The following is a 230,686-nucleotide window of genomic DNA, read 5'->3' on the forward strand; positions in this document are numbered from 1 at the left end:
TATTTTCCAAAGACAAGTACAAATGAACTGAATCTGGGCTGGTGTTTTGCACATCAAAGGCAATGTTGTAGTTTTCGTACTCCCTAAGATCCCAAGGCTTCGGTGGCTCTACGCGCAACGTGGAAATATTACCGGTTTTTGCAAACTCCACCGCTAATTGCTTGTTAATTAAGCTCTCGCTGCTGGTGATCTGCGCGAATGAGGTATCACTTTGCTGCAGCCAGTTAAGTTGCTCTTGGTTATCAAAGTCAATCAGTGAGACGATTTTATGCTCGTTGGTAAACGCGTCCTCTGCAGTGCCTAGTGGGCTACCGTTTCCAGCAAGGTCTTGTGGAACACCCTGAGCCTGAGCAATTTCATGTTGATCATGACTACAGCCGATTAGGGTAATAGCTAGCGCAATCGCGCTTGCCCTAAAGGCGACCTTTGTAATGAATTGTGGGTATTTCATGTTGTTGTTTCCGTTATTAAATAGGGTGCTCAACTTTGGGTATGTGCGGATACACAAGGCTGAGCAGAGCCTAAGGTTTTAAACTAAAACTAAGTAATTGATGGTGCGCAGTGACAAAAACACGAGTTTGATCTGCGTTGAAGGCTAAATTGGCCGAAATACTTGGCATGTGCACTTTTGCCAGCAACGTACCTTGGGGATCAAACAGCCAAATACCGCTAGGCCCAGTGGCGAACACAATTCCACTGCGGTGTACTTTGAGGCCATCAGGTAAACCATGGCTGGCATCTGATTGCACCGGTGATTGGTGAAACAATTTCCTGTTATGCACCCCGCCCTCATCATCTATTGAATACGCGTACCAAGCCGGTTTTTTAGGGTTAGAGGCTGCCACATACAGGGTTTTCTCATCTGGCGCCAAGGCAATGCCATTAGGGTAAACCAGTGTTTTGTCTAGCAGAGTCAACTCACCTTTCGGGCTAAGGGCGTATACCCCTTGAAAGTCCAGCTCTTTAGCCGGATCGTCCAATTGCTTAGGCAAACCATAGGGAGGATCGGTGAAATACAGCGTGCCCTGCACGCCGCCTTTACTGTTGTCCTTTGTACCGCCCTCTGTGCTGTGTTTCGTGCTGAGTTTCATGCTGTCTTTAGTGCTTCTCTGCGCTTTAAAGACACCGTCATTTGGGCTGTTGAGCACTTGACCTTGATAGTGACGCGTCAGAATAATGAAGTCATCAGCAGGAAACGTCTGTTGGCGCTCCTGTGGCTTCTGGGCCTTTGCTGGCTGCTTTAGGTTATGTGACTTTGCTCGCGGCGCTGCTTGCTCAGCACCTGAGGCAATTAAAGAGCCTCGCCACTTAGCTATTTGACGCGAGCGAGATTGCATAAGGACCAATTCATTTTGCGCGTTGATAAGCAAACCATTTGAAAAACCACTGTGGGAGATAAATTCACTTACCCCCTGCCCATTTTTGTAGCGATAAACCTTGTGAGTGGGAATATCTGAAAACAAAAGCGCTTGGTCTTCTTCCCACCACACTGGCCCTTCTACCCATTCAAAACCTGTGGCTAGGGTGTTTATCTTGGCGCTTGTATCTAGAATACTCAGTACTGACGGGTCGAATATTTCATAGGCTCCCATGCGTATCGGCGCACTCTGTGAGGCATTGTGTGCCTTATTTTCAAAGGTATTGTGTGCATTTTTGTTGCTGACCAAGCTGCGTTCAGTGTTATTAACAAGGGACTTCGACGCTGAGCAACCACATAGAGTCATCATCATGGCCGTGCTGAGCGCCAGCGCCTGTACTTTATGGTTACTTAGGCTGTGCATCGCCAAAACGCCTCGTGTAAATATTTGCGTTAACCGCTTTGGCGGCATCAACTAATGGCTGGTATGGCGTATCGGTGACACTCACAAACCCAACGTTATAGTTTTCACCGTCGTAAGCCCTGCCCGTTAAGGGCGAGTCAATATATTGAAACCAATGCGCCCCGACAAAATACGGGTTATCAATGACACTATTGATATATTCTTGGTATTTTTTGCCTCTATCCGCCTGAGAAGCGCTGTGGATAAGGCCTGGGTTGAGTAGCCCTGAGTCCAATGCGCCATTGTGGAACTCGCCGATAATACTCGGCTTGTCGATTTTTGCTAAGAAGCCCCAAGCTTGGTCGGTTATGGCTTCTTTATAGTAGTTGTAGCTAACCACGTCAGCGTATTTTGCCGCGGCGTTGCGAATTTCGTCCGTCATGCCCCAATCTGCAAAACGCGCTCCCATGTACATGTGATTTGGCATGGCTTGCTCTACAGCATCGTGCACTACCGCAAAGTATTTCTCGGCGTACAGGCTGAGCATGGCTGATAAGTCTTCGATAATAGGGTCGTTAAACCTGGTCAGTGTTATGCCAGTGGCCACATCATCCCAAGTACGAATTTGCGTATTCCATTTGCCGTTTAGCTCGGCAATGTCTGAGTACTTGTTCTTTAAATACGTGACGAATTGCGCTTTGGTTGGGCTGTCTTTGGCATCAACTTCAAGGGTGTGAATAACAATGCCATACTGGCCTTCAATCGAGCCCTCTTGTCCCCAACTTTTTTCATTGTCGATAAACACCCCCACACACCAAGGGTTGTTTTGTACTTCTTGGGCAATCTTGTTGGCAGTCACCATTGCCCGTTGTTTAAAAACGGGATCGAATGGGTCCGGCAATGGACTCCAGTAGTCATTACCGCTACTCACGGTTTTGTAATCACCGATTATCCAACCATTGGCGAAATACGGAATACGATTAAGCTGATAAAAGCTCGGGTCAATCCAGTTACCAAAGGAGGTAAATCCCCAATCGAGCATTCTGTCCACTGTGGTATCGCGCCACTTAGGCATGAACTCCTTGGGGTCGTTACTGGCGTATTTGCGCGCTAGGTTAGCGCTATAAAAGCTGTACGTTTCACCTTTATCTACTACCCCAGTGTGCACTTCTCGTCGATAGCCAAAATGTTCGGCTAATGGCTCATCAACGCTAGGCAACCATGTGAACATATTTGCACGTAGTTCTGAGGTCACATGACGACTTGGCCACGCTGCTTTTGGTGCCCTGTTTAAACCAATGGAATCTTCTGGGGTAAAGTCGCCCTGGGCGCGCTGCTTAATAAACTGACTGTCAAAGTCATACCCAGTAATGGTAGAGGTATTAGACATACGCACGTTGGCGATACCGTTTGAGAAAAACAGGTACCCTTGTGGGTCAACTAAGGTCCATTTCCCTTGGTATTTTTCGGTTCGAAAATACCCTGTTGCTGCGAGCTTTGGCCCATCAGCCCAGCCATTGAATTTCGATCGCCCTTTTGGTACGTCGTGGGTGAACGCATTTTGCTCTTTGGCATTGAGAGCCCTCAGCTGTTCCACCGTATCAATTTTATTGGTGAACTCAAGTTTATCGTTTTGACCGAACTCGTCGACTAAACCCACAAGATAGTTTTGATCTATTTTCTGCGGTTTGATAAGACGTGGGTTATCCACAATCAAGTGTTTGTCTTCTGGCACGCCTCGAACATCGAATTCGATACTTTTTACTTGGCTCAAATCAATTTTCTTAGTGCCATAGCGCCAAATCATTGGGGTAAATTCAGTTTGCCAATTATTAGGATTAGAGCGAATACCGGTTTCAATAGACAGGGCTGGGTCGTTTAGCGCCATAAAATAAGTATCTTGGGAGTGGCCAGGTACAGCAAAGCTACGATTATGGGATTGCCCTGTGGCGTCTTTGACTGACACATACAGATGGGTTGAAGATTGGCTGGGATTCTCGATTTCGATTGCAAAGGCGAATTGACCTTCGTGGCTCCAATCCCAAGGCGAATCAGGAATAAAACTAAAGCCTGCGCTTTTATGCTCTTTGGCGTGTAAATCGATAGCCAGTTTTTGTTCACCATCAACATCAACCACGTGCATATCCGCCGCGGTGAGTGTTACGTCTTGCATGTCAGTCACCCCTGCAAAATCCCAAGGCAACACATTTTGTTGTGTTTGTTTGGTTGCGGCATCGCTTGGCGTTGCCACACTGTTATTTGTAACTTGGTTGTTATTGCAGCCTGCAAGTGCGGTGACTGCCAGAGCGATAGCACTAAGGATAAAGCCTGCGCTTTTTGGCGATGTATTCATTGTGCTGCCTCAAGTGGGTAATTTTCTAAAGTTGCGACTATGGCGCGTACCTTTGCGGTAAGTGCATGCGCCTCTTTTTCATTCTTAACGGGCGATGCCAGTGCACCACCTATGCCTATTCCCGCAGCGCCGCTTTGCATCCAGGTCTCAAAGTTATGCTCATTAATGCCCCCTACAGGAAAGAAAATCGTGTCTAAGAAGGGTCCCTTGGCCAAATCTTTCAAATATCCGGGACCCATTGCCCCCGCAGGAAATAGTTTGACGATATCCGCCTTGGCTTGCGTGGCATTCACCACATCAGTGGGCGTTAACGCGCCCATGACCACAGGCACATTTAGTTTATGGGCGCGTTGCACCACATCAATACTGGTATTAGGCGTGACCAAGAACTGCGCCCCCGCTTTTATGGCTTGATCCACAAGAGCGACATCGGTGATGGTCCCTGCCCCTACCAACATATTCGGGTAACGCGCCCGAGCTTGGGTAATCGCGTTTTGGTACCCTGGCGTATTGCTGGTTATTTCGACTGCCCCCACACCCGCATCATGCATACAGGCGATAATTGGGGGAATATCCATAGGGTCTTTAACACGGATGATGACCACGAGCTTTCCTGTAATAAGTCGTTGGCGGATATCTTCTCGGATAATGGAATTTAATTGGCTTTCGTGGGGACTCGACATGTTCGTTCTCACTTACGTTAATTGTATTTACTACGCGCGTTTCTGGCTTATTCCGCGCTTATAAAGCGTACTTTGCTAAATTGGACACATAATCTAGGTATCAGCGAATAATGTGACCCGACATATTGCCATTAGCCACAGTCATAATTTCAGCTTCACTTAACCAGTTTTGATCCCCATAACAGGTATGTGCCAGGGCAAATGCGGCGTTAGCAAACTGTACAGTTTTGTCTGTTTCCCAGTGTTGTTGTACGCCATGGAGTATGCCTGCAGCGAATGCGTCCCCCGTACCTAACCGGTCGAGAATATCCACTGTGATATCTGTTGAAGCAGTCACATCAGCGCCACGTAGGTAAAAGCCGCGCAGAGCGTTTTGATTAGCGCTGTGATGAATACGTTGGGTAATGGCGGCATCGACGCCGAATTGATCAAACAGGTAAACTCCGATCTCATGGGCACCTGCTACACTGTCGTTTGATTTGGGCACGAAATCGAATACATCTTGCATCACGCCCGCATTACCAAAAGCCAATGTGCTATGGGTGAGAATTTGACTAAAGTAGTCTCTCGCTAGGCTGCTGTCTTGCCATAAGCTACGGCGATAATTCAAATCAAAACTCACCGTTAAGCCCATTTTTCTTGCAATGGTCGCGGCTTTTATACTTTCTACAGCGCACTGCTTTGATAGCGCAGGTAAAATACCACTTAGGTGAAAATGGGTTTGGTCACTGAAAATGGCTGACCAATCAAATTCGTTATGGTTTATCTGCGATATGGCAGAATAGGCTCTGTCGTAAACCACTCTTGAAGGTCTAATTGAACTGCCTAATTCAATAAAATAAGTGCCGATACGTTCGCCACCGCGCAAGGTATGTTTAGTGCCAATACCATACTGGCGCAGCGAGGCTATTGCATGATCGGCTAATGCGTTATTAGGCAATTTCGTCACAAATTCACACTGGTTGCCTAATCGGGCCAACGAGCTGGCCACGTTACTTTCCGCACCAGCGAAATCAACGTTAAGCTCTTTGGCGACGATAAGTTGCTGTTGCGGCTGGGAAGGAGTAAGTCGCAGCATGAGTTCTCCAAAAAAAACCAAGCTCATTGTGCTCCTCCTGATGAGGTGGATTGTGGGCTTACTTCTTGCGCAGCAGGCAATATTTCATCGTTCTCATCTGTATTTGGTACTTGAATTTGCTCGACTTTACCCACTAAGAAGATGTAGGAGCACAAGCCAATCAAGGCGAGACATGCGACCAATACCAAGGCCGGCCTGAAGTCACCGTCTTTGGCTAGGTACCCTATCGCAATAGGAACAGTGACAGCAGACAAGCCGCCGATAAAGTTAAAGCAACCGCCCACTAGGCCAACCATATGTTTCGGCGCGATGAGCGAGACAAACACCCAATTAATGGATGCCAAGCCGTTACCAAAAAACGTGACCGACAAGAAGAACGTGACCCACTGGGTGCTCTCAACGTAGTTGGCAAAAATAACCGAACTGGATAGCAGTAAGCCTAGGATAATTGGGGTTTTGCGGGCGACCTCGTTCGATACGCCTTTTCGCACTAACCAATCAGATACAAAACCCGAAAGCAGAACGCCACAAAAAGCCGCTAAAAATGGGATCGATGCCACAAAGCCAGTGTTTAATTCACTTAACCCGCGATACTCAGCCAAATAGGTCGGAAACCAAGTTAAAAAGAAAATGAGCGTGCCCCCTAAGCAGAACTGACCTATATAGATGCCCCATAGTTTGCGACTGGAAAAAGCGATTTTAAGGTTGCTCCAGCTTGCTGATGCCTGTGCTTGTGATTTGACTGGAGCCTTAGCTACTTGCGCCTGAGTATGCGCTTTTATTGCCTCTTGGCTGTTGATGTTTTCTTCGTCATCGTGCTCTGGCGCAGGATCCCGGTACAGTAAATACCACACGCCAGCCCATAAAATACCTATACCACCGGAGATAAAAAACAAGCCTCGCCAGCCAAACCACTGTTGAATAATGGCAAGTACCGGCATTAAGAACGCCAAACCTATAAATTGGCCTGAGGTATAGACGGCAATCGCCCCTGCTCTTTCTTGCTCAGCAAACCACTGCGTCACTATTTTATTGTTCGCGGGATAAGAAGGTGCTTCAAAAAAGCCAATCGCCATTCGACAACCAACAATAGCTGCAAAGCTACTTAGCAAACCTTGTACTATGGTTGCCGCTGACCAAGCGACTAAAATCACCGGATACAAAATACGAATACGCACAGAATCGACTAACATGCCGCCGGGAATTTGCATGATGGAGTACGTCCACGCGAATGCTGAGAAGATGATCCCCATTTGCACCTTGGTGAGTTCTAAATCGTCAGAGATCGCTTGGGCGGCAACGGATATATTAGTGCGATCCATATAGTTGATCACCACACTTAAGAAAATCAGCGCTAATACGCCAAATTTGCTTTTGCTCTTTCTGGAAGCTGCATTGCTTTTCATCTGTTGTATCGTTGTCATTTTATCTACTCGCTTACCAGTTGGTGTATGAGCCGTCAGGCTTGATTAAACGCGGTGGCTCCCAGAATTTGAATGCATCTTTAGGAATAGCCGACTCGTTCACATCAATGCCCAAACCTGGGCGATCGCAGACCTCAAACGTATTACTTGATACTTTAGGGCGATGGCTAAAAATCTCGTCGTACATGTCTAGCTCCCCGTCGTAAGGGGCAATTTCGAGCCAATTTAGATTGGCCAGTGCAGCGCAATAATGCACGGATGCGGCAGTACATATAGGACTTAGGGGGTTGTGCGGCATCATATCTATGTAGCGGGTTTCGCACATAGCGGCGATTTTCATGGCTTCACTAAAGCCCCCCGCATTGCAAATATCGATACGCGCAAAGTTGGTCAAGGCGGAGTCCACATAAGGTGCAAAGTCCCATTTGCTCGAGAACTCTTCACCGATGGCGAAGGGAACATCTACCAAGGCCCGTAAATTTTGATAGCTGATTAAAGATTGGTCTCGAATAGGCTCTTCGATGAAATCCAACGTACCTGTGGGCATACGTTGACAAAATGACGCGGTTTCAGCCACGGTTAACCTGTGGTGATAATCAATACCTAATACGGTTTCATTGCCCAACACCTCACGGGCTTTACTCAACCAAGTTGCCGCTTTGGCGATAGATTTACGTGCATCGAAAACCTCGGTTTTACCCGCTGAGCCATGCTCCCCTGTGGTAGCACGAATAGCCTGCCAGCCTTGAGCCTTAAGCTGGCTAACGTGCTCAATAAATTCATCGCCAAAGTCCAACGTAGAGGTGACAAATAACGGTATTCGCTGACGTTGTTTGCCCCCTAGCAATTGATAAACAGGTACATTAAGGTACTTTCCGCAAACGTCATGTAAAGCAATATCGATAGCCGATATTGCCGCCGCTAACACTCTGCCCCCTTCAAAATACTGGCTACGGTACATCTCTTGCCACAAGGCATTTATATTCAGAGCAGATTGGCCAATCAAGAAATGTTTAAAGTGTTCTATCGCACCGATGACGGCTTGTTCGCGCCCTGATAAACCGGATTCTCCCCAGCCATAAATACCTTGATCGGTTTCAACTTTCACTAAACAAACATTGCGAAAGCCCAGCCAAAAACCGTAAGTTTTAATATTGGTAATTTTCATGCTGATAACTCGCTTAGCTGCTCGGTGATCACGCTTGACCAATACTCGCCCCCACTGATCACATGCTTGGTTAAGGCACGCACGGCTGATTCATCGTCTCGTGCGTTGAGTAAATATAAAATATGATCGTGCTCTTTTAACGTGGCGTTAAAGCGCTCTTGGCAGACAGGTAAATCACCATGCAAGGCTTGTAAAATAAGCTTTTTGTTCTTCCATAAACGCAGTGCACTGGCGTTATAGTGATGACGATACATCTCCCAATGAAATGCAGTATCAAGATCACGCAGGCCCGCTGAGTCTGTAACAGCAAGCGTTTTAAGCTGGGCTTGTATCTCTGCTAATCGAGTTAGGCTTTCCTGTGAACAATGGTTGGCATACCAAGACAAAAAATACGGTTCTAGCAATTGCAATATTTCAAACACTTCACGCATGGTGGCGTATTCAAATGCTGCCACTCTGGCGCCACTGTTTTTCTGAGACGTGACAAACCCCTCTCCTTCAAGCTGCTTAAGTGCCTCGCGCACAGGGTTTATGCTGGTGTTGTAACAACTTGCTAGCTGCGTGGTGACTAATCGGTCGCCACTGACGAGTTTTCCCATGGCTATGTCAGCCAATATTCGATTGTAAATACTCTGTTCACCTTGCAATAAAATGCGCATACCAAGGTTTAATTCAGGTGCTTGTTCGTTCATGGAAAATCCAAATTACACATAAAATTCAGGAAAAGTGGTTGCGAATATCTCTAACTCACTTTTCTTTATCGTGATTACACATTCTACAAATTTCGCCATATTGTCAACAATTAACTTTAAATTTATTAACAATAACAGTACAGAGGAAGAAGGAAAGTAAATCAATCTGCATGGTAGATAAGACGGTTCATGCAGGGATGGGAAACACTAATAGTCCGTTTTAAAAGGATTAATTAATGGAATAGGCGCACTAGGGTCTGATAAGATAAGGGCCGTTTTAGTGATATGAATAATTGACTTCTTATGAAAATAATTTCTTTTAACATCAATGGTATACGTGCCCGCCTTCATCAACTTCAGGCATTAATCGACAAACACCAGCCTGATATTATCGGCTTACAAGAAATCAAAGTGCACAACGATATGTTTCCAGTAGCAGACGTAGAAGCGATGGGCTACAACGTCTATTTTCACGGTCAGAAAGCCCACTACGGTGTGGCGATGCTTTGCAAAAAAGAGCCGACAGATGTGCAATATGGCTTTCCCACTGATGATGAAGATGCTCAGCGTCGTATGATCATGGTCAGCTACCCTATGCCTAACGGTGAAACGGTGCGCGTGCTAAACGGTTACTTTCCCCAAGGTGAAAACCGTTCACACGAAACCAAATTTCCTGCCAAGCGCAAGTACTACGAAGATTTATCAACTTATTTAAATACTCATCACACGCCTGACGACAACGTCATCGTGATGGGCGATGTGAATATTTCCCACACAGATCTAGACATTGGTATCGGCGAGCCAAATCGCAAGCGTTGGTTGCAAACCGGCAAATGCAGCTTCTTACCGGAAGAGCGCGTGTGGTTGAATGATTTAATTGACTGGGGCTTTACTGACGGCTTTCGTACTTTAAACCCAGAAACAAATGAGCACTTCAGCTGGTTTGATTATCGTTCTAAAGGCTTTTTAGACAATCGGGGGTTACGTATTGACCTTATTCTTGCCACCAAGAAATTACACGAATCCCTAACAGATGCGGGGATAGATTATGAATTACGTGGTATCGAGAAGCCGTCTGATCATGCGCCAATTTGGGCTGAGTTCAAAGCTTAGGTGAGGAATAAAGAGTGCTAGATTATACCACCAATATCCAGTACCTCGCATGGGTGGGATATGCAGTCTGTTTAATGGCCGTTGTGCGTTTTTTGCCTTTGAGCAGTTTAGTTAAAGACAAGAAGATCCAGCACTTGGTTTTCGGTTGTGCCGCCAGTGTATTTTTTCTGTGGATATTTCAAACGGGTATCTATCCTGGCCTTCAGGTGCATTTTTTATGGTTGACCGCATTGATGTTAGTGCTTGGTTTTCGTTGGGCAGTGGTCAGTTCGTTTTTAGCCTTGCTCGGCGTTACCCTAGTCGGCGAAGAAAGCTGGCGCATGTTTGGGGTAAATGGCCTGCTTGGCGTACTTGCTCCGTTAGGCATGAGTTATTTGATTTATAGCTTTGTGTTCCACAAATTATCCCGTCATGTGTTCGTGTACATTTTTCTATGTGCATTCTTACCGGGCGCATTAATGATGGCATTTAAAATGTACTTATTAGGCGGGTATTTTTATCTCGATGGGCAATATGATTGGCACACCATTCATGATAATTACTTAGTACTGATTTGGCTGCTCTTGTTTCCTGAGGGGATGTTAAACGGTATGACAATGACCCTAATGGTTATTTACAAACCCCATTGGGCCTATACATTTTACGAAAAATTCTATATTCATAATAAATAGCCCTCTGCCTCAGTAAGTTACTTTTGGGCAACACAGAGTCAGATAAAAAAGCGCCACTACATAATAATGCAGTGGCGCTTTTTTTAGGAACGTAAATTTTAACTAAAGCGTTATTTTTACTGCCCTAAACGCTCTACCATGGCTTTGCCAACAGCACCGGCTGATGCTGGGTTTTGCCCCGTGATCACGCGGTCTTGCTTAACCACGTATTCACCCCATGGAGCGATTTTGGCATACTGCCCAGCGCGTCTTGTTAGCGCCTCTTCCAGCAAGAAAGGGATTTTATTGATGGTGTCATACTCAACTTCTTCTTCACGGGTGAAGCCTGTAACCATGATGTCTTCTATTAGGTATTTGCCGTTAGATAATTTAATCGGCAGTAACCCTGCTGGGCCGTGACAGACTGCGCCTACAACTGCACCCGCTTCAAAGATAGAGGCGGTTAACTTAGCCACATTTTCATCATCTGCTAAATCAGAGAGCAGACCGAAGCCACCAGGATAGAATACCGCGTCGTAATCAGCTGGGTTTACGTCACTGGCTTTTTTGGTATTGCTTAACTTGTTAGCTAAATCTTCGCTTTTGAACACGTCGCTGTTAATTTTGTCATCTTCCATGTCTACACCGTATACAGGGGCTTCACCGCCTTTAATCGACACTAAATCATAGCGATATCCGGCTTCAAGAAAGGCATGTAATGCATGGGTTAGCTCAGGAGAAAACGTGCCGTTAGCTTCATCAGTGGTTCCTAGCGTGGCATGGTTAGTCAAAATAATAAGTACATTTTTCATTGGTAACTCCTAGCGTTGAAATAAATCAGTTTTTACGATGAACAGAGTGTAGCCCTTTGGCATATGTTTGATAATCCCGATAATTGACAAATCATTATTGCAAATATGCAATAATGATTTATTTACAATGTATCTTTGTCAGGGTTATATGAATATAAGCTTCAATGGGATCATCGAATTTGTAGCTGTGGCTGAAACCCACGGTTTTTCAGCCGCCGCACGCAAGTTGGGCGTGAATGTGTCACACATCAGTCGCAAAGTGGCGGCCTTAGAAAAAGAGCTTGGGGTAAGTTTACTGGCACGTAGTACTCGAACGGTGCGCTTGACTGATGCCGGTCAAGCGTATTTTGCTCGTTGCCAAGAATTGGTGTATGGCTTACAGGAAGCCAACGAAACCGTATTAGACAAACAGGTTGAGTTAAGTGGTGTGTTGAAAGTCTCTGCGGCGGGCGAATTCGCGGAGCAACACATTGCCCCGTTACTGATTGAATTTGGCCAATTGCACCCTAAACTCACCATTGAAATGGATTTTAATTCGCAGATGGTCAATTTTGTTGATGACGCATTTGATTTCTCCATTCGCTATGGTCCCATGAAAGACTCTAGCTTAATTGCCCGTAAACTGACCAATCGCTCATTAGTGGCAGCCGCCAGTAAGCACTATCTCGAGGTTAACGGCACACCCGCGCACCCCAATGGACTGACTTCGCATCAATGCTTGATGACCAATAATTCAACCTGGTTTTTCGACAATCAGGGTAAACCACTTGAAGTAAAACTAGATGCAAGATGGCGCTCTAACAGCGTGCGCAGTGTGGTACTCGCATGTGAAAGAGGCTTGGGCATCGCTTACCTGCCACGCTCAAGTTTTGGTGATGCACTGAAACGTGGCTCGGTGGTTCCTATATTAGCGCCCTTCTGGAATCGCGAAATAGCCACTTGGATTGTGTACGCAAACCGGAATTTTTTGCCTGCAAAGGCACGTCTTGCGATCAACTTCTTACTTGAAAAATTCGAGCACTGGCAAGAATAATCCCTCTTGGAAGTGCATAACGCGCTAAGAGAACATTCCATAAGAGCACTCCATGAGAAAACTCTACGAGGAACATTCCAAGAGGGATTTATACCCACATTAAGCTGTAGCAGCTCATATCTGATCTGACAGTTTTGGTGAATAGGTTTGGACTTCATCTGACGGACAGCTATGAGCGATTAGCAGTAATTGGTTTCGTTGTCTTTGAACGACGGTTGAGACAGAGAGCGGACATTCAACGCTTTGAATATGGGGGTTTTAGGAGCGCCTTAACAGCGAGTAAAATTCCCACCATGGTGTTTTTGTTAGCTTTAAGCTGCACACTGAACCCTTTGTAGCAAGCCTTCCTTAGTTAATAGTTGGCTACCATTACGCGAATTAATTAATAGCTCTTTATCATTGATTTTCCACGACGTTTTAGGTGCCCCAACTAAACCAAATAGCTTTATTAAGTTGGGTTTTCCATCCTCAAACGAGACTAAATATATACTGCCTGAATCGGAATACATGTGAGCTAAACCGCTTGTAATCACATAACCGAAGTCAAATTTATAGATATCTTCAACGTTAATTTCTGCAACCTTGATAGCCTTATTATTTTTATTAACAAAAATAAGCTCGCCACCAAATTCCCCTCTATTTGAACCAGCCAGAATGCCGTTAGGTATCTGGTATTGAATATACGGAACTATTTTCTGCTTTAATATGTAATGCGTATTATCTGTACCAAAGTTCCGCTCAATAGAAGAAAATTTATATAAAGACACCCATGATAAAAATGGTCAATTTTCAGAAAATTTATATAAAGACACCCATGATAAAAATGGTCAATTTTCAGGGCTGAACTAGACTTGATGTGTGTTTCATTTTTGTCAGGTCTATGGATTATGCCTCAACCTCGAAAAAGCCAAATTAGTTTAATCGATACGCCCTATTACCATTGTGTATCCCGCTGTGTGCGGCGTTCTTTCTTGTGTGGAATAGATAAATACTCTGGTCAGAGTTACGAGCACCGCCGTGGTTGGGTAGAAGAGCGTTTGTTGTTTTTATCTTCTGTATTCGCCATAGATATTTGTGCCTATGCGGTCATGAATAATCACACGCATGTGGTGCTATGTGTGGATAAAACAATGGCTGCTCATTGGGCTAACGATGAAGTGTTGAGACGTTATCACAAACTGCACAGAGGCACTTTGCTGACTCAGAAGTTTATGAATGGCGATACGCTGAGCCAAAGCGAGCTAATCACCTTTGATGAGACCGTTGAAACCTATCGGCAACGTTTGTACGACATAAGCTGGTTTATGCGTGACTTAAATGAGTATATTGCTCGTGAAGCCAATAAAGAAGACGGCTGCACTGGTCGTTTCTGGGAGGGTCGATTTAAATCACAAGCCCTGTTAGATGAAAGTGCGGTGCTAGCGTGCATGGCCTATGTAGATTTAAACCCCATTCGCGCAAAAATAGCAGAAACACCTGAAACGTCAAAGCACACCAGTATCAAAAAGCGCATTCATGCCGCTAAAAACCAACAGTCACAACCCAGTGTTTTACTGCCCTTTGTCGGAAATCCTCGTGAAAATATCCCTCGAGGTATCGCTTACTCACTCAAAGACTATTGTGAATTGGTAGACACGACAGGCCGATGCATTCGTGATGATAAGGCCGGTCATATTGATAACACTCACAGCCCTATTCTACAAAGATTAGGCTTAGATGCTGCTCAATGGCTAACCTTAACCACGGAGTTCGAAAAATACTTCTGCTACGCTGCAGGCGCGGAGCAAATGATGAATGCATTCAAGCGCCATACCCATCATCAACGTCTGCGAGGAATGACCAAAGCGAGAGAGTTGTTAAGGCGCGCCTGAAACATCACAACTGACACATCTAATGTATCTCTTGTAGCATTGACGCTTGCCTAAAAATTGACCTTGCGCGCCATTTCCTTCCTCAACGCTCACTTTTCCAGTAAAAATCCCCAATCATTCAAATGAAAAGTACTTTAATGCTTGTTGAGGGGTATTCCCCCCTTCTAAGCAGAAGAGTTTTTGATACGATTCTAAAGATGGGTGTCTTTGTTAATGTTTGGGTGTCTTTGTTAATGTTTGTTAATGTGTTCTGAGAGAACATTCCAAGAGGGATTCATACCCACATTAAGCTCTAGCAGCTCATATCTGTTCTGACAGTTTTGGTGAATAGGTTTGGACTTCATCTGACGGTCAGCTATGAGCGATTAGGAGTAATTGGTTTCGTTGTCTTTGAACGACGGCTTGAGACAAAGAGCAGACGATCATTGATGAAACATCAGGCCACCGATTTGTGCCGGAAACGGACTGTCTCTTGTATAGCTGACGAAAGCTCAAGTCAGCAAATGTTAGAATGAATCACCCTGCTACCTATAGATCATCTAAGTTGTCAATATCAGGTAATATACGAGTTATCCTCGTTGATTTACCGTGCTGCTTGTCAATATAGCGATGTGATTCCAATCGCGTAAGATGCTCTCTGACTAGGGAGCGATTAATCTGTAGTTCTTTTGCCAAATCGCGCTCTGACGGTATTGTATCTCCGACATCAACTTGCAAATCTATAAGATGTTTGATGATCGTAACTAATGCAGGGTACTTTTCCATTGCCAAAAGTAAATCATTGTCGATTTCTACTTGCTTTATTTCTGCTACTGTATTTGGATCAACATCGCTGCCAAGTCGCTTTTCAGCTTCAGTAACAAAATGTCCAGGCCGGTACATAAGAAAGTTCGCTTCTGTTGCGAGATGAAACTCGGCTATTAACTCAGGCCTAGCTCCGAAGGTTATGTCATGCTCTTTTAACCACCAGTCTTCCTTTTGATCATCCGTTATAAAAATAACGTCACGCTTTTTACCTTTTGCCATATCTAATGTTTGTTGCCATAAAATTAAGTCACCATAGATCCTCATCTTCCCTGCAACATCACTTAAACCACCCTTTTTTATGTCCTTGTATCCGGGAGGCACAGAGCTTTTATAGCGAGCTTCACCGCGTTTAAAGAGTTCATTGAGTTCTGCTTCGCTAAACTGATTTCCGACATTATCTCTGAATATCTCAGCAAGCTTGTCTTTTATAGGATCATCATGGTAGCGTGACTTATAATTTCTCTCGCCCTCTGCTAATTCATCTGTAATTTCTGCAAATAGCTTTTCAAGACTTTCTTTCGTTTTTTCTCGTAGAAATGGATGTTCATTTTTATTATCGAACTTTCCTTTAAGTTCTCTCAATACCGAGTGAGTATCGGTATAGGCCTTCACCTGACTATGAATAACACCTGCACGGCCTTTTAAATATTCAGATGCGACCTGATGTGGCAACCAAATTCTGTTTTCGCTTTTTAGCTTAATTAAGATTTTTATTACATCATTTCGTGTGGTTTCAGAATAGCGATACAGATTCTGAAGCGTATTGGTGTCAAAAACAAATATTGCTTTTGACCAGATATTTTCCACAAGAGCATCTGAGAGCTTAAAATAGCCGGGAAACAATGCATCCATACTTTGTGACATATTTAGGTCTAACCTTTTTCTAATAGAAATTAATGGTAATACACTTTTCCTCTATTAACTACAGCTCTCGATTGGGCTTGCTTATAATCATTATTTCGCAGTTTCAACAGTTATTAAGAGGATATCGCTATAATTTGGGTCCTTAGATTTGAGTGTTTGCATAAGCAGCTATTAAAGTTGCAATGAGCCAACTCCCGCTTTACGTACAGAGCTGGCAGATTGTGTTAAGACTTATTCAATTAATGCTGGCACCCGCGTTAGCCGGTGCCAGCATTGATTTGACCACTGTTAGTATGCGCCAGCCGAGTAGGTTAATTCGTAGCTGTGACTGTAGATCTCTAAGATATTGCCGAACGGGTCTTCCATGTAGATCATGCGATAAGGCTTCTCACCTGGGTAATAATAACGTGGTTTTTCCATGCGCTTTTTACCACCTGCTGCGACAATGGCTTCTGCTAACTCTTCAAGATTTGGATCTTGAACGCAGAAATGGAACACGCCGGTTTTCCAATATTCAAAGTTGTCTGCTGGATCTTGTTGATTCGCAAACTCAAAGATTTCAACGCCGATTCTGTCACCCGTGGACAAATGCGCGATTTTAAATTTCTTCCAATTAGCACCGAATACATCAGTACACATTTCACCTATCGGACTGTCATCTTCAACGATAACAGTGGGTTTCATAATTAAGTACCAACCAAGAACCTGGGTGTAAAACGCTACTGCTTTTTCAACATCTGGCACCGAAATACCAATGTGAGAGAAGGTACGTGGATATGGGGTCGTCATAGTATTACTCCTAGGAGATGATGTTAATTCAATCCGGCGCGAAGCAATAATGCTTACTCGCCGCGTTTTAATTGATGGCTTATCAATCAAGTGACGCTACTGTACTCCCCATGTTAAAGTATGAAAAATTATGATTTAAAATTAAAATAAGTACATTTTGTAATGATAAATCCTGTTTGGTTAAAGACCTTTTGTACTCTTGCGGATATTGGGCACTTCACAAAAACGGCAGAGACGTTATTTATGACGCAGTCAGGGGTAAGCCAACAAATTAGAAAACTGGAAGAACAATTGGCCACTGCACTGCTGATCCGCGAGGGCAAGTCATTTACGTTAACGGATGCAGGCATGCGACTGCATGCGGATGGGCTTAAATTATTGCAAGCGGCGGTGCTACTTGAACAAAACGTGAAGCAAGACGAACCCTTTGTTGGACAAGTGCGTATTGCGACACCTGGCAGTGTGGGTTTAACCGTTTACCCTTTTTTATTAGATATTCAGGCTCTACATCCCGCCCTGCACATCAGCCACGCTTTCTCACCGAATAAAAGCATCGAGCGGGATATAGGGCTACGCCTATTTGATTTGGGTGTGATGACACAACCGAGCACCTCAGTTGACGTAATCACCGAAGCAATAGCCCAAGAAGCACTGGTTTTAGTCACCTCAAATGAGATAGAAACCCTCACCTGGCAGACACTGCGGCGCATAGGCTATATTGGCCATCCCGACGGCCATCAACATTGCCAAGCACTGTTACAAGCCAATTTTAGCCAGTTCGAGCACCCGTCTCAATTTCAAGAGAAGGGCTTTTCAAACCAAATTAGTTTAATACTCGAACCTGTCAGCCGCGGGTTTGGCTTCAGCGTGTTACCCCTGCATGCTGCACGGGCTTTTCACGCTCAAGAACGTATACGTATTCACAACCTTAAAATCCCCGTGAACGAGACATTATACTTATGCCGTCATACTCATGTTGTGCAAAGTAAACGGGCGCGCTTTATCGCACAGCAAATAAAGTTATTGCTTAAGCCTAAGCAACAAATAACGCCTGATGTATAGCAAAAAACATAATCGTCAGAATGCTCGCCTAGCGGCATCATGTTCAAATTAACAAATTAATAACAGGAACCGTTATGTTAAGAAAGTTCATGCTAAGAGGGCGTTTGAGGAACGAATTGATACTCAAGTTAAACCTGCTGAAACCTAATATGCTAACGATAAAACCTTGCTTGTTGGCACTCGCATTAGCGGCGACATCTACTGTAAGCCAGGTAGCTACAGCCGTGAGCTCAAATGACTCAGCCTTGAGCCTTAAAAATGAGGCAGTGGATCATAAAAACGAGGCTGTGAGCCAAACAAAAAGTCTGAAAGCCCATTTCAGTAAGCAGTTTTTAATGGGCAGTGCTATTAACGCACAGCAAGCTAAACGCACCGAACAAGACACTGATGCCTTAATCATCACCCAATTTAATACGATTACCCCTGAAAACGAATTAAAGTGGGAGCGCATTCATCCTAAGCCTGATGCTTATGACTTCTCTCTGTCCGATGAGTACGTAGATTTCGGCTTAGCCAATAATATGTTCATCATAGGGCACACGTTGGTTTGGCACAGCCAAACACCGGATTGGGTATTTGAAGACGCACAAGGTGAGCCGGTAACGAGAGAGGTGTTGTTAGCTCGCATGAAAGAGCACATTCACACCGTTGTGAGTCGCTACAAAGGCAAAATCAAAGGCTGGGATGTGGTCAATGAAGCGCTCAATGAAGATGGTAGCCTGCGGGATTCTAAGTGGCGGCAGATTATTGGCGATGACTTCATTGAAAAAGCCTTTACCTATACCCACGCTGCAGACCTAGATGCTAAATTGTATTACAACGATTGCAACTTATATAAACCAGAAAAAAGTGCCGGTGCAGCAAAACTAATCAAGTCATTACAAGACAAAGGGATCCCTGTTCACAGTGTCGGCTTACAAGGCCACTACTCGTTAACGCACCCTGCCTTAAATGAACTAGACGATGCATTAACGCTGTTTGCTTCCTTGGGAATTGAATCCATGATCACCGAGTTAGATGTATCCGTATTACCCTTTCCCAGTGAAGCTGAACAAGGGGCAGATATCAGCCAAGATTTAGCCTTAAACAAAGCCTTAAACCCCTACCCTGATGGGTTACCAGAAGCGCAGCAGGACGCATTAAGTGCTCGATACAAGGAGATATTTTCGGTATTTCTAACGCACCAAGACACGCTAACACGCGTTACGTTTTGGGGCGTGAATGATGCCAACAGTTGGCGTAACAACTGGCCAATGCGCGGGCGCACCGATTACCCGTTACTGTTTGATCGAAAGAATCAGCCTAAGCTTGTCTATCACACGTTAATGACTGCACCTCTTCCCTAACAGTCTGTTTCTAAGTGCAATGCAGCAACCTATTTTGCGCTTAATAGCTTACATTATTGATATAATTTATCGGCTGGGCACTGGATATACGCGATGCAGTGCCGTGACTCCCTAAATAAATTTCTCAAGCATGGCGTAGAGGTTTTCTTGGTCAACAGGCTTAGATAGGTATTCGCTCATGCCACTGGCAAAGCACTTATCACGCTCTTCTGATAATGCATTCGCGGTCAGCGCGATAATAGGAATAGTCGCAACATGAGACGAAAATTGCCTAATATGCTGGGTAGTTTGATATCCATCCATATTAGGCATCTGGCAATCCATCAAAATTAACGTGTATGGGTTCTCACTACTTAGTTCGTCTTCGAGTATGGCTAGCGCTTCAAGCCCATCATTAACGATGTCATAGGTTATTTGTCGCTGTTTAAGCATTTCACCAATCACCACTTGATTGATTTCATTGTCTTCAACTACCAATACATGTAGACCGCTTAGATCCCTACTTTGAGATACAGCCAGTTCGGGCTCAGCAGGATGCGCACTTTTGGCCATAATACCCACTTCAATTTGCGCCGAGAACACACTCCCTTCGTTCAGTACGCTTTTAACGCTGACATCCCCTGACATCAATTGGCAAAGCTTGCGTGTAATTGATAAGCCCAATCCTGTGCCACCGAATTTGCGCGTGGTAGACACATCGGCTTGGCTAAAAGGTGAAAATAATAGCGCTTGTTGCTCTTGTGTCATGCCTACCCCGGAGTCTTTTACAAAAATGGTCAATGTAGCCTTGCCTTTTTGCAGTAGCGTCAACTCTGTCGCAATGTTCACCTGCCCTTGATGGGTAAACTTAAGCGCATTTGACAGCAAATTAGCACAAATTTGCCGCAGCCTCGTAGGGTCGGTAATGATACTGGCGCCCTGGGTGTTTTCGAGTTGCTTAACCAATTGTATGGATTTTTCTTTTGCGTGTGGATTAAAGATATCAACACAATTATTGAGAACCTGATTCAGGTCGATAGGGACGGTTTCCAGTGCCAACTTACCAGAGTCAATTTTGGTAAAATCTAAGATGTCATTGATGATCCCTAGCAATGACGTGGCGCTGTCTTTGGCTAAGCCCAAAAACCGTCGTTGTTCATTATCCAAAGAAGAGGCGTCTAATATTTGCAACATGCCCAATACCCCGTTAATGGGCGTACGAATTTCATGACTCATGTTGGCTAAAAATAAACTGCGAGCTTCAAGCGCCAATGACAGTTCCTTGTGCCTGTGCTCCAGCTGTTCACGTGAATTGACTTGCTCAGTGATATCTTGAAACGCACCCACCAGCCGGACACATTTCCCCCCGTCTAATTCGGCTTTGCCCTTGACCGCCGCCCATTTGGGCGTCCCTTTTTGAGTGACAATTTCAAACTCACCAGAGAAATTGCCGCCGTGATCCATCAAGCGTCTGACGCATTGAGTAATACGGGTTTGATTCTCTCCTTCTTTGTAGAAATTTAATCCGTTGACTAAATCCGGTACAAAATCTTGATCGACCTCATGAATATCTTTCATCACCGAGGACCAATAAAGCTTCCCGTCAACAAGATCTAGCTCCCACGCCCCTACACCTGCAACTTGACCCATTTGTTCCAATATATCTTGCTGGCGCGCCATTAATTTTTGCTGTTCTTTTAACAACGCTAATTTCTCATGGCGGGCTATTTCGTTGCCAACCCAATGCGAAAGCAGTTCGATAAAACTTAGTTCTTCAGTGCTAAAAGGCTGATTGCGTGGGGCACTCGCTGAAAAATTTATCGTGCCGAAGCGTTTACCTTCAACCACAATTGGCGCACCGATATAACTTTCTAGCCCCAAATTAAGGTAGCAAGGATGCTGAGCAATATGACTTTGACCTGCGTGATAAAAAGACAGAGCTTGATTTGTGGCTAAAGTGTGTACGCAGTAAGTATCACCTAAGTCGAATGTGGTGCCACTAAGTAAATCATTTGCAGGTGAAATAGCGTAGGAGACAGTGTAAAGCTCGTCTTCAATGTGGCTAATAATGCCCATTTCTAACTGAAAGTAATCAACGCCTAATTGCAAAAGTGCAACCATTTTTTGCGAGTATGACAAGGCACTATCTGATGTTATTTCATACAGTTTTTGTAAGTTCTGCAACGCAATTTCTCTCAGTTATTAAGTGCACTTTTTCAATCCCTAAAACAACATCCTTGATGCAAAGGCACGTGTGATGTGACTATATCCTGTCACTCATCATTCGCAAAGTTGAGCCTTCGCTAAAACCCTCTTCTCGCCTCTATTTCATTCGCTTATTTTTGCCGATTATTCATCCTGTAGCAGCCAATTAACCTAGTTCAACTGTCTTTCACAGTGTAAATGCGTTAAATCACCTTCATTATTCGTTACGAGCCTTTATCTTGTGCAGTACTAACAAAGATACTCAAACACCTCAGGCGTAATCGTTTAGCAGCAAAAGATAATCATCAAGTAAAAGCGGTTTTGCGAGAAAGTAACCTTGAACATAATTGCATGAGACTGAACGCAAGTAATCTAACTGCCCTTGGGTCTCGACCCCTTCCCCTACCGTGACTAAATTATAGGACTGGGCGATTGACATGATCGCGTTCACCATAGGCAAGTGTGAAGCGTGCTCGCTGTCGATATCAGCCACGAAAGTACGGTCTATTTTCAAGCAATCTACTGGGTAGGCCAATAGTTGATTAAACCCCGTGTAGCCTGTTCCAAAGTCATCTAAGGCTAAATTAACCCCTAATTTTTTAAGCTCTTTTAATATGCTTAAACTCGTCTCACCGGCTTCAATTAAGCTAGTTTCGGTGATTTCCAACTCAATATACTCAGAGTGTATTTGGTATTTATGCATGAGCTTTTTTAACTGCTTCGGAAAGCTGCTGTTGAGTAGCTCAATGGCTGAAATATTAATGCAAAAGACTGGGCACGAACGACCAGGTGTCAGAAAATGCATTTGCATAGCGGCGAAGCTAGTCTCTACCACCCATAAATCAATGTTTTGGATGATGCCAAATTCTTCCGCAATAGGAATAAAAACATCCGGAGTAACCCCTTGCATGGCGTCTGACTCACAGCGAATAAGCACCTCAACGCGTCTAGGTTTTAAATCGGAACAACTGAATATGGGCATAAACCTGAGTGAGAAATCTTGGTTTATCAGTGCATTTTTTAAATTTTCAGCAATGGATTTTTTTAGATAGATCGCAGAAGCGAGGCTATCATCAAACACCTTGAATCGCCCTTTTCCTTGCTCTTTTGCACAGCGCATCGCAGAGTCTGCTTGAGACAGTAGCGCTTTAAAAGATGCTTTTTTATCACTGGAATACGCTAGACCAAGACTAATACCAACCTTAACCTCGCAGCCGCTAACGGGGATTGGGTCAATCAATTGCTGACCGATTCTACGACTGACTTGTATCGCTTTTTCTTTGTCACAATCAGTAATTGTCAGAACAAATTCATCACCCGCTAACCTAGCGAACGAGTAGCGCCCCTCAAAGTTCATTTCGCTTATGATCAGCTTAACCTTTTGGCAAATTGCTACCAGAAGTTCGTCGCCAATGGGGTGGCCGTAGGTATCGTTTATCTTTTTAAAGTCGTCAACGTCAAAATAAAATAAGCTTATCGTATGGTGCTCAACGATATGTTTGAACTCTTTTCGGACTTTTAAAATCATTCCTCGCCGGTTCAACAAACCGGTGAGCGGATCGGTACTCGATATTTTTTTGAGATTATTTTTCTGCCTGATGGTCAGCAGTACTATGACCATAAAGAGTAAGAGTAAAATCAATCTAAGCAGCTCAGGCTCTGTTATCGCTTCCCCTGACATGCTCAAACTGTGCACCGTTAATACGTAGTCACCGAGTTCCTTCGCTTCATCAATGACCAGCTCAATAGAAACGATGTTTGAGATATCGACATGAGATTGCTCATACCCTATACCTCTTTCTCTTTTCCACCACTGGGCAACGAACAGCGCTTTGCTAGGTACATTTAAGGTGGTGCTTTCGTCCCCCAGTTCAAATTCGATGGTGTTAAATTTATCGCTAATATCAATGTGTGGTAATGAATAAGCAGGGCTATTGTTTCTTAAATAAAGTTTAATGTTTTCTTTGCCTGAAGGGCTTTTTAATGTGGCGACTATTTCAACAGATTGATAGTTTGAAAGATCGAGCCCTTGAGAAAAATGATTTCTCGGGCTGTAGTTAAGTTTTAATAAACAAAGGGAGTAAGCACTGATATCAGAAAGTTCGCAGGCGATGGCGATTGAATGATCGCCAGTATGCAACTCGCTGCGCATGCCGCCTTCATGTTGATGCTCCATAGCCACCAGGGTGTCTGGGGAAAGTAAATCGAGTGAAACATCCATTAACCCCAAGCGGTGGGCAGTTAACGCCAGTAACGAACACATTACAAAAGCAATGATGGCCTGAGATTTAAAGTCTCGAAAAACGCCTAGAGTCATATTTTATTATTCAATTAATCATTAAAAGTAACATCACACACAACATATGTGTGAGATTTCTGCCATGTATACCACCCAAATTGGGCGCAGAGTCCTTGGCATTCCAAAGATGCTAAACGAGCAACAACCAAGCTCGGGATAAAAGCATCCCCCCTGTTATCGTTCGCTTAGAATCGCTCGCTTAAACCTTTAGGTTTAGCCTCGCTCACCAACCAGCATATTGTTTTATGCCGTGCAAAAATAAACCCTATGCTGAATCTCAGAAATGAGCAATGAGTAACCGTCGACCTTGCACTATAAATCGAGCAAATTAAAATTCCTCACGGTAAGCAAACAGCCCCTGACTGCCCCCAGTATGAATAAATAGCTGGTGACTATTTGCCCCAATCTCACCTGTGGCGCACAAGTCCATAAAGCCAGCCATTGCCTTGCCCGTATAGACGGGATCTAATAACACGCCTTCTAGTTCGGCGCAGCGCTTGACGGCCGTTACCATTGATGGCGTAGTCATACCGTAACCTTCGCCAAAATAGTTGCCATTGGCAACCACTTTGCCTTTCGCCCGATTGGGATCAATGTCTAAAAAAGTGAGCGTTTCTCTGAGTAACTGTTCCACTAACTGTTCTTGCGCTTCCTTCGAGCGACTCACCGCTACACCCAGTACCGAGATGTCTGAGTTAGCAGCAATCAGCCCTGCGAGCAAGCCTGCTTGGGTACCTGCACTGCCCGTCGCGAGCACAATTTGGTCGATGTGAAGATCATCATCTGCCAATTGTTGTAATATTTCTTTGGCGCAGCGCACATAGCCTAAACTGCCCATCACATTCGACCCGCCCATGGGAATAAAATACGGCTTGCGCCCCTGAATTTTTAGCTTTGCAAGCAGCGCACTGGTATACGCTTCAACCTCTTGTTCTAGGCTTAAACGATGAATATTGGCGCCCAGTAGAGTGTCCAATAACACATTTCCGTTTTGATAATAATCCGCTTTAGGCGTGCCCTTAACATCTTCAAGCACAAGCTCGCACCCTAAGCCAAATTTAGCGGCCGCAGCGGCAGTTTGCCGCGCATGATTTGATTGCAAGCCTCCCACCGTCACCAAAGTGTCGGCCCCGTGTTGCAGAGCATCGGCGATTAAATACTCTAGTTTGCGGGTTTTATTGCCGCCACCAGCCAGTCCGGTGCAATCATCGCGTTTGATATACACCTTGCATCCCACTTTTTCAGATAACCTGGGTAAACTCTCAAGAGGTGTTGGATTGTGGGAGATTGTTACCCGTGGAATAAGTGCAAAGTTTATCATCGTGAACCCACTAAATTCGAAAAGAAAATCAACGTTACAACTTTTTCGGTCCTGTGTTAACACCACTGCAATTTTTCATTATATATTGTGGTTGTCGATTGTTCGCCTTCACACTTGCCAGGTAAACGAGTCACGCTATGCAACCCAACCGATACACTCACGTTTCTAGGTAACCAAGGATTTAAATGAAGTTATTTCGCAAGCAGTACAGTCAACCCGGAACGCAGCCTGGTGTTATTCATGATAATAAAAAAGGTCAGTTAACGCTCAATGTGTTTGATTTTGATGCCAGCGACTGTGTTGAGAAAAAAAATGTGACGGCAGAACAATGTGCGTCGTACTTGGGGAATAACAATGAGACCTGGGTGCATGTTCAAGGTGATCCTGATAAAGCCACTTTCTCCCAATTGGCGAAAGATTTCGGCATCCACGAACTCTTCATCGAAGATGTGTCGAATCTCGGACAAAGGCCAAAAATTGATATTCAGGAAGATCAAATTTTCATTATTCTCACCCTGCCAGTAACAAGCGAAAAAGGCGTTAGCCTGCAGCAAATCAGCATATTTTTGAAGAACAATACGGTTATTTCATTTTGCGGGGGGCAATTCAATCCATTTACCGCCATCAGTAATCGGTTAACACTGCCCACCTCTGGGTTGCGTAAGCGCCACATTGATTTTCTGTTTTATAGTTTAATCGATACGGTTATCGATTGGGGATTTCCCGTTTTAGAACAATACGCCGATCGTATCGATGCCACCGAGGAACTACTCCTTGAAAATCATGACAAAGACATTTTGCAAAAAATTCATCTGTTACGCCGTGAGGTACTGCTGTTAAGAAGACAAATTTGGCCTCACCGAGAAATGCTCAATACCCTACTTCGCGACGACACATCAGACTTAATTAAAGCTGACACTAAGCTATTTTTGCGCGATTGTTATGACCACAGTATTTCTATTCTTGAATTGACTGAAACCTACCACGAAATGGCTAATGGTCTTATGGAACTCTACATGAGCGTGGTCAGTTTAAAGCTCAATGATGTAATGAGAGTACTAACGATCATCGCCACCTTGTTTATTCCCCCCACTTTCGTAGCAGGTATTTATGGCATGAATTTCAGTCATGATGCAGGCCCGCTCAATATGCCCGAGCTATACTCCCCTTACGGTTACCTTGGCGCATGGGCGGTAATGATTTTCATGATTGTGGGCATGCTTTTATTTTTCAAAAAACACAAATGGATTTAATCGTAAGGCTTAGTGTGGCAAAGCGACGGACTGACTCTTTTTCGCTGTAGTCTAATTTTGATACTCAACATAACGTTCTCTGTCGAAAAAGAGAAATCACATTGTTTTCAATCCTAAAGTTGACACGAGTCAATATGCGTTTCTGAGCCTCTTGCATAATAGCGACAAGGTGAGATCCATAAGTTGACTTAATTCATGTCGAATGTAAGCACATCGGTTACTGCGCAATATCAACTCAATCCCGCCCAGAACACAGGCCTTGTGGCCGCTGTACGGGGAAGTATCGTTGAGCTGATATTCGAACAGCATGTACCGCCAATTCACAACGTTATTTATGCCCAAAACAAACATGTGGTGTTGGAAGTTGTCGCCCAATTATCAGCACAAAAAATTCGCACCATTGCTTTAACGGCTACCCAAGGTTTGGCGCGGGGTATGCCTGTAGAAGATTCAGGCGGCCCTCTAAAAGTGCCAGTTGGCCCTTCCACTTTATCTCGTATGTTCAATGTGTTTGGCGCCCCTATTGACGGTCATACCTATCAACACGATGGCAAGTGGCGCAGTGTTCACCAAGCTCCCCCTGCCCTGACTAAGATATCCAGTCAATTACAGATATTTGAAACCGGCATTAAAATTGTCGATGTGTTGTGTCCACTTGAGCGAGGTGGTAAAGCGGGTTTATTTGGCGGTGCGGGTGTAGGTAAAACCGTGCTATTAAGCGAAATGATCCACAACATGGTTAGTCATCAACAAGGCGTGAGTATTTTTTGTGGTATCGGCGAGCGATGCCGCGAGGGAGAAGAGCTGTACCGCGAGATGAAAGAAGCTGGCGTGCTCGACAATATGGTCATGCTATTTGGCCAAATGAACGAACCGCCAGGCAGTCGTTTTCGCATAGGTCACGCTGCGCTTACCATGGCTGAGTATTTTCGCGATGACGAGAAAAAAGATGTTCTGCTGCTGATAGACAATATCTTTCGCTTTATTCAAGCGGGCTCAGAAGTATCCGGCTTAATGGGACAAATGCCATCCCGCATGGGTTATCAGCCCACGTTAGGCACTGAATTGGCGGGATTAGAAGAACGTATTGCCAACACTGAAGATGGCGCTGTCACTTCTATACAAGCTGTTTATGTCCCCGCTGACGACTTTACGGACCCTGCCGCAGTGCACACCTTTTCTCACCTATCAGCAACCTTAGTGCTATCACGTAAACGCGCCAGTGAAGGGTTTTATCCAGCGGTGGATCCGCTGCAATCCAGTTCGAAGCTAGCCACGCCCACGGTCGTCGGCCAAAGACACTACGACGTGGCCCGACAAGTGAAACAAATTCTGGCTCAGTACAATGAACTAAAAGACATTATTGCCATGTTAGGTCTTGAGCAACTCTCGAAAAAAGACCGCGACGTTGTGTCAAGAGCAAGGCGATTAGAGCGCTTTTTTACCCAGCCCTTTTTTACTACTGAGCAATTTACCAGTATGAAAGGCAAGTTTGTCTCCCTTGAACAAGCACTTACTGGTTGTGAGCGTATTTTACAAGGTGAGTTCGACGATTATCCAGAAAGCGCGTTGTACATGATTGGCGAAATAGATGAAGCCATCAAACCCAAACAAAGCGCCACTGAGAAAAACAGCTCAATGAACAGCGACCTCAAGCCCAGTAACTCTGAAAGCAACAGTCCTGGGCCGAAAAACTCTGAACCAGACAACGCTATACCTAGCAGCGCTAAACCCAATGTCTCCCAACCCAACACTTTTAAGCAAGATGCGCAAAACGAGTCACTGGAGGAGCCCCAAAATGGACGTTAACATTCTACTGCCCTATCAGGTGTTCGCCACGCTTGGCGATGTAACAAATTTGGTGATAGAAACGCCCTCTGGCAGCCATGGCATTCTTCCTCAACGCTTAGACTGTATTAGCCCATTAGTCCCCGGCATTTTGACTTATCAACAAGGTGCCCAGCAGTCTCAGTTTATTGCCATAGACCAAGGCATAATGGTTAAGACGGGTGCCCAAGTGATGATTTCGGTGCGCCGCGCCATTCGGGGCAGTTCGTTACAAAAATTACAACAAGCCGTCAAGCAAGAATTTCTAGCGCTGGATCAAGAACAACAAGCGCTGCGCAGTGTCTTGGCGAAACTAGAAAGCGGCTTTTTGAAACAGTTTTCAGCATTGTCGAAGCACTAAATCGATGAAAAGCCATTCCGCTAAACCACAGCCTAACGAAAACAAGCACAGCGCAAACAACGATGTACCCCATCTAACCAAACAGGTTGATGCAAAAGTGGCGTTAAAGCTAAAAGCAAAACGTCAAAAAAATGCGGGCGTTTGGTTTGGCCTAGGAATGATGGGCACCATAGGCTGGTCGATAGCCATCCCTACGCTGATTGGCGTTGGAATAGGCATATGGTTGGATAAGCAATATGCCGATCCGCGTTCATGGACACTTGCATTACTGCTCGCTGGATTGGCGCTGGGGTGTTTCACTGCGTGGGCGTGGATCAGCAAAGAATACGCGGCCATGCACGAGGACGCGACTATGCATCAGAACGCGGCTATGCAAAAACACGATAACAAGGAAAATGATCAACATGATGTCTAATTTCACACCCCAGTTAGCGGATTTACTGACCCCTTTGTTAATCGGCCTGCTATTAGGGTGCGGTTTCTTTTATGCGCTCTGGTTCACCGTCCAAAAGGGCTTACAGTCAACCCTTCCCGCAGCATGGTTTTTAGGGGGTATTTTAGCGCGAATGGCAACCGCCGTAGCGGTTTTTTATTGGGTCTCGGCAAACGATATGTGGCGTTTAATCGCCTGCTTACTTGGATTTGTTATCGGCCGCTTACTGATGACGAAATGGTTAACACGCTTTCAAAATTCACACAACGAAAAACGAGAATTGCCCCATGCACATTAGCCCTGATGAAATCATTTATTGGCAGTATGGTTTCGTTAAAATCAGCGCCACAATACTCTTTACATGGGTCGTCATGGTCGTGTTGGTAAGCGCCTCTTACCTAATTACGCGTAATCTTAAAAAAGGCCTGCATCGCTCTCGTTGGCAAAACGGGCTAGAAATGTTGGTGCTAACTATCCAACAACAGATAACGGACGCAGGCTTAACAAAGCCTAGAGTTTACATGGGGTTTCTAGGAACGTTATTTCTGTTTATTGCCATGAGTAATCTACTGACGATGGTTCCTGGCTTCGAGCCTCCCACGGGGTCATTGTCTACCACCATAGCGCTGGCAACGTGCGTATTTGTGTCCGTGCCGTATTACGGCATTAAAAATAGAGGCGTAAAGCGTTACTTATTATCCTACACACAACCTACCCCGTTCATGCTGCCCTTTAATATCATAGGGGAGTTATCACGAACGCTCGCCTTAGCGGTGCGATTGTTTGGAAATATGATGAGCGGCGCAATGATCTTGGCCATATTACTGGTTATTTCACCGTTCATATTCCCGGTGATCATGTCAGTACTTGGGTTACTCACTGGCATGGTACAAGCCTATATATTCTTCGTTCTTGCATCTGTCTATATAGGGGCTGCAAGTGTGGTAAATAACCAGCAGTCTCTTACTTTACGTTCGCCTAAATCTAACCCAACAAAGGAAAAATAATGGATAGCCTAACTTTGATTGCTATTTGCTCCATCATCACTGCAGGCCTGACGATTGGCATTGGCGTATTAGGGCCTTCTTTGGCAGAGGGATCCGCTGTGGCCAGCGCACTGAAAGCGTTAGCGCAACAACCTGATGCCTCATCAACAATCACCCGCACCTTGTTTGTGGGCCTAGCCATGATTGAATCTACAGCCATTTATTGTTTTGTAGTTTCCATGATCCTGTTATTCAGTAATCCCTTCTGGAATTACTTTATTAGCCAGAATGGAAGGTAAAGCATGCCAATCGACTGGTTTACGGTCATCGCCCAAGGGATCAATTTCTTACTATTGCTATGGTTGCTAAAACGCTTCTTGTATCACCCCATCATCGATGGCTTAGACGCCAGAGAAAAGAAGATTGCCGGTATTTTAGCGGATGCTGATAACTGCAAATCACAAGCAGAAAACTTGCGCACTGAGTATGAAAGTAAACTTGCGCACATTGAGCAGGAACGCACGCAACTAGTCGGTGAGGCTAAAAATGAAGCGCAAATGGCTTCACAAAGCCTGCTTGATAACGCACGACATAATGCCGAACAAATAGTGAAGAAACGGGTCGCCGCCCTGCGTTTAGAAATGGCCGAGCTTAAGCAAGATGTATTGCAACAGAATATTCATGAAGTGTATGCCATCAGTCGCAAAGTGTTAACCGAGCTAGCGGACGGCGACTTACAAACGAAGATGATAGATAAACTTGTTCAGCGCCTTAACACCCTAGATGATGATCAGCATGCTGCGCTTACCCGAGCACTGGCCAATAATGGCAATCAAATTGTGGTGCGCAGCGCTCAACCACTCGCTGAGGCGCAAAAAAAACAATTGCTCGCATGCTTACAAGAATACTTGCCCTCTTTTAAAAAAGACGCGTCACAAAACAACAGTGTGAATGCAGCGCCATCAAATCCCGCCCCTTCAATAAAGCTGTCAGAAAGTATCGTACCTAGGTTAATTAACGGTATTGAGCTTACCATGGGGGGTTGGAAACTCGCCTGGAGCACTGACAACTACTTAGCTGAGCTACAAGAGGACGTTGAGGCAGAGTTTATCCCTTTCACAGAAACGCCGTTAGGCCTAACTGAAAACGAGGGAACTGACAATCCCGAGGCTAATCCCCCCCACGCTGAGGCTAAAATCCCCCATGCCTAAGTTTGAGCTCGCATACCAAAGCGCCAGTAACAAGACTCGGCTGAAAACAGTAATAAGAAGGAACGGCAATGACTCCCAGCGTTGATAACAACCTGAAACAAGGTTACCAGTACCTTTTTGAGCACCTTGAGCAGAGCCGTCAGCGAGCACAGCCCAACCTTGTGTTGCAAGAAATCGGGACGGTGAAAAGTGTTTCTGCTGGCATTGCCATCGTGCATGGCTTACCCAGCGCAGGCTTTGAAGAATTATTGCGCTTTCCTGGGGATATTTACGGCATTGCATTTAACATTGATGAACATGACATTGGCGTCATCATGCTGGGGGATTACAGTCAGCTTAACGCTGGGGATGAAGTTAAGCGCACAGGACGTGTGGTAGACATACCTGTTGGGGCTGATTTAATAGGCCGAGTCATTGATCCCCTTGGTCGTACGCTTGACGGTAAGGGCAACCTGACCTGCACGCAACGCATGGCAATAGAACGCCCAGCCCCTGAGATAATGACGCGCTCCCCAGTCACTGAGCCGCTGCAAACCGGCCTCAAGGTATTAGACGCGCTCATACCGATTGGTAAAGGCCAACGCGAGCTCATTATGGGCGACCGACAAACCGGTAAAACATCGATCGCAATAGATGCCATTCTCAATCAAAAAGACAAAAACGTGGTGTGCGTCTATTGCGCCATAGGACAAAAGTCAGCGTCGGTGGCCAAAATACTGGCCACCTTAAAGCGCCATAATGCGTTTGAATACACAGTGGTAATGGTCACTGAGGGCAATGATCCCCCCGGGCTTGATTATATCGCCCCCTATGCGGCAACCAGTATTGGTGAATATTTCATGGAGCAAGGCAGAGATGTGCTGATTGTGTATGATGATTTAACTCAGCACGCGCGCTCTTATCGAGAGCTATCCTTGTTACTGCGCAGGCCTCCGGGCCGAGAAGCCTTCCCTGGGGATATATTTTATCTGCACTCACGCTTACTTGAGCGCTCAACGCACTTGAATGAGGCGCACGGAGGTGGGTCGATGACCGCATTACCCATCATTGAAACTGAAGAGCAAAATATGTCGGCTTACATACCGACCAACCTGATTTCGATTACCGATGGCCAGATATATTTATCGCCCGCTCTTTTTTCGCTTGGCATCTTACCAGCTGTCGATGTGGGCAAATCTGTGTCTCGGGTGGGTGGCAAAGCGCAGCGTTCGGCATTTAGAAAAGTCTCTGGGGCATTAAAATTAGCATACGCACAGTTTGAAGAGCTTGAAACCTTTGCCCGCTTCGGGGCGCGTCTAGATGCTAATAGCTTACAGACAATCGAGCACGGACAGCGTATTCGCTCATGTCTTAAGCAAGCTGAGTCAAGCCCACTGTCGGTGGCAGCTCAAATTGTAATATTACTGGCACTGACAAATGACCTGTTTGATGCAATCGATTTAGCGGCTATGGACAGCGCTCAATCCGCTGCCATTGATGGCCTAACTAGCCTGCCCCTGCCTATTATTGAAAAATTAGAACAGGCTGAAAGCATAGAAGAGCAAGATCAACACATCATTCTCGACATGTTATCCCAAGCACTTAAACCTTTTGCCCAAGGCACTTTGCGCAGTGGTGACAAAATTCAGCCTACGGTTAATGAAGCCGATGGGTGAGTCAAGCAGCGTCATACAGCATAAACTGCACAGCGCAAACGATTTAAAATCGGTCGTGCGCACCATGAAGGCCATGGCAGCGGTCAATATCACTCAATACGAAAACGCTGTGCATGCTTTAGATGATTATTATCATACGGTACAACTGGGCTTAATGGGGTATTTCCATCATATCGACTTACCCGCTCAAACACCGAGCGTTAAGATAACCCCATCAAGCAAAGAGCGTGGCAAGACTGGGATTATCGTCATTGGCTCTGATCAAGGACTCGTAGGTCAATTTAATGATGTGCTGTTGGCATTTATGACCGAGAAAATCGCAACGCTTGCTAACGATAAACTAATATGGGCGGTGGGAGAGCGAATGTACTCCTACCTAGAAGACAGCCAGCATACGGTGCAAAAACCCCTTGTTTTGCCTAACACCATAGGTACTGTCACGTCATTGGTGACAGAATTGTTGCAGGAAATCCACAGGCATCAGCAAACAAATCAACTAGAGGAGGTCTATCTATTTTTCAATCACAGCGCTCAAAACGCGCAATATGAGCCGACTTGCCAACGCGTATTACCACTAGATAAACAATGGCAGCAGCAAATTAACACTCAAGTATGGCCGACCAAGTGCATCCCAGAACTATTAACTGCCCCTCAAAAAAGTTTTAGCGCACTGATTGGAGAATATCTTTTTACATCTCTTTTTAGGGCCGCTACACAATCACTGGCCAGTGAGAATGCCAGCAGACTGACCTCTATGCAGCGAGCCGAAAAAAACATAGATGAATTGCAAACCTTACTATTGCGGCAATTTCATCGCCATCGTCAAGGTGCCATTGATGAAGAGTTATCAGATTTGGTCAGTGGGTTCGAAGCGCTGGGAAATGCTAATTAATCCGTAATCAAATCTGATAAGTGTAAACAACTAACCTGTTTTCAGGTTAGCGCGCAGACCCAACTGCCTTATAAAAATTAAACAACTTTCCTTTGACCTGCATCAATAGCTGATTTCGTTGAGCGCGCATACTTATTTGTATGAAAAAGTAGAAATGACATCACGTTTTGCGTGAATAATTTTATCACGCGTAGCGCATTTTCACTCGTCGAACTCACCACTTTAAAAGGCCGAATCAATGCAACCAACTGATCACATCAACACCTATCAAAAGCTACAAGATCTCAGTGCCAAACTAATTTCTGAAATCCCTGAAACCATGGCGGGTTTCGGTGAACTCCACGTAAATGCTGTCGCCAAAGGCGCTTTGGACAATAAAACCAAAGAGCTTATTGCACTGAGTATTGCGATATCTGTACGCTGCAATGGGTGTATCGCTTTTCACGTGCATGACGCACTAAAAGCCGGTGCAAATAGACAAGAAATTGTAGAGACCATAGGAGTAGCAATATTAATGGGTGGAGGACCGTCTATGGTGTATGGTTGCGAAGCACTAGAAGCCTTAGATCAATTCGAGCTAAATCAAGACTTACCTTTGTAAACAAAACACCAGGGCTATTCATCTTTACAGGGTATTTTTAGTGCAGTTTGTGATTTTGAGCAAAGTGGATAATCGCGATGCCTGAGGCTCTACATCAAAGCGTGCATGCGAATATAAGTGCCCGAAGGCGTTTTGCGGATCATGCCTATATTGAAGAAATATGCTTTCTATTTCAGCGCTATGTTGTGGCTTTTTGCCAGCGCTTTGTGGATTCATTTGGTCTCAGTAGCTGCTGCGCATTAATACAGTCCCCTATAGATTGAATTTCACACGTCACAGATAAATAGCCTCTGGTTATCAGTATGTCTGACAACGGCCTAAGAGCAAACTTATTAGCTTATCTTATTGTTTTTTATAACACTAACGGTTAATTTCAGCTATGTTATCCATTGGTTTATTGCACTTTAAGAGAACGCCACCATGCATTATACGGTGACCTAATATGACGATTAAATTCCAAGATCGTACCTTAGAAGATAAAATTCTTCTGGCTATTACAGGCTCAGCTTCACTGGTACTCTCTCCTTTTCTCTTGTTGAGCCTTATGGCTGGAGACATCGCTAATAGTTTGGTAGATGTAGTGGCCGTAGGTGGCATATTTGCCATTTTTTTAGGGGTTTGGTTCACTAGCAGAATCAAACTGTTGAGCGGGATATTCGCCTTTGTTGCCCAAGTCACCATTCTAATAGGGATACACGTTAAGGGCGCAGGGTTAATTTATTGGGTTTTCCCGATCATTATTGCCAGCTTTTACCTCTTACCGACCCTAATCGCTAGCCTGTTTAACTTGGTTTTAATTACCATCGCGTGTTTTTTAACGTTTCAACAATTCGATAGCTTCACACTCCCCCGCATCATTGCATCCTTTGTGGTAACGAATATATTTTCGCTAATATTTTCAGTTTTTATGCAAAATAAAAATCGACAATTATCAAACAAAGACAAAATAAACCAAATTCACAATAACATTCTCGAGTTAATCGCCAGTTCCAGTAAGTTATCTAAAATACTACCGGCAATTATTAATGGCATCGAAAATGAAATCCCTAATGCGTTATGCAGCGTGCTACTCGTCGATCGAAAAGGCAGGCGGTTATTGGTTGGCGCAGCGCCAAGCCTACCGGACTATTACAATCAGGCTATTGACGGCCTATCAATTGGCCACGGTATTGGCGCGTGGGCTGAAGCGGCGTTCTCCTCAAAGCGTGTGGTTGTAACAGATATTGCTAGTCATCCGGGCTGGGTGGATTGGACCGAGTTGACCCAAAAAGCCCATTTGGCTTCTTGTTGGTCTGAACCCATTATTGGCAACAACGGAAAAGTTTTAGGTAGCTTCGTTATCTATTTTCAAAAACAATACTCGCCAAAAAATGACGAACTCAAACTGATAGAGCAATTTGTCAATCTTACTCGCATCGCCATTGAGCGAGAAAAAGCGGATAAATTAATATGGCAACAAGCCAACTACGACAGCTTGACGTATCTACCTAATCGAAACCTACTTTACGAACACCTCGCAAGCGCGATGACTCAAGCTAATCGAGAGAAAAAACGGCTTGCTGTTGCCATGTTAGATCTTGATAAATTCAAAGCGGTCAATGACACACTAGGTCACGCTGCTGGGGACATCGTACTGGTAGAGTGTTCGAAACGTATAAAAGGGTGTATTCGCAAAAGTGATATCGCAGCGAGACTCGGCGGAGATGAATTTATCATCGTCCTGCGAGATGCCATCTCCCCAGAGGATATTGCGGCCCTGGGGCGCAAATTATCAGATGCACTGGCCAAGCCGTATTTTATCCAAGATGAAAGCGTTTACTGTACCGCGAGTATTGGTATTGCGTTTTATCCAAATGATGCTGCTGACATGGATACACTGCTTAAAAACGCCGACCAAGCTATGTATAAAGCAAAAGCAAAGGGGCGCAACAGCGTCCATTACTTCGCTAACCAGTCAATCCTAAGTACTGAGGAAGTTGACGCGCCTTAAAACACGCATTAAACCTCATTAGAGCTGCTTTACCGATTGCCTTTCTACCAGCACTGGACGGTATTTGTGCTCATCTATGGCGTAATCTTGCTCGCTATCACCATTTCCCTTGCTTAGTGAAAGTGCCAGCTCCGTCGCCTTCATGGCCATTTCTTCGATAGGATTGTGGATTGTCGTCAGCTTAGGCTTTATGCACTGGGCCAAGATCAAATTGTTAAAACCAACCACTGACACATCATCAGGCACTGTCATGCCATGAGCCTTCAACATTGAAACCGCCCCCACCGCAATGGCATCGTTGTAGGCTAAAATAGCGCTAAACTCTACCCCTCGTGCGAGTAAGTTTTGCACTGCGACTTCACCGCCTTCGTAGGTAGCCGCGCCTTGCGCTAACATTTCGATTTCGTAGGTGACTGGATATTTGGCTAACTGGGCTTTCATGCCCTCAATGCGAAGTCGGGTGTTATTTTGAATACCATCCACGCCAATAATCGCTATTTTTTTATGGCCTTTATCTACGATATGGTCTGCCATCAACGCGCCGCCTAACTTGTCATCTAGCCAGATGCAGCGATTTTCAATCTCTTTGATATGCCGATTGAGTAACACTAACCCTGGTACTTTACGGGCAAATTCGATTAGGGTCTTTTCGTCTATCATCGCACTGTGCACCACTAAGGCTTTATAGCGATGCTCCAGTAATACTTCAATGGCGTCGAGCTCGCTGGTGCGGTCAAACGCCCCTGAGTTGAGAAAAATCTGTAAATCTTTTTGTGCGGCGACTTTTTCAATACCATGAGCCATTTTGGCGAATAAAGGATCCGTTAAGTCAGCAAGTACAATTCCTATAGACGCGTTGTTTTGCATGTTAATTGCTTGCGCATTAGCATTTGGCTGGTACTGCATTTCGCGCATAATGCGCTTTATTTTTTCACGTGTTTTAGCACCGACTTTCGGCCCATCGTTAATAACCCTTGAAACACTCGCCGGTGATACACCTGCAGCCTTAGCAATATCTTTAATGGTTGGCATGACTTACGCTCATTTTAGACTCCATGTATAGCATCTTTACTCAATGCCATTCGTTGTTCGGATAAGGGATAACACTTCACAATCATTAAGGATATAAAACACAGTACTAACGGGCCTCCCGCTAGACACACCCGCATCCAAAATATACTATCGGGGCGTTGATTTTCCCCCGCGTTAGCATCAAAACCCACTAAGTTGAGCAGCAGACCAGCACCGATCATCGTCATTACGACACCAATGTTAATCACTTTATTTTGCGCTGAAACAAAATACCCTACCTTATTCTGTCCTGATAGTTTTCGCTCATAGGCACATAAATCGGCCAACATACTGGGTATGATAACGGAAATGGCCACCCAAGAAGGCGCACCTAGTAATGCATCTATGATCACAGCCCACTCATTGCCTGGCTGATAAATAAACCATTTTAACACCGCACCCAAGGCAGTTAACCAGTAGATAATGCTCAAAGCCTTTAATCTGCCGAGCTTTATCGCAACGTATGAAAATAGCGGGATCATAACTAAGGTTACCAATGCAAACGTTGACGATAAAATACCCTTCCAGTAAGCACCTGCCTCAACGTCACCGCCCTTTACAAAATACACTAAAAGATAAAAATCAAAACTGGTAAAAATGCTGATTGCACCAAATTTAATCAGCGTCAAACTCAACAATAAAAATAAGGCCCTTTTCGTTCTTTCGTCCGCTGGTGGTTTGGCGATGCTTATGCAACCAGGAGCATTCGCAGGCGTTTCTCTTTTGCGCTTAAATAGACCCGTTTGCTCAGCACTCATCGACGACAATGTCACTGGTTTTGGGGCACAACACCACGCGCTAACAATTGAAAAAAAGGCAATCAGTACGATCCCGATAAACCAGCCTACATATTGGATCCCCAGATATACGCTGCCCCACATAGACAATTGCGCCAAGGGAAACAACCAAAAATAAGCGAAGGTGCCAAACCGCTCAAACAAAGAGCCAAATGCCATGACCTTAACACGCTGAGTTTCGTCACGGCTTAGCTCAAATGCCAGTGACTTAACGTTGATAGTAAGAAACGTTAAGGCAATAGAAAACAAGAAGTTGAACGCTAACACATACCATAATACGTCAGTATTGGACCAAGTATTTGGCACTAACCATATCGCTCCAAACAGCACACCTGACGTCACGCCCGATATAAACAGTGTGACCCGGCGGTTGCCATGTTTATGCTGTATGCGTTCAGAAGCTCGACCGACTTTTTGGCTAATAAAAGCGGCAAACATAATAGGAGCGGCAATCACTAGGCTTAACCAAAATGGGTCTAGCCCTAAGGTCATTTGAAAGTAAGGAACGGCCATTGCGCTAAGGCTCTGGTTTGCAAAAAACAGTGCTAAAAACCCAAAGCCAAGAGCGATAAGATGCTGACGAGAAATATCGGGTAACGTCAGCATGTACTCGCCTCCGCGCTAATGTTTTGCGGCTGACTCACGCTTCACCAAAAATGGCTTGTACTGATAGTCTTTGGCGTTTTGATTTACGGTTTTGTCTTTAGCGACAAGACTCAAGGCCAACTCTGTGGCCTTGCGCGCCATAATATCAATAGGGTACTTCACCGTCGTCAACTTAGGCATACAATACTTTGCCAACAGAACATCATCAAAGCCGATGATTGATACATCATCCGGTATTCGTTTTCCTAAATCTGTCAATGCTGAGATGACGCCAGTTGCCATTGCATCGTTGTAGCAAAGCACAGCACTGAAATTCACCCCGCGCTGAATGAAACTTGCGACTGCGGCACGGCCTCCGTCATAATCTGGAGAGCCGTGCGCAATATATTCCTCTGGCAAAGCTATCTGATGAGCATTCAGTGACTGGCGAATACCATTTAACCTGTGAGTTGCATCATAGACTCGCTCTTTGGTGGAAACCACCGCAATTCCAGTATGACCAAGGGACGCCATGTAATCGGCCATGACCTTTCCTCCCGCAATATTATCAAACCAAACACAACGCTCACTGATCTCGGGAATAAATTTATTGATTAATACGAAGCCAGGAATGCGCTGAGCCAAATCGATAAGCACGTCATCAGCCAAGGCTTTACTGTTCACTACCATGGCCTCACAGCGCTGGGCTTGTAAACTTTTGATGGCGGTTAATTCTTTTTGCGCATCTAATGAGCCGGTACTGACCAATACCTTGAACTTGCGTTTTTTAGCGACGTCTTCGATGCTGCTAGCCATTTGCGCAAAGAAAGGGTCGGCGAGCTGCGAAATAACCACACCTATGGTATGTGTACTTTTATTCACTAATGCACGAGCGTGGGCATTGGGCCTAAAATCCAGCTCAGCGATGGCTTTTTCAATTCTGGCTTTGGTTTTTGGGCTGACGACAACGGTCGAACTCAAGACCCTAGATACCGTCGCCGGTGATACACCGGCCAATTTTGCTACATCTTTAATGGTTGCCATTGCTTTTTACTGTCTGCTCCCAAAGCGATAAACGGTTGATTCAGAGTATGTTTCACCGGGCCTTAATAAGGTAGAGGGAAATTGAGGTTGATTCACCGAGTCGGCAAAGTGCTGCGTTTCTAGTGCGACGCCACTGCGAAATGTCATTGGTTTTCCCTGCTTACCTATTGCACTACCGTTCATGAAGTTGCCTGTGTACACGTGTACACCTGGCTGAGTGGTTAGAATGTCTAGCATTCGCCCGCTGTCAGGCTCATATAGTTGAACTTGATGGAGCAACTTACCATCATATCGGTCGAACACCCAAGTATGATCAAAGCCACCATGGGTTTTATCTTGTCCGTTCGCCAATTTCAATTGTTCATGCACACTCGTAAGTCGTCCATGCAGGGTCGCTGCTTTTGTTAAATCGAACGGCGTCTTTTTCACGCTCAATAGCTTACCAGTGGGTAGTAAGCTCTTTTTGACTTGCACTAATGCGCTAGCGTCAACCTGCAGTTGGTGCTGTTCAATGTTGCGCTTTTGGTTGCCGGTCAAATTAAAATAAATATGAGAGATGAGATTAATAGGGGTTGTTTTGTCACTGGTAGCATGAAAACTAACGGTAAACTCATTATTAGCATTTAAGCGATACAGCACGGTTACATTGGCATTGCCTGGATACCCTTCTTCACCGTCGAGGGATAAATAGCGCATCTCGACTCCACTGGGCACTTGGCGTGCCTGCCACAACTTCTTATTGAACCCCAATTCTCCGCCATGAGCATGATTGCCTTTGTTACCACCATCACGCTTGACGCTTAATTGCACTGGTTTACCATCGATTTGAAAGTGCCCACCAGCAATACGATTGGCAAAACGGCCGACGGTTGCACCGTTATAACAACAGTCGTGCACGTACTCATCTGCGCTGTCGTAACCCAACACCACATCTTCAAATGTACCGTTTTTATCCGCGACAATAATGGATGTTACATAGGCGCCCCAATTCGTTACGCTAACCCGCATGCCATGTTGATTAGATAAGGTGAAACGCTTTATGTCCTCACCTTTATATTGGCCCCAAATTTCCTCAGTCACGTCCACATTAGACTCATCTTCTTGTGCCTTTGACAGCGCAGGTAGATAAATTAAACAGCACGAGCCAATAAATACAAATAGTCGAAGCCCCCCCCCTAATCGGTTAAATCGAAAATAAGCACGAGTAAATAATGTGAATTTTTTCATCAATAATACATATGATAGTTGAATAGACAGCCACAAACATACGATAGAAAGACGATAAACTCCAGTCAAAATGAAATCGGTTTACCCATGAAAATTACGTTACGTAAGATCATTGTTAATGGCGGCACCATTCAAAAACGTTGACGCAAATTGTAAAGAAACGAGATAGAAGACATGAAATTCAGTGAAAAATCAGGGCTGAACACCAGCCCTGATGAAAGACATTACCACCAGGTGACGTACAGACCTATGAGTATTAACACACAGCCTATGCCGGCGATATTAAAGCCAGTTGTAGTACCAAAGTTCACATCACTTAAATCTACGCTGCTATCATTTTTTGGTGCGGACTCACGTAATGATACGAAATAGGTTAAGGCTAAGCACATTAAAAATACGATGCCGATGCGATCCATAAATGGCAACTCAGGTAAGAAAAGGGCAAACAATACAGAGAAAAGTGCGGAGCCAATCGCTGCTGCTAGCGCACCTGAGGACGTAGTGCGTTTCCAGAACATGCCCATTAGGAAAATCACTGTGATCCCGGGGGAAAACAACCCGGTAAATTCCTGAATGTATTGAAACGCCTGCTCTGACTGCCCGATAAGGGGCTGGGCAACACAGACCGCTACCACCAAAGAGGTAACAGTTGCCAAGCGCCCAATATTCACATAGTGGTTTTCATCTTTGTCATGACGCACAGGGCGGTAAATATCCATCGTAAAAATAGTTGAAATACTGTTGGTCATTGACGCTAAAGACGAAACAATAGCGGCTACGAGTGCGGCGAACACTAGTCCCTTTATGCCCACTGGCATAAGCGACATCATGGATGGGTACGCTTGATCGGGCTTTTCAATGTCTGGAAACAAGATAACCGCTGCGATACCAGGCAACACCACTATGATCGGCATAAGTAACTTCAAATACGCGGCAAACGCGATACCTTTTTGTGCTTCTTGAATGCTTTTTGCCGCCAGCGCTCGCTGAATAATATATTGGTTGAAGCCCCAATATCCAACGTTCATCACCCACAGACCGCCCACTAACACCGAGATACCGGGCAGATTCATATATTCGCTATTATCAGGGCTTAAAATCATGTCGAAGTGGCCCGGGACTTTCTCGGTTAATATGTTAAAGCCTTTCAAGACCCCTTCCCCGCCCGATATTTGTTGCAGCGCTAAGTAACTTAAAAAGAAGCCCCCGAAAACCAGTAACACCACTTGAATGATATCAGTGTACGCCACGGCCTTTAGTCCACCGTAGGTGGAATACGCCACAGAAAAAACAGCTAAAAAGATCATGCCATACATCCAATCAATACCAGCGACGCTTTGTATTGCTAATCCCCCTAACCACAAAACCGAGGTCAAATTGACGAAGATAAATACCCCTAACCAAAAAAGCGCTAAAGTAGTTTTGACCCGACTGTCAAAGCGTTGCTCTAAGTATTGCGGCATGGTGTAAATGCCATTTTTAAGGAATATGGGCAGTAAATACTTACCCACTAAAATCAATGTAATGGCCGCCATCCATTCATAAGAGGCAATGCCGAGGCCTAACGCAAAGCCAGAGCCTGACATGCCAATGATTTGTTCTGCTGAAATATTGGCCGCAATCAATGACGCACCAATCGCCCACCAGGGTAGCGATTTACTGGCCAAGAAATAATCTTGTGTGGTTCTGTCATGTGACTTCTCGTCTCGGGATATCCAAAGAGCAAGGGCAAGTAACCCAGCGGCGTAAACAATAAACACCCCCAGATCAATTGGGTCGAGTGAATAGTTCATTTGTTATTTTCCTTGTCGCTATTTGTTGAAATCTACCACTGGCCATTTAAAAGAGGGCAAGTAACATTTAAGATATTTTCTTGGTTTGGCTATACATCCTTTAAAGCGAAAACTATACGCTACCGCCTCATTTAACGCCAACATCATGAAATCGGTTTACCTTTTCAATTCACGATAATGATGACTAGCGATGCGAAATAATCATTCAACATCAAATGGCCTGTAGATAGGCCCTATGTCGTACACCCGATGTAAAAAAAGCCGCAAAAGCGGCTCTTTTTATTACGCTATTTCACACGTACATTTACAGTTCACGCACCCAAATATTACGAAAACTCACTAAATTACCATGATCTTGCAGCTGCAGAGGTGCACACCCGTGGGCTTCGTAGCTCGGGGCGCCAATCCATTCTGTTTTACCTTGAATCTCGGTATGATTTTGCAATAGGACACCATTATGCATCACGGTGACGTATCCAGGCTGAGTTAACTCTTTACCCTTGAAACGCGGCGCGGTATAGATGATGTCATAGTACTGCCACTCACCTGCTGGGCGCATAGCGTTTGCTAACGGAATTGTTTGCTTGTAAACACTGCCTGCCTGTCCATTTGAATAGGTAGGGTTTTCATAGGAGTCTAACACTTGCACTTCATAGCGCTGCTGAAAGAACACACCACTGTTATTACGTTGCTGTCCTTTCATACCCTCAACTTGGGTAGGTGTGCGCCATTCCATATGTAATTGCACATCACAAAAGCTCTGTTTGGTTTTAATATCGCCAGCACCCGGTTTTACCGTCAACACATCGCCGCCGATACTCCAAGGTGCTTCGCCGCCTTTAAGCGCTTCCCATGCCCTTAAATCATCGCCATTGAAAAGAACCACCGCGTCAGACGGTGCTTTACCCACAGGGGTTGACACAATCTTAGGGACTGGCTCCCACACTTCGGTTTTTTGCGCTTGAGCTTCACGCTCTGCTTGGCTCTGCTCGGCGTTTACACCCTGGCTCAGCGATATAGCACCGGCCAGTATTAACGTTAGATTGCTTATTCGTTTGGTTAACTTCATTAACTTTGTCCCTTGGGGTAAATTTTTGTCACGGGTGACGGTGTCATTTAGCACTCAATTAATTGCCTGCTACGTAGCCCACGCGCGATCCCCTTTCTTATACGGCAATTCACCATCGTAGCGACCTGGAATAGCCACATAGCGCAATACTTTGGTAGCGCCTTCTTTTGAGGTGAAAAAGGTAAACAACGTTAGCTGTTTAATTAACGTAAAGCCGTGAGGCGTAGGTTTTTCTGCGTCTTTTACGCCTTTATTTGCCAATTTAGCGTTAGTGTTGAATACATCGGCTTCGTCATTCAATGAGGCTAACAGGCTTGCGCGCTGTTCAGTATTGAGCAGAAGAAAATCTTTACCATAAGTTGATTTAGCCAACGCCTTTATCGATGCAATGCCCTCTTTGAATGCAGCCTGCTGAGGAGCGGTATAACAATCAGTGACAATCACCGCCATCATATAGCCAACATTGACATCTTTAGCCCCAGGCGTATCCGTGCGAGGAATAATCACCTCTCCGACTTCATTAAAAAATGCGATATCATCTTTTGAGAACGCCGTTTCTTGAACGGTTTTCATCGGCAACGTGACATAGGCCATCGCGTTCGCACTAACAAACGCCGTGCCTGTGGCAGCGGCAATCATTTTAAGTAATTCGCGTCTGTTCATACTCATGATTACAGGTTTCCTTTCTTCAGCTCTTCAACAGCAAAATTTGCTGCACGGGCAGTTAATGCCATATAGGTCAACGAAGGGTTCACACAAGACGCAGACGTCATGCACGCACCGTCAGTTACAAATACGTTTAAGGCGTCCCACACCTGGTTATTACCATTTAACACCGAGGTTTTAGGGTCGCGCCCCATTCGCGCCGTGCCCATCTCGTGAATACCTTGTCCCGGGAAGTAATCAGCATCATAACCTTGAACATTTTTCATGCCGGCAGCTTCGAACATATCGATAGCATCTTGCATCATGTCTTTGCGCATGCGTTTCTCGTTGTCTTTTATCTCAACGTCCATGGCTAAGACAGGTAAACCCCATTTATCTCTCTTGGTCTTATCTAAGAAAATACGATTGCTATGATCTGGCAACATTTCACCAAACGCCGTCATGCCTATTTGCCATGAGCCTGGCTCGCTTATCGCATTCTTTAGGTCAGCGCCAATGCCCATTTCGGCGACATCGCGTCCCCAACCTTGACGACTGGCAGAGCCTTGATAACCAAAACCACGCACGTAATCGCGCTTGTCATCACCCCAGTTACGAAAACGTGGCACATAGAAACCACTTGGACGACGGCCATAGTGATACTTATCTTCATAGCCTTCCACCATAGCGTGGGCACCAATTCTAAAGTGATGATCCATTACATTATGACCAAGTTCTCCACTGCTGCTGCCCAAACCACCTTGCCATATATCGGTCGCTGAGTTCATCAATAACCATGTGGAGTTAAACGACGACGCATTGACGAACAATATCTTACTGGTGAATTCGTAAGTCTCGTTCGTTTCGGCATCTATCACCGCCACACCTTTAGCACGCTTCTTATCTTTATCGTATAAAATTTCAGTCACAATAGAATAAGGTCGCACCGTCAAGTTACCGGTTTTAACCGCTGCTGGCAGCGTCGATGATTGCGTACTGAAATACCCACCAAAAGGACACCCCAACCAGCATTTATTGCGGTATTGGCAGTTTGTGCGCCCTTCTTTTGGCTTAGGCTCAGTCATGTTCGAGGTACGGCCCGGAATTAAATGACGTTGGCCTTTGAAGGTTTTCTGAATTCTAGCCGCCACATCTTTTTCTACGCAGTTAAGCGGCATGGGCATTTGATATTCACCATCAGGCAACACGTCTAATCCATCTTTACTGCCACTGATCCCGGCGAAGCGTTCTACGTAATCGTACCAAGGGGATACATCTTCATAGCGAATTGGCCAATCCACCGCGATCCCTTCTTTAGCATTAGCTAGAAAGTCTTCTTTGTTTAATCGATAGCTTTGACGGCCCCAAGTGAGTGAACGTCCACCCATGTGGTAACCACGAAACCAATCAAAACGCTTTTCTTCCACATACGGGCTGTCTTTCTCGTTCGCCCACATGCCAAGTGTTGGCTCATTAAGAGGATAGTCACGTTTTAGCACTGGATAATTTTCGATCATTTCCTGTGTGCGTTCACCGCGATGGGGGTAATCCCACGCTTCTTTATGGGCGTTTGTGTAATCTTTTACGTGCTCAATGTTTCTGCCTCTTTCCAGCATTAACACTTTAAGCCCTTTTTCGGTTAACTCTTTTGCTGCCCAACCACCGCTGATACCTGAGCCAACAACGATTGCGTCATAATGATTATTTGCCATTTTTGGTCCCTAACTTCTTGTTGTGTGATGTGTACTAAAAAGCGCTAAAAAACACTTAGATAAAAAGTTACACATCACAGATATGAATTGCTTCGCGTAACGATTCGATTTTGCCTGCTTTAGTCTCAGCAGCAGGTATAAACTCCTGAGCAAGATAACCGGTAAAGCCCACATCTTTAATTGCACGAGCAATCGCTGGATAGTAAAGCTCTTGGTTATCTCCAATTTCATGACGACCCGGCACACCTGCAGTGTGGTAGTGGCCAAAATATTGATGATTATCTTGAATGGTGCGAATGATATCGCCTTCATTCACTTGCATATGGTAGATGTCGTAAAGCAGCTTAAAATTTTCTGAGCCAAGGGCTTTACATAAATCCACGCCCCATTTCGAGCTATCAGCCATATAATCTGGGTGATCAACCTTGCTGTTAAACAACTCCATTTGTATTACCACACCTTTTTGCTCAGCATAAGGCAAAATACGTTTAAGACCTGCCACTGCATTTTTAAGGCCCTGCTCTTTACTCATACCTCTGGCATTGCCGCTGAAACAAATGAGGTTTTTGTACCCCGCCTGTGCCACTAAATCGATATGTTTTAGATAACGCTTTTCAAGCTCATCGTGAAATTCAGGGTGAATAAAGCCATCGACTAAGTTCAGCTCAGCTCCATTACACATTGATGAGTCGATACCGTAGCGCTTGAGTATTGGCCAGCCTTCTGGGCCAATGAGATCGATGGCTGAAAAGCCCAATGATTTAACCACTTGGCAAAGCTCTTCAATAGATAATTCGCCGTACGTCCAGCGCGCAACCGAGTGATTAATATTGCCTTTGAATTTCGAAGTAGTTTGTTGACTTCCACTTTGTGACGCCTGGCTTGATGCACAGCCACTGACCATTGTACTTGCTGCCAACGCGGCACTACTAAGTGCCATACCTTTAAGCATATTGCGACGTGAGTTACTCATTACCTGACACCTTTTCGTCCTTAAACGTGAACATGAAAATAACAAACACACCTAAGGCGAACGCCGCAGGGAACAACCAGATATCAAGCCAAGAGTGGCCGGCTGCGGTGGTGTATTTATCGGTTATTTGCCCGGCGACCCAAAAGCCAATCAGCATACCCACACCGTATGTGGCTAAGGTAATCAGGCCCTGAGCGGCGCTTTTCACTTTTTCTCCTGCTTTTGAATCAGTGTAGATTTGTCCTGAAACAAAAAAGAAGTCGTAACAGATACCGTGCAGTGCGATACCCACGAGCAGTAATGCAACTCCGCCATCTGCATCGCCGTAAGCAAATAATGCATAACGCACTACCCAAGCGAGCATGCCGATGAGCAAAGTAATTTTGATGCCGAAGCGGTTTAAGAATACTGGCAGGGCTAGCATGAATAACACTTCAGACACTTGGCCTAAGGTCATCTTGCCCGTTGCGTTGTCCACGCCGATTTCAGTTAAGAACGGGTTGGCATTTTGGTAATAAAACGCTAAAGGAATACAAATTAACACTGAAGATAAAAAGAACACTAAGAAGTTTCTGTCTTTGAGCAGTGCCAGTGCATCAAGGCCCAGCACCTCTTTTAGACCAACTTGCTCGCCGGCGCTTTTTGGCGGTGTTTTTGGCAAAGTAAAGCTAAACAAACCGAGTATCAAAGATGCGCCTGCACACAATAAGAACGTATTGCGTAACATACCCTCTTCGATAGCCTGTTTCGAATCCCATGAGAACGCATAGCTGATGGCTAAGCCGGCGACAATCCAGCCCACTGTGCCCCACACGCGAATTTTACCAAATTGCTTCGATGGGTTATCCATTTGTGCGAATGACACAGAGTTAACTAGCGCTAAGGTCGGCATGTAGGCAATCATGTAACCCAATACAAGTGGGTAGAACGCATCAAAGTCAGGCGCCTGATACAAGCAATACATCAACACTGCGCCAATGAGATGCAATACACCTAAAATACGCTCTGCGTTAAAGTACCTATCTGCAATAAGGCCAATCACGAACGGCGCGATAATCGCCCCCCACGATTGAGTAGAAAAGGCCATGCCTATTTCACCGCCAGTGGCTTGCAACGTATTAGCCAAGAATGTGCCTAAGGTAACAAACCAGCCCCCCCAGATAAAAAACTGCAGAAACATCATCACGCTTAATCGCGTTGTTATCGTATTCATTTTCTAACCCTTGATTATGGCACTGGCAAGCATGCGTCCGCACCGTCTCATCATTTGTATTGCTTCACTTAAAGGCCCTAAGCTAATTAAGGCGCTGAGCCAATTTGTGCAGCGTTTACGCTTTACAGCCCCAATATTCTGCGATTTCGCTGCTCGTCACTCACTGCACCAGCGAAATCATCAAACGCGCGCCCTGCGGGGGTAATAATATGGCTTGCGATAAACGGCGCACCTTCAGCGGCCCCTTGGTTTGAGTCTTTTAAACAGCATTCCCATTCCAAAATGGCCCAACCATCAAACCCATACTGGGTTAGTTTGCTAAATATTCCTTTAAAGTCGACTTGACCGTCGCCCAATGAGCGAAAACGGCCTGGGCGTTCCTTCCAGTCTTGATAACCTCCGTAAACACCAGAACGCCCATTAGGATTAAATTCGGCATCCTTTACATGGAACATCTTAATGCGCTCATGATACAAATCGATGAATTGTAGGTAATCAAGCTGTTGTAAAACAAAGTGGCTCGGGTCAAACAAAATATTCGCTCTGGGGTGGCCATTAACGGCATCCAAAAACAATTCGAATGACGCCCCATCGTGTAAATCCTCACCGGGGTGAATTTCATAACAGACGTCCACGCCCGCCTCATCAAACGCATCTAAAATAGGTAACCAACGTTTTGCCAGCTCAGCAAAACCTTGCTCAACTAAGCCCGCAGGGCGCTGTGGCCAGGGATATGCTAAATGCCATAAAAACGCACCTGAAAACGTGGCATGCGCTGTTAAGCCAAGGCGTTGGCTTGCCTTTGCGGCCCATTTCATTTGTTGTATTGCCCACTCGGTGCGCTCGGCGGGTTTGCCCCGCAGCGCTTCAGGGGCGAAGTTATCGAACAGTTCATCATATGCTGGGTGCACAGCCACTAGCTGGCCTTGTAAATGCGTAGAAAGTTCTGTGATCTGCACGCCCGCTTTGTTACAAATCGCCATCACCTCATCACAGTACTCTTGGCTATTCGCTGCGCGTTCCAAATCGAATATTGCTGTATCGCCAGTGGGAACTTGAATTCCTTTATATCCCAACGAGGCTGCCCATGTAGCAATCGAATCCAAACTGTTGAAAGGCGCTTCATCACTCATAAACTGGGCTAAAAATATTCCGGGGCCTTTAATAGCAGGCATAATCTTCTCCTTAACTGGTGCGCTTGGGTAAACCGCCGAGCGGCTTACGTGTTAATCACTTGTTCGTGACATAACAGACTCATTTGTTTGCTTTTTGTGCGTTCTTTTTCGCGCGAGCTTTTCACGTGTTCTTTTTCGCGCGATCTTTAACGGTTTATTCAGCGCTTGGCACAGCATGCCATTTGGTTTCACTGTCACTACTGGCTAACATGGCATCGATAAACGCCATTCCTCTTATCCCTGAATCAATCCCAGGTACACCAGCGGCTTTTCCAAGCTCATTGGCATTCTTTGATGCTGTACCTGCATCTGCTGCTTTCACTGCTTTGCCAAAATAGCGGTACAAGTTAGCCATTGCCTCTAAGTAGCCCTCAGGGTGACCCGCTGGAGTACGGCAACGCTCTGATGCTTCCTGGCACAAGCCGGGTTGCCCCATACCTGCTCGTAACACCTGAAACGGCTGGCCTAGTGGGCGATAAATAACCGAGTTGGGCTCCATTTGTTGCCACTCGAGCCCACCTTTATCACCGTAGACACGAATTTTTAGCGCGTTCTCTTCACCAGCACACACTTGACTTGCGATCAACACACCGCTTACTCCACCATCAGTACGAATAAGTGCAGCACCGTCATCATCTAGTCTACGCCCATCTACATGGGTATTTAAATCGGCGCAAAGCGACGTCACTTGTTGCTGCAACACAAACTCCACCAGCCCAAAAGCATGGGTACCGATATCGCCCATACAGCCGCTGCCACCAGATTGCGCAGGATCCGTACGCCACGAGGCTTGTTTGTTGTGGCTTTCTTCATCGGCTGACAACCAACCTTGAGGATACTCAACGTAGACTTTTCGAATGTTACCCAGTGCGCCACTGCCCACCATATGCTGTGCTTGCCACACCATGGGATAGCCCAAGTACGTGTGTGCAAGGCCATACAAAACCGAGCTTTTCTTCAATGTCGTTTTTAAGTGACTTGCTTCTTCGAGCGAAATAGCTGCGGGCTTCTCACAAAACACATGAAACCCAGCTTCAATCGCCGCGATTGAAATTGGCACATGTAAATGATTAGGGGTCACTATGATGAGCACTTGCATGCGTTCATTTTGTGGTAATGCTTGTTCGGCTTTTAATAGCGCCTCCCAGCTGGAATAAACCCGGTTATCATCTAACCCCAGTGCGTCTGCAGTGCGCTGGTTATTGCCTTCGTCACGGCTAAATGCACCGCACACCAATTCTATTTGACCATCAAGGGCCAAGGCATGGCGATGAACCGCGCCAATGAATGCGCCTTCACCACCGCCCACCATACCCATTCGAACTTTGTTCATTTTTGCCACGTAATCGTTCCTATGCTATTGAGGCGCACGGCCAATTGTTACACAAATGTATAATATCGTTAAAATGTAACGGGTTTCATTTGGTCATGTCAACTTTAATTAGCCATTAGTATGATAATTTATCGCTTTAAGTAAATTTTTCGTTGCAAAAACGTACTCAAAATCGCTCCTATTGAATAATATAGCTAGATTTTTAATTTTCCTGCGGTATTATTTTTACATTAAATGCTAACGGTTACATTTTGACTTTATGTATGAAATAACGTCACTGTGAAAAATACAACGACAGGTTTCTATGAGTAATATTAGGCAAGTGGCTAATTTAGCAGGTGTGTCGGTGGCAACAGTCTCTAGGGCATTGCAGCAGCCGGAGCGCGTGTCACCAAAAACGCGTAATAAAGTTATGCTTGCCGTAAACGAAGTGGGTTACAAACCGAATCTGATGGCGGTCAAGTTTCGCTCAGGTAAAACACATAGTTTGGTAGCACTGGTCCCTACGGTAGCAAACGTCTTTTTTGCTCGCGTGATAAGTGGAATGCAGATAGCGGCCGCCCAGCGTGGTTATACCATTTTACTTGCTAACACACTGGGCGATGAAACCATAGAGGCAAACTACGCAAAAATGGTGCAAACCTCTCAGGCTGATGGGCTCATTCAATTAAGAGCGCATAATCCCTTTGATGCATCGATCAACAAGCCCAACGAATTACTGCCCATGGTTAACGCGTGCGAGGTCATGCACGACATTAACTGCCCTGTTGTTACGTTAGATAACCGCGCAGCGGCTAAAGCCATGACGATGCATTTAATTGAGCAAGGTCATAAACGCATCGCACTCATCAAAGGCCCTCAATCAAGCCCACTGACGCGCGAGCGCTTGGCAGGTTATGGCGATGCACTAACCGAGGCAGGTTTGAAATTTGATGATTCCCTGCTCTATCCAGGTGACTTTACCTTGCAATCCGGACATGACGCAGCCACTAAAATCATTGCCAGTGAGCACCGCCCAAGTGCGGTATTTTGTGAAAATGACGAAACCGCCATTGGGGCAATGCAGTGTTTTAAACAAGCGGGACTGCGAATTCCCCAAGATATTTCCATTGCGGGGTTTGATGATATTTCATTTTCTGCATTTTGCGATCCCCCGCTGACCACTATCGCTCAGCCAGCAGAAGAGTTTGGCCAAAGTGCGGTGTCATTATTGATTGATTTACTCGAAGGCAAGATCACCAAAGCGCCAAAAGTCATCATGCCATTTGAATTAATTGTGCGCGCTAGTACGGGCCCAGCGCCGACGCTATAGTCGACTCGCTGAGACGCATAACACACGCACCCACTCGGAGAAAAAACCATGAAAGATTTCGCCCACAGCTCAGTCTGTGAACAAACATCTCGCTTTGATTTAGCCCATCAAGACAGTCGCAGACGTTTCGTTAAACTCAGTGCTGCGGCTCTGGGCCTAGCAGCCATGCCTGGCTCTATTGCATTTGCCGCCAATATGCTAACGACCCCAGCGGCAGTTGGGCTGCAACTGTACACCCTGCGAGATATGATGGCAGTTAGCTTGCCCGCCACATTAAAGTTAGTCGCTGCTGTAGGTTACAAAGAACTAGAGTTTGCTGGTTATTTCAATCACAAACCCAGTGAAATCAAGACAATCCTAAACAATGAAGGTTTAAGCGCTCCTTCTGCTCATATTGGGCTCACTGCATTTGATGATGGCATCGATAAGGTGATTGATCATGCCCTAGAAGTGGGTCATCAATACATTGTTATTCCGTATTTGACCGAAGAACAAAGAGGCACGGGCATAGACGTGTACAAAAAGCTCGCTGAGCGTTGCAACGTGATCGGCGAGGCATGTAACAAAACGGGCTTACAACTGGCTTATCATAATCACGCTTTCGAGTTTGAAATGCGTGACGGTCAGTTACCGTACGATGTACTGCTTAACGAAACGGATAAAAATTTAATGGCTATGGAAATGGATTTATTTTGGATGTTTAAAGCCAAACAAGATCCCCTCGCCTACTTTAAGCAACACCCAGGGCGCTTTAAACTATGGCATGTAAAAGATATGGATGAGGCAGGAAACTTTGCCGATGTGGGCACAGGAACGATAGACTTTGCGCCTATCTTCGCCCAATCTGCGCTTTCTGGTGTTCAACACAGATTTGTTGAACGCGATAAAACAGACGACAAATTGAAAACTATCCAGCAAGGGTACAAAGCCATGTCTACGCTATTGGCCTAGACGACAAGCATTGGTCTACACTATAAAGGTTCAGTTTTTACTGATAAATATTTTACCTTTAGTTGTGAAGCCCCTCAGCTTAATTAAAAAGTCGCACAGCCCGCACGCTGAGCGACTTTTTTATTGATTGAAAAAAGTTAACGTACTTGGTATCGAGACCAATATCGGCCACTGCTGGCGATATGCGCTTTCAACATTTTTAAGGTTTTTGCTACCTCTCTTTCTTCGAGAGCCTGAAGCAATGCTTTATGCTCAGCAATACTTTGTTCAATACGCCGAGAGCTCAATGTCAGGCTGCCATGGGCAACATGTAAAATGAGCCTATTACGTCGCCAGATTTCCACTGCATTCTTATTGTAATGGTCTTTATACATAAGCCAATGAAACTGCGTGTCTAAATGTCGAAACACACCATGAGGTGGCTCAGCAAGCGACGTAAGCTTTTCCATTTCAAATAAAACATTTTCAAGTTCATGACGCTGCTCATCAATATGCTCCTCAACAAACCACTCCATTAGGTAGGGGTCGAGCAGTTGCAGCACCTCAAATACATCGCGTGTATCACTTGCGGTGAAAGTTGAGACACTGGCACCTGAGTTTGGCGCGACGTTAACAAACCCCTCTCCTTGCAATTGCTTTAATGCCTCTCTAACTGGGTTGATACTGGTGCTATAACGTTGGGCCAATTGCGTTGTCACTAAACGTTCACCACTGACGAAAACCGCATTGATAATGTCGCTTAAAATGTTGGCGTAAACACCGGCCTGATCTGTGAGCAAGGGGGAAGTTAACACGTGTTTTGGTGACAAACTATTTTTGTTCATTTGGCTCTATTGTGTCTGATGTGGTAACGGGGCTTATCTCTTTCTGGCGCTCGCCGCTGTCTTCTGTGCTCTTGCACATAACGCGTTATTTTCGGGTCCCGGGATATTATTAACGCTTAATATACTCTTATCTTAGCGCGCTACCTAAACGTTTAACATCTCGATTTTTTATAAATGCTTAATACCCACTCCAGTCAATAATTCACCATTTAGCAAAGATTTAAAGAAACTTAATCACGTTAAATAGCCCCCCACAAAAACAAATTACACATAATTCTTTTTATTTAGCACATAAAAATTCAACAAATTGTATTGAGCTTGTTAAAACAATGTGCAATTATCCACCGTGATTGTTAACAATTAATTGTTGCAATGAGTGGTATTTCTTCCAAAAATTAGTACATAAATCGACAAAGACAGCTGAACTTCGATTCCAATGAGTAAGCGAGACAAGCGAAATCAAGCTGACTCATGAAATACCAAAATGGTACTCAGATACAATACGGACAATAAGGTAGAAACGCATGAAACACTTTACACATAGTTTTACCCATACCAAACTTGCCAGTGCCGTGGCGTTTGCACTAATAAGTTTGCACACCACTTCACCTGTTTACGCTCAACAAGCGGACGACCAAGAAGTAGAAGTTATCAATGTGAAAGGCGTCAGAGGTGCATTGGTTAGCGCAGCAAATATAAAACGTGATTCAGATGGGGTCGTTGATGCGATTACTGCACAAGATATAGGTAAATTCCCTGATACCAATTTGGCTGAATCGCTGCAACGTATTACCGGTGTGTCAATTGACCGCTCCAACAACGAGGGGAATCAAGTCACGGTGCGCGGCTTTGGACCTAGCTTTAATTTAGTCACCCTTAACAATCGTCAAATGCCCACATCATCCACTTTGTTAGAAGACGGAATTGATCGCAGCTTTAATTTTCGTGAAATTGCCGCAGAGAGTGTGTCAGGTGTAGAGGTATACAAAACTGGTAAGGCGAACATTTCCTCTGGTGGCATCGGCTCTACTATTAATATAAAAACCGCGAAACCTTTTGATTATGATGGCTTCAAAGCCGTGGCAACGGTCAAAGGCGTAGTGGATACCAGTGTCGAAGTGGGCGATAGCGTTACACCCGAGGTGTCAGGTATGGTGAGCCAGCAATTTGCAGACGGTAAAGTCGGTGTGCTGTTGTCTCTATCACACGCTGAGCGTGACAGTCGTAAGGAACGTGTCGGCACACCTGGCTGGGTGCCTGAACGAGGTTCTAACGTTGATAAAAGTGGTATAGATACAAATCTAAATCCAAGTCGCACACACTGGGCACCATTGTCCATCAGTGTGGATACCCACGATAACCACAGAGAGCGGCAAAATGCGCAATTGGTGCTGCAAATGGCACCAAGCGACACCTTAGTTGCAACATTGGACTACACCCTTTCACGATTTGAAGAAACCTCGAACATTAATCGCACCAGCTTTTGGTTTGACGGTGATACAGGAGGTGACGCAGATGCTAACGGCACAGTCACTAATCCGTTTAGAAATGACGATGAGTTGAATTTTTGGTCGTATCACAACTACTTTAATACTGAAAATGATTCAATCGGCTTGAACCTTGAGTATCAAGCCACGGAAAACCTAAGTTTTAATTTCGATTACCATGACTCAACGTCACATTCGCAGCCAGATGGGCGCGACTCAGAAACCATCATGAACCTGAAAAACCCACGTGTGAACGATACCAATGGCGATGGTATTGCCGACCGTGGCGGCGTAGATGTGAGCATTACGACTCACCCAAATGGTCGACCAGATATATTCTTCGATGCAGCCGATTTACCCGGTCAAGACCCTTACGCCAGCCAGAACATTCAATTTGATTTGTTTCAAACCCGCGGATACGAAATTGAAAACAACATCAAGCAAGCACAGTTACATGGACAATGGCTCAATGCCTATAGCGGCGCGTTAAACAAAATCAATTTCGGAGTGGCCAATACCGATTACACAATAGACACCTATGCCAAGCGAACCATCGCCTTCGTGCCGCTTGATATTTCTACTTTGGATTTACAGTTCAATAGCAGCAATGGCTTTGGCAAAGACATAGGTGGCAACAGTAACTTCTTTCCTTTGCTATCGAGTTACAGCGCTCAAGACGCTTTGCAACTGGTGAAAGATCAAGGTTTTTACTTTCAAGAAGACCCTGTATACAACGGTGTAAATGAAGAAACCTTCGCCGTTTATTTATCCTTTGATTTTGAAACAGAATTCAATCAGATGCCGATTAAGTTCAATGCAGGCCTACGCTGGGAAGACACAGATGTCACATCAACATCTCTTCAACGGGGCATTAAATCTTTAAACTACGTTAATACAGCAGGGCGTTTTGGCGAAGTGTTTACCGACGAGCCGACCAATATTCGTCTTGAAGGCAGCTATACACGATTATTGCCAAATATGGATTTCAACATCGAGTTTACTGACGACTTAGTCGGTCGCGTATCATATAGCACCACCTTGAGCCGCCCTGATTTATCATCATTGTTTCCCTCAACAACCATAGATGCAAGACCTGACGGTCCTTACAGCGCCTCAATTGGCAATCCTGGATTACTGCCTCTTGAATCAAAGAACATCGATTTATCGCTAGAGTGGTATTATGGCAATGGTAGCTACGCATCAGTAGGTTTCTTCAAAAAGTACGTTGAAAACTTTATCGGTATTACTACTCGAGAAGGCACGATGCCTGATGTGAACGGCAACCCTCTTACCGATCCGAGTATCATTCCTCGCCCAGGTTGCCCAGATGAAGTAGTCGGCGGCAACCCCGCGTGTTTCTCTACCCCTGACGATCCAGAAATTACCTTTTTAATCTCATCGCCCGATAATTTAAATGATGCCGAAGTAGATGGTTGGGAGCTCAATCTACAACACATTTTTGGTGAAAGCGGATTTGGTACAGTGGCCAACATGACCTTTGTCGATGGAAACGTTGAATACGATGTGTATGACGTTAACAGCACCTTTGCGTTAACCGGATTGAGCGATTCAGCAAACCTTATCGCATTCTATGAAAAAGACGGCTTTCAGGCACGTATTGCTTACAACTGGCGGGATGATTTCTTATTGGCGCTCTACCAACCGCAGCGTCAAGGGGAGCCAAACTTCGTTGAAGCGTATGGCCAGTGGGATATTAATGTCAGCTATGACATTAATGAAAATCTGTCGGTGTTCGTCGAGGGATTAAATATCACTGAAGAAACTACCCGCAGACATGGCCGCTTTGCCGATCAACTCATCAGTGCAGAGCAGTTTGGTGCAAGGTACAACATAGGTGTCAGTGCTAAATTTTAGCGCTGGTATTATATAAACAGAGGGCTAATCATCGCCCTCTTACATTGATTACACGTGGTACAGGGAATTTGATATGTTTAAATTTACACTCTATAGGCACTTTAAAATGGTGGCGCAAACCATTTTGACATTGAGTGCGCTGTTGCTTGCTCCTCATGTGGTTGCAAAACAACGCCCCAACATAATATTGATCATTGCAGATGATTTAAATTGGGACGATCTTGGGGCCTACGGTCACACTGGGGTAAAAACCCCCAACCTAGATAAGCTCGCCAAGGGCGGTATGCGCTTTGATAACGCATTCTTGACGGCAAGTTCGTGCAGCCCTAGCCGCGCAAGTATGATCACTGGCCGCTACCCTCACAACACCGATGCAGAGCAGCTTCACTGGCCTTTGCCGAAAGAACAAGTCACTGTTTCACAAACGTTACGTGACGCTGGCTATTGGACAGCAGCCGCTGGAAAGTGGCACCTAGGCGAAGACACCAAGCAACGATTTGATGAAGTGGTAGAGTCTAGATATGGCATTGATGAGCCCTCAGGTAGCGCACAGTGGGTGCCGCTGTTAGAGAAACGCCCAAAAGACAAACCGTTTTTCTTATGGTTCGCCTCATGGGATTCACATCGTCCGTTTTATCAAGGTGAATACCCCCATAAACATACTCAAGACGATGTGCGCTTACCGCCTTATTACCCAGCGACCGAACTTTACATGAATGATTTCGCCGCCTATTACGACGAGATTTCCCGCTTAGACGAACACGTTGGCAAGGTCGTCAATACTCTTGAACAACAAGGCGTAGCAGAGAATACCTTGATCATATTTGTGGCGGATAATGGTCGTCCCTTTGCCAGAGACAAAACCACGCTGTACGACTCAGGTGTTAAAACCCCATTTATTGCCTATTGGCCAAATGGGATCCCTAAAGGCAGCGTTAGTCAAAGTATTATCAGTAGCATAGATTTAGCCCCTACGTTTGCAGATTTAGCCAACACAAATATCCCAAATACCTTTGAAGGTAAAAGTCTGACTGAATTATTCGAAGCCCCTGAAAAGCCATTTCGAGAGTATGCAATTTCAGAGCGTAACTGGCACGACTTCGAAGATCATGGCCGTTCCGTGCGCACCGAGCAGTATCGGTACATTCGCAACAACTACTACGATTTACCTGCCACACCGAGTGCGGACACGGTTTACCACAAAACATGGTGGGAGCTGAGCCGATTATTCGAGCAAGGTGCATTAACGCCAAACCAAGCTAGACCGTTTCTGGCCCCAAGACCCAAAGAAGAATTATATGATTTGATCAACGACCCGTTCGAGCTGACAAACCTTGCCACTGACGAAAACTACCTTAGTGTGCTTGCGCATCACAGTGCAATTTTAGATAAGTGGATAACATCAAGTAACGACTTTATCCCGAGTTTTCGTACGCCAGATGATTTCGATCGTGTGAGAGGCGCATATGCGCCTCATCGCAAACGTCCTCGCCCCTCGAAAATGCAAATGTACCAAGCGTCTGGTCGCTACTGAACATAAAAGTGGCTCAAGTTCCCGGTAAAGGTGGCGAAGCGGTTAATCGTCGCCTTTTTTATTCATTCATGTGCACAACTGAACATGAATTTAATTGCTAAATCGGCAAGTCATCTAACCTCAAGGTCATAAAGCAACTATTCGGGTCAAGCGGGTAATTAGAAAACGGCCCACAATCAACAAAGCCGAACCTACGATACAGGTTTTTAGCGGGTTCGAAGTAACTCATGGTGCCGGTTTCTAAGCTTAGGCGGCATAACCCACTTTGCTTGGCATGGTGAATCAAATGCTGTAGCAACGCTGCTCCAACGCCACGTTTACGGGCATCATGAGCGCTGCGCATGGATTTAATTTCGCCATGGGTGCCCGACAACGACTTTAATGCGATGCAACCTAACACCTTGTCGTTCTCGCGAGCTGACCAAAACGTGATCGATTCATGTTTAAGCGCCTGCATATCTAATGCATGCACGCTTTCGGGTGGCGATGTGGCGTACATATCTGCTAAATGCTCTTCTAGCAAACCTCGCACCCCATCACAGGTTAATGTGTCCACGGCTATCTTCATCCCCTTACGCTCCTTTAAGCAGTTCTTTAAGCATTTTTTTAAACACGCTATTTGAGCGCGTAGTTTGAGCGCGTAATTTGAGCGCGTAATATGCTATTACCTAGCTTTCAAACGCCATACTTTTGCAATTCACACGGCTTCTAAGTCGCAAACACGTGTACTTTTTATCGAGCTAATTGATCTTTATCAATTCATCTAAGACACGCTTTGCCCAAATTTTAGCGCGTTTTACGCATTTCTTTTACGCTTGTTTTTACTCCCCATCGCTTGTTTGTAACCTCAATCAAAACCTATATGTGGCAAGGTTTAGCACCTTCGAATCAATACTGACTGCGCCTCAAATAATGCTCAATTTTGGCAATGCGATAGTCGCCAAGCACCATCAAATCAGGAATACAAATGTGCAGTTACCTTTTATTCGGTACTTGTATATGATTTATCAACACGAATATTTGTACGGACAAATTTTAATGAGTTTGAAATTGAATAAACAATTTTTGATTTTAATCATGGGCGCACTGTTAGCGAGCTTCACTCTTGCCAAACATGCCTATGCAGATTCAAACGATGCATTAGCGCCCAAAAGTAGTGTGCAAGACGCCCTTGCAATGCCACTACATACCGTGACGATTGCCACTGTATCGTTGGAACAAAGCCTATTGTTTTACCGTGATGGTATGGGCATGCAGGTTGAAGGGCCTTTAAAAATAAGTCCTGCTCTGGAAAAAACACACCGTGCACTATGGCAAATGCCAGACGATCTAAGTTGGCAGACTTATCGCTTATATCGAAAAGGGGTAGACAGCGCCATACAAATTCGTCTTCTTGTGCTGAGTAAGCCCATGCCGACCATCCATGATAGTTGGAACTCCAGAGAGCTAGGGCCTTTCTCTTTGGGCTTTCCCAATACGGATACCATTGCGCTGGATAGACACATTCGTACCATAGGTTTTGGGGCACTCAATACGCTTGAAAGCTACCCTATCCCACGCGCGGATGGTAGTACCTACCAAATAGACGAAACCATTTTTAATGCCCCAGATTTTAATCATGGAGTCGCTATCACCCGTGGCAATGGTATGGCGCAATTGGGCCCAACAGACGCAAACGGCAAAGGTGGGCCTGCCTATTCGGCACAAGTGATCACAGATTCAGCATCACAGCTTACCTTTTACACGGACGTACTTGGCCTTGAAATTCGCTCAGACAGGGTATTCAAATCCGCTGGTGACAAAGGGGCAATGAATCTGCCCAATGGCACCGAGTTCAGATTCGCCATTGTATACAGTAAAGGCGCGACGACGGGCCACATGCTGTTTGTGGATTTTCACAACGTTGAACCGATCAAACCCAAAAATGCACCTAGCTTACCGAATATTGGCTTAGGCATGTGGAGCTTCCCTGTACGCTCGATACAACAGGTCATGGATAATGCCGACGCACACGGCGCAATGATAGTCAGTCAGCCTGAACGGGTTAACGATCCGCTTGTGGGCGAATCCATGGTTGCCACGTTACGTGCCCCCAACGGCTTTTTAATTGAAGTGTTTGAGGTGCAACCCTAATGCGCGCCTTCAAACTGACATCTATATTACTGGGTTCTTTGCTGTGCTCCTTTCTGGTGTCCTTGTTGATCGTACCTTTTGCTCACGCAAAAGACTTCACACTTAACGGATTTACCGAAACCGTTTTTATCGTCTCTGACGTCGAAAGAAGTAGCCTGTTTTACCAACAATATGCAGGTTGGGAAGTACGCTCTACAGAAGACGTCGCGCCAGAGCTAAAGCAGTTATGGCAACTACCTGAGCAGGCACGCCTAAAGCAAGTACTGCTGGCCAACAAAGGTGAGCAACGTGGTTACGTGCGTTTAATTCAAATTGACAACGTAGCGCAAGAGATTATTCGGGCAAACACCCAGTCGTGGGATGTTGGTGGCATATTTGACGTTAACGTGCGAGTGGCTGATATGGCAACTAAACGTCAACAGTTGCAAGATGCTGGCTGGCGCGGCACAAGCGACCCCGTCTCATTTACCTTTGGTCCTTATGAAGTCACTGAGTGGATAGCAACTGGTTTTGACGGCATCAGTTTTGCGATGATCGAACGCATCAAACCCACGCTAGAAGGCTGGCCAAACGTAAAGCACATGAGCCGAGTGTTTAATTCCACCCAAGTCGTCGATAACATAGACAAGTCTTTAGCGTTTTACCGCGATGTACTTGGCTTTCAAGTGTATTTAGAGCACAAAGGGGCCAGTAAAGATGCGGGACCAAATGTGCTGGGACTACCCTATAACCTAACCACAGAAATTCCCCGTTCAGTGTACATTTTGCATCCACAAAAACGAAACGAAGGGTCAGTTGAATTGCTGCAGTTTCACGGTGCTATGGGTAAAAATGTTAGCGCCAAAGCCGCGCCACCGAATTTAGGCATTGTCACCCTGCGTTTTCCAGTAGACAATTTACCTGCACTCAAAGGGTATTTGCTCGAAAATGAAGTGCAAATTGTATCTCAGGCGACGCTGAATTTACCTCCATATGGAACAGTGGATATGCTGGCAATTAGAACGCCAGACCAAACATGGATCGAGTTTTATCAGGCGCGTTAATATAATAATAAAATAGGCTGAATTCATGTCACTCGATATCAATAAAGTAGTCATTAAAACTTCCCTTACCTCATGTTTCGGAAGCCATTTTAAAGAAGTTGAAGGGGCCAATGCCTTCATTGATGAGCTAGCCGAAGATGCAGAAGAAGTGTCTTTCGCGCAAGGCGAATACGTGTTTCGAGAAAAAGACGCACCAGAATACGTATACATTCCTGAGTCTGGCTCATTGATGCTTGAACGCTCTACCGCGTCAGGTTCACGCCAAGTATTTGCCTTTCTGTTCACAGGTAATCTCGCTGGATTATCTGAAAATGTCAGTTATAGCTTTAGCGCAAAAGCACTAACTAACTGCGTGGTCATCCGCATTAGCCGTAAGTTAATGCAAGATATTTTCGATAAATACCCTGCGGTAGCCAAACGTTATCACGACGTTACTGGGCATATCTTGTCACTGATTTTGGATCAACTGTTTATCATGGGGCAAAAATCTGCTCACCAGCGCTTAGCTCACTTTCTATTAGATATGGAACATAGGCTGGGCCGTGGTACACATCGCTTTTTATTGCCCATGAGCCGACAAGATATTGCTGATTACCTAGGCATGAGTTTAGAGACCGCTAGCCGCGGGTTCAGTAAATTGAAAAAAGACGGGTTAATCTCTATCGAAAGCAACTACCAAATCACCGTTACCAACAGCGAAAAGCTGATTTCCTACGCTGATTAATTTGTCCATCAGCAGTACAAAGCAGCACAGTTGATCATTATCAATGCGCCATTTTTAGATGGCGTAGATATTGTTATCTGTTTTTAAGCGAAGCAAGCATCAACAACGTCGGTAACGATAAAAATGGAAAACCAAACATGAAAATCAGATCCTCTTTATTTGCAGTCGTACTGTGTGCCCTGCCCTGTATTCAAAGTATTGCCGCCCCTGTAAGCGACGAAGACCGTATTTCAGTCGATATTCGCCGCACAACCTTTCTCGTTAATGACATCGACACGTCGTTGCAATTATATCGCGATGCGCTTGGTTTAAACGTGATTTACGATCAGATGATTAATAGCCCCATGGAAAACGGCGAAACCCGTAAGCGCCGTTTGGTGCTGATGCAAGCGAACGACACCTTCATTGGTGCACTAGGTTTACTGCAATACATATACCCTGAAAAGCCCCAGCGCCAAGAGAAGTTCGATGAGCCGGTCCCCGGTGACCCTATTATGGTGATGAATGTATCAGACCTAGACACTCGATGGAAAAGCGTTGAGCAATCCCCCAAGGTAGCCGTTATTGAGGCGCCTCACCATGTTGAATATCCTAGAGCAGACGGTGGCAAAATCGCCGTCATGGTGTCTATGATCCGCGATCCAGATGGTTATTGGATAGAAGTAAATCAATTGCTCGACGCCCCAGCTAAAGCCAGCGACTAAGTTAGTCCGCTATAAAAAAAGAATAATAAAATTCTACAAAGCAGCTAATAACCCCTTGTTATTGGCTGTTTTTTTATTTCATTCATCAATATAAAACGAATGACTCTTTTACTGCACAACCAGTTATTTAAGCAGATTAAGATTGTTGATTTTTATCAAACCGCCCCTGAGTTAGCAGTGCTAGATTGCCAATACCGATAAAGCAATAATTTGTTCGCACATACCCACACTCAACAGGAATGCCAATGACACTAATAATAAAAAAGCTCCCGCTGGCGATTGCATCGATTTTGATGACGCAACCATTGATTACCCTAGCTCAAGAAGCACCGGCTGTGCCCGTAAACGACGATGCGCTGGAAATCATTGAAGTCACCTCACGTAAAAAAGTCGAGTCATTAAACCGTATTCCTGTGGCCGTTTCCGCGTTTTCTGACACCATGATCGAGCAACAAGGCTTTCAAAGCATCGATGATATTGCACGCTTTTCATCTGGGTTGAGCTTCTCTAAAGCCTTTGGTCGTGCCACGGAACGCCCGGTTATTCGCGGTATGGGCAACGTACTCGCTGGTATACAGTTTGGGGTTGAGTCAGGCGCGGCTTACTTTATTGACGGCAACTACTATTCTGGTGATGTACAGAGCTTAGATATGTCAGACGTTGCCCGAGTTGAAGTGGTGAAAGGCCCGCAAAGTGCTTTGTACGGGCGAAATTCTTATTCAGGAGCAATTAATTTCATCACCAAAGGCCCTGATCACGGTGACTTTACCGGCAACGTAAAATTGAACTTGGCGCAGGATGCACAGCGCACAGCTTCTGCGTATATCAGCGGCCCGTTAAATGATTGGTTAGCAGCCAGCTTAAGTCTGCGAGATTACCAAGTTGACGGTGATGATAATTGGCGCAATATCGTCACCGATGACATAGTGGGTGGCGAAGACACGCGTTCAGTTAGCGTTGTTTTAGATGCGGCCCCCTCTGACAAACTCGGTGTGCGCTTTCGATTTCAAAGCCAAGAAGACAGAGATGAAACACGGCCGTTTTTCCTAACCCCCACCAGCGAAAACAACTGCGCACCTGGCTACCGCTCTTTGGCCTCTTGGGCTGCCTCTGGCTCTGACAATAACTTTCAATACTTCTGTGGCGAGATTAAAAACCAGCCCATTGCCCTTAACGATAAAGCGGATGCCGACGGTATACCAAACGAGGTGCCGGGTGTTCCGGTTAGTAGCTTTCTACCTTCTGGCTCAACGTTTTTCGGCACGCCTTACGATACTGCAGATGGAACCGCCTTTGATGGCGTCGGTCGAGATCTGATTATTTCGAGTTTGGCAATGGATTATGAAATCGATGCAGGCTATAGCATGTCGTTAGCACTGGGTTATCGCGATGACGACGTCAGTACGGGCTCTGATGGCGATAATTCATCGGTAAATTATACCTTTGCACCGGGACAAGAGGCCTTCTTTGCCAATACGTCACGCCAAGAAACCAAAGATAAAACGCTCGAGTTCACCTTGCAATCGCCTGAAGGAAAACTCCAGTGGATGGCGGGTGCTTTTTACTATGAGCAAGACCGAGATAGTTTTGATCTGACCTTTGAAGACACCAAAGTCGGTATTTTCCAAGACAACAGTACGGTCACCAACAAGGCCGTTTATGCCTCTGTTGATTATGAATTTAACGATAAGCTTGACGGTACACTTGAAGCTCGCTGGGCCGAAGAAGAAAAAACGGTGACTGAGTTTGCCCCAGATGGCCTAATGACGTTTGATGCGGATGGCAATTGGAACAACTTTACCCCCAGAGCCACCCTCAATTACCGTTATGACAGCGACACCATATTTTACGGCATCGTCGCCCAAGGCGTTAAACCTGGCGGCATTAATGGCTCAGCTGGCGCCGACACGGGCAAACCCACCTACGAGCAAGAAGAAATTACCACTTACGAGCTCGGTATAAAAAGCAGCGCCTTGAACAAGGTATATGCCACGGTTTCTATGTTTTACAACGATGTAAGCGACGTGCAATTGACGACACCGCTGAATGTACCATCAGGCAATATCACCTCTGTCGCCACAAACCAAGGCGAAGGTAAAGTATTTGGTATAGAGCTGGATATTAACGCCCAGTTTACCGATAACTTATCAGGGCGGTTTACCTATGCATTAGCGGACACCAAATTTACCAAAGGTTGTGACGACTTTCAGTGGTCATTGACCAGCGGCGGCGGAGTGTTAACACCTGGCACGACTACGGGTACCGATTTTAGAGACGATTTTGGTATTACCACGCCCGCTAGTTGCTCTATCGATGGCAACGCGTTCCCTCTCAGTTCGAAGCATCAAGCCAGTGCATTTTTAGAATACATCACGCCCATTACCGGCGAACTCGAAGCCTTCTTTAATATCGATGCCAGCTATGAGTCCAAAAAATATGTGCAAGTGCATAACTTAGCCTATGTGCCCAGCGCTATCATTATGGGCGCCCGAATGGGTGTAAATGCTGAAAACTGGCGGATAAGTTTATACGCTAGAAACCTAACAGATGAAGATGCTCCCATTCTAACATCTCGCTGGTTAGGCATTCCTTACTTTACCTTTTCATCCCTTAACACTGCGCCTGACGGGGCTGATAATGGCTCACCGCGAGCATTTTTCAGTGCCGCTCGACGAGGTCGACAAGTGGGAATAGACATGACATATCGCTTCTAACATCAAGGCTTGGTGCGGTTGAAAGTTGGTGCGTTTTGAAAGTTGGTTCGTTTGAAAGTTGACGCGTTTGAAACTAACTCGCTATCCTGATGATCATAGACAGTAAAACGGAGCCCCTTGGCTCCGTTTTCGTATTGTGTGATTAATATTTATAATGCTTACTCCCAAGCTTGTCTCCTTTCCTAGTATAAAATTCCACTCTTAAACCGCCGGGAGTAACCCGAAGTTTTGTAAAGGCATCCGTCGGGAAAACATCACTGGATTTTTTAACCTTGTAGGTACTGCTTGTTAGCGTATCAATCGTTCCTCTAAGTTTAAAGCTTCTCCTGTTAGGGTGCGGGTAAGGCCAAAATAGCGCAGATGAAACCACTGACGACTCGGATTCATAGGGCGGCACACTGGACACAATTATTTTCACCCGTTCACTGCCATCGCTTAACCACGTTTTTAAGGCCGCCATCTGCATCGGCCCTAACATTTCTTGGGCCCCTTCTGTTAGGTGGCGCTCTGTTCTAGTGTCACATACGAACACATCACAGCAGCCATCACTGTATGTGTACCAAAGATGCGTCGGTGCACCTGTGATACGGCTACCGTTCAAATCAAAGAGCGGACTATGACTGGCCTGATACGTCGAGTATGCATGAATAGCGGCTGGAAATTTTGTCACCCAGTCTTTGGCGTTAGCAGATTGCGGCCAATTATCTTCAATTTCATGGTCATCTAGGGTCATATACGTTGGAGTACACGACATTAACCTGCGCAAATATTTAGACGTAAAGACTTTGCGATAACGCTTATTGTATTCGTCTAGGGAATCATCGGCGCAAATGACGTTCAAGTCATCCGCGTAGATTTGATCACCGCACATGATGAGCTGATCAACCTGATTATGGTCTTTTGTGTGCTCTAAAATGGATTTGAAGGTTCTATCACTGCGATCATCCCACCACAGTCCGCCGAACAATCGTAAAACATACCGACAGGAGCCAAACACAATGGTTCTTGCTTGCGTCACATCTGATGATGCGGTTCTCATATGGTTGATATCGATATGCTTCCAATTCAGCACGTTGTCGACATTGATTTCGCTAGAATCTACCTCGGAATAAAACCAACCTACCTGATATTCATAGGCCGTATTTTCTTCTAACTCGGTTAACACCACCACACCCGTTAGGTCGAAATTCGGGTTCATTTTAAAATACAAAGGGGGACTGAACGCCGACTTACCCGCTTTTCGATATTGAATGACACCGTGAGCCTTACGCGGACTACCATCATAAATAGACAATTCAGCCCGCCCAAAAATTCTAACCAAATGATGTGAAGTGTGACCGGTAATAGGACCAACCGTAAGATTTTGTACATCCATGTTGTGTTCCTTTTCAAAAGAAGGGTGAATAAAAGGCTGAGAAGTACAAACGTCAAAATTGACTCAGTCTAAAAATGAGCCTAGTACATGATGTTAAAAATGCATTAATGGGGAAAAGACTAGAATATGCTTTTTCGTGATGCGCGTTACCCTTTAGCACGGATCAACATGCAAAGTTCTCTGCTACAGCGTTGCCCCGACAGATAACCAGCCCTTAGTCTTTAGTTGAATCTCATTCAACTCAAATATACGTACAATGGGTGTGTATAATGAAGTAATAGCATTGCTTAGTGTATTTTATTACACAGGTAGTGCAGTTCCAGATAAAGGCAAAGCAATTTCACTTATTGTTAAGACAAGGAATATTTAGGTAAATGTTTAGACCGAGTTTATGGGCAAACGAGCTGGACTATCGACGAACTGTGCTGAAGGTTGTCCTGTGCATCATCATTTTCGCGGGCTCCATTTTTGTTGTTAACAATTGGCTCAACGGGTTCAAAGTGTATGCGTTAATTGAATTGGCGGTTGTTTTGTTTTCTGTAGGGCTACTCGCCATTCACAAGAAAACCCCCAATCTAACACTTTGGTCGTCCTTGTTTCTATTTGCCGTTTATACGGTTATTTTGATTGGTATATTCACCGTCGCATTTAAAGCGGCCCTTTATACTTGGCTGTTCTTAATCCCAGTCCTTTCTTACCTTCTGCTTGGCATCACCCTAGGCAACGTGTTTACCTGTGTGTATGTCATTGCTGGCGTGGCTATTCTTTGTAGGGCTTTGTCCTTTGAATCAAGTGAGATACCTCTGATATCGGTGGTGAACATCAGCTTATGTCTATCGGCTATTTGGGCCTTGTCGTACACCTATGAATCAAAAAGAGCAGCAATGGTTAAACGATTGCAGCAAATGGCATCGGTGGACCCGTTAACAGGTTTAAATAACCGGCTGTTGCTCGATTCCAGCTTCGAGATGCTGTGTGAAAGTCTCCCGGAACAACAACAAACAGTGTCAATGTTACTCATTGATTTAGACCACTTTAAAAAGGTCAACGACGAATACGGCCATGATATTGGTGATAAGGTGCTAATTGAGGTAGCTCGGCTTATCAATGAAACACGTCGCTTAAATGACTGGGCTTTTCGCCTAGGGGGTGAAGAATTTTGTATGCTTATCCCAGACACCAGCGAGCAGCAGGCTAAAAATATTGCTGAACGTATCCGCTTAGTCGTAGAAAAAGACATATTGATTAATAGTAAGGACATGAAAATCAGCGTGAGTATTGGCGTTTCACACTGGCCTGAAGATGGTCAGACGTTGAACCAGATTTACAAACTGGCGGATGAAAGACTATATAAAGCTAAGGAAACAGGTCGTAATAAAGTCATTGCTCACTAAGGGCCTCCCCTGCTTCTTTCACCAAACCATTTCACAGGTGCATCTTGCCAGTGGGTGGCCTTATCATTTTGTGCCTACTGTTTACTCGTCCCTCGACTCATTTCAATCAGACGGCTATACGTTCTGCGAAACTCGAAAGTCAAAGCGCCGTCTAGATACAGCTCATCGAGCGGTACATCACAACTTAGGTAAAGCCTAACATTTTGGTCGTAAAGCTCATCGATAAGACTAATAAAGCGCCGCGCTTTGTCATCATTCTCTGAGTATGACAAGACTCGCTCCCCCGTAACGGTCGCTTGATTATCCCCAACACCATCTTCCGTGCCTCTGGCTTTTATCCAGCCTCTGACCCTTGCCCCTAATTGAGGAACCTCGCTGATCATCACCGTCTTAAAATGCGATGCAATTTCCATATAATCGAGCTGAGAGCGCGGCCCTTCGCACAGTGCACTAAATTCAAACCAAGCAACATTGCTAGCGGTTTTCATGTTGGTCGCCTTGCGCACGGGAATATCACGATGGCAAATTTCTATCGTGGCGTTTGTCACTTGTGTGCTATCCACCTCCTGAGTCAACTGAGCAAACACAGCGGGGAAATTCATATTTTCTGAAACGCCAACATACGTGGACAAGCTACCTAAATCCGCCTCACTTAGGGACGTGTATAAATGATGTAAACGATGATCTTGCTCGCCGCAAAGATGCAACATATTGGTATGTTGCTGCAACAGTGCGATACAGGGCAAAAATTTATGTCGCGCTAAGCCATTTTCATATAAGCGTTCAATCGGTATATTCGATGTCGCAACCAGCACCACACCTTCTCTAAATAAGCATTCGAACAAGCCAGATAACAGCATGGCATCGCCGATATCTGATACAAAAAATTCATCGAAACATAATACGCGACGCTCATTACCCAGTTCTTGAGCGAGCGCTTTTGCTACGCTGACTAGAGGATTCGGCTGACCGCTGTGCTCATTAAGTGACTGATGTATCCGCGCCATAAAGCGATGAAAATGCAGGCGCAATTTTCCATCTTGCGGTAAGCAATCGTAAAACAAGTCCATCAGAAACGTCTTACCTCGGCCCACATCTCCCCATAAATAAAGCCCCTTTACCTGTGCAGCCTCGCAAAGGTTTCGCTCCATAAGTTGATGATAAAGACCATCAAGCGCCTCTATCGCTTCACGCTGGCTAGCGTCTTCAATCAAGGTTTTGCCCAGTTGAGACTGATAAACGCCAAATGGTGAGAGCGGTGGTGAGAGTGATGGTGAAAGTGATGGTGAAAGTGACATTGAGCGAAGGCTTTGCCCATCAGGCATGGTTAATGATTCCAGTCTAAAGCGTCAGTAAAGAAGCACTCTAACGACTTTTAAGCAACTCGCCAAATGAATTTTCATTTGCTTAATGCTCATTACAAAATCTCTGTTAAAAAGTGCATTTCAGAAGAATTCTATTACGTCTCTAAGCGTTTGATTTCATCGGCAATCAAGTATGGGTCTTCCATAGGGATGAAATGCGTGTGCCCGGGTAGGTAGTCCTCGATTGCTCCTGGAATGAGCCCAACTAAACCTTTGTAAGTGGCTGACGGGCGAAAATCAAAAGGTGCGTCGTCTTTTGTGCGTTCTTTTACCCGCAATATTTTTACTGCGGCGGTGATTGAGGACAAATGCTCAAGCAACAAACCGTTGCCAGAGCTTTGATAAATCGCAGCCTCGCATAAAGGCGGGCAAGCTAACTCACACAATTCACTGTCGATTTTATGTTCACCTGTTGGTGTTTTCTTTGATGTACTTTTTGGCACAAGGGCATAGTCGCAATAGTCTCTCAACACTTGAGGATCCCAATCGCTAAAAGGCGGGCGGCTACTAAAACGCGTAAACATTTCATCTGCGGACACCCATTCGTTGCGCCTTGACGCAATCGGGCTTTTTGCCGGATCGGTTTGTGTTGGGTCGGGGGAATCTGGGGTAAAAATAACAGGATCTAATAACAAAATACGCTTGAATCTATGAGGCAATTTACATGCGGCCTGCAAAACTACATGTCCGCCCATCGAGTGACCGCAGGCTGTTATGTCGCTCAAATCTAGGGTTTCGATTAATCCGATAAGATCATCACCAAATAACTGAAAACTATAGGGCGATGCAGAGTTTTCACTTAACCCATGACAGCGCAAATCAACCGCATAAACGTGCCGATTACCTAGTGCCTTAATGATTTTGTCCCACACTCGAGCATGAAACCCCGCGGCGTGAACCAATAGCAATGGCGGACCGATACCTTCCCACTCATAAACATTCAAAGCGATGCTATTTATCTTGCCTGCGTGCAATTCAATAGTGTGTCTTTTGGGGCCTTGTGACGACATTTACTGTTCCAAATTTACGTTAATCTATAAAGTGCTGCAGTGAAAGCGAACCCATGAACACATTAAACCCTGAATACGCCTAGCCATTTACACTAATATTATTTAGCGACTCTTGATAGCTTGGCTACTGAACTCGCCGTAGCCGTGAGTACGTCGTTTTCATTATAAATATGCCCTTCGACAAAGGCCACTTTATAGCCTTTTCTGACTGCCCAACCTTCGACCCGCAGTTTTCCTGCACGCGTTGGCTCCAGATAGGTGGTTTTGATCTCCAACGACGAAATATTGATAATATCTTTATTAAGTGCCATCACCGCATGACTCATCGCTGTATCAAGCATGGCCGTAACAAAACCGCCCTGTACAACGTCTATTGAGTGGCAATAATCTTTCCCAATATTAAATTCAAATCGGCAAGCGTCTTTTTCAACATCAAAATCAACCAGCTTCCCACCCAATAAACTTATGAACTTAGGGGCATGCTGGTTTATCTTTTCAATCGCTTGTTCTTTACTTGGCATAATATTACTCGTCATAAAATAGCTACCTGTGTTTCATTTGATAAGTGGATGTGTCACCTAATGCGCAAGAGCGATTATTATCGAAACAGAAGATCATGGATAATTTCATCTGATGATGAGTGTTTATAACGTAACGAATCTCACTCAATAGACTTTGCGTTGACCTTTTTTTGAAAGCTGGTTTTGTGATAAACGCTAACTATGGATTAGTATAAATTTCAATCGTTCGTTTGCCGTTCCCAAGGCGGATATACTGTGGCTTTATAGAAAGGTGAGGCTTTACTACCTCTTCTCATTTTGGTCGTTTGGCGCGTTGTATGTGTTTACGTTTTCATTACGCCATTAATACGCTTATGTATGCCAATCTCGGGTTGAAGTGGTAAAGAGAACGTTATTTTACAACCTATCGAATTTTCGTCGCTTTATTAAACGGTTTAATCACGGTTATTTAGTTTGCTAAATACCCCCTAATGTAAATATCGAGAATAATGTGTCTATACCAAAAATCATGCAAGGCCGACTCTCCCTCCCCGTGGTGGGTGCGCCACTATTTATAATTTCAGGGCCAGAACTCGTGATCAGCCAGTGTAAGGCGGGTGTTGTAGGTTCATTCCCTGCTCTAAACGCGCGCCCTGTAGAAATGTTAGATACTTGGCTGACCAGAATCAACTCTGAGCTAGATGCTTATAATCAAGCGAATCCCGACTGCCCAGCCGCCCCTTACGCAGTCAATCAGATAGTGCACAGCTCAAACGATCGATTAATGCACGACGTGGAAATATGCGTAAAGCACAAAGTGCCCATCGTCATCACCTCACTAGGGGCAAGACCAGAGGTATTTGACGCTATTCATTCTTATGGTGGTATATGTTTGCACGATGTGATTGACAATCGTTTTGCCAAAAAGGCAATTGAAAAAGGTGCCGACGGGCTTATCTGCGTGGCAGCCGGTGCAGGCGGTCATGCAGGGACACTTTCCCCGATGGCGTTTATTCAAGAAGTAAGAGAATGGTTCGATGGACCCGTTTTGCTGTCAGGCGCTATTTCGACGGGCCAAAACGTATTAGCCGCGCAAGCCATGGGCGCTGATCTGGCCTATATCGGCTCAGCTTTTATCGCGACTAAAGAAGCCAATGCAGACCAAGCTTATAAGCAAGCTTTGGTTGACTACGCAGCAGGCGATATCGTGTATACGAATTTATTTACCGGTGTTCATGGTAATTACTTAAAGCCATCTATTGTGGCTGCAGGTATGGATCCGGATAATTTACCTCAAAGCGATCCTTTGAAGATGGACTTTGGCTCAGGCAGTGATTCAAAAGCGAAAGCGTGGAAAGATATCTGGGGCTGTGGCCAGGGCATTAACGCGATCAAACAAGTTCAATCTACTCAAGATTTTGTTAGTAAACTAACGTCTGAATACGAAGCAGCGAAAAAAAGGCTGCTAGCCCTATAGAACGCAGGGCTAACTAGCTGGCTAACGTAAACGCTATGTTTATTGCGCTATATCGCTGATTTGAACGGTTGGCTGGGTATTGGTGAAGTTAACCAAATCAGCCAAAATCACCTCTTGATGTGGCCCGAACGCCTGCTGGAATGATTCAACTGATTCGAAAACCAAGTGCCCCATGGCAATATACGCAGGTGCTTCGCCGGGAGCACCCCCCCCAAGCCCTAAATCAGCATGGGCCGACACAAGGGCATCACCGACTAGCTCAGCAACCAGCGGCAAATGCGTAGCGCGGTAATAATCCATATCGAAGGTAGCACTTTCACTGTTTGGGTATAACACACTGACTTTAATCATTAAATTTATCCTACTAAGATGATATTGAGTATTGGTGCTTTAGCAAAAGGAGCGGTCTATGCACCAACGTGAGCAACTGTTCAAGTATGTATTACGCTCTGGCTCTGTGCCAGTGTTTTATAGTTTCATACACGTTTAGTAACGTATTTGGCTCCCCCCGCTTCACACTTGCAACGTGATAACAGCGAGCTTTTTACATCGCCCGGCTCTTCACATCCCCCGACCCTTTACATCGCCCGACCCTTTACATCGCCCGGCAGTTAATCGCTGCCATACGACCGATGTGCACGGTTAAATCGTCACCTTTACCCCGAATACTGTTAGGCCCATTCGTATACGAAAAACCTGATGCGCTTGGTTCCTGAGTCAACTCTATCTCGTCGTTGTTACGCGTCATAACGGCTCGATCACTGTCGTTGTAAAAACGCACCGTCACAGGAGCGTTTCCATCACATTCAAATATCACCCGGGTATATTGCTCGGCCTCTTCAGCCTCTACACGTTTTTTATCTTCTAGATTAGCTTCTGGGCTACATGCTTGTAAGCCAAGTATTAATAATGGCATGAGTAGCACCGTTTTCATTTTAGCTTGCATACTGGTTCTCCCTAAATAGTCGATAGAGCATCGGCACCGTTTCACGATAAAGAACATTTAAAGTCGTTCGCTGACTTCTTGTGCCGCTCGCAAACCCGATACTATCGCAGACTCCATACCAGAGTACATAAACTCAGTGTGCTCACCGGCGAAATGCAACTTATCCTCAATGCTTGCCATATGAGGAACAAGTGTTTGCACTTGCCCAGGGGCGAACTGGATATAAGCTCCCCTTGAGAAGCGCTCGTTTGCCCAAGACTGATGGTGCACCACCTCGATTTTCCCTTTAAGCCCAGGGTAAAAGGTGTTGAGTGCCCCTTTAACAACATTAATGGCATCAATCGCTGGTAGCTTATCCAAGGCCTTTGCTTGTGGGCCATTTATCCAGCTTGTTAAGTAGGTTAAAGAACCACTCTCATCGACTTGACTAAATACGCGCCCCAAGGTGTTGTCCGTCCATAAATTAGTCGCTTCTAGCATGGACACATCCGCCTGCTTGTTAACAGCGAAATGCACTTGTGTTACAGGCGTATAAACGGCTTCATTTATAGCACGACGTTTGTGGGTGCTTATATCGCAGTGAAGGGCCACCTCCTTTAACGCAGAAAATGGGCTGGTGATGATACAGCGTTTAGCTGAATATTCGCTGCCATCTTCACAACGCACCTTGACTGTGTCTGTGCCTTCTATGATATGGCTTACCACCTTATCAGTACGAACAACATCTCCCACGCTATCAGCCAGTGCTTGAGTGAAGCGGCTATTGCCCCCTTGGACTTTCTGCGCGCCTCTTGCGCCTACTCGCGCTAAGCTCAAACGATAAAAGGCATCGGCGGCAGATAATTGTTGCAGGCTCGAGGCATTTACATTCGCCTTTATCAGGCGTAGCGCTTCTACTGATATGTTTTGCTGTTGAAAATACTCCTCAAGTGAAATGTCTAATGGCGCGTATTTCCCTAACGTCCAGTCAGAGGGCAACGCGTACTTTGGCCCCTGCCCCAACGCTTTATAATACAAGCTTGAAGGTAAGGTTTTTTTGTCATCGCCGAGGAGCTTATTTTGCGGATGGGTAGGCCATTCAGCTGCGCTAATGCGCTGGCCATTTATCACAAAGGTATTTTGTTTGGCATAATTCCCCAAAGACACCAACGGTAAACCTAGCTGCTGGGCATACGTGCGCATCATGCCGTACCCTTGACCAATTTGAAGCCCTCCTGCTTCCGCGTTTATACCATGGGTATTAACAGTAAGTATGCGCCCGCCAACTCGCGCGCGCGCTTCTAAAACCAGCACATTATAACCTTGCTCTTTTAAATAACGCGCACCGGTAAGCCCAGCCAACCCTGCGCCAATAACAATGACATCAGCATGACTGTCACTTGTGGCCCAAAGCGGCGCAGCTATTGCACCAGCCCCAATTAATAATGAACTAGCGGCTAAGCCCTTGATAACGTGCCTGCGTTGCATAAGGTACCTCAATTGCTATTAACACCAAATTGGTTTTAGCCAATAAAAAAGCGAGATAACTCGCTTTTTTATAAGTTGATAACGACGTGAAACATTAGCGCATCACGCTCTGTATTTGAGCATCAAACTAGAACTTGTATGAAGCCGTGATACCAAATTCACGACCTCGACTTGGTGCAACAGGAAACGCGCGAGCGCCATAAGCAAAGCTCTGTACATCAACATATCTAAATACATAAGTAGGCGTGTCATCATCCGTTACGTTGTTCACCCAGGCTGTTAAACGTATATTCTCTAGCTGAACACCTGTTTTGAGGTGTAAAAGCTTACGCGAGCCAGTTTCAATCAGGTTATGTACATGGGCATAACGCGTTGAGTCGTAAGCAAAGTCCAAACGGCTGAACAACTCCATACCATCATTAATTTGGGTCGAATAATTTAGTGCTAACGTGGCTTCGTTTTTCGGTACTTGTGGCGGTGTATTGCCTTTTAAGTCACCAAACTCGCGCAGGTTGTCACCTACACAGAAACTAGAAGCACCGCCAGGGGCGAAGAAGCGACATTGATTAGAGTCAAACAGCTCTTCAAACTGTGCATCCGTACGTGACAGGCCAAAGTCCAAGTTGAAGTGCTCGTTGATAACCCATTTACCTTGAATTTCAATCCCTTTGATTTCAGTAGAGCCTGCATTAGAGGTATAAGAAACGGGTGGACCCTCAACCTCATCATAGCTATCCGTCAGTTGCTGCTTAGTCCAATCCATAGTGTACGCCGCAGCAGAAACGTATAAGCTGCCATCAAACATGGTGGACTTAACCCCTAGCTCGTACATCACCATGTCTTCTTCATCAATAACCACTAAGTCATCAGGTAACAAAGTGCTGGTGTTAAAGCCTCCAGGGCTGTTACCTTCAGAGCGCGTTAAATAGACTAAAGTGTCGTCATTGACATCGTACTCGGCGATGAAGCGCGTGGTCGTGCTGTCAAACTCATTGCTGACATCGGCGAATTGTTCATTTTGAATGAGGGTGTCATACGCTTCGGTCGTGACTTCATCGCTTGAGCGACGTATTTCAGCTGATAAACGGAAATCATCGGTAAACTCATACGTTCCCATCGCCATAAACGCAGTGTTGTCTAGCTCTTCAGCGAAGTTGTCTACCGCTGAGGGCTCTGCTTCTGAGTGCCATATGTATGCACCGACTGACCAATATAGCCTGTCGTCAAATGCACTGGAACTGAAACGAATTTCATGACTGTATTCATCTGAGCCAGAGGAATCAAGGGTATACCAGGAGTCTGCCGACGTGAAATAAGGCCCACCACTGAAAAAGCCAAAACTAAAGGATTGTTCATCGCCGTTGTAGGTCTGATCCAAGCCTGTTTCACCATCATAGGAATTCCAACCGCTGATCAAAGAGACTGTTCCAAAGTCAAAGTGATGGTTTAATTTGAAGCTGATGTGCTCGCTGGTATTACGCAGGCCATAGTCGTCATTATCTAAAAATCCACCGCCACCAATGCTGATAGGCTGGTCCGTTAACGCTTCGCCGCAGTAGTAAGGGCGCGTGTCTAAGAAGCAGTTGTTCTCTTCAGCCCCTTGAAAGCCAAACGGCTGGGTTTCATCGTCGTTTTCGTTGTAAATATAGTTAAGGGAGATATCGGTATTTGTACTCGGGGTAAAGTACAAACCTAGCATGCCAGATTTGGTTTTCTCGCCGCCTACATCGGGGCCATCTTCTTTGGTGTTGTTCCAATCACCGTCGTAACTGTCTGCGGAAACAGATGCTCTAAAAGCGAACATATCATTAAGCTTACTCGAAACCCCTGCGGCAAGTTTTTGGTTACCGTTTTGGCCCAAGGTTAAATTAACATAGCCTGATAATTCATCCGCTGGCTTGCGAGTAATGAAGTTGATAGCACCAGAAAAGGTACGGCGACCATATTGAGCACTTTGCGGCCCTTTAACAATCTCTACCCGCTCAATCAAATCTAGAGGCAAGCTTTGAATCGAACCACCAAAATATACGCCATCAATAAAATAGGAGGCTTTTTGTGAACCGAACCCTGGGATCCACGATACGCCACGTATCACCGGAATATCAGATTGACGACCAAAGGTTTTCTCCATGGACATACCCACTGCACTAACGGCAATATCATTAATGTTTTGCAGGCCACCTTTTTCAATGTCATCCGCATTGAAAGTCGTTACAGAAATAGGAATTTTGTTAAGCGTTTCTTTACGATAACGAGAAGTTACCTCAATTAACTCAATCGCCTCTTTATTAAATTCGGTTTCAGTATCTGGCGCGACCTCTTGGGCGAAGGCCCCGAGTGGCGCGGCGACAAATGGTGCCACTAGGGCTAACGTAATCATTTGCGCTAATTTGCTGCGACTGTAATGCATGTTCATGGATGGTCCCTCTGACTTTATTGTAATAGTTCGGTTTTGTGTGCATTCCCGGAAACACGAATGTAACGAGCTGACGAATATCACTTTAGCCAAATTTGCACGGACAAATTCGCCCAAAATTTCCACGATTGACATTTATCAAAGAGAATGAGTTGATAAATGTCAATGTCATCCCCTGATCAAAAATGGTGACGCATGCGTTTGACTGAAGATAAGAAGGTTGGGTAAGTCGTTGCTAATAAACATAAAAAAGGCGGGTTAGTTAATCACCCGCCTTAATTGCTCTGTGTCTTGAATTGCATATCAGAAGCTAAAATGAGGCCGTGTTTCCTTGATTTTTAAGCCTGCCTGCATCCAGCGCAAATTCATGCCAGTGGTGGGATTAGTGCGGTCGCTCCAAATATAGGTGATGGTTTTACCTGTGGCATCATCAATCAGACCCAGTTTGAAAATAGGATCAAAGGTATTCTGATAGGTCAGTAACGCCAGTTGAATCGAGTAACCTGACTTTTCACCCGTTTTAGCGTCTTGCAGAGGCACTATTTGCCCTTCGTTGTGCAGCAGTAAATCGCGGTTAAACACCCACTTGGCATCCTCAGGTGCATCTTTACCGCCAATGCGCGTGCCGCCCCAACCAGTAAAATAGACCACCTTTCGGTTTTTATGAGGAATACCCGCTTTGTTGCCAAACACATAGTTACCATCTTCATCGGCGGCTTTGTCGGCTATCCAAATTTCGTTATCGGTTAGCCGCAATGTATCGTTAAAAAATATCTTTTTGCCACTGCGTTTAGATACGATATTGCAGGTATCCTGGCCCATGGTGCCATCAAAATACTGGCCGTTATATCGCCAGTACACTTCGCACCCTGGATAGGTCGTTATCTCGTCAGTACTCAATGTTTGGTATACCTCAGGGTGCAAATGGGCATCGGCATATTTGGCTTCGTCTTTGAACCGATAAATATTCAGTTGCAGTGCGCCCTTTTCTTCATTGCGAATAAATTGGTACAAGCGCTGTCGATACACCTTGCTTGGGTCGCCATCCATGTACTGTTTTACAAAGTACGTGGTGCCCTCAAGTGCCGGTGTTGCAAGCGGCGCGAATACATGATGAATATGCTCGTGAACCTGTAAACCAGGCTCCTTTTCTTTAGATATATTGTCTTGCCAGTGCTGTTCGTGATTATCAAATTCAGCGGCAAACCACTGGTGGAATAATGCTTCTTGAAGAGTGTCTTTAGCTTGTATCTGAGCTGACGCCATTGAAGCGCTCTTTTGGCTAGCGCTGTTTTGGCTAGCGCCTTCTTGGCTGGCGCTCTTTTCGCTGGCGCAACTGGCTAAACTTGCGGCCACACATAATGCGGCAATGATTTGTTTCATAACTTTCCCTATTGGTTAAATAAACGCATTTTTGCTGCGCATGGTGGCAATATCTGTATCACTGTAACCCAGCTCAATAAGCAAATTTTCAGTGTCTTGGCTAAACGCCGGTAAAGTAAAACTGGGCTGTGCTGGCTCTTGTTTAAACTTAACCGGCACCCCTAAATGCACGTTACCTTGCTCATCAGTTAACAACATATCGCGCTGTGCTAAATGTGCATCACGAATGGCGTCATTCAAGCTGCGCACAGGTGACCAGCACACATCTATGTCAGCCAAGAATTCGCTCCATTGGCTCAGCGTTTTAGTCGCAAAAGTAGCGTGAAAGAAGGTTTTGACTGGCCGTTGTGCCTCACCAGGAGGTTCAGAGCAAAGTGGAATTAAATCTTCTCTGCCCAGTGCCGTCAGTAAATTTTTGGCAAATTTAACTTCACTGCCACCAAGCGTTAGGTGCTCGCCGTCGCGGGTTTGATAAATGTTATACATGGCTGCCCCGCCCCAACTACGCTCATCTTTAGGCTCGGGGGAGCGGTTTTCGGCAAAAGGTGGGCCCATTACGTTGGCGTACCATGCCACTAGCGAGTCTTGCATAGAAATATCAAGGTAATCCCCTTGCCCAGTTTGTTGACAGCGTAACAACGCCATCAACACCCCAGAAAAGGCCATTAAGCTGCCCGCCATATCGGCCACTGGCATAGCCGGTTGCGCTGGTTTTCCATCTTGTCCTTGATTGATTTGCAAAGCGCCTGAGTCCGCTTGAATACTCAAATCATGGGCGGGGTTCAAACGTTTGGGCCCCGTCTGGCCATAAGCCGAAATTGAACAATAGACGATCTTGGGGTTAATTTTTTTAATCGTTTCAAAATCAATACCTAGGCGCTCGACCACGCCGGGGCGAAATGCTTCCACCACGACATCAACGGTTTCGCAAAGCTTATAAAGCGCCTGTTTTCCTGCATCACTTTTTAAATTCAAGTTGATGCTTTTCTTGCCGCGAAACACATTTCTGAACCACACAGACTGGTCGTTTTGCTTCAAGCCAATTTCACGCACTGGCTCACCTGTGGGCGGCTCTAGGCTAATAACTTCTGCCCCGTGATCCGCCATCATCATGGTGAAGTGCGGTCCGGGTAGAAACAAAGATAGGTCGAGTACTCGATAGCCGTCTAATTTCACCTAACACCTCTTATAAATAATCGATTGAAAGCACGTTTTACCATGTCGCTTTATACGGCTTTATTAGCGCTAAGCTCAGCAATTTCAGCTTGGTTGTAGCCCAACTCATTTAGCAAATCTTGGGTATCTGTGCCCATAGGCACGGCGGCGTTTCCGCTTAGTCGCTGACCATCGAGCTTGATCGGATTAGCCAGTATTTCCATTTTTTCATTCTGGGGATGAGGCACCCTTTGCACCATGCCAATGTCTCGAATGTACTGGTTATTCAACGCTTCTGGTACATCGTAAACCGGCGCACAAGGAATACGCCCTTTTAGCACATCCAACCAATGTGCAGTGGGATGAGCAGCCAAGACGCGATCGATTTCAGTGGTCAGCTCATCGCGATTTTCACGCCGCCCTGCCACTTGGGCAAAACGTGATTCTTTAAGAACTTCATCATCGAGGATATCAACCAACACATCCCAAAACTTATCCGTCATGGCCATCAGAAATACGAAACTGTCTTGGGTTTTATACAGCTGACACGGCACTGTGGCTGGGTGCGCCGAGCGCGCAACGCGCTGCACCACATGACTTTCGTTTAAGTACCACGTGGCTGGGTAAGATAGTTGATGAAGGGCTACATCGAACAGGGATACATCCACGTCTCGCCCCTGACCCGTGCGGTGAGCCCCTAACATAGCGGCGGTTAAACCTAATGAAGCAACAGCACCTGTCATGAAGTCCACCATGGACACCCCAAAGCGTGTTGGCGCCTGATCTGGCTCGCCAGTGAGGGACATCAAACCCGCTTCGGCTTGCATTAAATAGTCATACCCCGGCCAACTGGCGCGGTCGTTGTCTCGGCCATAGGCAGATAAATGCCCGCAAACTATTTTCGGGTTAATGTGCTTTAACTGCTCGTAGGTAATACCGAGTTTTTGCGGCTGATCGCCACGTAAATTGTTGGTCACGGCATCGGCGGTTTTGACCAGTTTTTCGAACACTTTTTGCCCTTCTTCTGATTTCAAATTCAGGGTCAGGCTTTTCTTGTTTACATTAAAAGTTTGGTAAAAATAGCTGTCGTTTTCTCCTAGAAAAAACGGCCCGGTTTGACGAGAAACATCCCCTCCAATGGCAGGGTTTTCAATTTTGATCACCTCTGCCCCCAAGTCTGCTAAATACATAGAGCCGTAAGGGCCTGCGCCGTATTGTTCAACGGCTATAATTCGTACACCATCAAGGGGAAGTTGTGTCATGGCTGTGTCCTTTTTTGCGCTTTACCCGCGGTATTTTGACTGTTCTTAGGTATGAAACCACACTTAGTAAGTGCATTGACTAAGCGTGGCTGTTGGCGTTAGATTTTGTTTTTATCGATGATTTGTTTGGCAATAATAATGCGCTGCATTTCATTGGTGCCCTCGCCGATACACATCAACATGGCATCTCGATAGTAACGCTCGATATCGTATTCCACTGAGTAGCTGTACCCGCCAAAAATACGCATAGCTTCGTTGGCACAAAATACCCCTGCTTCAGAGCCAAAGTATTTCGCCATGCCCGCTTCCATATCACATCGCTCATTAGCATCGTATTTGGCGGCGGCTTGTTCAATCAACAAACGCGCGGCTTCCACCTGGGTAGCCATTTCGCCCAACTTGAGCTGGATTGCCTGATGTTGGCAGATAGCTTTACCGAAGGTTTCACGCTCTTGTGCGTAGCGCACCGCTAACTCAGTGGCGCCTCTGGCAATGCCCGCACCACGTGCGGCTACGTTAATACGCCCAAGTTCAAGGCCACCAATGGCGTGTTTAAAGCCTGAACCTTCTTTTTCACCGACTAAATTAGCTGCCGGGACACGCACGTTTTCAAATACGACTTCACAGGTATCGATGGAGCGATAACCGAGCTTTTTCATTTTTGATACGGTGATGCCGGCTTTGAATTCGCCGTTTTCATCTTTCGTTTCAACGATAAACATACTGGTGCCGGTATGTGCTGGCACCGCATCAAGGTCTGTTTTCACCAGTACAGCAAGTGAATTACCGTTGAGGGAATTGGTGATCCAGGTTTTTGCGCCATTAATGATGTAATCATCACCATCTTTCACTGCAGTTGTGCGTATGGCTTGTAAATCCGTGCCTGCATTTGGCTCAGTCAAAGCCACCCCGCCACGTAATTCACCAGTGGCCATCAATGGCAAGAAGCGTTCTTTTTGTGCCTGAGTACCGCAGCGCTCAATGGCTGAAGCTTGAATCAAATGTGAATTAAAGATGCCGCTAGGAGCCATCCAGGCTGATGCCACTTTCATCACGATTTTGGCGTATATCGACGCAGGCAAACCTAGCCCACCATACGCTTGGCCGATGGTGGCACCAAACAAGCCTAGCTCTTTCATTTGCTCAGCCAGTGCATGAGGGTATTTGTCTTCTTGATCATATTCTTTAGCGATTGGGCGAACGTCGTTCTCAACCCATTTATCGATCATGTCTATGATCCCTGACTCATCTTCTTTTGACCATGCTTCAGACATAGCAAACCTCTATTGATTAATAGTTAACTTTTTCTTCTACTGAGTAACCTTGTTTCGCAATTAACATCTTGCGCACAAAACTACATACCTGCTTGCCGTCTTGGTTGAAACCAAGTGTTTCAACGGTCACTATCCCAGCACCTGGGCGCGACTTAGACTCGCGCTTGTCCAGTACTTTTGACTCTGCATATAAGGTGTCATCTTCAAAAACGGGGGACGTCATTTTGATGTCTTCCCAGCCTAAGTTGGCAATGGCTTTTTGGCTGACATCTGTCACGCTCATGCCCACCATTAGGGCTACGGTGAAGGGTGAGCACACAATGCATTTACCAAATTCACTGGCTTTGGCGTACTCGTCATCAAAATGCATAGGGTGAGTATTCATAGTTAATAACGTGAACCAGGTGTTGTCCGTTTTGGTAATAGTGCGCCCAGGGCGATGTTCATAGGTGTCACCTACTGTGAACTCTTCAAAACATCTGCCGAAGGTTTCGCGATAACGGTTGTCGCCGACTTTTTTTACATTCTGTACCATTAGTTTTCTCTCTCGGTTATCAATTTGAAGATGCGTTTTTGACTAACGCTAACGTTCGTTGACAGGCCAAAATAATTGGCCTGTCGACCATTTTATTGTTTACCACGACCACGCCTGCGTCTGGCCCATCGACTGCGGCCATGACTTGTTGGGCGTAAGCCACTTGTTCTGCACTGGGCATAAACGCTTGATGAATAGCCGGGATCTGACAGGGATGAATCGCCGCTTTACCGCTAAAGCCAAGCGCTTTGACTTGGTTGGTTTCATCCACTAGAGCAGCTTCATTTTTGATGTCCACATAGGGCACATCAATCAGGCCAACGTTGGCCTTCGCCGCCGCGAAAACCAGCTGGCTGCGCACAAAAAGCAGGGGTTGATAACTAAATTCACAGCGCAGTTCTGCCGCCATATCGGCGCCGCCAAACATGATGTGTTCCACTTGCTTGCTCGCACTGGCAATTTGATAGGCGTTTTCAAGCCCTTCTAAGGTTTCGATTAGGGGGATAAACCGTGTGTTGCCCTTGCCAATAACGTTCTGGGCATGCAGCACGTCTTCTGCTGATTCACATTTGGCTAGCATGACGACATCAGGCGCTATTGGCGCATTCGCGAAGGCCTGTAAATCTTTTTCACCCGTTTGACTACCCACTGGGTTAATGCGCACACACAGTGTTGGCGTTTTTTGCACGCAGGCTAAAACAGCGTCCCGCGCGGAATCTTTATCACCTGGGAGCACGGCATCTTCTAAGTCGATGCAAACGAGATCAGCCCCTGCCCCTAATGCTTTTTCGAAGCGCTCTGGGCGTGAGCCCGGTACAAACAGCAAGGAGCGTAAAATGCTGCTCATGATGTTTGCCCGTCCTGCTCTTTAGCGACGTAGCTCGTTGCAGGCACTTGCTCTTGAAACGTTTCAGCGATTTGCTGACGAGTGGTAAACCACACCCCAGGTTTCTCGCTCACGTACTTCAAAAATGCGTCAAGTGCGCCAATGCGCCCAGGGCGACCTATGATGCGCAAATGCAACCCTAAGCTCATCATTCTTGGCTGTTCTGCGCCTTCTTCGTACAGTACATCAAAGGTATCAATGGCGTATTTCAGCCACGCATCTGGGGTGAGCGACGGCGCAACCCACATCTTCATATCATTTGAATCTAGGGCGTACGGCACTATCACCATGGGTTCATTTGTACCTTGCACTGCATCCCAAAATGGCGCGTCGGCGCTGTAATCATCCATGTGATACAAGAAGCCTTCTTCTTGTAGCAAACGGCGGGTATTTTCGGTGAGCAAGTAACGCGACAACCAACCTAGAGGGCGCTTACCAGTGGTTTTTTCAATGCTGGTGACCGCATCTTTTATAAACTGACGCTCTTCGTTTTCGTCCATGCGAAACTGAAACACCCATCGATAACCGTGTGAGCAAGTTTCATCATTTCGACGACGAATTGCCTCTGCGATTTGCGGCGCTCGCTCTAGGCTTAAGGCTGCGGCTGTCCACGTGGCAGGCATCTGGTATTTATCGAGCAGTTTGATGATGCGCGGCGCGCCCTCATTGATCCCGTATTGATAATTCGATTCGTTACCGTAGTTGCGCATGGGCTTTTTGAGGTGAACTTGTAATTCGTCCACCGGCTCCATGCCTTTATCGCCCTCTTTGACACTGTACTCAGAGCCTTCTTCAACATTCACCACGATAGACATGGCAAGGCGTTTATCTTTTGGCCATTTAAAATCTGACATCAAATTGCTCTCTTATTTTTTTACTTTTTTCAGCGCGTTTATGGACGTACATCGTCTTTCTATGCACGTTTATCGCTAGTGATACTCTTCGCCGCCGGACACGTTCATGCACTCACCCGTGATGTAACTGGCTTGATCTGAACATAAAAATGCGCATGCTTTGGCGGTGTCTTCTTGCAAGCCTGGTCGGCCCAGAGGAATGCGGTCTCGCATGTCTTGCATATACTGTTCGTGGCCTTTGCCAGTCACCTCTGAGAAATGCGCGTTCTGCCACGCGCCCAAGCCCGTAGTCACGTGATTTGGGCAAATTTCATTGACGTTTATGTTGTGGCTGCCAAGTTCAATGGCCGCTACGCGAGTTAAGCCGTTCATGCCATGTTTTGAGGTGGTGTAAGCGGAAGCATGGCCGAATGCCGATTTAGACGCCTGAGAGCCAATATTAATAATTTTGCCGCCCTTGCCCTGCTTCACCATTTGTTCAGCAGCGTATTTAATACCAAGGAAGGTGCCACGCAGATTAACGCCAAGTACGGCGTCCCATTCATCCACTTGCATGTCTAAAATGGATTTCATCAAGTAACCGATACCGGCATTGTTTACCCAAATATCGACAGAGCCGTAGGTATCTACTGCGAAGTTCACTGCCGCTTGCACGTCTTTTTCATCCAGTACATTGCACACAAACGCGCTGGCCTCGCCGCCCGCTTGCTTTATATCTGCAACGATTTGGTTCATTTCATCGCTGTGACCGATAGCACTGTCAGGGGTGTGTTCACTAACAGATTTACCGATGTCAGTGATCACCACTTTGCAGCCCTCTGACGCTAGGCGTTTTGCCATGGCTTCACCTAGTCCAGCTTGGCGACCCGCGCCGGTAATGACGGCGACTTTGCCTTGTAATTCAGGGTATTGAGACATAGCGTTACCTACAGTTTTGAGGTCATGATAAAAGTAGGGTTATCAGCGAATTGCTGAAATTCCGCGGCGACTTTTTGCATAGTCTGAGTGGCGACATCTTGGCCGAATTGGTCCATGTCATTGATTTTGAGAATTTCGATATATTGATAAGGCGGCGTTGCCTCACTCATCAACACACCTTCAGCCTTTAGCACTTCAAATGAATCGACCGATGCAAGACCGCCTGCGGTAGGAATATCCGTTTTTGTGGCCCATTGACGATAAACACTTTCATCAACGCCGGCTTGTAGATTGAATAATACGACTATGGTGGTCATTGGCTGCCTCGACTAAAATAATTTGTACGGACAAATTTAGAGGGCACCACAGGACAAGTCAATCATTGCTGAAATTAGCTTTTAAGAAATTGACAAAAGGCAATTGGCGATTGATTACGAAGCGTATGGATGAATTATAAAAAGGCAGGAAATGAGCAGATAGACAGCGTACTCATGCTAGACAAGATTTCTACTTACTTTGACAGGGAGCTATTGGCGAGAAGCGGACTTTACAGATTTGCGGATAATGAATAAATCATCCCCGCAGGTTAACAAGCTAACGACTCAATAGTGGTGACGACAAGAGATTATTGTTAAGTGCGAGTCAGTAACGGCATAGACTAGACGGTTAGTCTCATCAATTCTTCTTGACCAAAAACCGGATAAGCTTTCCTTCAAAGGCTCGGGTTTACCAATCCCATCAAACGCATCCCGCTTAGTCGCACTGAAATCTCTTTTTACTATCTTCGCCACTTCCCCTAAAACCTAGATATTGAGCTAACATCAATTGGCTAAATAACTAAACGGTGACCTAGTGTTTTAGTCATTTGGCGCATGCTTGTCATGGTCAAATTTACAGGGTATTTATACGCATAAGATTAAAAAATTGGCCAAAAAATGGACTAGGCTGGTAAAAATATAAGCCACACTCTCATTATATTTTGCTTTTTGTTTGTTATAAAAATATGCAAACACTAACCCCCCAACAAAGGTATACGCAAGAGTATACCAACCCGAACCATCTCTTAATAAATGAAAACATGAAAATAATGAAGCACTTACAATTATATAGTAACAGTCCGATATTTTTACTTTGGCGCAAATTCGATAAACTATTACGCAGAAAAATAATGTTTCGAATAATGGGGCTAGAACAAGAAGTGAATTAAGTCTGTCGGTGTTTCCAGCGACGTCTTGGCTTCTAAGAATCAAGAGAAACGGCCATTGCTCATGCTCTAATAAATTGTGCAATAGTATGTAGGCAGCTTTAATGACTTTAGCTGAGACAAAAACAATTAGACTGTAAAGAGGTAACTCTTTTAAGAAAAAATATCTATATTTGTGCATAACGTCCTTGTAACCAAAACACGCTTTATCAAGAATCCCATATGTAACTTCTCGATTTAATTTTTATTGTCACCAATATTTAGTGCGACTTGCTCGTTCCTATTAAAATCTACAAGTAAAATATTTTCCATATATAGTTTGATAACTTATCGAGTATTGCAAAATCGAGGGGATCACCTGATAACAACTAAGCGTAAGTATTCACACTTTTGCTGAACGCGGGGTTCATGGCCTTACCCTGCAATTTTTGTAAGTCAGCCAGCACATCACGGAAATTTTCCGTCGATTGGCCGGTGCTTTCTCGATAGGAAATTCTATTTTGGTAATAATCGATGAAGTTTATTTTTTCATCCTGCACGGCTTGCATCTGCGCCTTCGTGTTCGATGTGAGATCAATACCATCCGCGGGCAGTACAACGTAGCCAAGCGGAACGACCCCCGCTTTTACCAATTGATTATATTCTCGGCGTGACATGTTGGTGAAATCATACTCGTCACCAGAGTCTTGCTCGCTTGTAGTGTGAAGTGCTGGGGCGAGTTGCGCCGCTTTATTGCCGCTACTTGGCAATTCATTGCCCGAGGTACTAAGACGTGTATTCTCGCTAAGTGCCGCTAACACTGAATTTGATTGAACTTGCATTGTGACTCCCCTAATAGCTTAAGGTGATTTTCCACGCTTATATTTATGACATAGCAAGGGGTATTCCAGCGGCGCGATAAGGGTGTTTTTTCGTGCGATTTTACTTGATGTTTAGATTTGGCATGCTAATTCAGCACAAGAAGAAAAATAATCATTGCTATGTGTGCCTATAAAAACGCATTTTTGTTATATTCCCTAGATTGTGCACTGTAATTTAAATTTTTTCGGATGGCGTATTAATTCATGTCAAAATCTCTTCTACATCCAAGACACTGGGCGAGCTGGTTTGCAGTACTTATTCTTAGGATCATTGCCTTACTTCCCTTTAAAGTAAAAATGTTAGCTGGCACTGCATTTGGCAAAATTGGCTATCGATTTTTCAAACATCGTCGTCATATCACCACCACTAATATTGCACTGTGTTTTCCTGAAAAATCTGAAGCGGAACAAGAACAACTGGTCAAAGATATTTTTGTGGCCAATGGCATTGGCTTTTTTGAAATTGCATGGGCTTGGTGGGCTAAACCTGAGTCATTACGTAAACGTTTTAGCGTACAAGGCTTAGAGGTATTACAAGCTGCGACGACCAACAATCAAGGCGTATTGCTGATAGGCGGTCATTATACCCATTTAGATTTAGCGGGAATGATGGTCAACTTAGTGGCGGATATGGACGTTATCTATCGTAAAAATAATGATCCAGTTTTTGAATACGTGATCACCGAAGGCAGAAAACGTGTCTTTAAAAACGTATTTGAACGCTCTGATATGCGCGCCATCATTCGCTCACTGCGCGAAGGTCGCGTAGTGTGGTTCTCACCGGATCAAGATCACGGCATCAAGAACTCTGTATTCGCGCCGTTTTTTGGTATACCTGCCACGACGGTCACTTCAGCCAGTAAATTAATGCGCTTAGGCAAGGCCAAACCGGTCTTCGTCGCCCATAAACGTGACCTTAAAACCAATCAATATAAAATCACCTTTGCTATTCCAGAGGCTGCATTTCCAAGTGGTGATGATGTGCAAGACGCCACCATTATCAACCAAATGATTGAAAGCGCGATCCGTGAGCAACCTGATCAATACATGTGGGTACATCGCCGCTTTAAAACGCGCCCACCAGGGGTGCCTTCAGTTTACTAGTCGCTTGATTTTTACACGCGGAGGTAGCGATGCTCACCAGCCCTTCGCTTGTGCAGGTGTTTTTATGTAACGTCAGAAAGTTTCGCGCTTTAGACCCAGTTCAAAAACGCTAGTTTAGCAGTGTGTAGTTCAGGTATTCCCACGCCAATTGCACACTGTACAAAGGCGGATAAGAATAGTCTTCGACCTCCGCGACCATGTACTGTGGCGGGTCAAATTCAGTGTGGTTGAATAAGGCCGCCCAATCGATTTTCCCGCTTGCGCCCAGTTCTTTGTAGTCTTTGATATGCCAACTTAAAAATCGCTTCGGGTATTTTGTGAAATACGCTTCTGCTGATACTCCTGCAACATGCATCCAATAGATGTCGGCTTGAAACGAAACATAGTCTGGCTCAGTGTTTTGTAAAAAGTAATCATAGATAAGCACGTCTTCGACAGTCTTAAATTCATCAGCATGATTGTGAAACGCAAAGGTTATACCCTGTTCTTGGCATAACTTTCCAATGGCATTGTAATACTCTGTATAACGCTGTAGTTGCGCTAAGTTTTGTATTGAACCCAGTTGATTATTGGAGGTAGTTAAGTATTTCACACCCGCTTGTGCGTGATCATGTATCGTCTTTGACCACCAATCCATGGCCGCCTGCCAGTCATCAGAAGCAGGTAAGTCATAAAAAGTCATCGACCCTAAAAACTGCATACCACTATCTTGCACCACTTGGCGAAATTTTACCGGCGACATGCCGTAAAACGTACCTTGGCCATACACAAATGTTTCAACAAATCGATAGCCCATTCTGCCCAGCTCTCGTAGTGTTCCAACGGGATCGTGCAGCATATCTTGGTGCACAGAAACCAATTGAATACCGATATTTTTATCCTGTGGATTAGCTTTAATATACCGCGTTTTCCAAGTGTTTTTACCCGATTTATCAAACCCTTTTAGCAACACATTGGTTGGACTTTGAAAGTCAAATTCGACGGCTAAATAGAAGTCTCCGTGCATATCGCGATCGCGCATTTTCCAATGACTATCCGTCGAGAAGCGCCCTTCTCCTTTAAAAATAACCCCGTTTTGGTTTTGCCCTAAGGCGATAATGTGGTCTGTCTTCGCGTCGTGGCCAATAAGCTCCGTCAGCAATGTTTGATATTGCCCTTGTTGGTATTGCAGCACTTGGACTTGAACGGATCGCCCACCCATAACTGCAGTATTGGTCATTTTAATGGCGGGCAAAGCAGCGACCTTGTCAGTCGTTGCATGCTCGCTACTCACCCAATGGCCAACATATTGATGTAAACGAGCGACTTGCGAGCCAAGTAATTCTTGCGCATTCAACTGAGAAACAAAAAGGGCGATCATTACAAGCGTTGCGGTCACTCTCATATTTATTGCCTGATATTTATTGTTCTGAATTCATCCCACCGGCTTTGGTGTATCTACATATCTGCTTTTTAAACCACCACGCTGAGCGGCGTCGCTTCACTAGCAAGGCGCTTTAACCGTATTTCATCCATCTAAAATTCATCTTAACTGGGATAAGGCTATTGTGAGTATTATGATTTTTCAATTTACATGCATGTTTGTCGTTAACAGCACAAGCCTAGAATGGCTCACCTATGTTAGCCTAAAGCGCTACTCGAACAACCATCTTGATTAAACCGGCTGGATGCAATACTTTAGCGCGCATTCAATTTTGAAAAAGAGTTACCCGTGTTTTATTTAGTCGCCGTCACCGTTTTATGGGCATTTTCGTTTTCACTCATCGGTGAGTATTTAGCAGGTTCAGTGGATAGCTACTTTTCTGTTCTTACCCGGGTGTTACTGGCGTCCTTGGTGTTCTTACCCTTTCTAAAGCTTTCTCTGCTGAGCACCAGGCAGAAACTTGCTTTGGCCTTTTTAGGCGCGTTGCAACTGGGTATGATGTACATCTTTTTCTACCATTCGTTTCTTTATTTATCGGTACCAGAAGTCCTGCTGTTTACTATTTTCACCCCGCTTTACGTGACTATGCTCAATGATGCCCTATTCAAGCGGTTCACCCCTTTTCATTTATTGTGTGCGCTAATCGCCACCTTTGGCGCAGCCGTCATTCGTTTTGAGGGCATTAGCGAGCACTTCTGGATGGGCTTTTTTATTGTACAAGGAGCTAACCTTTGCTTTGCGCTTGGTCAGGTGGGCTATCGAAAACTGGCCACCACCTTCCAACCAGATGTGGCTAATCACACTATATTCGCCTGGTTCTATCTTGGGGCATTGGCTGTCGCCTTACCTGCCTTTTTCATGTTCGGTAACACAAATCAGTTACCTCAAACGCTAAGCCAATGGGGCGTGCTGTTGTGGTTGGGCGTGATGGCTTCAGGAATGGGGTATTACTTTTGGAATCAAGGGGCGCTTAAGGTTTCAGCGGGCACCTTAGCCATAATGAATAATGCATTGATCCCCGCAGGTCTCGTTGTAAATCTACTGCTGTGGCAAAAAGACACCGACTTTAGCCGCCTTGCACTTGGCGGTTTGATTATTGCTATTGCACTTTGGTTATCGCAAAAGCGCATTGATACAACCGCTGGGTAAGCTAGCTCGTAAGTATTTGTTAGCCTAAAAAATGTGTTTTTAATTGAGCACAAAGCAGGTTATGCCCGCTGATAAAGGCTTGTCATTTTGTAGTCTTTTCGTGGGCCTTTTACCTGCCACGTAGACTCCCAGCGCGGTCCATGCTCAAACGCATAACTCACTACATAAAGATCATCACCGCACAGGTGCTTGGCATAGGGTTCGGCGGCGCTGAAGGTATGAAAATATCGTTTATCATCAAATAACACCTCAATTTTGCCGTCTGCTTGCTGTTGCCATACGTAGGCGCGTTCGGCTTGAAGTGCACGGCCATCTGGCGCTGTGACCACCCCAGTTTCGTGGTAATGCAAATCAGACCCAACCCAACTAAAGTCAGCCTGCCCTTCAAACACAAAAGCCTCACCACTACTTTGCAGGATCTGCCTGTTTAGCTGCCATGCTCCTACAAAGTACGCAAGGTAAGAAGGCGAGTCACTGAGTGACGTCACCGCTGTTTGAGGTGCTTGAGTGTCTTGATCGACGGCGTTGTTTTTAGTGACCAAAATCATTGCTCATCAATTTAATCGTTATCAAAGCAGTACTTATAAAAGCGGTACTTGTAAAAACGGTTCTTATAAAAGCGGGTCTTATAAAATCAGAACTCATCCAAACCATACTCCCACATTCACTGAGCCAATCAACACGCGACGAACGTAACGCAATCTCGTTACCAAAAGTAGCTTGCTGTAACAGATAATTGATCAGAGCGCCCTGGCGTGCCGGGGATCTCTTCAAAAGATTCATCCCACAAGTTATCAACCGCCACCACCACATTGAAGCCGTCTATCTGTGGCGGTGAATAGGTCAACGAGATATGGGTGAAAAAAGCGCTATCGCCGCCATTTCTCAACAGGTTGTCTTCTTGTTTTCGCCATTCATTATCTACTTTGAGCTCAAGCGCTTCAGCGGGATACCAAATCACACCCAAGGTGAATCGATGGGGAGGATAGTTTAGCGCGTAGAAACTTGCGTCTATATTTTCATCTCGATAGTCTTCAGATTTATCAAGATAGGTATAGCTCATCACGACATCTGCGCTTTCTAAACGTGCAATTGCCATCAGTTCAACCCCTATGGTTTCGATATCAACTGGGTTTGCCACCCGTGCGGATGTAGAGTCAAAGCGGTAAGTCCAATCAGTGAGTTCGTTGTCCCAGCGGTAGAACACAGCAGAATCTACGCGCCACGAGGCTTCATCTAACGACACGCCCAACTCTAGGTTTTTACTGGTTTCACGCTCAAGTGTGTCATTGCTTCTAAACAATCCGCTGGAGGTACTTCCACCAATGGCGGTATACCCTGCGACTTGTGTGGCTTCAGAATATGAAAAGTTCACCGTCCGTGTAGACTTATCTACGTTTGTTTTAAGCCAAACGATATCGCTTATCACGGATACCCGCGAATCATCGCGATTGGTGTCATCAAATGCCGCCCCAACACGAAACGTTAATTGTTCGTTGTCTTGCAAGGCAACTGCATATTCGGGCACCACACTGAACTTGTAGTAATCCCGCGAGGTGAAGTTGTTCTCAAGGGTTGTCGATTCAATCTCATCCGCTGTGAACTGCGCTGCATAGTTCAGCGCCAGTTTTGAATCCGTCATATGCCGACCCGATACTGCCACTGACTTTACCTTGGTTTCGTGAAACGCTTGAAAAGCCTCTGGGTTTTCCCTAGAAAAAACATAGTGATCGTTTTGTTGTCGGTAATAAGCTGACACTTCAAAGGTGCTTTGTTGTGCATATTGCTGCTGGTGATTAAACATCAACAAACGGGTTTCTAAGTCTTCTGTTTCGTTCACATTAAAAGGGGTATACAGGTTAGGCCAACCAAAAAACTTTTGTTGATAGCCGAAGAACAAATCCGTTTGCGAGGTGTCGCTTATGAGCTGCACCCGCCCAGATGCCCGTTCGAAACGGTGATCACCATTGTCTATGGTGCCATCGCTTTGGGAGCGCGAATACTCACCTTCAACGCCTGCTTTGTATTGTGATGAATCATCCAACGACCAAGAAACGGCGTTGTGTACCCTTTGCATATTAAAGTTATTGTTACCGGCCCCTAATGAAACACTGCCTGATGTATGAATAGGTCGCCATTTATAGGCCACTGAGCCCACCGAACTATTTGCGCCGTAAAGTGAATTATCGACACCGGTTAAAATAGCCGGTGCCGTTAGCATTTCTGGAGCAATAGGAATTTCAGCCACATAATGGCCAGTTTGCGGGTCGATAAGGGTGGCACTGCCCACGCTAAAGCCGGTATTTTCGAAGATACCGCCGCGGATTGTCACATCTGCCTGCGCTTCAGCCATGTTTCTGGATTGAAGGTCGACTCTAGGGTCATATTCTAAATTAGAGATGGGTGAGTTAAAGGTGCCTACCGGTGATTCATTCGCTGTAGCTGCGCCTTCGATAGTCATTTTTTCGACGTCTTTTTCAGCGACCTTTTCAACGCCTCTCTCAATAGAGGTGGCACTGTAGGCAGATATTGAGAAGGTAGTCGCCATAGTTGCGGTTATCGTTACGGCCATTTTCATTGCAGCGCGGCGCATTGTGTGTCCTTGTTTTGCATGCTTTTTTTGCATATCGTTATTTGTGTTTGTGTTTGTGTTTGTGTTTGTGTTTCTTAGAGCGTAATTCGCATACCTATATCATGGCGTGCTTTTACAATACCTTTACTTGCTCAACGATTTCATGCTCAGCCATTCGCTAGTTTTAAATCAAGCAACCTAGGCACTGTTTAGCATTTTTCTCGTTTTTATTCGTAAAGCATGTTTGTTAACCCGATATTTAACGGGCGAGGATTGTATATGATTGGGCACTGCCTAGGAAGGTGAGACGTAATAATACCAATGCGCATTAATAAGTGCCCCCTCAGAATGCGCCCAGCGGTCTTTGATTAAGGCGTCGCTATGCAGGAATAGTATAAGAATACGCTAACAGAGGTGATTGCTCACAGGCATGGGCTTCAGCCTGTGCGCAATATTACATTTTTACATTCACAAACCTGCTAAGTGCTTGAGGCAGCGCTTGTGTATCTGTTTATCGACTTGTATATCATCACAAATGGCAAGCTCGCTCACCACTTGGTGAGCTCGTCTTGCACGGTTTGCATATCAGGATCATCACGCTCTAACTCTTCTTTGTCCTGCTGCATAATACGCAGTACGCGCGCTAAATAAGCTTGGGTTTCAAGACTGCGTTTCGCTACTTCTTCTTTGCTTGGCTGATACTGGTCGAGTTCGCCTTTTTCAATCACGCCTTTGTCCACCAACATACATTCAAGAGACGATAAGCGCTCTTTAGTGACTGACAGCTCCATGGCCAGTGTCATGGCCACTGACAAAGCTTGCTCAGTTTGCTTATTGACTAAGAAGTAAGGACGCTGACCTTTGGCTTTACTGCCCGCTAAATTCGTTTTTTCGCTTTGTGACAGATGTTTTTTAATCTCACTCATGCTGCATTCTCACTTGTCTTTTCGACGACTTTTGCGTCTTTATTACCGTCTTTTTTCGCGTTATTTTTTACATGCTGTCCTTTCCATAACCCAAGGGCGTTCCACACGGGTGAGCGGCCATAATCTTCACCGTCTGTTTTTGGCTTACCGAATATCTTTTCATCTACTTTGGATACCACCCCAACATCAAATAAATCGTTAGGATCGAAGCCACATTCGGCGAAAACTTTCGGCAAATCAAGCTCGTGCATCGGCCCCCAATACGGTTCGTTATTAAAGTACGTATCCCAGTCGCGAATAAATTGCTGATAAACATCCATGCCGGTGTACTGGGGCTGTTCAAGGTGCAAGTTCAAACCGCCATCCGCTAGCAAGCGGTTGATGCTCTTGAGGATTTTAGGTAAAGACTGATGTGATAGTTCATGTAAAAACATCGAGGTGGTAATTAAATCGAATGAGCCGTCATCGTATTGGCTGAGATCTTCAGCATTGGCTTGCACAAATTGAATATTGTTTAACCCTAGCGATTTGGCGCGAGCATGGGCGTAACGTAAACTTGGACGCGCCACATCAACTGCAATCACTTGTGCATCCGGGAAATGTTCTGCCAATGGCAACGCGTTGTGACCTACTGTACAGCCAATATCTAAAATATGCTTGGGGGCAAAATCTGGGTGCTGGGTTTTAAGCCAGTTGGCGATGCCCTGCCCGCCACCGTCACTTAACGCGCCTAATAAACCGGCTGTGGTCACAAACAGGCCTAAATCGTAACTTGCCGCTACAGTGACATCGTTCTCAAAATATTCTTGGTAATAACACCCTGGCTGGCAATGTATATCCACAGAGCCCACATTCGGCGGAATATTCACGCTGTTATCTAGCTGGATGTTGCCATCGTTTTCACAGGCTTTATCCACCTTTGCCACTATGCCTTCAATCTGCCCAAGTACTTGAGAGCGTGCGGCTTGGTGGCGCATTTCCATGGTATTACGCCGTAGCGCACTCCACATTTGAAAGTAGCCGTTGTTCAACATATGTTTGCGCACGTCATGACGTGACGTTGGCTCTTTGCCTGTTTGCGCTATAATGGCAGGCTTTACCTGCTCTTCATAAGCGGTTTTAACGCCGGGCAATATTTGGCTGCTTAAATGCACGTTAAGGTGAGTCAGAAAATTCAATCGAGCCACTTCATCGTGACTCGCAACCGGAAACACATCGTGCTTGGTGAGCACGTCCCACGAAGGTAACGCATTGCTGTCGCTCATTATTCGCCTCCAATGATTTGATAGTCAGTTAATTCATAGTGGGTCTGCATGTATCCTTCAACGCCCGCTTTAAGCAACAAATAGTCATCGTCAGCACTCACCCACAAGTCATACGGCGGGTGCTCTTCAGGTAAGTTGCCTGCGGTATCGACCACTTGAAAATGCCGAGCGATGAATTTCCCTGCTTGCACCACAATGTTTTCTTCACCTACATAGCGAATACCTAGGCCATTCATTTTGAACAGTAAAGGCCCTGTCGCGCCGCGATGATCAGGTGAGGTCAGCATAATATCGGGGAAAAAGGTTTTTCCTGGCCCTTGCGATAAATCATAAAGCTTCATCAAGATACCGTCCCCGACGATAGGATGCGATTGTAACCATTTGACGCCTTGCTCAAGCTCAATTCGCTGGGTGATGCGCCCATCTCGCTGGTTATGGGTCTCACATTCAGCATAGGTATCAGTAAAACGGAGCCAGCCGCTGCCTTCATATTTATCCCCCACGGACAAACGCACGCTACAGTCTATTGGGCTGCAGTCCTGACGCATAGATTGCACCACATCGCGCACTACATTTGGCTCATCGTCTATTTCGCAGTGAGCATGCATGACTTGTACACCATCTGATTGAGTGGTGATGCTAAAAAACTCACGTCCTCTTTCTTGGCCAAATTTTTCTGGTTTTCTGCTGGTGTATTGGATCGTCCCGCGAATTGTTCTGTGCTTCATGTAGGGTCCTGCCTTTATCTGTGTAAGGTACCTTGTAGAGTACTTTGTAGAATGCTTTGTAGAATGCTTTGTAGAGTACTGTGTAGAATGCTTCGTAGAAATACACTCCAAACTTACTCTTCAAAGAGTACGTGACTAAGCCTGCTGCGTATTTAGTATCACTTAAATCAACTGAGTGAATTGGTCGATGTCAATTTGGCTAGCAATTATATTTGCATGGAGTGCCAAAATTGAGTTATAAATACAATTGTTATATCAATAGCACATTTGGAAGAAAGTGCACCAAAAATTAACGCAATTCAAGGTTAAATTGTTGTCAATATCAGCCATAAAACCTATGACAATTATCAAAGATCTGAAGGTAACCCGATGCAAACGACCACTAAGACCGCAAAAGAGATTTATAACGACGTAAAAAATAACCCCGCGCGTAAACGTTTTGGCTTTGGTAATAAAGCGGTACTGGTCAACATCGATCCGCAAAAGGCCTATACCTGCACAGATGAATTTGCCACCGCTTACGAGACCGACCCACGGCAAATGGAATACATCAATGAGATGTCAAAAACCTTTCGCGCTAAAGGGTGGCCAGTGGTATGGACCCATGTCGCTTACATGGATAGCGCCGAAGATGCCGGTATTTGGGGCACTCGCACGGACACTCCAGATTCACTGCAAAACATCAAGTTTGATTCACGGCGCAGTGAATTTGATGATCGCCTCGAAATCGATTACGTCAAAGATGTGGTTTATCTCAAAAAAATGCCCTCAGCCTTTTTTGAAACTCAGTTGCAGTCATTGCTGGTATGGCACCAAGTGGACACGGTCATTTTAACCGGCGGCTCTACCTCAGGATGCATTCGCGCCACAGCCGTTGACTCTTTATCTCGTGGCTATCGCACCATAGTGCCAGAGGAGTGCGTGGCGGATAAACATGAGAGTTACCACTACGCGAATTTAACGGACTTGTCTCTTAAATACGCCGACGTACTCACCTTAGACGAAGTGAATCAGTGGCTTGCTAAGTAACCTGAATATTGGATAAGCCGAGCCTCTCGATAACGCTCTTTTTCGTCACCGAGTAAGCTTCAGAGCAAAACAACTTGGGTATAAATGCGTAAGCCATTGAATAATAATCTTAAATCCCATTGGAGCGATACTTCTTATCCAGAACTCAGGTGAAGTAATAAAACCTTAAGCGCAAACGACAGTACACAATAGGCAGAAAAATATGAAAAGCGATCCCGGATTTTACGACTATTGGCCTTACGAAAATCGCCCGAAAATTCGTTGGCCCGGCGGTAAAAAAATGGCTTTTTGGGTGGCGCCGAATATTGAGTTTTATGAACTGAATCCGCCAGCTAACCCATCTCGCAAAGCGTGGCCGCAGCCCTACCCTGCCACGCAAGGCTACAGTATCCGTGATTACGGCAATCGCGTGGGCCATCAGCGACAAATGGACTTACTGGATAAATACGGCATTCGCGGCTCTATTTCGTTATCAACTGCCCTTTGCGATCACCACCCTGAAATTATTCAAATGTGCAAAGAGCGAGATTGGGAGTTTTTCAGCCACGGCATTTACAATACACGTTACACCTACGGCATGTCAGAGCAGCAAGAGCGCGACATGATCAAGGATTCAATGCAAACGATTTATCAGCACACAGGGCAAAAGTGTGCAGGCTACTTGGCACCAGCGCTGTCCCATTCAGAGCTCACCTTAGATTTATTCGCTGAAGTAGGCACAGAGTTGTTTGGCAATGAAGGCGGTATCTATACCTGTGATTTATTTCATGACGATCAGCCCACCCCCATACACACTCGCAGTAATAAACCGTTTGTGTCTATTCCTTATTCATTAGAAATGAACGACACCATTGCCTTTGTAGTGAACAAAATTGAACCCAGACGTTACGGCCAGATGCTCAAGAAAAACTTTGATCGACTTTACGCCGAAGCGGACGAATCAGGCACCATTATGTGTATTCCTACACATAATTATCAGGTGTCTTGCCCACATCGTATGAAGGCATTTGAAGAAGCGCTTGATTACATCACCAGTCACGAGGATGTATGGGTGACCACAGGCAAAGAGATTGCCGATTACTACCTTGAGCATTACTACGAGCAAGCTAAAACAGACATTGCGCAAAAGAACGCGGCTGCCTTGAATAACGCTGTAGCCTTGAATACTGCTGTAGCCTTGAATAAAGGAGCGAAATAATGGCGCTAGACAAATCATACCTAGAATACGCTCATCGCAGTCATGGCATGGATCACGACCGTTACGATTGGTCGATGCTCACCGACAGGCCAAAAGTCACTTGGCCGGGCGGCAAAAAACTGGCGTTGTGGGTGAATGTACCTTTGCAGTTTTTCCCGCTGGATCAGAAGGGTGAGCCGTTTAAAATTCAAGGCGGCATGACCATGCCCTACCCCGATTTACGCCATTTTAGTTTGCGTGATTACGGAAATCGTGTGGGTATTTTCCGCTTTTTAAAAGCGTTTGATAAATACGGGGTCACCCCTACCTTTGCCATGAACACCGAGCTTGCCAAGCGCAATCCGTATTTGCTCAACACCATTAAAGAGCGGGGCAATGAAGTGATGTGCCACGGCATGCACATGGACGCCCTGCATTATGGCGGCCAAGACAAACATGCCGAAACCCAGTTAGTACAAGACTCGTTATCGCAACTACGGGAGTTAACCGAGCAAAACATTACAGGTTGGTTGAGCCCTGGGCGCAATGAAAGTGAGAACACCCCAGAGCTTTTAGCCGCTAATGGCGTTGAATACTTTTGCGACTGGGTGAACGATGACATGCCCTACACCTTTAAGACGCAACAAGGTCATTTATGGGCCATGCCGTTATCCAATGAATTGGACGATGCGTTTATCATGCTCAATAACTTGCACAGTGAAGATGCCTACGCAGAGCAAATGATCGATGCTTGTGACTTCTTATTAAAAGAAGCAAATGAGAGTGGCGGGCGAATTCTGAGCTTAAATATTCACCCCTGGATGCTAGGGCAACCCCACCGCATTGGCGCCCTAGAGCGAGTGCTTGAATACGTGATGAGTCAAGATGTGTACAGCGCCAGTGCCAGTAATATTCTGAGAGCTTTTACGACGCCTCAATAGACAGCGCTTATCACTTTCGAACTTTGAATACTCCGCCCACGATATGTGATTACATATCGTGGGCTTAGCCACCCATTTAGATTTGCTACTTCAATAAATTCCTAATCCGCGTAACCACTGCCAATCGCCCGAAACGGCATATCTAGCCCTAATTCTGGTACTTGCAAACCCACCCAGGCAGGAAAGGTATTACTGTTAGGCCCCGGAAATAAAGTGTACTCGTTCGCCCAAGGGTAGCGACTTACCGCTGCGGTTATTTTGGGGATAAGCTCAGCAGCTTTGTCACCCTGAATAGATAAAACCGCTTCGGGTTTCGCTCCGTACCAAAAACGGTCCGGCGTAGATGTTTGGTATTCACGCAACGCAGGTAAGCCATCATTGACGCGCCAGCCAACCACTTCATACACCGTGTATTCAGGCTCGTTTTCTTGCTTAACCGCCAACCACGTATGCACCGCAAACCACCCGCGCCAACTAAAGGCATCTGCTGCATACACCTCAATCGAGGCTTGCGTCTCTATTACTGGGTCAAGGGCAAGACCTGCAGGCTCACGTGATGCCGTGCGCCAATCTCTGTTTGTGCAGGCTGCCAACAGGCTGACTAATACAATCAACACCAATACTTTCATTCTTCCCTCATCAACTATTCTGTTTTAGTACCTAGCGCGCAGGTTATTCATACGCTCTTTTAATAGACAATAAAACAAAATTGTATCGGCGAAGCAAGAGAACACTTGTTACCAATTTCTTCTAAATGCACCTAACTGCTCGCTTTTCCAAGCAAAATACTTTTATGATGATGTGTCTAGTGAGTGCTATCGGCCAAACTGATAAATGAAGGGTCACATACATGCAAGGATATAAGATAAGTACGGATACAAACGAAATGGATCTCGATGTAATACATGGGTTTATTTCGAGCACCTACTGGGCTAAAGGTATACCAAGAAGCGTGATGGAAAAAGCCATTAAAAATTCATTGTGCTTTGGGGTGTTGACCGAGACAGGCGAGCAAGTGGGCTTTGCTCGTATGATCACTGACCAAGCAACGTTTGCATATCTCGCTGACGTATTTATTTTGCCTGAACATCGCGGCCTCGGCTTAAGCAAATGGTTAATGCAAAATATTATGGCGCACCCTGAACTACAAGCTTTACGCCGAATGCTCTTGGCAACCCGGGATGCACAGGGTTTATATACGCAATTTGGCTTTAACGAGCTAGTAGACCCTAAAGGCATGATGCAAATATTACGACCAGACGTTTATCAGCCTGCCCCTGCCAAAGTAAATAAAGTAAAGACACCCATTAAAAAAAGTAAAGACAGCCATGTTTAAAATGGTTAATTTTCAGGGCTAAACTACACTTGATTTGTGTCTCATTTTTGCTGGGTAGATGGATTATGCCTCAACCTCGAAAAAGCCAAATCAGTTTAATCGATACGCCTTATTACCACTGTGTTTCCCGCTGTGTTCGCCAGTCTTTTTTATGCGGAGTAGATGCGCATTCCGGGCAAAGTTACGAGCATCGCCGAGGCTGGGTAGAAGAGCGTTTGTTGTTTTTGTCTACAGTATTCGCCATCGACATTTGTGCCTATGCCGTCATGAATAATCACACTCATGTGGTGCTAAGTGTTGATAAAGCGTTGGCTGATAATTGGGATATCGATGAAGTGTTGAGGCGTTATCACAGGCTGCACAGAGGCACATTGCTGACTCAGAAATTTATGAACGGCGATACGCTGAGCCAAGGAGAGTTAATCACTTTTGATGAAACCGTCGGAACGTATCGGAAACGCTTGTACGACATAAGCTGGTTTATGCGTGATTTGAATGAGTATATTGCTCGTGAAGCCAATAAAGAAGACGGCTGCACTGGCCGTTTCTGGGAGGGTCGATTTAAATCACAAGCCCTATTAGATGAGAGTTCGGTGGTAGCGTGCATGGCCTATGTAGATTTAAACCCCATTCGAGCAAAAATGGCAAAAGCACCCGAAACATCAAAGCACACCAGTATCAAAAAACGCATTCACGCCATCAAAAACCAACAACCACAACCGGCCGTGTTAATGCCTTTTGTAGGAAATCCTCGTGAAGAAATGCCTCGAGGTATCGCTTACTCACTCAAAGATTATTGTGAATTGGTAGACACGACAGGTCGATGCATTCGTGATGATAAGGCCGGTCATATCGACAATACTCAAAGCCCAATTTTAGAACGACTCGGCTTAGATTCTGCTCAATGGTTAACGCTAACTACTGAGTTTGAAAAACACTTTTGCTATGCAGCGGGTGCGGAGCAAATGATGAATGCGTTCAAGCGCCACACCCATCATCAACGACTGCGGGGAATGACCAAAGCGAGAGAATTATTAAAGCGTGCTTGAAACAACCCTAAAGGACCCATTCCCAACATAGCTTGTAGCTTAGCCCCTTGCCTAAAAATCGGCCTTAAACGCCGTTTCCTTCCTATAGGCGCAATATTCCAGTAGGAATTCCTGATCGTTCAGATGAAAAGTACCTAAACGCTTCTTTAGAGGAATTTCCCCATTCTGAGCAGGTGTGCTTTTTAATACGATTCTAAAGATGGGTGTCTATATATGTTACGATTCTAAAGATGGGTGTCTATATATGTTACTGAGCAGGTGTGCTTTTTAATACGATTCTAAAGATGGGTGTCTATCTAAGTAATACGATTCTAAAGATGGGTGTCTATATGTGTTATTGCTTGGCGACGCAGGAGAAAAACCAACTGTTTTTATTCTGCTGAATGGATTTTTGGTGAGTGCAGTAAACTAAAACTTATAAAATTTTGGTAATCTCTGGCTTTATAAATAAACCTAGAATGCTTCCGAAAAGTTTTTTGTATATAGATTCAATTTCTTTTTTAGTAATACCTGAACCATATATTAACATTTCAAGATTTTCGCCTGGTTCTTTAACTGTAAAACCAGAAGGTAAAAAACCGTTTTTTCGGTAAAATTCTTTACGTTTAACTCTTTGTTTATAATTACTTGTTTGTTTATCTATGACCTCAATATTTAAAACTATCCTTTTACCTAAATGTTCATTTTTTAAGGATTCGAGCACTTGACTACCAAAGCCTTTTGAACGACAAGATTCTAATATTGCAATTGATTGGATAAATACAATATCCTCATATTCCGTTATATAAATAAGACCAATCCACTTATCTTCAGCATACAAAGCACTAAAACCTAACTTACCATTTCTCAACTTATACTTGAGAAGCCATTTAGGCACTTTCCTCGCTTCTGGGAATGCTTCTTTATAGAGGTCTATTACCCCAATATAATTAGCGCTACCACTACTTATAGGTGAGAACGTAATGCTCATAGGAAATACTCATAACGCCTCATTCAGAGGCAATAAAATTGCTGGTTATAATTAGCGAGGCACGAGCAAAAACCAGCTGTTTTTTGTCCTGCTGAAATGACTTGTTAGCTTTCATTTTTTGCAATAACTATTAACTGCTTGCGCCATTCTGATACTAAATTTGTAATTTTAGTATAACCATAGTCAGCCTCAATCAGTTGCTGCACATCATTAATTGGAAACTCTCCTTTTACAGAGAATGCCTTCATAACTTTAGTTGTATAATTTTCAGGCCAATCGTCACCCCACTCATCTCGGTGTTTGAAATAATTAGCTGCTGAATTAACTAACTCTATCAAAGAGTAGTTTTGTGCGGTTATATTGTGAACTTTATATGCAGACTGTTTAGTTAAAGAGGCAAGTCCTAGGCTCTTTCTTATTTCATTAATATCTCTAAGGCTTCCGATAAAATAAGCTTGAGCTGCAACAAGTAAAGAACCATAAAGAACTTCTCCATACTCATTCATCCACAACCCATCGAACCCTGGCTCCTGCCGATTTCTTTCAAAGAGCTTTTCGATACCTTTGTTGATTGTATCTTCTACATCCATCAAGGGGCCGATGCCGTAATCTGCTTCATAAATATTCACGGTACCCCCTTGAAAGCTAACAACTTATTAATAAGACCGTGCAAGCTATACTACCTTGTAAGGTAGGAGGTAGTTATGTATCGGCGCACGAATAAATATCAAAAAAATGTTAGCGAATCATACACTAACAGATCTAAAAATGAACAGCGTCTTGAACGCAGTGAGAAGATATCGTCCGAGCGCGTTATCCCTAAATTGAGGCGTGTCATCGAAATCACAGACTATGACACTGGGCAACCCATCGTTCATCGTATTGAGTTGCGCAAATGTGACCGCATTGATTGCTATGATGCGTTTGTGGATGGTGTACTTTGGAAACGACGCATAGGCTGGAGCAATGTGTTAACAGGGATACGTAAAGCAATGCCCAGATTAGCTAGGGCGTAAAGGTTTCTGTTATGGTTGAAATTTAGCGTCTCCTGTCCACACAAGCATTGAGTTCTCTGTTAGCTGATAGCCTGTAGCTAAGCTAAAACGCGCGGCTCCCCAAGGTGAAAATCAATCAAAAAAGGTTAGCCCTAAGGCTAACCTTTCTACGCTTCGCTACTGCTTTGTATATAACAGCTTATTATTGTGCTCGCTGGCGTTTAAATTTCTCGCCTTTCACCACTTTTTTATAACCCGTCCAGCTGGTTTCATTCGGGCGCTTATCATCTGTTGGCGGCGGCGTTTTGTACTTTGGTGCGTGTTCGTTGATAAAGGTTTTCATCACTTCACCCATATCGTCGAAGCTATCAACTTTGCGCCCAGCGGTGTGAATATAAATAGAGCCTTCTCGCCCACTCATCATCATAAAGGGTAGCCAATCTGAAATACGTACCCAACCTACGTGAACATCGGCGGTGTCTTTTTCGCTACTGGTCAAGCTTTCTAAATCACCTGAAAAGTTGAATAACTCAGATGCGTGATACACCCCGCCGACCTCTTTCTGGTACTCACCGCCAAGGTCATTGTGATAGAAAAGCGGTACGGGGAAAGTCATCCACCAGTAGTCACCATTGATGTCACCACCGAATTTTTGTTTCCAAGGAGAGGCCGTACCATCTTCATTACGGGGAAAGCTAGGGGGTTGATTAACAGGATCGTTTAGCACGTGGTGCACATCAACTACTTCGTTAGTCCATGGGTTTTCCCATGTATCCATTGGCTGGCCAGTCTTCTTGTCTGTATAGAGTAGAATTTCGCGCGTAACGAGGCGATACGCTTTGCCTTTCTTACCGCCATCCACCGTGCCGCAGGTACGCACATTCATGCCCTCAACATTAAAAATATGCTTGTCCACTTCACCTTGACGGCGAGAAAACACTTTGCCTTTCCACCAGTAAAAGACCGGCTTATCGTCAATGGTTGAGCATTGGATCTTGCGCATCGCGGTATTAGCGCCCTCGGGGGTATTTAAGTCTATTTTTGTGGCCGCAAATGCACTGCTAAAAGACGCACTTGCTAGCAGTAGTAATGATGCCAGTTTGAGTTTATTCATGTGTTTGGTTCTCTTATTTTTGACCGTACCTAGACTAGTTGAATGGGCTTTTAGCGCATTGAGAATTATCAATTTGCACCTATGATCTTCCACACCCCAGTGGCCTGTAAAACAATGTTTTTATTGGTGAATATTCGCCCCTCAGCGAATATCACACTGCGGGTTTTGCGCACAACACAGCCTACACCATACAGAACGTCTCCTTGTTTGCCTGGTGCAATCAAGTTGCTGTTCAACGAAATGGTAGCAAAGCGAATATCGTGACCTATTTCATCGCCAATACCACGATAAATCGCATAATCCGCAAAGGCTAATGTCACACCACCATGCACCACACCTTCAGGGTTAAGATGATGAGCTTCTATTTTTAGCGCTCGGTGCACTAGCCCATTAATGCTCTTCTCATAAAACGGGCCGATGTGAGCAGAGAAACCGTCTTGTTGACTGCACTGGGTAAAATGCTCGTCAAAGTGAATGTCAGTCATTATGAAAATCTCGCAGTGCGCTTTTCAACAAAGGCGGCTGCACCTTCCTTGAAATCTTTACCATGAAACGCATCATCAAATAACTGCTCTAGCGCAGCTTTATTATCCGAAGCTTGTGCATTTGCTTGGCTAACATGGATTAGCGTACGTTTTGTACCGCTAATCGAGTAGCCGCTCACACTCAATATCTGCGCGATTAATGCGTCGGTTGCAGCACTGAGCGCTTCACGCTCGACCACCTCGGTCACCAACGCCCAACTGGCAGCCGTGTTTGCATCAATTTTTTTGCCTAGATAAAGCAGCTCTTTGGCTCGAGGCAAGCCCACTATATCCGCTAAGCGCTGGGTATCTGCCAAACTGTATAGCAACCCTAGTTTAGAAGGCGTGATCGCGAAGCTTGCACTGTTAGCGGCAATACGAAAATCACAGCACATCGCCAGCCCCATGCCCCCGCCCACACACACACCATTGATTTGTGCAATTGTCGCAAAGGGTAAGGCTGCAAGTTTTTGCTGGGCTAATTGCACTATTTCGTTGCTAGCAGCAAAGGCATCTGGGTTGCTCAGCATACTATGTAATTCTTGTATATCTGCGCCGGCGCAAAACGCTTTGTCACCCTGTGCACCTAGCACTAAAACGCGTATTGATTTCTCCTGAGCTAACACATCGCATGCATCCGCAATGGCATGCCACATGTCTTGGGTTAACGCATTGTACTTTTCAGCTCTGTTAAGGCGTAAATAAGCGACTTTTCCCTTTATATTCAAGGTGACTGTTGACATAAATCAATAAGCTCCGGCGTTGGTTAAGTACGTGGTTGCGTTGTGCGTTAGGTTACGCCAAATTATCATCTATTCAGTGCAATTTTAAATTGCCATTTAGCAATCTAACCGAGAAAACCCGATGAGCGAAGCCCTTTTAGGCCCAGTCGTTGGCGCTACGTTATTAGCGCCGCACCTCAAATTTGCCAGCCATTCGTATCAGTCTGGCATGGGTTATACCCTTATACGTGAAGAGGTGGTCACCCAAGCGCTTTGCGACCTGTGGAATGCTCCAAAACTGTTAAACAACCCCATGCATATTTTAGCCGCCGCCAATGGTGATGCTTGGCTGCGTATCGTTGAAGACAGAAGTTGCGCCGAAACAGCGCCCCTTAAAACACAAGGCTGGATGGCACTAGAAGTGAACGTTGCTGATGTAGACGTGATACGCGCTGAAATCGACACCAAGGTATTTAAAATCATCGGCGAACCAGCCTATTTGCAAATAAGTGACGCCATAAAAGCCATGCAAGTCATTGGCCCCTGTGATGAGGTGAGTTACATCACTCAAATCGACAAACCCGTACCGCCTTTCGAATTACCAATGACGCAAGCTCGCACTGGTAGCTTATTTATCCCCGTGCTGTGTACCCAAAATCGCGATGCTAGCCTCGCGTTTTACGAGGCGTTAAACCAAGTCACTGGCATCAAGTTTGATACCAAAGTCACTGTGTTAAACAACGCATGGGGCCTTGATATAGCGCACCAATACCCGGTAGCGACACTGCAACTGGGCGGTAATTGCTTATTTGAAATAGACCAAGTACCAGATGCTCAACCCAGTGTACAAAACCCTGAGTCTTTACCCTCTGGTATCGCTATGATCACCTGCATGGTGGACGATATTGAATTTGCCGCGAAACAACTAAGCTTACCCATTTCCCAAGTGTGCAATGCGTACTACCCCACATCTCAAGTTGTGTTAGCCACGGGGCCAGCGGGTGAGTTAATTGAACTAGTGGAACGCCCCGCAACCTAGAGACAGCGGCTACCCTGCTCGTCATTAAATCCTGTTCGACATAAGATATTGAGCGCTAAATGGAGTACTCATCTCCCTCTTTTTGCGCTTCATCAAACGCCTCGTGACTAACCATTAGATGCCCGGTCAGACTAAATGCTCATCGCACAGCGTTCGCTTGAAACACACCCCGTCTTTGAACCAGTGCCAGGTTCTGGCGCGATGTTTTTTGTCTGCGCCCATCACTATACTTTCGTAAAACCACGCGCCGGGCTCATCTTTACGTTCAAGCTCAAGTAAAAATATATTCGGGCTGGCAACCCAGCCATACCCTTTGAAGGTATCCGTGTCCCAGTAGATTTTGTTGTTTTGGATAATACCGTCAAACGCGACGGTGAAAACCCGGCCATCATCCCAAGTGAATTGATTGCGCTGCACATACACAACGGGGCCTGTTTCTGGAAATACACATTCCACCTGACTTTGATGAAAGTCGAGAGTATTGCCTTGTGCGTCAATGTGCCGGTAGGTGCCTTGCCACACGCCTGCGTGTTCCAGTACGGCAGGCATAAGCTGCTTTAGTGTTGATGTCATAATGTTCTCTCTTCGTGTTATTTCTACTGCTGATACCAGACAGCGATGTCTTGATCATGGGGTGATGTTGTGACGTTGTGATGTTGAGCTGCTTTGCTGTTTTGTATGAACAAAACATCCCAAAACTGCCATTACGCCGCACATGCTATGCAGCACGTGCTAAGCAGAGAAAGCTAAGCATCAAAGAATGCCAACCACTCAGCCGCGACTTGCTCAGGGTAAGCATCTAAAAAGCCTGTCGCCCATTGAAAATAGTCTTTGCGGAAACCATTTTTTAGGTAAGCATCTACTCGTTCACTTTGCTCGCGCATATCATCATTTAAATTCATCACGAATAAGCGATGAGGCAGAGTTTTAATATCTTCTATATATTGCGCGCCATGGTGAAATGCAGCCATGTGGCCCCACTCATAGGCTTCGCCACCACGCAGGTTTTCCGCCATGGAATCTGCGCACATTTTCAACGTCATACCCGGCCCGCGGTAATGAATGACCCGCTCCCACATAATGCGAAAACGTGTTCCCTCTTCATCAAGAGGAATTGGCGCGAACATATCGCAAAATGCCTGTACTTCGCTTTCTAGAAATACTGGGGCAGCGATATTAATGACCTTGTTCACCCACTGGGGTTGCAATTGGGCTGCGCGCACCGACACCATGCAGCCTGTGTGGTATCCCACAAAATCAACGTTGCTAATATTCAACGTGCGCAGCACCTGCCAAACCGCTTGGGCGTAACATTCGATGCTTGCTTGTGATTCTTCAAAAGGCGGCGATGACTCACCGTAACCCGGATAGTCGATTGCGATCGCTAGCCTGTCTTTAGCCAACAAAGGTAAAACGTACTGATATGAACGGCTGGATTTAGGCACCATGTGCAAACACACTATGGCCGGTTTAGCTGATGCTTCGCCTGCCATGCGATAGTGAAGTTGACCGAACTCTCCGTTTGTGAAATGTCGCGTGACCTTAGGGTTATGCATTATGACTCCTTAGCACTAGCTCAATAGCTGTAAAAAAGCCCTTATACCAAGGGCTTATCGTGTTTTAGTTAACAAAGGCTAGTGGCGTATTAGAATCTATATTCAAAATCAGCACCCCAGGTGAGCGGGTCCGCTACGTATTGGGTAAAATCCCCTGCGGCAGCGGCGCGTGAGTACACCTCATCACTTAGGTTTTTGCCCCACAAAGCGACGGCCCATTTTTCGCTGTTTGGCTCATACGCAATGCGCGCGTTAATGATAGTGCCTACGGAGGTAAGTGAGTGGGCAGGTGCATTTGCCACTAAGCTGTATGAATCATCTTCAAAGGAGAAATCAATGCGGCTGGTCAGCAAGCCTTCAGCAATTGGCATTCTATGGGTAAAACCAATGGTGCCTTTATAATCCGGTGCGTTCTTAAGCTCTAATGCTTTGGCACATTCAATAGAGACTTCGCCATTGCAACCTGGGCTTGAACCACTGTTGGTTAAACCGCCAGCCTGGGCCAGTGTCATTTCTGTATATTCGCCATCTATGGTACCGAATGTCACATTAACGGTAAGGCTGTCAGTCATTTCAAACAACGCTTCTAATTCGATACCACTGATTTTAGTTTCATCGACATTAAAGCGAGTGAATCCTAATCCAGGTACAGTGGAAGCGATTTGCAAATTATCGTAATTGTTGTAGAAGTAGGTTGCGTTCAAACGCAGGCGATCATCCAATAAATCACTGCGCACACCGACTTCAAACGCGTCTAACTCTTCTTCGTCAACCGGTAAAAAGCACGCTGTCTCAACTCCGAAGCAATCCGGTGACCAACCGCCACTCTTAAAGCCAGTTGAGTAAGACACATAGCCCATCACATCATCCGTAAATTGATTGTTTAACGCTATGTTGTAAGTGGTATTGCTAAAATCCAGCTCTTCATTTCGATTACCACCGCTGACAGGCATCAAAGCATCAATCTCTTTGGTTTCGTCGGTATAGCGAATTCCTGTGGTCAGGGTTAACGTTTCATTAAATTCATAGGTGGTCTGTAAGAATGCAGCATAGGCTTCGGTTTCTACGCCTAACTCAGAAGGGAAGACAAATATTGAATCCATCTGTACATCTTCTGTGAAGTAATAAACACCTGTTACGAAGTTAAATGCCCCTTCATAGTTGGATGTTAAAGTGATTTCTTGGCTAAATTGATCTTGGTCAGTTTGTTGGCTGTAAGGAAAGCCGATGCGACTTGATAGGTCATCTTCCATCTGGCGATAACCGGTTAAAAAGCTAAGGTCATATTCACCAATTTGTCCTTGCACATTTAGCGATAAACCACTGGTTTCTACTTCACTGCGATAATCATTGAAACAGCCTAAGCTTAAAAATGCAGCTGGCGTTGCGGCGGAACAGGTTACGCCTGGCACTGGCTCGATGGTGAACAAATTGTTATCCGCGTCATTGGCTAACGCGACGGTGTCTGGCACAGGGTCAGAATCATCTTTGGTGTAATCAAAGGCGAGATTCATTTTCCAATCTTCGCTAAATTCATTGTACAAGGCGATACGAAATGCTTTGGTGTCTTTCTCACCCGCCTCAGTACCGGCTTGGTCTGCAAAGTCACCATTGGGGTTCACCGTGTGAAAACCATCGCGAGATTTACTTAGCACGGTAGCACGGACTGCTGCGGTATCTGACAAGCCGACATTGCCAGTAAAGCGACCGTCTAAACGGCCATCGCTGCCCACAGTGGCTTTTACCAGACCGTAATTTTCATCTAACTCTGGTGCTTTGCTGATCAGTTTAATCGCGCCACCGTTGGAGTTACGTCCGTACAAGGTCCCTTGAGGGCCGCGTAGCACTTCTACTCGCTCCAAATCGACTAAATCAAATAGAGCGCCTACTTGGCGACCAACATATACACCATCGACATAGACGCCCACTGCCGGGTCGGCTGACACACGAGATTCATCTTCCCCTACGCCACGTAAAAATATCCGTGCACCGCTGGCAGTCCCGGTGTTTGTTGCCAAACTGATATTAGGAATTTCGTATTGTAAGTCCAACACGTTGGTGACCTGTTTTAGTTCTAGATCTGCAGCACCAATAGCGGTAACAGCGACGGGGACTTCCTGTATAGACTGAGCACGTCTTTGTGCGGTAACCACGATTTTTTCTAGTTCTTTATTCTTAGCTACATGATTCTGAGCAGCTTCATTTTTAGTCACCGAACTCTCTGCGGTTTCTTGCGCCATAACCGGAGAAAATGATGACGCTAAAACAGCCGCTATCGCGGTAGCAAGATACCCCTTCTTTACAAACGTACTCATAGATGTCCCCTTAATATTATTTTAATGTGTCATGAGTCTAATGACATATTATTATAACATTAAGCAAAGTCAAGGTGTAAAATGGTCAAAGAATGAACCACCATGTAAACAATCTAACTAATTGTTAAATATATAAAAAATTTCATTTCAGAGTACATAACCTCGCATTCAAGGTAGATTAATTACACTCGAAATACGTATATTAAGTAGACTAATTAAATGTACTTAGAACTGTTTTAAGAACTTTTTGCTGTAAAAACCTGGAGCGACGCAAAAATTTACAATTGAGTGCTCTGCTTTTCTTCGTTGCGTGCTGCCTTGTTAGCAAAGACGTTGAGCAAGAAACTTTGTGGACTTTATTTAACCGACAACCTTATGACTTTTAGTCATAATTTAACGAATGACACAGCGTAACAGTACTTTTTGATATTGAACGTTCATTGCAGCTTATGGGTAAATAAAAACACCTGCAGAGCGTTTATCAAAGAGGTCACGTGGTTTTTATTGTCAATTTACTTTACAGGAAATTTTTTTACCTACGGAAAATAAGCACCTAATATGTTGATTTAGTTACTAAATTCTTTATGGCTTGAATTGTGCTTAATTGGACTTGAGCTGTACGGTTCGGCAAACCATATCTTTGATGTTTTAGTTGTATGTTGTTTCAGTAGTTAGATGTTCTAGGACGCCGCCCTGAAAATTTAAATACTCACAATCACTACGATAAAATAATTAAGGATAATTAATTATGCGTTGTCTAAATCTACTAAGTCGTCCCTCCCAAATAAAGTCTCTCATCGTCCTATGTGCTTGGTTACTTGGCTTGTCTGCGTGGCAAACAACTGCACAGCAAATCGACAACAAAGGGACAGAGTTTATTTTGGCCTTTACACCCAACTTCTCAAATAGCGGCTCGGTGGAACTCCACCTAACAGGTGATGTTGCTACAGAAGTATCAGTCAATTACCCCATGAATAATCCGACCTTTACCTCATTGGAAAACGTGGTACCGGGGAGTGTTACAGTCGTCACTATTCCAATTACAGCTATATCAACGGTATCAATAGATTCTATTCAAGATAATGCGATTCATGCGGTTGCCGCTGAAGAGTTTGTGGTTTATACGGTTAATAGAAGATCCGCAAGTTCAGACGCGGCCTTAGGTTTGCCTGTCGATACGATGAATACACAATATATAGTTTCTACATACGACCCACGTTTTGTAGGCTCACAAATTGCCGTCTACGCTTCTCAAGACAACACTATCGTCACGATAACTCCCAACAATGATATGGTTGGTCACAATGCAAGTATCCCTTTTGATGTAACGCTCAACAGAGGTGAGGTTTATTACGGGCGTTCATCCACAACTTCTGGCGCCAATGGCTCACTAATGGGCACATTAATCGATGCTAGCAGACCTATTGGCCTTGTTAATGGCAACGGTTGCACTCACGTCCCAATTAATACAACGGCATGCGACCACATATACGAAGTCGCGCAACCTGTTCAGTCATGGGGTTTAAGTGCCTCAGCGACAAATCTACCTAATCGCCCATCAGGCACGATTTACCGAATAGTGGCATCTGAAGACAATACGTCAGTTGAGATAAATGGCATATTTCAAGGGTCTATTAATCGCGGCGAGTTCATTGAAACCCCGTTGCTCACTGGCAACCTATCATTTAGCGGCAATAATCCGATCTTCGTTACCCAATATATGCCGGGACAGAGTTCGCCGGGTGCAACATTAGGTGATCCAGCCATGGGTAATATGATCCCATCGGAACAATACTTGACCGATTATACATTCTCTACTGTGGGTGAATCGCAATTTGTGCAGAACTTTGTAACCATCATTGCCGCCAATACTGATGTAGGTTCACTTTTACTCGATGGGGTTCCGGTGCCCGCTGAAGACTTCACCCCTTTCGATGATATCCCGTTTTCTTCTGCGGTGATTGAGCTAACCCAAGGCACTCATACGACTTCGTCCCTTAACCCACACGGCATTACGGTTGAAGGTTACAATGACTTTGATTCTTACATTTACCCAGGTGGTGCCTTATTCGGCTTTATTAATTCCCAAGGTGACCCCTTCCCGCCCGTGTGCTCTGTGACCATGAATGGCGATATGGCCAATGGCAGTGTAAGTGACAATGCCAACAATGAAGATCTCAATAATAACGGCCAGTTAGATCCAGGGGAAGACGCAAACAATAACGGGGTCTTAGATGCCGATACTGGGGTATTTTTCGTCAATACCTTGTCTTCAACCAACGTCAGTGTATCAGTAAGCCCATTTGCCGCAGGCGATGGCAGTGTCAGCGTTACAGCAACACGAATCGATGGCTCACAGCCTGGCTCAGCCAGTATTGAGGGGGTTGATGGTGCAGGTAATAGCTGTGAATTAGAGATCGTGTTTACCGATGATGAAGCGATGGCCTGTGATATAGACGGCGATATGAATGTAGACATGGATGATTTAATGATGATCCGCGCAGCCCGCAACATGACCGCTTTACCTGGGGATTTACGCGACAATGATGCTAATGGCGTTATCAACATGTTGGACTTTAGACAATGCGCCGTACAGTGCACGCAAAATCGCTGCGCTGTTTTATAGAAATGGCGGTTTTATAAAGTAAAGATAGTAAACTCAAGAGGAATGAAAAATGTTAAAGAAAATAAAGTACTTTTGTTACGCACTCACCGCAATAGGATGGTTAGCACAATCCGCAAATGCGTCGGTAATCACCATGACACCAAGTTCACAAACTATTGAACTGGGTGAAACAGCGAACGTCGATGTGTCCATTTCTGATTTTGCGACCGATCAGTATTTAGGTGCGTATGATTTTGAGGTTGCTTTTAACGACTCTATTTTGTCGGTGAGTAACATCGTATTCGGCACTGAGCTAGGATTTAGTTTTCAAGACGAGTTCCCATTTGGTGCAAACCTACATGCCGTTCTCGAATCCTCTCTAGAAGATGCACAATACTTGGTTGACAACCAAGCAAGTGAATTTCTACTGTTTAGCATTGAGTTTACCGCTGTAGGGTTTGGCACCAGCTCGGTTGCTTTTGAATCTAGTTTACTTGGTGATCAAGACGGCGATGAGATTACTGATGTTGATTTTAACAGTGCACGCATCACCGTTAATAACCCCAATGCGGTTCCTGAGCCCGGTGCCCTGAGTCTATTATTAGCTGGCTTTGCTTTTGTCGCGATACGCAAACGTGCTAACTACAAAGCGAGATAACTTCAGTTAGTTCTATTACCCATAAAAACGGGAGCTGAAATCAGTTCCCGTTTTTATTTTGTCTGAAAGCGGTAACAACTAAACCTTTACTACCGCTTTTCCCATGTTTTCACCGCGCATAAGTCGGCAAAAGGCGTCTGGCGCAGCGGCTAACCCCTTTGCCACATCTTCGCGTACAATCAATTTCCCTTCTTTGATGTACTTAACGCAGGCGTCTACAAATTCGTCTCGCCGTGGCTCAAAATCATATACTACGAGGCCGTAAACTATGGCTCGCGCTTTGATCCACATCGCTGGTGGTGGGCCCATGCTGCGAGTAGTTTTGTTATAATCAGCCATGAGCCCGCATAAAATCACTCTCGCACCAACAGCAAGACGTTCTGACACGGTATTAAGCATATCGCCGCCGACTAAATCAAAGAAAATGTCGACGCCCTCTGGGCACAGCTTATCGAGTTGCTCACCTAAATCGCCCTTTTTACGGTTGATACAGGCGTCGTAACCTAAGTTTTTCACTGCGTAGTCACACTTTTCATCAGTGCCTGCGATACCAATGACGGTACAGCCGTATATTTTGGCTAACTGCCCAGCTACTGAGCCAACGCCACCGATGGCCGCAGGAATAACCACCACATCACCCGCTTTAGGCTGCGCTTGCCAGACTAATCCAGCGTAAGCTGTTAACCCGGGCATACCCAACGCGGATAAGGCATATGAAGGGTTATCGATTTCTTTTTTAACTTTAAATATAGAGTCACCGTCATGCACCGAGTAGTTTTGCCAACCGCCAAAGCAGCGCACCACATCACCCACTTCGAAATCAGCATGGTTTGACTCAATCACTTTACTCACGGTTTCACCGCGCATCACATCGCCTGGGTTAACCGAGCCTGACATATGACGTCCAGCAATTTGACTTCGCATGTATGGGTCTAGCGACAAATACATGGTTTCGCACAGTACTTGGTTGTCACTCGCCTGTGGCATATCGCCTTTTACGAATGCGAAATGCTCAGGTAAGGGCTGTGATTCAGGGGTTGATGCTAGCTGCACCTGCATATTATCTTTCATGTTTGTTTATCCGATTTTGAAATAGTAATAAACAGCCGCTTTACGACCGTTGGCTTTGAAAGGCGGCAAAAGCACTGGCCATTTCGCCAATACCATGTTTAACGTCCGCATCGCTGCATACCCAATCCCACCACAGGTTTAGGTTATCCAGTCCGTCGGTAATCTTATTCTGTGCATTTTCTCCCACTGTGACATCGACCCACCAGAAGGTCGGCGCGAGGACAATATCCCCCATGGTTAACGCGTGTTTTTTTATATCAACATTTGCCTTAAGCCACTGATCGAGTTTTTCCAACGTGGCTCTGACCACATCATATTGAGCGCTTTGGTCGAACGTAAATTCAGGCAGCATCATGGCTTTAAAATAAGGCAATAAGGCGGGCGCTAAGTGGGTATCCGTAAAACTGGCCATGATGCGGGATTTTGCTGCTGCCAGAGGCATATCAGGTCTAAGGGGGCGTTGCGGAAATGCATCCTCTAAATACTCCATAATAGCGATGGATTCTGGCAAGTATTGCTCATCATCCAACGCTAACAATGGAATTTTACCCAGAGGATAAGCCGCTAAAAACGCCGACGTTTTCAGCGCTAAACTTGGTGCGACTGGTACAATATCTAACTGCTTTTTACGGATCAATATGCGCACTCGCGTGGCATACGGTGAATGATCAAGATTGATTAACTGCATCTAATTCCCCCTTTTTTTCACCGTGACACGACGGTGTTTATTCTTCAAATGACCTTATTTTACGAACCATGTTTGCGTCGTCATGCGTTGTATTAAACGACGCTAGTGAACTTTGCACTTGCCATTGCAGGAGCTGCTTCGATATCTGTTTTAAACGTGGCGTTCCAGCGATTAAGAAAGCCAAACAATGAAATCACGCCGACAATTTCCACTATTTGCACCTCGCTAAAATACAATTTAAGGCGTTCAAACTGCTCGTCGGTGACTGCGTTTGGCACCAAAGCAGCATTGCGCGCAATATCGAGTGCTTCACGCTCAGCAAGGCTAAACAAGTCACTGGTTTGGTATTCCCAAATGGCAGCGACTTTTTGCTCGGTGATACCATGTTTCAGCGCGCCATATTGCGTATGCGCCTGACAGTACTGACAACCGCTAGCACTGCTGGTCATTAAGCCAAGTAACTTTTTCAGGTCATTATCTAACGCACTTGGTTGGTAAATTGACTGCACTAACCCTAAAAATGCTTTCAGCATTTCAGGGCTTCGCGCCATGATCAAACCATCATTTGAGGTAAAACCCATTATGTCTTCACCCGCCGACATGATGGCGCTAAGATCATTAGGCAACTCGCTAATTGATAGCGCTGATAAACGTGACATAGGGTTACTCTCCAGTTTGACGGTATTCAGGTTGAGTTGGCATGCTTTTTATCACCATTCGATAAACTTGCTTAAAGCGCACGTCGAAAGCCTTTTGGTAGACCTGCATCAGGGGTAAAACCGTAAAGTGGTTCATTCGGCAACGCATTAGCCAATATTTTGCGTGCCGCGAACAGTGCGTCAAAATCAATGCCCGTTTTTAGGCCCATGGCCTCTAACATAAAGACTAAATCTTCAGTGACGATGTTGCCGCTAGCGCCCGGTGCCGCCGGGCAACCACCAATACCGCCCATGGATGAGTCAACCGTGGTAATACCTACTTCAACCGCCGCTAGCGCATTTGCTAGCCCCTGCCCGCGCGTATTATGTAAATGAATGCCGGTGAGATTTTCTTTACCTACCGCTGCCCATACTTTTTTCACTAAACGCTGCACTTGCGCGGGGTTGGCGTAGCCTGTGGTATCTGATAACCCCACTTCATCACAACCGGCCTCCATTAATGCCACGGCGAGCTCCACCACCTTATCTTCGCTCACACCCCCTTCAATGGTGCAGCCAAATGCGGTAGAAAGCCCCCCTTCAAATTTAGGGCGTTGCTCTATCGGTAAGCTTTTCACCAGTTCAGCAATACGTTTGACCTCGTCAAGCACTTGTTGATGGTTACGCTTTACGTTTCGCAGGCTATGAGTTTCGCTGACCGACAAAGGAATGCTCATTTTGGTCGGCCTAACCTCAATCGCATTTTGTGCACCGCGAAAATTGGGGACTAACACCGCAACAGACAGACCTGCGATTTCTCGGGCGTACTTAGCCACTTCTGCCGTATCCGCTAGTTGCGGAAGCACTTTGGCCGGTACAAATGACCCTACTTCAATTTCAGGAACCCCGGCAGCGGCTAGTGCATCAATCCACGCTAGCTTGTCAGCTGTGGGCATGATCGTGCTAATACTTTGCAGGCCATCTCTTGGCCCTACTTCACTGATTTCAATATCAAACGTTGCCATAAGTGTTCCAACTGTGAACCTAGTATTTGTTATTGGCGCTAGCGCTCGATAAAGCACTGGGCTCGCACCTGAGCTTGCACCAAACAATTTACAAGGTTGAATAAAAAGATCCTGCTTTTACCTCAGTTACGTCTCGTGCAATAAAGAACGAAGAGCAAAAGTAGAATGAGCAAAATTAAAATACGTTGCTTTCAAGCCCTTTTGCAATGGCACTGCATCGCGGTGGTGCAGTTGAATTGACAAATGTTAATCGGCTACTTTTACATTCAAAATCTATTGTTATAATATTATATCATACAGACAAAAAGTAGTCTTTTTTACGGTGAGGCTTGTTCTCTAAAAAAGATGTCGTGCGTTATCAACAAAACTGGGAATAGTATCGATGACAAATTCAGTTATGCCGAATGCAGGAAGATTGCCGTTAACGGGCATTAAAGTAGTTGAGTTTACGCACATGGTAATGGGGCCGACCGCTGGGGTTATTCTGGCCGACTTGGGCGCCGAAGTAATAAAAATTGAGCCACTCACTGGCGACAATACCCGTCGCTTAAAGGGCTCAGGCGCAGGTTATTTCTCCATGTATAACCGTAATAAACAGAGCCTATGTTTAGATATAAAAAGCCCTGAAGGGAAAGATGTCGCTTTATCCTTGCTTAAAGAGGCTGACATTTTACTAGAGAATTTTCGCCCTGGCGCAATGGACAAATTAGGCCTGGGGTATGGACAACTGAAAACCATTAACCCACGCCTGATTTACTGTTCGCTTAAAGGGTTTTTAAGTGGTCCTTATGCTCATCGCACAGCGCTGGACGAAGTCACGCAAATGATGGGCGGCTTAGCGTACATGACAGGTCTTCCCGATAAACCCATGCGCGCAGGCTCATCGGTAATTGATATCACTGGCGGTATGTTTGGTGTCATTGGTATTTTGGCCGCCCTTGAAGAGCGCCATCACACCCATGAAGGTAAAAATGTAACCTGCTCATTGTATGAAACCACCGCGTTTATGGTCGGCCAGCATATGGCACAGCAAGCGGTCACAGGGGAAGCGCCGCCGCCTATGTCAGTGCGTCGCTCAGCTTGGGCAATTTACGATATATTTCATTGCGCGAATGATGAACAGGTTTTTATTGGTGTAGTGAGCGATACTCAGTGGCGCATTTTTTGTGATGCATTTGACCTAAAGGAGTTTGCGCTTGATCAGACTCTCGCGCTTAACAATGGTCGTGTGGCACAGCGTGAACGTATTTTACCCGTTATTAACGCGGTATTCGCCACACTAAGTAAAGCCGAGCTAATGGCCAAATTGGAAAAATCCGGTTTACCTTTCGCCCCTATTAACAAACCATCAGATTTATTTGACGACCCTCACTTAAATGCAGGCGGATTAGTTGATGTCACCCTGCCAGATGGTGTTAAAACTAAACTGCCGGGATTACCCCTGGAAATGAACAATGAACGCATGCCATTGCGTCACGACATTCCTACCGACAAAGGCAATTCTGTCGCCACGTTAAAAGACGCGGGCTTCAGTGATGAGGATATTAAGAAATTACTCGCCCTAGGCGTAGTGCGCGCTTAAGCCGCTAAACCAGAATGTGTTTTAAGTACGGCGTTATTCGCTAAATCCGATACTGAAGCCCAGAACCGCAAGCCGCAGTTACTGAATATGGTAACCTGCGGCTTTTTATTTTCATCTACGAATGTTTGCGCAATCAAAGCATCGCGGATGCTCTACATTGTGGGCACACGATTGAGAGCACACAATTAAAAGCACAAAAAACAGAGCTATTTAGCTCTGTTTTTAATGTGCTACTGAGGAGTCACGCAGTAATGTTATGTCATGCGATATTAGGCCATGCGATATCAGACTAACCACGGATACTGTTGCTGATAGGCCTGTTTGAAGTTTTGTATTTTTGACTTTGATTTCAGCGTTAGCGCAATACCATCTAGCCCTTCTAGCAACATGGCCTGCTGGGCAGGTAAAATCGAAAAGCTAAATTGCGCGCTTTTAACAGTAGATGCGCTCGCATCATCAGCGGTGCTTGGCGATCTCACATCAACCGCGCTCACCTCACACTCAAGCAAGTTAATATGCACCTGACTCGTCTGAGGGTTCTGCTCAACATGCTTAGCTAAGGCCAGTACCTCATCGTTTTCAAGCACCACAGGCAAAATGCCGTTTCTGATGCAATTATGATAAAAAATGGAACCAAAACCTGGCGCTATTATCGCTTTGATCCCGTATTCTTTTAGCGCCCATACCGCATGCTCTCTTGATGAGCCGCAACCGAAATTATCCCCAGCGAGTAAAATGCTGGTGTTTTTATATTGCATTTGGTTGAGTACAAAATCAGCGCTGGGCTCACGGCCATTGGGTAAGGTGTAACGCCAACCGGCAAACAAGCCCTCGCCTAAACCCTGCTTTGATACCAGCTTCATTTCCCGCGAGGGGATAATCGCATCGGTATCAATATTAATTTGCAGCATAGGGGCTGCAACCCCTTGATGAATCGTAAATTTATCCATTACAAATACTCCCTTACATCAGCAATACACCCTGCTATAGCAGAGGCAGCAACCGTCGCAGGGCTTGCAAGGTGCGAGCGGGTTTCGGGCCCTTGCCTGCTTTCAAAATTACGATTGGTACTGGTTACCACACGCTGGCGATAGCCAAAGCTTTCGCCACCCGCAAAGAAACACATGGAGCAACCTGCCTCGCGCCATTCAAACCCAGCAGCAATGAATATCTTATCGAGACCTTCTGCTTCAGCTTGGCGTTTAACGGTAGTTGAGCCAGGCACACAAATCGCGTTGACGTTGTCCGCGACTTTTCGACCTTTCAGTACCTTGGCTGCCAAGCGCAAGTCTGATATTCGACTGTTGGTACACGACCCAATAAATGCCGCGCCAATTGGCAAGCCTTTGAGCGCAGTGCCGGGTTGCACGTCCATATACTCATATGCCCGCTTCAACGCTTTAAGTTGATTTTGAGTAGCATCCGCTTGGGCGCTGGGTACCCGTGAGTTCACTGAACATGCGTGCTGGGGGCTGTTGCCCCAAGTAATGGTTGGGCTAATATCCGCACAATCTATCTCTATCGTTTTATCAAACTGCGCTTGTTCATCACTGAACAATGATTGCCAATATGTGACCGCTTGCTGCCATAACTCACCTTTTGGGGCGTACTCACGCCCTTTGAGGTAGGTAATCGCTTTTTCATCAGGGGCAACTAGGCCACTGAATGCAGAGAACTCTACGGCCATATTACATAGGGTTAAGCGCCCTTCTATTTCAAGCGCTTCCACCGCACTGCCGGCAAATTCAATCACATACCCAGCCCCACCAGCGGCACCGTACGTGCCAATCAAGTGCAAAATCATGTCTTTAGCACTGACCCCAAAACCCATCTCGCCATGAAAGTTCACCCTCATGGTTTTGGGTTTACTTACCCGCAAGGTTTTGGTCGCAAGTGCATGTTCTGCTTCGCTTGAACCAATACCCCACGCTAACGCCCCTAATCCCCCTTGTGAGCACGTGTGGCTGTCGGGGCACACCAAGGTTGCGCCTGGTTGCACTATACCCAGCTCTGGCGATACCACATGGACAATGCCTTGCTGTGGGTCATTCACATCAAACAGCTTAATGTTAGCAGCAATGCACGCTTCACGGGTCGCGAGAATAAAGTTTTTACCGCTGGGCACCTTAGTGTTGTCGTCTCGCCCTACCATGGTGTCAACAATATGATCCATGGTGCAAAATACATGTTCAGGGGACACCACTTGTCGGTTATCAGCCTCTAAACTTTTCAGGGCGATAGAGCCTGTGCGCTCATGTAAAAATACTCGGTCGATATAAATCAATGCAGCGCCATCATCAAGCTCTTCAACAAGGTGATGCTGCCAGATTTTTTCAAATAACGTTCTATCCATGAGGTTACTCACCTGAATCATTAGTAAGGCTAAGCATGGATTGCTTAAGCACATTAAAGCGATCGTCTATGCCCGCTTGAGCAAAGCGCATTTTAATATTGGCTGGCAGCTCGGCGTCATCTAGCCTGTCGACATATTGCTTCAATAAGCTGGTTGGCCAGCGCAGAATATGAGTAGGCACAGTAACCGGTCGTAGTTGCTCTGGGCGCTCGTTCATAAACGCAGCTCGATAGGCCAAATGGTAGTTTTCGCCTGCGGTTAAATATCCCATTAATGTGTCTTGAATTACCTGAGCAGGAATATCTGCATGGCCAACGCGGGCGTTTTCTGTGGTATCAAACCATGGGAAGTAGTGAAATAACTGACTAGACATTTTCCAGACCAAAGCCAAATGAGAGCCATCTTTTTGCGGGCGAATATCGGGGAAGTATTGCTCTAAGATGGCACTTCGTTCATCGTCTTTAAACCACGCGGCGTTTTCAAGCACCATGCCCTTTATGTTTGCTGGATGAGCTTTGGCATACTCTATGGCGATTTGTGCTCCCGTTGCCGAGCCATACAGAAGTGGCTGCTTCAACCCTAACGTATTGATAAATTCGTTTAAGGCTTTTACGTAAGGTTCGAGGCTGTCATTTGGCTCAAGGCTGTTGTTTAGCTCAAGGCTGTCATTTCGCTCAAGGCTGTTACTTGGCGTTTCATTCTCGCTGCTTTGTGTCTGCGGCAAGGGGTCTGATTGGCCATAACCTGGGGTATCCAGGGCTATCACCTTAAACGAGTCTGATAAGACGTGCATAATCGGCAACATAGTGGCGGACGACATTGGCGATGCGTGTAGCAGTACGATCACAGGTAAATGATCTGCACCTTGACTACGATAGTGCAATTGCCAAGGGTTATCCGTGCCCAGTGTCACATAGTGTTTTAATACAGAATGACGTGTCATAAGCTTACCCTAAGCCCAGTGTTTCAGGGTTAACCCGCCCATCTGGGTCGACCATGGCTTTGATGCCTTCAATCATTTTATAGGTATCGCTTTGCAGCCCTTCTTTGAACTGGTACGTTTTACCAATTTGCAAATGCACGCCGCCAAGCTCTTTAAAAAAGGTGCTTAGCTCGGTGCGAATTTGATGGACTTTCGCCCTAGCAGGTAAGTTCTCATCATGTTTACCGACTTTCGCCAAGTAATCGGGCTCAACACTTTTCTCGTGAATTTCCGTGTAGGCATCAGGCCAGAAGAACACTGGCTCTAACACAAAGCAGTTATTCGCCACCACAGCAAACAAATAGCCTACGCCAATATCAAACTTTTTAATGTCAGCCGCGTGCTTGGCAAAAATCGCCTCTACCCCATCATGGGCTTGTTTGATCTTAGAGTGCGGAAAGAGGCCGTGCACAGGCACCCAGCGCTCACCTTCTGGCCCAAGCATATTATTGACTGGCCCAAAGGGGTTCGAACGAGTGATTTTTGGGATGCTATTTTCAATTTCTTTACCGTTAAATTGCGTTGCAATCGCCCGGATATCATGCATACGTGCATCAACGGCGGCGTCAATGCGATCCTCAACGATGATTTGAACAGAGTAGCCAACATCTTTCATGTAGCCACGCCCCGCCATGGCCAACTTAGCACCGTCTTTCAGCGCTCCTAAAAGTGAACCCGATGACTTCATTACGCCAGCCAGCGCTTTTACGTCTTTGGCTAAGCTTTCTCGTTTTAAGCGAAGGGCTTGCAAAAAAGGGTCAAAACCAAAACATTCCATGGCCAACCCTTGGCGCGATATTTCGCTCATGGCGGCTATACAGTCGTCACCTTGTTTAAAATCAAACGCTAAAAAGCCTTTTGCAGGTAACTCAGGTATTAAGCGAAAAGTCGCAGTGGCTTTAAACCCTAAAGCGCCGTTATCACAGGTGAAAATACCGGTCAGATCTGGGCCGTAATGACGAAAGAACGGGCTACCGTTAATTTGTGCACCTGACCCTGTGGTGACCAAAGTGCCATCCGCTAACGCTACTTCTAGCCCGATAACCGAGTCAACCGCGGTACCAAACTGGCCTGAGCCCCAAAAAATTGAGTTCTGTGATAATCCGCCACCTATTGTGGCTTTACTGCCTGACAGCGTCCCCCAATACGGCGTGCGAACCCCTTTACCTTTTAGCGCTTCGTGTAGTTTCTGCCATGTACAGCCGCTCTCCACAGTGACGTACATATCTTGCGTATTGATCTCAAGCACGCGGTTCATACGACTTAGATCCACCATAACGCTTTGTGGCTTAGCAGGCACATAGCCTTTCGTGTATGACATACCGCCACCACGGGGCACTACATCCATCGCAAATTCCGCCGCTATTTTTAGCATTTCGCTCAATTCGTGTTTATCGCCCGGACTCACAACAACCGCAGCAGGTAAATCTTTGGTATATACGTCTTGTGCGTACAAACTGGTGGTGTAATCATCGGTTAGCACATTGTCTTTGCCTAAGATTGAAATCATGGCTGTTAACATATCTTGCTTAGCTTGCGTCTTAGTATTCAAAGCCTTCTCCTGACAATTTGTCATTTTATATAAACGGTTTGTCTGATGCCCACCAGATTAAACCTATTGTTCTATCATTAGGACATTACAGCATTAGAATAATCCTGACAACAAAACAATCACCTACCCATTGATAAAAGACTAACCGGTAGATTTATGTTACCTTGTTATATTGATATATCATTTTCTTACACCGCTTAAATATTTATTGGAGATGGATAGCCCATGTCATTCGATTCTCAATTCGCTTCGCTCAACCAAACCAAGTTAAATGAAGAGTCACCTACCCCCCTTTACTTCCAACTTTACAGTTTACTTAAGCAAAATATCTTAAACGGCAGCTTAGAAGATGGCTCCCAGTTACCCACTGAACTGGGGTTGTCACAGGCATTTAGCATTTCTCGGATCACCGCTAAACGCGCGCTAGACGAACTTGCCGCTGAAGGCTTAGTGGCAAGACGCCGAGCAAAAGGCACTCATGTCACCCACAAATATCAGCCTAAGCCAGTGAAAGCGCCGTTAGTAGGCATGTTGCAAGAATTGGAATTTATGGGCCAACATTCAGAAGCCAAAGTGGTTGAACTCACCACAGCTCGCCCACCTGCGGATATTGCAGAAGAATTTGCACTGGTTGAAGGTGAAACCCTATTGAAAATGACCCGAGTGCGTAGCCGTTTGCATGAAGCCTTCGGCTATTATGTGAGTTGGAGTAAAGGGCTAAATAAGTTTAATGAAAAAGCCAGCTTAGAGTCGACAACACGACTGGAGATCTTTCGTAAAAATGGTATTGAACTCAAGCATGTAAAGCAGATTTTAAGTGCCTCTGCCGCTACCTCAGAGGTCGCAAAAGAGCTAGGGGTTGAGCCTGGCTTTCCACTATTGAGTTTGACCCGTCGCTCATATGATGAGAACGAAAATTTAGTGGATTATCTGTCTGCCCTGTATCACCCAGACCGCTTTCAGTATCGAATGGATTTGACGCCAGAGCCAGCAAGTTAGAAAGTTACCCACCGCTCGGTTTGTTCAACACTGTGGTCAAGCACGCGCGCACTTAAATACTGCCCATAAAAAACGCCACTTCACGTGGCGTTTTTTTATATTGAGCGAATCTCTTATTCTCTTATTACATAGGTTTAACCGCACCGAAAAATGCAACGGTCAGAATGAGTATCCAGTAAAGATATGCCAGCTTACGTCCAAATCGAATTGAACGGTCAAGGGTGGCTTCTACTTCTGCATTGTCACCCATGGCAAGCTGGCGGAATAACTCGGTCCACTCTCGCATAATAAAGCGTAACTTAAGGCCGATAACCAAAGTACAGGCATAGAAGAACATTTTAATGGAGAACCATTTTTGTCCGGTTTCTGCCATCAAAGGCCCATCCCCAAATAACGACCAAAGACTGGTGATCATCAACGCAGGAATAACAATAAAGCGAATGCCCTCGTCAATTTTGGTTAAGCGAAGACCCGTGTCTGTTTCACGAAAATAATACGCTGACCAACACAAACCTAACCACACAGCGAACAGGATCCACATACCCGTTAGCCAGTTTCCACCTAACGGCTGCACACCCCAGAGGTGTCCCATGTGCAGCCCAAGGGGCAATAACATGATGATGCCAGTACGGGCCAAAATATCGATGCGATAGGCTGTTTCCATATGGCGGCGACGTTCATCCATTGACAACTTACGGTTAATCACATTGAACGACGTTTGAAATACGCCCCATTCGCCACCTAACCAATACACCATGGCGACAATATGTAGCCATCTTAAAATGGGTAACTGATACATTTCCAAAAAAGACATAAATTGACCCTTGTAAAATTTAATTATTCTTAGTCGGGAATTTTGGTAATGACGCGTGATTTGCTTACCACCCAACCCTGAATAAAACTCTACGCTAGGGGTAATTAATCCAGAATGATGAATATCAATTTGTCTATGTCAGGGCTTTTAAACGTTGAATAACAGGGCTTTCGGAGAAACCACAAAGACAATAAATGTGGCGTTAGGCTTTTAAAAGGCAGCCAATCGGCGAGTCGACACGACCAAATAGAGGTCAAAATGCATCAAGGTAAGCTTGTAAAAGCGCAGGAGAAAAAGCGTTTTTATGGCGCTTCGCCGCATTGAAAATGCGTAGGTGCCATCAGGCCATATTAATAACGCAATCTTGATATGTTCCATCATCTAGCCTGCGATATGGTGTTGTAGCTTAGAGTGGATCCCGCAGTAGGATGGAATCAGTTTCGACTAGCCTAGCGTTAGTTCGAAGGGTAAAAAGCAGTCATTGGGGACATTGGGGTATGCGCGAACCTTAGTAGTCAAACGCACATTCATGCCTACTTTGACTGTTGGCCTCAATGCTCGCCACACTTTTTTATATCGGTTTCCATGTTCTACCTTTACGTACAACGCTTATTAACGAGAACGCCGCATATGGTACTTTTATTTCTTACCGACTAAGCTCGCGAAAAATTCATGTCTTTAGCCCCATCGATTGCGGTGAACGTCAATACTACCGCTGCAACCTACTGATGTGCTGAAACTAAACTCGTTATCTTGGTCAGGGCTTTAAAGCCTAACTTTTCATATAAATGAATGCCCGCTTGTGAGGCCTGTAGGCTCATGTAGTCAATGCCATCGTGTTGTGCTTGATGAATTAAGTACTGCATTAAGGCTACTGCCACGCCCATTTTTCTGTAGCTTGGTACTGTGCCAACTTGGTGAACCCCTAACGTGTCACCGGTGCGATAACTGATTGCAGTGCCTGCTATTTTATTATCAATGATGTAGGCCAAAACACTGGCATTAGGATCCTTAAGTAAACCTTGTATTACCTTAGCGTCAACATCATAACCAAATGCTAAACCACAAACGCTCGCCCAATCTGATGCATCTTCTTCACTCGTTAACCTTTTGATCTGCTGTGGTGCCTGAGTATTTGGCTTTTGTGTGATGGTTTCTGTATCGATAGGCAAATTCATTATAACCAGCTGGCCTTGAATTGAGAATTTAGAGCCCTCTAAGGCATGTTGTTCGGATACAGTGCTAAACACTTTTCCTGCTGGTAAAGCAACATCGCTAGGTAAACTAAAGTCAGCACACCATTGTTTATTTGGCCAACTCGTATGCGTAAACAGCCCATCTTGTTCTTGGGGATTTAGCGCCTGCCAATAAAGATTTAAATTGTTTAAGTTTTTATCTAGGGTTCTTTTCATTGCGTTGTTCATTCTTTACTCCTTGTTAATGAGTACGACGCCAGTAATGAGTAAGGCTGTGCCTAACAGTTTACTGGCAGATAACATTTTAATTGGGCTATCAAAGAGACCAAAATGACTGATGAACATAGCCACTAAAATTTGACCTGTTAAGGCGTAGGTCATCATGTTTCCCACGCCCATTTTGGGGATTAAAAAATAAAAGCTCCCTACTCCTATAACACTCAATATGCACGATCCCCATAAGTACCAAGGCACTCGGTGCAGACGCTCATTAAGTGATAACACAAGCTCTGTTTGCTCCACTGGCACTTGTCTGTAAACGGTATACAAGAGCGTGATAGAGGCCACCAAAATAAAGCTGGTGAAAAAAGCATAAGTAGTTGCCAGTAAACTATTACTAAATATTTGTCCTAGTTGCGCATTCATGGCCGCTTGTATTGCGATACAAGCACCAGCAAAAAGGGCTAATAAAATGAAATTAATCATAGGTTTACTACAAGTTGATCTTGGCTAATGCGGTGTTTAGTACGCTGTGCTGTAACGTCATTCTCGGCCCGTATGCCCACTGGGCATAACACCGCTGCACTTAAACCTTTTTGGTTTAATTCCAGCACCTTGTTAATGCCATCGACTTCAAAACCAGTCATAGGGCATGCATCAATAAAACTGGCTGCCGCACTGGCGAGTAATATGCCAAGTGCGATATACGTTTGTTGTTGTGCCCAATTATTTTGTTCCTCAGATGAACGGGATAATAAGTCAGCCTGAATTTGCGTTTGATAAGTCGATAACTGGTGAGCCGTCTTATTTTGCGTTTTTGCCAGTTGCTCAATAAAGTGGGCAATGTCTTGCTGGGTGACGTTTGTTTTATGGGCAAGTACCAATAGATGCGAACATTGTGCGACTTTGTCTTGACCATAACTGAAAGGTAAACAAGCTTGTTTTGTTTCTGGGTTGCTGATCACCAGAAGTTGGTAAGGCTGTATTCCATAAGCAGAAGGCGCTAAACGGACACTTTCAATTAAATGGTTTAGTTGCTCTGAACTCAAGATGCTGTGCGCAAACTTATTCACTGCATAGCGCCAATTAAGGGCGTCATTCAGTGATGTATGAAGTGGCGTATTAAGTGAGATGCTTTGTGACATGGTGTATTCCGAATGAGTAATGATGCTTGCAGTTTACTCAAAGGTACTAAGCCACTCCTTTACATATGTTGATAATTCTTATTATTGTCTTCCTTTTTATTTTTCAGCTTGTTTGATTTCTTTTTTTATGCGGCTCAATTGGGTAGGGGTAATGCCTAAATAACTAGCAATATGATACTGAGGCAAACGAGGCAATATGTGTTGATACTTATCTAAAAACGTAACATATCGAGCCCTCGCCTCGTGTTGTAAATAGCTAATTTCTTTAGGCTCTTTTTCTAACACCCAATGGGTTTCAAGATAATTAATCTGAAACTTCATTAAATCCATATTATTCATTAACGCAAAGCGAAATTTTGCGTGATGAATTTCGATAATTTGGCACGGCTCTAACGCTTGTATCTCTAATTCGCTAGGTTGGTCTTTAAGTAGCGCACTCATACAGCCGGGAAAACGCCCTTCCGAAAAAAAGTTTTTATTATATTCGTTACCATGTTCGTCGATGACATAAGCGCGCATTAGCCCTTGGTGAATAAATGCCAAACTTGTGGTTTTTTCACCGATTGCACAGAAAATTTGACCTTTATCTAAATGTTTCACTGTGCAACAAGCAACATAGGTTTGCCATGTGTCTTCAGGTAAAACGTGATATTGATTGAGCGTGTGTTGAAGGTGGTTAAATGCGCTGCTCATTAAATGACTTATCGAATTGATTTAATGGCAGATTTATATCATTTTTGCCGATGTTTTATAAGAATAGAAACGGCGGCAATTGCGGGGCCACGTAAACTGACGGTTAGATTCGTTGAAATAGCGGCAATGTGCTCAAACCAACTTAACAATCGAGCTCCCTTAGGTTGGCAATAGGCCGTTTTCTGCCTTTTTGATACTGGCGCCTTTAACTGCGTTAGGCCGAGTTATTAAATGAGCTTAATGACAAAGCGTACTTATGAAAAAATCTGCAGTACTTTTTTAACGATGGGAATTCTGCTTTGCTCAGGCTTTATGTTGCTCTTTATAGTACTTGCCTTGTCAGCTTGGGCTTGTTTCCAGCGTTTGTTGGTCGCTACACGCTGTGCTCTTCTTTGCTCCGCTTGATTAGCTACTTGCGTGAAACGCGCCCGCTGCTCTGAACTAAAACTCTCTGCTAGGCTTTTACTTGGGGCGCTGCGTGGTCGTCTTGAGCCGCTGCTTTTCGGTGAACTACACATTAACTCTGTTCCTGTTCTGGCTTATTCGGCTACGCCGCTAGCATTGGTTCGTATTGTACAAGACAGGCCAAGTGCACAATTGCTTTCAATACATTTGAGGGAAGAACAGGGCATAAAGAGACGAGAACGAGATTTGAAATAAGCCAAAGTGGCTACTGCGCTTTACACCCTTAGCAGGCCTTTAGGCTGGCATTACTGATAAAAGAATTGTGTTAATTCATACACTTTCAGAATAATTAACACCATTCCCGTTAATGTCATTATTCTACCGCGGTTATTCAGTCGTTCTTTGCTTATTCTGGTGTTGCCCTTTTGTATTAACTGAAGCCGACTGCCTTGTATCACCAACAAAGAAGCCACTAAAAGTAAAAATACACCAATTGTTAATTCCGTCACTACCACAGGTAAACCCTCGCGCGTCATTTCATTATTTTTTACTGTTAAAACATAGAGCTTTGAAGCCTTTGCTCAGGTATTTTGACCTGCTGGCCTTCTCAAACGTTATGTTGTTTTGAGCGGGATTTAGCAGAAACCATACCAAATGAGGAATATCAGTGAAGGCGAGCAACCATCAGCCTTTGCAGGCAGTTAGAATTAAACACCTGCCTTAAACGCAGGCGTGACTCGGTAACTCGGGCAAATAACGTTGAAAAAATTACACGTAAATCAGACGGTTATCCCCGTATGGTTATCAAATTGCGTTTGAAATCTGTGTGAACGGGATTGCCCAGCAGCAAAACCACAAGGATTAAAATAGATAGGATATAACGAGAAAACGGCTCACTTGTATAGGTGAGCCGCTTTGATGTGATTATTAAAGGTTGTTAAAGGTATAGGCGCCAAAATCGGTTGGGCTGGTCTTTTAATAGGCGGTACTACTCGTAACGCAGGGCGTCAATCGGCGCTAATCGCGATGCTTTCAGGGCTGGGTAGTAGCCGAAAAATACCCCAATAAGCCCTGAGAAGCCTAAACTTAACAGTACCACTTGTGTTTCAATGATCCCCCCTGCCCCAATCCCATATTGATTGCCCATAAAGACAAAACCGTTGGCTATCATGACACCAATAAAGCCACCCAAGCCGCACAATACAATGGATTCAATCAAGAATTGATACAATATATCCGAAGGCTTGGCCCCCACCGCCATACGCAAGCCAATTTCTCGGGTACGCTCAGTGACCGACACCAACATAATATTCATAATACCGATACCGCCAACGACCAGGCTTACCGAGGCAACCCAAGCCAGCAAGGTATTAAAGACCTGAATAGTTTCCGCCCGCGTGGCAATCATTTCGGATACATTGCGAATACGGAACATGTCATCGCCGCCCACTGGAATGCGCATACGCTGGCGCAATAAGCGTGACATCTCTTCTTCGATATAATCCATGTCTTCGCCATCATAGGCACTGACTTGAATAAAGCTTACTGATTTAGGGTTGGTAGCACTGACTCCTGTTATCTTATTGCGCACGGTTTTAATTGGGAGAAAAATCACATCATCTTGATCTTGGCCTCTGGCATCTTGCCCTTTGGCTGCGAGCACCCCAATAATGGTGACATTAAAATTAGTGACACGTACCGTCTGACCGATAGGATCGCTGGCGCCAAATAGCTCGCTGCGCAAGCGCTCTCCGATTATTGCCACTTTGCTGCCACGATTAATTTCGGCGCTGGTGAATTCTCGTCCGTTGGCCATGTCCCAATCTCGCACCAAAAAATAACGATTATCGATTCCGTTTATTTCAGTGGACCAGTTTAGATTACCAAAAATGACCTGTCCCGAGGCAGAGAGGTAAGGCGCTGCAGCTTCGACCCCTGGTACTTGTTTTTCTATAAGATTTGCGTCGTCTTCATTAATTTTGACCACGGATGCAGAGCGCGCTCCACCGCTTTGTCGAAAAGATCCGGTGACAAAAAACACATTGCCTCCCAAGGATTTAATTTGCTCGTCCACTTTTTGCTGAGCGCCCGCGCCCATCGCCACCATAATAATAACAGCAGCTACACCGATAATGATCCCCAGCATAGTTAGACAGCTACGCAATACATTGACTTTTAAGGCGGTGATGGCGGTTTTCAGTAAGATAACAATTTTCATACATTGCCCTCTAACGCCGCCTGACGCACATTGGTATTTTGCTCGTCACTGATGAGCTCCCCATCGCGAAAAGTCAGTTTACGCTTAGCAAATTGAGCAATTTCCGGCTCGTGGGTCACCAAGATAATGGTCTTTCCTTGTTGATTAAGCCCTTGAAAAAGCGCCATCACTTCTAAGCCCGTTTGCGTATCAAGGGCACCTGTAGGCTCATCAGCCAATATCATCAACGGGTCGTTGATCAGTGCACGCGCAATCGCTACTCGCTGTTGTTGGCCACCTGAAAGTTGCCCAGGATGATGATCCATACGTGACGCAAGCCCAACGCTTTCAAGGCATTGCCGAGCACGCGAGTGCCAATCTGCTTCTGGCACTTTGCTATACAACAGTGGCAAAGTGACGTTGTCTAAGGCACTGGTTCTGGGTAATAAGTTAAATTGCTGAAACACAAAGCCAATACGCTGATTGCGCACGCTGGCCAATTCATTTTTACTTAGGGTTGATAATTCTTGGCCCGCAAAAGCAATACTGCCTTCACTGGCAATATCTAAACACCCGAGCAAATTCATCATGGTAGATTTACCTGAGCCAGAGCTGCCCATGATGGCCACAAATTCACCTTGATGAATATCTAAATCAACACCTTTTAGCGCCCATACCTTTTCATCCCCCATGGTATAAACCTTTTTCGCCTGTCGTACTTTTAGCAACGGTTGCGACATCACTCAGCTACCTTTTGGGCGCGTACAATCACCTCATCACCCGCTTGTAAATCCCGAGCGCGGATCTCGCTGTATTCTAAATCTGCGATCCCGATGCCCACGTTCACTTTACTAGGCTCACCGTCACGTAATACCCACACCGTACCTGGCTGTAAATCCCCGTCACCTGCTTTGCGCTGTGCATTTCGTGTCTGACCTTGCGCCTTAAATTGCGCCATCTGATCTGGGGTTAAAATACTTTGCAGCTCAATATTCATCTTGCTACGAATTTTCTTTATAGCGTCATTTGGTGAACCGCCTGGACCGCCCCTAGGAGATGATTTACGGGCAGCTTGCATCGCATCGCGCATGTTTTCCATGACGGTTGCTACTTGTGCCTGTTGTGAATCATTTAACCCAAGTTGTTGCGCAAGCTGAGCGACAGAGTCACCTGCCCCACCTTTACCTGAATCCGTGTTCGACGCTGTTCCCTCTGGCGTAAAACGCAGGGCTGAATTGGGCACGCGTAAGACATTTTTGCGCTCACCTAATATCACGTCGACATTGGCGGTCATTCCGGGTAACAAGAGTAGTTGCTCGTTTTCAACACTGATAATCACTTTGTAGGTCACCACGTTATTGGTCACGGTGGCCGCTTTTCTTACCTGACTAACTACCCCGGCAAACTTGCGTTCAGGGAACGCATCTACGGTAAAGTTAACCTTTTGGTCTTTTGCGATGCGCCCTATGTCTGCTTCATCCACATCGGCTTCAATTTGCATTTTTACTAAGTCTTGCGCGATAGAAAACAAAGTGGGGGCCGATAAGCTCGCAGAAACTGTTTGCCCCGTGTCTACTTGACGATCAATAACCACGCCATCAACGGGTGAGCGAATGTAGGTACGGTCTAAATCAAGCTTTGTTTGTTCAAGATTTGACTGAGATTGTTCAACTTGCGCTTCTCCTACCAAGATAGCCGCCTGTGCTGTTTCGATAGCTACTTTGGCTAGCGCATTGTTGGTTTCGCTGATGTCTAATTCTGATGCGCTAACAAGATTTTTATCTTTAAGCTCTTTGGTTCGGTTGAACTCCCGCTGGGCCAAGGTAGCTTCAGTCTGGGTTTTTTTCAGCGCCGCTTTTAACTGTGTCAAAGACGCTTTAGATGACGCAAGGTCAGCTTCGCTTTGGCGTAGCCTTGATAAAATAGTGCGATCATCAATGCGCGCGATCACTTGCCCACTGCTCACCTCGTCATTGAAATCCGCATTTAACTGAGAGATTAGGCCTGATAATTCCGAGCCAACTAAGACGGTGACCACAGGAGAAATCGTTCCAGATGAGTTAACTGTACTTTCAATGTCCCCTAAAGACAGTGGTTGAGTATGATAGACAATGCGTTCATCTGACTGTGAAGGCTCAGTGAACCACCACACAGCAACCACTGCTACAACCGCGACAACCAACCCTTTTACTAACCTTTCTTTGTTCATACAGTTCTGTTTAATAATCTAATGAAATACTAAAATATGAGCGAATTAAATCACTTATCAGCGATAATTACTGTAAAGGGAATGTAAAGTTATCTAAAGTTGTGATTTTGACCATCAAGCCTGTGCACAACATTCGCTAAAGGGTGCTTGAGCAACGGCAAGACACCGCTTATCACCCAAAAAAAACGCCACTCATGTGACGTTTTGTATACGAAGAATGGCTGATCACGACGTCACACTGGCGCACTTTGTGGGTCGATATCCGGCATCAAGTTTTCCTGCAATTGGTCCATGTTATCCACCACATCTTTGGGGTCGTCAAACAAGGCAATATGGAACATAGCATCCCCTTCTTGCACCAAAGGAATATTCTGCTTACCAATGATGATCCCGGAGCGATTAGCTATTAAAGGCTCACTGTAGGTGCCCGTTGGGCTGCATACATCTGCAAGCACATCGCCGCGTTTCACATAATCACCTAAGCTTTTACGATCCCGCACTATGCCGCTTTCAGGCGCCCGTAACCAAGAACTTTTATAAGCCACCAGCGGCTCAATTTTAGGCAACGTACGACGACGTTTTGATACCACACCTAGCGACGCCAACACATTGAAAATGCCCTTGACCCCAGCGCGTATGGACAATTCGTCAAAACGCAATGCTTCACCTGCCTCATACAGTAAGATTTTAGTCCCTGTTTCATCCGCCGCTTGGCGCAGTGAACCATCCCGCAAGTCTGAGTTGAGCAATACGGGTACGCCAAACGCATGGGCTAACTCGGCCGTTTTCGGGTCCTTCAAATTGGCTCGGATTTGCGGCAAATTACTGCGATGAATCGCCCCGGTATGTAAATCAATGCCATATTCGCACTTAGCTGCGATTTCCGTTAAAAACATATGCGCCAAGCGCGAAGTCAACGAACCATTTGGCGAGCCAGGAAAGCTGCGGTTTAAATCGCGCCTGTCTGGCATGTAACGGCTTTGCATCAACATGCCATACACATTCACCATAGGCACAGCGATCACAGTGCCTGCAATCAATTTAAATGATGGGGAATCTAGCACGCGACGTACTATCTCGATCCCGTTTAGTTCATCACCGTGAATGGCGGCACTGATGAACACAGTGGGCCCTTCCTTTTTAGCCCGAATCACTTCAACCGGAATAGACATATCGGTATCTGTGTATAAGCGTGCAACAGACAGCTGCAGCTTAGTACGCGTGCCCGGCTCAATAATGTTATCGCCGATCTTTAATGGGGCTGCTTTTACCATGATTAACCGTTACCTCGAGTCTTGGTGCTGTGTGGCTTAGATTTTTTGTTCTCTATAAATTCAATGATCATGTTGGCCACATCTTTTGAAGTTGCTGCTTCAATCCCTTCAAGGCCGGGGGAAGAGTTAACTTCCATGACAACAGGGCCATGACTTGAGCGCAGTAAATCAACACCACACACGTTTAAGCCCATCGCGCCAGCAGCAGAGACAGCCGTTGCTCGTTCAACCGCCGTCAATTTAACCAAAGCTGCGCTGCCACCTCGGTGCAAGTTAGAACGAAACTCCCCCGGTGCGCCTTGGCGCTTCATGGCAGCAACCACTTTACCGCCCACCACGAAACAGCGTATATCGGCACCGCCCGCTTCTTTGATGTATTCCTGTACCAAAATGTTGGCTTTTATACCCATAAAGGCTTCAACAATACTTTCCGCAGCTTTGTTGGTATCTGCTAATACCACGCCTATACCTTGCGTGCCTTCAAGCAATTTAATCACGACCGGCGCGCCACCGACATTGGCAATCAAATCTTTGATGTTATCTGGGCTATGAGCAAAACCCGTACGCGGCAGGCCGATACCTTTGCGTGACAGTAACTGCATTGAACGTAATTTATCTCGTGAACGGCTGATAGCGACAGATTCGTTGACACTAAAACTGCCCATCATTTCAAACTGACGCACGACTGCCGTGCCATAGAAAGTTATCGACGCTCCGATACGTGGAATAATGGCATCGTATTGAGGTAAAGGTTCACCTTTAAAGCGCACAGAGGGCTTGTTGCTTGAAATATCCATATAACAATGCAACGTATCTATGATGTCGACTTCGTGGCCGCGGGCCAAAGCAGCTTCTTGTAAACGACGAGTTGAGTACAGTTTCTTATTGCGAGATAAAATCGCGATTTTCATTATTTTTTCTTCTTTGCTTGAATGAGTCTAATAGACGTGAATACATCAATATAAGTCACAAGGATGTGTAAAATATACAAGTTAGTTTTACGATCAGCGTAATTCATCACTGTATCGTTTAAATAATATGCTAATCACAAAAATTCACTCTGTATGGATTTGATTTACATCACTATCTGTCTAATAACATCATTTTCCCTCTGGCTTTTGCGTTACTATGCGACTCTAAATCGAGCCGCCAGAAGACGGCCGTTGCTCCCGTTCTCTGTGAACATTACATTGCCTAAATTTATGACCTTTAATCTGTTACAACGCACATTCTTTCTTTTAGGGTTACCCCTGACGAGCATTTTCGCGTTTGCAAATACAACTCCTGCGGATATTGCCACTGAAGAAAATTTAGTCACACAACAAGCGCCTATCATACAGGCGGTTGAGGAAAACCCGTTCAAAGAGCAATTCATCCTTAGCTATGTTGAGTATCCTGGCGCAGAGCCATACTTAAAGGTGATCCAAGAGATATACACAGAACTTGGATTTAACGTTAAGAGCATTGCGACACCTGCATTAACAGGCATAACACTGCTAAGCAAAGGCAAAGTCGATGGAGACGCCTATCGACTAGGCAAAGTAGTGACCACATTTGACGATCTTATTCTGGTTAAGCCCGAGTTAATTCGCGCCACGTTAGTCTTGCTATGTATCCAAGAGGTGGAGTGCGACCGAGCAGTATTAGATAACAGCCAAAACACCCTACTAACGAATGCCAGAGCACTGGAATATCTTAAGGAAGTAGATGTTCGAGCAACCCTATTAAAAGACGAAATCATTCAACACACAGTAGAGATGCTTGTCTCGGGGCAAGTAGAATATGCCACGTTTATGATCGACGAGCGGCAAATCATTCCTAAAGGGATGCAAATGGTAAAATTAAGGAATATTTTTCTTTACCACGTGATCCACAAAAAGCACGCGGCCTTGTTACCTCAGATAGAACAAAAATTGCGTCAGAAACGTCGTTTGTTACACACCACACTTTTTGCCCCTAAAAAACGGCCTTAGGCACCTATCGATGATGTTGTTTAATAAAATCTGCTGCTCGCTCAGCAATCATAATAGTGGGTGCATTGGTGTTACCCCCAATTATGCTGGGCATGACTGACGCATCAACCACCCGTAAGCCCGCTACTCCGCGCACGTTTAATACATTGTCTACTACCGCCATATCATCTGTGTCGGCGCCCATTTTGCACGTCCCCACGGGGTGATAAATCGTTTCTGCATTCGCTTTTAAAAACGCTAATAATTGCTCATCGCTTTGCATTGCAACACCGGGCTTCACTTCTTTACCTTGGTAGTCATGAAACCCTCGGGATTGTAAAATCTCTCGGCCTTGTCTAATGCCATCGATCATCACATTTTGGTCGTCAGGATGAGACAGATAACACGGGTCAATCACCGCAGGGGCAGCTGGGTCGCTTGAAGCAAGGGTGATCTCACCTCGGCTTTTAGGATACACATTACACACGTGCAAACCAAAGCCATAACCAAATGCAGTTTGTCGACCATGATCTTGTAAAATTGCCGGCAAAAAATGGTATTGAATGTCTGGCAATGAACTAGCGAACTGGCTTTTTACAAACCCACCTGCTTCAGCGATATTTGACGAAAAAATGTCGTTGCGCTTGCGCCAATAGCAAAAAGCCGCCTTCACATAACGTGGCAACTTAGATAACGAAATGGCATAACTGTGTGTTGATTGGCAGCGGTACTGAATGATCGCATCAAGGTGATCCTGCAAATTTTGACCGACCCCGGGCAAATCCTTTAGCACCTCAATACCTTTGTCCTCTAGATGCTGCTTCGGACCGATCCCTGATAACATTAATAGCTGAGGTGAATTGATTGCACCCGCGCAAAGCAGTACCTCTTTGGTCGCGTTAAGCACGTGTAGCTTGTCATTAATGCGCAACGTCAGCCCTGTTGCTCGGCTGTCTTTAATGATGATTTTTTCGACCAGCGCCTGTGTTATCAAGGTAAAATTATCGCGGGTTTGTGCTAAAGCCAAATAGCCTTTAGCACTAGAGCAGCGCTGACCATCTTTATGCGTGACTTGATATATCCCTAAGCCCTCGTGCTGAGCACCATTAAAATCTTCGCTAATAGGCACTCCAACGTCATGAGCTGCATCAACAAACGTCTGTGACATAGGATTGACAAAGCGTAGGTCGTCCACACACAAAGGGCCACCGGTACCATGATAGGCATCGGCTCCACGCTGTTGGTCTTCAGATTTTTTAAAATAGGGCAACACTGCGTCCCAATCCCAACCTAAGGCACCCTCTTGTTGCCAACGATCATAATCCTTGGGAACACCGCGCACATAACACATGGCATTAATCGCGCTAGAGCCGCCTAAGGTTTTTCCCCTTGGCCAAAACAAGGCTCGGTTATTCAAGCCAGCCTGAGCCGTCGTATTGAAATTCCAATTGATATTTTTAAAACGAGATAATAGAGATAGCCCGAACGGAATATGGATCATTGGATTGCTGTCTTGACCACCCGCTTCAATAAGACACACACGATAGTGACTATTTTCAGTCAACCGCGCGGCTAACGCACATCCTGCTGAACCTGCACCAACAATGATGAAATCAAAAGAGGAAACATTTGTTGAAGACATGATGTTAAATACCAAGAAGAAAGAGAAAGGCGTCGAGGTAGGTTCGCCTTCTTAATTGTGCTCTTAATACCTCGACTATTCCGCCGCTGTTCAGCTCATCTCGCTCGCCGAACACAGCCAATGTAAACCAGATGTTAATAATTGTCATTCATTATTTTACATAACCACTTGTTTCTTTTGACTATTATCAAATCTAATTCATATGGATAAGTCTTGCCTATACACTTTTGGACACAGTTTGAGGTTTATTAAAGAGACGTAGATTGAGGTACTATCAACAAAGAATGCGTATAAAAAGACGCATCTTTATTTATAAAAACGACATATATCAGGGTAAATAAATGAAATTAACGCTTATCGCAGTCAGTATCAGCGCAATACTTATGGGGTGTAGCAACGCGAACCATTCTGCTAACCAAACCCCAGCGACAATGAAGACTTCTATTACGAGTAACCAATTACAAGAAATGAACTTATCTTATCCAAAAACGCAAAAAGGTGACGTAATCGACACCTACTTCGGCAAGCAAGTAGCCGACCCTTACCGCTGGTTAGAAGACGATATGAGCAGCGAAACTGAGCAATGGGTAAAAGCTGAAAACGCCGTGACCCAAGCCTATTTAGCGCAAGTCCCTTCGCGCGACAAATTAAAAGAGCGCTTGAAAGTGTTGCTTGACTACGAAAAAGTTGGCGCCCCTTTCAAAGAAGGAAAATACACCTATTTCTTTAAGAACGACGGCCTGCAAAACCAAGCGGTGCTGTATCGCCAATTGGACGATGGCGAAGCTCAGGTATTTTTAGATCCCAATTCATTTAGTGATGATGGCACGACCTCATTGGCCAGCATCGATTTTTCAAAAGACGGCAGTTTAGTTACCTATTTGATTTCAGAAGGCGGCAGCGATTGGCGTAAAGCGATCACCATTGATGTAGAAACCATGCAGCCTGTTAGCGAAACCTTAAAAGACATTAAATTCAGTGGCATATCTTGGTTAGGTAATGAAGGTTTTTATTATTCAAGCTACGACAAACCAGAGGGCAGTGAACTGTCTGCGAAAACGGACCAGCACAAGCTGTATTTTCATCGTTTGAACGATAAACAAACCCAAGACACCCTTGTTTTTGGCGGTACTGACGAGCAAAAAAATCGCTATGTATCAGGCCAGGTGACCGAAGATAACCGCTATTTATTAATCAGTGCTGCCGTTTCCACCTCAGGTAACAAACTGTATTTAAAGGATTTAAGCAAACCAGATAGTCCTTTGGTGACCATCTTAGAAAACACAGATTCAGACACGAGCCTGCTTGATAACCAAGGCAGCACCTTGTTGTTTGTGACCAATTTAGATGCGCCCAATAAGCGTGTGGTCTCTGTTGATGCGAGTCAGCCTCAACCCGAGAACTGGCAAGATTTTATTGCCCAAACCGACAACGTATTAGACGTATCTACCGGCGGCGGATACATTTTTGCCAGCTACATGGTGGACGCTATTTCAAATGTGAAGCAGCTTGATATGAGCGGTAAGTTGGTGCGAGAAATCGCATTACCAGGGGTCGGCACTGCCAGTGGATTTGATGGCAAAAAAGACCAACAAACCCTTTACTACAGCTTCACCAACTACAAAACGCCGAGCACGATCTTTAGCCTCAATGTAGAAAGCGGCGAATCATCGGTGTATTTAAAATCGAAAGCGAATTTTGACAGCGACGCTTACGAATCTAAACAGGTCTTTTACACGTCTAAAGACGGCACCAAAGTCCCCATGATCATTACCCATAAAAAAGGCCTAAAACTGGATGGCACCAACCCAACTATGCTCTATGGCTACGGCGGTTTTAACATCAGCTTGCAGCCCGCTTTCAGTAGTGTCAATGCTGCATGGCTTGAGCAAGGAGGAGTGTATGCGGTACCTAATTTGCGCGGCGGTGGTGAATACGGTAAAGCCTGGCATGACGCTGGCACGAAATTGCAAAAGCAAAATGTGTTTGATGACTTCATCGCGGCAGCCGAGTATTTAATTGAGCAAGACTACACTAGCCCTGAATACTTAGCGATCCGCGGCGGTTCAAATGGTGGTTTATTGGTAGGTGCCACTATGCTTCAACGCCCAGACTTATTTAAAGTTGCCCTGCCCGCTGTAGGTGTGCTGGACATGCTGCGTTATCATACCTTTACTGCAGGCGCTGGCTGGGCTTACGATTACGGCACCTCACAAGACAGCCAAGAAATGTTTGATTACTTGATGACCTACTCACCGGTGCAAAACGTGCGAGAAGGCGTTAACTACCCTGCCACACTGATTACAACAGGCGATCATGATGATCGCGTCGTGCCCGCTCATTCGTTTAAGTTTGCCGCCCAGTTGCAAGCCAAAAATACCGGCCCTAACCCGATGTTGATCCGTATCGAAACCAATGCTGGTCACGGTGCAGGTACGCCTATCAGCAAAACCATAGAGCAGTACGCCGACATCTTTGGGTTTACCCTCTACAACATGGGTATTAAGGTGCAATAAGGCGCAATAAAAACGCAAATATTAAGTAACAGTCACAAAGCCAAAACATGCTACTGAGCTGTTTTGGCTTTTTCTATTATGACTTACTGCTTCACTAGCGACGCCTGTTGGACAGTTGCTTGCCCATCAAATTCAATCACGCAGGCATAGCCTGAAAAGGGATACTCACTGGTGGCAACAATATGCGTAGCCCCTTCAATATGCATATCAGCTTCAATATGAGTAACGCGGTACTGCAGAAATTGGCCCGTATCCAATTGGCTTATCACACTGCTTACGCTCTCCCCTTGAGAAAAAGTGTCACACAAATAAACCAGCTCTTTTCTTGCCTCTAGCCACAAAAAACCAGCCACGAATATGCTCCCTGCTATCACAGTAAGCATGGCGACACGCAAGAACATACGCTTTACACAAGTCATTGTTATTCCCTTTCTACCCTTTACAGCCTTTCTACTCTTTCTACCCTTTCAATAAATAATCCCTGAGTGGCTAATTATTGAGCGGCGTTCGTATTAGGACCATTACCCTAGCGCAATAAATAACTGCAGCATAAGCATATAATTAACAACACGCTTTAGGCTAAAATAGCGAAAATTGTCCGTTCATGCTCATTATCATCCATCCATGGAGCCCTACATGACTCAAGCCGCTTACGAACAAGCCGTCAATCTAATCGATAGCGCTAACAGTGAAGATCCTAATATAGAGCAAGCCGAAGGCAAAGAGTGGCCAAAAGAGCTGCTGTATAGTTTACGCATGTCAAACATGTTAGAGCGCTATCGAAGCGATGCGGATCACGTGGTTAAATTGGCCATTCGCGGGCAACACATACAGCGTTGGCAGTCTCCGCGCAGTGCTTACCCTATGGATCGTCAGGGTTATCATCAATGGCGTAGCGACTTATATACCTTTCACGCAGATAAAGTCGCTGAGGTAATGCAGCAAGCGGGTTTTAATGAAGCGGACGTGGCAAGAGCAAAAAAAGCGGTCGCCAAAGTGGGTATAAAATCAAACCCAGATACACAACTATTAGAAGACGTGGTGGGTCTGGTCTTCATTGAGCACTATATGTTGGCGTTTGCCGCCAAGCACCCTGATTACACAGAGCAAAAGTGGATAGATATCATCCGTAAGACGTGGATGAAAATGTCAGATGATGCACACGCGTTTGTGTTGGCAGGTAAAGTGGCTTTGCCAGAATCTTTGACGCCGATCATCTTAAAAGCGGTGCAAGCTTAATAACGTGATAACAGACACTCCCGCACCTGCTTAAACCCAGCTCAGCAGGTGCAATAAAAACAACCCAAGGGTGGTGGTAAACATCGAGAATAAGGTACTGCCGGCGATAATCGCTGCAGTAAGATGATGATCTCCACCAATCGCACGTACCATAGGATAAGCAGCCGCTGCGGTGGGTGTGGCCATCATGATATATAACACCCCTAACGCTTCATTTTTAAGCCCGCAATAATAACCAATGACAGTAGTGACCAGCGGGATAAACACAATCTTGCTGGCTATCGCAATATACAACAACTTAGACGCTTTAAATTCTTGTAAACGAATAGATGCTCCTACGCATAACAATGCTAACGGTAATGTCATTTGCGCCAGATAGCTGCCTGACTCATACAGAAGATCAGGTAAAGGAATAGGTACAAGTGCGACCAATATGGCTAACGCAATAGCAATCGCCAACGGGTTTTTAATCACACTCAGGGTGACCAATTTCAACGAAGCGGTTGCTGCTTGATGGTAATAAAGAGTTAAGATGGAATACACGTTATACAGGATGACAATGGCCGCTAGATACATAGATGCTAACGCCTGTGCGGTCTCGCCAAATGCGCTAACGGATAACGCCAAACCGATAATCGCCATATTGCCCCTGCACGCTCCTTGAGCAAACGCGCCACGTGCATCTTGGCGCTCTATCTTCAATGCGAGTAAATTGAAAAGCAAAAACGTGATTGTGGTGGCAATGGCGGCAAACACCAGTAAGTAAGTGGGTGTAGTAACGCTTAAGTCGGTTTTAGCAATATTAACAAATAGCAAACACGGCAAAGTCACGTTAAATACCAACCGCGAGCCAATTATGGCAAATTCTTCGTTTATCCAGCGAATACGCTTAAATATGATCCCCAGTACAATTAGCAGACTGATGGGCAAGGTCACTTCAACGGCAAACAGTAGTGATTGGATTGGCATGTAAGGTAGCGTCCCTTGGGCAGCGGATAGGAAATCAGGTAAGTTATTGCCGACAAGCTTAAAGGCAATTTAGCGAGCTGACAATAAACCATCTAAAACAGTAAATTAGGGTCCAAATGTGACATCAGTCACACTTGTTACAATTGGTCGCAATTTAGTGAGTGCATTTGCGATAAAGCTCAGCATTACTGGGCTTGAAAGGATTGTTAACACTGGGCTGTGCTTGATAAAGTGACAGAGTCATATATGCCTGTTTTTTTAATTTCTATTTTCAGTTTTTTGCCCATTTTAGGCTTGGCATATTTTTAATATTATGGAGTTTCAATGCGTATTTCATTTATCGCCGCCGCTGTAGGTGCCACCTTAGTACTCGGTGCATGTTCAACCAACGTGGTTAATCATCAACAAACCAACAAAGAGCAAGCTAAAGCCATGGCTGCATCCAGCAACAATGTATTGTTTAGAAAAAGCCCGCTGACATATCAAGCCCCCCAATTCGATAAGCTCACCATGGCAGATTATGAGCCTGCTTTTAAAGCCGGCATAGAGCAGCATAATATCGAAATCGCTGGTATTACTGATAATCCAGCCTCGCCCACATTTGATAATACTATTGTGGCCATGGAAAAATCAGGCGCCTTACTAACCCGCGTCAGTAAAGTCTTTTACAACCTATCAAGCGTGATCTCCAACGATGATTATCAGCGCATCGAAGCACAGATGGGCCCTAAACTCACCGCGCACGATGACAACATTTACCTTGATGCGAAACTATTTGCTCGTATTCAAAGCATTTATGCTGACAAAGCCTCACTGAATGCCATCGATCAGCGCTTAGTTGAGCACTACTACCAGAAATTTGTGCGCGCAGGGGCAAAACTCAGCGACGCCGACAAAGCAACCGTGCGCGAGATCAATGGTCAACTTTCAAGTTTGGCCACAGAGTTTTCGCAAAATTTACTCAAATCGTTCAAGCAGGACACCATTCTTGTTACCGATAAAAGCGAACTGAGTGGTTTATCGGACGCTGAAATAGCGACCCTTGCTAGTGCGGCTAAAGAAGCGGGCAAAGAAGGTTACTTAATAACGCTTGTGAACACGACGCGCCAACCTATTCTTGGCAGTTTAGCGAACCGCGATCTGCGTAAAAAGATTTGGCAAGCGTCTGCTCATCGCGCCATGGCCAGCAATGGCCCGGTGCTTATCAAACTAGCCGAGCTTCGGGCACAAAAAGCACAGCTGCTAGGTTACCCCACCTGGGCGGCATATGTGACCGCAGACCAAATGGCCAAAACCCCGGCGGCGGTTTACGAAATACTCGACGATTTGGCTCCTAAGGCCGTCGCCAAAGCGCAAATTGAAGCACAAGCTGTGCAACAACAGATCGAAGCTGATGGCAAAGACTTTGCTGTACAACCATGGGATTGGGCATTTTATAGCGAGAAAGTGCGTAAAGCGAAATACGATCTTGATGAAAGCGCAATTAAGCCTTATTTCGAACTTGAGCGCGTACTGCATGATGGCCTTTTCTTTGCGATGCAAAAACTTTATGGCATCACCTTTAAAGCCCGTAAGGATTTACCAGTATACCAAGATGATGTACAAGCCTTTGAAGTGTATAACGAAGACGGTAGTAGCATTGGCCTGTTCTACTTTGACCCTTATGCCCGTGAAGGCAAAGGCGGCGGCGCATGGATGGACGAATTTGTTACCCAAAGCGACCTACTCGGCCAAAAGCCGGTCGTTTACAATGTACTTAACATCCCTAAACCCGCAGCGGGTCAGCCGACACTATTAACCTTCGATGAAGTGACCACCTTGTTTCACGAGTTTGGCCATGCTGCTCACGGGCTATTTTCCCAGGTGAAATACCCAAGCTTAGCGGGTACCTCAACAGCACGTGACTTTGTGGAGTTCCCGTCTCAATTCAATGAAGATTGGGACATCGACCCAGAGGTAATTGCTCATTATGCGAAGCATTATCAAACGGGCGAAGCGATCCCAAAAGACTTATTAGACAAGCTACTTTCAGCTCATCACTTTAACCAAGGGTTTGATACCACTGAGTATTTAGCATCCGCTTTGCTAGATATGGAATGGCATTCAATTCCGGCCGGTACCAAAATCACAGACGTAGCTGATTTTGAACAAAAAGCGTTGGCTAAACACGGCATCGATTATGCGCCAGTGCCACCGCGCTATAAATCTGCCTATTTTAGCCATGCCTTCGCCGGTGGTTATTCTGCGGGATATTACGCTTATTTATGGACTGAAGTATTCGCAGCTGATGCCTTTGCCTATATGGCAGAGCATGGCGGTTTAAACCGTGATAATGGCGATAAATTCCGTAGCCGCGTGCTATCGATGGGTAACAGCCAAGATTTGATGCAAGACTATCTCGATTTTCGCGGCAGTAAACCCAGCACAGATGCGTTGTTAAAACGTCGCGGCTTAGGCGAGTAGTCTTGCTGCTTGAACCTGCACGCTAGCATTGTGTGTCACGCTGACGTGACATAACAGAAAGGCGAACAATGAAAAAAATAAAAGCCCCGTGATGAAGCATCAATCACGGGGCTTTTTATTGCAGTTCTGAAGTGCGATGCCTGTTTACGCGCCCCACCCTACACCTGATTTGCTGGGGATTAGTTAGCTCTTGTGCATGATATTTAATGCAGCGGCTGTCAGCGCTTCCGTGGCGGTGGTTATTACCGCATCCGCCTCTGGCGCCCAGTATGGGCTGTGTAATGATGGCAAAGACGTGCCATTTTCTTTGGCTTTGTCCCAGTCACCTTGCTCTACCCCACCCACCCAGAAAATAAGGCTTTGAATGTTCTTATCGGCACGATAAAAACGACTAAAGTCTTCACCGCCCATGACCGCTGGGGTTTGAACAACGCGTTTTTCGCCGAAACGTTGAGTAAATACGTCAGCCATTTTGTGGGTAAACTCAGGCGTGTTGTAAGTTGCTGGCGTGTATTCGTCTTTAATATTCACCTCTGGCATTAGTGCTTCAGGCATTCCCGCGGCAATGGCTTCGCCCTTAGCGATACGCGCGATGCCATCCAGTAAAGCCTGACGGGTTTCATCAGAGTAACTGCGTACCGTTAGCAGCAAAGTCGCCTTGTCAGATATTATGTTGTGCTTCGCACCAGCATGAAAGCTACCAACTGTGACCACGGCTGAGTCTTGTGGGTCGAGCTCTCGACTCACCAGCGTTTGCAAGGAACTCACAATACGACTGGCCAACACAATAGGGTCTTTGGTGGTATGGGGATAAGCGCCGTGACCACCCGCCCCTTTGACAATCACATCGACACTGTCAACGTTGGCCAAGGCAAATTCTGGGGTATAACCTATGGTGCCAGCGGGTAAACCCGCAGCATCATGAAATGCGAGTGCATAATCGGGTTTCGGGAATCGCTCGTATAGCCCATCGGCCAGCATGTCACGTGCCCCCTTCCCGCGCTCTTCTGCCGGTTGCAAAATCATCACTAACGTACCAGACCATTTATCTTTCATCGATGTCAACGCTTGCGCCGTGCCGACCCAACTGGTCATGTGGGTATCATGTCCGCAGGCGTGCATAACGCCAGATTCGATGCCATCTTCTGTGGTAGCGCGCACCTTTGAAGCAAAGGGCAATCCTGTTTGCTCTACCACCGGCAGACCATCCATATCAGCGCGGATCATTACCACAGGCCCAGGGCCATTTTTCAGTACCGCGACCACGCCAGTCCCCCCTACCTTTTCGGTGACGTCAAAGCCTAAAGCTTTGGCGCGTTTGGCCAATTTTGCTGCGGTGTTCACCTCAAAGCCACTTAATTCAGGATGCGCATGCAGGTCTTTATATAACGCCATTAGTTTAGGCATATCACTACTGACTTTATCACTCACGCTATCAGCATAGGCACTTTGGCTTAAACTCAGGCTGAAACAAAATGGAATAGCTGCAATGGCTAGATTAAGGCGGCGTAATTTCATGGTAATTCCCTTGAATGTGGTGGTGTTTAGCCTTAGCTAAAATCGAGTAATGATATAAAAATAATCATGATGTTTAACACGTTAGCATGAATCCGCCTCACTGAACCAGTCATAGGACAATCGATGACCAAGCAAAAACTGCACATTAGCTCGCCCACCAGAAATATCCTTAGCAATTTGTTATAAAAGCGAGATCTAGCCGCCACGATTGTTTAGGATAGCCAACATTACCGTCGTTACTCTTTTCACGAGATCTTATACTTGCGTTTACGTCATATAGAAATATTTCATGCTATTTATACCACGGGCTCAATTACCAACGCGGCTAAAATTTTGCACGTATCGCAACCTGCCGTGAGCAAAGTGCTGCTTCATGCAGAGCAGCAGTTAGGGTTTGCGTTATTTACCCGCAACAAGGGCCGCTTGATCCCAACCCCTGAAGCAAACATGTTGTTTCATGAAGTGGACAAAATACATCAGCAAATGCGTACTATCGATAACACTGCGCACAACATAAAACATGCTCACTCGGGCAACATTAATATTGGTATTACCCCGGCGTTGGGGTTTGACGTATTGCCAAGAGCCATCGCTCGCTATCATCAGCAGCACCCAAATGTGAGCTTCAGCATTAATACCGTACACAACGACGCGGTCTTACAAAGCCTTATTGAACATAAATCTGATGTGGCCGTTTTGTTTCATCCGAGCCCTAAATTAGGCGTAGATAGCATTGAATGTGGGCAGTCTGAGTTGGTAGTTGTTTACCCTAAAGCGTTATTCCCTGATGCACCTTCGCTGCTTAGCATCGAAGCCTTGGCGAATGTTAGCTTTATTGGTATTAGTGATTCAGGCCCATTGGGGGATATGCTCTACAGTCGTTTACAAAGCGAAAACATGCAGCCTCATAGTCCTATACAGGTACAAACCTATTTTATTGCAGCAAGATTAGTGGCACAGGGTTTAGGGGTATGCGTAGTAGACAAACACACGGCGCTAGGAAATTTAAATGATAACATCGCCATGGCATCGTTCACCCCGCCCCTTAGCTTTTCTATTAATGCCCTGCATTTACAAAACAGGCCACTGTCTAAAGTAGTCCAGGGGTTTTTGCCGTATCTACAAGCAGAAATAACCTAAAAGCGCAGCAGAAGGTTGTACAGATCCGGGGCCAACCTTAAGCGCTAGCCTAAGCCATGTCTTAAGCTACAACCCAAGCCATAACCTGAAGTTATACCCCTGCTATACCTAGTCACTTTATTTTCCCGAACACCACGCTAGGATGCACTTATCAATCAGTAAATTGGCACTTCTAAAGGATATATTCATGGTGATTCAAGCCCCCTATTTGTTGTTTATCGGCGATGCTACCGATGCTCTGTCGATCAAAATGGCCCAAAGTGTCGCTCACTGGCGCCCTGACTTATGCGTCGGTGAATTCAGTGTCGAAGGCTGCACCGTAAGCACAGGATTAAACAAACTAAGCATTGAAGAAGCCGCCAAAAACGGCGCTAAAAGCTTGGTGCTTGGCTTTGCAAACAGTGGCGGTATTTTAGATAAAAAATGGTTACCGTTAATTGAATTAGCCATTAAAAAAGGCATGCATATCGTTAGTGGACTACATCAAAAACTGACCAGCTACCCTGAGCTAGTTCACTGCGCACAGCAGTATGATGTTGAGTTGCTTGATATTCGCCATCCCACCACGGCTTTTAGCACAGGCACAGGCCGCAAACGGGCCGGCAAGCGCTTATTGACCGTCGGCACAGATTGTTCGGTAGGTAAAATGTATACCTCGTTGAGCCTTGAACACGCTATGGTTAAACAAAACATAGCGGTTGATTTTCGCGCCACCGGCCAGTGCGGTATTTTAGTGGCAGGTGCGGGTGTGGCAATTGATTGTGTGGTGGCTGATTTTATTTCGGGTGCGGCTGAGTCATTATCCCCCGACGCCAGTGACGACCACTGGGATGTGATTGAAGGACAAGGCTCATTGTCACACCCTGCTTTTGCAGGCGTAAGTTTAGGCTTATTGCATGGCTCACAGCCTGATGCATTGGTTATTTGCCACGCGCTTAATCGCACGCATATGCGCGGCTTACCTAATACCGCCTTCCCAAGTATTGAGGCCACCATTGCCCTTAACTTACAAGCAGCCCGTTTAACCAACCCTGATGTAGTTGTAGCTGGTATTAGTGTGAATACGTCTGCTGTTAGCGTGGAAGAAGGCCGTGCTATTTGTCAGCAGCTAAGCGAGCAGTTTTCGCTGCCCTGTGTTGACCCGCTTCGCGATGGGACCGATGCCATCGTCGCCGCATTGCCAATCTAAGCTAAAGGCTTCACATAAACTCAAGACATAATCCGTAAGCTAAGGGTATCGCCTTTGGTTAAACGCAAAAATACAGGAGAAAACAGCATGGGTTTTCAAGTTGAGGCTTACCAACAAGCGCTGCCTCTTAAAAGTGTATTTCGTATTGCACGAGGTGCTAAAACACAAGCCGATGTAGTGGTGGTCACCTTAACCGATGGCGTACACACAGGCTGGGCTGAATCAGTGCCTTATGCCCGCTACCAAGAGTCAGTACAAAGTGTACTGGAGCAAATTGACCAAACCGCTAAGAGCTTGGCTACATTCGAGGGCGATATAAGCGGAGTTCGCGCGCGCATTAATGCAATGCCCTCAGGTGCTGCGCGCAATGTTATGGACTGCGCCCTGTGGGATTTAGTGGCGAAGTCACAACAAAAATCTGTGGCACAACTATTGTCTGTATCAACCCCAGCGCCCTGCGTGACGGCGCAAACGCTAAGCATAGACACGCCCGAAGCCATGGCCGCAGCGGCGAAAGCTCTGGGCCATCCTCCACTGATCAAAGTGAAATTGGATAACCAAGACATCGTCGAGAAGATGCAAGCCATTCATTTAGCTTCTCCCGACAGCCAGTTTATTGTGGATGCCAATGAAGGTTGGTCTATCGACGATTTAAAAGCCTGCGGTGATAACTTAAAAGCACTGAATGTAATCTTAATTGAACAACCGTTACCGGTAGGCGACGACGCAGATTTAATAGCTTACAGCTGCCCCGTGCCACTGTGCGCCGATGAAAGTTGCCATACCCGTGAAGAATTGGCTTACCTAAAAGGCCGCTATGATGCAGTCAATATTAAGTTGGATAAAACAGGTGGCTTAACGGAGGCCTATGCTCTCGCCCAAGAAGCCCAAGCAATGGGCTTTGAAATAATGATCGGGTGCATGGTGGGTAGCTCTCTAGCCATGGCGCCGATTTCTTTGTTAAGTGACTGGGCTAAGTACGTGGATTTAGACGGCCCACTGTTAATTAAAACCGACAGAGAAAATGGCTTTGCGATTAAAGACGGCGTGATGCAACCTTTAAACCCCGCCTTATGGGGTTCCCCACAAAGCCAAGTGATTTTAGAAGGATAGAGTGGTTTCACTAAAAAGCCGGCCCCGTTAATCGGTTCCGGCTTTTTCATAACGTATGAGGTTTATATCACTGGTGTCATCAAAAGCGCTCTATCGCCCAGTTTAGCGCCACTAATGCAATACCAATAGAAGCACCAGGCATAACCCAGCGACGGTACAGCGCCGTTTTTGCAAGTAAAATCAGTAGCGGTAAAGTAATTAACACTATCGCCAGCTGGCCGATTTCTACCCCTAAATTAAACGCTAAGATAGAGAGTAACTTCTGATCCCCCGGCAAACCGAGCTCCCCCAAAACGCCCGCAAATCCCATTCCGTGTAGCAAACCGAAAGCAAAAGTGAGCCACCCCAAACGTAAGATTATGGGCTTCACATTATTCAAGGCTGCAAATAACACCGAAATCGCAATGCCAAATTCCACCCAGCGACTGCTCGGTATTATCCAGCCTAATGCTGTGGCAGTCAGGGTGATTGAATGCGCTAACGTAAACGCACTGATGATCCACACTGTGGTGCTCAGTACGTTCTTTAACTGTGGATTTCGTTGCCATTGCCCTTCTTGACGCAGCAAAACACAAGGCAAAAGCAGCGCCAATAAAAACAGGATATGATCGGTACCAATCCAGATATGGATGATGCCCTGATATACAAACTCTTTGAATGTAACCCAGCGACTGCCATCCGTTAGATCTATGTCAATTTGGCGTTGAGCATTATTCAGCACAAAGCTCTGTGTATTGGCGTCATCACTGATATTAACGACAACTTCGTGACTGTCGTCTTTAACGAATATCGCACTGTAATCTATGGTGAATATACCTGCTAGCGGACACTGAGCAGTAAAGTCAGTTACCGCAAACACGGAGTCGGCGTGATCTTCTAAGCGCTCTATACCTGCAAATTGAGTGGTGCAGGCCAGCCCACCCCGTTTAAGCCATAAATGGTCGGCTAAATAAGTGGCGATATCGGCGCGACGCTTAATGACCTCTCCCCATGTCAATTGACCGTTTTGGTCCGCATCTAGTCCTAAAACCAATTCTAAATCCGTCAAGCCCAGTTGCCATTCACCTTGAATACGACCTGTTTGATCTACGTTGGCAATGATATACGCCGTGCTTAATTGGTGACCAATACTAGGCAAACTGATCACTAAGCCCAACACCATCAATAGGCTTCTAATCATATTATTATTTTTCACCAATGCTACATTCCTGCTGACTGATTTGTTCTTTTCTCTGGGGCATATTGTACGTCCATCGCTCGCTCGAGCAAGCGCTTATCGTCATCTAACCTAGCCTGTTGCCAGTTGATTTTGGCCCAAAAAAGCGCTTTTTTACGATCTGGTGCTATGTCCAAAAAATAACGCGCAATATCAGCGGCATGGGCCGTATCTTTACGTTGCATACGAATATTAATTCGCTGAGTCAAACGTGGCGTCCAGCGGGTGTGCTGATCGCTGATTTGGTTTTCAGATAAGGCTAAACGTATTAACAAAGCATCATCAAAACTGTCAGCTTGCTCAACGATTGGCCCAAGTATTCGCAGTACACGCTCAGGCTTATTCAGAGCCAGTTGAATATCTGCCCACAAAGCCAAATAGCTCACAGGCACTTGAGTTAATTCAAATGTAGCTAAGTGGGTAAGAGCTTGATTATACATACCTTGTTTTGCCGCCAGTTCTGCTAATATTTGTTGAACCCAGCGCTGTTGCTCAACGTTAGTATATTGGTGCAATGAAGAGCGCTCAACTAGGCTCAGTAGCTGTGCATAGCTATCAGCAACACTGTCATTGTTGCCACTTTGGGCATTGACTTCTAATGCGCAAGCACCACCGATCCACAATTCAGCCTTGCCAAGTAGTTGTAAGCATGTTTGTTTCGCTGCAACTAATCTTCCCTGTACCAGCAAAATATTGGCTTTTAGGAGTAAAGCGGAAGGATGGTTTTCTTGGCGACGTAAAATGCCCGTTAATATTGATAGAGCCGTATCAAAGCGGTGGTAATGTTGGGCGATTTTCGCCTGATAAAATGACAGTTCAATATCATTTGGGGTATCTCGCAGCAGCGTTTCCGTTAACGCACTAGCTTGACCATAGTATCGACTGGCTAGTCCTGGTAAGTTGGCTTTGCTGAGTAACAGTGCGACCCGCTCTTTAGGGGAGTCACTCTTATCCACTACTGTCCATTTGGCTACCACGATATTTTCTGAGGCGGGCACGTAACTCTTTGCATTTGCAGTGCTGACCACTATGCTAACTAACGCTAAAAGCCCCCAAATGAGCGCCTTATTGTGTAAAGCAAACACTTGCTTTTTCACGGGTAAATCTCCTTAAAGGGGCGCCTTCCATGGCGCTATCAAACTTTTCATTAATATGTTTACTGCAGTCCTTTTAGTCCTGCAACAAATCATCATAAGCGTCAGGATCTTCCACATCCTGAGTGAACGAGCGACCATTGGTCGACAAAGGCTCATCCTGAGGGTCTTGGGCAAAGGCCGCTCGACTGTAGCTGCTAAAAGATACGGTTAGCGCTTCAATCGTAATGTTCACTGAACCACTAACCGGCTCATTTATACCGTCAGTAACGGTGAAAGTGAAACTGTCGCTGCCCGTCACTTCAGGATTAGGCTGATAGGTGAAATCACCATTGTCACCGACCATTACGGTGCCTGTCTTAGGCTCATCTACCAAACTAAAGGTTAAGCTGTCGCCGTCCTCGTCAGTTGCAGTGAGCATATCCACTATGGCGGTTTCGGTTTGAGTAGTTAGGTCAACCGAGACTGCACTCGGGGCAACATTTTCATCGTTGTCATCGCTGCCAAAATCACATCCGGCTAAGACAATGGTCATCGCCAAACCTAAACTCATTACCCGTAATTGGCTTGTTCCCTTTTGATGGGGCAGCCTCTTCATTTTTTTATTTCTCATATTCTTCTCCTTACTCTGCGCCAGAACCTGGTAGTGGCATGGCTAAATAGGGAAAGCTGCTATCCATCATTGAGGCATTGCTTGGGGCACCATCAGTAAACGGCACGTTACCTACGCTGGCATCTTCAGGTGCACACAAACCTAGGTCAACCTCTTCACCGTTAACTGGAATGGGGTAACATAGACGACCCATTACTACGCGCAAGGCAATATCCACTACGTCATCACCAGGGCGACGACCATTTGGGAAACCTGCTAAGTCATCACCTGCTACACCGAAAGCCGACTGCATATCAGCACTTTTTGCTTCAATGCCAGTGTTTAGACGCAACATTTCCGACGGAGTCACCACGGACAATTGGTTTACACCTTCAAAACCGGTTAAGAATGCAGTGACCAAATCGGTACGTGGAAAGTGAGTCGGGGCTAATGTTTCAATATCTGTACCTAAAGTCGTGTTAACCGCATCTCTAAACAAGATATTAAGTAATTCAGGCAACGTAGGGTGAGTGACATAATCTGCAAATTGCCCGTCGTCTTGTGGAGCTGCACTTGAGAACGTGTCTTTATCCGCTAAACCAATCACTAACTCATTAACCAAAGGCGAGCCTAAACGCGAAACTTGTGTCATAGCACCGCCGTTGACTTCGGTGTTAGCAAAACTAGCATTAGGGTTCAAGATACGTGCTTGTGGCAAACTTGCGGTAGTCCATGCACCTATGCTGCCGTTTCCAGAGCCAATCAAACACGCTTTTGGTACCTCAATGGCGATACTAGTGACATTTTTATCAGCCAAGTCGTCATTGTCAGTTGATTGAGTGATGCCTCCAGGGAACCCGCCTTCGTCACCTGCACCTGGTGCACTGTCGCCTTCTACAGGAACAAAGTTAACCAAATCAAATACCTTGCCTAAGTTAACGGTGAAGGGGTCTTTACGCTGACCAACGAACACTTTAGCAGGGCTATCACAGCCTGGAATCGTGGCACTGTAAATAAAGCTATCGGTGTATGCTTTGTATTGTTCAGCACTAGCAAACGTTTTATTGCCGATGTAATCCAATGGCTTTCCAAAGCTTGCACTGCCAGATGTGTCGTTCATTACTGCTGCACTGGTACCTGTGCGCATAGGGCCTGATACCAAATTAACTGAGTAGTTTTCCTTAAAGTTTGCATTGGCTTGATCGCTAGCACTGATACCGCCGACATTCTTAAGTGGCACGCCTACGGCTTTTTGCTCACCTTCTGGGCCGACCATTAAAGCCACACCGGCATTGTCATTCGGTAGGGTTTGGCTGAATTTAAAGGTAAAGCTCATGTCTTCAACCGCATCGCCATCGTTATCAATATGGATCGCGTATACCGCTGCAGGGTCCATAGCGAAATAGTTTGGCCCGCCGTAAGCATCTTGCAGGGGAATATAATTAGCAATAAGAGTGACATATTCGCCTCTCCCTTCTTCGTAGCTGTTAAATGCGTAAAAATCGGTTGAATCAACCGTGGGGGTGCGTGTGATATTCGGTGCTTCTCTGTGACTAGAAGCCTGTGCAACCTGACCAAAGGTTAGACTCAACATGGTCGAGGCTAACAATGTTAATTTTGTTTTTTGCATGACGTTTCCTTTTTATTTACTTGTTGAATAGATATCAAATCCATCAAATACGTCTCACACTTGGCTAGCGTATATATTGGCGCTGATAGTCATTAAACGATTCACTCAAGTAACTGGATGCAAATAAACCTGGTTTTTAAAATTTAGTTAAAAAAAAAGCGAAACCAAGGTTTCGCTGTTTATAAAAATTAGAATTATTTAGTTTTTACTTCTTTTACAGAATAACTAATTTTCCTGTGAATAACACTTCAGTGGGTGAACCGTTTGGTGAACCACCCAATGGCTCTAAACTAACCGCCAAGGCAGCAATATTGATTTGCTCAAATACCAGAGGCTTAACCAAAGTGCTGGCCCCATCTTTTGGCAGCAAGCCCAAGGATACAGGTGCGCTACCATCCTCTGGAACGATCCAAAGCTCGTAGTCAACAGCCTGCTTCGCTTGCAAGGCTTTGGTTGCTCTGACTGCTATTTCTTCATCGGTTATTTCGATGCTCCATAATAGATCTGCTTGCTGATTATTGATAACCGCTATCTGGGTGACCTCTGAAATCGGTGCTGGCTGCATTTGCACTAGCAATACAGCAAGCACTACAGCGGCCGCTGAAGCCAAACCTGCAAGGGCTTGCCATAAGCGAGGCTTCTTCTCTGGTATGCGTACCACATTGCTAGGTTCAGACTTACTTGTCGGTGCTGGTTCTACTTGCGAAGCGATCTTTTGCGCTTGAATAAAACCTAAGCGCTGCTCTATTTTTCGCCAAACGTCGTTGTCTGGCGCCACATCAGGTAACTGTTCACCTAAAGAGTTTAAATACAACTCCCAGCTATTAACCGCTTCGCTGACTGCGCTGTGTTGCATTATAAGCCTGCTAAAACGTCGTCGAGCAGGGCCCCGCAGTGTACCCAATACGTATTGAGCAGCAAGTGCATTGTATAGATCAGGGTTTAAATAATTCATAATTTCAAACACCTTTGTAATGATAGTAATCCTCGGCGGATCCAGCTTTTAATCGTACCAAGCGGCAGATCCAAGTGGGCGGTTACTTCGTGATGTGACATCCCGTTAAAATATGCTAAATGAATCGCTTGGCGTTGCTGCACGTCCAGCGCTCCCATGCATTTTTCCAACAAACCTTGATGGGTTTCTGTCATGGGTTCACTTGAAGTTTGCACGCCGACTTCGTTATCAGTGAGGGGTTCTTCTTTGCGCACTGAATGGTAGCGCAGTATATCTAACGCTCGATAGCGGGCAATACTGATCATCCAGGTGAGCACTGTGCCTTTACCGGCCCGATACTGAGAGGCATTGTGCCAAATTCGCACGTAAGCTTCTTGAAGTGCTTCTTCTGCCAGCTCTTTGCGCTTCAACATTTTCAAGCTCACAGCATACAACTGCTTACTCGACGCTTGATAAAGCTCAGCGAATGCGGCTTTATCTCCCTGAGCTGTGGCACTGAGCAAACTCAACATCGGATCTTGTTTCATAGTGTCCTCTCGCATTGGTTATAAATAAGGCAATACGTTTAAACGTGCAAGAGGGCAATCTGGATTCAATTAATTACAATCTATTTTCGCTACACCTCACCACAAAAAAAGCCGACCATAAGGTCGGCAAAGGGTGCAGCGTTAAATGTGGTACACATTTGCGGCTCAGCCGCTAAAGCAATACGTGGCTAATAAGCTTGCTAGGCGTAACACACCGTGGACGAGCCACCAGCCACAATCGAGTTACTGATGTTTGTTATCACTTGCCAGTCGCTGTATCGGCATTTCTACACTTGATGACAAGAACTCAAAACTTTGCTCTGGCATCTCTTGCCACTGTTCCGGCGGCATAGGCGGGCTAGATAACAATATTTCGTCTTGATGCTGCATGTTGGCTAGGCGGATCCTAAGTGTACGCAGCGCCGGGATTTCCTCGACCTCGCTCGGGCTGACAAACATACCCAAACTGCGGCTCAATTTGCCAAGATACAAACTGCTGGAAAATCGAATAATTGGGGCAGCAAGTAACAAACCAAGTAGCACAGGGGCCAACCACCAAAATAAAATAGGCGTTAGAGATAACGTAATCCCGCCCCACGCGATGGCAATAGCACTGGCCACCCAAGTACGCTTAAAGGCTTCCTTCCACGGCACCATGCGACCTTCTCTGCCTTGTGCATCCCAGCTAACATTCTTTCCAACGAGAACATTAAGTACAAAATAGGCGTGATAAAACATCATTAATGGGGCAATGATAATGGCGATAGTCGCTTCAATTAGCGCCCCGGACATTAATGCTAATCCGCCGCCAAATTGCTCTCTGCGCCTAACCAAAGCCACAATAGCGCCCAGTAACTTTGGCCCTAATAGCATGACCGCAGTGGCACTTAGCAGCGTAATAATGTATTCAGTTTTGACCACAGGCCACGAGGGAAACAAAGAATAATTGGAAGCAAAAAACACCGTTTCTGTGGTTGCGCGTACGACGGCGTCTATTGTGCTTAGCACTAACATCACCAACCACACTAATGACGACATATAAGCTAACGCACCAAAGAGAAAATGCAGGCGATTTACCGTGTGCAACCCCTTACCATTGATAATGCCAAGGTGCTGAATATTGCCTTGCACCCAACGTCTGTCTCGTGTGGCGTAATCGATAATATTACTGGGGATTTCTTCGTAACTGCCCTCTAAATCGGCTAGTAATAGTACGTCCCATCCTGCACGTCTTAACAGCGCAGCTTCAACAAAATCATGGCTGAGTATGTCGCCACCAAAAGGCGCTTTACCCGCTAATGTAGGTAAACCACAATGTTGAATAAATGCGTCCACACGTATAATGGCATTATGTCCCCAGTAATTTGCGCTGTCGGTTTGCCAGAATGCCTGACCGGTTGCCAGCATGGGGCAATATAAGCACGATGCGAACTGCAAAAACCGCCCAAATAAGGTTTGTGAACGCACTGGGATAGGCACAGTTTGAATTAAACCTGACATCGGGTTTTGTTGCATTGCTTTCACTAGCGTCAACATGCACTCACCTGTCATCACGCTATCAGCATCGAGTACGATCATTGACTCGTACTGGTAACCCCAGCGCTGACAAAAATCGGCCAAGTTACCCACTTTACGATGGGTATTTTTTTCTCGGCGTCGGTAATAGATATTTTCAGACAATGCCCCCACGCGCTGACAAAGCTCATTCCACGCGGTAAGTTCAGCTTGCGCCATATCGGGATTCTGGGTGTCACTTAACATATAAAAGTCAAAGTGCTCCAGCTGACCTGTGCGCTGTAAATCGACCAAGCACGCCTCGAAGCCCGCCATGATGCGATCTGTGTCTTCGTTGTATACGGGCATGACGACAGCATGCCTGTCTTTCACAGTGACGTTGTCCAATTGGCCAGCAAAATGTTTATTGCGCTTAAGCTTCAGCGGGTCAATATCGAATATCTGCAGGATGAAACCGATAAAGGCGCTCCAAAACGCGGCAGAGATCCACAAAAAAGTAATACTAAACAGCACCAACAAAATCACTTCAAGCACGGTGATACCGCTTTCTGAAAAGATTTCGTACATCATCCAGCTGCCCGCAATAGAGGTGACAAACACCATTAATGCATATATCCACTTACGGACGGCCTTACCCTTAATATTTATTAACATGGTCGTGCCCTCGCTGTTATCTCGATTGCTATAAAGGCTAAAATTACTCAACCTCGTTGGCGCTCCATACGTAATTCCACACTTCACTCACCTGAGTATCACCGAGGGTAAGAAACAGGCGCATATCTATCGCATTGTCGCTCTCAGGCACTAACTTAAATTGAGCGCGCCACGTCTTCTTGTCAGGCAGTTGAATCACTTCTAAATCTTTAAATGTGCCTGACGACAGAGATAACTGCGGCGTTAAACGAATTGAATCGGTCAAATGCGCAAACGCATCAGTACTAAAATCAATCATCATTTGACGCTCGCTTCGCTCTGGCGCGTTGTCTTGACCCGGTAAGGCTGCCCAACTGTTAAATACTTGCGTCACCCTAGCGACTTCTTCGTGGCGAAGTGCTCCGTTTACTGTCTTTAAGGTGTAATCGAACTGACGCATTTCCCCTTTTTTGAAGGGTTTGGCCGGTACCCAGTAACTAACAATGTTGTCATTCGTTTCTGAGTTAGTGGGTATTTCAACCAGCTCTACTCTTCCTTTACCCCAATGGTTGTTGGGGGTTATCCACATACCTGGGCGTTGGTGATAGTGAGCTTCAGCATCTTGGTAGCTCTTAAAGTCTTGGTCTCGTTGCAGCAGCCCGAAGCCCTTAGGTTGGTCGTCTTGCAAAGAGGTAACCCGCAGATCTTTAGGGTTATTCAATGAGCGCCATATCCACTCGCCGCTTGATGTCTGCATAGATAAACCATCGGAATCGTGCACCTCAGGCCTGAAATCATCAAACTTGCGCGTGTCATTTTCGCCACTGAGGTACATGCTGGTAAGTGGGGCAACACCTAATTTTTTGACGTCTTCACGAGCGAATATAACGCTTTGTACGTGCATAACAGAATCTAACCCGGGAACAAGTTCAAAACGATACGCCCCAGTCACTGATTTACTATCAAGCAAGGCAAAGAACACAAGTTTGGTGTCATGCTCTTTAGGCTCTAGCATCCAGAATTTGGTAAATGCTGGAAATCTTTCACCGCTTGCTTCCGCGGTGTCGATAGCGAGCCCACGGGCTGAAATACCGAAAACTTGCCCAGGGCCTATCAAGCGAAAATAAGACGCACCTAAGAACACGGCTACTTCATCTTTGTAGTGATTAGTTTTTAATGGGTAATGCACTCTAAAACCAGCAAAACCTGCATCTTTAGGCACCAACCCTTTTAGGGCTGCAGCATCCTTTTCATAAATAAAGCGGTCTGTTTCAAACAACATGTTTTTAGTACCACTGTTGTCATCAACTATTTTAATGCCCACCGGTGAGCGGTATAAAAATCCTGGGTGGAACAATTGCATTTCAAATTTGGCTTTGTTTTTCCACTGGGCTTTTTCTGGATTGAAGCGAATCGCGCGGTACTGCTGATAATTCATCTCAGCTAATTCAGCTGGAAGATCTTGTTTAGGTGGCGCATATGACTGAGTAGCAAGGGATTTCGCTTGCTCTGTGACTAGTGAGAACACGCGTTCTTCGGTGGTTTTCTCTGCAGGTGCCTCAACAGGATCAGCGGCCGCGTCTGAAGGCTTTGCTTCCTTGTCTTGTTTATCTTTCGCCTTGGTCTGAGTTTGCTTTATCGATTGCGTTTTTTTGCTATCAACAGGTGCTTGTTCTGGTGTCTGAACTTGGGTAGAAGCCCCCACACTGACAATTAAACACACTAAACCCACAAGACGTGACAGAGTACTCCTTTGACGAGATACCGCCTTGAGGCGTTGACGATTGACGGAATTCTGGGTTGTCATTTTATTTCTGGTCCCTTTACTGGTTTTGGCGTTTTACAATTCTGGGGTTGGTTGTTCCCAGTGATGAGCAGTTTTTACAATACTTGAACGTTTAACGCGTGAAATCGCTACGTCTTCCCCGCAGATTGCAACTTTCGAACCACAAATTAAATATGTGCCAAACCCGCCGAACATTAGACTAAAGGATAAGCAATTAAGGACTCACTCCTGTGCAAACCTGAGACGCAAAAACAGCCAAATGAATAAGGCAACGTAGTTGCACGTTCAGCACAGTGCGGTGCCAGCGACTTACTTGGAGCCCTTTAAAATTAAACCGCGTAGAAAAGACTCAGGCAGCATTGATACTAGAAAGTCCTGAGATTAATGTGAATTTTTAGCGGCAGCATGTCACTGTGAAAAAGAATAATGCCTTGCAAGCAAAATTGGCGCCGCGCGCTCAAAAGTTTTTGCCCGTCGCAAATTAGTCTCACTTTCAAACGTTGGCATCAGGCGTAACATTAATGAGCAGCAATTTTGTTGCTTATTACGGACAGTGGTGTACTGGTATGGATATAACCTATTAAAATTAATGGCTTACAAAATCAAAGGCGAGAATAACCTAGTCTGTTTTGAGAAACAGCCGCGGTACTTTAATCTACTTCGTTGCCAAGTCTCAAAACACGAAAATCGAGATAACCGTGGTATTTTTAACCCGCCATTGTAAATTTTACTCGTGGGACATATCTAAAAAGCAACGAGGGAGAATCGGTATAGGCTGAGGGTTTAAATAGTGGGTTTAAGTAGTGGGTTAAGGATTGACGAACAAAGTATGGCAACATAAAAAAGCCGCAAAAACTGCGGCTATTTAAAATCATATGACTCTTAATTCCCAACATGCGGTACTAAGGCTAGTCAACTAAGCCCTTGGGCATCTCATCACGCATCTCGTTCCACAACTTACCGCTGGCGATACCGTACTTGCGAATGACTAACAACACGCTTTCGTAATCACCTTTTTCAGCAAGCGCGAGCAATTGCTGGTAGTAATCATGGGTCAGCGCCCGAGATTTCTCATTAGAGAAGTAGTAACCACCGATACGTGAATACAAACCTTTAAAGCCATTCATCATTAGAACGTAAACAGGGTTTCCAGATGCAAACGCCAAGTCATGATTTAATTGATAATCTTTAACAGCAAATGCAGTTCCGTCTTGCTCTACTTCTTTATATTGCTGCAGAATTTCAATGGTTTTTTCTTGGTTGTTGCGGATCGCCCCACGAATAAATACTGCACTTAAGTTAGTGCGCGCCGCCAACAGATGATCCACCAGTTCTGAAATCCCATCTTCGTCTAAACGAGCCAAGGTTTCTAAGATGTTCAGACCTGAGGTTTCCCAGAAGTTATTCACTTTAGTGGGCTTACCATGTTGAATAGTCAACCAACCGTCTCGCGCTAAGCGCTGCAGTACTTCACGTAATGTTGTTCGAGTTACCCCAATTAATTCTGATAGTTCACGCTCTGCAGGAAGTATGGTACCGGGAGGGAAGCGACCGCTCCATATAGATTCAACTATATACTCTTCGGCAAATCCGGCTGGACTCTGTGCCTTATAAATCATTTCATTGCTCGCAAGGTTATCAATATTATTATGCTATTAACTGATTGTACCAGATGATATTTCTCGGGAACAATGAATCTTTAACAAGATGTTAAGTTATATACTGAGTGTCACATTCATCGAATAAACTTTTGAGCACCTTATTTTAAGTTAAATGTAGCTAAGCATGCGATTTACCTTGCATTTTTACGTTACAGAATTTAAAAAGTAGTTATAAAAGCTAGAAAAATTTAAAGGTTTGAATCTATGCAACAATCGACCATCGGCGCAGTTTATAGCAATTTCTTGGGTCAAGCCCCTGATTGGTATAAAAAATCTATTATCGCCTTCCTTATTTTTAACCCAATCCTATTCATGGCAGACCCGTACATAGCTGGCTGGGCGTTAGTATTAGAGTTTATTTTTACTCTTGCGATGGCGTTAAAATGCTATCCATTGCAACCCGGTGGCCTTCTGTTGATTGAAGCACTCTTTATCGGGATGACCTCCCCGGAACACATGAAGCATGAAATAGTCGTCAATATAGAGGTGGTTTTGCTGCTGGTCTTTATGGTGGCGGGTATCTATTTCATGAAAGACATGCTGTTGTTTATGTTCACTAAATTACTGCTCAAACTTAAAAACAAGATTGCCTTGTCGATGTCGTTTGTTGCAGCATCCGCTTTTTTGTCGGCCTTTTTAGATGCATTAACGGTTGTGGCGGTCATTATCGCTGTCGGCATGGGCTTTTATTCTATCTATCATAAAGTTGCCTCTGGTAAGGAGTTTCACTCTGATCACGACCACACCAGCGACGATCACGTTGACCACCCAAAGCGCCAAGATTTGGAAGATTTTCGGGCGTTTTTGCGTAACCTAATGATGCACGCTGCGGTAGGTACTGCATTGGGCGGCGTGATGACCATGGTTGGTGAGCCACAAAATTTAATTATTGCAGATAAAGCCAGCTGGAATTTTGGTGAATTTTTTGTGCGCATGTCGCCGGTCACTATTCCTGTATTTTTTGCCGGAATTGCCACCACTTTCGCCTTAGAGAAGTTTAAAGTATTCAGTTATGGCGCACAGTTACCTCAAGTTGTTCGCGATATTTTAACCGCTCACAGCCACCAGCAAGAAGCCACCCGTACCAAACAAGACAGTGCTAAATTGTGGATCCAAGGTTTCATCGGCATATGGCTTGTGATTGGATTGGCAGGCCACTTCGCTGCCGTAGGCTTAATTGGCTTATCTATTATCGTGTTGGCGACCTCCATGAATGGCATCATCGATGAGCACTCAATCGGTAAAGCATTCGAAGAAGCGTTGCCCTTTACAGCCCTATTATGCGTGTTCTTTGGGGTTGTAGCAGTCATCATTGACCAAGGCCTATTCACGCCTGTTATCGATTGGGTGCTGACCTTCGAAGGCCGTTCACAACTAGTGATGTTCTACTTAGCCAACGGGGCGCTATCCATGGTCAGTGACAATGTGTTCGTTGGATCTGTTTACATTACCGAGGTAGCTGCTGCACTTGAACATGGTCACATCACTCGCGATGAATTCGATATGCTAGCCGTTGCAATTAACACAGGTACAAACTTACCCAGTGTGGCAACACCGAACGGGCAAGCTGCTTTCTTGTTCCTATTGACCTCTGCAATTGCACCGCTATTACGCTTGTCATACGGCACAATGGTGTACATGGCACTACCTTACACCATTGTACTGACTATCGTTGGGCTAGCTGCAACATACTTCGGCTTGGGAGATTTAACCAACTGGCTGTATGATATGCATCTCATAGAGCACCACAGCGCGACCTTAGGCGCTGAACCCGCAGCGCACTAATCTAGTTTTGTTTAATAAAGCACCGCTGGATTGCGGTGCTTTTTTGTTTTAGTTATTTTTAGTAATTTTACGAGTAGCGTCATGACCTTTATTTCAAATCTTGCTGACACCCGCCTTGCTTGGGGTCTGTTATTTTTATCGGCATTGGTATTAGTGGCGTATGCCCTATTTAGCCAGCATGCCATGGGGCTGCAGCCGTGCATTATGTGTATTTACCAGCGCACTGCCATCTTTGGAATTATGTTTGCCTGCGTACCCGTACTCGCCGCCAACAATATGCTAACGCGTTTATTTGCATTTGCTGTGTGGGGAATTTCCGCCATTTGGGGAGGACTGATAGCCTGGGAGCATTACGATATTCAAAATGCGGCCAACCCTTTCTTTGCGACGTGTGAAATTGTACCGAACTTTCCTTCATGGTTGCCACTACATGAATGGCTACCTAACTTATTCGCAGCCACAGGTGACTGCGGCAATATTGATTGGGTATTTATGGATATGAGTATGCCCCAGTGGATGATGGTCGTGTTTGCGATTTATTCAACTATTTGGTTCGTGGTGCTTGCGTCTCGGCTCATAGGTAATCGCGCTATTTAACACATTAAAATGTTGTCTGGCCTAGCAATAGGTTTACATCAAAAAGGAGCTGCAGCTCCTTTTTTTTTGCTTCGTAGAAACATCCCTGCCCCCGTGTGCACTAGAGACGCGTAAAACTTGTTTAGCATTCACAATAAAATTAAGCGCTAAACGGAGTCATTGACTTTCTTTACTCTTATAGCGTGACAACGCATTCTAGCCATCCCCATTAATCAGTGCTTTCGCTAAGTGAACACTTATTAACGTGAAATGGTATTAATTAAAGAGATCTAATTTATTCCACGCTCGTAAAACAAACGCATGATGATATGTTTAGTGAGGTTCTAATTTTGCGTTCAGCCTGCGTTGTTTTTCCAAATCAATTGTTTGAACACAATCCTTGTTTGAAGGGACAAGGCCATAAAGTGTGGTTAGTCGAAGACGATTTGTTTTTCGGTGATAGCCAGTATCCCCAACGCTTTCATCAGCAGAAACTGCAATTGCATATGGCATCTATGGACTATTATCATTCGACGTTAACGGCGCTAGGCCACGATTGTCATTACATCGAATATAAAGCTGAAGAACCCGCTATCAAGAGGCTGTTCAACGCACTAGGAGAGCAAAAAATTGAGCAGATCCACACGGTGGACCCCGTGGACTTCATGCTGAAGAAGCGCTTAGAGCAATACGCTTACGAAGGTCATATTCAAATCACGTGGCATAAAAACCCAGGTTTTCTTAATACACAGCGTCAAAATAGTGCCTACCGTGACAGCAAAAAGCGCTGGTTTATGGCGGACTTTTACCGCCATCAGCGCACTCGCCTTAATATTTTGATGGACGGAGACAAACCCGTTTCCGGTCGATGGAGTTTTGATGAAGAAAATCGCAAAAAAATTCCGAAAAAAGAAATAGCAAACATTCCAGAAATTCAATTTTGTGCAAAGACTCAATACCACACCCAAGCCATCGAGCGCATTAATGCTGACTTTTCTGATCATCCAGGCAATGGCCAAACGATCATATATCCGGTCACGCATGAGGGCGCACAATTGTGGTTGACCGCCTTTTTTGAACAGCGTTTTATATATTTTGGCCGATTTGAGGATGCCATAGTAGAAGGTCAAAATTGGCTTTATCACAGTGTTCTTACCCCTATGCTGAATATCGGGCTTTTAACGCCCAAACAAGTCATCAGCCAAGCGATACAATGTGCCGATGAGCACGAGGTGGACCTTGCGAGCCTCGAAGGCTTTGTTCGGCAAATCATAGGCTGGCGAGAGTTTATGCGCGCGACCTACAGTGACATTGGCGTATCAATGCGCACGCAGAATCACTGGCAACATAAGCGCAAAATACCCAGTGCATTCTACACCGGGGACACAGGCATTATCCCGCTAGACGATACCATCAAGCGGATATTACAAACGGGTTATTGCCATCACATTGAGCGGTTGATGGTATTAGGCGGCTTTTTCTTTTTATGCGAATTCGAGCCGGATGAAATCTATGGCTGGTTTATGGACATGTTTATTGACAGCTACGATTGGGTGATGGTGTCCAACGTGTACGCGATGAGCCAGCACGCAGATGGCGGACAAATCACCACCAAGCCCTATTTCAGTGGCTCTAATTACATCATTAAAATGAGTCACTACAAGAAAGGAGCTTGGTCGGATATATGGGATGCGCTGTACTGGCGATGGATAATAAAAAACCACGCTGAACTAAAGAAAAACCATCGCTGGGCTATGATGTGCAGCCAAGTAGATAAGATGGAGGAGGATAAAAAAAACGCCTACCTGACAGAGGCTAACACGTATTTATCTGGGTTATAGTGGTAAAACGACTGGCTAGTACTGCTAGCGATCAATTTTTTACACTTGAGCCTCGCTCTCGGAAAAATCTAATGTCAGCGAGACGAAGGGAAAGGAAAGGCAGTGATAATCACGCTCTCGACGTTTCCCTTATGCGCACAAAATCAGTTAGTTAACCCTAACTTAATCCGTATCTTCCAGTGGCCATATGGCAATATAGTCTTCAAAATCTTCCAGTTCGACATCGTGATCAAATACGGTTTTGCCGCGTACCGACATACCCACTTTATGCATTTTGGCTTTTTTGCCTTTATTTAAAAGTGGATGCCATGACGGTAAACCGCGCCCCTCATGCAACCGGCGATAGCTGCAGCTGGTAGGCATGAAAAATATGTCGTCTATATTTTCTTTGCTCAGCTTGACACAATCCGGGACCAATATGGTGCGCTCGTCATAGCGGGTGCAATTGCAGGTTTTAGTGTTCAGCAAACCACATGCGATATTAGTGTAGTGGATCTGCTCACCACTGTTTATGTGCGCCGTAGGGGCAGCTGTTTCTGCTTCATCGTCATCAATAAACTTGTGCAGACAGCACTTGGCACATCCATCACAGATCGATTCCCATTGTGCTTCATTCATTTTTTCAAGTGGCGTATCAAGCCAAAATTTATCATTCATAATTATATAATAACCAGGCTATAGCCTTACTTTTTGATTCGAAATTTCTAATTGGCAAACTAAATTTCTTGCTGATATCAGCAATCAAGTCATGGGTATGACTAAGATCGACTTTAGGCAAAAGACGTGCAACGCGCAACAAGCCCAACCAATCCTCGTCTCTCATTCTCAGCAGGATATCCATTAGGCGCACATTGTCGTATGACAGCTGTACCTCAGACAAATCCAGTAAAATCCCTTTTAAATTGTGCACGTGAGCCAAATTTATCGCTTTCTTTATGACGATTTCCATCTTATCAACACGTTCTACATGACCCACCGCCTCTACAATCACCACTTTATTGGTTAAGTCTAAACGATGGTGTTGGGTGAAAATCATTATCTACTACTCTTATTCACGACTCTTATTCACTGCTCTTATTCACTGCTGTATGCATGACCGTTATGCGGCGGTTACTTTGCGTTAAACAACGTGTGTCTGCACAGAAAAATGTTGTGATAAATTAACACTTATGTCGTCGCCCGCATTCAATGGCCCGACGCCCTTAGGCGTGCCTGTTAGGACAATATCGCCTGGCAGCAAGGTGAAAGTTTTTGTTATATTTTCCACCAAAGACAAGATGCTATGCATCATGTGAGTACTATTACCTAGTTGCCTTACTGTATTATTGACCGTCAAACTGAACTCGATATTTCGTTCAATATCAATCTCCTGTGCAGGTACAAACAAAGAAATCGGGCAGCTAGCATCAAAACTTTTCGCTCTCTCCCACGGCTGACCTTTAGCCTTAAGCCGGTCTTGTACATCACGTAGAGTAAGATCTAACCCTAAACCCACGCCGATTATGCTTTGTTTAGCCTGTTTTTCATCACAATGATTTAGGCGTTGCCCAATCAAAATAGCGATTTCAAGCTCGTTATGACAACTGCCTAAGCCTTTAGGGATAACAAGCGGCTCGGCTAGATCACACAGTGCGGTATTTGGCTTAATAAACAACAAAGGCTCGTTGGGTACTTCATTGTTTAACTCTTGAATATGTTCGAGGTAATTTCGCCCAACACACACCACTTTTCCAAGGGGCAAGTCGATTTTGCGACCATCGATAAATTGATGTTGATACATTTAACGCCCTTTCTTAATTCGATCAGACAAATACCCGACCGCCACACCGAAATAACTAGAACGATTCCAGCCCATCAGGGTGTGAAAATTATCATAAACCAAGTAAATGCGGCCTTTCTCACCATCAGGCATTATCAGCGAGGCCTTCACATTCACATTTGGCAAGGCACTTCCGTCGTATTTAGTCACGCCTTGCGCTTGCCAATCATCTAGGGTGCGCATTTTGCTTTTGTCTAAGCCAGCCAATGAAATATCAAAGCCATCATGCAATTTAACCTGACGGCCCCATGTTCCCTTGTCGCTCCAGCCTTCTGTCTTTAAAAAGTTGGCAATAGAGGCGAATACATCAGCAGGGTTGTTCCAAATGTCCTTTTTACCGTCACCATCAAAATCATAGGCATAATGTAAAAACGACGTTGGCATAAACTGGCTCTGGCCCATTGCGCCTGCCCATGAGCCCAAGAATTCATCTTGCTTAATATGACCTTGACGTAAGATGTCCATTGCGGCGTATAGCTGTTTCTTAAACATCTCCTCACGGCGACCTTCATACGCCATAGTCGCCAGCGATGAAATCACTGGGTATTTACCCATAATTTTGCCAAAGTTACTTTCGTTGCCCCAAAGTGCCACGATAAACCGCGCTTGAACGCCGAACGTTTGCGCAACATCTTCAAGTACTGCGCGGTGTTTCGCGGATAAATCGAGCGCTTGCTGGACCTTCCAATCAGGTACACGTGTTGCTAAATAAGTATCCAGGGTGATTTTTCGTTCCGGCTGGTTTTTATCTGCTTTTACCACACGTTGGCGAAACGTCGCGCCAGTAAAGACTGAGTCTAAAAACGTTTCATCGTATCCTTTGCTCAGGGCTTCTAGTTTGAAGCTTTTAATATACAGCTCAAAGCCCGCTTGGCTTTTCTGAGGTTCCCCGTGCAAGAATAGAGGCATTAGCGAAACACAGATAAGCATCATCACGGAAAAAACAAAGCGAGACATGCACTCTCCTTTTAGTAAAAATGAAATGGCAAAGTAGATGAATAAGGCTAGCCTCCCAAGATATTAATCCTTGGGGGCTTGAGCGGCTAAATGTTGTTTCAGTAGATTTTCTTCAGGGGGTGGCAACTGCAAATAGAAACCATTTTTGGTTAATTCATCACGCAGGGTTTGAATATCAACTTGTCCCAGAGTGCGATCTTTTTTGATAGGCATAATCATGATAAAACGCGGGGCGCCAAACATCTTCATCAAAGACTCTGGCACACGTGAAAAATCATCTCGCCCTGGCACATAAAGGTAGGTATCCGCTTTCTTGGAACTTTTATACACAGCGCACAGTAAATTAAGCATGGGTTGAGTCCTCACTGGTTGATTGGGCTATATTTAAACCATCGACCTTCGCCAGTGCAGCCTGCAAATGCTCACCGCGCCAGCCCTCTAATAAGTCTGGCAACAAACCTTGCGCACGGGTATCGTCATCACGGAACCAACACCACTTTATCAGCTGATTGATTTGCTTTTTTGAGCCTATAAGTTCAACCGGCACACCCAGTTTCTCTGCTGTTTGCACGCAGACTTGGCGCACTGCTGCAGCGACCTTCTTAAAGCGTGAAAAATCGACTAAGCGTTCGACTGGCTGGGGGTAAGCTGATTCATCCACATGCTCTGCGGCGGCTACGATATCAAGCATTGCTTGACCGTTAATACGAATTTCTTGAGGGGTTAATCCACTGATTTGATGCAGCGCGTTTTTACTTGCCGGAAGACGTTTCGCTACCTCCACCAAATTTGCTTCACGAACTACAAAGTTCAAGGCTAAATCACGCTGCTGCGCTTCTTTGGCCCTCCAAGCGGTTAATTGCTGTAACACATACAGGGATTTGCCGGTTACATGCCAGTTATTCTTTATATTTAAGTAGAGTAATTCGTAGGGAACTTGACTCAGCTTTTTGCGCGTTAAGTTTTCCATTTCGGCAAACACCCAAGCTTGGCGACCTTGAGCAAGCGTTTTATCACGCAACGTGGGATAAAGCTGAAACAAATACAACACATCATAAGCCGCGTATTGACACTGCTTAGGCGATAAAGGTCTGGCAAGCCAATCTGTGCGCGACTCTCCTTTATCGACCTGAATATCTAGCATCACCTCTACCAACTTAGCATACCCTAAAGACGGTCCCATGCCGGTAATAGCAGCAGCGAATTGACTGTCAAAGATAGGACGAGGAACGATATCAAGCGCACAAATAAAGGTTTCGATGTCTTCTGAACACGAGTGCAACACTTTAACGATATTTTCGTCGGTCAAAATCGCTTTAAGCGCAGTGAAATCGCTGATTTCCAGTGGATCGATAAGCGCGATTTTCTGCCCATCGTAAATCTGAATTAAACCGAGTTGTGGATACAAAGTGCGTGTTCGCACAAACTCTGTATCTACGGCAATCGCTTGGGCTTTTGCCAGTTGAGCGCAGTATGCGTTCAACGCTTCATCTGTGGTAATTGAAATATATTGCACGTGTTTCCAAACAAATAAAAAAGCCAGCAAAAGCCGGCGTTTATCTACAAAACAATAGTGTTGGCCTCAGAGCCGCTATTATTTCTCGTCGCGAAGTTCTCTGCGGAGTATCTTACCAACATTCGATTTTGGAAGCTCGTCTCTGAACTCAACTTTTTTCGGAACTTTATATCCGGTTAAGTGTTTACGGCAATGTTCGATAACATCTTGCTCTGACAAACTGTCTTCACGGCGCACTGCGTAAAGTTTCACAACCTCACCGGACGCTTCATGGGGAATGCCCACGGCAGCTACTTCAACAATATGGTCATGCATCGCGGCAACTTCTTCGATTTCATTCGGGAAAACATTAAAGCCAGAGACTAAAATCATGTCTTTTTTGCGATCAACTATGTAGAAATATCCGTCTTCATCACAGCGGGCAATGTCCCCTGTAGCAAGCCAACCATCTTGCATGATCTCTTCAGTGGCTTCGGGTCGGTTTAAATACCCGACCATGACTTGTGGTCCTTTTACTAGCATCTCACCTGCTTCACCGGGCGCAACGTCAACGCCGTCATCATCCACTAAGCGAATATCAGTAGAGGGCAATGGCAAGCCAATAGAGCCGTTGTATTGCTCCAATTGCGGTGGGTTCACACTGACAATAGGACTACATTCGGTTAAACCATATCCTTCAAGTAGCACATGTCCCGTTAACTTGTACCAGCGTTCTGCGACTGAGCGTTGTACCGCCATGCCACCGCCCAATGAGAATTTGACCTTTGAAAAATCAAGTTCGGTGAAACTTGGCGTATTAAGCAAACCATTAAATAGAGTGTTTACCCCAGTGAGCACAGTAAAGGGATACTTACCCAACTCGGATACAAACGCCGGCATGTCTCTGGGGTTGGTAATTAATAAGTTGGCACAGCCCAATTTTAAGAACAATAGGCAGTTCGCCTGCAAAGCAAAGATATGGTAAAGCGGTAATGCCGTGACCACTAGCTCTTCATTGGGCACCGTGACAGTATTTAAAATAGCAGACGCTTGCTCTAAGTTCGCCACCATATTTCTGTGACTCAACATAGCGCCTTTAGACACTCCAGTTGTGCCGCCAGTGTATTGCAAAAATGCGATGTCATCGCCAGTTAAGGTTGGGCGCTCATAACGTTTGCTCGCCCCTTCCTTCAACGCGTCCATAAAGTGTATGGCTGACGGTAAAGAAAAAGCAGGCACCATCTTCTTAACATGTTTCACCACGAGATTAGTCAGCCACTTTTTCGGAAAACCCAACATATCGCCAATTTGGGTCAACATGACCGTTTGAACTGGTGTGTCGTCTATTACTTCACTTAGGGTGCAAGCAAAATTTTCAACGATCACAATGGCTTTAGCGTCTGCATCATTAAGTTGATGTTTTAGTTCGCGCGCTGTGTATTGCGGATTCACATTTACCACGACCATACCCGCGCGTAGTACGCCGAATAAGGCAACTGGATATTGTAATAAATTAGGCATCATAATGGCGACAGCATCGCCCTTCTTTAACCCTGAATGCTGAAGATACGCTGCAAACTGCTTAGATTGCTGGTCTAGTTCTTTAAAGGTAATTGATTTACCTAGATTGATGTAACTTACGCTATCAGCGTAAGTTGATACTGCTTGCTCTAAAATATCAACGATAGACGCATAACTATCAGGATTGATTTCATGAGGTACTCGAGCGTCATAACTCTTTAACCAGGATTTTTCCACATTGCCTCCTCGGCGCTACCTCGACCAAAGAAAAACGCCCAAGCGCGCCGGTCGACGATATTATACTACTTATTGCGCCGCATAATACCCAAAGCCCGTGTAAAGATAAACGCAGATCCCTACATATAATTAACATTTTACCTATAAATAGTTAATTTTCGCGAAGGAAGTGCAAAATATGCTCAGAAACTGATTGCGTATTATCCAAATGTGGATGATGTGAGCCCACAACGCTGAGTAATTTTGCGTCTTTTAACAAGTTTATTCGTAATTCGGCGGTTTTCTTCATAATTTCGTAGCCGTTATCAGCAATGATTACAATGGTCGGACAAGTAATAGCTTTTAAAAACGCTTGCGCTTGGCCTTCGGTCAATCGCAATGAAGAAAAGGTTCTCAGGCGCCTGTCAGTGGTGAATTCAAGTTGCCCTTCTATTTCACACAGATTTCGCTCAACCAATAAGCGAGCGCACTCGTCAGAAAAGCCACCCGCGATCGCTCTTGCGCGGATCACGCTTTGCTTATTGCTCGGGTGCTTACCTTCACTTGCAGCACCTTTGAGCCGGCTTTCAATGGATTCGCGTAATTGCTCTGGACTGCTTTCACTGTCTTTAGTAACAGGCCCTAAAGATTCAATTGTAATATACTTACTCACTCTCTCGGGAAAGCAACTGGTGTACATTGAGCCGATAATTCCGCCCATAGAGTGCCCAAGTAAAATGAAATTATCCCAGCCTTGCGTTTCAACAACTTCATGCACATCGTAAACAAAATCCACCAAATGATAATGTGCATCTTTACTGCGATGATCGGATTTACCGTGACCAGCGAAATCCAGTGCAATGACATAATAATCCGATAAATATTCAGCCAGAGGTTTAAAGGTGGCGGCATTATCAAGCCAACCATGCAGGGCAACGATTAACGGTTTTGACGGGTCACCGAACGCTAGGCCACGCAGCGTGATATTTCGTAAAGGAAATTCAACGTCACTCACATTGGCTTCTAATGTACTTAATTGTTGTGAGCTTAGTTCTTGTGACCTTACTGCTGTCGTGCTCTTTTCTTGGGTGCTCTTGTGTAGGGTACTTTTTGCTTGCATAAATCTTCCATAAAAAAACGGCTATCAATAATACCTAATATTAAAAGGTATAACGTGAGTAGCCGTTTGCTCTGCTGTCTTTACGTCAACTAGCGTTGAACCAAGTTACGTTACATTAATTGCTCTTGGTTTTAGCAGAGGGTTTAGAGCTCGCCGGGCTACTTCTAGTGCGATGAGTGCTGCGTAAAAACACTCGATTATTAAACGGGCGATTATACCAACCGTATCGCCAGTAATCATAAGGCCAAACGCTGATCATATTCATATCAACTTGCTGAATCTCTTTCCATAAGTAATAGCCAGTTGAAGCAAGTGTTGGGAATACGTACTCATGCTCGCCTACCATACCTTTCTCTAAACGAACAAAATCACCGGTAAAGGTCATGGTTCGACCTTTTTTGTACACCATAGGATCTAAGAAGCCATTCACGTAAACCCTAAAACGCCCGATACTCTCATCACTTTGTAGTGGACGGCCATAACTGCGTAACGGGTAGTAAACCATTTCGATTAGGGTATCGTTGGGTTTATTTTCTACCTTAGCGATAATCCCGCCCCAGCGGGCTTTCTGGCCCAATACCTCTTTGGACTTTGAAGCGGCTTCTTGATAAGTAATCAAGTTTGTTTCATCAGGCAACTGAATTTGTTCAGGAAGTGTTGAACAACCCGCTAACCACAAAGTAACGAATAGGAAACCGATTTTAGTGTACATAACCACCTCGACAAAAATACATCATTGAGGCAACGATACTACAGTTCGGGTTAAAGCAGAACTTAACAATAGTTAAAAGGCTTGTATCAAAACGTTACAGTAGCTGGGGTTTATCAAGACAAAAGAGCGTCAGAACGCGAGGAACGTGGAGCAGAATTATTGAACGAGATTAACAGTGATCGGGTTTTGCCAGCCGCTCAAGCGAAGGTATCAACGCCTAGCATTTGTTGAATTTCATTGCGACGTTCTTCTTTGGACACACTCTGGTAGGTATCAATCGCATTTTGTGAACTAAACGTTGAGCTATCATCAGAGCTGGCTTGCTGACGAAATGTCTCAGCCTGATCAAATGCTTCCACCGAGCCACTGCGAATAATCTCTTGCACGTCTTTAGCGCCACCAAGAGCAGATGCCACGTCTTGTTGGGCATTATCTTGTTGCTTATTACGCTTTACTGCTTTGTCGTTTAATGGACTTTGCAGGGCACTAACGGACGATTCGACTCTCACGTGGCTCTCTTATCAATTGAAAACAAATTCTGTATCGAGCAGTGACATCACTCGATTCGGCAATAGCTTATTTGCCATCTGTTATTTATAGCACAGGTTTAATAGGCTTGACTATTCGCCATACGGTTAAGTGACTTCGCTATTTTTAGCACCTAGGCAGTTTCTCGCACCTAGGCAGTTTTACACACCATACCTATTAACCAGCCAAGCCTGTTATTCGCGCCCAGGCAGTTTTTTCCAAGTCACTTTATCGCGCAGGTACACTGGCTCTACCTGTTCGATCTCTTTGGCAAATCCAGCTGTTGCAGCATTTTCAACTAACGGCAGCATATATTTCGCATTAGGATAGAGCACGCTTTCAAGTATGGTTGGTTTACGCTCATCATTTAATGCAGCCAGTAACACATCATAGGCGGCCCAACCGGTGCCAACAGCAAACGACAATGAAGTGGATTTCTGCGCAAGGATTTCAGCAGCCTCCTCTGGGGGCAAGACCTGCTCGCTGCCTATCAACATTGCCAAGCCGTTCTGCGCTTGATAGTGAGCAAAGTACACTTCCCCCATTCGTGCATCAATGGCGCAAAATACATCTTGCGCTTGATGTTCGGTTATCGCCTGCTGGGCCATAGCAGCAAGCGTAGAAACACCGACCACGTGTAAATCTGTGCCCAAGGCTAAACCTTGTAAAATTCCAGTAGCAATACGCACCCCAGTAAAGCTGCCCGGGCCTTGACCAAACCCTAAATAGTCAATCTCATTTAGGGTGGTGCTGGCTTCTTTTAATAAACCGTCGATCATAGGCAAAATGCGTTGACTGTGTTGCTGAGGGCAAATTTCAAATTGGTCAAATTGTTGGCCGTTAATAGTAAGTGCAACTGAGCAAGCCTCTGTTGCGGTATCAATGATCAACAGATTCATTGTGCTTCCTTCTTTAAAATATCGTTGGTACCGGTAGCTATGTTTTGCCTAACGTTTTGACTACTGTCATGAGTAATTTCTTGAGAGATAAACTCTTCATTAGCTCGATCCCCTGTGTTTATTGCACTCTGCCGACGTTGATTATCCGCTGTTTTTTTAGCGGCCTTAAGTGCTTTCTTCGCTTGCTGAGCATCTTCATGGATCTCTTCAAGAAAGGCTAATGCATTTGGCAAATGTCTCGTGCGTTTCATATCAGGTAAACTACGTAAAAACGTTTTCGCATAGTCTTTGGTCACCAGTCGATTATCACAAATGACCAGCACGCCTCTGTCTGTTTCATCCCGAATTAAGCGCCCTGCCCCTTGTTTTAACGCAATCGCAGCCTGAGGGATTTGCAACTGACCAAAGGGGTTGCCACCGGCTTTACGGCAATCTTCAATTCGCGCTTGTAACAAGGGATCATCCGGTGAGGCGAAAGGCAATTTATCAATCAAAACACACGTTAAATCGTTACCTCTGACATCCACCCCTTCCCAAAATGCACCAGTGCCAAGCAGCACAGCATTGTCGCTTTTCACATATGACTCCAAAAGCGCACGCTTAGTCGTTGTGCCTTGCACTAAAATAGGGTTGTCTACCTTGTCTTCCAGCATGCCGGCAATAGCGCGCAAAGTCACGTGACTGGTGAACAATAAAAAACACCGCCCACCACTGGCCGCTATTAACTTAAGGGAGATATCCAACAAGGTTTGCCGCATTTCTCTGGCATTAGGCTCAGGTAAAAAACGCGGGACACACAACATGGCCTGTTTTTGGTAATCAAAAGGGCTATCCAGCGAAAGTGTTTTAGCGTGTTGCAAGCCCATTTGTCGCTGAAAATGATCAAAAGCATCACCGACCATTAATGTGGCTGAGGTGAAAATCCATGCACGCTCAGGGGTTGAGACTATTTTAGAAAATTTCGCCGCGATGCTCAACGGTGTTAGGTGCAACACTATATGGCGCATGGTGGTTTCATACCACAAGCTCACGCCCTTTTGGTTGGCATCGGTGAGGCGCGTTAGCTTCATTCTGGCATCACTGACTCGCTCAAAAATACTGTCTAAGTCTTTGTCGCGACTCAAATGCAATTTGATCACTTCGTACAACACATCTAACGAGTCAATCAACTTACTGATTTGGGTTTGTACATCATTGCGCGCCAACATGTCTCGCCAATTCCCTTTTTGCGCTTGCTCGGGAAACAATAAACGTAAGTCGGCAGAGATCATTTTGCATTTTTCACCGGCGCTGTGTAACTGCTTAGCGTCTTTTAAAGACGTGCGATACACCAGCTCCAAATCACGGCTTAGGTCGTGCAATTGTCTGCTTGATAGCGCTTCACCAAAATACTCACTGGCAATATCCGGTATCTGATGAGCCTCATCGAATATGACCACATCAGCTTCTGGAATAAGCTCGCCAAAGCCGGTGTCTTTTAGCGCCATGTCAGCAAAAAACAAATGGTGATTGACCACGACCAAATCAGCATCGAGGGCTTTGCGCCGCGCTTTGATCATGTAGCAGTCTTCGTAGTCGGGGCAATCTTTACCTAAGCAATTATCCACCGTAGAAGTCACAAACGGTAAGACTTTGGCATCTTCGGCGAGGGTCTTCATTTCGCCCATGTCGCCGGTTTTAGTCGATGTCGCCCAGCGGCGCACATCAGACAGCTCCACCATGGTTGTTTTGTCGAGTAAGGTACTGCTGCCACCGTGCTGACGCAGGCGGTGCAAACATAAGTAGTTTGAACGCCCTTTTAGCAGCGCAATTTTGCCGTTTACCCCGATGGCTTTTTTAATCAAGGGCAAGTCTCTGTGGTAGAGCTGTTCTTGCAGGTTTTTGGTCCCCGTAGACACAATAGTTTTTTTCTTCGATTGTAATGCTGGCGCTAAATACGCAAAGGTTTTACCTGTGCCGGTACCCGCCTCAACAATCAGTGGGGATTTATGCTCGATAGCCTCTTCTACCGCATTCGCCATATCGGTTTGCGCTTGGCGTACTGTGAATCCGGAGATCGCTTGAGATAAAATGCCATCTTGGGCAAACAGTTTAGAAGACTTGGACATAACGAGCGGCGCACGTACCTTTAAATAAAAAAGAGAGGGATTATGCCAAATTATCGAACGCTTTTCAGAGATTAATCGCCCTTTAGCGTATTAATTCTGACACTGGTATTTCACTGGCTAATCAGCGCTTAGGTCACGACGTAAAAACCTGCCATCCCCACGCCACTAAGCTTAATTCACACCTATTTGTCAGCTCTATTCGCTCACCGCTCAACCAATCGGTAACTCGCCCAAACGCGATATTCGATAACAGCGATACCGTTAGTGACTCGCCGCTAAAGTTAAGTAGCACCAGCACTTTACTTGTCTCGTCTTGGCGTACAAAACTGAACACTTTGTCGGCATGGGAGTTCATCACAGGGATCATACGTGCGCCCCACTGACCATTGTGCAAGGCACTGTGCGCTTTTTTTAGGGCGATCAAATCAGTATAAAAATCACCTATTTTGTGGGTACGCCAATGGATAGGGTCGCGCTCAAAAAAAGCCAAACGTTTTGGATTACCAGCTTCTTGGCCATTGTAAATCAGCGGCATTCCCTCCCCCAGCACTGACAGCACAATGGCGCACGCTAATGCATCGCCGAATTGCTCAAATTGCGTTCCGTCCCACGCGTTTTTGTCGTGATTACTGACAAAGGTCATCCGCATTGATGCTTTGGGGTAGGTTTTTTCATTCCAAGAATAATATTTGTAAAGTTTACTCAGCGGTAGCTTTCCCATGGCGATGCCGTGCATGGCTTCATTCCACGACCACGCGTAACTCATATCAAATGCGTCGTAGTGCACGTCACGGGCTTCCCATTCAGCCAGCATGAAAACTGGCTTTATGTCACTTAGCTCCTCACGCACTTGGGCCCAAAAGTCTTGGGGAACGAACCCAGCGACATCACAGCGGTAACCATCTATGTCGGTTTCCTTAATCCAGTAACGCATTGCGCTGGCCATGTAGGCACGAAGTTCAGGTACAGAGTAATCAAAATCGATTATATCGTCCCAGTCCCACCAAGGCGTAGGCGTGAAATCACCCTCGTGGTTTTTGGCGTACCAGTCGGGGTGCTGTTCAACTAAAACATTGTCCCACGCACTATGATTTGCCACCCAGTCAACGATGACGTAAAAGCCTAACTCGTGTGCGATTTCGACAAAATGACACATATCATCAAGACCGCCAAACTCAGAGTTTAGCGCGAAGTAATCTTGCACAGCATAAGGACTGCCCAAGGCGCCTTTACGATTTTTTTTACCGATAGGATGAATGGGCATGAGCCATAAAATACGTACACCGAGTTGCTTTAAACGTGGCAAGTGCGCCTCAGCCGCGCTAAACGTACCTTCGGGGGTAAATTGGCGGAGATTGATTTCATAGATAACCGCATCTTTGCACCAGCTTGGCGCTTGGATTTTCACCGGTGACTGGGGCTGATGATCAGTTAAGTTGGACGCATGAGCAGAAGATGAATGAGCAGATGGTTCGGTGTTAGGCATAGAGACTCCAACTTTTTAGCGCGAATGAAAATAGTAGTCTCTTTGCGTATGCAATCATCATGCGTATTTTTAATTTACGCTTGGGTCGCTTTCAAATAATACGGCTAAAGATAGCGCTTTCAGAAAAGACGAGACGCAAACTGATAGGCATTCGTCGATTCTTCAATTGGCTCTTCTGTGGTCTTTAACGCTTCTTGTGCGGCCGACGCCTCTATGTTGTCGCCGAAGAACGTACCTGCATAATCGAAATCGACAATCGCATCACTGACCGTTGAGCCAGTTACGCCTTTGACCATCAAATCAGCCGCAGATAAGGCTAAGCCGGTAGGTCCACCGTATAAAAACCCACCTGCCAAACTGGCCGCTGCGCTCATCGCTTCGCCGGTCATATCTTGGTAAAGACTAGAAACAATGGGCACGTGCTGTGCAATATTTACTGTATCAAAAAATTCATTTAAGCCGAATCCATCCTCACCAAAAGACAGCTCACTCATGTTATTTAAGAACGAATAACTGGCCTGAGCATCCGTCACGGTATTCTTTGACGCAGTTAAGAGGCTAGACTCATCCGTGGTAGTTTGTGAACTGCTGGCTGAGTCAGTCAGACCACTAAACAAACTAGTATGCAAACTGGTCAATAAATTTGACTGCATAGTGGCAAGTGACTCATCCGAAAGTGAGTCGTCCAAAAAAGACGTGCCAATGCCTGCGAGTAGTCCGCTCGTCGAGTCCCCAGTACCGTCAGTGATTGCGCCATCACCTAGCAATCCGTTGAACAAATTAGCATTAAGAGAGGCCATCAATTGTTGCTGAATTTTCGCGATGCTTTCATCTGCACTCAAAGCAGCACTGATAAGCGAGCTCCCTGAGGTGATAGCACTCGACGATGCATCGATGGCGTTAGATGACGCAGCGCTACCATCGGTCTCTTTATTACCCGATAAAAGTGAGGAAAATAGACTTGTAGCCGCCACGCCCGAGGCGACCCCGGTAGTCAAAGCGGAGTCACCAGAGCTGCTATTTTGTGCTGTCGAAGTCGCTTTTTGCGTAATGGCGCTAGCCGTATCATTCCCCATGGATTCGCTGGCTGAGCCTTGCAGGCTAGCCAAAATATCCGCAAAATACGCACCAACCCCTGTGCCGCTTCCAAATGAAGATAAGGCAGTTTCATTTTCTGTTGATTGCGTATCATTGGGTACATTGGATAGTACTGATGTGTTTGGCTCGGTAAATTGACTTAACGAAAATTGATCAATGATGCTCACCCTGTCCCCTGATTAACGTAATTATTTAATTTTCATAGCAACGTCACTCATACCAGACTAATCCAGAACCAAGCAGATAATTTACCTATCTTTGCAAAGTTGACCCTTCATTACACAACCTTGACACAAGTCAGACAGACAAGCTTCAAGCGAATATGCGAACATAATTATTCGCTTTCTATTTGAAGTTAAAGTCATGTTAATCAGAGTCTTAATGCTATCTGTGATGTTCCTTGTCACGGCTTGCAGTACCCCCGTATCGAATGAGGAACAGGTTATCGCCAGTAGCCCTACTAACCCCAATGTGAAGCAACGCGCTATTCAGCCGACGAAGACCGAAATTGAGCGCGGAAATCCTGAATTTCGACCGGTGCGAGTAGACCCTTTCCCTGCGGTTAAAGTACCTACTGGTTCGCTGTTTGATCCCGACAACTTAGTCGGTTTGTATCAACGCAATAATCGTTACCGTGTAGGGGACATGATATTAGTTGAATTGGCTGAGAAGACCTCGTCCAAGAAAACCTTGAATTACAGCAGAGATAAAAGCGGTAATTTCACCCTTGATCCTGTCACCGTGAATGCAGGTCCGCTGCAAATCAATGGTGATAAACTTAATGCGGATTTTGAGCAAGAAAACGAGTTTGATAGCTCAGCAGAAACCAAGCAAGACAATTCCTTAGAAGGTGATGTCACGGTTTACGTGCTTGAAATCATGCCCAACGGAAATTTACTCGTGGCTGGTGAAAAGTGGATGACGCTAAATAAAGGTGAAGAATTCATCCGTTTTTCCGGGGAGATTCGCCCTACAGATATCAGTAACGACAACACCGTCAGTTCCGTAAAAGTGGGTAATTCACGTATCGAATTTAGCGGCAAAGGCGAGCAACAAGACAACCAAGAGTCATCTTTGTTAGGCAAACTTTTCGGTATTTTAGAATAAATGAACGCGTTACGCCGAGCACTTTTTGCTTACTTACTTCCTCTTCTCGCGCTTGGTTTATACAGTCAGCAAACCCTAGCGGTATGGTACCAAGGGAATGCACAGTTGGCCGTTGACGGAGTGGATCTTAACGTTATTCGCGCGGCGGCGATTAAAAATGCCATTGCCGATGCTTCTTTTCAGCATGGCATCATGATCACCGCCAAAGACATTTCACTCGATGGCTTATTGCAAAGCAGCAAAACCGAATTGCGCAGTGAAGGTAAAATCAGGCGCGTCGAAATTCTCAGTGAAGAAGTTATCGATGATGTTTTACACGTGTACGTGAAAGTCGATATTGAACCCCTTTTTGACTGTAGCCATGACAACTACATGCGCGCTTTGCTTGTTACCCAACTGCCCGTGCTAAAACCTGCTCAAGCCAGTTACGGCGCTATTTTTGATCTAGGGCCACAGGTCAGTAAACGTGTAGAACAGCAATTATTCTCGGATGAGTTGGTGGCAAAAGTACAACTGATTAATCAGGTATTTATTCCTAAAAGCGTGCTGCAAGAGCCTACCTTTGGGTATATTTCCCAGATCGCTCGTCATCTGGCAAATCAATATCACAGCCAATTTGTGCTGTTTGGCTATATCAGAGACATTAGTCTTTTTGAGCAAACCACTAAAGGCTTGATCAGCGATGATGTGGCCCTTAGGCGCAACTTCACTATGCAACTGTATTTATTTGATGCCTTTAACAACAAGATGCTGGTGAATCAAAGTTATCATGGCGAAGCAGATTGGAGCTTTGCTGCCACCTACCCGGTCGATACTTACAATAGCCTTTTTTGGCGCAGCGATTACGGCCGCGTCGTATTGAACACGATCAATAGCGCGGTCATTGATATCAGCAACACTCTCACCTGCCAGAAATCACTTGGCCAAATCATCCACAAAAACAATCAACAGATAGTGATTAATATTGGTAGTGAAATGGGCGTCGCAAGCGGAGACAGGTTTCAACTGATTAAAAGCGAAGCCATACCCGGTCAAAATGGTGATATGTTCAACATATTGACCAACGAAGACGAACACGTATTAACCGTAGTCAGTGTAGATGCACAAACCGCCACGTTGACCAGCAAAGACGCCAGCCTTTTCGACAACAGCAATTTGTTTGACCTCGTCAGCCCGCTTGCGGGCTATTAAGAGCAAGCCTGCTTGCGAGGTATTAAGAGCACTCCCACCTGACGGCTCTTAAGGAAAGTTGAATCAGGGCCGAAACGAGAACCTCATATAATCGAAGAATGCATGAGACTTTTCTGCTCCTCATTGCTGACTCACATGTGGTTTCTAAACCAGATTGCTATCGTGTTTGTCACTTCATCATAGTGCAACAATAAATCGTGGCCACCGGTTCCAAGTTTCACACATTCAAAGGCGTTTCCGGCCTCTTCAAGTGCTTCCTCCATATTAATTGATTGCATAAGAGAATCGCCTAATCAGATACACCCACGACAAAAAACGCTCGAATGTTTCATGGGTATCTTTATATTTTAACGGCTATCATTCAAACGATTTGGTCAGTCCCTTTTAAATTTACGCAGAGTGGGTAATTACTTACTCGAATTAGTATTAGGCATTTTTTCCGCAACACTTTTTATATTTACGCCCGTTCCCACAGATACATGGGTCATTACGCCCTACTTTTGGTGTGGCTCGCACAATTGGACTAGAAGGTGGACAACAACTCGTGTTGGTACAACCTGCCCCTTTGGCCGCGACAGATTGGTTCGATCCGCTTTCGGTATTCTGATTCATATTTTCTATTCACCCTCTTTCAAAATTTACACACTGATTCTTAACGCTGAATTTAAATGCTAGGTCCACTTGCCACCCTATAGAAAATAACAACATTTCTAAACCCCAAGCATACTTGATATATCAATAAAATTTTTCCCTGTATAGACTTAGATCAAGCGCTTCATTAGCCTCGACCAACACTGGCGCTGTGAAAAACGTGGACTCCAATTTTCGCCCCGCCAAAACATGCTAAGTAGATTAAATAGCGCATTGACACTCATGACATACCTGATGACAAAAATACGCATCGTTACCCACTGAACTTAACACCGAAATAAGGCATCATGTGGTGCTGTTTCTTGGCGTTACCAATATTCAAATTGTAGGAAGTTTAATGAGTGCGAGTACAAGTACGAGTAAAAGTACAATTACCATACTAGATGGCGGCATGGGCCAAGAATTACTGCGTCGAAGTTCCCGCGACGTCACCCCTATGTGGTCGGCTGACATTATGCTTAATGAACCAGAGCTAGTCAGAGATTTACATCGGGAGTTTATCAACAGCGGTGCTCGCGTCATTACACTCAACACCTATACCGCTACCCCACAACGCCTTAAGCGTGAAAACCAATTTGAGCAATTAGTGCATTTACATGATGCGGCGATGCGCGCCGCTCAAGAAGCGATTGCGCTTACCCAAAGAGATGATGTAATGATTGCCGGTAGCTTGCCGCCGTTGGTGGCAAGCTATCACCCTGAAGTGTCTTTATCGTTTGAAGACTCGCTGGTGAGCTACCGTCAATTGGTAGCATTGCAATCGCTTGGCAGTGATATCTTTATTTGCGAAACAATGTCGTCGATTTGTGAAGCCCAAGCGGCCTGCACGGCGGCCAAAGAAAGCGGCAAACCCGTTTGGGTAGCGTTTACAGTCAGTGACACTGAGCCAGATCAGCTGCGCAGCGGCGAATTATTAAAAGACGCACTGGACGCATTAAAAGCACTTTCGCCAGATGCCATAATGCTCAATTGCAGCTTACCAGAGGCCATCAGCGCTTGTTGGTCTTTAATGCAACAATCGAATGCGAAAATAGGGGCCTACGCAAATGGTTTTGTCTCAATCGATGCGTTATACCCCGGCGACACAGTAGAAGAATTAGAAATGCGCAAGGATATGAGCCCAGAACAATACGCTGCTCATGCAATGCATTGGGTGCAAAACGGTGCTTCTATCATTGGTGGTTGTTGTGAAATTGGCCCTGACCACATCAAGGCGCTACACAGCAAGTTGCAAAGTGAAGGCTTGATATAAACCTTTCCCTTTAAAGGCCAATGGTACTTGGACGTGTGGCCGTGACGTACAACACTACACTATTCACTATGCCCGCTTAAGAGACTATTTAGGTTCTTTAGCGCCATAGGTTAAATGGGAAGGGATTATATGAAAAACAGTTCCGAGATTAACCGCTAGTTTAACCACTGCAATACCTTTGCTGAAACGCCACAGGGTCACTTTCAAAAGCGTTAACACAGCGCTGACAAATGCAATGCCTGTGTTGACTGCTAGCTGGCACCAAATCAATCAGAGACTGTGGTATTTTTTGCGCAAAACACCAACAGGGTGCAGATTGCGCAGGCGACAAAGACATGCCTCTCTCAGGAGGTAATTGATCAATGGAAACACCAGCATTTATAGTCCTAGATGAAACCCCATCAACCAGAACATTTTTCACCTGAGCATTTTTAATTTGAGCGCTCAAACACCTATTACCCAGCTGGCAAAATGGGCAGCGCATAGCGGAACTTTTCACCGAAAATTCAAGTGTGTTATTCATACGCATTTCCAAGGCAGTTTAGGTATCAGATTGTAAAAAGTGTGCCATATTATGACGTGAAATGCGTTTTCTAATTTTTAAACTTTGGACTGCTAGCTTTAAATTGACAGTTAGTACCACATCAAGCAATAGGGTTTTATCATTTACCATTAGCTGTGACTCTTATCCCAGTAAATTTTATTAACCTTAGTTGATGTTCGCGAGTTGCTCATACTTTCATGCAGGTTTAGACTGATCCTGCGTGGTGTAAATAGGTAATTGATACTTATTTTTGCTATCCGCTTTTATAACTCATGGACTTAAACGAACGATTTTGAGAGCCTATGTGAAAGCGAACACCGCTTTCGCTTAAATAACATAGGCCACAGGAGCAAGGATTTTGGCAGCAAAGGCAGGCTTATCGATTCGCGCACGTTACATATTAGCCCTCTCATTAGTTGCCGCAACTGTTAGTGGTTCAGCTCTGACCCTCAAATATATTTTCAACGCACAAGCTACTGATGCATATGTGATTAACGTAGCCGGTCAACAAAGGATGTTGTCCCAACGGATAGCCCTTTCCATATATCGCCTATCAACTTGCCCTGATGATGAACTAACGGGCACGACCAAAAACACCCTAAAAAGCACGCTAAGTCAGTTTAAAGCCAACCATGTTTATTTAACTAATTTGCCTAATATTCCTCCCTCGATACACGACTTATACTATAGCGAGCACGCATTAGAATCGGCAAGCATGCGATATGCAGATGAAGCAAACACATTTCTAAATCTTGACTCCACTTGCATTGCTCCACCACATCACTTTGATGCACAAAATAGTGATGCATTACTATTGAGACTTGATCAGGCAGTAAAGGCCTTTGAAGATGCCGCAACGGCCAGGGTTCAACGCGTTGAGAATATAGAAATGTTTTTATGGGGTTTCACTTTACTGCTACTACTGTGTGAGGCCATATTTATTTTCAGACCGATGGAGCAACAAATCACGTTTGCGATGGCATCGTTAAAAGACGCTCTATCGGCATCTAAAAAAGCCCAAGCAGAAGCTATTGATGCAAGTAAAGCTAAATCGGAATTCCTTGCCAGCATGAGCCACGAACTTCGCACGCCCATGAATGGTTTATTTGGTATGATGGAACTAGCCATCGATAATCCTCACAAAAGTGGGGAATATTTAAAGAAAGCTAAAAATGCCGGTAGGCAACTGTTAGTGTTGATCAATGACGTCCTTGATCTATCGAAAATTGAAGCAGGTAAACTACGTATTGAGCGCACATCTGTAGATTTGTTACAACTGATGGACGACGTAACCTCTGTACAATCGGCTAATTGTCGCTTAAAAAAATTAGCCTTTGATTATCAAAAACAAACCAATCTGCCTGCGTATATTGTGGGAGATCCTACTCGCATAGCGCAAATTTTACACAACCTATTAAGTAACGCGATTAAGTTTACGCAACAAGGCACAGTGACCTTGAGAATTGGGGTGTTTATCACAGAGAAGCGCCACTGGTTAACAATCGATGTGCAAGACACAGGAATGGGCATCCCCCCTGAAAAGACACGAACTATATTCAATAAATTCGAACAAGCAGACCAATCAACTACCCGTATACACGGTGGCACGGGTCTAGGTTTATCTATCGCCAAACAACTGACTGACTTGATGGGCGGCAAATTAACCGTACAAAGCGAAGTGGACAAAGGCAGTTGCTTTACGTTTTCCGTACCGATAGAAATCGATGACAAACAGGTCGAAAATATTTATTCGAAACAAACATTACGCTGTGCAATTGTGGACGATCTACAAACCAGTCGAGAGTATATTCAGCATATCGTCACGTCTTTAGGGTGCTTACCTAACACATTCGATAATGCAGAAGACTTCTTAGCTAGCGATATATCTCAGTTCGACGTTTTGCTGCTTGACCTGTCGATGCCTGAAATAACCGGTGTGGATGTGGTCGAAACACTAAGAGATCGGCAATTAAGCAAGCTACCCCATATCATCATTGTATCGGCGGTAATAGAGCATCTTGACTGCTCTACATCTGTACGTGATTTGATTTGGCGCACCCATGCAAAACCTATTGTAAGGCAAGAGTTAGAGAGCGACTTAAAAAAGCTGCAGAACTTCTATTCTCGCCAGCACACCTCTATCGAAGAGGAACAGCCAGAACATAAAGTTCTGATCGTAGAAGACAACGAAATTAATGCAGAAGTGGTCAAAGTCATGCTTGAAGGCGCGGGCTATCAAATCGTTATTGCCACTGACGGCGAGAAAGCATTGCAGGCCTGTATTTTCGAACAATATGACCTAATTTTGATGGATATGCACATGCCTGTAATGGATGGCATCACCGCTACTCAAAAATTAAGAAGGGAAATGAACTTTACGAATCCTATCATTGCTTTGTCAGCCAATGCGTTTGTCGAAGACAGAGAGCACTGCATAGAGGCTGGAATGAACGACTTTATTTCTAAACCTGTTGAGAAACAGGCCTTATTGGCCACCATTAAACGGCATATAAAGTAAAAAAATGACTAGTTTATACTGGCGATGGAATTCGCCATTTCCCCGTATGTACGTGGGAAACGGCAAGCAAACCATAGTTGTACCTCATTTAAAGCAGCAGTTAAAACACTCTTTAAACAAGCGTTAGAACGCTAGTTAGAACGAATATCTAAGAACAGCGCCTAACGTGCTTACATCTGAAATTTTGGTGAATTTTATCCCAACAGAAACGTTCGAGTGAAAGAAATAGTTTGCCGCTATCGAGGTGATTGCTTCACTGTCACCGTCGAAACGGAGAAAGCCTGCCGCTGCCTCTAAGTCAATTTTATTGGTTACCATTGAACGAATGCCTATGGTAGCGCCAAAACCATCTGTATCTGTACTTGCACTGCCTCCAGAACCGTTCGCGCTAATTTCAGCATAATGGTACGCGACCGTACCGTATAAATCGGTAGAGCTAGACATTTTGTACCGATAGCCTAGTTCTGCTGAACCCTGATCAAAGTCCACATCTCCGCCAGATAAGTCATCACTGAGCATGCTGTAGCTGCCTCTGACAAATACATTATTCCCAAGCGATTTAGCGCCACCGACACCGACCCCTGTAGGATCAAAACCGTCGAAGTCAGAAATATCGGTGATAAAATATCCTCCTTGAACATAATCCCAGTTAGGGGAAGCCGCACATGCTGAGCCTGCAGATAATAGCGCGCAGAGAAGTAAAACCGCTTTTGATTTCATTTAGATTTATCCTTAAATTTATGCATATTTATCGTTTTTTAAAGCGCAAGTAGCCTATAGATACTCAAGCGAGAGGTCAATATTTTAACCTGTATGTTATTGGCCTAATTTTTTATTGGAAGTAAGATAAAAATTGGCTACTAGAATCACTCAAATAACCAATGGCCTTAAGCTGTCCTGTATCGAAGAAAATAGGTAACAATTTGTAGCTTACGCGTTTTGTGGGAAACTATTGGCCAAAAAGAAACTCTTACCGATAACCGTAAAATTTTAAATCGAAATGGAGTGACTATGAAACATATCCTGATACTGATGGTTACGTTGCTCACGTTAGCAAGCTGTGCGACGAATCGATTATCTGATCCTGAAAAGTCCATCATTATTGAAAAGTTTATTACGAGCGAACAACTGGAAGCGCGCAACAGCATCAGTGCATTCGATTTAGACAGTTGGGTATCATTAAGCGACCAATATCTTATTCTGCGGACGTCCCCTTTTCGCTCATACTTGGTGAAGCTCACCATGCGTTGTAGCGATATAAATTACTCGCCAGCCTTGCTTGTGTACTCGCGGATACCCAACACTTTAAGCGCCGGCTTTGATAGCGTTTTCACGCCAGATAACCATAGATTTAGATGCAATATCAGCCGTATCTACCCACTTAGCAAAGCGCAAAATAAAAGTTTAATTACTGCTGTGAGCCCTAAAGCAGAAGACAAGCCGTTACAGAGCGCTCAAGAAGAGAATGAAAGTGCCAGTGAACAGAGCAAGGCTAAGACTCAGTAGTCCATTTTGACCGACGAGTCTCAATGTTAATCTGGAGACGTTCACAGCTCGATTAATACTTACTCTCTTTAATCGAGCTTTTTTAGCGTGTGCAAAGTAATGTTAGTGTGTTTTTGATCGCTGAATTTTAGAGTACTTTTTTAATCAAAAGAGAATCTTCAGCGCAATATACGGCACCAAGTTAAAAACAAAAATGAGTAATTTATAATGCGCTAAGTAATTCATATACATGGTTTTTAATCGACGTTCTGGGATGCTAAAAAGCCTGCTATGAACAGATGTGATGCGCTCTCCCATCCAGATTAAGGCCAATGTAGCCAAACTCAGCAAACCAATATTAATCAATGACATCCAACCAAATATTTCGCTTAGTAAAACGGTGTTATGCATTTCATCTACCTTTGTGTTTAATGGCTCATTTACAGTTTATTGGCTTACTTGTATTTTATCGCCTAGCTGATTGCTTAGCTCTTAACCCACGCCCATGCTTTACTCAGCTCGTTTACATCAAAGTACTTTTCATCAATGTTGACCATTTTGGCAAAAGGACTATCAATTTCCACTAGCCACTTAATCACACGACTGGTAGATACGAGCGCAAGTTTGTCCATATGTTCAAGGTGGCCAAACGTCCATTTTATATCTTCAAACGCTGCCTTTAAGCCAATATCGAAATTATCATCAATTAAGACCAATACATTGATTTTGTTGTGCTGCGCTATCAGTGAATCAAACGTATTGATCCACTCTTTCTCTTGTGTCTGGTCAACCTTCCCACTGACTCTGATACCAATGGTGGCACCTTCACTTTGGGGTAACTGCGTGATCATAACTTTATTCCAAATAACATCTAAGTCTTAATAAAAATGTGAGGTTTAAAAAGCGCAATTCACGCCTTTATACTAGCGCCTCCATTAGTGCATCAGCCCCAGAATATTCACTACGTGATAACATCACTAATAATCAGGCCATATCACCAAAAGTCTAGTCTAGGCACAATAGGCGATATGATGAAAAACCGACTATTCCTCGGATAATTTTTTATAAGGACATCCAAGTTAAAGATTTTATTTGAACAGCCAAGCCAAATATTGCAAAGATCGTTCTCTTGTCTTTCTCACTTTTGATTTATAAAAGAGACCAATTGTATTAGTGCGAGCAATTTTTATATGGACATCCAAGTTAAAGATTTTGTATGAACAGCCAAGCTAAATATCACAAAGGTCGTTCTCTCGTCTTTCTCACTTTTAATTCATAAAAGAGACCAATTGTTTTAGTGCGAGCACCTCATATTAAAAACGAGCGCTATTTACACGAACTTCAAAGGGTTATTAAGGAATAAACATCGAATTTACAGAGTGTCAGGCATGGGAATATGCCAGGCGATAAGCCGATATTTTTTGATTTTAAATTCTTATAGAAGTATTTACAGACGTCTTTAAGCTGACGTCAGAAGCTTCCTGGCCTTAGTCATCCCTCGCAGTCGCTGATGATGGGTATGACGCTTGAACATGTTCATCATTTGCTCCGCACCTGCGGCGTAGCAAAAATGCTTTTCAAACTCCGTGGATAGGGTTAGCCACCGCACCGTGCCTGACCCGAGTCTTTCTAAAATAGGACTTTGCTTATGATCCATATAACCTGTCTTATCATCACGAATGCAGCGGCTTGTAGTATCTATAAGCTCGCAATAATCATTAAGTGAAGACGCGAGACCTTTGGGCATTTCTTCACGATAGCTGCCCACAAAGGGCATCAAGGCGCTAGGCTGCGACTGTTGATTTTTAGCCGCGTCGATCCGCTTTTTAATACTGGTGTGACTTGCCGTTTCGGGTGTTTCTGCCATTTTTGCGCGTATAGGGTTTAGGTCAACGTATGCCATACACGCCAGCACAGCACTTTCGTCCAATAGTGCCTGAGATTTAAAACGCCCCTCCCACTAATTTATCAGGAGTAAATTAGAACCGCTTTAGCTGGCCCGAAGGGAGAGCGCCAAGGATGGCGGCGAATAAAATCGGCGAGTGCAATCATCTTCTTTATTCGCCTCACGGGCAATAAACTCGTTCAAGTCACGCATAAACCAGCTTATGTCGTACAAACGCTTTCTGTATATTTCAACAGTGTCATCAAGCGAGATTAACTCGCCTTGGCTCAATGAATCGCCGTTCATAAATTTCTGCGTTACTAAAGTGCCTTTATGCACTCTGTAATAACGCCGAAGAACTTCTCTAGCGTCCCAGCTATCTGCCAATGCTTTATCTACACAAAGCACCACATGCGTGTGATTGCTCATCACTGCATAGGCACAAATACAGTAGCCGCGCTATCGATGGCGAATACAGAAGATAAAATCAACAAACGTTCCTCTACCCAGCTACGACGATGCTCGTAACTGTGCCCGGAATGCGCATCTACTCCGCATAAGAATGACTGCCGTACACAGCGGGAAATACAATGACAAATTTATCGGGAATAAAATTTGAACAGCTTTAGCTGGCTTCGAAGAAGTGAACGACATGGATGCTGTGAATAAAATAGGAGTATCGATTAAACTGATTTGGCTTTTTCGCGACTGGGTCATAACCATCAACTTGATCAAATAGAACACCTATCAAGCTTAGTTTAGAGGTGTAGATTCACAATTTTTAAAATGGCTGTCTTTCTTTTATTTTTCTATCATTTTGCATCGGTAATATCGCTGGGCATTGGCAGCATGAAAAAAGGTGGTTCGTCATTATTGTGATTCTCGCGTCTGTCGTGTGCTTTATCAGGTTGAGCGGCATATAAGGTTGAGACGCTTAACATCGAAATGTATGAGCTGGATGGAATAACATCACTCTTGGCGCTGGTTTGACCGCCTAATTGTCTTAGTCTTAGTTTTAGGAGTAATTGGCGTGTAGCTAGCGACTCTAAAGGCCCTAGTCAGGTGCGTACCACCACAGCAAATCAAGATTGAATTGCAGCTAAAGTTGAAATTGCGCCCGTTAAGTAGACATGAACGGCGCAGGAGGTATGGTTCACGTAATGGGTATAGTTTAAGTGGAGTTAGTAGCAAAGCGAGTTGTCAGTGATAGTGACAACCCGCCCATTATTCTGCCGCTATAGGCGATTTTGAGAGCGCTGCTACGCGCGGTGAACAGCACCCTGCAATATCAAGTGAAGAGAGTGCTACTTCTTTTTCGGTCTTGCTTTGGCACGACCTTGATTAACCTTGTGCTTTTGCACTGAACGGCGCATGCGACTCAAGCGAACGTGGTCTAGCTTGGTTTGCTTGTCTTCGATCAGCGATTCTTGCTCCAAATCCAATTGCACACTTTTACGCAACGTATTCAGGTCAGTCAGTGGCAACTCAATCCAACCGCCCTGAGGAAGCCGATTTTGTAGATTCAAGGTACCGTAACGTACGCGAATTAGGCGGCTAACTTGCAAGCCTTGAGACTCCCACAATCGGCGAACTTCACGGTTTTTCCCTTCAGATAAGCTCACGTTGTACCAACTATTCAAGCTTTCATCATCACCTGGGCGCTTGCGCACTTCGGTAAATTTAGAGACCCCATCTTCTAATTCAACACCTTTCTTAAGGCGTTTAATCATGTCGTCATCCACTTCACCAAATACACGCACCGCGTATTCACGCTCAATTTCATGCTTAGGGTGCATTAAACGGTTGGCTAGCTCGCCGTCATTAGTAAATAACAACAAACCACTGGTGTTGATGTCTAAGCGCCCTACCGCAATCCAGCGGCCATTTTGAATCTTAGGCAAACGGTCGAATACAGTTGGGCGACCTTGTGGATCTTTTCGGCTGCATAACTCACCTTCAGGTTTGTTGTACATCAATACTCGACATATCGTGCTTTTTGCCGCAGCGGTGATAAGGTTGCCATCAACGCGAAGCTGATCTAGAGGCTCAACGCGATCTCCCAAGGTGGCGACTTTTCCGTTAACCGAAATGCGCCCAGAGGCTATCCATTTTTCCATCTCACGACGGGAGCCCACACCAGCATTGGCTAGGACTTTTTGTAATTTTTCACTCATTAGTGTAACTGCTCTCTTTGATTAGGGTTGTCAGTATTATCAAGCTTAGACTCTTGTGCTTGGTCTGACGCTGCTTGTTTTGACGGTATTTGTTCTTCTGTCGTTGATTGCTCGCCTGATGAGTTATCACCTTTAGTGCTGTGCACAGGTGCTGTGCTGACTTGCTGATGGCTAGCGTCATCAGGCTCAGTAATAACTCGGCGTTCATCCTGGCTATTACTCGCATCGAAGGCATCTTGACTGGGTAAGTCTTTCAAGCTCTTTAACGAGAAATAGTTTAAAAATCCTTTTGTTGTTGCATACAAGGCTGGGCGTCCTGGCACTTCTTTGTGCCCTACCACTTTCACCCAATCCCTCTCTATTAAGGTTTTCATGATATGGCTACTTACCGCCACACCACGTACATCTTCTATTTCACCTCGCGTGATGGGTTGGCGATAGGCCACCATCGACAAGGTTTCCAGCAAAGCTCTTGAATATCGTGGCGCTTGCTCTTGCCACAGCTTGCTTAACCATGGTCCTAAGCTATCCATTGACTGAAAGCGATAGCCGCTGGCTACCTCAACCAGCTGTACACCGCGAGATTGATATTCTACCTGTAATTCTTCTATGGCTTCCTTGAGTGCTTTTTTAGTCACTTTAAGGCCACTTAACACCGTATCTTGCAAATGTTCTTGGCTAACCGGTGCATCTGATACAAACACCGCGGCCTCTATCAATTGCTTCAATTGTACCGAAGATATTTTTGCCACTTACTGAGGCTCTCCTGCGTGCAATTTCACATGAATATTGGCCATTGGCTCACTTTGTACCAGCTCCACTAACTGCTCTTTACACAACTCGAGTACCGCAAGGAACGTCACCACAACACCAGCGCGGCCTTCACTGGCCTGAAACAAACAATCAAAGCCGGTGAATTCATGACTGTTGAGCTTTTCTAAAATCAGTGCCATCCGCTCCCTTGTCGATAATGCCTCAGGGGCAATAGAGTGATGCTCGAAAGCACTGGCCCGCTGCAATACACTTTGAAAACTTGTCACCAAATCTTGCAGGTTTACTTTCGGCAGAATTTTAATCGGTGCAACAGATTCACTGGTTTGCGCTTGAGCGCTGAACACATCTCTCTCTAAACGAGGTAGTGCATCTAATTCTTGGGCCGCGCTTTTTATCAGCTCGTATTCTTGTAAGCGCCGAATCAGCTCAGCCCTTGGATCATCTTCGTCTTCTTCTGCGTCAGTTCGTTTAGGCAGCAGTAAACGAGATTTTATCTCGGCTAAAATCGCAGCCATTAACAGGTACTCAGCCGCTAACTCAAGCTTTAAGTCCTTCATCATGTCAACGTACAACATGTATTGCTTGGTTATTTCATAAACGGGCAAATTAACCAAATCGAACTTTTGCTTACGTATTAAGTACAGCAGCAAATCCAGTGGTCCTTCAAATGCATCTAAAATCAGCTCTAGTGCATCTGGCGGAATGTATAAGTCTTCAGGATGTTCAGTAAAGGCTTGTCCATTGATAAACGCCAAGGGCAAAGGCTGCTGTACGCCTTGACCTTGGTTTGTCGCTTCCTGCTGCTGTGCAGTTTGAAGCGTTTTATCAATATTCATCTATAGTAACAACGTGATTAGTTAAACGGGCTAACGTCACCGCTGCCCTCACGAATAATCGTAGGCTCGCCATCCGACAAGTCAATCACAGTGGTGGGCTGCTCTCCCAAGAAACCACCATGAATAATTAGGCCTACCTGCTTCTCAAGCTTGTCGCGAATTTCGTCAGGATCAGACTCAGCAACGATTGCATTCGGTAAAATAAGCGTAGTCGACATCAGCGGCTCACCCAGTTCTTCAAGCAAGGCTAAGGCGATAGCGTTGTCTGGCACTCGAATACCTATGGTACGGCGCTTAGGATTTTGCAAGCGCTTAGGCACTTCTTTGGTCGCCTTTAAAATAAAGGTATACGGCCCAGGCGTGTTGTTTTTGATCATACGAAATGCGGCGTTGTCGACCTGTGCGTATTCTGACAACTCAGACATATCTCGGCACATTAGCGTGAAATTATGATCTTTACCGATTTGGCGAATACGACAGATTTGCTCTAGGGCGCTTTTGTCATCCATATGACAGCCAATGGAGTAGCCAGAATCTGTTGGATACACCACCACTTGGCCATTATGAATTAACTCACACGCCTGTTTAATGAGTCGTGCTTGAGGGTTGTCAGGATGAATATAAAAAAATTGGCTCATAATCGTTACTTCCCAGTAAGTTACACGCGATGTTATGCGTTAGATGTTGTGTCAATTGACGAGTCTACAAATGACCAGTCATGCCAAATAGGGGTCAGGTGTTCTGGCACCCCCAAGTTTTTACCCAATTCAGTCCAGCGACTGACAAAATGAAAATCAGAACCCGCAGATGCTTGTAAATTATGCTCCATGGCTAATTCAACAATCAACTTACGTTTTTCAGGGTTAATGCGAGCATGGGTGGTTTCAATACCATCTCCCCCAGCTTGTTTAAATTCAGTGACTAATCGACGTAACCACTTAGTGGTCATGTCATAGTGCCCAGGGTGCGCTAATACCGCTTTGCCGCCTGCATCGTGGATCCACGCAATGGCTTCTTCAATTGAAATCCACTGGGGTTTAACATGGGCGCGTTTGCCCTTACCTAAGTATTTTTTAAAGGCGCTCTCAAAGTCTCGCACCGCTTTGCGTTCAACCAACACTCGGGCGAAGTGGGCACGGGTCAGCTGGCCTTCACCGGCTAATAATTTTGCATCATCGAGCACATTTTCAACCCCGGCTTTGGCCAGTTTGTCTGACATTTTTTGTGCTCGGGCATCTCGCTCGTTCTTTTGTTCCACCAAGCGCTGTCGAAACACTTCATCGTCTTTGTCTACATTTAAGCCCAAAATATGAATATCGAAATTGTGCCAAGAGGTCGAAAGCTCGATTCCGTTAACGATATGCATCTTACGTTTTTGCTTTGCCTGATGAGCCCTAGCTTCATCTAACGCTTGTACGGTATCGTGGTCGGTAATAGCCAGCACATCCACTTGCATATTGTTAGCGCGATCCACCAGTTCTACGGGTGAAAGTTGACCGTCTGAATAGTATGTATGGCAGTGCAAATCGATTTTCATGGAACAGTAAATATGACCTTTTAACGAGTACCCGAAGGATACGTTTACAAAATTGGGTGTTGACAGAGAAGCAAAATTGTTTTCTTCTATGCACCTGAAGTGTGTATTATACGCATTTAGTGATGAATAGCAGACAAAACCTTAAAAAAGGACAATGTTTGTTATTAACCGATATTTTTTCGCACGCCTAACAAAGATTTCCGCGTGCTCAAAAACGAGAATTTATACCCATGAATACAGTATTACGCGTTTCAACTAACTTAATTTGGTGGTGGCACATCCCTAACTAGCGGGCTGTGAGCGTATGTATTTGTGCGATTGAACAAGAAAAGCCCGTATAATACGGGCTTTTTTTATGCCCGATTGAAAATTACGACCCGATTAATGCCCAATAAAGTCAATGCCTAGAACAGGTTACAAACGAGGTTATCGAGAAAAATCATGAGCTTAGCGCAATTAACACAACAAGCAGGCAAAGTAGAAACATTGCTACTATCCGCTGATTACGTGGCCGATCCACTCCAAGCATATCAATATTTATGTCAAGGTCAGCCCCACAATTTGCTGCTTGAATCAGCAGAAATCGACAGCAAAGATAATTTGAAAAGTTTAATACTGGTAGATGCCGCCATAAAATTGCAATGCGATGGTCCTGTGGTGACCTGCCAAGCGCTGACTGATAACGGGGCCGCTGTTTTACCTTTGTTTATCGAATACTGCCCGCAAGGTGTTGAGCATGCCTTTGATGAAAATTCTCGCACTGTGACTTTGACGTTTGCCTTTAATGACGGCGAACTAGATGAAGACAGCCGTTTAAAGGCCCCAGCCGTATTTGATGCTTTGCGCTTATTGATTAATCGTGTGGTGGCTATTAGACCTCATCCTGAAGCGTTATTTTTAGGCGGTGCCTTTGCCTATGATTTACTCGCCACATTTGAGCAATTACCCGCGGTTAGTGAAAGTGAAAATACCTGCCCTGACTTTGTTTTCTATCTCGCTGAAACCTTACTTTTAATTGACCACCAAGCAAAGAAAACCGAATTAATTGGCAGCGTGTTTAGCGGCAAAAATGTCGGTAATAACTATTTCGCTATCAGTCAGCGCTTAGAGCAAATAAAGCATAAGCTGGGCAAAACGATGCACGTGCCTGAGCTCGAATCACCCAGTGTTGCGCCAGATGATTTAAAAATTAGCAAGTCAGATGAAGAATTTATTCAAGACGTAGAAAACCTCAAGCATCATATTTTAGCCGGTGATATTTTCCAAGTTGTACCATCACGTACGTTCAGCCTACCTTGCCCAGACCCACATAAAGCCTACAAAGCATTGAAGGTGCAAAACCCCAGTCCGTATATGTTTTTCATGCAAGACATCGATTTTTGTATGTTTGGTGCCTCTCCCGAGTCAGCACTAAAATATTTAAAGGACACTAACCAAGTAGAGATTTACCCCATTGCCGGCACGCGTCCTAGAGGTAAGCACGCTGATGGCTCAATCAACTTAGATCTAGACAGCCGTATTGAACTTAATTTACGCGAAGACGAGAAAGAAAAATCTGAGCATTTAATGTTGGTTGATTTAGCCCGTAACGACGTAGCAAAAGTGTCAAAGCCCGGCACAAGACACTTAAAAGACTTACTGAAAGTCGACCGCTATTCACACGTCATGCACTTAGTCTCTAAAGTGGTTGGACAGTTGCGCGATGATTTAGATGCACTGCACGCGTACCAAGCTTGTATGAACATGGGCACCCTAGTCGGCGCACCGAAAGTCAGTGCTGCTAGCCTTATTCGTGAAGTAGAACAGCAACGCCGAGGCAGTTACGGCGGGGCAGTCGGTTATGTTAACGGCCACGGCGACATGGACACCTGTATTGTCATCCGCTCAGCCTTTATTAAAAACAATACAGCGCACATCCAAGCTGGCGCTGGCGTAGTATTCGATTCAGACCCGCAATCAGAAGCAGATGAGACACGAGGTAAAGCGCAAGCGGTTATTCGCGCAATTCTCACCTCTCATGAATCGCCAAGCGCTGTGTCAGCTAATCAAACGCAAACATCGAAGGAGACAAAATAATGAGCTTAGTGACTCCCTCTTCTGTGGATAAGGCTGCTTCAGTGGGCACTGATTCAGTGATTGCTGATTTAGTCAAAAGCACTCATGTTTTCTTGGTCGATAACTTTGATTCATTTACCTATAACTTGGTGGATGAACTGCGCACCATGGGCATGGGGCTCACCGTGTATCGAAACTCGGTGTCTCCACACGCTATCTTTGAAAAAATGCAAGCACAAGCCCAGCATAGCCAAGTGATACTATTGTTATCACCCGGCCCGGGCGCCCCCGCTGACGCGGGCTGCATGCCTCAGCTAATCAATCTCGTAAAAGGCGTTTTTCCGGTACTGGGGATTTGCTTAGGTCACCAAGCGATTGTGGAGTCATACGGCGGTGACATTATTCGCGCCGATGTGGTTATGCACGGTAAATCGTCGTTAATTACGCATCAGGGCGACAAAATGTTCGCTGACTTGCCACAGCCGCTACCTGTTGCACGCTACCATTCGCTAATGGCCAGCAACATGCCTGCTGAACTGACTGTTTTAGCCCAATTTGACGCTGTGCCTATGGCAGTTTGCCACGAGCAAGATAGAATGCTGGGCTTTCAATTTCATCCCGAATCCATTTTAACCGCTTTTGGTAGCCAGTTATTAATGCAAAGCATTGATTACCTCACCCAAGAACAAGCGAACGATTAGAGGACAACCATGCTATTTCCATTACTTGAAACGCTTTATCAAGGTAAAGCCCTGAGCCAGAACGAAACCACTGATGTATTCAGTCAAATAGTGACCGGCCAGGTAGACAATATTGTCCTCTCTTCGTTGTTAACGGCATTAAAAATAAAGGGCGAGACCCCAGAAGAGATTGCTGGTGCAGCGACGGCTATGATCCAGAACGCTAGCCCAGTTAAGCGCCCAGAATATGATTTTGCCGATATCGTCGGCACCGGCGGAGACGGTCACAACACGATTAACATTTCATCCGCGGCGGCCATCGTGGCTGCCAGTTGTGGTGTAAAAGTGGCCAAACACGGTAATCGCAGTGTGTCGAGCAAGTCAGGCTCGGCAGATCTGTTCAATGCGTTTGGAATGAAGCTCGATATGTCGCCAGCCGCCGCGCGGGAGTGTTTAGATAAGTCCAATCTATGCTTTTTGTTTGCCCCTGTTTATCACGCAGGTATCAAACACGCTATGCCGGTTCGCACCACCTTAAAAACCCGCACCATTTTTAACTTGTTAGGGCCTTTAGTTAACCCCATGCAACCCAGTCATATGATGATTGGTGTGTATGCACCTGAACTAGTTATGCCTTTTGCACGTACTTTGCAGCTACTGGGTTACAAAAAGGCATTGGTGGTTCACGGCAGTGGGTTAGACGAACTCGCTGTGCATGGCCCTTCTATGGTAGTCGAGATTGATGGGGACGCCTTAAACGAATATACCCTGTCACCCAGTGATTTTGGCCTTGAAGAATATCCATTAGCCGCCATTGAAGGGGGTGTGCCTGATGAAAATAAACAGCTGATCCAAGATGTGCTCGCCGGTGAAGGCCAAGCTGCCCATGAAGCGGCGGTGGCGATGAATGCGGGCGCTCTGATTAAATTATGTGGCCGCGCTGAAACTTACCAACAAGGGGCAAAAATGGCGATTGATGCCATGCAAGCCAAGCGCCCTTTACAGGTAATTGAAGCCTCTTCTGCGGTTAGCCGCAGCCACGACATTATTTAAAGGAAGTTAAATGGCCAATGTATTAGAAAAAATTGTTGCCGATAAACGCCAAGAAATTGCCCAGCGCAAAGTCGATTTACCTTTGGCGAGCTTTATTGATGGTTTACAGCCATCACAGCGCAGCTTTTTCGACGCGCTCAACCAACCCAATGCAGGGTACATTTTAGAATGTAAAAAAGCGTCTCCATCTAAAGGTTTGATAAGAGAACACTTCAATTTAGATGAGATCATTGAGGCTTACTTACCCTACGCGGCCTGCATTTCAGTACTGACCGATGAGAAGTACTTTCAAGGTAAGTTCGAGTATTTAGAGTACGTTCGCGAGCGTGTAACCCAGCCGGTGATCAATAAAGACTTTTTCGTTGAGCCGTACCAAGTTTACTTGGCCCGCTATCACAACGCCGATGCTATTTTATTGATGTTGTCAGTACTGACTGACGATGAATATCTTGAATTAGCCAATATCGCCCACAGCCTTGGGCTTGATGTACTTACCGAAGTGAGCAACGAAGAAGAAGCTCATCGCGCTGTCGCCCTCAAAGCCAATATTATCGGCATCAACAACCGAGATTTGCGTGACTTGAGCACAGATTTAGCCACCACTGAGAAATTAGTACCGCTTATAAACCAAGCCACTCACGAACATGTGATTATTTCTGAGTCGGGTATTTATACCCATCAAGACGTACGCCGTTTATCACCTATTGTTGATGGTTTCTTAGTCGGCAGTGCTTTAATGGCTGAAGATGACGTCGCCCAAGCAGTAAAACGTTTGGTCTATGGCACAATCAAAGTATGTGGTATGACCCGTGCAAAAGACGCCACTGATGTAGCAAAAATGGGCGCCAGTTATGCTGGGCTTATCTTTGCACAGAAATCAAAGCGTTACTTATCACTTGATGATGCCAAAGACATAGTGGCTGCGGTTCCGTTTAACTACGTCGGCGTGTTCGTTGATGCCAACGTTGCACTGGTCGTTGAGTACGCCAGCACCCTTGGTTTAGCTGCGGTGCAACTACATGGCAGTGAGACATCGTCCTACGTTAATGAACTGCGCAGTGCGCTTAATAATGCGAATTTGACTGACTGCCAAATCTGGTTAGCAAAGGGGATCACTGATACCCTACCCGCCCTTGATGAACAGAACGTTGATCGTTTTGTATTAGATTGCAAAGTTGGCGAACAAAGCGGAGGCACAGGTCAAGCGTTTGACTGGCAATTGTTCGCGCAGGCTGCCCTTAGTGCCCAAACCCGCAGCAAAGTCATTTTAGCCGGTGGTATCAACCCAGACAACGTACAACAAGCTGCAGCACTTGGCCTCGGTGGAATCGATTTAAACTCTGGCGTTGAAGACGCCCCAGGCAAAAAGTCCGAGAAAAAGCTGCAGAGCGTGTTCGAAAAATTACGCGCGTATTAGCTCCAAGCGAATCGAACAGCCCACATTTTAACGATTTAAAGACGAGAAATTATTATGAATCATTTAGAGAGCAAATTCGGACAGTTCGGTGGTATGTATGTACCAGAACTGCTTATTCCCGCGCTTGATCAATTAGAGCAAGCATTTATTGACGCGCAAAACGATCCCGATTTCCAAAAAGAGTTTATGGAATTGCTTACCGACTACGCAGGTCGCCCCACGGCAATGACCTTGTCACGTAACTTGGTTTCCAACCCAAATGTGAAACTGTATTTAAAGCGTGAAGATTTACTTCATGGCGGCGCTCATAAAACCAATCAGGTACTAGGTCAAGCACTACTGACCAAGCGTATGGGTAAAACCGAAGTCATCGCTGAAACCGGCGCTGGGCAACACGGCGTTGCAACAGCATTAGCCTGCGCACTGTTAGGCTTAAAAGCACGCATTTACATGGGAGCCAAAGACGTTGAGCGTCAAGCGCCGAACGTGTTCAGAATGCGTTTAATGGGCGCAGAAGTCATCCCCGTAAACGCAGGCTCAGGCACCCTAAAAGATGCCGTGAATGAAGCCATGCGTGACTGGTCTGCCACGTATGATAAAGCTCACTATCTACTTGGCACCGCGGCTGGTCCTCACCCGTTCCCGACTATTGTGCGTGAATTCCACCGTATGATTGGCGAAGAAACACGCGCGCAAATCATGGCCAAAGAAGGTCGCTTACCTGATGCGGTTGTCGCCTGTGTTGGTGGTGGTTCAAACGCTATTGGTATGTTCGCTGACTTTATTGACGAGCCAAGCGTGCAGTTAATCGGTGTTGAGCCAGCCGGTAAAGGCTTGCACACGGCTGAACACGGCGCTGCTATCGGTAAAGGCACCACAGGCATTTTGCACGGTGCATATAGCTACATCATGCAAGATGAAGACGGCCAAATTGAAGAATCATATTCGGTATCTGCAGGGCTTGATTACCCAGCCGTTGGTCCCCAGCACGCTCATTTACACGATATTGGCCGCGCCACCTATGCCGCTGTCACCGATGACGAAGCGCTTTATGCATTTCAATTATTATCCCGCAAGGAAGGTATCATTCCGGCCCTTGAATCATCACACGCCTTGGCGCATGCCTTAAACATGGCAGATGAAGCTGAAGATGGCACTATCATAGTGGTTAATTTGTCCGGTCGTGGCGACAAAGATTTAGCCCACGTACACAGTATTTTGGGAGGCCAAACCAATGAGTAATCAAAATGAACATAACGACATCCATAGCTGCGACCGTTACGGCAGTATGTTCACCCGTTTAGATGCAGCGAATGAAGGCGCATTTGTCCCTTTCGTGATGCTAGGAGACCCTGACATCGCCACGTCCCTAGAGATTTTAAAAGCCTTGGCTGAAGGCGGCGCAGATGCTCTTGAGTTAGGTATTCCTTACTCTGATCCTATTGCCGATGGCCCTACGATTCAGCAAGCGAGTATTCGTGCCCTGAGTCATAAAATTCACCCCAGTGATTGTTTTGAGGTGATCCGTCAATTCCGTGAAATCTACCCTGATACACCTATTGGCTTGTTGCTGTACAGCAACTTAGTGATTAAGCCCGGTCTTGAAAAATTCTATAACGATGCAGCTAATGCAGGTGTTGACTCGATTCTGATTGCTGATGTGCCACTTCGTGAAGCAGACCGCTTTGTTGCTATTGCCAACGAAACAGGTATTAAGCAAATCCTGATTGCTCCGCCTAACGCCAGTAATGAGACCTTGGCTGAGATCGGTCAAAAATCACAAGGTTACACTTACTTACTTGGCCGCGCTGGCGTAACCGGCGCTGAAACAGCTGCCACCATTCCTGCCAGTGAGTTGATTGCCAAGTTGACTCAGTACAAGGTGGCTCCGCCACTATTAGGCTTTGGTATCTCTAAACCTGAGCAAGTCAAAGAAGCGATTAGCGCAGGTGCAGCCGGCGCTATTTCAGGCTCGGCAACAGTGAATATCATTGAAAAAAACCTGTCTCAGCCTGAAGTGATGCTTAGCAAGCTTCGTGAGTTTGTTAGCGCTATGAAACAAGCAACTAAAAAATAAGGAAAGCCCATGTGGTATGTAGTGTATTCACAAGACGTAGAAAACAGTTTGCCACTTCGCAAGCAAGCACGTGCTGCGCACTTAGCCCGTTTACAACAGCTAAGTGATGAAGGGCGTCTGTTGGTCGCAGGGCCATGCCCAGCCATTGACAGCAAAGACCCAGGTGAAGCCGGTTTTACTGGCTCTCTGGTTATTGCTGACTTTCCCAGCTTAGAGGACGCCCAATCTTGGGCTGATGTTGACCCATATATAGATGCAGGCGTGTACAAAAACGTCACGGTAAAACCCTACATTAAGGTGCTGCCGTAACGCATTTAGGCTACAACACTGTGTGCGAGGCAATGCGTATATCCCTTCGAATCTGCCTCGCATTCTTTAGCGCGTTAGCCAAGCTACCACCTAAAAAGCCGCTGCCGTAAAAGGACAACAAAATGATTTTTATCAAAAGCTATATTTCGCTACAAGATCACGAAGTTGAACTAACTGCTATTCGTGCCCAAGGTGCTGGCGGGCAGAATGTTAATAAGGTATCAAGCGCCATTCATTTACGTTTTGATATTAAAGCGTCATCTTTACCTGCGTTTTATAAAGAGCAGTTGTTAAACAGTAACGATAAGCGCATAACCCAAGACGGCATATTGGTCTTAAAAGCCCAAGCCCATCGTACCCAAGAAATGAATCGCCAAGACGCATTAGAACGTTTGGCCGCCATTGTGCGAGAAGCTGCCGTCGTACAAAAACCCCGTAAAGCCACAAAACCCACCAAAGGCTCACAAGTGCGCCGAGTAGAGACCAAAAAGAAATCAGGGCAAAAGAAGCAGCTTAGGAAAAAAGTCGATTTTTAATCGCTTCTCTGTGACTTTTCACTATCGCCCTTAATTTGTAAGTACATTTTTCGCCGCCCTCTTCGCTACTAACTGTGGCTCAAGCACAATTGATTCAGGCAAAATTCAGCTAACACACCGTATGCTTACCCTCGAAGCAAACTTCGTCACTGGCGCACTAAACCTTTAGGGGAATTTATACTTGCTTAGGATGTTGATTTAAGTAGAAGTATTTCCACCAAGGTATTGATTGCGCTAAACTATCTGTAACCGTTTGTGAATGGGGTCAATCGTTGAAACATATCGCTAAAAATACACTCTTTATTTTATTTATCAGTTTGTCATTGGGGTTACTAGGTCATGCTTATGCCCAAGACGATAACGCTAAAATAGATAAGAACCAAGCTGCTCAAAAAGCCCAGCAGCAGGTACAGGGTCGTGTATTGAAAGTTGACCAAAGTAAAAATAAATACCGCGTAAAAGTACTGCAAAAATCAGGGCGTGTGGTCAACGTTGATGTTGATAAACGCTCAGGTCGAGTTGTAAAAAGTGGTAAGAAGGACGACTAATGCGCATTTTAATTGTCGAGGACGACAGCCGTTTATTAACTCAGTTAGACACACTTTTACAAACCCATGGCTACAGTGTCGATTTAGCCGACGATGGCGCTAAGGCACTGTTTTTATTAAGTGAGCACCCATACGACCTAGCGATTATCGATATCGGTTTGCCCGTAATGGATGGTTTCGAAGTCATTCAAAAAGCCCGTAAAAATAACGTTTCTTGCCCTATCCTTATTTTAACCGCGCGTGATCGTTGGCAAGAAAAAGTCGAAGGTCTAGATGCAGGCGCAGATGACTATCTGACTAAGCCTTTTCAAAACGAAGAATTACTCGCTCGCGTTAAAGCGCTTATTAGGCGCTCCGCTGGCCAAGCTAATCCTACCATTGAACTTGGCCCTATCAGCCTAAACACTTTAAGTGAACAGGTGAGCGTCAGCGGTACAGATATCGAACTGACTGCTTACGAATATAAGGTGTTTGAATACCTGCTGTTAAACCCCAAAAAGGTGGTGTCAAAAACAGAGCTTACCGAGCACATATACGATCAAGACTTTGATTTGGACAGCAACGTCATTGAAGTATTCGTTGGCCGGTTACGTAAAAAACTCGACCCACAAGGAAGCATCAACCCGATTGAAACTATGCGCGGGCGTGGTTATCGCATCAGTCGAGAATTCCAAGTCTAACAGGTGCGCAATTTATCGTTACGCCTACGCAGTTTTGCCGCTGCCCTTTTGGTATTGGTCGTATTCATTCCGCTGGCCGCGTTTACCCTTGAGAGTGCGTTTACCAGTAGTTTAAGTGAATCAATGCAGCAGCAATTACGGGTGCAAAGCTTGACGCTGATTTCTGAATTTGAAATGTCGGGTACCCAACCCGTTATGCCTGAGCACCTCTTTAACGATCAGCTCAACATCCCAGATTCTGGCTTGTACGCGTTTATTAAAATTGACGATCGTATGGTGTGGCGTTCGTTATCAACCCTAAATTGGCAAGTGATGCCCGAATTCTATGCGCCGGAAGTGGGTAAAGAACGTTTCGATGAAGAATATGCCTTACTCGAACCTTACTTTTTGTTTGCTTACACAGCAGAATTCGATGCTGGCGGGCACTTCGTTCCTGTAAGTTTTTATATTCTGCAAGATAAGAACGCATATAACGTTCAGGAACAGGCCTTTATCACCACGCTGTGGCGCTGGCTAAGCTTGATCGCATTAGTCTTGCTTGGGTTATTGATTCTCAGTCTAAATGCGGCGCTATGGCCTATTAACCGCTTGATCAAACAAATCAAACAGGCGGAAGCCGGTCACATTCAACACATCAGCCAAACCTATCCCCCTGAGCTTGAGAAACTAAAAAGCAGTATTAACCACCTGCTCGCCACCGAGCAACAACAACGCAGCCGCTACAAAAACAGCTTAAGTGACTTGGCCCACGGCTTGAAAACCCCTTTAGCTGTGCTATCTGGCAATACAGCATTGCCGGATGATGCCAGAGAGCCCATCAATCAGATTGACTTGCAAATTCAGCGCCAATTAAAACGTGCTGTTGCGGGCAGCAGCGCTGCATGGGAGCAAGCCGTAGACATATCGCCCGTATTGAACAAAATAATCAATGCCATGAACAAAGTGCATGCTCAAAAGCAGCTGTCTATTGAACACGTAGAAAGTGACACAAAAGGTCAATTTTTCGGTGATAGCACGGATTTAATGGAGTTATTGGGCAACCTATTGGATAACGCCTGTAAAGCTGCAAAGCACAAGGTTCGAGTTCAGATTTCAACGCACGAAAAGTTTGTACAGATTGATGTGGAAGATGACGGACCTGGTATTCCGAAAGAGAAACGTCAGTTATTACTGACCAGAGGTACTCGTCTTGACAGCTACAAAGAAGGCCAAGGGATCGGCATGGCCGTAGTAGCTGATTTGGTTGACGCCTATCAGGGCACCTTGCTCATCGAAGACAGTGAATTGGGTGGAGCACGCATTTGTGTGCGTTTTACAATGATCAATGCGCCGTCAAAATAAATCTATCATATACATTTTTGGCGGATGAAAACTGAATCAAAGACTTATTCACGCTAGGTGAATTATTCAGGCTCTTCACCAGAATAATTTACGCGACGATCAGGCATTTCTTTAATGTACAAATCGTGCTTAGAGTACGGTATTTCAATCTGCCGTTGCTTGAACTGCTTAAAGATTTCACTGTTGAGTATGTCAATCACTCTGCCACGCAATGCGGGTTTAGTGATCCACACCAACAACTCGAACTCCAGCGCGGATGCCCCGTAGCGGCGAAAACGTACTCTGGGCTCTGGGTCGTCACACACGTATGCTTTTTCAGCGAACGCTATCTGCATCAGCACCTCTCGCACTTCGTCAATATCAGCATTGTAAGATACGCCAATGGGCACACGGCAGCGAGATTTCTCATGGGGTCCACCTGACTCATTAATAATTTTAGAATTGCCCATCACTGAATTTGGAATGGTCACTTCCACATCTTCACGGGTTAGCATACGCGTGCTACGCATACCGATATGGGTAACCTCCCCCCGTTCGCCAGAATCAAGCACAATATAATCGCCAATTTTATAGGGTGCGTCTGCCATGATAAATACCCCAGAAAACAAGTTGGCCAAGGTGTCTTTGGCAGCAAAGCCCACAGCGATACCGACAATTCCCGCTGATGCCAACCAAGCGGTCATGTCTACGCCCCAGACCGAGAACACAAAATACACCGCCAGCACCAAAATAATAATGTTCACCAAGTTCAAAAACAGTGGCAGCGTCTTGTTATTCACTGCATGAAAGCGGTTAGGGTTAAGCGCTATTTGGCGCAACAGAACATGGTTTGCGCGTAAAAAGAACGCGGTCCAAATAAGGATCGAAATCGACTGTAGCGAGGAAAATATAATATGCGCATACAAGTCAGACGGCGCGAGAATTGACGCCGCACTGGAAAACCCCATCAACAGCAAACTGTAATAGATAGGGGTGTGCAGCAAATGCAAAAAACTGCCATCTAAATCGGCATTAACTCGCGAAATCAAGGCTTTTAGCGCCACAATCAATACATACTTAAAAATCGAGGCAACCACAAACGAAAGAACAATAACCAGCGCCGCTTGGGTATAACGATTATCGCCAAAGAAGGTTAAAAAGGGGGTAATGGTTTGATGTAACTGCTCAAACATGTATTTATTCCAATGGTATCTATGGCAAAAGTATAACCGAATCCGCTATTTAACACAGTCTATACGCTACTAGGCATTATGCTGGCAGTCACTTAGGATTAGACAAATTCATGAGTATCGGTAAAAAGAGTGACTGCATGTCGCATCGTAGATGATGAAGCTTTCTTGCCATTTAAATTGGAAGCTTGCCCCGGTGCGACCGGGGAATCGCGTCAGAGGAAGCTGCCAAATACACACATCACTAATTGAGATTAATACTGAGACGCTACCCATGTCGGTTAAACTGAGCAGTCATGATGCTGCGCCTAGCTATTTATCTATGTGCTGATGACGACTCTGAGACTGCAAAGCCACATGCATGATCCCTTGTCTCATCAATCGTTTTCTATTTTTACCAGCAGCTCGTCTATGGCCATACGGCGATATTTATCGGCGATGGGTCTGTCGAGTCTCACCGGTGCTTGTTTTGCGCGCAGCAAATACCCTTTCGCGTCTTCGCTATCACCGTCATTAAACAAGAACTCGCCGTAAAAGAAATTACTGTCGATACTGGCGGGGTGACGCTCAATGGCTTTTATCAACAGTTTCTTGGCTTGTTTATCGCTGCCGAAGCTTAAGGGCCATCCCGGCACTTTATGATAAAGCGTACCTAGGGAGAATGTCGCGACCCCATCTAGCGCGTCGTTATCCAGTTCAAGAGATTTTTCAAAAGAGAGCTTAGCTTTTTTTGCCAACCCAAGAGCATCAGTCCCACCAATTGCCGCCGCTGCAGTGGATTGGCAAATACCTAACCAAGCCCAATACCCGGCATTTTCAGGCTGGTCCTGAACCAGTTCATTTGCTTGGGTGACTAACACCTTGAATGCGTCAATTTGCTCGTCGCCGCTGAAGGTGTAATTCACCTTTGCCCAGCGCTGTTGCAGGGCGTGCAGTTCAGGTGTAACACCTGCATCCAACACAAAAGAAGCGGCTTGATGAGCACTGCCACCGTCTAGGCTGGCTACTTCGTCACCGATTGGCTCGGCGCAGGCAAGGGTAGATGATGCTGCGCAGGCTAATAATGAAAGTCCGAGTAAGATCGCTTGTGTGCGACCTCGCGCTGGTAACGCGTTGCCAATTACGCTGTTGTTGATTGTTTTGACCACTGTTTTTTTTGCCTTTTTATTATGGTTTACCGTGTTTATCTCGCAATTCGAAGCTCTGTCTATCAGCGCGACTGATAAAAGTCCACGGTATTGATTAGCCAATCGTTTTAGCCGCGGCTCTACCTATGCACTGATTTTTAACGTATGCGCAGAGCTTAAACGTATGCGCTACGTCTATGCATAGCGAGCACGCACTAAGCATGCAAGCTAATGACGATTGACTTGTAAGCTGGCGTATTGCTTTTATCCGCCACACTGTCAATGGGTATTAAATCGTTGGTCTCAGGGTAGTACGCTGCAGCGCAACCTCTGGGAATGCCATATTCCACTAAGGCAAAGTCACTTACTTCACGTAGCGCAGCCTTATCGTCTGGCCAGTGACTGCGGATACTCACATGTTGACCGGCCTTTAAGCCTAATGCTTCGATGTCCAAGCGATTAATAAATAAGACTTTACGCGTACCATGAATACCACGATAGCGATCATTGTTGGTGTATACAGTGGTATTAAATTGGTCGTGACTACGAATAGTCATCATCAACAAACATCCCTCGGGCACTTCAACACTTTCAATCGCATGCACCACAAAATTGGCTTTTCCCGTGGCGGTGGCAAATGTACGAGCGTCCCGTACCCCATTGGGCATTACAAATTCACCTAGTTCATCAATACGTTGGTTAAAGTTTTCGAACCCTGGGATCACGTTAGCGATATGGTCACGAATAAGTCGGTAATCTGTACGTAAGGCTAACCAATCTATGCTGTCGTTTTTAAGGGTATGCGCGCCTAACTGCGCAAGTATATCTATCTCACTTTTTAACAAGGTTGATGCTGGGGGAATTTTACCGTGAGATGTTTGAATCACCCCCATTGAATTTTCCACCGTAATGGTTTGAATACCGCTTTCTTGAGTGTCTATTTCGGTGCGCCCTAAGGCGGGTAAAATTAAAGCTTGCTTGCCCGTGTGTAAGTGCGAGCGATTGAGCTTTGTAGACACCTGTACCGTTAATTCACACTGGCTTAGGCCTTTATCATTGGCTTGGTGATCAGGCATGGCCCTGAAAAAATTGCCCCCAAGGGCGAACAACACTTTTATATCGCCCTTTTGCATGCCGTGTACTGTCTCTACAGCGTCAACGCCGTCTTTGCGCGGTGGGCTAAAGCTGAATTCCTTTTCAAGGGCATCTAAAAATGCGGGTTCCGGTTTTTCCCAAATCCCCATAGTGCGATCGCCCTGAACATTGCTGTGGCCACGCACGGGGCAAACGCCCGCGCCAGGTTTACCCAAATTACCTTGTAGCATTAAAAAGTTAGTCATCAATTGAATATTGGCCACGGCATTCTTATGCTGCGTCATGCCCATGGCCCAACAGCAAATCGTCTTTTTAGAGCCGCATGCAATATCAGCGGCTGCCTCAATTTGCGCTTGGGTCAATCCGCTGCCCTGCTCTATGTCTTGCCAACACGTTTGTTCAATGTCCGTTTTAAATTCATCAAAACCATGGCAATACTGCTCGATAAACTGATGATCCAATACTGGCTGGTGCTGACTGTCTCGCTCAATCAGCGATTTACATAAGCCTTTTAGCAAAGCTACATCACCGTTTATTTTGACCGGTAAATACACATCGCGCAGCGCAGTACCGCTGCCTATGACGCCCGACACTTCTTGCGGGTTTTTAAAACGTTTAAGCCCTGTTTCGTCCAGCGGGTTTACGGCAACTATTTTCGCCCCTTGGCGTTTCGCCCCTTGCAGCGATGCCAACATGCGCGGGTGATTCGTGCCTGGGTTTTGGCCGAACACAAAAATGGCCTCTGCATGCTCCAAATCTTCTAAGCTTACTGTGCCCTTGCCCACGCCGATGGTTTCGCCTAGGCCGACTCCACTTGATTCGTGGCACATGTTTGAGCAATCAGGCAGGTTATTGGTACCAAATTTTCGCACGAACAATTGATATAAAAATGCCGCTTCGTTACCTGTACGCCCAGATGTATAAAATGCCGCTTGATCCGGCGTATCTAATTGATTTAATTGGGTGGCTATCATCTCGAACGCACTATCCCATTCGATTGGCTGATAATGGCTTGTCCCTTCTGGCAACCACATTGGCTGTACTAATCGGCCTTGGTCGTTTAGCCAGCGGTCTGATTCTCCACGCATTTTGCTTACACTGTGCTGAGCAAAAAATTCAGCATCAGCGCGCTTAGTAGTGGCCTCATCGGCAACTGCTTTGGCGCCATTTTCACAAAATTCGAACGTGGCGCGTTTTTCAAGTGGGTCAGGCCAAGCGCACCCGGGGCAATCAAACCCTTCTATTTGGTTTAGATCAGATAATAGCCGCGTCCCTTTAATCGCTCCGGCTTTAGTCGTCACATTTTTGTAGGCGGATAATACGGCCGGTATTCCGGCGGCCCACTCTTTAGGCTGACTGATTTCAATGCGCTGCGTATCAGATGGGTCGAATGAGGGTGACTTTTCACTCACGCGTGAATCGGTTTTCATATTGACTCCTTAGATCAACGCTCACCGACAGAAACTGGCAAGCACTGAGTCATGATTTTAAATTAGGCAAGCCACTATACAATTCTGTGGTCGCAGGTATATACGTTGATACGTTTTTGGCTAATAAAGCCCACTAAGCAAATATCGCATTCGTTGGCCAGCTCGATAGCCAACGTGGACGGTGCCCCCATGGCTAGGATCATACCGATATTTGCCATGGCGGCTTTTTGTACCAAGTCGAAACTGATCCGCGAGCTTATGACGACCCCGTACTCCTTCGGTTTTTCCGGGGTATTTCCCACTAGAAGCGTGGGTAAATTGGCACCAATCAGTTTATCGAGGGCATTATGGCGACCAATGTCTTCACGCACATCGATAAGCCTAATTGCCCCTGTTTTCGGAGCATTCAGATTGGCATGCTCTGGTAGTACAAACAGCCCAGCCCCGTGACTGCCTCCCGTTGCCGCAAAGGCGGTTTGCTGTTGGCGAAGTGCATCGGCTAAAGATAAAACCTCGTTAGTAAACAGCGAAAACAGCGAAGCGTTATTGGGCGTATCTCGATGGGGAATTTTATCAAGCAATACATCAATAGAGCGTTGGCCACACACACCGCAGCCTGAATTAACGTACTCGATGTGACTCCCCCCTTGGCTTTGCGCTGAGGTAACATCTAAGTCAGATTGTGGGTGTAAAGTCACGAGTATCTGATTTGCCTCGTTACCTTTTATTCGCTCACTACCGGTATGAGTAACGCTTTGAATATCTGCGCTATTTGCTAACAATCCGCTGGTGTGCAGCCACCCCCTCACTAATGCGGTATCGTCCCCTGGGCTGCGCATAGTGGTCAACAATAAACTGGCGTTACCGCCCTGTTTGAGAGGGTGCTTCAACCAAATTTCCAGAGGCTCTTCACTGGCGATGATATCGTCAATGGCCAAGCGGCCAACGGAGCTTTGCTTTCGCTCAGGGCTGATTTTTGGCTCAAGGCTGTTTTTTGGCCCCTGGCTGTTTGCCAGCTCAAGGCTTCTTGCCAGCTCAAGGCTGTTACCTTGTTCCGAAACAAAGTTCTTTGTTACAAGGCGCGTTATTGGGAATGTTTTAACTCTGCTCACCTTTATATAGAAAAATAAATCAGTCGTTAATTCAGCATTTGATAAGATGAATTAACACGTTTTAAGTGCAGAACTGGTTGAGCAATGTTTGAATTTGTTAACGTGCAGCTCGGTTAAATGGCACTCGCTTAAAAGGCAACTTAGTTAAAGTATAACATTGTGAAAACGCAGCTTAATTAAAACACTAAGCCGGATACACCTAAGACTAAGATCCAACTCGCGAAAAACAATTTCAAATGAGTGGGCGAGAAATGCAGCACCAGCCGTTTCGCCAATATGCCGCCCACCACTGCACCAGGCCCTGCAAATAGCACAACAGGCCAATAAATAGCATGGGTCATCAAAACATGGTGCACTACACCCGACCATACAGTGACGGCACTTAAAATGACGGCACATGCAATTGAAAAGGTCACATTGAAGCCGCGCATAATTAGATACACGGCCACCAACTCCCCTACCCCAATGGACAAATATGCCGTAATTACGCCGCCACAAATACAAATAATCGGTAACAAAATACTATCTAACGGGCGTAATCGTAGTTTTAAAGTGCTGCGCCCTGCCATGGTGACCATCAAAAACATGCTGATTGCCAGCAAAATAGAAAACACACCGAAGCCAATGTGTAACTTATCACCCTGGGCGAGTACGCCAAACCAGTTAGGGTTAAACTGTGCAATGAGCAAGCCCACAATCGATGCCGGAATGCTCAGTAACAATACTGGATACAAACTCTGCCACTGAGTGATATGCAGAGTTTCCGTGGCACGTTTATCATGAGAGTTGCTTTCATCACAAAGTTGCCCTGAGGTCTCATCGAAGTATTCAATTGTTTGCACGTCATCACCGCTTTGCGCCACATGAAAGCGCCACCAGGTCATTGCCCCCGCCGTCATGCCAAAACACTGAATGGCAAAGCTCGTGGCGACCGTTGCGACGGGTGAAAAGCCCATTTGATTAAAAAACGGCACAAACACTACGCCACCACCTGCACCTGTGGCGTTCGCAAACACCGCGCCCATCACACCTAAAAAAGCGAAAGCCGCGTGCTGGGTAAAGAGTTGAATCGGCTCTTGCTGAAACGCCAAAACGACGCACCAGGTTGCGATCAAGAAGCTACGAATTTGCCCAGCAGAAAATTGAGAAAACATTGAATTTACACTACATTTTGATATCGACATGACTTTGCCAGAAAACCCATATTCGCGCAAAGTAATTCAGGTTACTAAGGTTGTTATGCTTTAATGATCACGCGTATCGTCACACTCTTATTGCTTCGCATATCCACAACTTCGCTGTGTGCGCTTGGCATGTTAAACGCGCAAACTCCCTGTGGTTAGCTTGCTTGAAACACAAGAGCGCTGGGTGCTGACCTTATCACCTAATCGTTCCGCCAACTGGGCGCAAACCAAGCTATTGATCAGTGCTATGGCGTTTATCGTGATGAGCATTGCGTTAGCGTGGACATTTGTCGGCGCGTGGTTAGTACTGCCTTTCGCGGGCATTGAAGTGGGGTTACTGTGGTTTATTTCTTATCGCGTGTCACTTTTTACTTATCAGCAGCAAGTCATCACCATCAGCAAAACCGACATCAAACTGCAAGCGGGTACCTACAGACCGCGAAAGAGCTGGCTTTTCAAGCGTCATCAAACCTACCTTGGCTTAGTAGAAGCCAACAGCAAGTACGATTGTATTCAATTGCGTTTTGTTGACGATACGCGGCATGTGACGTTTGGAGAGTTTTTGAATCAAAGCGACCGCATGGTTGCACTGGCGCATTTGAAAGCGTTACCCATTCAAGTATTAAGCGATAAATGGTGGCAAGCGTAGCTGGCCACCATTTCACTTATGTCTCAAACGCTTAAAAGGTGAGTACATTAATTTCTTCGTTGTTCAGTGTTCCGGCCAAACCTTGTTGATATAAATCTTGAATCGCCTGAGCACCTTGGTAATCGACCACTTCGATTTTGCCCTGCATGTGCGCGTTGAAACTTCCCCACGCTTGCGCGTAACGCTCATTGAACCCTTCTCGCGTCCACTCTTCTGTGCGTTTTTTCACTTGATGAGGCGCAAAGAATAATTGCCCGTGTAATTTACCTTTGGGTTTATTGGTTTGCGATTTCACGTCCGTGGCGCCAATAAAGACCTCGCGAGACAGTTTGTCGCCTAATAGATCTTGCAGGTCTAAGAGCAGTTGCTTATTGCCCGCAAAGTCCAGCACCCAGCTTTCACCGTCTTGGCTTATCTGATCGATATCTTTGTATTCGAGCACGTCATCGTAACAAGCAAACGATTCAGTCAACGCTTTGTTCGCAGCACTGGTTAACCCCACGACCCGGTAATGTCCACCGCGCTGTGCTTTGTGTTTCATCAATAGATGCGCGCAACCATATGCCGTTTTACTTGATGCACTGGTGAGTAACACAGTCGTCACTTTATCGGTAATGTGTTCACCCACAAAATCGTCCAGCACGAACGATGTCATAAACAAGGGTCGATAATTCAGTAACCACGCTTGGGAGTCTTCTTGGTAGGCTGGGTCTTGGGCGCAACGTAAGTAGTTGTCATACACAGGTGAGCTACTGACCCGCTGGGGGTGATTATCAAAAAAGCTCACGTCAGTGGCTTTGTCCACATTCACCAGCAAATGCGTACCCATAGGAAAATAGCCATACACCACTTCACCGACTTCGGCTCTTGGATGCTTGGACGCAATAACAGTACCGAACCCCCAAACAGGTACAATGCCCCACTGCTCATCAGCAGGGAAAAATCCCCAATAACCCATTTTTTCGCCGGTGACAGCATAACTAATGTTATTGGCCGAAAAACCAAAACTATCGACTTTTAAAATAGCTTGTCCGTCTTGCAATTGCGCCGCGTCTAGCTCGCCTTTAACAATTTTGGTTTGAGAAATATCTGCTTTGTTCACCCAAATCTGTGTATTGTTAATTTTAGTATCGTTGAGCTTATTGTCTGACATGAGGTGTGTCCTTGTATGAGAAAACTGCAATGAAATCTGCAACGATTATAGGGATGTAGTGAAATTTTTATGCTACAAAATCCATCATATTTGTGAATACGCGCACATCACAGCGACTAATTTCTGCGCAGAAATCTTATAAATCAAGGACAGTCCATGGCAATAATTAACACCGTATCACACTCTATTTCACCAAAGCAGCTAGCATCACACGCCGCAGCAATGTTGCTACTAGCCACTGGTTTTAGTGCTCACTCAGCGCCTACCCAAAGTTGTGCTAAGCAAGATGTTACCTTGCAAGTGCTGGGCTCTGGTGGCCCAGAATTAGACGATGGGCGTGTTTCGTCCAGCTACCTTATTTGGCATAACGATAAAGCGCGGGTGTTAATTGATACAGGTCCTGGCAGCAGCGTTAATTTTGGCGCATCAGGGGCGGACTTCGCCGATTTACAAGGAATATTGCTAACCCATTTACATGTGGATCACAGCGGCGATTTACCCGCCTACGTCAAGGGCTCTTACTTCACCTCACGCAGTGAAGATTTAACCGTGTTCGGTCCTGAGGGGAACGCCATGATGCCGAATACCAGCGAGTATTTAGCAAGCCTAATGGGAGGCGATGGGGCTTTTGCTTATTTAAGTGATTATACCCAACCCACCAGCCAAGCTGACTATCATATCAACGCGCAAAACATTCCCCTGACGCCAATAAAACAGCACAGCCAAAAGATCAGTGATGACATCATTATCACCGCCAGCCCAGTACATCATGGCCCTATTGCTGCCATTGCTTGGCGCGTTGACATAGGTGACTGCAGCATTACCTTTTCAGGTGATATGAGTAACAAAAACAATACCTTAGCTACTTTGGCTAAAGACAGTGATATTTTGGTTATGCACAATGCTGTGCCACAAAGTGCATCTGGCGCTGCCATCAATTTACATATGCGCCCACTGGATATTGGTAAAATAGCCCAACAAGCGAACGCAAATCGCGTGGTGTTATCCCACTTTATGAATCGCACACGTAATGACAGCGAAGCCACGCTTGGCTTTATCCAGCAGCACTATACTGGCACAGTAGAGCTGGCAACAGATATGGCGACGTTTTGAAGAAGCATGAGTTTAGCGAGAACGGCTTGATATGAAGTACTATGACTGAAGTACAGTCTTAACTCTTAAACATTTGATATGAAAAAGCCATCTCATTCAGTGAAATAAGAACACGGAATGAGACCGCTTTTTGCTACTTTCTTAAGTATGACAAACCTATAAAGCCTGCCACAAAGATTGGTATAAAGTTTATTAACAAGCCGCTTAGTTACTCGCTGTCTTGCTGCCGAGCCTGTTGTATTTCGCTCTGCATGTCTTGGGCAATTGCTTGTATTTCAGGCATTAGACTGCGCATAGCTTGTTGACCCGCCATCATTGAGTCTTGCATCACTAAAGGCATTTTCTGTGTCATGCTTTTACCGACATCTGATTTGTAAAATTCAATTAAACCATCAATTTCATGCTGATTAAAATGCGTTAAGTACACATTGATCATGGGCTCTTTAAATTGTTCCCAGGTCATTTTCTCTTTGAGCAATTGATCAATCTTTCCCATGTATTTTTCAAAGGCGGGCCTTTCTGGTTCAGAAATATTCATTTGAGTGGCCATGTTATTAAACATAGTGCTCACCTGCCCTTGCATCGCATCCATAATTTTCGATACATCCGTTAACATCATCAATTTTTCAACCGATTCACGGCTCGCTTTGGTCTCAGCCTGAGCGCCAAAAGTGATGCATAATAAGGTTAACAGTAAAATTCGTACTTTCATTTTTAATCCTTTAGGTTTGAGGGTAAATAACGGCCCGCGTATTCAAAATTGCTTAATTCGTGATCCTTATACCTGCGCTATCAAAATCAATTAAAACTAAGTATTTCAGTTAATAACGCCCCTAGCATAAACTATTTTTGCGTCTATTTGCTTACATTGCGTACAAAAAATCGTGACAGGAACGAGTAAAAAAACAACCTATTCATCCATCGTAAATATATCGTCGAGTCTAATGACACATACACTGGATTTTTCTGACTTTTTGAGTTCTAGCGTATTCAAATGATAGGAGTAATATTTATGAATAACTGGGGATAGGCGAATCACCACCTTTTGAAGGTACTATTTTAAGGATGCTAGTGAGTCGTCAAACGAAATTGGTGCTCCTTTCTTTAATATTGCCGACACTCAGACAGCTGCAGAACAGAAATGTTGGCTTTATCACTGGTTTGTTTATTGATTGGATAACACACAAAAATCCGGTAAATAACCTTTACCGGATTTTTGCTTGACGCATCTTAAATGCTCGATTGCCTGTTTGCTTTCTAGCTTTCTAGTTTAAAAGCGTGCTGTGACCTTGGCATGATAGTAGCGGCCCATTACGTCATATACTTCGGGTACGGTGTTGGCGTTATTCCATGAATATATGTAGGGCGGTGTTTTATCAAACACGTTGTCGATACCTGCTGAGACTGACCACGTGTCATTCACAAAATATTGCGCGGCTAAGTCATGATAGGTCACAGAGCTTACGTCTTGCACTAAGTCATAAGCAGCGTAGTAATCATCTGTCATGCTACCGATGTAACGGATTTTGTAGCTTGCGGTCCAATCATCTTGCCCCACTTTGATGCCTAGGTTAGATTTCCATTTGGCGAATCCGCCGTTCGTACCATCAATCTTACCCGTGTATTCCACCTCGTCTTCTGTGTATTCAAGCAGGCGGGTAGCATCTAAGTTGACGCCCCAATCGTACCCCATGGCTTCGAACACGTAGGTCATGTTCATATCAACGCCGCGGGTTTCAACCGTTCCCACATTAGTCAGGGGCGATTCCATGTAATCGATGTTGCCCGTGATTTCATTCCGCGTGATGTTTAGCACGTTACAGTAGGATGTTTCGCCGGCGTAACATTGATCCAAATAGGTTTGGGTAGAGATACGTGAAATCGCATTACTCACGTCAATATTGAAGTAATCAATCGTGGCGGATAAGCCCTCGATATAATGAGGGTTGTACACCAAACCTAGAGTAAAGGTATCGGCTTCCTCTGGGCTCAAATTGGCCACAGTGGTGTAGGTGTTTTCAATCTGGCCGTCGCTGTACACAAAGTTGGCGTTATTAATTTGCGCCGCACAGGTTTGATACAGGCTTGAACTCGGATCGCCAGCGCCATACCCTGAACAGGGATCGGTTAAATAATCGTATGAGCCAACATCGCCGCCGTAAAGCTCGTCGACCGTTGGGGCGCGAAACGCGGTAGAGGCCACACCTCTCAGCATTAAATCGTCATTTACATGCCAGCTTAGGCCTAACTTCCAAGTGGTGTCGGAATCAAACGTGCTGTAGTCAAACCAACGCACGGCTGCATCAACCGATAAACTTTTCACAAACGGCAAATCGGTCAAAAGCGGAATAGCAAATTCAGCGTAAATTTGCGTGGTGTCAAAATCCCCTGATGTTGGCGCTTGCGCTGATGCGCTGCCATCCCCGGCGACGGTCACTGCATCTGGCTGATACCAACCCTTTTCACGGCGATATTCAGCGCCTGCTGCAAAACCAACAAAACCAGCTGGAAGCTCGAACAAATCACCAGTAACGTTAAGGTTTACGATATTGAATTCGTTACCGCCACTGGCTTGGTCCGTGTACGAAATATAGTCAATGGTATCGCTAGAAAGCTCACCTTCATTAACGAACCAATCTTGACAGGGAATGCTAACGTCATTACAAATTGATGCGTCCATGGTGTTGTAAAGCTTGGTTAAATTAATGTAGTTGGAGGAACGGTCTGTGGCATCGTTTCGGCCATACGAGTAGGAAAGATCCCAGTCATAACCTGAGCCGACATCCCATACACCTTGAGCGCCCATCACCACACGTAAGGTATCTGTGACTTGGTCAAACACGCGATCGCCTACTTCTGTCATGCGCCGGCGCATAGAGGTCGCTGTGCCAAAAGGATTGCCTGTGGCGTCAGCGGTTAATATGGCTTCAATGGGTGATGGGGCCATTTGCTGAGTAGATGTGCGTTTGGTATATAACGACTCTACATAAATTTGTGTGTCTTCGTTGATATCATAATTCGCATTGGCAAATAGGCCTATCCGCTTTTGCGGTGTGTATAGATACGAGCTATCAGCGTAGTTATAGGCGTTGTAGCCCTCTGTCCAGTTCTTATCACTGTCTAGGGTTCCCCAACCGTCTCCTGAGTTGTAGTTGCCGCCTGGGATGTATGAACTACCACTGACGCATGCACCTGAATCATCGAAGTCGTTATCTGGACAGGCTGAGAATCCACGATCACCTTGCATCGCTTTACCACGATCGACATAACTTAAACCCAACACAAAATTGCCTTTTTCACTGCTGCCACCTGTGACCAAACTGATATCGGCTGTGTTGGCATCGCCTTCATCTGAGCCAGCGTACCCCATGGATAACTCAATACCGTCAAAATTGGTTTTGGTAATAATATTCACAACACCGGCTATGGCGTCAGAGCCATACACGGCAGATGCACCGTCTTTTAGCACTTCAATGCGCTCAATTGCCGCTAACGGGATGGTGTTTAGATCCACGGAAGAATCAGCCCCCGTACCTGAATTCACCATTCTACGGCCATTGACTAACACAAGTGTACGACTGGTGCCTAAGCCACGTAAGTTAATACGCGCGGCCCCTGCTCCCCCGTTATTGGTTGCAGCACCCGTTGCCATACCGCTTGATGCTGTACTTTGCTGCAGCACTTGCTCAACGGAGGTAAAGCCACCTAAGGTAATATCTTCGGCGCTGATAATGGAAATAGGGCTTGCGGATTCTAAATCGGTGCGCTTTATACGCGAGCCTGTTATTTGAATCTTTTCTACGGATTTTGCCTGATCGTCAGTTTCTTGCGCTGCAACCATGCCACTAGGTAGCAGCATGGCTGAGCCTGTAACCAGTAATGAGAGTCGGATCGACTGCGTTAGAGCATTCTTGATAAACATTTCAAATTCCCTAAATGGACCCATGCAACATAAATCACATGAATGCATTTTCTTTATTATTTTATGAGTGACACTGCGTGTCTGTATGTTATTTATGGGATACACCCAAGCGCGAAATTAAGCACTGAGAGTAGAAATGAATCAAATCAAACGGATTAAAAAAACGGCATTCAAACAATAATTTACTATCTGCTGACATTGCCCTTACAGTCTCTGACATAACATTGCATAACTATGCAATTAGAACAAAATTTGAACGCGGAAATTTGCTTAACTCTATATATAAATGCAAGAGAAAGTTATCGGCATGTTCAATTTATGATTGCGTGCGAATTAGCTAGAATGAGTCAAAATATGTTAATAACATAGGGATGTCAGGGGAGTAGAGCTGTGAGTTTAATTTTAAATTGAAGACCTAGTTTGGCGTACTCAATGTGGGGAAAACAAAATATACCCGGCAGCTAATTTATTATAAAAGATGAATTAAAATTCATTATTCATCGCTTTACTACACATTCTATGCACTCTATATGCACACTATTTACGCAAAACTTACACTAGACCTATGCTATTTGGTGTGTGAATTCGGCATAATAGTTATCGACAGCGTAGTGAACTGTTATGTACCTCCCTGGTGCTAATTGCTGCTAGTTGATAACAACTAGCAGCAACCCTTTCAGCGTATAATTTATACTATTGACCTTTAACAAGGCATATATTTAATAAATGCAACCCCAATAAAAAATAATTTAAAACGATAGAGTTAAGATTCGACTAGATATTCAAGCAGTTTTAAGGTGGCTTTTTCATCTGGGCTAAAGTATTTGGCTCCCGTGCGCTTGAGTTGTTTGCGAAAATAATCAAGAGTACGACCACTTTCGTAGTGCAGGATAACGCCGGGGTGAATATAGTTTGAGCGGCATACTGCTGGCGTGTTACCAAGCTCGCCAGCCACTTTTTTGACTGCCGCTAGCACATTACTTTGGCTTAGCTTTTCATCATCGGCCGGACCAAGTTCGTCAAGTGCGATAGCCATCAGTACCGTGCCTGCCCATGTTCGAAAGTCCTTCGCGCTAAAATCTTCCCCCATTACTTCTGCAATGTATTGGTTTAGCTCCTGTGCGCTAATATTTTTACGCTCCCCATCCGGTAGTGTGACATCAAACAATTCGTAGCCAGTCATTTTTTCCAATTGGGCTAACACCTTGGTGACATGATTGTCGTGGATTTCGCGGTGCTGTTGTTTGTGGCTTTTTCCGACGTAATCAAATTCTACATGACCACGCTCAATGCTCATGTGCTTTACGCGCAGCGTGGTTAAGCCATAAGTTTGGTTGTCTCTGGTGTAACTTGGGTTACCAGGTCTGAAGAAGGCGTCATCTAACATGCGTGTCATACAAGCTAATACCACATTTTCGTCGATAGGACGCTGGGTGATATGCTGCCCTGTCACGCGCCGCATAGTGGAAAGCTCTTTGGCAAAGCGCAAAATGCGCTCAAATTTCTGCTCGCTGGCCTGCTCAGTCCACTTAGGGTTGTATATGTATTGTTTGCGATTTTGCGCGTCCCGGCCAAAGGCCAATACCTTAGCACTGCGGTCGAGTTCAATTTGCACCTCCTGCCACGCAGGAGGGATCGCTAAGCTTTGCACCCAGCGCTTAATGCCCTTGTTTTTAACCGTTCTGCCAGAAGGGTACTGGTAGGTAAACTTATCACCAAATGGTTTTCGAATAATAAAGCGCTCCATATCCAATCTCCTTTCATTCCGTATTGCGCAGTTATTTTAATAAGTTACATACTGCATTTACCCGTCGCTAGTTCACTTACTTACGGTTTTTTAAGAAATAAAAAACACCAACAATGGGCACTTTCGGGAAAGAACGACTTGACCTAGTCCTTGACAGAGTAGAACGTTCACTCTACTCTAAAGGTAGAGTTTTCGTTCTACCTTTAATGCCGCACTTGGAGCGCCAGACATTGAAAGCACAAATTGCCGAAAGTTTAGAGGCTGCCTTTAGCCAGTATGGTTTCGCTGAAACCAGCGTTTCACAATTAAAAACAGCCTGTAACGTGAGCTTGCGTACACTATACAAACATTATCCTTCAAAAGAGTTAATGATTGTCGCGGCTTTGACCCACAGACATCAGCGCTATTTAGCTTTTTTAGCAGATGCCCGCATTAAAGATGGCAAAGAGGCGATTTTAGCGGCTTTCGAGAGGCTTGATCAGTGGATGACAGAGTTTGCCCCCCATGGGTGTATGTCGTTGCAAGCGTTAGCGGCATTCCCTGACAACCTCGAAATAAAAGCGGCGGTTTCACAGCACAAAAACGATGTACGTTTACTGTTAGCTCAACGAGCTCAGCGGCCTCACTTAGCCACAGCGTTACTGTTACTTCACGAGGGAGTCTCGAATGTGTGGCCTATATTGGGCTACGAATCTATCGAATCTGCAAAATTATCAGTTCAACAAATGATGGAGCAAAATGAACATGCCTAACATCACTAACGCCCCTAATATCGTCGCTATTCCCAAAAAAATGATGGGTGTGCAACTTACTGGTCACGGTGGCCCTGAAGTGCTTCAGTACAATCAAGATATTGCTGTTCCTTCACCCAAAGATCATGAAGTACTGATACGGGTGAAAGCTGCGGGGGTAAACAACACCGACATTAACACACGTACTGCCTGGTACTCTAAAAGTGATGCCGATGGCGCAGACGCAAGTTGGTCAGGCAACGCATTGACCTTTCCGCGTATACAAGGGGCCGATGTGTGTGGCCAAATCGTAGCGGTCGGAAGTCAGGTCGCCAATAGCCGTGTTGGCGAACGAGTATTGATAGAGCCTTGCATTCGCCAAGTGAACGGAAAAACGTTAGATACACCTTGGTATTTTGGCTCTGAATGCGACGGTGGCTTTGCACAATATACGCTAGTTGATGCTCGCCATGCGTTCGCTATTCAAAGTGAGTTGAGCGATCTAGCGTTAGCCACCTTCCCTTGTTCCTACTCGACCGCTGAAAACATGCTGACTCGTACTCAGTTAGCCCCTAACGAACGAGTGTTGATCACGGGCGCTTCAGGCGGCGTGGGCTCAGCAGCCATACAATTGGCAAAAGCACGTGGGGCATATGTTATTGCGCTCACCAGCCCAGCCAAAAACGAACAGCTGTTGGCCTTAGGTGCCGATGAAGTCATCAGCCGCGATGCTGATTTACTTGCAACGCTAAAAGCGAATAGTATAGATGTGGTCATCGATTTGGTTGCAGGGTCCGCATGGCCTAATTTACTTGATGTGCTTAAATGTCACGGCCGATACGCGGTTGCCGGTGCCATTGGCGGCCCAATCGTCGAGTTAGATGTTAGAACCCTGTACTTAAAAGATCTCAGCTTTTTTGGCTGTACAGTATTAGAGGCTGGTGTTTTTCAAAACTTAGTGGACTACATCGAGCAGAGTAAGATTTCACCTATTGTTGCCCAATCGTTTCCGCTAAAAGACATAGCGCAGGCTCAAAAAGTCTTCACCGAAAAACATCATGTAGGCAAGATAGTGCTGAGTATTGATTGACTCTAAAAGTTGATTTGAATTTGTTTTAAATCTGATAGCGCCGTCCAAATTGGCGCTTAGGACTCATGTAACAAGTTTTATGTAGCCGATTTTCTTCAATAAAAAGTCACTTCACTTGAGCTCAGTTGCAGCTCATCTTCGTAGTCAACAAAAAAGAACTCTTGATTAAATCTATCGTCACTCACCTCAATCATGTCGTCAAAACTAAAGAGATCATCCCCTAATAGCTTCTTCACTGCAGCCATCGACTGACCCTGCTTAAAAGCCCCAAATTGCCACGAGCTATTAATCGTCAGTTTATCTTGCCGAAAGACCGAATCCAATAAATACACTCTATTCACTGTGCTACCTGTCACCTCCACGACCAAGTGGTTATCCATAATAAGCAAATTTGTATCTTTATCACTTGCGACTTCTCCTATCGCTAAGGATTTCAACGTATCGACATCAACTAACTCAAGATCCCCATTAATATATCGGCTTAAGCTATCCGCGATGTGGGTATTGTGGGCGACATCAAGTCTACTTGGCTCAAAATCGCGATGCGATACAGAATAAAAACTCGCTACATAGTCAGGTTGTCGATTTCGCTCTACTGATTTAGCGATACCCTCTATTGAAATGGTTTGAGATGCATGTTTAAGCACTGCAGTGTGTGTCGAATCTTGCTGGGTATTGATGGCTTTCTCAACGTCAAGCATAGGCATGTCATATGACACCTTATTAAGAATACGCCACTCTTGCTTTTCAAATCGAGCATCAAAATCAAGCATACTAAGAAGCTCATTGCTAAACCAAACATTTCGATTGGTGACACTTACCAGCTTGTCATTGAAGAATGTAAGCCAAAGATCACGCCCATAGGAAACAAGCAATAAGTCATTATCTAGGGCATATACGCCCGCAGGGCTACCAAATAAAGCCACAGCTTCGTCATAGGTACTTTGTAATCGCAATCCAAATACCCCCTGCTCAAAGTCGATTGAGAACGATTCAATGGGCGGCAGCGGTAATTTGTCAGTGTTTATTTGATAGGTAATAGTATGTTGTTTTTTAGCACGTATTTTTGACTCAATACTTAAGGCGAATTTCCTTAAACCACTTGCATCATAGGGCGTTGCTTTTGATGACAAGGCAGCCCCCGTAGCGCAATTATTAACAAGTTGCGCAGTGAATGTGACTCGGTTGCGTACGACGCGGGATTCCGAGGCCAAGCTATCTAACACAACCGATTTTTTCGTTAAGATGACGCCATCAACTCCCCGCTTTTTAGCAATGTCTAGAATATCTTGAATGACTTCCGATCTGGTTTTTGCCAGCGATTCAGCATTAGTGCTTCCTGTCGAGAATCGTAATCGTCCACTTACTTTAATTGTATCTACAACCCCATAATCACAAGCAGGATAAAACTGTAATAGTTCTGCGGCTGGGCTTTCTTTTGCCAACATCGCAAGACAAGCGCCTAACAACACCTTCATACTCAGATATCTCATAAATTTCCTTTTAAATTATCATATTTGTCTTAACATCTTCGTGTATCTTATTGACGAATAACAAAAATTGGCGAACAGTATGCAAGACAAGGTCAAAGCTATTATTGGGTAAAAAAACTCTCAGCACAACAGGCTAGTTTACTCATTTCATCTCAGTTGCCAGAAACAATTCAGGCTAAAACGAAAAAATTTTTATAGGCACGAAAGGTATCGATTGGTAATTTAATGAGAATATGCTGCTAATACGACATTTTACCCAACAAGATAAGACACACCTCATTCGCTGCTTAAACACGACTAACGTGACGCGTTTTTTGTCGAGTCGCATTCCTTATCCCTACACAGAAGATGACGCCATTTGGTGGATTGAGCATGGCAGTAAAAATGGCATTATTCGCGCTATTGAAGTGGACGGTGAGTTTGTTGGCTGTGTGGGTGCTGAGCCAGGCCAGTTTGAATATACGTATTCAGCTGAAGTCGGTTACTGGCTGGCTGAGCAGTTTTGGGGCAAGGGCTACGCCTCAAAAGCGCTTTCTTTACTGATTGATGAAGTGAAAAACAACAGTGAAATAGTACGCTTACACGCCAGTGTATTTGAAGGCAATTTGGCCTCTTGCCAGGTGCTAAAAAAATGTGGCTTTACTGCTGAGGGTTACCTAAAAAAGGCGGTGTACAAGCAGGGCTCGTTTTATAACACGCATCTCTACGCTAACGTTATTAACGATGCCAATGGCTAAAAGCGACGGGTGAAGCCTGTTATTACCCTATTTCACTGACAAAATGTATCTGTTTAAGGATTAAAATTAACGGCTCAGTAGATCAATCCAAGTGAACATTGTTAAAGTAGCCGTTTATACCGTTAGATATTCAGGATTAGGAAGTCGATTTGCAGCAATCAGCGTTAAAAGTACTCGCGGGGCCTATTCTAAAGAAACTCACGTGCGAGCAAGTGACGTTATGGTTAGTCACCAACCAACCCATCGATATCAATTTATCGCTTACACCTGAAGGTCAAACTGCGCAAACCTACCCGCTTGAGCAAACCAATGACAGCGAAATCCCCCAGCACAGAAGTATTAAGGTCGGTGAACATCTTTATATACATTTATTGCACCTGACACTCGACACCCCATTACCCGAAGACTGTTGGATTGGCTATCAGTTAGACTTTACGACTCAAGACAAAGTCAACGTAAAGCTCACCGAGTTGCTCAGTGATATTTGTTACCCACAGCGCCCCACTCCCGGTTTTGTGGTGCACCATAAACTGCGAAAAATTCTGCATGGCTCTTGCCGCAAGCCTCATCATGACAGCCCTGATGGCTTAGTGATTGCCGATACCCTGCTTAGTACTCTGCAGGATTCCCCGCAGCGGTGGCCGAGTCTAATAATGATGACAGGGGACCAGATATACGCTGACGATGTGGCAACCCCCATGTTAGCGGCCATTCACAGTGTTATCCCCTCTCTGGGCATAGTTAACGAAATCTTTTCTGATTCAACCGTTAACAACAGCCACGATTTGCACACTGAGCAGGCCTTATACAATCAACGCATACAGATTTTGCCAAATGATAATCAAAGCCAAAAATTAAAGATCCCGCTTTTTAAGTCCGCTGAAAAGCCGGTCTTCACCACAGTGCACGCGAATAATCATTTGGTGTCGTTTGCAGAGGTCATCACCATGTATTTGCTGTGCTGGTCTCCTGAGTGCTGGGCAATTGCTAATACTGATATACCAAGCTCTACTGGTGTTCAAAGCGCAATAGGCGATCAAAGCGTTGAAGAATATCAAAGCGAGTTAGACTTGATAGAACAATTTGTGTCAGGCCTCTCACAAGCAAGACGCGTCATGGCACACCTGCCCTGCCCCATGATGTTCGATGACCACGATGTAACCGACGACTGGAATTTAACCGCAGACTGGGAAAAAGCGGCCTACGGCAATGTGTTCTCTCGACGAATAATAGGTAATTCATTAATAGCCTATTTACTGTGCCAAGGATGGGGTAACGCACCGCAAAACTTCAGTAATGAATTACTGCAAAAGGTGCAATTGAGTTTCCAGGACTTAGGCTGCCCAGAACACGATGAAACTATCACCACATTGTTAGCGTTTGAACAATGGCATTACCAATGGCCCACCTCGCCCAAATTATTGGTGCTTGATACCCGCACCCAGCGCTGGTGGTCAGAATCGAACGCCAATAAACCATCTGGTTTGATGGATTGGGAGTCACTCACTGAATTGCAACAAGCTTTGATGAATGAGCCCGCTGTGGTGCTAGTGTCGCCAGCGCCTATATTTGGGGTGAAACTCATCGAAGCTATTCAAAGGGTATTTACCCGTATTGGAAAACCACTGATGGTGGATGCCGAGAACTGGATGGCTCACCCCGGCAGTGCAAATTATTTATTGAATCTATTCACCCACCGAAAAACACCGCAGAACTTTGTCATTTTATCCGGCGATGTGCATTACTCCTACGCCTACCACGTGAAGTTAAAGCGAAGACGCAACAGCCCTGATATATG

203 protein-coding genes and 2 pseudogenes (2 of these 205 cut by a window edge) are annotated in these 230,686 nt (G+C 45.3%); 74 read left to right on the forward strand and 131 right to left on the reverse strand.

Going from position 1 to position 230,686, the window contains the following annotated elements; all coding sequences use genetic code 11:
- The 8 genes from AC0VYA_RS13420 to AC0VYA_RS13455 all read right to left on the reverse strand — a co-directional run.
- A protein-coding gene (locus tag AC0VYA_RS13420) for an agarase (RefSeq protein WP_475488599.1) crosses the window boundary here: on the reverse strand, positions 1 to 451 show its 5' end (the start). It extends 1,991 nt beyond the left edge of the window; only the first 451 of its 2,442 coding nucleotides appear in the window; it begins with the start codon at positions 449 to 451; the stop codon falls past the left edge of the window.
- A gap of 70 nt (positions 452 to 521) precedes the next feature.
- Positions 522 to 1,781, reverse strand: coding sequence for an SMP-30/gluconolactonase/LRE family protein (locus tag AC0VYA_RS13425; protein ID WP_475488600.1), 1,260 nt, complete (start codon positions 1,779 to 1,781; stop codon positions 522 to 524).
- The gene (locus tag AC0VYA_RS13430; protein ID WP_475488601.1) at positions 1,765 to 4,113 is read right to left on the reverse strand and encodes an agarase; all 2,349 of its coding nucleotides are present in this window, start codon (positions 4,111 to 4,113) and stop codon (positions 1,765 to 1,767) included. Before AC0VYA_RS13430 ends, AC0VYA_RS13425 begins: the two co-directional genes overlap by 17 nt.
- Positions 4,110 to 4,796 carry a bifunctional 4-hydroxy-2-oxoglutarate aldolase/2-dehydro-3-deoxy-phosphogluconate aldolase gene (locus tag AC0VYA_RS13435; RefSeq protein ID WP_475488602.1) on the reverse strand — a complete coding sequence of 229 codons (687 nt, stop codon included), beginning with the start codon at positions 4,794 to 4,796 and terminating at the stop codon, positions 4,110 to 4,112. Before AC0VYA_RS13435 ends, AC0VYA_RS13430 begins: the two co-directional genes overlap by 4 nt.
- A 100-nt stretch (positions 4,797 to 4,896) precedes the next feature.
- Positions 4,897 to 5,901 (reverse strand): PfkB family carbohydrate kinase, encoded by a 1,005-nt coding sequence (locus AC0VYA_RS13440; RefSeq protein WP_475488603.1) that lies wholly within the window; start codon positions 5,899 to 5,901, stop codon positions 4,897 to 4,899.
- Positions 5,898 to 7,298 carry an MFS transporter gene (locus tag AC0VYA_RS13445; protein ID WP_475488604.1) on the reverse strand — a complete coding sequence of 467 codons (1,401 nt, stop codon included), beginning with the start codon at positions 7,296 to 7,298 and terminating at the stop codon, positions 5,898 to 5,900. The genes AC0VYA_RS13440 and AC0VYA_RS13445 overlap by 4 nt, the downstream gene beginning before the upstream one ends.
- 13 nt (positions 7,299 to 7,311) lie before the next feature.
- The gene (locus AC0VYA_RS13450) at positions 7,312 to 8,466 is read right to left on the reverse strand and encodes a mandelate racemase/muconate lactonizing enzyme family protein (protein ID WP_475488605.1); all 1,155 of its coding nucleotides are present in this window, start codon (positions 8,464 to 8,466) and stop codon (positions 7,312 to 7,314) included.
- Complete coding sequence (locus AC0VYA_RS13455; protein ID WP_011575423.1) at positions 8,463 to 9,158, reverse strand: GntR family transcriptional regulator; 696 nt, start codon at positions 9,156 to 9,158, stop codon at positions 8,463 to 8,465. Before AC0VYA_RS13455 ends, AC0VYA_RS13450 begins: the two co-directional genes overlap by 4 nt.
- Before the next feature lie 303 nt (positions 9,159 to 9,461).
- On the opposite strand from AC0VYA_RS13455, the gene xthA reads away from it, so the two are divergent.
- Both xthA and AC0VYA_RS13465 read left to right on the forward strand, forming a co-directional pair.
- Complete coding sequence (gene xthA, locus AC0VYA_RS13460; protein ID WP_011575424.1) at positions 9,462 to 10,271, forward strand: exodeoxyribonuclease III; 810 nt, start codon at positions 9,462 to 9,464, stop codon at positions 10,269 to 10,271.
- Positions 10,272 to 10,285: 14 nt separating this feature from the next.
- Positions 10,286 to 10,942 carry an energy-coupling factor ABC transporter permease gene (locus tag AC0VYA_RS13465; protein WP_011575425.1) on the forward strand — a complete coding sequence of 219 codons (657 nt, stop codon included), beginning with the start codon at positions 10,286 to 10,288 and terminating at the stop codon, positions 10,940 to 10,942.
- A 116-nt stretch (positions 10,943 to 11,058) separates the two neighbouring features.
- Here the strand turns inward: AC0VYA_RS13465 and AC0VYA_RS13470 are convergent, their stop codons facing one another.
- Positions 11,059 to 11,733: a type 1 glutamine amidotransferase domain-containing protein gene (locus AC0VYA_RS13470; protein WP_475488606.1), complete on the reverse strand. Its 675-nt coding sequence runs from the start codon at positions 11,731 to 11,733 to the stop codon at positions 11,059 to 11,061.
- A gap of 148 nt (positions 11,734 to 11,881) precedes the next feature.
- Between AC0VYA_RS13470 and AC0VYA_RS13475 the strand changes: the two genes are divergently transcribed.
- Positions 11,882 to 12,766 carry a LysR family transcriptional regulator gene (locus tag AC0VYA_RS13475; protein ID WP_475488607.1) on the forward strand — a complete coding sequence of 295 codons (885 nt, stop codon included), beginning with the start codon at positions 11,882 to 11,884 and terminating at the stop codon, positions 12,764 to 12,766.
- A 311-nt stretch (positions 12,767 to 13,077) separates the two neighbouring features.
- Here the strand turns inward: AC0VYA_RS13475 and AC0VYA_RS13480 are convergent, their stop codons facing one another.
- The gene (locus AC0VYA_RS13480) at positions 13,078 to 13,533 is read right to left on the reverse strand and encodes a hypothetical protein (RefSeq protein ID WP_475488608.1); all 456 of its coding nucleotides are present in this window, start codon (positions 13,531 to 13,533) and stop codon (positions 13,078 to 13,080) included.
- A 120-nt stretch (positions 13,534 to 13,653) separates the two neighbouring features.
- On the opposite strand from AC0VYA_RS13480, the gene AC0VYA_RS13485 reads away from it, so the two are divergent.
- Positions 13,654 to 14,637: a transposase gene (locus tag AC0VYA_RS13485; protein WP_475488609.1), complete on the forward strand. Its 984-nt coding sequence runs from the start codon at positions 13,654 to 13,656 to the stop codon at positions 14,635 to 14,637.
- A gap of 528 nt (positions 14,638 to 15,165) precedes the next feature.
- Here AC0VYA_RS13485 and AC0VYA_RS13490 read toward each other — a convergent pair.
- Positions 15,166 to 16,308, reverse strand: coding sequence for a PIN-like domain-containing protein (locus AC0VYA_RS13490; RefSeq protein ID WP_475488610.1), 1,143 nt, complete (start codon positions 16,306 to 16,308; stop codon positions 15,166 to 15,168).
- Positions 16,309 to 16,596: 288 nt separating this feature from the next.
- A complete protein-coding gene (locus tag AC0VYA_RS13495) occupies positions 16,597 to 17,097 on the reverse strand; it encodes a lactoylglutathione lyase family protein (protein ID WP_473474725.1) in 501 nt (166 codons plus the stop codon).
- A 162-nt stretch (positions 17,098 to 17,259) separates the two neighbouring features.
- On the opposite strand from AC0VYA_RS13495, the gene AC0VYA_RS13500 reads away from it, so the two are divergent.
- Together AC0VYA_RS13500 and AC0VYA_RS13505 are read left to right on the forward strand one after the other, a co-directional pair.
- Positions 17,260 to 18,159, forward strand: coding sequence for a LysR family transcriptional regulator (locus AC0VYA_RS13500; protein ID WP_475488611.1), 900 nt, complete (start codon positions 17,260 to 17,262; stop codon positions 18,157 to 18,159).
- A gap of 74 nt (positions 18,160 to 18,233) precedes the next feature.
- Complete coding sequence (locus AC0VYA_RS13505) at positions 18,234 to 19,505, forward strand: endo-1,4-beta-xylanase (RefSeq protein WP_475488612.1); 1,272 nt, start codon at positions 18,234 to 18,236, stop codon at positions 19,503 to 19,505.
- A gap of 111 nt (positions 19,506 to 19,616) precedes the next feature.
- Here the strand turns inward: AC0VYA_RS13505 and AC0VYA_RS13510 are convergent, their stop codons facing one another.
- From AC0VYA_RS13510 to AC0VYA_RS13520, 3 genes are all read right to left on the reverse strand, one after another.
- Positions 19,617 to 21,668, reverse strand: coding sequence for a GAF domain-containing hybrid sensor histidine kinase/response regulator (locus AC0VYA_RS13510; protein WP_475488613.1), 2,052 nt, complete (start codon positions 21,666 to 21,668; stop codon positions 19,617 to 19,619).
- 292 nt (positions 21,669 to 21,960) lie between these two features.
- Positions 21,961 to 24,006, reverse strand: coding sequence for a putative bifunctional diguanylate cyclase/phosphodiesterase (locus AC0VYA_RS13515; protein WP_475488614.1), 2,046 nt, complete (start codon positions 24,004 to 24,006; stop codon positions 21,961 to 21,963).
- 310 nt (positions 24,007 to 24,316) lie between these two features.
- Positions 24,317 to 25,309, reverse strand: coding sequence for a D-cysteine desulfhydrase family protein (locus AC0VYA_RS13520; protein ID WP_475488615.1), 993 nt, complete (start codon positions 25,307 to 25,309; stop codon positions 24,317 to 24,319).
- A gap of 185 nt (positions 25,310 to 25,494) precedes the next feature.
- Here AC0VYA_RS13520 and corA point away from each other — a divergent pair, with 185 nt between their 5' ends.
- From corA to AC0VYA_RS13580, 12 genes are all read left to right on the forward strand, one after another.
- Entirely contained in the window at positions 25,495 to 26,562 is a 1,068-nt protein-coding gene (gene corA, locus AC0VYA_RS13525; RefSeq protein WP_475488616.1) for a magnesium/cobalt transporter CorA, read from the forward strand.
- A gap of 195 nt (positions 26,563 to 26,757) precedes the next feature.
- Entirely contained in the window at positions 26,758 to 28,371 is a 1,614-nt protein-coding gene (gene atpD, locus AC0VYA_RS13530) for a F0F1 ATP synthase subunit beta (RefSeq protein WP_475488617.1), read from the forward strand.
- On the forward strand, positions 28,361 to 28,750 hold the full coding sequence (locus tag AC0VYA_RS13535; protein ID WP_475488618.1) for a F0F1 ATP synthase subunit epsilon: 390 nt from the start codon (positions 28,361 to 28,363) through the stop codon (positions 28,748 to 28,750). Before atpD ends, AC0VYA_RS13535 begins: the two co-directional genes overlap by 11 nt.
- Positions 28,751 to 28,754: 4 nt before the next feature.
- The gene (locus tag AC0VYA_RS13540; RefSeq protein ID WP_475488619.1) at positions 28,755 to 29,165 is read left to right on the forward strand and encodes an AtpZ/AtpI family protein; all 411 of its coding nucleotides are present in this window, start codon (positions 28,755 to 28,757) and stop codon (positions 29,163 to 29,165) included.
- The gene (locus AC0VYA_RS13545) at positions 29,155 to 29,481 is read left to right on the forward strand and encodes an N-ATPase subunit AtpR (RefSeq protein WP_475488620.1); all 327 of its coding nucleotides are present in this window, start codon (positions 29,155 to 29,157) and stop codon (positions 29,479 to 29,481) included. Before AC0VYA_RS13540 ends, AC0VYA_RS13545 begins: the two co-directional genes overlap by 11 nt.
- Positions 29,471 to 30,190 carry a F0F1 ATP synthase subunit A gene (locus AC0VYA_RS13550; protein ID WP_475488621.1) on the forward strand — a complete coding sequence of 240 codons (720 nt, stop codon included), beginning with the start codon at positions 29,471 to 29,473 and terminating at the stop codon, positions 30,188 to 30,190. Before AC0VYA_RS13545 ends, AC0VYA_RS13550 begins: the two co-directional genes overlap by 11 nt.
- The gene (locus tag AC0VYA_RS13555) at positions 30,190 to 30,468 is read left to right on the forward strand and encodes a F0F1 ATP synthase subunit C (protein ID WP_475488622.1); all 279 of its coding nucleotides are present in this window, start codon (positions 30,190 to 30,192) and stop codon (positions 30,466 to 30,468) included. The genes AC0VYA_RS13550 and AC0VYA_RS13555 overlap by 1 nt, the downstream gene beginning before the upstream one ends.
- A 3-nt stretch (positions 30,469 to 30,471) precedes the next feature.
- Positions 30,472 to 31,380 carry a F0F1 ATP synthase subunit B gene (atpF, locus tag AC0VYA_RS13560; protein WP_475488623.1) on the forward strand — a complete coding sequence of 303 codons (909 nt, stop codon included), beginning with the start codon at positions 30,472 to 30,474 and terminating at the stop codon, positions 31,378 to 31,380.
- A gap of 68 nt (positions 31,381 to 31,448) precedes the next feature.
- Positions 31,449 to 33,035 (forward strand): alternate F1F0 ATPase, F1 subunit alpha, encoded by a 1,587-nt coding sequence (locus AC0VYA_RS13565; protein ID WP_475488624.1) that lies wholly within the window; start codon positions 31,449 to 31,451, stop codon positions 33,033 to 33,035.
- Positions 33,028 to 33,927, forward strand: a complete 900-nt coding sequence (locus AC0VYA_RS13570) for a F0F1 ATP synthase subunit gamma (protein ID WP_475488625.1) — start codon at positions 33,028 to 33,030, stop codon at positions 33,925 to 33,927. The genes AC0VYA_RS13565 and AC0VYA_RS13570 overlap by 8 nt, the downstream gene beginning before the upstream one ends.
- A 238-nt stretch (positions 33,928 to 34,165) precedes the next feature.
- Positions 34,166 to 34,528, forward strand: a complete 363-nt coding sequence (locus tag AC0VYA_RS13575) for a carboxymuconolactone decarboxylase family protein (RefSeq protein ID WP_011575450.1) — start codon at positions 34,166 to 34,168, stop codon at positions 34,526 to 34,528.
- Positions 34,529 to 34,970: 442 nt separating this feature from the next.
- Entirely contained in the window at positions 34,971 to 36,518 is a 1,548-nt protein-coding gene (locus tag AC0VYA_RS13580; protein WP_475488626.1) for a GAF domain-containing protein, read from the forward strand.
- 18 nt (positions 36,519 to 36,536) lie between these two features.
- Here AC0VYA_RS13580 and AC0VYA_RS13585 read toward each other — a convergent pair whose 3' ends face one another.
- The 12 genes from AC0VYA_RS13585 to AC0VYA_RS13640 all read right to left on the reverse strand — a co-directional run bounded on the left by AC0VYA_RS13585 (position 36,537) and on the right by AC0VYA_RS13640 (position 51,155).
- Positions 36,537 to 37,550, reverse strand: coding sequence for a LacI family DNA-binding transcriptional regulator (locus AC0VYA_RS13585; RefSeq protein ID WP_475488627.1), 1,014 nt, complete (start codon positions 37,548 to 37,550; stop codon positions 36,537 to 36,539).
- A 14-nt stretch (positions 37,551 to 37,564) separates the two neighbouring features.
- Positions 37,565 to 38,992, reverse strand: coding sequence for an MFS transporter (locus AC0VYA_RS13590; protein WP_475488628.1), 1,428 nt, complete (start codon positions 38,990 to 38,992; stop codon positions 37,565 to 37,567).
- A 15-nt stretch (positions 38,993 to 39,007) separates the two neighbouring features.
- Positions 39,008 to 40,015: a substrate-binding domain-containing protein gene (locus AC0VYA_RS13595; RefSeq protein WP_473474750.1), complete on the reverse strand. Its 1,008-nt coding sequence runs from the start codon at positions 40,013 to 40,015 to the stop codon at positions 39,008 to 39,010.
- 6 nt (positions 40,016 to 40,021) lie between these two features.
- Positions 40,022 to 41,242, reverse strand: coding sequence for an aldose epimerase family protein (locus tag AC0VYA_RS13600; protein WP_475488629.1), 1,221 nt, complete (start codon positions 41,240 to 41,242; stop codon positions 40,022 to 40,024).
- Between the two features lie 224 nt (positions 41,243 to 41,466).
- Positions 41,467 to 43,035 carry a sodium/sugar symporter gene (locus AC0VYA_RS13605; protein WP_011575456.1) on the reverse strand — a complete coding sequence of 523 codons (1,569 nt, stop codon included), beginning with the start codon at positions 43,033 to 43,035 and terminating at the stop codon, positions 41,467 to 41,469.
- A 304-nt stretch (positions 43,036 to 43,339) separates the two neighbouring features.
- Positions 43,340 to 44,104: a 3-keto-disaccharide hydrolase gene (locus tag AC0VYA_RS13610; protein WP_475488630.1), complete on the reverse strand. Its 765-nt coding sequence runs from the start codon at positions 44,102 to 44,104 to the stop codon at positions 43,340 to 43,342.
- Between the two features lie 69 nt (positions 44,105 to 44,173).
- Entirely contained in the window at positions 44,174 to 44,773 is a 600-nt protein-coding gene (locus AC0VYA_RS13615; protein WP_473474753.1) for a gluconate 2-dehydrogenase subunit 3 family protein, read from the reverse strand.
- 2 nt (positions 44,774 to 44,775) lie between these two features.
- A complete protein-coding gene (locus AC0VYA_RS13620) occupies positions 44,776 to 46,461 on the reverse strand; it encodes a GMC oxidoreductase (RefSeq protein WP_011575459.1) in 1,686 nt (561 codons plus the stop codon).
- 67 nt (positions 46,462 to 46,528) lie between these two features.
- Positions 46,529 to 47,434, reverse strand: a complete 906-nt coding sequence (locus AC0VYA_RS13625; protein WP_011575460.1) for a hydroxypyruvate isomerase family protein — start codon at positions 47,432 to 47,434, stop codon at positions 46,529 to 46,531.
- Positions 47,427 to 48,647, reverse strand: a complete 1,221-nt coding sequence (locus tag AC0VYA_RS13630) for an MFS transporter (protein WP_473474755.1) — start codon at positions 48,645 to 48,647, stop codon at positions 47,427 to 47,429. Before AC0VYA_RS13630 ends, AC0VYA_RS13625 begins: the two co-directional genes overlap by 8 nt.
- 122 nt (positions 48,648 to 48,769) lie before the next feature.
- A complete protein-coding gene (locus AC0VYA_RS13635) occupies positions 48,770 to 49,822 on the reverse strand; it encodes a TIM barrel protein (protein WP_473474756.1) in 1,053 nt (350 codons plus the stop codon).
- 154 nt (positions 49,823 to 49,976) lie between these two features.
- On the reverse strand, positions 49,977 to 51,155 hold the full coding sequence (locus AC0VYA_RS13640) for a Gfo/Idh/MocA family protein (RefSeq protein ID WP_475488631.1): 1,179 nt from the start codon (positions 51,153 to 51,155) through the stop codon (positions 49,977 to 49,979).
- Positions 51,156 to 51,459: 304 nt separating this feature from the next.
- Here AC0VYA_RS13640 and AC0VYA_RS13645 point away from each other — a divergent pair, with 304 nt between their 5' ends.
- On the forward strand, positions 51,460 to 52,467 hold the full coding sequence (locus tag AC0VYA_RS13645; protein WP_011575464.1) for a LacI family DNA-binding transcriptional regulator: 1,008 nt from the start codon (positions 51,460 to 51,462) through the stop codon (positions 52,465 to 52,467).
- A 48-nt stretch (positions 52,468 to 52,515) separates the two neighbouring features.
- A complete protein-coding gene (locus AC0VYA_RS13650; protein WP_475488632.1) occupies positions 52,516 to 53,418 on the forward strand; it encodes a sugar phosphate isomerase/epimerase family protein in 903 nt (300 codons plus the stop codon).
- A 137-nt stretch (positions 53,419 to 53,555) separates the two neighbouring features.
- Here AC0VYA_RS13650 and AC0VYA_RS13655 read toward each other — a convergent pair whose 3' ends face one another.
- Positions 53,556 to 54,242, reverse strand: a complete 687-nt coding sequence (locus tag AC0VYA_RS13655) for a GntR family transcriptional regulator (protein WP_475488633.1) — start codon at positions 54,240 to 54,242, stop codon at positions 53,556 to 53,558.
- Positions 54,243 to 54,766: 524 nt separating this feature from the next.
- Between AC0VYA_RS13655 and AC0VYA_RS13660 the strand changes: the two genes are divergently transcribed.
- Both AC0VYA_RS13660 and AC0VYA_RS13665 read left to right on the forward strand, forming a co-directional pair.
- A complete protein-coding gene (locus AC0VYA_RS13660; RefSeq protein ID WP_475488634.1) occupies positions 54,767 to 57,604 on the forward strand; it encodes a TonB-dependent receptor in 2,838 nt (945 codons plus the stop codon).
- Positions 57,605 to 57,677: 73 nt separating this feature from the next.
- Positions 57,678 to 59,138 carry a sulfatase family protein gene (locus AC0VYA_RS13665; protein WP_475488635.1) on the forward strand — a complete coding sequence of 487 codons (1,461 nt, stop codon included), beginning with the start codon at positions 57,678 to 57,680 and terminating at the stop codon, positions 59,136 to 59,138.
- A gap of 97 nt (positions 59,139 to 59,235) precedes the next feature.
- Here AC0VYA_RS13665 and AC0VYA_RS13670 read toward each other — a convergent pair whose 3' ends face one another.
- Positions 59,236 to 59,706 (reverse strand): GNAT family N-acetyltransferase, encoded by a 471-nt coding sequence (locus tag AC0VYA_RS13670; protein WP_475488636.1) that lies wholly within the window; start codon positions 59,704 to 59,706, stop codon positions 59,236 to 59,238.
- A gap of 482 nt (positions 59,707 to 60,188) precedes the next feature.
- Between AC0VYA_RS13670 and AC0VYA_RS13675 the strand changes: the two genes are divergently transcribed.
- From AC0VYA_RS13675 to AC0VYA_RS13695, 5 genes are all read left to right on the forward strand, one after another.
- Positions 60,189 to 61,271: a VOC family protein gene (locus AC0VYA_RS13675; RefSeq protein ID WP_475488637.1), complete on the forward strand. Its 1,083-nt coding sequence runs from the start codon at positions 60,189 to 60,191 to the stop codon at positions 61,269 to 61,271.
- Positions 61,271 to 62,314, forward strand: coding sequence for a VOC family protein (locus AC0VYA_RS13680; RefSeq protein ID WP_475488638.1), 1,044 nt, complete (start codon positions 61,271 to 61,273; stop codon positions 62,312 to 62,314). Before AC0VYA_RS13675 ends, AC0VYA_RS13680 begins: the two co-directional genes overlap by 1 nt.
- A gap of 25 nt (positions 62,315 to 62,339) precedes the next feature.
- On the forward strand, positions 62,340 to 63,038 hold the full coding sequence (locus AC0VYA_RS13685) for a helix-turn-helix domain-containing protein (protein WP_473474765.1): 699 nt from the start codon (positions 62,340 to 62,342) through the stop codon (positions 63,036 to 63,038).
- Between the two features lie 137 nt (positions 63,039 to 63,175).
- Positions 63,176 to 63,742 carry a VOC family protein gene (locus tag AC0VYA_RS13690; RefSeq protein WP_011575472.1) on the forward strand — a complete coding sequence of 189 codons (567 nt, stop codon included), beginning with the start codon at positions 63,176 to 63,178 and terminating at the stop codon, positions 63,740 to 63,742.
- 245 nt (positions 63,743 to 63,987) lie between these two features.
- Positions 63,988 to 66,456, forward strand: coding sequence for a TonB-dependent receptor domain-containing protein (locus tag AC0VYA_RS13695; RefSeq protein WP_473474766.1), 2,469 nt, complete (start codon positions 63,988 to 63,990; stop codon positions 66,454 to 66,456).
- A gap of 142 nt (positions 66,457 to 66,598) precedes the next feature.
- Here the strand turns inward: AC0VYA_RS13695 and AC0VYA_RS13700 are convergent, their stop codons facing one another.
- Positions 66,599 to 67,831, reverse strand: a complete 1,233-nt coding sequence (locus AC0VYA_RS13700; RefSeq protein ID WP_475488639.1) for an alkaline phosphatase D family protein — start codon at positions 67,829 to 67,831, stop codon at positions 66,599 to 66,601.
- Between the two features lie 374 nt (positions 67,832 to 68,205).
- On the opposite strand from AC0VYA_RS13700, the gene AC0VYA_RS13705 reads away from it, so the two are divergent.
- Entirely contained in the window at positions 68,206 to 69,225 is a 1,020-nt protein-coding gene (locus AC0VYA_RS13705) for a diguanylate cyclase (RefSeq protein WP_473474768.1), read from the forward strand.
- Between the two features lie 74 nt (positions 69,226 to 69,299).
- Here the strand turns inward: AC0VYA_RS13705 and zapE are convergent, their stop codons facing one another.
- The 3 genes from zapE to AC0VYA_RS13720 form a co-directional block, all read right to left on the reverse strand.
- Positions 69,300 to 70,550, reverse strand: coding sequence for a cell division protein ZapE (zapE, locus tag AC0VYA_RS13710; protein WP_475488640.1), 1,251 nt, complete (start codon positions 70,548 to 70,550; stop codon positions 69,300 to 69,302).
- Between the two features lie 134 nt (positions 70,551 to 70,684).
- The gene (locus tag AC0VYA_RS13715; protein ID WP_473474770.1) at positions 70,685 to 71,599 is read right to left on the reverse strand and encodes an alpha/beta fold hydrolase; all 915 of its coding nucleotides are present in this window, start codon (positions 71,597 to 71,599) and stop codon (positions 70,685 to 70,687) included.
- A gap of 98 nt (positions 71,600 to 71,697) precedes the next feature.
- On the reverse strand, positions 71,698 to 72,120 hold the full coding sequence (locus tag AC0VYA_RS13720) for a PaaI family thioesterase (protein WP_041714473.1): 423 nt from the start codon (positions 72,118 to 72,120) through the stop codon (positions 71,698 to 71,700).
- A 490-nt stretch (positions 72,121 to 72,610) separates the two neighbouring features.
- On the opposite strand from AC0VYA_RS13720, the gene AC0VYA_RS13725 reads away from it, so the two are divergent.
- Entirely contained in the window at positions 72,611 to 73,576 is a 966-nt protein-coding gene (locus AC0VYA_RS13725) for an NAD(P)H-dependent flavin oxidoreductase (protein WP_475488641.1), read from the forward strand.
- 39 nt (positions 73,577 to 73,615) lie between these two features.
- Here the strand turns inward: AC0VYA_RS13725 and AC0VYA_RS13730 are convergent, their stop codons facing one another.
- The 16 genes and pseudogenes from AC0VYA_RS13730 to AC0VYA_RS13805 all read right to left on the reverse strand — a co-directional run bounded on the left by AC0VYA_RS13730 (position 73,616) and on the right by AC0VYA_RS13805 (position 88,697).
- Complete coding sequence (locus AC0VYA_RS13730) at positions 73,616 to 73,927, reverse strand: EthD family reductase (RefSeq protein WP_011575480.1); 312 nt, start codon at positions 73,925 to 73,927, stop codon at positions 73,616 to 73,618.
- 244 nt (positions 73,928 to 74,171) lie between these two features.
- The gene (locus AC0VYA_RS13735; RefSeq protein WP_011575481.1) at positions 74,172 to 74,522 is read right to left on the reverse strand and encodes an MliC family protein; all 351 of its coding nucleotides are present in this window, start codon (positions 74,520 to 74,522) and stop codon (positions 74,172 to 74,174) included.
- A gap of 57 nt (positions 74,523 to 74,579) precedes the next feature.
- Complete coding sequence (locus tag AC0VYA_RS13740) at positions 74,580 to 75,989, reverse strand: flavin monoamine oxidase family protein (RefSeq protein WP_475488642.1); 1,410 nt, start codon at positions 75,987 to 75,989, stop codon at positions 74,580 to 74,582.
- 127 nt (positions 75,990 to 76,116) lie between these two features.
- Entirely contained in the window at positions 76,117 to 78,405 is a 2,289-nt protein-coding gene (locus AC0VYA_RS13745) for a TonB-dependent receptor domain-containing protein (RefSeq protein WP_473474773.1), read from the reverse strand.
- 303 nt (positions 78,406 to 78,708) lie between these two features.
- Entirely contained in the window at positions 78,709 to 79,788 is a 1,080-nt protein-coding gene (locus AC0VYA_RS13750; RefSeq protein ID WP_475488643.1) for a chromophore lyase CpcT/CpeT, read from the reverse strand.
- A gap of 15 nt (positions 79,789 to 79,803) precedes the next feature.
- Positions 79,804 to 80,964 carry a CaiB/BaiF CoA transferase family protein gene (locus tag AC0VYA_RS13755; protein WP_475488644.1) on the reverse strand — a complete coding sequence of 387 codons (1,161 nt, stop codon included), beginning with the start codon at positions 80,962 to 80,964 and terminating at the stop codon, positions 79,804 to 79,806.
- 50 nt (positions 80,965 to 81,014) lie between these two features.
- Entirely contained in the window at positions 81,015 to 82,205 is a 1,191-nt protein-coding gene (locus tag AC0VYA_RS13760) for a CaiB/BaiF CoA transferase family protein (protein WP_475488645.1), read from the reverse strand.
- A 98-nt stretch (positions 82,206 to 82,303) separates the two neighbouring features.
- The gene (locus tag AC0VYA_RS13765; protein ID WP_011575487.1) at positions 82,304 to 83,479 is read right to left on the reverse strand and encodes an acyl-CoA dehydrogenase family protein; all 1,176 of its coding nucleotides are present in this window, start codon (positions 83,477 to 83,479) and stop codon (positions 82,304 to 82,306) included.
- 16 nt (positions 83,480 to 83,495) lie between these two features.
- Positions 83,496 to 84,014, reverse strand: a complete 519-nt coding sequence (locus AC0VYA_RS13770; RefSeq protein WP_475488646.1) for a MaoC family dehydratase — start codon at positions 84,012 to 84,014, stop codon at positions 83,496 to 83,498.
- Positions 84,015 to 84,033: 19 nt separating this feature from the next.
- Positions 84,034 to 84,861, reverse strand: a complete 828-nt coding sequence (locus AC0VYA_RS13775; protein ID WP_475488647.1) for an HpcH/HpaI aldolase/citrate lyase family protein — start codon at positions 84,859 to 84,861, stop codon at positions 84,034 to 84,036.
- Positions 84,858 to 85,754 (reverse strand): polysaccharide deacetylase family protein, encoded by an 897-nt coding sequence (locus AC0VYA_RS13780; RefSeq protein WP_475488648.1) that lies wholly within the window; start codon positions 85,752 to 85,754, stop codon positions 84,858 to 84,860. Before AC0VYA_RS13780 ends, AC0VYA_RS13775 begins: the two co-directional genes overlap by 4 nt.
- A gap of 75 nt (positions 85,755 to 85,829) precedes the next feature.
- The gene (locus AC0VYA_RS13785) at positions 85,830 to 86,672 is read right to left on the reverse strand and encodes an SDR family NAD(P)-dependent oxidoreductase (RefSeq protein WP_475488649.1); all 843 of its coding nucleotides are present in this window, start codon (positions 86,670 to 86,672) and stop codon (positions 85,830 to 85,832) included.
- Between the two features lie 8 nt (positions 86,673 to 86,680).
- Positions 86,681 to 86,989 (reverse strand): REDY-like protein HapK, encoded by a 309-nt coding sequence (locus AC0VYA_RS13790; RefSeq protein ID WP_475488650.1) that lies wholly within the window; start codon positions 86,987 to 86,989, stop codon positions 86,681 to 86,683.
- Between the two features lie 285 nt (positions 86,990 to 87,274).
- Positions 87,275 to 87,427 (reverse strand): annotated as a pseudogene (locus AC0VYA_RS13795) (Txe/YoeB family addiction module toxin); the annotation flags it as partial.
- Between the two features lie 147 nt (positions 87,428 to 87,574).
- A complete protein-coding gene (locus tag AC0VYA_RS13800) occupies positions 87,575 to 88,057 on the reverse strand; it encodes a CPBP family glutamic-type intramembrane protease (RefSeq protein WP_475488651.1) in 483 nt (160 codons plus the stop codon).
- A 187-nt stretch (positions 88,058 to 88,244) separates the two neighbouring features.
- Positions 88,245 to 88,697 carry a hypothetical protein gene (locus AC0VYA_RS13805; protein ID WP_475488652.1) on the reverse strand — a complete coding sequence of 151 codons (453 nt, stop codon included), beginning with the start codon at positions 88,695 to 88,697 and terminating at the stop codon, positions 88,245 to 88,247.
- A 243-nt stretch (positions 88,698 to 88,940) separates the two neighbouring features.
- Between AC0VYA_RS13805 and lpxL the strand changes: the two genes are divergently transcribed.
- A complete protein-coding gene (gene lpxL / locus AC0VYA_RS13810; RefSeq protein WP_475488653.1) occupies positions 88,941 to 89,840 on the forward strand; it encodes an LpxL/LpxP family Kdo(2)-lipid IV(A) lauroyl/palmitoleoyl acyltransferase in 900 nt (299 codons plus the stop codon).
- A 109-nt stretch (positions 89,841 to 89,949) separates the two neighbouring features.
- Here the strand turns inward: lpxL and AC0VYA_RS13815 are convergent, their stop codons facing one another.
- A complete protein-coding gene (locus AC0VYA_RS13815; RefSeq protein ID WP_475488654.1) occupies positions 89,950 to 91,224 on the reverse strand; it encodes a sugar phosphate isomerase/epimerase family protein in 1,275 nt (424 codons plus the stop codon).
- A 327-nt stretch (positions 91,225 to 91,551) separates the two neighbouring features.
- Between AC0VYA_RS13815 and AC0VYA_RS13820 the strand changes: the two genes are divergently transcribed.
- Positions 91,552 to 92,412 carry an EamA family transporter gene (locus AC0VYA_RS13820; protein ID WP_475488655.1) on the forward strand — a complete coding sequence of 287 codons (861 nt, stop codon included), beginning with the start codon at positions 91,552 to 91,554 and terminating at the stop codon, positions 92,410 to 92,412.
- Positions 92,413 to 92,471: 59 nt separating this feature from the next.
- Here the strand turns inward: AC0VYA_RS13820 and AC0VYA_RS13825 are convergent, their stop codons facing one another.
- From AC0VYA_RS13825 to AC0VYA_RS13845, 5 genes are all read right to left on the reverse strand, one after another.
- Positions 92,472 to 92,954 (reverse strand): DUF6314 family protein, encoded by a 483-nt coding sequence (locus AC0VYA_RS13825; protein WP_475491073.1) that lies wholly within the window; start codon positions 92,952 to 92,954, stop codon positions 92,472 to 92,474.
- 164 nt (positions 92,955 to 93,118) lie between these two features.
- Positions 93,119 to 95,005 carry a TonB-dependent receptor plug domain-containing protein gene (locus AC0VYA_RS13830; RefSeq protein ID WP_475488656.1) on the reverse strand — a complete coding sequence of 629 codons (1,887 nt, stop codon included), beginning with the start codon at positions 95,003 to 95,005 and terminating at the stop codon, positions 93,119 to 93,121.
- A gap of 527 nt (positions 95,006 to 95,532) precedes the next feature.
- Complete coding sequence (locus tag AC0VYA_RS13835) at positions 95,533 to 95,910, reverse strand: hypothetical protein (protein WP_475488657.1); 378 nt, start codon at positions 95,908 to 95,910, stop codon at positions 95,533 to 95,535.
- On the reverse strand, positions 95,907 to 97,175 hold the full coding sequence (locus AC0VYA_RS13840) for a class I SAM-dependent methyltransferase (protein ID WP_475488658.1): 1,269 nt from the start codon (positions 97,173 to 97,175) through the stop codon (positions 95,907 to 95,909). The genes AC0VYA_RS13835 and AC0VYA_RS13840 overlap by 4 nt, the downstream gene beginning before the upstream one ends.
- Positions 97,175 to 97,903 (reverse strand): hypothetical protein, encoded by a 729-nt coding sequence (locus AC0VYA_RS13845; protein WP_475488659.1) that lies wholly within the window; start codon positions 97,901 to 97,903, stop codon positions 97,175 to 97,177. Before AC0VYA_RS13845 ends, AC0VYA_RS13840 begins: the two co-directional genes overlap by 1 nt.
- Before the next feature lie 369 nt (positions 97,904 to 98,272).
- On the opposite strand from AC0VYA_RS13845, the gene AC0VYA_RS13850 reads away from it, so the two are divergent.
- The 3 genes from AC0VYA_RS13850 (at position 98,273) to AC0VYA_RS13860 (ending at position 101,050) form a co-directional block, all read left to right on the forward strand.
- Positions 98,273 to 98,932 carry an isochorismatase family protein gene (locus tag AC0VYA_RS13850; RefSeq protein WP_011575503.1) on the forward strand — a complete coding sequence of 220 codons (660 nt, stop codon included), beginning with the start codon at positions 98,273 to 98,275 and terminating at the stop codon, positions 98,930 to 98,932.
- 202 nt (positions 98,933 to 99,134) lie between these two features.
- Positions 99,135 to 100,130 (forward strand): polysaccharide deacetylase family protein, encoded by a 996-nt coding sequence (locus AC0VYA_RS13855; RefSeq protein ID WP_475488660.1) that lies wholly within the window; start codon positions 99,135 to 99,137, stop codon positions 100,128 to 100,130.
- Positions 100,130 to 101,050, forward strand: a complete 921-nt coding sequence (locus AC0VYA_RS13860) for a polysaccharide deacetylase family protein (RefSeq protein ID WP_475488661.1) — start codon at positions 100,130 to 100,132, stop codon at positions 101,048 to 101,050. Before AC0VYA_RS13855 ends, AC0VYA_RS13860 begins: the two co-directional genes overlap by 1 nt.
- Before the next feature lie 101 nt (positions 101,051 to 101,151).
- On the opposite strand, the gene AC0VYA_RS13865 is transcribed toward AC0VYA_RS13860, so the two are convergent.
- The gene (locus AC0VYA_RS13865) at positions 101,152 to 101,679 is read right to left on the reverse strand and encodes a DUF3750 domain-containing protein (protein WP_475488662.1); all 528 of its coding nucleotides are present in this window, start codon (positions 101,677 to 101,679) and stop codon (positions 101,152 to 101,154) included.
- A 221-nt stretch (positions 101,680 to 101,900) separates the two neighbouring features.
- On the opposite strand from AC0VYA_RS13865, the gene AC0VYA_RS13870 reads away from it, so the two are divergent.
- Both AC0VYA_RS13870 and AC0VYA_RS13875 read left to right on the forward strand, forming a co-directional pair.
- Positions 101,901 to 102,386: a GNAT family N-acetyltransferase gene (locus AC0VYA_RS13870; RefSeq protein WP_475488663.1), complete on the forward strand. Its 486-nt coding sequence runs from the start codon at positions 101,901 to 101,903 to the stop codon at positions 102,384 to 102,386.
- 65 nt (positions 102,387 to 102,451) lie between these two features.
- Positions 102,452 to 103,435, forward strand: a complete 984-nt coding sequence (locus AC0VYA_RS13875; RefSeq protein ID WP_475488664.1) for a transposase — start codon at positions 102,452 to 102,454, stop codon at positions 103,433 to 103,435.
- A gap of 415 nt (positions 103,436 to 103,850) precedes the next feature.
- On the opposite strand, the gene AC0VYA_RS13880 is transcribed toward AC0VYA_RS13875, so the two are convergent.
- Together AC0VYA_RS13880 and AC0VYA_RS13885 are read right to left on the reverse strand one after the other, a co-directional pair.
- The gene (locus tag AC0VYA_RS13880) at positions 103,851 to 104,405 is read right to left on the reverse strand and encodes a GNAT family N-acetyltransferase (protein WP_475488665.1); all 555 of its coding nucleotides are present in this window, start codon (positions 104,403 to 104,405) and stop codon (positions 103,851 to 103,853) included.
- Positions 104,406 to 104,509: 104 nt separating this feature from the next.
- Positions 104,510 to 105,034 carry a hypothetical protein gene (locus AC0VYA_RS13885; RefSeq protein WP_475488666.1) on the reverse strand — a complete coding sequence of 175 codons (525 nt, stop codon included), beginning with the start codon at positions 105,032 to 105,034 and terminating at the stop codon, positions 104,510 to 104,512.
- 75 nt (positions 105,035 to 105,109) lie between these two features.
- Here AC0VYA_RS13885 and AC0VYA_RS13890 point away from each other — a divergent pair, with 75 nt between their 5' ends.
- On the forward strand, positions 105,110 to 105,421 hold the full coding sequence (locus AC0VYA_RS13890) for a hypothetical protein (RefSeq protein ID WP_475488667.1): 312 nt from the start codon (positions 105,110 to 105,112) through the stop codon (positions 105,419 to 105,421).
- A 181-nt stretch (positions 105,422 to 105,602) separates the two neighbouring features.
- Here the strand turns inward: AC0VYA_RS13890 and AC0VYA_RS13895 are convergent, their stop codons facing one another.
- The 3 genes from AC0VYA_RS13895 to AC0VYA_RS13905 form a co-directional block, all read right to left on the reverse strand.
- Entirely contained in the window at positions 105,603 to 106,514 is a 912-nt protein-coding gene (locus AC0VYA_RS13895) for a DUF1838 family protein (protein WP_475488668.1), read from the reverse strand.
- Between the two features lie 68 nt (positions 106,515 to 106,582).
- Positions 106,583 to 106,999 (reverse strand): PaaI family thioesterase, encoded by a 417-nt coding sequence (locus AC0VYA_RS13900; protein WP_475488669.1) that lies wholly within the window; start codon positions 106,997 to 106,999, stop codon positions 106,583 to 106,585.
- Positions 106,999 to 107,781: an enoyl-CoA hydratase/isomerase family protein gene (locus tag AC0VYA_RS13905; protein WP_475488670.1), complete on the reverse strand. Its 783-nt coding sequence runs from the start codon at positions 107,779 to 107,781 to the stop codon at positions 106,999 to 107,001. Before AC0VYA_RS13905 ends, AC0VYA_RS13900 begins: the two co-directional genes overlap by 1 nt.
- A gap of 121 nt (positions 107,782 to 107,902) precedes the next feature.
- On the opposite strand from AC0VYA_RS13905, the gene AC0VYA_RS13910 reads away from it, so the two are divergent.
- The gene (locus AC0VYA_RS13910; protein WP_475488671.1) at positions 107,903 to 108,799 is read left to right on the forward strand and encodes a hypothetical protein; all 897 of its coding nucleotides are present in this window, start codon (positions 107,903 to 107,905) and stop codon (positions 108,797 to 108,799) included.
- 126 nt (positions 108,800 to 108,925) lie between these two features.
- Here AC0VYA_RS13910 and AC0VYA_RS13915 read toward each other — a convergent pair whose 3' ends face one another.
- The 3 genes from AC0VYA_RS13915 to AC0VYA_RS13925 all read right to left on the reverse strand — a co-directional run bounded on the left by AC0VYA_RS13915 (position 108,926) and on the right by AC0VYA_RS13925 (position 112,670).
- Positions 108,926 to 109,372, reverse strand: coding sequence for a hypothetical protein (locus AC0VYA_RS13915; protein ID WP_475488672.1), 447 nt, complete (start codon positions 109,370 to 109,372; stop codon positions 108,926 to 108,928).
- Positions 109,373 to 109,545: 173 nt separating this feature from the next.
- Complete coding sequence (locus AC0VYA_RS13920) at positions 109,546 to 110,355, reverse strand: alpha/beta fold hydrolase (protein ID WP_475488673.1); 810 nt, start codon at positions 110,353 to 110,355, stop codon at positions 109,546 to 109,548.
- Positions 110,356 to 110,444: 89 nt separating this feature from the next.
- Positions 110,445 to 112,670: a TonB-dependent receptor gene (locus AC0VYA_RS13925; RefSeq protein ID WP_475488674.1), complete on the reverse strand. Its 2,226-nt coding sequence runs from the start codon at positions 112,668 to 112,670 to the stop codon at positions 110,445 to 110,447.
- Positions 112,671 to 113,418: 748 nt separating this feature from the next.
- Between AC0VYA_RS13925 and AC0VYA_RS13930 the strand changes: the two genes are divergently transcribed.
- Both AC0VYA_RS13930 and AC0VYA_RS13935 read left to right on the forward strand, forming a co-directional pair.
- Positions 113,419 to 115,296, forward strand: a complete 1,878-nt coding sequence (locus AC0VYA_RS13930; RefSeq protein ID WP_475488675.1) for a hypothetical protein — start codon at positions 113,419 to 113,421, stop codon at positions 115,294 to 115,296.
- Positions 115,297 to 115,345: 49 nt separating this feature from the next.
- Complete coding sequence (locus AC0VYA_RS13935; RefSeq protein WP_475488676.1) at positions 115,346 to 115,933, forward strand: PEP-CTERM sorting domain-containing protein; 588 nt, start codon at positions 115,346 to 115,348, stop codon at positions 115,931 to 115,933.
- Positions 115,934 to 116,011: 78 nt separating this feature from the next.
- Here the strand turns inward: AC0VYA_RS13935 and AC0VYA_RS13940 are convergent, their stop codons facing one another.
- The 4 genes from AC0VYA_RS13940 to AC0VYA_RS13955 all read right to left on the reverse strand — a co-directional run bounded on the left by AC0VYA_RS13940 (position 116,012) and on the right by AC0VYA_RS13955 (position 119,355).
- Positions 116,012 to 117,004, reverse strand: coding sequence for an NADP-dependent oxidoreductase (locus tag AC0VYA_RS13940; RefSeq protein WP_475488677.1), 993 nt, complete (start codon positions 117,002 to 117,004; stop codon positions 116,012 to 116,014).
- A 40-nt stretch (positions 117,005 to 117,044) separates the two neighbouring features.
- The gene (locus tag AC0VYA_RS13945; RefSeq protein ID WP_475488678.1) at positions 117,045 to 117,692 is read right to left on the reverse strand and encodes a glutathione S-transferase family protein; all 648 of its coding nucleotides are present in this window, start codon (positions 117,690 to 117,692) and stop codon (positions 117,045 to 117,047) included.
- A 92-nt stretch (positions 117,693 to 117,784) separates the two neighbouring features.
- On the reverse strand, positions 117,785 to 118,351 hold the full coding sequence (locus tag AC0VYA_RS13950) for a carboxymuconolactone decarboxylase family protein (RefSeq protein WP_475488679.1): 567 nt from the start codon (positions 118,349 to 118,351) through the stop codon (positions 117,785 to 117,787).
- A gap of 71 nt (positions 118,352 to 118,422) precedes the next feature.
- Positions 118,423 to 119,355 carry a hydroxymethylglutaryl-CoA lyase gene (locus AC0VYA_RS13955; protein ID WP_475488680.1) on the reverse strand — a complete coding sequence of 311 codons (933 nt, stop codon included), beginning with the start codon at positions 119,353 to 119,355 and terminating at the stop codon, positions 118,423 to 118,425.
- A 382-nt stretch (positions 119,356 to 119,737) separates the two neighbouring features.
- On the opposite strand from AC0VYA_RS13955, the gene AC0VYA_RS13960 reads away from it, so the two are divergent.
- Positions 119,738 to 120,937 carry a CaiB/BaiF CoA transferase family protein gene (locus AC0VYA_RS13960; RefSeq protein WP_475488681.1) on the forward strand — a complete coding sequence of 400 codons (1,200 nt, stop codon included), beginning with the start codon at positions 119,738 to 119,740 and terminating at the stop codon, positions 120,935 to 120,937.
- Between the two features lie 284 nt (positions 120,938 to 121,221).
- Here the strand turns inward: AC0VYA_RS13960 and leuD are convergent, their stop codons facing one another.
- From leuD to AC0VYA_RS13980, 4 genes are read right to left on the reverse strand one after another with little or no spacing between them, the layout of a single operon-like run.
- The gene (gene leuD / locus AC0VYA_RS13965) at positions 121,222 to 121,887 is read right to left on the reverse strand and encodes a 3-isopropylmalate dehydratase small subunit (protein WP_475488682.1); all 666 of its coding nucleotides are present in this window, start codon (positions 121,885 to 121,887) and stop codon (positions 121,222 to 121,224) included.
- On the reverse strand, positions 121,887 to 123,290 hold the full coding sequence (leuC, locus tag AC0VYA_RS13970; RefSeq protein WP_475488683.1) for a 3-isopropylmalate dehydratase large subunit: 1,404 nt from the start codon (positions 123,288 to 123,290) through the stop codon (positions 121,887 to 121,889). The genes leuD and leuC overlap by 1 nt, the downstream gene beginning before the upstream one ends.
- A gap of 4 nt (positions 123,291 to 123,294) precedes the next feature.
- Positions 123,295 to 124,233, reverse strand: coding sequence for an alpha/beta fold hydrolase (locus AC0VYA_RS13975; RefSeq protein WP_475488684.1), 939 nt, complete (start codon positions 124,231 to 124,233; stop codon positions 123,295 to 123,297).
- A gap of 4 nt (positions 124,234 to 124,237) precedes the next feature.
- Positions 124,238 to 125,824: an FAD-binding oxidoreductase gene (locus AC0VYA_RS13980; RefSeq protein WP_475488685.1), complete on the reverse strand. Its 1,587-nt coding sequence runs from the start codon at positions 125,822 to 125,824 to the stop codon at positions 124,238 to 124,240.
- A gap of 225 nt (positions 125,825 to 126,049) precedes the next feature.
- On the opposite strand from AC0VYA_RS13980, the gene AC0VYA_RS13985 reads away from it, so the two are divergent.
- Positions 126,050 to 126,823 carry a GntR family transcriptional regulator gene (locus tag AC0VYA_RS13985; RefSeq protein ID WP_475488686.1) on the forward strand — a complete coding sequence of 258 codons (774 nt, stop codon included), beginning with the start codon at positions 126,050 to 126,052 and terminating at the stop codon, positions 126,821 to 126,823.
- A gap of 124 nt (positions 126,824 to 126,947) precedes the next feature.
- Here AC0VYA_RS13985 and AC0VYA_RS13990 read toward each other — a convergent pair whose 3' ends face one another.
- From AC0VYA_RS13990 to rimK, 11 genes are all read right to left on the reverse strand, one after another.
- Entirely contained in the window at positions 126,948 to 127,637 is a 690-nt protein-coding gene (locus tag AC0VYA_RS13990) for a hypothetical protein (RefSeq protein ID WP_475488687.1), read from the reverse strand.
- 722 nt (positions 127,638 to 128,359) lie between these two features.
- A complete protein-coding gene (locus AC0VYA_RS13995) occupies positions 128,360 to 129,061 on the reverse strand; it encodes a GNAT family N-acetyltransferase (RefSeq protein ID WP_475488688.1) in 702 nt (233 codons plus the stop codon).
- Between the two features lie 3 nt (positions 129,062 to 129,064).
- Positions 129,065 to 129,538 carry a DMT family transporter gene (locus AC0VYA_RS14000; RefSeq protein WP_475488689.1) on the reverse strand — a complete coding sequence of 158 codons (474 nt, stop codon included), beginning with the start codon at positions 129,536 to 129,538 and terminating at the stop codon, positions 129,065 to 129,067.
- The gene (locus AC0VYA_RS14005; RefSeq protein WP_475488690.1) at positions 129,535 to 130,197 is read right to left on the reverse strand and encodes a nitroreductase family protein; all 663 of its coding nucleotides are present in this window, start codon (positions 130,195 to 130,197) and stop codon (positions 129,535 to 129,537) included. Before AC0VYA_RS14005 ends, AC0VYA_RS14000 begins: the two co-directional genes overlap by 4 nt.
- A gap of 96 nt (positions 130,198 to 130,293) precedes the next feature.
- Positions 130,294 to 130,890, reverse strand: a complete 597-nt coding sequence (locus tag AC0VYA_RS14010) for a Crp/Fnr family transcriptional regulator (RefSeq protein WP_475488691.1) — start codon at positions 130,888 to 130,890, stop codon at positions 130,294 to 130,296.
- 254 nt (positions 130,891 to 131,144) lie between these two features.
- Positions 131,145 to 131,408, reverse strand: a complete 264-nt coding sequence (locus tag AC0VYA_RS14015) for a hypothetical protein (protein WP_475488692.1) — start codon at positions 131,406 to 131,408, stop codon at positions 131,145 to 131,147.
- An 875-nt stretch (positions 131,409 to 132,283) separates the two neighbouring features.
- Positions 132,284 to 133,513 carry an ABC transporter permease gene (locus tag AC0VYA_RS14020; protein WP_011575544.1) on the reverse strand — a complete coding sequence of 410 codons (1,230 nt, stop codon included), beginning with the start codon at positions 133,511 to 133,513 and terminating at the stop codon, positions 132,284 to 132,286.
- Positions 133,510 to 134,232, reverse strand: coding sequence for an ABC transporter ATP-binding protein (locus AC0VYA_RS14025; protein ID WP_011575545.1), 723 nt, complete (start codon positions 134,230 to 134,232; stop codon positions 133,510 to 133,512). The genes AC0VYA_RS14020 and AC0VYA_RS14025 overlap by 4 nt, the downstream gene beginning before the upstream one ends.
- Complete coding sequence (locus tag AC0VYA_RS14030; RefSeq protein WP_475488693.1) at positions 134,232 to 135,701, reverse strand: efflux RND transporter periplasmic adaptor subunit; 1,470 nt, start codon at positions 135,699 to 135,701, stop codon at positions 134,232 to 134,234. Before AC0VYA_RS14030 ends, AC0VYA_RS14025 begins: the two co-directional genes overlap by 1 nt.
- Positions 135,702 to 135,934: 233 nt before the next feature.
- Positions 135,935 to 136,975, reverse strand: coding sequence for a succinylglutamate desuccinylase/aspartoacylase family protein (locus tag AC0VYA_RS14035; protein WP_473474822.1), 1,041 nt, complete (start codon positions 136,973 to 136,975; stop codon positions 135,935 to 135,937).
- A 2-nt stretch (positions 136,976 to 136,977) separates the two neighbouring features.
- Positions 136,978 to 137,886 (reverse strand): 30S ribosomal protein S6--L-glutamate ligase, encoded by a 909-nt coding sequence (rimK, locus tag AC0VYA_RS14040; RefSeq protein ID WP_011575548.1) that lies wholly within the window; start codon positions 137,884 to 137,886, stop codon positions 136,978 to 136,980.
- A gap of 291 nt (positions 137,887 to 138,177) precedes the next feature.
- Here rimK and AC0VYA_RS14045 point away from each other — a divergent pair, with 291 nt between their 5' ends.
- Positions 138,178 to 138,948: a hypothetical protein gene (locus AC0VYA_RS14045; protein ID WP_475488694.1), complete on the forward strand. Its 771-nt coding sequence runs from the start codon at positions 138,178 to 138,180 to the stop codon at positions 138,946 to 138,948.
- Between the two features lie 4 nt (positions 138,949 to 138,952).
- Here AC0VYA_RS14045 and AC0VYA_RS14050 read toward each other — a convergent pair whose 3' ends face one another.
- The gene (locus AC0VYA_RS14050; RefSeq protein WP_475488695.1) at positions 138,953 to 140,569 is read right to left on the reverse strand and encodes a GMC family oxidoreductase; all 1,617 of its coding nucleotides are present in this window, start codon (positions 140,567 to 140,569) and stop codon (positions 138,953 to 138,955) included.
- A gap of 341 nt (positions 140,570 to 140,910) precedes the next feature.
- Between AC0VYA_RS14050 and AC0VYA_RS14055 the strand changes: the two genes are divergently transcribed.
- Positions 140,911 to 143,085 carry a prolyl oligopeptidase family serine peptidase gene (locus tag AC0VYA_RS14055; protein WP_475488696.1) on the forward strand — a complete coding sequence of 725 codons (2,175 nt, stop codon included), beginning with the start codon at positions 140,911 to 140,913 and terminating at the stop codon, positions 143,083 to 143,085.
- Between the two features lie 83 nt (positions 143,086 to 143,168).
- Here AC0VYA_RS14055 and AC0VYA_RS14060 read toward each other — a convergent pair whose 3' ends face one another.
- Positions 143,169 to 143,504: a hypothetical protein gene (locus AC0VYA_RS14060; RefSeq protein WP_011575552.1), complete on the reverse strand. Its 336-nt coding sequence runs from the start codon at positions 143,502 to 143,504 to the stop codon at positions 143,169 to 143,171.
- A 217-nt stretch (positions 143,505 to 143,721) separates the two neighbouring features.
- Here AC0VYA_RS14060 and AC0VYA_RS14065 point away from each other — a divergent pair, with 217 nt between their 5' ends.
- Entirely contained in the window at positions 143,722 to 144,324 is a 603-nt protein-coding gene (locus AC0VYA_RS14065) for a DUF4202 domain-containing protein (protein WP_475488697.1), read from the forward strand.
- A gap of 30 nt (positions 144,325 to 144,354) precedes the next feature.
- Here the strand turns inward: AC0VYA_RS14065 and AC0VYA_RS14070 are convergent, their stop codons facing one another.
- Positions 144,355 to 145,293, reverse strand: coding sequence for an AEC family transporter (locus tag AC0VYA_RS14070; protein ID WP_475488698.1), 939 nt, complete (start codon positions 145,291 to 145,293; stop codon positions 144,355 to 144,357).
- A gap of 324 nt (positions 145,294 to 145,617) precedes the next feature.
- On the opposite strand from AC0VYA_RS14070, the gene AC0VYA_RS14075 reads away from it, so the two are divergent.
- Positions 145,618 to 147,756, forward strand: coding sequence for a M3 family metallopeptidase (locus AC0VYA_RS14075; RefSeq protein ID WP_475488699.1), 2,139 nt, complete (start codon positions 145,618 to 145,620; stop codon positions 147,754 to 147,756).
- 183 nt (positions 147,757 to 147,939) lie between these two features.
- Here the strand turns inward: AC0VYA_RS14075 and AC0VYA_RS14080 are convergent, their stop codons facing one another.
- The gene (locus tag AC0VYA_RS14080) at positions 147,940 to 149,274 is read right to left on the reverse strand and encodes an amidohydrolase (protein ID WP_475488700.1); all 1,335 of its coding nucleotides are present in this window, start codon (positions 149,272 to 149,274) and stop codon (positions 147,940 to 147,942) included.
- A gap of 261 nt (positions 149,275 to 149,535) precedes the next feature.
- Between AC0VYA_RS14080 and AC0VYA_RS14085 the strand changes: the two genes are divergently transcribed.
- The 3 genes from AC0VYA_RS14085 (at position 149,536) to dgcA (ending at position 152,716) form a co-directional block, all read left to right on the forward strand.
- Positions 149,536 to 150,414 (forward strand): LysR substrate-binding domain-containing protein, encoded by an 879-nt coding sequence (locus AC0VYA_RS14085; protein ID WP_473474831.1) that lies wholly within the window; start codon positions 149,536 to 149,538, stop codon positions 150,412 to 150,414.
- A gap of 187 nt (positions 150,415 to 150,601) precedes the next feature.
- The gene (gene dgcN, locus AC0VYA_RS14090) at positions 150,602 to 151,603 is read left to right on the forward strand and encodes an N-acetyltransferase DgcN (RefSeq protein WP_011575558.1); all 1,002 of its coding nucleotides are present in this window, start codon (positions 150,602 to 150,604) and stop codon (positions 151,601 to 151,603) included.
- Between the two features lie 87 nt (positions 151,604 to 151,690).
- Positions 151,691 to 152,716: an N-acetyl-D-Glu racemase DgcA gene (gene dgcA / locus AC0VYA_RS14095; protein ID WP_475488701.1), complete on the forward strand. Its 1,026-nt coding sequence runs from the start codon at positions 151,691 to 151,693 to the stop codon at positions 152,714 to 152,716.
- 79 nt (positions 152,717 to 152,795) lie between these two features.
- On the opposite strand, the gene AC0VYA_RS14100 is transcribed toward dgcA, so the two are convergent.
- The 9 genes from AC0VYA_RS14100 to fadR all read right to left on the reverse strand — a co-directional run bounded on the left by AC0VYA_RS14100 (position 152,796) and on the right by fadR (position 164,283).
- Positions 152,796 to 153,911 carry a HupE/UreJ family protein gene (locus AC0VYA_RS14100; protein WP_475488702.1) on the reverse strand — a complete coding sequence of 372 codons (1,116 nt, stop codon included), beginning with the start codon at positions 153,909 to 153,911 and terminating at the stop codon, positions 152,796 to 152,798.
- Positions 153,912 to 153,916: 5 nt separating this feature from the next.
- Positions 153,917 to 155,029, reverse strand: a complete 1,113-nt coding sequence (locus tag AC0VYA_RS14105; protein WP_475488703.1) for a tetratricopeptide repeat protein — start codon at positions 155,027 to 155,029, stop codon at positions 153,917 to 153,919.
- Between the two features lie 73 nt (positions 155,030 to 155,102).
- Entirely contained in the window at positions 155,103 to 155,639 is a 537-nt protein-coding gene (locus AC0VYA_RS14110; RefSeq protein ID WP_006992049.1) for an Ig-like domain-containing protein, read from the reverse strand.
- 10 nt (positions 155,640 to 155,649) lie between these two features.
- Complete coding sequence (locus tag AC0VYA_RS14115; RefSeq protein WP_475491074.1) at positions 155,650 to 157,212, reverse strand: DUF4331 domain-containing protein; 1,563 nt, start codon at positions 157,210 to 157,212, stop codon at positions 155,650 to 155,652.
- 250 nt (positions 157,213 to 157,462) lie between these two features.
- Positions 157,463 to 158,203, reverse strand: a complete 741-nt coding sequence (locus tag AC0VYA_RS14120) for an anti-sigma factor (protein ID WP_475488704.1) — start codon at positions 158,201 to 158,203, stop codon at positions 157,463 to 157,465.
- Positions 158,200 to 158,730, reverse strand: a complete 531-nt coding sequence (locus tag AC0VYA_RS14125) for a sigma-70 family RNA polymerase sigma factor (RefSeq protein ID WP_475488705.1) — start codon at positions 158,728 to 158,730, stop codon at positions 158,200 to 158,202. The genes AC0VYA_RS14120 and AC0VYA_RS14125 overlap by 4 nt, the downstream gene beginning before the upstream one ends.
- Positions 158,731 to 158,973: 243 nt before the next feature.
- Positions 158,974 to 160,899, reverse strand: a complete 1,926-nt coding sequence (gene mdoH, locus AC0VYA_RS14130) for a glucans biosynthesis glucosyltransferase MdoH (protein WP_475488706.1) — start codon at positions 160,897 to 160,899, stop codon at positions 158,974 to 158,976.
- 43 nt (positions 160,900 to 160,942) lie between these two features.
- Positions 160,943 to 162,685, reverse strand: a complete 1,743-nt coding sequence (locus tag AC0VYA_RS14135; RefSeq protein WP_475488707.1) for an OpgD/OpgG family glucan biosynthesis protein — start codon at positions 162,683 to 162,685, stop codon at positions 160,943 to 160,945.
- Positions 162,686 to 163,572: 887 nt separating this feature from the next.
- On the reverse strand, positions 163,573 to 164,283 hold the full coding sequence (gene fadR, locus AC0VYA_RS14140; protein WP_473474836.1) for a fatty acid metabolism transcriptional regulator FadR: 711 nt from the start codon (positions 164,281 to 164,283) through the stop codon (positions 163,573 to 163,575).
- Between the two features lie 246 nt (positions 164,284 to 164,529).
- On the opposite strand from fadR, the gene nhaB reads away from it, so the two are divergent.
- The 3 genes from nhaB (at position 164,530) to AC0VYA_RS14155 (ending at position 168,527) form a co-directional block, all read left to right on the forward strand.
- Positions 164,530 to 166,110 (forward strand): sodium/proton antiporter NhaB, encoded by a 1,581-nt coding sequence (nhaB, locus tag AC0VYA_RS14145; RefSeq protein WP_475488708.1) that lies wholly within the window; start codon positions 164,530 to 164,532, stop codon positions 166,108 to 166,110.
- Between the two features lie 81 nt (positions 166,111 to 166,191).
- Positions 166,192 to 166,707, forward strand: a complete 516-nt coding sequence (gene dsbB, locus AC0VYA_RS14150) for a disulfide bond formation protein DsbB (protein WP_473474839.1) — start codon at positions 166,192 to 166,194, stop codon at positions 166,705 to 166,707.
- 404 nt (positions 166,708 to 167,111) lie between these two features.
- A complete protein-coding gene (locus AC0VYA_RS14155) occupies positions 167,112 to 168,527 on the forward strand; it encodes a cryptochrome/photolyase family protein (protein ID WP_475488709.1) in 1,416 nt (471 codons plus the stop codon).
- 162 nt (positions 168,528 to 168,689) lie between these two features.
- Here AC0VYA_RS14155 and AC0VYA_RS14160 read toward each other — a convergent pair whose 3' ends face one another.
- From AC0VYA_RS14160 to AC0VYA_RS14225, 14 genes are all read right to left on the reverse strand, one after another.
- Positions 168,690 to 169,184: a YcgN family cysteine cluster protein gene (locus tag AC0VYA_RS14160; RefSeq protein WP_011575567.1), complete on the reverse strand. Its 495-nt coding sequence runs from the start codon at positions 169,182 to 169,184 to the stop codon at positions 168,690 to 168,692.
- Positions 169,177 to 169,563: a hypothetical protein gene (locus tag AC0VYA_RS14165; RefSeq protein ID WP_475488710.1), complete on the reverse strand. Its 387-nt coding sequence runs from the start codon at positions 169,561 to 169,563 to the stop codon at positions 169,177 to 169,179. Before AC0VYA_RS14165 ends, AC0VYA_RS14160 begins: the two co-directional genes overlap by 8 nt.
- Before the next feature lie 84 nt (positions 169,564 to 169,647).
- Positions 169,648 to 170,307 (reverse strand): fumarylacetoacetate hydrolase family protein, encoded by a 660-nt coding sequence (locus AC0VYA_RS14170; protein WP_475488711.1) that lies wholly within the window; start codon positions 170,305 to 170,307, stop codon positions 169,648 to 169,650.
- Positions 170,308 to 171,303 (reverse strand): lytic murein transglycosylase, encoded by a 996-nt coding sequence (locus tag AC0VYA_RS14175; protein ID WP_475488712.1) that lies wholly within the window; start codon positions 171,301 to 171,303, stop codon positions 170,308 to 170,310. It abuts the gene before it with no gap.
- Positions 171,304 to 171,366: 63 nt separating this feature from the next.
- Positions 171,367 to 171,654 (reverse strand): YcgL domain-containing protein, encoded by a 288-nt coding sequence (locus tag AC0VYA_RS14180; RefSeq protein WP_473474848.1) that lies wholly within the window; start codon positions 171,652 to 171,654, stop codon positions 171,367 to 171,369.
- Positions 171,647 to 172,819 (reverse strand): ribonuclease D, encoded by a 1,173-nt coding sequence (gene rnd / locus AC0VYA_RS14185; RefSeq protein ID WP_475488713.1) that lies wholly within the window; start codon positions 172,817 to 172,819, stop codon positions 171,647 to 171,649. Before rnd ends, AC0VYA_RS14180 begins: the two co-directional genes overlap by 8 nt.
- Before the next feature lie 78 nt (positions 172,820 to 172,897).
- Entirely contained in the window at positions 172,898 to 174,556 is a 1,659-nt protein-coding gene (fadD, locus tag AC0VYA_RS14190) for a long-chain-fatty-acid--CoA ligase FadD (protein ID WP_473474851.1), read from the reverse strand.
- Positions 174,557 to 174,707: 151 nt separating this feature from the next.
- Positions 174,708 to 175,655, reverse strand: a complete 948-nt coding sequence (locus tag AC0VYA_RS14195; protein ID WP_475488714.1) for an alpha/beta fold hydrolase — start codon at positions 175,653 to 175,655, stop codon at positions 174,708 to 174,710.
- Positions 175,656 to 175,770: 115 nt separating this feature from the next.
- Positions 175,771 to 176,367: a Slp family lipoprotein gene (locus AC0VYA_RS14200; RefSeq protein WP_011575575.1), complete on the reverse strand. Its 597-nt coding sequence runs from the start codon at positions 176,365 to 176,367 to the stop codon at positions 175,771 to 175,773.
- Positions 176,368 to 176,564: 197 nt separating this feature from the next.
- Complete coding sequence (locus AC0VYA_RS14205) at positions 176,565 to 176,876, reverse strand: hypothetical protein (RefSeq protein ID WP_011575576.1); 312 nt, start codon at positions 176,874 to 176,876, stop codon at positions 176,565 to 176,567.
- A gap of 213 nt (positions 176,877 to 177,089) precedes the next feature.
- The gene (gene tsaB, locus AC0VYA_RS14210; RefSeq protein ID WP_475488715.1) at positions 177,090 to 177,794 is read right to left on the reverse strand and encodes a tRNA (adenosine(37)-N6)-threonylcarbamoyltransferase complex dimerization subunit type 1 TsaB; all 705 of its coding nucleotides are present in this window, start codon (positions 177,792 to 177,794) and stop codon (positions 177,090 to 177,092) included.
- Positions 177,791 to 179,902, reverse strand: a complete 2,112-nt coding sequence (locus AC0VYA_RS14215) for an ATP-dependent DNA helicase (protein ID WP_475488716.1) — start codon at positions 179,900 to 179,902, stop codon at positions 177,791 to 177,793. The genes tsaB and AC0VYA_RS14215 overlap by 4 nt, the downstream gene beginning before the upstream one ends.
- A 133-nt stretch (positions 179,903 to 180,035) precedes the next feature.
- On the reverse strand, positions 180,036 to 181,388 hold the full coding sequence (locus AC0VYA_RS14220; protein WP_475488717.1) for an alpha-amylase family glycosyl hydrolase: 1,353 nt from the start codon (positions 181,386 to 181,388) through the stop codon (positions 180,036 to 180,038).
- Between the two features lie 119 nt (positions 181,389 to 181,507).
- Complete coding sequence (locus AC0VYA_RS14225) at positions 181,508 to 182,653, reverse strand: hypothetical protein (RefSeq protein ID WP_475488718.1); 1,146 nt, start codon at positions 182,651 to 182,653, stop codon at positions 181,508 to 181,510.
- Between the two features lie 196 nt (positions 182,654 to 182,849).
- Here AC0VYA_RS14225 and AC0VYA_RS14230 point away from each other — a divergent pair, with 196 nt between their 5' ends.
- Positions 182,850 to 183,593, forward strand: coding sequence for a flagellar basal body L-ring protein FlgH (locus tag AC0VYA_RS14230; protein WP_473474863.1), 744 nt, complete (start codon positions 182,850 to 182,852; stop codon positions 183,591 to 183,593).
- Positions 183,594 to 184,784, forward strand: a complete 1,191-nt coding sequence (locus tag AC0VYA_RS14235; RefSeq protein WP_475488719.1) for a flagellar assembly protein T N-terminal domain-containing protein — start codon at positions 183,594 to 183,596, stop codon at positions 184,782 to 184,784.
- Between the two features lie 426 nt (positions 184,785 to 185,210).
- On the opposite strand, the gene AC0VYA_RS14240 is transcribed toward AC0VYA_RS14235, so the two are convergent.
- Positions 185,211 to 185,396 (reverse strand): SEC-C metal-binding domain-containing protein, encoded by a 186-nt coding sequence (locus AC0VYA_RS14240; protein WP_475488720.1) that lies wholly within the window; start codon positions 185,394 to 185,396, stop codon positions 185,211 to 185,213.
- A gap of 376 nt (positions 185,397 to 185,772) precedes the next feature.
- On the opposite strand from AC0VYA_RS14240, the gene AC0VYA_RS14245 reads away from it, so the two are divergent.
- Complete coding sequence (locus tag AC0VYA_RS14245) at positions 185,773 to 186,687, forward strand: homocysteine S-methyltransferase family protein (RefSeq protein WP_475488721.1); 915 nt, start codon at positions 185,773 to 185,775, stop codon at positions 186,685 to 186,687.
- Between the two features lie 160 nt (positions 186,688 to 186,847).
- Here AC0VYA_RS14245 and AC0VYA_RS14250 read toward each other — a convergent pair whose 3' ends face one another.
- Positions 186,848 to 187,216, reverse strand: a complete 369-nt coding sequence (locus tag AC0VYA_RS14250) for a cysteine-rich CWC family protein (RefSeq protein ID WP_475488722.1) — start codon at positions 187,214 to 187,216, stop codon at positions 186,848 to 186,850.
- A gap of 373 nt (positions 187,217 to 187,589) precedes the next feature.
- On the opposite strand from AC0VYA_RS14250, the gene AC0VYA_RS14255 reads away from it, so the two are divergent.
- Positions 187,590 to 189,749, forward strand: a complete 2,160-nt coding sequence (locus tag AC0VYA_RS14255; RefSeq protein WP_475488723.1) for a response regulator — start codon at positions 187,590 to 187,592, stop codon at positions 189,747 to 189,749.
- A 135-nt stretch (positions 189,750 to 189,884) separates the two neighbouring features.
- On the opposite strand, the gene AC0VYA_RS14260 is transcribed toward AC0VYA_RS14255, so the two are convergent.
- On the reverse strand, positions 189,885 to 190,469 hold the full coding sequence (locus AC0VYA_RS14260; protein WP_473474875.1) for an outer membrane beta-barrel protein: 585 nt from the start codon (positions 190,467 to 190,469) through the stop codon (positions 189,885 to 189,887).
- A gap of 291 nt (positions 190,470 to 190,760) precedes the next feature.
- On the opposite strand from AC0VYA_RS14260, the gene AC0VYA_RS14265 reads away from it, so the two are divergent.
- A complete protein-coding gene (locus AC0VYA_RS14265) occupies positions 190,761 to 191,255 on the forward strand; it encodes a DUF6491 family protein (protein ID WP_475488724.1) in 495 nt (164 codons plus the stop codon).
- A gap of 144 nt (positions 191,256 to 191,399) precedes the next feature.
- Here the strand turns inward: AC0VYA_RS14265 and AC0VYA_RS14270 are convergent, their stop codons facing one another.
- The 8 genes and pseudogenes from AC0VYA_RS14270 to AC0VYA_RS14305 form a co-directional block, all read right to left on the reverse strand.
- Positions 191,400 to 191,645 (reverse strand): DUF6868 family protein, encoded by a 246-nt coding sequence (locus AC0VYA_RS14270; RefSeq protein ID WP_475488725.1) that lies wholly within the window; start codon positions 191,643 to 191,645, stop codon positions 191,400 to 191,402.
- A gap of 74 nt (positions 191,646 to 191,719) precedes the next feature.
- Positions 191,720 to 192,085, reverse strand: coding sequence for a SpoIIAA family protein (locus AC0VYA_RS14275; RefSeq protein ID WP_475488726.1), 366 nt, complete (start codon positions 192,083 to 192,085; stop codon positions 191,720 to 191,722).
- A gap of 608 nt (positions 192,086 to 192,693) precedes the next feature.
- Positions 192,694 to 193,718, reverse strand: a pseudogene (locus tag AC0VYA_RS14280) (transposase).
- A gap of 705 nt (positions 193,719 to 194,423) precedes the next feature.
- Positions 194,424 to 195,293: a 23S rRNA pseudouridine(2605) synthase RluB gene (gene rluB / locus AC0VYA_RS14285; RefSeq protein ID WP_006992007.1), complete on the reverse strand. Its 870-nt coding sequence runs from the start codon at positions 195,291 to 195,293 to the stop codon at positions 194,424 to 194,426.
- Entirely contained in the window at positions 195,293 to 196,045 is a 753-nt protein-coding gene (gene scpB, locus AC0VYA_RS14290; protein ID WP_475488727.1) for an SMC-Scp complex subunit ScpB, read from the reverse strand. Before scpB ends, rluB begins: the two co-directional genes overlap by 1 nt.
- Positions 196,046 to 196,903, reverse strand: coding sequence for a segregation and condensation protein A (locus tag AC0VYA_RS14295; RefSeq protein WP_475488728.1), 858 nt, complete (start codon positions 196,901 to 196,903; stop codon positions 196,046 to 196,048). It abuts the gene before it with no gap.
- A gap of 17 nt (positions 196,904 to 196,920) precedes the next feature.
- Positions 196,921 to 197,541 carry an L-threonylcarbamoyladenylate synthase gene (locus tag AC0VYA_RS14300; RefSeq protein ID WP_011575594.1) on the reverse strand — a complete coding sequence of 207 codons (621 nt, stop codon included), beginning with the start codon at positions 197,539 to 197,541 and terminating at the stop codon, positions 196,921 to 196,923.
- Between the two features lie 32 nt (positions 197,542 to 197,573).
- Entirely contained in the window at positions 197,574 to 198,440 is an 867-nt protein-coding gene (locus tag AC0VYA_RS14305) for a PHP domain-containing protein (RefSeq protein WP_475488729.1), read from the reverse strand.
- 441 nt (positions 198,441 to 198,881) lie between these two features.
- Here AC0VYA_RS14305 and AC0VYA_RS14310 point away from each other — a divergent pair, with 441 nt between their 5' ends.
- From AC0VYA_RS14310 to AC0VYA_RS14360, 11 genes are all read left to right on the forward strand, one after another.
- Positions 198,882 to 200,516, forward strand: a complete 1,635-nt coding sequence (locus tag AC0VYA_RS14310; protein ID WP_475488730.1) for an anthranilate synthase component 1 — start codon at positions 198,882 to 198,884, stop codon at positions 200,514 to 200,516.
- On the forward strand, positions 200,516 to 201,196 hold the full coding sequence (locus AC0VYA_RS14315) for an aminodeoxychorismate/anthranilate synthase component II (protein ID WP_475488731.1): 681 nt from the start codon (positions 200,516 to 200,518) through the stop codon (positions 201,194 to 201,196). The genes AC0VYA_RS14310 and AC0VYA_RS14315 overlap by 1 nt, the downstream gene beginning before the upstream one ends.
- 9 nt (positions 201,197 to 201,205) lie before the next feature.
- Positions 201,206 to 202,228: an anthranilate phosphoribosyltransferase gene (trpD, locus tag AC0VYA_RS14320; protein ID WP_475488732.1), complete on the forward strand. Its 1,023-nt coding sequence runs from the start codon at positions 201,206 to 201,208 to the stop codon at positions 202,226 to 202,228.
- A gap of 10 nt (positions 202,229 to 202,238) precedes the next feature.
- Positions 202,239 to 203,645: a bifunctional indole-3-glycerol-phosphate synthase TrpC/phosphoribosylanthranilate isomerase TrpF gene (trpCF, locus tag AC0VYA_RS14325; RefSeq protein ID WP_475488733.1), complete on the forward strand. Its 1,407-nt coding sequence runs from the start codon at positions 202,239 to 202,241 to the stop codon at positions 203,643 to 203,645.
- 54 nt (positions 203,646 to 203,699) lie between these two features.
- Positions 203,700 to 204,887, forward strand: coding sequence for a tryptophan synthase subunit beta (gene trpB, locus AC0VYA_RS14330; protein WP_475488734.1), 1,188 nt, complete (start codon positions 203,700 to 203,702; stop codon positions 204,885 to 204,887).
- The gene (trpA, locus tag AC0VYA_RS14335) at positions 204,880 to 205,722 is read left to right on the forward strand and encodes a tryptophan synthase subunit alpha (RefSeq protein ID WP_475488735.1); all 843 of its coding nucleotides are present in this window, start codon (positions 204,880 to 204,882) and stop codon (positions 205,720 to 205,722) included. The genes trpB and trpA overlap by 8 nt, the downstream gene beginning before the upstream one ends.
- Before the next feature lie 9 nt (positions 205,723 to 205,731).
- Positions 205,732 to 206,031, forward strand: a complete 300-nt coding sequence (locus tag AC0VYA_RS14340) for a YciI family protein (RefSeq protein ID WP_475488736.1) — start codon at positions 205,732 to 205,734, stop codon at positions 206,029 to 206,031.
- A gap of 122 nt (positions 206,032 to 206,153) precedes the next feature.
- Entirely contained in the window at positions 206,154 to 206,567 is a 414-nt protein-coding gene (gene arfB, locus AC0VYA_RS14345) for an alternative ribosome rescue aminoacyl-tRNA hydrolase ArfB (RefSeq protein ID WP_473474903.1), read from the forward strand.
- A 272-nt stretch (positions 206,568 to 206,839) separates the two neighbouring features.
- Positions 206,840 to 207,115, forward strand: coding sequence for a PepSY domain-containing protein (locus tag AC0VYA_RS14350; RefSeq protein WP_475488737.1), 276 nt, complete (start codon positions 206,840 to 206,842; stop codon positions 207,113 to 207,115).
- Positions 207,115 to 207,795: a response regulator transcription factor gene (locus AC0VYA_RS14355; protein WP_011575607.1), complete on the forward strand. Its 681-nt coding sequence runs from the start codon at positions 207,115 to 207,117 to the stop codon at positions 207,793 to 207,795. Before AC0VYA_RS14350 ends, AC0VYA_RS14355 begins: the two co-directional genes overlap by 1 nt.
- Positions 207,796 to 207,798: 3 nt before the next feature.
- On the forward strand, positions 207,799 to 209,136 hold the full coding sequence (locus tag AC0VYA_RS14360) for an ATP-binding protein (RefSeq protein ID WP_475488738.1): 1,338 nt from the start codon (positions 207,799 to 207,801) through the stop codon (positions 209,134 to 209,136).
- A 62-nt stretch (positions 209,137 to 209,198) separates the two neighbouring features.
- Here the strand turns inward: AC0VYA_RS14360 and AC0VYA_RS14365 are convergent, their stop codons facing one another.
- The 5 genes from AC0VYA_RS14365 to AC0VYA_RS14385 all read right to left on the reverse strand — a co-directional run bounded on the left by AC0VYA_RS14365 (position 209,199) and on the right by AC0VYA_RS14385 (position 216,223).
- Positions 209,199 to 210,308 carry a mechanosensitive ion channel family protein gene (locus tag AC0VYA_RS14365; RefSeq protein WP_475488739.1) on the reverse strand — a complete coding sequence of 370 codons (1,110 nt, stop codon included), beginning with the start codon at positions 210,306 to 210,308 and terminating at the stop codon, positions 209,199 to 209,201.
- Between the two features lie 374 nt (positions 210,309 to 210,682).
- Entirely contained in the window at positions 210,683 to 211,453 is a 771-nt protein-coding gene (locus AC0VYA_RS14370; RefSeq protein WP_475488740.1) for a tetratricopeptide repeat protein, read from the reverse strand.
- A 194-nt stretch (positions 211,454 to 211,647) separates the two neighbouring features.
- Complete coding sequence (locus AC0VYA_RS14375) at positions 211,648 to 213,957, reverse strand: FdhF/YdeP family oxidoreductase (RefSeq protein ID WP_475488741.1); 2,310 nt, start codon at positions 213,955 to 213,957, stop codon at positions 211,648 to 211,650.
- 74 nt (positions 213,958 to 214,031) lie between these two features.
- Positions 214,032 to 215,069, reverse strand: coding sequence for a formate dehydrogenase accessory sulfurtransferase FdhD (locus AC0VYA_RS14380; protein WP_475488742.1), 1,038 nt, complete (start codon positions 215,067 to 215,069; stop codon positions 214,032 to 214,034).
- 176 nt (positions 215,070 to 215,245) lie between these two features.
- Positions 215,246 to 216,223: a sulfite exporter TauE/SafE family protein gene (locus AC0VYA_RS14385; RefSeq protein ID WP_475488743.1), complete on the reverse strand. Its 978-nt coding sequence runs from the start codon at positions 216,221 to 216,223 to the stop codon at positions 215,246 to 215,248.
- A 214-nt stretch (positions 216,224 to 216,437) separates the two neighbouring features.
- Here AC0VYA_RS14385 and AC0VYA_RS14390 point away from each other — a divergent pair, with 214 nt between their 5' ends.
- Positions 216,438 to 216,902: a DUF2244 domain-containing protein gene (locus tag AC0VYA_RS14390; protein WP_475488744.1), complete on the forward strand. Its 465-nt coding sequence runs from the start codon at positions 216,438 to 216,440 to the stop codon at positions 216,900 to 216,902.
- A 31-nt stretch (positions 216,903 to 216,933) separates the two neighbouring features.
- Here the strand turns inward: AC0VYA_RS14390 and AC0VYA_RS14395 are convergent, their stop codons facing one another.
- Positions 216,934 to 218,055, reverse strand: a complete 1,122-nt coding sequence (locus AC0VYA_RS14395) for a DUF2855 family protein (RefSeq protein ID WP_011575615.1) — start codon at positions 218,053 to 218,055, stop codon at positions 216,934 to 216,936.
- A gap of 156 nt (positions 218,056 to 218,211) precedes the next feature.
- Between AC0VYA_RS14395 and AC0VYA_RS14400 the strand changes: the two genes are divergently transcribed.
- Positions 218,212 to 219,168, forward strand: coding sequence for an MBL fold metallo-hydrolase (locus AC0VYA_RS14400; protein ID WP_475488745.1), 957 nt, complete (start codon positions 218,212 to 218,214; stop codon positions 219,166 to 219,168).
- A gap of 208 nt (positions 219,169 to 219,376) precedes the next feature.
- Here AC0VYA_RS14400 and AC0VYA_RS14405 read toward each other — a convergent pair whose 3' ends face one another.
- The 3 genes from AC0VYA_RS14405 to AC0VYA_RS14415 all read right to left on the reverse strand — a co-directional run bounded on the left by AC0VYA_RS14405 (position 219,377) and on the right by AC0VYA_RS14415 (position 224,837).
- Entirely contained in the window at positions 219,377 to 219,880 is a 504-nt protein-coding gene (locus AC0VYA_RS14405) for a DUF2059 domain-containing protein (protein ID WP_473474919.1), read from the reverse strand.
- A 558-nt stretch (positions 219,881 to 220,438) separates the two neighbouring features.
- Positions 220,439 to 223,090: a TonB-dependent receptor gene (locus tag AC0VYA_RS14410; protein WP_475488746.1), complete on the reverse strand. Its 2,652-nt coding sequence runs from the start codon at positions 223,088 to 223,090 to the stop codon at positions 220,439 to 220,441.
- Between the two features lie 763 nt (positions 223,091 to 223,853).
- Positions 223,854 to 224,837 (reverse strand): DNA topoisomerase IB, encoded by a 984-nt coding sequence (locus AC0VYA_RS14415; protein WP_475488747.1) that lies wholly within the window; start codon positions 224,835 to 224,837, stop codon positions 223,854 to 223,856.
- Positions 224,838 to 225,043: 206 nt separating this feature from the next.
- Here AC0VYA_RS14415 and AC0VYA_RS14420 point away from each other — a divergent pair, with 206 nt between their 5' ends.
- Both AC0VYA_RS14420 and AC0VYA_RS14425 read left to right on the forward strand, forming a co-directional pair.
- Complete coding sequence (locus AC0VYA_RS14420; RefSeq protein WP_475491075.1) at positions 225,044 to 225,589, forward strand: TetR/AcrR family transcriptional regulator; 546 nt, start codon at positions 225,044 to 225,046, stop codon at positions 225,587 to 225,589.
- Positions 225,576 to 226,658: an alcohol dehydrogenase family protein gene (locus tag AC0VYA_RS14425; protein ID WP_475488748.1), complete on the forward strand. Its 1,083-nt coding sequence runs from the start codon at positions 225,576 to 225,578 to the stop codon at positions 226,656 to 226,658. Before AC0VYA_RS14420 ends, AC0VYA_RS14425 begins: the two co-directional genes overlap by 14 nt.
- Before the next feature lie 95 nt (positions 226,659 to 226,753).
- Here AC0VYA_RS14425 and AC0VYA_RS14430 read toward each other — a convergent pair whose 3' ends face one another.
- Positions 226,754 to 228,151 (reverse strand): hypothetical protein, encoded by a 1,398-nt coding sequence (locus AC0VYA_RS14430; protein ID WP_475488749.1) that lies wholly within the window; start codon positions 228,149 to 228,151, stop codon positions 226,754 to 226,756.
- A gap of 233 nt (positions 228,152 to 228,384) precedes the next feature.
- Here AC0VYA_RS14430 and AC0VYA_RS14435 point away from each other — a divergent pair, with 233 nt between their 5' ends.
- Together AC0VYA_RS14435 and AC0VYA_RS14440 are read left to right on the forward strand one after the other, a co-directional pair.
- On the forward strand, positions 228,385 to 228,888 hold the full coding sequence (locus AC0VYA_RS14435; protein ID WP_475488750.1) for a GNAT family N-acetyltransferase: 504 nt from the start codon (positions 228,385 to 228,387) through the stop codon (positions 228,886 to 228,888).
- A 149-nt stretch (positions 228,889 to 229,037) separates the two neighbouring features.
- Positions 229,038 to 230,686, forward strand: the 5' portion of a protein-coding gene (locus AC0VYA_RS14440; protein WP_475488751.1) for an alkaline phosphatase D family protein. The gene runs 319 nt beyond the window's last position; the window shows 1,649 of its 1,968 coding nt (coding positions 1-1,649); it begins with the start codon at positions 229,038 to 229,040; its stop codon lies beyond the right edge, outside the window.

The sequence above is a fragment of the Paraglaciecola sp. QJM3NY_14 genome (assembly GCF_056173245.1).

Excerpts from the sequence above, each read along its gene's own strand:
- AC0VYA_RS14175 (WP_475488712.1), bottom strand. The coding sequence starts at position 171,303 with ATGTCTCGCTTTGTTTTTTCCGTGATGATGCTTATCTGTGTTTCGCTA.
- AC0VYA_RS13930 (WP_475488675.1), top strand. The coding sequence starts at position 113,419 with ATGCGTTGTCTAAATCTACTAAGTCGTCCCTCCCAAATAAAGTCTCTC.
- AC0VYA_RS14200 (WP_011575575.1), bottom strand. The coding sequence starts at position 176,367 with ATGTACACTAAAATCGGTTTCCTATTCGTTACTTTGTGGTTAGCGGGT.
- AC0VYA_RS13705 (WP_473474768.1), top strand. The coding sequence starts at position 68,206 with ATGTTTAGACCGAGTTTATGGGCAAACGAGCTGGACTATCGACGAACT.
- atpD (WP_475488617.1), top strand. The coding sequence starts at position 26,758 with ATGTCGAATGTAAGCACATCGGTTACTGCGCAATATCAACTCAATCCC.
- AC0VYA_RS13610 (WP_475488630.1), bottom strand. The coding sequence starts at position 44,104 with ATGAAGTTAACCAAACGAATAAGCAATCTAACGTTAATACTGGCCGGT.
- AC0VYA_RS14265 (WP_475488724.1), top strand. The coding sequence starts at position 190,761 with ATGAAACATATCCTGATACTGATGGTTACGTTGCTCACGTTAGCAAGC.
- AC0VYA_RS14000 (WP_475488689.1), bottom strand. The coding sequence starts at position 129,538 with ATGATTAATTTCATTTTATTAGCCCTTTTTGCTGGTGCTTGTATCGCA.
- AC0VYA_RS13535 (WP_475488618.1), top strand. The coding sequence starts at position 28,361 with ATGGACGTTAACATTCTACTGCCCTATCAGGTGTTCGCCACGCTTGGC.
- arfB (WP_473474903.1), top strand. The coding sequence starts at position 206,154 with ATGATTTTTATCAAAAGCTATATTTCGCTACAAGATCACGAAGTTGAA.
- nhaB (WP_475488708.1), top strand. The coding sequence starts at position 164,530 with ATGCAACAATCGACCATCGGCGCAGTTTATAGCAATTTCTTGGGTCAA.
- AC0VYA_RS13760 (WP_475488645.1), bottom strand. The coding sequence starts at position 82,205 with ATGACACAACTTCCCCTTGATGGTGTACGAATTATAGCCGTTGAACAA.
- AC0VYA_RS13920 (WP_475488673.1), bottom strand. The coding sequence starts at position 110,355 with ATGCATAACCCTAAGGTCACGCGACATTTCACAAACGGAGAGTTCGGT.
- AC0VYA_RS13590 (WP_475488628.1), bottom strand. The coding sequence starts at position 38,992 with ATGCTGACGTTACCCGATATTTCTCGTCAGCATCTTATCGCTCTTGGC.
- AC0VYA_RS13470 (WP_475488606.1), bottom strand. The coding sequence starts at position 11,733 with ATGAAAAATGTACTTATTATTTTGACTAACCATGCCACGCTAGGAACC.
- AC0VYA_RS14355 (WP_011575607.1), top strand. The coding sequence starts at position 207,115 with ATGCGCATTTTAATTGTCGAGGACGACAGCCGTTTATTAACTCAGTTA.
- AC0VYA_RS13660 (WP_475488634.1), top strand. The coding sequence starts at position 54,767 with ATGAAACACTTTACACATAGTTTTACCCATACCAAACTTGCCAGTGCC.
- AC0VYA_RS13720 (WP_041714473.1), bottom strand. The coding sequence starts at position 72,120 with ATGCCAAGTAAAGAACAAGCGATTGAAAAGATAAACCAGCATGCCCCT.
- fadR (WP_473474836.1), bottom strand. The coding sequence starts at position 164,283 with ATGATTTATAAGGCACAGAGTCCAGCCGGATTTGCCGAAGAGTATATA.
- AC0VYA_RS14315 (WP_475488731.1), top strand. The coding sequence starts at position 200,516 with ATGAGCTTAGTGACTCCCTCTTCTGTGGATAAGGCTGCTTCAGTGGGC.
- AC0VYA_RS14165 (WP_475488710.1), bottom strand. The coding sequence starts at position 169,563 with ATGATTTTCACCCAACACCATCGTTTAGACTTAACCAATAAAGTGGTG.
- AC0VYA_RS13855 (WP_475488660.1), top strand. The coding sequence starts at position 99,135 with ATGAAAAGCGATCCCGGATTTTACGACTATTGGCCTTACGAAAATCGC.
- AC0VYA_RS13695 (WP_473474766.1), top strand. The coding sequence starts at position 63,988 with ATGACACTAATAATAAAAAAGCTCCCGCTGGCGATTGCATCGATTTTG.
- AC0VYA_RS14230 (WP_473474863.1), top strand. The coding sequence starts at position 182,850 with ATGTTAATCAGAGTCTTAATGCTATCTGTGATGTTCCTTGTCACGGCT.
- atpF (WP_475488623.1), top strand. The coding sequence starts at position 30,472 with ATGCCAATCGACTGGTTTACGGTCATCGCCCAAGGGATCAATTTCTTA.
- AC0VYA_RS14395 (WP_011575615.1), bottom strand. The coding sequence starts at position 218,055 with ATGTCAGACAATAAGCTCAACGATACTAAAATTAACAATACACAGATT.
- dsbB (WP_473474839.1), top strand. The coding sequence starts at position 166,192 with ATGACCTTTATTTCAAATCTTGCTGACACCCGCCTTGCTTGGGGTCTG.
- AC0VYA_RS13650 (WP_475488632.1), top strand. The coding sequence starts at position 52,516 with ATGAAAGATTTCGCCCACAGCTCAGTCTGTGAACAAACATCTCGCTTT.
- AC0VYA_RS13910 (WP_475488671.1), top strand. The coding sequence starts at position 107,903 with ATGAGCGAAGCCCTTTTAGGCCCAGTCGTTGGCGCTACGTTATTAGCG.
- AC0VYA_RS13640 (WP_475488631.1), bottom strand. The coding sequence starts at position 51,155 with ATGAACAAAGTTCGAATGGGTATGGTGGGCGGTGGTGAAGGCGCATTC.
- AC0VYA_RS13600 (WP_475488629.1), bottom strand. The coding sequence starts at position 41,242 with ATGAAAAAATTCACATTATTTACTCGTGCTTATTTTCGATTTAACCGA.
- AC0VYA_RS13540 (WP_475488619.1), top strand. The coding sequence starts at position 28,755 with ATGAAAAGCCATTCCGCTAAACCACAGCCTAACGAAAACAAGCACAGC.
- AC0VYA_RS14270 (WP_475488725.1), bottom strand. The coding sequence starts at position 191,645 with ATGCATAACACCGTTTTACTAAGCGAAATATTTGGTTGGATGTCATTG.
- AC0VYA_RS13685 (WP_473474765.1), top strand. The coding sequence starts at position 62,340 with ATGTCACTCGATATCAATAAAGTAGTCATTAAAACTTCCCTTACCTCA.
- AC0VYA_RS14125 (WP_475488705.1), bottom strand. The coding sequence starts at position 158,730 with ATGAAACAAGATCCGATGTTGAGTTTGCTCAGTGCCACAGCTCAGGGA.
- AC0VYA_RS13890 (WP_475488667.1), top strand. The coding sequence starts at position 105,110 with ATGTATCGGCGCACGAATAAATATCAAAAAAATGTTAGCGAATCATAC.
- AC0VYA_RS13785 (WP_475488649.1), bottom strand. The coding sequence starts at position 86,672 with ATGTCTCAATACCCTGAATTACAAGGCAAAGTCGCCGTCATTACCGGC.
- AC0VYA_RS13605 (WP_011575456.1), bottom strand. The coding sequence starts at position 43,035 with ATGAACTATTCACTCGACCCAATTGATCTGGGGGTGTTTATTGTTTAC.
- AC0VYA_RS13585 (WP_475488627.1), bottom strand. The coding sequence starts at position 37,550 with ATGCCAACCATTAAAGATATTGCTAAGGCTGCAGGTGTATCACCGGCG.
- AC0VYA_RS13635 (WP_473474756.1), bottom strand. The coding sequence starts at position 49,822 with ATGCCTGCTATTAAAGGCCCCGGAATATTTTTAGCCCAGTTTATGAGT.
- AC0VYA_RS14415 (WP_475488747.1), bottom strand. The coding sequence starts at position 224,837 with ATGGAGCGCTTTATTATTCGAAAACCATTTGGTGATAAGTTTACCTAC.
- AC0VYA_RS13750 (WP_475488643.1), bottom strand. The coding sequence starts at position 79,788 with ATGAAACAAATCATTGCCGCATTATGTGTGGCCGCAAGTTTAGCCAGT.
- trpCF (WP_475488733.1), top strand. The coding sequence starts at position 202,239 with ATGGCCAATGTATTAGAAAAAATTGTTGCCGATAAACGCCAAGAAATT.
- AC0VYA_RS13770 (WP_475488646.1), bottom strand. The coding sequence starts at position 84,014 with ATGGTACAGAATGTAAAAAAAGTCGGCGACAACCGTTATCGCGAAACC.
- AC0VYA_RS14075 (WP_475488699.1), top strand. The coding sequence starts at position 145,618 with ATGCGTATTTCATTTATCGCCGCCGCTGTAGGTGCCACCTTAGTACTC.
- AC0VYA_RS13680 (WP_475488638.1), top strand. The coding sequence starts at position 61,271 with ATGCGCGCCTTCAAACTGACATCTATATTACTGGGTTCTTTGCTGTGC.
- dgcA (WP_475488701.1), top strand. The coding sequence starts at position 151,691 with ATGGGTTTTCAAGTTGAGGCTTACCAACAAGCGCTGCCTCTTAAAAGT.
- AC0VYA_RS13485 (WP_475488609.1), top strand. The coding sequence starts at position 13,654 with ATGCCTCAACCTCGAAAAAGCCAAATTAGTTTAATCGATACGCCCTAT.
- AC0VYA_RS14015 (WP_475488692.1), bottom strand. The coding sequence starts at position 131,408 with ATGTGTAGTTCACCGAAAAGCAGCGGCTCAAGACGACCACGCAGCGCC.
- AC0VYA_RS13745 (WP_473474773.1), bottom strand. The coding sequence starts at position 78,405 with ATGAACATGCATTACAGTCGCAGCAAATTAGCGCAAATGATTACGTTA.
- AC0VYA_RS13730 (WP_011575480.1), bottom strand. The coding sequence starts at position 73,927 with ATGATTAAAGTCAGTGTGTTATACCCAAACAGTGAAAGTGCTACCTTC.
- AC0VYA_RS14385 (WP_475488743.1), bottom strand. The coding sequence starts at position 216,223 with ATGTTTTCTCAATTTTCTGCTGGGCAAATTCGTAGCTTCTTGATCGCA.
- AC0VYA_RS13865 (WP_475488662.1), bottom strand. The coding sequence starts at position 101,679 with ATGAAAGTATTGGTGTTGATTGTATTAGTCAGCCTGTTGGCAGCCTGC.
- AC0VYA_RS13490 (WP_475488610.1), bottom strand. The coding sequence starts at position 16,308 with ATGTCACAAAGTATGGATGCATTGTTTCCCGGCTATTTTAAGCTCTCA.
- AC0VYA_RS13615 (WP_473474753.1), bottom strand. The coding sequence starts at position 44,773 with ATGAGTATGAACAGACGCGAATTACTTAAAATGATTGCCGCTGCCACA.
- AC0VYA_RS13495 (WP_473474725.1), bottom strand. The coding sequence starts at position 17,097 with ATGACGACCCCATATCCACGTACCTTCTCTCACATTGGTATTTCGGTG.
- AC0VYA_RS14160 (WP_011575567.1), bottom strand. The coding sequence starts at position 169,184 with ATGAATGATAAATTTTGGCTTGATACGCCACTTGAAAAAATGAATGAA.
- AC0VYA_RS13565 (WP_475488624.1), top strand. The coding sequence starts at position 31,449 with ATGACTCCCAGCGTTGATAACAACCTGAAACAAGGTTACCAGTACCTT.
- mdoH (WP_475488706.1), bottom strand. The coding sequence starts at position 160,899 with ATGTTAATAAATATTAAGGGTAAGGCCGTCCGTAAGTGGATATATGCA.
- AC0VYA_RS13950 (WP_475488679.1), bottom strand. The coding sequence starts at position 118,351 with ATGTCACGTTTATCAGCGCTATCAATTAGCGAGTTGCCTAATGATCTT.
- AC0VYA_RS14065 (WP_475488697.1), top strand. The coding sequence starts at position 143,722 with ATGACTCAAGCCGCTTACGAACAAGCCGTCAATCTAATCGATAGCGCT.
- AC0VYA_RS14420 (WP_475491075.1), top strand. The coding sequence starts at position 225,044 with ATGCCGCACTTGGAGCGCCAGACATTGAAAGCACAAATTGCCGAAAGT.
- AC0VYA_RS13580 (WP_475488626.1), top strand. The coding sequence starts at position 34,971 with ATGACGATTAAATTCCAAGATCGTACCTTAGAAGATAAAATTCTTCTG.
- AC0VYA_RS13425 (WP_475488600.1), bottom strand. The coding sequence starts at position 1,781 with ATGCACAGCCTAAGTAACCATAAAGTACAGGCGCTGGCGCTCAGCACG.
- trpD (WP_475488732.1), top strand. The coding sequence starts at position 201,206 with ATGCTATTTCCATTACTTGAAACGCTTTATCAAGGTAAAGCCCTGAGC.
- AC0VYA_RS14245 (WP_475488721.1), top strand. The coding sequence starts at position 185,773 with ATGAGTGCGAGTACAAGTACGAGTAAAAGTACAATTACCATACTAGAT.
- AC0VYA_RS13935 (WP_475488676.1), top strand. The coding sequence starts at position 115,346 with ATGTTAAAGAAAATAAAGTACTTTTGTTACGCACTCACCGCAATAGGA.
- AC0VYA_RS13905 (WP_475488670.1), bottom strand. The coding sequence starts at position 107,781 with ATGTCAACAGTCACCTTGAATATAAAGGGAAAAGTCGCTTATTTACGC.
- AC0VYA_RS14260 (WP_473474875.1), bottom strand. The coding sequence starts at position 190,469 with ATGAAATCAAAAGCGGTTTTACTTCTCTGCGCGCTATTATCTGCAGGC.
- lpxL (WP_475488653.1), top strand. The coding sequence starts at position 88,941 with ATGTCAAAATCTCTTCTACATCCAAGACACTGGGCGAGCTGGTTTGCA.
- AC0VYA_RS14375 (WP_475488741.1), bottom strand. The coding sequence starts at position 213,957 with ATGAAAACCGATTCACGCGTGAGTGAAAAGTCACCCTCATTCGACCCA.
- AC0VYA_RS14060 (WP_011575552.1), bottom strand. The coding sequence starts at position 143,504 with ATGACTTGTGTAAAGCGTATGTTCTTGCGTGTCGCCATGCTTACTGTG.
- AC0VYA_RS13740 (WP_475488642.1), bottom strand. The coding sequence starts at position 75,989 with ATGCAACGCAGGCACGTTATCAAGGGCTTAGCCGCTAGTTCATTATTA.
- dgcN (WP_011575558.1), top strand. The coding sequence starts at position 150,602 with ATGGTGATTCAAGCCCCCTATTTGTTGTTTATCGGCGATGCTACCGAT.
- AC0VYA_RS13990 (WP_475488687.1), bottom strand. The coding sequence starts at position 127,637 with ATGTCTTTTTTGGAAATGTATCAGTTACCCATTTTAAGATGGCTACAT.
- AC0VYA_RS13940 (WP_475488677.1), bottom strand. The coding sequence starts at position 117,004 with ATGAAAGATAATATGCAGGTGCAGCTAGCATCAACCCCTGAATCACAG.
- AC0VYA_RS13505 (WP_475488612.1), top strand. The coding sequence starts at position 18,234 with ATGTTAAGAAAGTTCATGCTAAGAGGGCGTTTGAGGAACGAATTGATA.
- AC0VYA_RS14050 (WP_475488695.1), bottom strand. The coding sequence starts at position 140,569 with ATGTCTTCAACAAATGTTTCCTCTTTTGATTTCATCATTGTTGGTGCA.
- AC0VYA_RS13630 (WP_473474755.1), bottom strand. The coding sequence starts at position 48,647 with ATGAATACGATAACAACGCGATTAAGCGTGATGATGTTTCTGCAGTTT.
- leuD (WP_475488682.1), bottom strand. The coding sequence starts at position 121,887 with ATGGATAAATTTACGATTCATCAAGGGGTTGCAGCCCCTATGCTGCAA.
- AC0VYA_RS14070 (WP_475488698.1), bottom strand. The coding sequence starts at position 145,293 with ATGCCAATCCAATCACTACTGTTTGCCGTTGAAGTGACCTTGCCCATC.
- AC0VYA_RS14310 (WP_475488730.1), top strand. The coding sequence starts at position 198,882 with ATGAGCTTAGCGCAATTAACACAACAAGCAGGCAAAGTAGAAACATTG.
- AC0VYA_RS14235 (WP_475488719.1), top strand. The coding sequence starts at position 183,594 with ATGAACGCGTTACGCCGAGCACTTTTTGCTTACTTACTTCCTCTTCTC.
- AC0VYA_RS14020 (WP_011575544.1), bottom strand. The coding sequence starts at position 133,513 with ATGAAAATTGTTATCTTACTGAAAACCGCCATCACCGCCTTAAAAGTC.
- AC0VYA_RS13655 (WP_475488633.1), bottom strand. The coding sequence starts at position 54,242 with ATGAACAAAAATAGTTTGTCACCAAAACACGTGTTAACTTCCCCCTTG.
- AC0VYA_RS13915 (WP_475488672.1), bottom strand. The coding sequence starts at position 109,372 with ATGACATCAACACTAAAGCAGCTTATGCCTGCCGTACTGGAACACGCA.
- AC0VYA_RS13870 (WP_475488663.1), top strand. The coding sequence starts at position 101,901 with ATGCAAGGATATAAGATAAGTACGGATACAAACGAAATGGATCTCGAT.
- AC0VYA_RS14275 (WP_475488726.1), bottom strand. The coding sequence starts at position 192,085 with ATGATCACGCAGTTACCCCAAAGTGAAGGTGCCACCATTGGTATCAGA.
- AC0VYA_RS13520 (WP_475488615.1), bottom strand. The coding sequence starts at position 25,309 with ATGATAAACTTTGCACTTATTCCACGGGTAACAATCTCCCACAATCCA.
- AC0VYA_RS14410 (WP_475488746.1), bottom strand. The coding sequence starts at position 223,090 with ATGTTTATCAAGAATGCTCTAACGCAGTCGATCCGACTCTCATTACTG.
- AC0VYA_RS13735 (WP_011575481.1), bottom strand. The coding sequence starts at position 74,522 with ATGCAAGCTAAAATGAAAACGGTGCTACTCATGCCATTATTAATACTT.
- AC0VYA_RS13665 (WP_475488635.1), top strand. The coding sequence starts at position 57,678 with ATGTTTAAATTTACACTCTATAGGCACTTTAAAATGGTGGCGCAAACC.
- AC0VYA_RS13645 (WP_011575464.1), top strand. The coding sequence starts at position 51,460 with ATGAGTAATATTAGGCAAGTGGCTAATTTAGCAGGTGTGTCGGTGGCA.
- AC0VYA_RS13450 (WP_475488605.1), bottom strand. The coding sequence starts at position 8,466 with ATGAAAATTACCAATATTAAAACTTACGGTTTTTGGCTGGGCTTTCGC.
- AC0VYA_RS14300 (WP_011575594.1), bottom strand. The coding sequence starts at position 197,541 with ATGAGCCAATTTTTTTATATTCATCCTGACAACCCTCAAGCACGACTC.
- AC0VYA_RS14365 (WP_475488739.1), bottom strand. The coding sequence starts at position 210,308 with ATGTTTGAGCAGTTACATCAAACCATTACCCCCTTTTTAACCTTCTTT.
- AC0VYA_RS13845 (WP_475488659.1), bottom strand. The coding sequence starts at position 97,903 with ATGAAGCACAGAACAATTCGCGGGACGATCCAATACACCAGCAGAAAA.
- AC0VYA_RS14400 (WP_475488745.1), top strand. The coding sequence starts at position 218,212 with ATGGCAATAATTAACACCGTATCACACTCTATTTCACCAAAGCAGCTA.
- tsaB (WP_475488715.1), bottom strand. The coding sequence starts at position 177,794 with ATGAATCTGTTGATCATTGATACCGCAACAGAGGCTTGCTCAGTTGCA.
- AC0VYA_RS14180 (WP_473474848.1), bottom strand. The coding sequence starts at position 171,654 with ATGCTTAATTTACTGTGCGCTGTGTATAAAAGTTCCAAGAAAGCGGAT.
- AC0VYA_RS14055 (WP_475488696.1), top strand. The coding sequence starts at position 140,911 with ATGAAATTAACGCTTATCGCAGTCAGTATCAGCGCAATACTTATGGGG.
- AC0VYA_RS13995 (WP_475488688.1), bottom strand. The coding sequence starts at position 129,061 with ATGAACAACGCAATGAAAAGAACCCTAGATAAAAACTTAAACAATTTA.
- AC0VYA_RS13575 (WP_011575450.1), top strand. The coding sequence starts at position 34,166 with ATGCAACCAACTGATCACATCAACACCTATCAAAAGCTACAAGATCTC.
- AC0VYA_RS14405 (WP_473474919.1), bottom strand. The coding sequence starts at position 219,880 with ATGAAAGTACGAATTTTACTGTTAACCTTATTATGCATCACTTTTGGC.
- AC0VYA_RS13475 (WP_475488607.1), top strand. The coding sequence starts at position 11,882 with ATGAATATAAGCTTCAATGGGATCATCGAATTTGTAGCTGTGGCTGAA.
- AC0VYA_RS13440 (WP_475488603.1), bottom strand. The coding sequence starts at position 5,901 with ATGAGCTTGGTTTTTTTTGGAGAACTCATGCTGCGACTTACTCCTTCC.
- AC0VYA_RS13550 (WP_475488621.1), top strand. The coding sequence starts at position 29,471 with ATGCACATTAGCCCTGATGAAATCATTTATTGGCAGTATGGTTTCGTT.
- AC0VYA_RS13975 (WP_475488684.1), bottom strand. The coding sequence starts at position 124,233 with ATGACACGTCATTCTGTATTAAAACACTATGTGACACTGGGCACGGAT.
- AC0VYA_RS14295 (WP_475488728.1), bottom strand. The coding sequence starts at position 196,903 with ATGAATATTGATAAAACGCTTCAAACTGCACAGCAGCAGGAAGCGACA.
- AC0VYA_RS14435 (WP_475488750.1), top strand. The coding sequence starts at position 228,385 with ATGCTGCTAATACGACATTTTACCCAACAAGATAAGACACACCTCATT.
- AC0VYA_RS14425 (WP_475488748.1), top strand. The coding sequence starts at position 225,576 with ATGAACATGCCTAACATCACTAACGCCCCTAATATCGTCGCTATTCCC.
- AC0VYA_RS14220 (WP_475488717.1), bottom strand. The coding sequence starts at position 181,388 with ATGCCTAACACCGAACCATCTGCTCATTCATCTTCTGCTCATGCGTCC.
- AC0VYA_RS13985 (WP_475488686.1), top strand. The coding sequence starts at position 126,050 with ATGTCATTCGATTCTCAATTCGCTTCGCTCAACCAAACCAAGTTAAAT.
- xthA (WP_011575424.1), top strand. The coding sequence starts at position 9,462 with ATGAAAATAATTTCTTTTAACATCAATGGTATACGTGCCCGCCTTCAT.
- AC0VYA_RS14250 (WP_475488722.1), bottom strand. The coding sequence starts at position 187,216 with ATGCGTATGAATAACACACTTGAATTTTCGGTGAAAAGTTCCGCTATG.
- AC0VYA_RS13625 (WP_011575460.1), bottom strand. The coding sequence starts at position 47,434 with ATGAGTAACTCACGTCGCAATATGCTTAAAGGTATGGCACTTAGTAGT.
- AC0VYA_RS13430 (WP_475488601.1), bottom strand. The coding sequence starts at position 4,113 with ATGAATACATCGCCAAAAAGCGCAGGCTTTATCCTTAGTGCTATCGCT.
- trpB (WP_475488734.1), top strand. The coding sequence starts at position 203,700 with ATGAATCATTTAGAGAGCAAATTCGGACAGTTCGGTGGTATGTATGTA.
- AC0VYA_RS13515 (WP_475488614.1), bottom strand. The coding sequence starts at position 24,006 with ATGACTCTAGGCGTTTTTCGAGACTTTAAATCTCAGGCCATCATTGCT.
- AC0VYA_RS14215 (WP_475488716.1), bottom strand. The coding sequence starts at position 179,902 with ATGTCCAAGTCTTCTAAACTGTTTGCCCAAGATGGCATTTTATCTCAA.
- zapE (WP_475488640.1), bottom strand. The coding sequence starts at position 70,550 with ATGCCTGATGGGCAAAGCCTTCGCTCAATGTCACTTTCACCATCACTT.
- AC0VYA_RS13570 (WP_475488625.1), top strand. The coding sequence starts at position 33,028 with ATGGGTGAGTCAAGCAGCGTCATACAGCATAAACTGCACAGCGCAAAC.
- AC0VYA_RS14045 (WP_475488694.1), top strand. The coding sequence starts at position 138,178 with ATGACCTTTAATCTGTTACAACGCACATTCTTTCTTTTAGGGTTACCC.
- AC0VYA_RS13960 (WP_475488681.1), top strand. The coding sequence starts at position 119,738 with ATGACAAATTCAGTTATGCCGAATGCAGGAAGATTGCCGTTAACGGGC.
- AC0VYA_RS14120 (WP_475488704.1), bottom strand. The coding sequence starts at position 158,203 with ATGAATTATTTAAACCCTGATCTATACAATGCACTTGCTGCTCAATAC.
- AC0VYA_RS13925 (WP_475488674.1), bottom strand. The coding sequence starts at position 112,670 with ATGAGTACGTTTGTAAAGAAGGGGTATCTTGCTACCGCGATAGCGGCT.
- AC0VYA_RS13805 (WP_475488652.1), bottom strand. The coding sequence starts at position 88,697 with ATGCAAGTTCAATCAAATTCAGTGTTAGCGGCACTTAGCGAGAATACA.
- AC0VYA_RS13860 (WP_475488661.1), top strand. The coding sequence starts at position 100,130 with ATGGCGCTAGACAAATCATACCTAGAATACGCTCATCGCAGTCATGGC.
- AC0VYA_RS13880 (WP_475488665.1), bottom strand. The coding sequence starts at position 104,405 with ATGAGCATTACGTTCTCACCTATAAGTAGTGGTAGCGCTAATTATATT.
- AC0VYA_RS14025 (WP_011575545.1), bottom strand. The coding sequence starts at position 134,232 with ATGTCGCAACCGTTGCTAAAAGTACGACAGGCGAAAAAGGTTTATACC.
- AC0VYA_RS13780 (WP_475488648.1), bottom strand. The coding sequence starts at position 85,754 with ATGTCAGATTTTAAATGGCCAAAAGATAAACGCCTTGCCATGTCTATC.
- AC0VYA_RS14115 (WP_475491074.1), bottom strand. The coding sequence starts at position 157,212 with ATGTTGAGTCTAACCTTTGGTCAGGTTGCACAGGCTTCTAGTCACAGA.
- AC0VYA_RS14010 (WP_475488691.1), bottom strand. The coding sequence starts at position 130,890 with ATGAGCAGCGCATTTAACCACCTTCAACACACGCTCAATCAATATCAC.
- AC0VYA_RS13435 (WP_475488602.1), bottom strand. The coding sequence starts at position 4,796 with ATGTCGAGTCCCCACGAAAGCCAATTAAATTCCATTATCCGAGAAGAT.
- AC0VYA_RS14430 (WP_475488749.1), bottom strand. The coding sequence starts at position 228,151 with ATGAGATATCTGAGTATGAAGGTGTTGTTAGGCGCTTGTCTTGCGATG.
- AC0VYA_RS13875 (WP_475488664.1), top strand. The coding sequence starts at position 102,452 with ATGCCTCAACCTCGAAAAAGCCAAATCAGTTTAATCGATACGCCTTAT.
- AC0VYA_RS13595 (WP_473474750.1), bottom strand. The coding sequence starts at position 40,015 with ATGGCAACCATTAAAGATGTAGCAAAATTGGCCGGTGTATCACCGGCG.
- AC0VYA_RS13775 (WP_475488647.1), bottom strand. The coding sequence starts at position 84,861 with ATGAGCAGCATTTTACGCTCCTTGCTGTTTGTACCGGGCTCACGCCCA.
- AC0VYA_RS13765 (WP_011575487.1), bottom strand. The coding sequence starts at position 83,479 with ATGTCTGAAGCATGGTCAAAAGAAGATGAGTCAGGGATCATAGACATG.
- AC0VYA_RS13715 (WP_473474770.1), bottom strand. The coding sequence starts at position 71,599 with ATGTCGTCACAAGGCCCCAAAAGACACACTATTGAATTGCACGCAGGC.
- AC0VYA_RS13445 (WP_475488604.1), bottom strand. The coding sequence starts at position 7,298 with ATGACAACGATACAACAGATGAAAAGCAATGCAGCTTCCAGAAAGAGC.
- AC0VYA_RS13830 (WP_475488656.1), bottom strand. The coding sequence starts at position 95,005 with ATGCGCCGCGCTGCAATGAAAATGGCCGTAACGATAACCGCAACTATG.
- AC0VYA_RS14030 (WP_475488693.1), bottom strand. The coding sequence starts at position 135,701 with ATGAACAAAGAAAGGTTAGTAAAAGGGTTGGTTGTCGCGGTTGTAGCA.
- AC0VYA_RS14195 (WP_475488714.1), bottom strand. The coding sequence starts at position 175,655 with ATGCAAGCAAAAAGTACCCTACACAAGAGCACCCAAGAAAAGAGCACG.
- rluB (WP_006992007.1), bottom strand. The coding sequence starts at position 195,293 with ATGAGTGAAAAATTACAAAAAGTCCTAGCCAATGCTGGTGTGGGCTCC.
- AC0VYA_RS13700 (WP_475488639.1), bottom strand. The coding sequence starts at position 67,831 with ATGGATGTACAAAATCTTACGGTTGGTCCTATTACCGGTCACACTTCA.
- AC0VYA_RS13945 (WP_475488678.1), bottom strand. The coding sequence starts at position 117,692 with ATGCAGTTAATCAATCTTGATCATTCACCGTATGCCACGCGAGTGCGC.
- AC0VYA_RS14305 (WP_475488729.1), bottom strand. The coding sequence starts at position 198,440 with ATGAAAATCGATTTGCACTGCCATACATACTATTCAGACGGTCAACTT.
- AC0VYA_RS13620 (WP_011575459.1), bottom strand. The coding sequence starts at position 46,461 with ATGGCAAATAATCATTATGACGCAATCGTTGTTGGCTCAGGTATCAGC.
- AC0VYA_RS13900 (WP_475488669.1), bottom strand. The coding sequence starts at position 106,999 with ATGACTGACATTCACTTTGACGAGCATTTTACCCAGTGCAGTCAACAA.
- AC0VYA_RS14135 (WP_475488707.1), bottom strand. The coding sequence starts at position 162,685 with ATGACAACCCAGAATTCCGTCAATCGTCAACGCCTCAAGGCGGTATCT.
- AC0VYA_RS14170 (WP_475488711.1), bottom strand. The coding sequence starts at position 170,307 with ATGTATCAACATCAATTTATCGATGGTCGCAAAATCGACTTGCCCCTT.
- AC0VYA_RS14080 (WP_475488700.1), bottom strand. The coding sequence starts at position 149,274 with ATGAAATTACGCCGCCTTAATCTAGCCATTGCAGCTATTCCATTTTGT.
- AC0VYA_RS14005 (WP_475488690.1), bottom strand. The coding sequence starts at position 130,197 with ATGTCACAAAGCATCTCACTTAATACGCCACTTCATACATCACTGAAT.
- AC0VYA_RS13955 (WP_475488680.1), bottom strand. The coding sequence starts at position 119,355 with ATGGCAACGTTTGATATTGAAATCAGTGAAGTAGGGCCAAGAGATGGC.
- AC0VYA_RS13555 (WP_475488622.1), top strand. The coding sequence starts at position 30,190 with ATGGATAGCCTAACTTTGATTGCTATTTGCTCCATCATCACTGCAGGC.
- AC0VYA_RS14340 (WP_475488736.1), top strand. The coding sequence starts at position 205,732 with ATGTGGTATGTAGTGTATTCACAAGACGTAGAAAACAGTTTGCCACTT.
- AC0VYA_RS13545 (WP_475488620.1), top strand. The coding sequence starts at position 29,155 with ATGATGTCTAATTTCACACCCCAGTTAGCGGATTTACTGACCCCTTTG.
- AC0VYA_RS13690 (WP_011575472.1), top strand. The coding sequence starts at position 63,176 with ATGAAAATCAGATCCTCTTTATTTGCAGTCGTACTGTGTGCCCTGCCC.
- trpA (WP_475488735.1), top strand. The coding sequence starts at position 204,880 with ATGAGTAATCAAAATGAACATAACGACATCCATAGCTGCGACCGTTAC.
- AC0VYA_RS13670 (WP_475488636.1), bottom strand. The coding sequence starts at position 59,706 with ATGAAGATAGCCGTGGACACATTAACCTGTGATGGGGTGCGAGGTTTG.
- rimK (WP_011575548.1), bottom strand. The coding sequence starts at position 137,886 with ATGAAAATCGCGATTTTATCTCGCAATAAGAAACTGTACTCAACTCGT.
- AC0VYA_RS13840 (WP_475488658.1), bottom strand. The coding sequence starts at position 97,175 with ATGAGCGACAGCAATGCGTTACCTTCGTGGGACGTGCTCACCAAGCAC.
- AC0VYA_RS13800 (WP_475488651.1), bottom strand. The coding sequence starts at position 88,057 with ATGCACAAATATAGATATTTTTTCTTAAAAGAGTTACCTCTTTACAGT.
- AC0VYA_RS13500 (WP_475488611.1), top strand. The coding sequence starts at position 17,260 with ATGATAAATCCTGTTTGGTTAAAGACCTTTTGTACTCTTGCGGATATT.
- AC0VYA_RS14035 (WP_473474822.1), bottom strand. The coding sequence starts at position 136,975 with ATGGTAAAAGCAGCCCCATTAAAGATCGGCGATAACATTATTGAGCCG.
- AC0VYA_RS13790 (WP_475488650.1), bottom strand. The coding sequence starts at position 86,989 with ATGACCACCATAGTCGTATTATTCAATCTACAAGCCGGCGTTGATGAA.
- AC0VYA_RS14240 (WP_475488720.1), bottom strand. The coding sequence starts at position 185,396 with ATGAATCAGAATACCGAAAGCGGATCGAACCAATCTGTCGCGGCCAAA.
- AC0VYA_RS14110 (WP_006992049.1), bottom strand. The coding sequence starts at position 155,639 with ATGAGAAATAAAAAAATGAAGAGGCTGCCCCATCAAAAGGGAACAAGC.
- leuC (WP_475488683.1), bottom strand. The coding sequence starts at position 123,290 with ATGGATAGAACGTTATTTGAAAAAATCTGGCAGCATCACCTTGTTGAA.
- AC0VYA_RS13455 (WP_011575423.1), bottom strand. The coding sequence starts at position 9,158 with ATGAACGAACAAGCACCTGAATTAAACCTTGGTATGCGCATTTTATTG.
- AC0VYA_RS13850 (WP_011575503.1), top strand. The coding sequence starts at position 98,273 with ATGCAAACGACCACTAAGACCGCAAAAGAGATTTATAACGACGTAAAA.
- AC0VYA_RS13835 (WP_475488657.1), bottom strand. The coding sequence starts at position 95,910 with ATGAGTGAGATTAAAAAACATCTGTCACAAAGCGAAAAAACGAATTTA.
- AC0VYA_RS13815 (WP_475488654.1), bottom strand. The coding sequence starts at position 91,224 with ATGAGAGTGACCGCAACGCTTGTAATGATCGCCCTTTTTGTTTCTCAG.
- corA (WP_475488616.1), top strand. The coding sequence starts at position 25,495 with ATGAAGTTATTTCGCAAGCAGTACAGTCAACCCGGAACGCAGCCTGGT.
- AC0VYA_RS13895 (WP_475488668.1), bottom strand. The coding sequence starts at position 106,514 with ATGAATAAACTCAAACTGGCATCATTACTACTGCTAGCAAGTGCGTCT.